Source organism: Dechloromonas aromatica RCB (assembly GCF_000012425.1).
In genome coordinates this window covers 875,001-1,105,686 of record NC_007298.1, presented here as the reverse complement: position 1 = coordinate 1,105,686, position 230,686 = coordinate 875,001, and the positions used below count along the sequence as shown (strand labels likewise).

Annotated in this window: 208 protein-coding genes, 3 tRNA genes, 2 rRNA genes, 1 other RNA gene and 1 pseudogene (2 of these 215 only partly in view); 61 read left to right on the top strand and 154 right to left on the bottom strand. The window is 59.0% G+C overall.

Translation table 11 applies throughout. From position 1 onward, the window contains the following. Both DARO_RS05255 and DARO_RS21565 read right to left on the bottom strand, forming a co-directional pair. Positions 1-980, bottom strand: the 5' portion of a protein-coding gene (locus DARO_RS05255) for an immunoglobulin-like (protein ID WP_011286775.1). Its footprint begins 814 nt before the window's first position; the window shows 980 of its 1,794 coding nt (coding positions 1-980); it begins with the start codon at positions 978-980; the stop codon falls past the left edge of the window. A gap of 169 nt (positions 981-1,149) precedes the next feature. Beyond that, on the bottom strand, positions 1,150-3,057 hold the full coding sequence (locus DARO_RS21565; protein WP_198134100.1) for a response regulator: 1,908 nt from the start codon (positions 3,055-3,057) through the stop codon (positions 1,150-1,152). A gap of 441 nt (positions 3,058-3,498) precedes the next feature. Here DARO_RS21565 and exaC point away from each other — a divergent pair, with 441 nt between their 5' ends. The 3 genes from exaC to DARO_RS05235 all read left to right on the top strand — a co-directional run bounded on the left by exaC (position 3,499) and on the right by DARO_RS05235 (position 5,911). Next, positions 3,499-5,019, top strand: a complete 1,521-nt coding sequence (gene exaC / locus DARO_RS05245; protein ID WP_011286773.1) for an acetaldehyde dehydrogenase ExaC — start codon at positions 3,499-3,501, stop codon at positions 5,017-5,019. Between the two features lie 167 nt (positions 5,020-5,186). After that, on the top strand, positions 5,187-5,558 hold the full coding sequence (locus DARO_RS05240; protein WP_011286772.1) for a DUF779 domain-containing protein: 372 nt from the start codon (positions 5,187-5,189) through the stop codon (positions 5,556-5,558). Between the two features lie 14 nt (positions 5,559-5,572). Beyond that, positions 5,573-5,911: a c-type cytochrome gene (locus tag DARO_RS05235; RefSeq protein WP_011286771.1), complete on the top strand. Its 339-nt coding sequence runs from the start codon at positions 5,573-5,575 to the stop codon at positions 5,909-5,911. A 147-nt stretch (positions 5,912-6,058) separates the two neighbouring features. On the opposite strand, the gene DARO_RS05230 is transcribed toward DARO_RS05235, so the two are convergent. The 5 genes from DARO_RS05230 to pedF form a co-directional block, all read right to left on the bottom strand. Continuing rightward, entirely contained in the window at positions 6,059-7,552 is a 1,494-nt protein-coding gene (locus DARO_RS05230; RefSeq protein WP_011286770.1) for an ATP-binding protein, read from the bottom strand. A gap of 391 nt (positions 7,553-7,943) precedes the next feature. Further along, positions 7,944-8,477 (bottom strand): cytochrome b, encoded by a 534-nt coding sequence (locus tag DARO_RS05225; protein ID WP_011286769.1) that lies wholly within the window; start codon positions 8,475-8,477, stop codon positions 7,944-7,946. Further along, entirely contained in the window at positions 8,474-9,412 is a 939-nt protein-coding gene (locus DARO_RS05220) for a beta-propeller fold lactonase family protein (protein WP_011286768.1), read from the bottom strand. Before DARO_RS05220 ends, DARO_RS05225 begins: the two co-directional genes overlap by 4 nt. A gap of 9 nt (positions 9,413-9,421) precedes the next feature. Continuing rightward, positions 9,422-10,270 carry a transporter substrate-binding domain-containing protein gene (locus DARO_RS05215; protein ID WP_011286767.1) on the bottom strand — a complete coding sequence of 283 codons (849 nt, stop codon included), beginning with the start codon at positions 10,268-10,270 and terminating at the stop codon, positions 9,422-9,424. Next, positions 10,260-10,688 (bottom strand): cytochrome c-550 PedF, encoded by a 429-nt coding sequence (gene pedF / locus DARO_RS05210; protein ID WP_011286766.1) that lies wholly within the window; start codon positions 10,686-10,688, stop codon positions 10,260-10,262. The genes DARO_RS05215 and pedF overlap by 11 nt, the downstream gene beginning before the upstream one ends. Before the next feature lie 265 nt (positions 10,689-10,953). Between pedF and DARO_RS05205 the strand changes: the two genes are divergently transcribed. Next, positions 10,954-12,939, top strand: coding sequence for a sigma-54-dependent Fis family transcriptional regulator (locus DARO_RS05205; RefSeq protein WP_011286765.1), 1,986 nt, complete (start codon positions 10,954-10,956; stop codon positions 12,937-12,939). Positions 12,940-12,985: 46 nt separating this feature from the next. Here the strand turns inward: DARO_RS05205 and DARO_RS23260 are convergent, their stop codons facing one another. The 8 genes from DARO_RS23260 to DARO_RS05165 form a co-directional block, all read right to left on the bottom strand. Beyond that, complete coding sequence (locus DARO_RS23260) at positions 12,986-13,366, bottom strand: SirB2 family protein (RefSeq protein WP_011286764.1); 381 nt, start codon at positions 13,364-13,366, stop codon at positions 12,986-12,988. After that, positions 13,363-14,661 (bottom strand): hypothetical protein, encoded by a 1,299-nt coding sequence (locus DARO_RS23255; RefSeq protein WP_011286763.1) that lies wholly within the window; start codon positions 14,659-14,661, stop codon positions 13,363-13,365. Before DARO_RS23255 ends, DARO_RS23260 begins: the two co-directional genes overlap by 4 nt. A gap of 13 nt (positions 14,662-14,674) precedes the next feature. Next, positions 14,675-14,902 (bottom strand): DUF2249 domain-containing protein, encoded by a 228-nt coding sequence (locus tag DARO_RS05190; protein ID WP_011286762.1) that lies wholly within the window; start codon positions 14,900-14,902, stop codon positions 14,675-14,677. After that, positions 14,899-15,345 (bottom strand): hemerythrin domain-containing protein, encoded by a 447-nt coding sequence (locus tag DARO_RS05185; protein WP_011286761.1) that lies wholly within the window; start codon positions 15,343-15,345, stop codon positions 14,899-14,901. Before DARO_RS05185 ends, DARO_RS05190 begins: the two co-directional genes overlap by 4 nt. An 82-nt stretch (positions 15,346-15,427) precedes the next feature. After that, positions 15,428-16,168: an FprA family A-type flavoprotein gene (locus tag DARO_RS05180; protein ID WP_011286760.1), complete on the bottom strand. Its 741-nt coding sequence runs from the start codon at positions 16,166-16,168 to the stop codon at positions 15,428-15,430. Positions 16,169-16,186: 18 nt separating this feature from the next. Next, entirely contained in the window at positions 16,187-16,846 is a 660-nt protein-coding gene (locus DARO_RS05175) for a methyl-accepting chemotaxis protein (RefSeq protein WP_497463027.1), read from the bottom strand. Between the two features lie 51 nt (positions 16,847-16,897). Continuing rightward, positions 16,898-18,646 carry an alpha/beta fold hydrolase gene (locus DARO_RS05170; protein WP_011286758.1) on the bottom strand — a complete coding sequence of 583 codons (1,749 nt, stop codon included), beginning with the start codon at positions 18,644-18,646 and terminating at the stop codon, positions 16,898-16,900. 35 nt (positions 18,647-18,681) lie between these two features. After that, positions 18,682-20,094 (bottom strand): MBL fold metallo-hydrolase, encoded by a 1,413-nt coding sequence (locus tag DARO_RS05165; RefSeq protein WP_011286757.1) that lies wholly within the window; start codon positions 20,092-20,094, stop codon positions 18,682-18,684. Between the two features lie 83 nt (positions 20,095-20,177). Between DARO_RS05165 and DARO_RS05160 the strand changes: the two genes are divergently transcribed. After that, positions 20,178-20,621 (top strand): universal stress protein, encoded by a 444-nt coding sequence (locus tag DARO_RS05160; RefSeq protein ID WP_011286756.1) that lies wholly within the window; start codon positions 20,178-20,180, stop codon positions 20,619-20,621. Between the two features lie 137 nt (positions 20,622-20,758). On the opposite strand, the gene DARO_RS05155 is transcribed toward DARO_RS05160, so the two are convergent. The 5 genes from DARO_RS05155 to DARO_RS05135 all read right to left on the bottom strand — a co-directional run bounded on the left by DARO_RS05155 (position 20,759) and on the right by DARO_RS05135 (position 27,053). Then, complete coding sequence (locus DARO_RS05155) at positions 20,759-21,166, bottom strand: FKBP-type peptidyl-prolyl cis-trans isomerase (RefSeq protein ID WP_011286755.1); 408 nt, start codon at positions 21,164-21,166, stop codon at positions 20,759-20,761. Between the two features lie 191 nt (positions 21,167-21,357). Next, positions 21,358-22,071, bottom strand: a complete 714-nt coding sequence (locus tag DARO_RS05150; RefSeq protein ID WP_011286754.1) for a hypothetical protein — start codon at positions 22,069-22,071, stop codon at positions 21,358-21,360. A 99-nt stretch (positions 22,072-22,170) separates the two neighbouring features. Beyond that, a complete protein-coding gene (locus DARO_RS05145) occupies positions 22,171-23,295 on the bottom strand; it encodes an ABC transporter permease (RefSeq protein WP_011286753.1) in 1,125 nt (374 codons plus the stop codon). 2 nt (positions 23,296-23,297) lie between these two features. Continuing rightward, the gene (gene rbbA / locus DARO_RS05140; protein WP_011286752.1) at positions 23,298-26,060 is read right to left on the bottom strand and encodes a ribosome-associated ATPase/putative transporter RbbA; all 2,763 of its coding nucleotides are present in this window, start codon (positions 26,058-26,060) and stop codon (positions 23,298-23,300) included. Between the two features lie 6 nt (positions 26,061-26,066). After that, positions 26,067-27,053 (bottom strand): HlyD family efflux transporter periplasmic adaptor subunit, encoded by a 987-nt coding sequence (locus tag DARO_RS05135; RefSeq protein ID WP_011286751.1) that lies wholly within the window; start codon positions 27,051-27,053, stop codon positions 26,067-26,069. A gap of 436 nt (positions 27,054-27,489) precedes the next feature. On the opposite strand from DARO_RS05135, the gene DARO_RS05130 reads away from it, so the two are divergent. After that, the gene (locus DARO_RS05130) at positions 27,490-28,701 is read left to right on the top strand and encodes a hypothetical protein (protein WP_011286750.1); all 1,212 of its coding nucleotides are present in this window, start codon (positions 27,490-27,492) and stop codon (positions 28,699-28,701) included. Beyond that, positions 28,698-29,843 carry a phosphoserine transaminase gene (locus tag DARO_RS05125; RefSeq protein WP_011286749.1) on the top strand — a complete coding sequence of 382 codons (1,146 nt, stop codon included), beginning with the start codon at positions 28,698-28,700 and terminating at the stop codon, positions 29,841-29,843. The genes DARO_RS05130 and DARO_RS05125 overlap by 4 nt, the downstream gene beginning before the upstream one ends. Here the strand turns inward: DARO_RS05125 and DARO_RS05120 are convergent. Genes DARO_RS05120 through DARO_RS05100 form a run of 5 tightly spaced genes read right to left on the bottom strand, consistent with a single transcriptional unit; the run spans position 29,840 to position 34,962 of the window. After that, the gene (locus DARO_RS05120; protein WP_011286748.1) at positions 29,840-30,340 is read right to left on the bottom strand and encodes a hydrogenase maturation protease; all 501 of its coding nucleotides are present in this window, start codon (positions 30,338-30,340) and stop codon (positions 29,840-29,842) included. The two genes, DARO_RS05125 and DARO_RS05120, sit on opposite strands and share 4 nt — an antisense overlap. Then, positions 30,337-31,800 (bottom strand): Ni/Fe hydrogenase subunit alpha, encoded by a 1,464-nt coding sequence (locus DARO_RS05115; protein WP_011286747.1) that lies wholly within the window; start codon positions 31,798-31,800, stop codon positions 30,337-30,339. Before DARO_RS05115 ends, DARO_RS05120 begins: the two co-directional genes overlap by 4 nt. A 9-nt stretch (positions 31,801-31,809) precedes the next feature. Further along, positions 31,810-32,358, bottom strand: a complete 549-nt coding sequence (locus DARO_RS05110; protein WP_011286746.1) for an NADH-quinone oxidoreductase subunit B family protein — start codon at positions 32,356-32,358, stop codon at positions 31,810-31,812. Between the two features lies 1 nt (position 32,359). Further along, on the bottom strand, positions 32,360-33,067 hold the full coding sequence (locus DARO_RS05105; RefSeq protein ID WP_011286745.1) for a 2Fe-2S iron-sulfur cluster-binding protein: 708 nt from the start codon (positions 33,065-33,067) through the stop codon (positions 32,360-32,362). Further along, positions 33,064-34,962 carry an NAD(P)H-dependent oxidoreductase subunit E gene (locus tag DARO_RS05100; RefSeq protein WP_011286744.1) on the bottom strand — a complete coding sequence of 633 codons (1,899 nt, stop codon included), beginning with the start codon at positions 34,960-34,962 and terminating at the stop codon, positions 33,064-33,066. The genes DARO_RS05105 and DARO_RS05100 overlap by 4 nt, the downstream gene beginning before the upstream one ends. A 267-nt stretch (positions 34,963-35,229) precedes the next feature. Between DARO_RS05100 and fabI the strand changes: the two genes are divergently transcribed. The 15 genes from fabI (at position 35,230) to DARO_RS05025 (ending at position 61,054) form a co-directional block, all read left to right on the top strand. Further along, the gene (fabI, locus tag DARO_RS05095) at positions 35,230-36,015 is read left to right on the top strand and encodes an enoyl-ACP reductase FabI (RefSeq protein ID WP_011286743.1); all 786 of its coding nucleotides are present in this window, start codon (positions 35,230-35,232) and stop codon (positions 36,013-36,015) included. Positions 36,016-36,115: 100 nt separating this feature from the next. Beyond that, on the top strand, positions 36,116-36,691 hold the full coding sequence (locus DARO_RS05090) for a hypothetical protein (protein WP_011286742.1): 576 nt from the start codon (positions 36,116-36,118) through the stop codon (positions 36,689-36,691). Positions 36,692-36,695: 4 nt separating this feature from the next. Further along, entirely contained in the window at positions 36,696-37,175 is a 480-nt protein-coding gene (locus DARO_RS05085) for a hypothetical protein (protein ID WP_011286741.1), read from the top strand. Between the two features lie 105 nt (positions 37,176-37,280). Beyond that, a complete protein-coding gene (locus DARO_RS05080; protein WP_011286740.1) occupies positions 37,281-38,699 on the top strand; it encodes a bifunctional enoyl-CoA hydratase/phosphate acetyltransferase in 1,419 nt (472 codons plus the stop codon). Further along, entirely contained in the window at positions 38,700-39,881 is a 1,182-nt protein-coding gene (locus tag DARO_RS05075) for an acetate/propionate family kinase (protein WP_011286739.1), read from the top strand. It begins immediately after the preceding gene. A gap of 210 nt (positions 39,882-40,091) precedes the next feature. Beyond that, the gene (locus tag DARO_RS21560; protein ID WP_011286738.1) at positions 40,092-43,286 is read left to right on the top strand and encodes a PAS domain S-box protein; all 3,195 of its coding nucleotides are present in this window, start codon (positions 40,092-40,094) and stop codon (positions 43,284-43,286) included. Between the two features lie 14 nt (positions 43,287-43,300). Beyond that, positions 43,301-46,285, top strand: a complete 2,985-nt coding sequence (locus DARO_RS05065; protein ID WP_011286737.1) for an EAL domain-containing protein — start codon at positions 43,301-43,303, stop codon at positions 46,283-46,285. Further along, the gene (locus DARO_RS22145) at positions 46,275-49,838 is read left to right on the top strand and encodes a PAS domain S-box protein (protein WP_011286736.1); all 3,564 of its coding nucleotides are present in this window, start codon (positions 46,275-46,277) and stop codon (positions 49,836-49,838) included. Before DARO_RS05065 ends, DARO_RS22145 begins: the two co-directional genes overlap by 11 nt. After that, a complete protein-coding gene (gene nosR / locus DARO_RS05055; protein WP_011286735.1) occupies positions 49,835-51,151 on the top strand; it encodes a response regulator c-di-GMP phosphodiesterase, NosR family in 1,317 nt (438 codons plus the stop codon). Before DARO_RS22145 ends, nosR begins: the two co-directional genes overlap by 4 nt. Then, positions 51,148-51,714, top strand: coding sequence for a response regulator (locus tag DARO_RS05050; protein WP_011286734.1), 567 nt, complete (start codon positions 51,148-51,150; stop codon positions 51,712-51,714). Before nosR ends, DARO_RS05050 begins: the two co-directional genes overlap by 4 nt. 6 nt (positions 51,715-51,720) lie before the next feature. Next, positions 51,721-52,365, top strand: a complete 645-nt coding sequence (locus DARO_RS05045; protein ID WP_011286733.1) for a GTPase domain-containing protein — start codon at positions 51,721-51,723, stop codon at positions 52,363-52,365. Continuing rightward, positions 52,362-53,567, top strand: a complete 1,206-nt coding sequence (locus DARO_RS05040) for a sensor histidine kinase (RefSeq protein WP_011286732.1) — start codon at positions 52,362-52,364, stop codon at positions 53,565-53,567. The genes DARO_RS05045 and DARO_RS05040 overlap by 4 nt, the downstream gene beginning before the upstream one ends. Beyond that, complete coding sequence (locus DARO_RS05035; RefSeq protein ID WP_011286731.1) at positions 53,564-55,804, top strand: ATPase, T2SS/T4P/T4SS family; 2,241 nt, start codon at positions 53,564-53,566, stop codon at positions 55,802-55,804. The genes DARO_RS05040 and DARO_RS05035 overlap by 4 nt, the downstream gene beginning before the upstream one ends. A 2-nt stretch (positions 55,805-55,806) precedes the next feature. After that, entirely contained in the window at positions 55,807-57,852 is a 2,046-nt protein-coding gene (locus DARO_RS05030) for a bacteriohemerythrin (RefSeq protein ID WP_011286730.1), read from the top strand. Positions 57,853-58,159: 307 nt separating this feature from the next. Next, complete coding sequence (locus tag DARO_RS05025) at positions 58,160-61,054, top strand: adenosylcobalamin-dependent ribonucleoside-diphosphate reductase (RefSeq protein ID WP_011286729.1); 2,895 nt, start codon at positions 58,160-58,162, stop codon at positions 61,052-61,054. 97 nt (positions 61,055-61,151) lie between these two features. Here DARO_RS05025 and DARO_RS05020 read toward each other — a convergent pair whose 3' ends face one another. The 22 genes from DARO_RS05020 to rlmE form a co-directional block, all read right to left on the bottom strand. Next, positions 61,152-61,694 carry an NUDIX hydrolase gene (locus DARO_RS05020; protein ID WP_011286728.1) on the bottom strand — a complete coding sequence of 181 codons (543 nt, stop codon included), beginning with the start codon at positions 61,692-61,694 and terminating at the stop codon, positions 61,152-61,154. Between the two features lie 68 nt (positions 61,695-61,762). Then, on the bottom strand, positions 61,763-63,247 hold the full coding sequence (nuoN, locus tag DARO_RS05015; RefSeq protein ID WP_011286727.1) for an NADH-quinone oxidoreductase subunit NuoN: 1,485 nt from the start codon (positions 63,245-63,247) through the stop codon (positions 61,763-61,765). A gap of 12 nt (positions 63,248-63,259) precedes the next feature. Then, entirely contained in the window at positions 63,260-64,744 is a 1,485-nt protein-coding gene (locus DARO_RS05010; RefSeq protein ID WP_011286726.1) for an NADH-quinone oxidoreductase subunit M, read from the bottom strand. Positions 64,745-64,777: 33 nt separating this feature from the next. Further along, positions 64,778-66,832, bottom strand: coding sequence for an NADH-quinone oxidoreductase subunit L (nuoL, locus tag DARO_RS05005; RefSeq protein WP_041224218.1), 2,055 nt, complete (start codon positions 66,830-66,832; stop codon positions 64,778-64,780). A gap of 2 nt (positions 66,833-66,834) precedes the next feature. Continuing rightward, positions 66,835-67,146, bottom strand: a complete 312-nt coding sequence (gene nuoK, locus DARO_RS05000; protein WP_011286724.1) for an NADH-quinone oxidoreductase subunit NuoK — start codon at positions 67,144-67,146, stop codon at positions 66,835-66,837. 14 nt (positions 67,147-67,160) lie between these two features. Continuing rightward, the gene (locus DARO_RS04995; RefSeq protein ID WP_011286723.1) at positions 67,161-67,757 is read right to left on the bottom strand and encodes an NADH-quinone oxidoreductase subunit J; all 597 of its coding nucleotides are present in this window, start codon (positions 67,755-67,757) and stop codon (positions 67,161-67,163) included. Between the two features lie 12 nt (positions 67,758-67,769). Beyond that, positions 67,770-68,258 carry an NADH-quinone oxidoreductase subunit NuoI gene (gene nuoI / locus DARO_RS04990; RefSeq protein ID WP_011286722.1) on the bottom strand — a complete coding sequence of 163 codons (489 nt, stop codon included), beginning with the start codon at positions 68,256-68,258 and terminating at the stop codon, positions 67,770-67,772. A gap of 10 nt (positions 68,259-68,268) precedes the next feature. Then, positions 68,269-69,318 carry an NADH-quinone oxidoreductase subunit NuoH gene (nuoH, locus tag DARO_RS04985; RefSeq protein ID WP_011286721.1) on the bottom strand — a complete coding sequence of 350 codons (1,050 nt, stop codon included), beginning with the start codon at positions 69,316-69,318 and terminating at the stop codon, positions 68,269-68,271. Next, positions 69,319-71,652, bottom strand: a complete 2,334-nt coding sequence (nuoG, locus tag DARO_RS04980) for an NADH-quinone oxidoreductase subunit NuoG (protein WP_011286720.1) — start codon at positions 71,650-71,652, stop codon at positions 69,319-69,321. A gap of 45 nt (positions 71,653-71,697) precedes the next feature. Beyond that, entirely contained in the window at positions 71,698-73,026 is a 1,329-nt protein-coding gene (gene nuoF / locus DARO_RS04975) for an NADH-quinone oxidoreductase subunit NuoF (RefSeq protein WP_011286719.1), read from the bottom strand. After that, positions 73,026-73,499 carry an NADH-quinone oxidoreductase subunit NuoE gene (nuoE, locus tag DARO_RS04970; RefSeq protein WP_011286718.1) on the bottom strand — a complete coding sequence of 158 codons (474 nt, stop codon included), beginning with the start codon at positions 73,497-73,499 and terminating at the stop codon, positions 73,026-73,028. Before nuoE ends, nuoF begins: the two co-directional genes overlap by 1 nt. Beyond that, the gene (locus DARO_RS04965) at positions 73,499-74,752 is read right to left on the bottom strand and encodes an NADH-quinone oxidoreductase subunit D (protein ID WP_011286717.1); all 1,254 of its coding nucleotides are present in this window, start codon (positions 74,750-74,752) and stop codon (positions 73,499-73,501) included. Before DARO_RS04965 ends, nuoE begins: the two co-directional genes overlap by 1 nt. Beyond that, complete coding sequence (locus DARO_RS04960) at positions 74,745-75,350, bottom strand: NADH-quinone oxidoreductase subunit C (protein WP_011286716.1); 606 nt, start codon at positions 75,348-75,350, stop codon at positions 74,745-74,747. Before DARO_RS04960 ends, DARO_RS04965 begins: the two co-directional genes overlap by 8 nt. Positions 75,351-75,369: 19 nt before the next feature. Next, positions 75,370-75,846 carry a NuoB/complex I 20 kDa subunit family protein gene (locus DARO_RS04955; RefSeq protein ID WP_011286715.1) on the bottom strand — a complete coding sequence of 159 codons (477 nt, stop codon included), beginning with the start codon at positions 75,844-75,846 and terminating at the stop codon, positions 75,370-75,372. A gap of 9 nt (positions 75,847-75,855) precedes the next feature. Beyond that, on the bottom strand, positions 75,856-76,230 hold the full coding sequence (locus tag DARO_RS04950; RefSeq protein ID WP_011286714.1) for an NADH-quinone oxidoreductase subunit A: 375 nt from the start codon (positions 76,228-76,230) through the stop codon (positions 75,856-75,858). Positions 76,231-76,292: 62 nt separating this feature from the next. Next, positions 76,293-76,377 (bottom strand) — tRNA-Leu (locus tag DARO_RS04945). Between the two features lie 51 nt (positions 76,378-76,428). Beyond that, positions 76,429-76,803, bottom strand: coding sequence for a preprotein translocase subunit SecG (gene secG / locus DARO_RS04940; protein WP_085961221.1), 375 nt, complete (start codon positions 76,801-76,803; stop codon positions 76,429-76,431). Between the two features lie 9 nt (positions 76,804-76,812). After that, positions 76,813-77,562 carry a triose-phosphate isomerase gene (gene tpiA / locus DARO_RS04935; RefSeq protein ID WP_011286712.1) on the bottom strand — a complete coding sequence of 250 codons (750 nt, stop codon included), beginning with the start codon at positions 77,560-77,562 and terminating at the stop codon, positions 76,813-76,815. Positions 77,563-77,649: 87 nt separating this feature from the next. Beyond that, entirely contained in the window at positions 77,650-79,002 is a 1,353-nt protein-coding gene (gene glmM / locus DARO_RS04930) for a phosphoglucosamine mutase (protein ID WP_011286711.1), read from the bottom strand. After that, on the bottom strand, positions 78,995-79,834 hold the full coding sequence (folP, locus tag DARO_RS04925) for a dihydropteroate synthase (protein WP_011286710.1): 840 nt from the start codon (positions 79,832-79,834) through the stop codon (positions 78,995-78,997). The genes glmM and folP overlap by 8 nt, the downstream gene beginning before the upstream one ends. Positions 79,835-79,890: 56 nt before the next feature. Further along, a complete protein-coding gene (gene ftsH / locus DARO_RS04920) occupies positions 79,891-81,771 on the bottom strand; it encodes an ATP-dependent zinc metalloprotease FtsH (RefSeq protein WP_011286709.1) in 1,881 nt (626 codons plus the stop codon). Between the two features lie 55 nt (positions 81,772-81,826). Then, positions 81,827-82,444, bottom strand: coding sequence for a 23S rRNA (uridine(2552)-2'-O)-methyltransferase RlmE (gene rlmE / locus DARO_RS04915; RefSeq protein ID WP_011286708.1), 618 nt, complete (start codon positions 82,442-82,444; stop codon positions 81,827-81,829). 31 nt (positions 82,445-82,475) lie between these two features. Here rlmE and DARO_RS04910 point away from each other — a divergent pair, with 31 nt between their 5' ends. After that, positions 82,476-82,838 carry a YhbY family RNA-binding protein gene (locus DARO_RS04910; protein ID WP_011286707.1) on the top strand — a complete coding sequence of 121 codons (363 nt, stop codon included), beginning with the start codon at positions 82,476-82,478 and terminating at the stop codon, positions 82,836-82,838. Here DARO_RS04910 and DARO_RS04905 read toward each other — a convergent pair whose 3' ends face one another. The 7 genes from DARO_RS04905 to DARO_RS04875 form a co-directional block, all read right to left on the bottom strand. Continuing rightward, complete coding sequence (locus tag DARO_RS04905) at positions 82,839-83,300, bottom strand: DUF4149 domain-containing protein (protein ID WP_011286706.1); 462 nt, start codon at positions 83,298-83,300, stop codon at positions 82,839-82,841. Positions 83,301-83,304: 4 nt separating this feature from the next. Further along, entirely contained in the window at positions 83,305-83,781 is a 477-nt protein-coding gene (gene greA, locus DARO_RS04900; RefSeq protein ID WP_041224217.1) for a transcription elongation factor GreA, read from the bottom strand. Between the two features lie 68 nt (positions 83,782-83,849). Then, on the bottom strand, positions 83,850-87,056 hold the full coding sequence (gene carB / locus DARO_RS04895; RefSeq protein WP_011286704.1) for a carbamoyl-phosphate synthase large subunit: 3,207 nt from the start codon (positions 87,054-87,056) through the stop codon (positions 83,850-83,852). A gap of 15 nt (positions 87,057-87,071) precedes the next feature. Then, complete coding sequence (carA, locus tag DARO_RS04890) at positions 87,072-88,220, bottom strand: glutamine-hydrolyzing carbamoyl-phosphate synthase small subunit (protein WP_198134152.1); 1,149 nt, start codon at positions 88,218-88,220, stop codon at positions 87,072-87,074. A 124-nt stretch (positions 88,221-88,344) separates the two neighbouring features. Beyond that, positions 88,345-90,903, bottom strand: a complete 2,559-nt coding sequence (locus tag DARO_RS04885; protein ID WP_011286702.1) for a response regulator — start codon at positions 90,901-90,903, stop codon at positions 88,345-88,347. A gap of 5 nt (positions 90,904-90,908) precedes the next feature. Then, entirely contained in the window at positions 90,909-91,715 is an 807-nt protein-coding gene (gene dapB / locus DARO_RS04880) for a 4-hydroxy-tetrahydrodipicolinate reductase (protein WP_011286701.1), read from the bottom strand. 2 nt (positions 91,716-91,717) lie between these two features. After that, on the bottom strand, positions 91,718-92,200 hold the full coding sequence (locus DARO_RS04875) for an outer membrane protein assembly factor BamE domain-containing protein (protein WP_011286700.1): 483 nt from the start codon (positions 92,198-92,200) through the stop codon (positions 91,718-91,720). A gap of 94 nt (positions 92,201-92,294) precedes the next feature. Between DARO_RS04875 and fur the strand changes: the two genes are divergently transcribed. Further along, a complete protein-coding gene (gene fur / locus DARO_RS04870; protein ID WP_011286699.1) occupies positions 92,295-92,738 on the top strand; it encodes a ferric iron uptake transcriptional regulator in 444 nt (147 codons plus the stop codon). A 17-nt stretch (positions 92,739-92,755) separates the two neighbouring features. After that, entirely contained in the window at positions 92,756-93,361 is a 606-nt protein-coding gene (locus DARO_RS04865; protein ID WP_011286698.1) for a TMEM165/GDT1 family protein, read from the top strand. Here DARO_RS04865 and recN read toward each other — a convergent pair. Continuing rightward, positions 93,358-95,031: a DNA repair protein RecN gene (gene recN, locus DARO_RS04860; protein ID WP_011286697.1), complete on the bottom strand. Its 1,674-nt coding sequence runs from the start codon at positions 95,029-95,031 to the stop codon at positions 93,358-93,360. The genes DARO_RS04865 and recN overlap by 4 nt on opposite strands. Then, a complete protein-coding gene (locus DARO_RS04855) occupies positions 95,031-95,960 on the bottom strand; it encodes an NAD kinase (RefSeq protein ID WP_011286696.1) in 930 nt (309 codons plus the stop codon). The genes recN and DARO_RS04855 overlap by 1 nt, the downstream gene beginning before the upstream one ends. A 47-nt stretch (positions 95,961-96,007) precedes the next feature. On the opposite strand from DARO_RS04855, the gene hrcA reads away from it, so the two are divergent. The 5 genes from hrcA to DARO_RS04830 are packed head-to-tail and all read left to right on the top strand — an operon-like array spanning position 96,008 to position 101,398. Then, positions 96,008-97,036 (top strand): heat-inducible transcriptional repressor HrcA, encoded by a 1,029-nt coding sequence (hrcA, locus tag DARO_RS04850; RefSeq protein WP_011286695.1) that lies wholly within the window; start codon positions 96,008-96,010, stop codon positions 97,034-97,036. Next, positions 97,036-98,139 carry a ferrochelatase gene (hemH, locus tag DARO_RS04845; RefSeq protein WP_011286694.1) on the top strand — a complete coding sequence of 368 codons (1,104 nt, stop codon included), beginning with the start codon at positions 97,036-97,038 and terminating at the stop codon, positions 98,137-98,139. Before hrcA ends, hemH begins: the two co-directional genes overlap by 1 nt. Positions 98,140-98,190: 51 nt before the next feature. Next, a complete protein-coding gene (gene trxC, locus DARO_RS04840; RefSeq protein WP_011286693.1) occupies positions 98,191-98,634 on the top strand; it encodes a thioredoxin TrxC in 444 nt (147 codons plus the stop codon). Positions 98,635-98,690: 56 nt separating this feature from the next. Beyond that, positions 98,691-99,746, top strand: a complete 1,056-nt coding sequence (locus DARO_RS04835; RefSeq protein ID WP_011286692.1) for an SPM autocatalytic domain-containing protein — start codon at positions 98,691-98,693, stop codon at positions 99,744-99,746. 32 nt (positions 99,747-99,778) lie between these two features. Further along, positions 99,779-101,398: a methyl-accepting chemotaxis protein gene (locus tag DARO_RS04830; protein WP_011286691.1), complete on the top strand. Its 1,620-nt coding sequence runs from the start codon at positions 99,779-99,781 to the stop codon at positions 101,396-101,398. Between the two features lie 45 nt (positions 101,399-101,443). Here the strand turns inward: DARO_RS04830 and DARO_RS04825 are convergent, their stop codons facing one another. Continuing rightward, on the bottom strand, positions 101,444-102,808 hold the full coding sequence (locus tag DARO_RS04825; RefSeq protein WP_011286690.1) for a protein kinase domain-containing protein: 1,365 nt from the start codon (positions 102,806-102,808) through the stop codon (positions 101,444-101,446). Between the two features lie 180 nt (positions 102,809-102,988). Between DARO_RS04825 and grpE the strand changes: the two genes are divergently transcribed. The 5 genes from grpE (at position 102,989) to DARO_RS04800 (ending at position 109,513) form a co-directional block, all read left to right on the top strand. After that, positions 102,989-103,513, top strand: coding sequence for a nucleotide exchange factor GrpE (gene grpE, locus DARO_RS04820; RefSeq protein WP_085961230.1), 525 nt, complete (start codon positions 102,989-102,991; stop codon positions 103,511-103,513). Between the two features lie 67 nt (positions 103,514-103,580). Next, the gene (dnaK, locus tag DARO_RS04815; RefSeq protein WP_011286688.1) at positions 103,581-105,518 is read left to right on the top strand and encodes a molecular chaperone DnaK; all 1,938 of its coding nucleotides are present in this window, start codon (positions 103,581-103,583) and stop codon (positions 105,516-105,518) included. A gap of 83 nt (positions 105,519-105,601) precedes the next feature. Then, positions 105,602-106,738, top strand: a complete 1,137-nt coding sequence (gene dnaJ, locus DARO_RS04810; protein ID WP_011286687.1) for a molecular chaperone DnaJ — start codon at positions 105,602-105,604, stop codon at positions 106,736-106,738. A gap of 293 nt (positions 106,739-107,031) precedes the next feature. Next, the gene (locus tag DARO_RS04805; RefSeq protein ID WP_011286686.1) at positions 107,032-108,180 is read left to right on the top strand and encodes an ABC transporter substrate-binding protein; all 1,149 of its coding nucleotides are present in this window, start codon (positions 107,032-107,034) and stop codon (positions 108,178-108,180) included. 232 nt (positions 108,181-108,412) lie between these two features. Beyond that, positions 108,413-109,513 carry an ABC transporter substrate-binding protein gene (locus DARO_RS04800; protein ID WP_497463026.1) on the top strand — a complete coding sequence of 367 codons (1,101 nt, stop codon included), beginning with the start codon at positions 108,413-108,415 and terminating at the stop codon, positions 109,511-109,513. Positions 109,514-109,559: 46 nt separating this feature from the next. Here DARO_RS04800 and cysS read toward each other — a convergent pair whose 3' ends face one another. Then, positions 109,560-110,930 (bottom strand): cysteine--tRNA ligase, encoded by a 1,371-nt coding sequence (cysS, locus tag DARO_RS04795; protein ID WP_011286684.1) that lies wholly within the window; start codon positions 110,928-110,930, stop codon positions 109,560-109,562. Positions 110,931-111,035: 105 nt separating this feature from the next. Between cysS and DARO_RS04790 the strand changes: the two genes are divergently transcribed. Genes DARO_RS04790 through DARO_RS04760 form a run of 7 tightly spaced genes read left to right on the top strand, consistent with a single transcriptional unit; the run spans position 111,036 to position 117,739 of the window. After that, on the top strand, positions 111,036-112,199 hold the full coding sequence (locus DARO_RS04790; RefSeq protein WP_011286683.1) for a L,D-transpeptidase Cds6 family protein: 1,164 nt from the start codon (positions 111,036-111,038) through the stop codon (positions 112,197-112,199). Further along, the gene (locus DARO_RS04785) at positions 112,199-113,494 is read left to right on the top strand and encodes a L,D-transpeptidase Cds6 family protein (RefSeq protein WP_011286682.1); all 1,296 of its coding nucleotides are present in this window, start codon (positions 112,199-112,201) and stop codon (positions 113,492-113,494) included. The genes DARO_RS04790 and DARO_RS04785 overlap by 1 nt, the downstream gene beginning before the upstream one ends. Then, complete coding sequence (locus DARO_RS04780; RefSeq protein WP_011286681.1) at positions 113,494-114,066, top strand: peptidylprolyl isomerase; 573 nt, start codon at positions 113,494-113,496, stop codon at positions 114,064-114,066. Before DARO_RS04785 ends, DARO_RS04780 begins: the two co-directional genes overlap by 1 nt. 9 nt (positions 114,067-114,075) lie before the next feature. Beyond that, positions 114,076-114,567, top strand: coding sequence for a peptidylprolyl isomerase (locus DARO_RS04775; protein WP_011286680.1), 492 nt, complete (start codon positions 114,076-114,078; stop codon positions 114,565-114,567). Then, positions 114,564-115,292 carry a UDP-2,3-diacylglucosamine diphosphatase gene (locus DARO_RS04770; RefSeq protein ID WP_011286679.1) on the top strand — a complete coding sequence of 243 codons (729 nt, stop codon included), beginning with the start codon at positions 114,564-114,566 and terminating at the stop codon, positions 115,290-115,292. Before DARO_RS04775 ends, DARO_RS04770 begins: the two co-directional genes overlap by 4 nt. A 10-nt stretch (positions 115,293-115,302) precedes the next feature. Beyond that, positions 115,303-117,120, top strand: a complete 1,818-nt coding sequence (gene recQ / locus DARO_RS04765) for a DNA helicase RecQ (RefSeq protein WP_041224216.1) — start codon at positions 115,303-115,305, stop codon at positions 117,118-117,120. Between the two features lies 1 nt (position 117,121). Continuing rightward, positions 117,122-117,739, top strand: a complete 618-nt coding sequence (locus tag DARO_RS04760) for a DUF2238 domain-containing protein (protein WP_011286677.1) — start codon at positions 117,122-117,124, stop codon at positions 117,737-117,739. Positions 117,740-117,816: 77 nt separating this feature from the next. On the opposite strand, the gene DARO_RS04755 is transcribed toward DARO_RS04760, so the two are convergent. The 14 genes and pseudogenes from DARO_RS04755 to DARO_RS04695 form a co-directional block, all read right to left on the bottom strand. Further along, positions 117,817-118,686: an alpha/beta fold hydrolase gene (locus DARO_RS04755; protein ID WP_011286676.1), complete on the bottom strand. Its 870-nt coding sequence runs from the start codon at positions 118,684-118,686 to the stop codon at positions 117,817-117,819. A 41-nt stretch (positions 118,687-118,727) separates the two neighbouring features. Further along, positions 118,728-119,312: a hemerythrin domain-containing protein gene (locus tag DARO_RS04750; protein WP_011286675.1), complete on the bottom strand. Its 585-nt coding sequence runs from the start codon at positions 119,310-119,312 to the stop codon at positions 118,728-118,730. 23 nt (positions 119,313-119,335) lie between these two features. Beyond that, positions 119,336-120,082, bottom strand: a complete 747-nt coding sequence (locus DARO_RS04745) for an ABC transporter ATP-binding protein (protein ID WP_011286674.1) — start codon at positions 120,080-120,082, stop codon at positions 119,336-119,338. A gap of 1 nt (position 120,083) precedes the next feature. Then, complete coding sequence (locus DARO_RS23250; RefSeq protein WP_497463060.1) at positions 120,084-121,871, bottom strand: branched-chain amino acid ABC transporter ATP-binding protein/permease; 1,788 nt, start codon at positions 121,869-121,871, stop codon at positions 120,084-120,086. A 39-nt stretch (positions 121,872-121,910) separates the two neighbouring features. Continuing rightward, positions 121,911-122,939, bottom strand: a pseudogene (locus tag DARO_RS23245) (branched-chain amino acid ABC transporter permease); the annotation flags it as partial. Positions 122,940-123,047: 108 nt separating this feature from the next. Then, the gene (gene dmpG / locus DARO_RS04735) at positions 123,048-124,079 is read right to left on the bottom strand and encodes a 4-hydroxy-2-oxovalerate aldolase (protein WP_011286672.1); all 1,032 of its coding nucleotides are present in this window, start codon (positions 124,077-124,079) and stop codon (positions 123,048-123,050) included. Between the two features lie 12 nt (positions 124,080-124,091). After that, positions 124,092-125,006: an acetaldehyde dehydrogenase (acetylating) gene (locus tag DARO_RS04730; RefSeq protein ID WP_011286671.1), complete on the bottom strand. Its 915-nt coding sequence runs from the start codon at positions 125,004-125,006 to the stop codon at positions 124,092-124,094. A gap of 28 nt (positions 125,007-125,034) precedes the next feature. After that, a complete protein-coding gene (gene mhpD / locus DARO_RS04725; RefSeq protein ID WP_011286670.1) occupies positions 125,035-125,826 on the bottom strand; it encodes a 2-keto-4-pentenoate hydratase in 792 nt (263 codons plus the stop codon). Beyond that, positions 125,826-126,959 (bottom strand): ABC transporter substrate-binding protein, encoded by a 1,134-nt coding sequence (locus DARO_RS04720; protein ID WP_011286669.1) that lies wholly within the window; start codon positions 126,957-126,959, stop codon positions 125,826-125,828. The genes mhpD and DARO_RS04720 overlap by 1 nt, the downstream gene beginning before the upstream one ends. Before the next feature lie 40 nt (positions 126,960-126,999). Next, positions 127,000-127,551 carry a flavin reductase family protein gene (locus DARO_RS04715; protein WP_011286668.1) on the bottom strand — a complete coding sequence of 184 codons (552 nt, stop codon included), beginning with the start codon at positions 127,549-127,551 and terminating at the stop codon, positions 127,000-127,002. Positions 127,552-127,561: 10 nt separating this feature from the next. Then, positions 127,562-128,770, bottom strand: coding sequence for an acyl-CoA dehydrogenase family protein (locus DARO_RS04710; protein WP_011286667.1), 1,209 nt, complete (start codon positions 128,768-128,770; stop codon positions 127,562-127,564). 54 nt (positions 128,771-128,824) lie between these two features. Beyond that, entirely contained in the window at positions 128,825-129,763 is a 939-nt protein-coding gene (locus DARO_RS04705) for a 3-carboxyethylcatechol 2,3-dioxygenase (RefSeq protein WP_011286666.1), read from the bottom strand. Positions 129,764-130,132: 369 nt separating this feature from the next. After that, positions 130,133-131,272: an ABC transporter substrate-binding protein gene (locus DARO_RS04700; protein WP_011286665.1), complete on the bottom strand. Its 1,140-nt coding sequence runs from the start codon at positions 131,270-131,272 to the stop codon at positions 130,133-130,135. 69 nt (positions 131,273-131,341) lie between these two features. Beyond that, entirely contained in the window at positions 131,342-133,102 is a 1,761-nt protein-coding gene (locus DARO_RS04695; protein ID WP_011286664.1) for an FAD-dependent monooxygenase, read from the bottom strand. 167 nt (positions 133,103-133,269) lie between these two features. Between DARO_RS04695 and DARO_RS04690 the strand changes: the two genes are divergently transcribed. Both DARO_RS04690 and DARO_RS04685 read left to right on the top strand, forming a co-directional pair. Beyond that, complete coding sequence (locus DARO_RS04690; RefSeq protein ID WP_011286663.1) at positions 133,270-133,920, top strand: GntR family transcriptional regulator; 651 nt, start codon at positions 133,270-133,272, stop codon at positions 133,918-133,920. A 31-nt stretch (positions 133,921-133,951) separates the two neighbouring features. Next, positions 133,952-134,788, top strand: coding sequence for a DNA-binding transcriptional regulator (locus DARO_RS04685; protein WP_011286662.1), 837 nt, complete (start codon positions 133,952-133,954; stop codon positions 134,786-134,788). Between the two features lie 41 nt (positions 134,789-134,829). On the opposite strand, the gene DARO_RS04680 is transcribed toward DARO_RS04685, so the two are convergent. The 9 genes from DARO_RS04680 to DARO_RS04640 all read right to left on the bottom strand — a co-directional run bounded on the left by DARO_RS04680 (position 134,830) and on the right by DARO_RS04640 (position 146,261). Further along, on the bottom strand, positions 134,830-136,488 hold the full coding sequence (locus DARO_RS04680) for a fatty acid--CoA ligase (RefSeq protein WP_011286661.1): 1,659 nt from the start codon (positions 136,486-136,488) through the stop codon (positions 134,830-134,832). 110 nt (positions 136,489-136,598) lie between these two features. Beyond that, entirely contained in the window at positions 136,599-137,663 is a 1,065-nt protein-coding gene (locus tag DARO_RS21555; RefSeq protein ID WP_011286660.1) for a tetratricopeptide repeat protein, read from the bottom strand. Between the two features lies 1 nt (position 137,664). Next, positions 137,665-138,492 (bottom strand): AAA family ATPase, encoded by an 828-nt coding sequence (locus DARO_RS04670; RefSeq protein WP_011286659.1) that lies wholly within the window; start codon positions 138,490-138,492, stop codon positions 137,665-137,667. A gap of 33 nt (positions 138,493-138,525) precedes the next feature. After that, positions 138,526-140,283 carry a pilus (MSHA type) biogenesis protein MshL gene (gene mshL / locus DARO_RS04665; RefSeq protein WP_011286658.1) on the bottom strand — a complete coding sequence of 586 codons (1,758 nt, stop codon included), beginning with the start codon at positions 140,281-140,283 and terminating at the stop codon, positions 138,526-138,528. Beyond that, entirely contained in the window at positions 140,280-140,663 is a 384-nt protein-coding gene (locus tag DARO_RS04660) for a hypothetical protein (RefSeq protein ID WP_049758508.1), read from the bottom strand. The genes mshL and DARO_RS04660 overlap by 4 nt, the downstream gene beginning before the upstream one ends. Further along, a complete protein-coding gene (locus DARO_RS04655) occupies positions 140,660-141,340 on the bottom strand; it encodes a type II secretion system protein GspM (protein ID WP_011286656.1) in 681 nt (226 codons plus the stop codon). The genes DARO_RS04660 and DARO_RS04655 overlap by 4 nt, the downstream gene beginning before the upstream one ends. After that, positions 141,337-141,987, bottom strand: a complete 651-nt coding sequence (locus DARO_RS21550; RefSeq protein WP_011286655.1) for a hypothetical protein — start codon at positions 141,985-141,987, stop codon at positions 141,337-141,339. Before DARO_RS21550 ends, DARO_RS04655 begins: the two co-directional genes overlap by 4 nt. After that, the gene (locus tag DARO_RS04645; RefSeq protein ID WP_049758505.1) at positions 141,984-142,871 is read right to left on the bottom strand and encodes a hypothetical protein; all 888 of its coding nucleotides are present in this window, start codon (positions 142,869-142,871) and stop codon (positions 141,984-141,986) included. The genes DARO_RS21550 and DARO_RS04645 overlap by 4 nt, the downstream gene beginning before the upstream one ends. 108 nt (positions 142,872-142,979) lie before the next feature. Further along, the gene (locus DARO_RS04640) at positions 142,980-146,261 is read right to left on the bottom strand and encodes a DUF6701 domain-containing protein (protein WP_041224214.1); all 3,282 of its coding nucleotides are present in this window, start codon (positions 146,259-146,261) and stop codon (positions 142,980-142,982) included. 109 nt (positions 146,262-146,370) lie between these two features. On the opposite strand from DARO_RS04640, the gene DARO_RS22720 reads away from it, so the two are divergent. After that, positions 146,371-146,595, top strand: a complete 225-nt coding sequence (locus tag DARO_RS22720) for a hypothetical protein (RefSeq protein WP_157037138.1) — start codon at positions 146,371-146,373, stop codon at positions 146,593-146,595. Here the strand turns inward: DARO_RS22720 and DARO_RS04635 are convergent. The 31 genes from DARO_RS04635 to DARO_RS04485 all read right to left on the bottom strand — a co-directional run bounded on the left by DARO_RS04635 (position 146,592) and on the right by DARO_RS04485 (position 176,221). Then, positions 146,592-147,053: a hypothetical protein gene (locus DARO_RS04635; RefSeq protein WP_011286652.1), complete on the bottom strand. Its 462-nt coding sequence runs from the start codon at positions 147,051-147,053 to the stop codon at positions 146,592-146,594. The two genes, DARO_RS22720 and DARO_RS04635, sit on opposite strands and share 4 nt — an antisense overlap. Then, positions 147,050-147,901 carry a prepilin-type N-terminal cleavage/methylation domain-containing protein gene (locus DARO_RS04630; protein WP_011286651.1) on the bottom strand — a complete coding sequence of 284 codons (852 nt, stop codon included), beginning with the start codon at positions 147,899-147,901 and terminating at the stop codon, positions 147,050-147,052. The genes DARO_RS04635 and DARO_RS04630 overlap by 4 nt, the downstream gene beginning before the upstream one ends. After that, complete coding sequence (locus DARO_RS04625) at positions 147,885-148,448, bottom strand: prepilin-type N-terminal cleavage/methylation domain-containing protein (RefSeq protein ID WP_011286650.1); 564 nt, start codon at positions 148,446-148,448, stop codon at positions 147,885-147,887. Before DARO_RS04625 ends, DARO_RS04630 begins: the two co-directional genes overlap by 17 nt. Further along, on the bottom strand, positions 148,438-148,905 hold the full coding sequence (locus tag DARO_RS04620; RefSeq protein ID WP_041224213.1) for a GspH/FimT family pseudopilin: 468 nt from the start codon (positions 148,903-148,905) through the stop codon (positions 148,438-148,440). The genes DARO_RS04625 and DARO_RS04620 overlap by 11 nt, the downstream gene beginning before the upstream one ends. A 79-nt stretch (positions 148,906-148,984) precedes the next feature. Further along, positions 148,985-149,425 (bottom strand): type II secretion system protein, encoded by a 441-nt coding sequence (locus DARO_RS04615; protein ID WP_011286648.1) that lies wholly within the window; start codon positions 149,423-149,425, stop codon positions 148,985-148,987. A 23-nt stretch (positions 149,426-149,448) separates the two neighbouring features. Then, complete coding sequence (locus DARO_RS04610; RefSeq protein WP_049758500.1) at positions 149,449-150,024, bottom strand: prepilin-type N-terminal cleavage/methylation domain-containing protein; 576 nt, start codon at positions 150,022-150,024, stop codon at positions 149,449-149,451. 60 nt (positions 150,025-150,084) lie between these two features. Continuing rightward, complete coding sequence (locus DARO_RS04605) at positions 150,085-150,513, bottom strand: hypothetical protein (RefSeq protein ID WP_157037137.1); 429 nt, start codon at positions 150,511-150,513, stop codon at positions 150,085-150,087. Positions 150,514-150,519: 6 nt separating this feature from the next. Further along, positions 150,520-151,740 carry a type II secretion system F family protein gene (locus tag DARO_RS04600; RefSeq protein WP_011286645.1) on the bottom strand — a complete coding sequence of 407 codons (1,221 nt, stop codon included), beginning with the start codon at positions 151,738-151,740 and terminating at the stop codon, positions 150,520-150,522. A 5-nt stretch (positions 151,741-151,745) separates the two neighbouring features. Then, on the bottom strand, positions 151,746-153,455 hold the full coding sequence (locus DARO_RS04595; protein WP_011286644.1) for a GspE/PulE family protein: 1,710 nt from the start codon (positions 153,453-153,455) through the stop codon (positions 151,746-151,748). Positions 153,456-153,583: 128 nt separating this feature from the next. After that, a complete protein-coding gene (locus DARO_RS04590) occupies positions 153,584-154,861 on the bottom strand; it encodes a DEAD/DEAH box helicase (RefSeq protein ID WP_011286643.1) in 1,278 nt (425 codons plus the stop codon). Between the two features lie 164 nt (positions 154,862-155,025). Then, complete coding sequence (locus tag DARO_RS04585) at positions 155,026-156,207, bottom strand: O-succinylhomoserine sulfhydrylase (RefSeq protein ID WP_011286642.1); 1,182 nt, start codon at positions 156,205-156,207, stop codon at positions 155,026-155,028. Then, positions 156,207-157,745, bottom strand: a complete 1,539-nt coding sequence (gene purF / locus DARO_RS04580; protein ID WP_041224212.1) for an amidophosphoribosyltransferase — start codon at positions 157,743-157,745, stop codon at positions 156,207-156,209. Before purF ends, DARO_RS04585 begins: the two co-directional genes overlap by 1 nt. A 12-nt stretch (positions 157,746-157,757) precedes the next feature. After that, positions 157,758-158,249, bottom strand: a complete 492-nt coding sequence (locus DARO_RS04575; RefSeq protein WP_011286640.1) for a CvpA family protein — start codon at positions 158,247-158,249, stop codon at positions 157,758-157,760. Then, on the bottom strand, positions 158,246-158,965 hold the full coding sequence (locus tag DARO_RS04570) for an SPOR domain-containing protein (RefSeq protein WP_011286639.1): 720 nt from the start codon (positions 158,963-158,965) through the stop codon (positions 158,246-158,248). Before DARO_RS04570 ends, DARO_RS04575 begins: the two co-directional genes overlap by 4 nt. Before the next feature lie 2 nt (positions 158,966-158,967). Further along, on the bottom strand, positions 158,968-160,278 hold the full coding sequence (gene folC / locus DARO_RS04565; RefSeq protein WP_011286638.1) for a bifunctional tetrahydrofolate synthase/dihydrofolate synthase: 1,311 nt from the start codon (positions 160,276-160,278) through the stop codon (positions 158,968-158,970). Continuing rightward, positions 160,275-161,144, bottom strand: a complete 870-nt coding sequence (gene accD, locus DARO_RS04560; RefSeq protein ID WP_011286637.1) for an acetyl-CoA carboxylase, carboxyltransferase subunit beta — start codon at positions 161,142-161,144, stop codon at positions 160,275-160,277. The genes folC and accD overlap by 4 nt, the downstream gene beginning before the upstream one ends. Next, positions 161,141-161,947, bottom strand: a complete 807-nt coding sequence (gene trpA, locus DARO_RS04555; protein ID WP_011286636.1) for a tryptophan synthase subunit alpha — start codon at positions 161,945-161,947, stop codon at positions 161,141-161,143. Before trpA ends, accD begins: the two co-directional genes overlap by 4 nt. Continuing rightward, positions 161,947-163,146 (bottom strand): tryptophan synthase subunit beta, encoded by a 1,200-nt coding sequence (gene trpB / locus DARO_RS04550; RefSeq protein WP_011286635.1) that lies wholly within the window; start codon positions 163,144-163,146, stop codon positions 161,947-161,949. Before trpB ends, trpA begins: the two co-directional genes overlap by 1 nt. Further along, positions 163,133-163,759 (bottom strand): phosphoribosylanthranilate isomerase, encoded by a 627-nt coding sequence (locus DARO_RS04545; RefSeq protein WP_011286634.1) that lies wholly within the window; start codon positions 163,757-163,759, stop codon positions 163,133-163,135. Before DARO_RS04545 ends, trpB begins: the two co-directional genes overlap by 14 nt. Beyond that, on the bottom strand, positions 163,756-164,544 hold the full coding sequence (gene truA, locus DARO_RS04540; protein WP_011286633.1) for a tRNA pseudouridine(38-40) synthase TruA: 789 nt from the start codon (positions 164,542-164,544) through the stop codon (positions 163,756-163,758). Before truA ends, DARO_RS04545 begins: the two co-directional genes overlap by 4 nt. Further along, positions 164,541-165,134, bottom strand: a complete 594-nt coding sequence (locus DARO_RS21545; protein WP_011286632.1) for a hypothetical protein — start codon at positions 165,132-165,134, stop codon at positions 164,541-164,543. The genes truA and DARO_RS21545 overlap by 4 nt, the downstream gene beginning before the upstream one ends. Before the next feature lie 62 nt (positions 165,135-165,196). After that, positions 165,197-168,244, bottom strand: a complete 3,048-nt coding sequence (locus tag DARO_RS04530; protein WP_157037136.1) for a FimV/HubP family polar landmark protein — start codon at positions 168,242-168,244, stop codon at positions 165,197-165,199. Between the two features lie 219 nt (positions 168,245-168,463). Further along, positions 168,464-169,597 (bottom strand): aspartate-semialdehyde dehydrogenase, encoded by a 1,134-nt coding sequence (gene asd, locus DARO_RS04525; RefSeq protein ID WP_011286630.1) that lies wholly within the window; start codon positions 169,595-169,597, stop codon positions 168,464-168,466. 33 nt (positions 169,598-169,630) lie between these two features. Then, on the bottom strand, positions 169,631-170,683 hold the full coding sequence (gene leuB, locus DARO_RS04520; protein ID WP_011286629.1) for a 3-isopropylmalate dehydrogenase: 1,053 nt from the start codon (positions 170,681-170,683) through the stop codon (positions 169,631-169,633). Between the two features lie 12 nt (positions 170,684-170,695). Beyond that, entirely contained in the window at positions 170,696-171,334 is a 639-nt protein-coding gene (gene leuD / locus DARO_RS04515) for a 3-isopropylmalate dehydratase small subunit (protein ID WP_011286628.1), read from the bottom strand. Then, positions 171,334-171,549 carry an entericidin EcnAB gene (locus DARO_RS04510; protein ID WP_011286627.1) on the bottom strand — a complete coding sequence of 72 codons (216 nt, stop codon included), beginning with the start codon at positions 171,547-171,549 and terminating at the stop codon, positions 171,334-171,336. Before DARO_RS04510 ends, leuD begins: the two co-directional genes overlap by 1 nt. Before the next feature lie 12 nt (positions 171,550-171,561). Further along, positions 171,562-172,968, bottom strand: a complete 1,407-nt coding sequence (gene leuC, locus DARO_RS04505) for a 3-isopropylmalate dehydratase large subunit (RefSeq protein ID WP_011286626.1) — start codon at positions 172,966-172,968, stop codon at positions 171,562-171,564. A 30-nt stretch (positions 172,969-172,998) separates the two neighbouring features. Then, the gene (locus tag DARO_RS04500) at positions 172,999-174,186 is read right to left on the bottom strand and encodes an MFS transporter (protein WP_011286625.1); all 1,188 of its coding nucleotides are present in this window, start codon (positions 174,184-174,186) and stop codon (positions 172,999-173,001) included. Between the two features lie 41 nt (positions 174,187-174,227). Then, on the bottom strand, positions 174,228-174,494 hold the full coding sequence (locus DARO_RS04495; protein WP_011286624.1) for a DUF465 domain-containing protein: 267 nt from the start codon (positions 174,492-174,494) through the stop codon (positions 174,228-174,230). Positions 174,495-174,545: 51 nt separating this feature from the next. Further along, on the bottom strand, positions 174,546-175,646 hold the full coding sequence (gene aroC / locus DARO_RS04490) for a chorismate synthase (RefSeq protein WP_011286623.1): 1,101 nt from the start codon (positions 175,644-175,646) through the stop codon (positions 174,546-174,548). Between the two features lie 125 nt (positions 175,647-175,771). Then, on the bottom strand, positions 175,772-176,221 hold the full coding sequence (locus DARO_RS04485) for a CBS domain-containing protein (protein ID WP_011286622.1): 450 nt from the start codon (positions 176,219-176,221) through the stop codon (positions 175,772-175,774). A gap of 274 nt (positions 176,222-176,495) precedes the next feature. Here DARO_RS04485 and DARO_RS04480 point away from each other — a divergent pair, with 274 nt between their 5' ends. Continuing rightward, entirely contained in the window at positions 176,496-176,801 is a 306-nt protein-coding gene (locus DARO_RS04480) for a transcriptional regulator (RefSeq protein ID WP_041224730.1), read from the top strand. A gap of 39 nt (positions 176,802-176,840) precedes the next feature. Here DARO_RS04480 and DARO_RS04475 read toward each other — a convergent pair whose 3' ends face one another. Beyond that, positions 176,841-177,677, bottom strand: a complete 837-nt coding sequence (locus DARO_RS04475) for a radical SAM protein (protein WP_011286620.1) — start codon at positions 177,675-177,677, stop codon at positions 176,841-176,843. Between the two features lie 44 nt (positions 177,678-177,721). On the opposite strand from DARO_RS04475, the gene queD reads away from it, so the two are divergent. The 3 genes from queD to DARO_RS23015 all read left to right on the top strand — a co-directional run bounded on the left by queD (position 177,722) and on the right by DARO_RS23015 (position 179,830). Continuing rightward, positions 177,722-178,174: a 6-carboxytetrahydropterin synthase QueD gene (gene queD, locus DARO_RS04470; RefSeq protein WP_041224211.1), complete on the top strand. Its 453-nt coding sequence runs from the start codon at positions 177,722-177,724 to the stop codon at positions 178,172-178,174. A gap of 131 nt (positions 178,175-178,305) precedes the next feature. Further along, positions 178,306-179,454 carry a patatin-like phospholipase family protein gene (locus DARO_RS04465; protein WP_011286618.1) on the top strand — a complete coding sequence of 383 codons (1,149 nt, stop codon included), beginning with the start codon at positions 178,306-178,308 and terminating at the stop codon, positions 179,452-179,454. Between the two features lie 175 nt (positions 179,455-179,629). Then, entirely contained in the window at positions 179,630-179,830 is a 201-nt protein-coding gene (locus DARO_RS23015) for a hypothetical protein (RefSeq protein ID WP_041224210.1), read from the top strand. A 142-nt stretch (positions 179,831-179,972) separates the two neighbouring features. Here DARO_RS23015 and DARO_RS04455 read toward each other — a convergent pair. After that, positions 179,973-180,060, bottom strand: a tRNA-Ser gene (locus DARO_RS04455). A gap of 128 nt (positions 180,061-180,188) precedes the next feature. On the opposite strand from DARO_RS04455, the gene DARO_RS04450 reads away from it, so the two are divergent. Then, positions 180,189-180,881 (top strand): Bax inhibitor-1/YccA family protein, encoded by a 693-nt coding sequence (locus tag DARO_RS04450; RefSeq protein ID WP_011286617.1) that lies wholly within the window; start codon positions 180,189-180,191, stop codon positions 180,879-180,881. A gap of 67 nt (positions 180,882-180,948) precedes the next feature. Here the strand turns inward: DARO_RS04450 and rlmD are convergent, their stop codons facing one another. Continuing rightward, the gene (gene rlmD, locus DARO_RS04445; RefSeq protein ID WP_011286616.1) at positions 180,949-182,247 is read right to left on the bottom strand and encodes a 23S rRNA (uracil(1939)-C(5))-methyltransferase RlmD; all 1,299 of its coding nucleotides are present in this window, start codon (positions 182,245-182,247) and stop codon (positions 180,949-180,951) included. Positions 182,248-182,297: 50 nt separating this feature from the next. On the opposite strand from rlmD, the gene DARO_RS04440 reads away from it, so the two are divergent. Both DARO_RS04440 and DARO_RS04435 read left to right on the top strand, forming a co-directional pair. Next, entirely contained in the window at positions 182,298-182,774 is a 477-nt protein-coding gene (locus tag DARO_RS04440) for a DUF7931 domain-containing protein (RefSeq protein ID WP_011286615.1), read from the top strand. A 135-nt stretch (positions 182,775-182,909) separates the two neighbouring features. After that, a complete protein-coding gene (locus DARO_RS04435; protein WP_011286614.1) occupies positions 182,910-183,167 on the top strand; it encodes a hypothetical protein in 258 nt (85 codons plus the stop codon). A 64-nt stretch (positions 183,168-183,231) separates the two neighbouring features. On the opposite strand, the gene DARO_RS04430 is transcribed toward DARO_RS04435, so the two are convergent. The 6 genes from DARO_RS04430 to DARO_RS04405 form a co-directional block, all read right to left on the bottom strand. Continuing rightward, positions 183,232-183,999 (bottom strand): MBL fold metallo-hydrolase, encoded by a 768-nt coding sequence (locus DARO_RS04430; RefSeq protein ID WP_011286613.1) that lies wholly within the window; start codon positions 183,997-183,999, stop codon positions 183,232-183,234. Further along, positions 183,996-185,120 (bottom strand): NlpB/DapX family lipoprotein, encoded by a 1,125-nt coding sequence (bamC, locus tag DARO_RS04425; RefSeq protein WP_011286612.1) that lies wholly within the window; start codon positions 185,118-185,120, stop codon positions 183,996-183,998. The genes DARO_RS04430 and bamC overlap by 4 nt, the downstream gene beginning before the upstream one ends. A gap of 15 nt (positions 185,121-185,135) precedes the next feature. Beyond that, entirely contained in the window at positions 185,136-186,014 is an 879-nt protein-coding gene (gene dapA, locus DARO_RS04420) for a 4-hydroxy-tetrahydrodipicolinate synthase (RefSeq protein ID WP_011286611.1), read from the bottom strand. A gap of 78 nt (positions 186,015-186,092) precedes the next feature. Then, the gene (gene tilS / locus DARO_RS04415) at positions 186,093-187,064 is read right to left on the bottom strand and encodes a tRNA lysidine(34) synthetase TilS (protein WP_011286610.1); all 972 of its coding nucleotides are present in this window, start codon (positions 187,062-187,064) and stop codon (positions 186,093-186,095) included. Then, positions 187,033-188,001, bottom strand: coding sequence for an acetyl-CoA carboxylase carboxyltransferase subunit alpha (locus DARO_RS04410; protein ID WP_011286609.1), 969 nt, complete (start codon positions 187,999-188,001; stop codon positions 187,033-187,035). The genes tilS and DARO_RS04410 overlap by 32 nt, the downstream gene beginning before the upstream one ends. 59 nt (positions 188,002-188,060) lie before the next feature. Beyond that, positions 188,061-188,678, bottom strand: a complete 618-nt coding sequence (locus tag DARO_RS04405) for a DNA-3-methyladenine glycosylase family protein (protein WP_011286608.1) — start codon at positions 188,676-188,678, stop codon at positions 188,061-188,063. Positions 188,679-188,795: 117 nt separating this feature from the next. On the opposite strand from DARO_RS04405, the gene DARO_RS21540 reads away from it, so the two are divergent. Continuing rightward, on the top strand, positions 188,796-189,965 hold the full coding sequence (locus DARO_RS21540; protein WP_011286607.1) for an HDOD domain-containing protein: 1,170 nt from the start codon (positions 188,796-188,798) through the stop codon (positions 189,963-189,965). Here the strand turns inward: DARO_RS21540 and DARO_RS04395 are convergent, their stop codons facing one another. Then, positions 189,966-190,607: an MBL fold metallo-hydrolase gene (locus DARO_RS04395; RefSeq protein ID WP_011286606.1), complete on the bottom strand. Its 642-nt coding sequence runs from the start codon at positions 190,605-190,607 to the stop codon at positions 189,966-189,968. A gap of 121 nt (positions 190,608-190,728) precedes the next feature. Here DARO_RS04395 and DARO_RS04390 point away from each other — a divergent pair, with 121 nt between their 5' ends. Beyond that, a complete protein-coding gene (locus DARO_RS04390; protein ID WP_011286605.1) occupies positions 190,729-191,586 on the top strand; it encodes an HDOD domain-containing protein in 858 nt (285 codons plus the stop codon). Between the two features lie 41 nt (positions 191,587-191,627). On the opposite strand, the gene DARO_RS23240 is transcribed toward DARO_RS04390, so the two are convergent. From DARO_RS23240 to DARO_RS21535, 4 genes are all read right to left on the bottom strand, one after another. After that, positions 191,628-191,762 carry a hypothetical protein gene (locus DARO_RS23240; RefSeq protein ID WP_497463025.1) on the bottom strand — a complete coding sequence of 45 codons (135 nt, stop codon included), beginning with the start codon at positions 191,760-191,762 and terminating at the stop codon, positions 191,628-191,630. Further along, positions 191,759-192,967, bottom strand: coding sequence for an MFS transporter (locus DARO_RS04385; protein ID WP_011286604.1), 1,209 nt, complete (start codon positions 192,965-192,967; stop codon positions 191,759-191,761). The genes DARO_RS23240 and DARO_RS04385 overlap by 4 nt, the downstream gene beginning before the upstream one ends. A 37-nt stretch (positions 192,968-193,004) precedes the next feature. Continuing rightward, a complete protein-coding gene (locus DARO_RS04380) occupies positions 193,005-194,945 on the bottom strand; it encodes an ATP-binding cassette domain-containing protein (protein ID WP_011286603.1) in 1,941 nt (646 codons plus the stop codon). A gap of 73 nt (positions 194,946-195,018) precedes the next feature. Beyond that, entirely contained in the window at positions 195,019-197,061 is a 2,043-nt protein-coding gene (locus DARO_RS21535) for a methyl-accepting chemotaxis protein (protein WP_011286602.1), read from the bottom strand. A gap of 85 nt (positions 197,062-197,146) precedes the next feature. Between DARO_RS21535 and DARO_RS04370 the strand changes: the two genes are divergently transcribed. From DARO_RS04370 to DARO_RS04360, 3 genes are all read left to right on the top strand, one after another. Next, positions 197,147-197,221: transfer RNA gene (locus DARO_RS04370), tRNA-Arg, on the top strand. Between the two features lie 27 nt (positions 197,222-197,248). Continuing rightward, a complete protein-coding gene (locus DARO_RS04365; RefSeq protein ID WP_011286601.1) occupies positions 197,249-198,025 on the top strand; it encodes a spermine/spermidine synthase domain-containing protein in 777 nt (258 codons plus the stop codon). A 142-nt stretch (positions 198,026-198,167) separates the two neighbouring features. After that, positions 198,168-198,437: a hypothetical protein gene (locus DARO_RS04360; RefSeq protein ID WP_011286600.1), complete on the top strand. Its 270-nt coding sequence runs from the start codon at positions 198,168-198,170 to the stop codon at positions 198,435-198,437. 9 nt (positions 198,438-198,446) lie between these two features. Here DARO_RS04360 and DARO_RS04355 read toward each other — a convergent pair whose 3' ends face one another. From DARO_RS04355 to DARO_RS04310, 10 genes are all read right to left on the bottom strand, one after another. After that, complete coding sequence (locus DARO_RS04355; RefSeq protein ID WP_011286599.1) at positions 198,447-199,112, bottom strand: response regulator transcription factor; 666 nt, start codon at positions 199,110-199,112, stop codon at positions 198,447-198,449. A 1-nt stretch (position 199,113) separates the two neighbouring features. Further along, positions 199,114-201,054, bottom strand: coding sequence for a type IV pili methyl-accepting chemotaxis transducer N-terminal domain-containing protein (locus DARO_RS04350; protein ID WP_011286598.1), 1,941 nt, complete (start codon positions 201,052-201,054; stop codon positions 199,114-199,116). 150 nt (positions 201,055-201,204) lie between these two features. Next, on the bottom strand, positions 201,205-202,005 hold the full coding sequence (locus tag DARO_RS04345) for an ABC transporter ATP-binding protein (protein ID WP_011286597.1): 801 nt from the start codon (positions 202,003-202,005) through the stop codon (positions 201,205-201,207). A gap of 14 nt (positions 202,006-202,019) precedes the next feature. Continuing rightward, positions 202,020-202,958, bottom strand: coding sequence for a nitrate ABC transporter permease (ntrB, locus tag DARO_RS04340; RefSeq protein ID WP_011286596.1), 939 nt, complete (start codon positions 202,956-202,958; stop codon positions 202,020-202,022). 64 nt (positions 202,959-203,022) lie between these two features. Then, positions 203,023-204,300, bottom strand: a complete 1,278-nt coding sequence (locus tag DARO_RS04335; RefSeq protein ID WP_011286595.1) for a CmpA/NrtA family ABC transporter substrate-binding protein — start codon at positions 204,298-204,300, stop codon at positions 203,023-203,025. Positions 204,301-204,595: 295 nt separating this feature from the next. After that, complete coding sequence (locus tag DARO_RS04330) at positions 204,596-205,171, bottom strand: ANTAR domain-containing protein (RefSeq protein WP_011286594.1); 576 nt, start codon at positions 205,169-205,171, stop codon at positions 204,596-204,598. Positions 205,172-205,188: 17 nt separating this feature from the next. Then, a complete protein-coding gene (locus tag DARO_RS04325; protein WP_011286593.1) occupies positions 205,189-205,560 on the bottom strand; it encodes a CbiX/SirB N-terminal domain-containing protein in 372 nt (123 codons plus the stop codon). A 27-nt stretch (positions 205,561-205,587) separates the two neighbouring features. Then, positions 205,588-206,808, bottom strand: a complete 1,221-nt coding sequence (locus DARO_RS04320) for an MFS transporter (RefSeq protein WP_011286592.1) — start codon at positions 206,806-206,808, stop codon at positions 205,588-205,590. 60 nt (positions 206,809-206,868) lie between these two features. Next, positions 206,869-208,557: a bifunctional protein-serine/threonine kinase/phosphatase gene (locus tag DARO_RS04315; protein ID WP_011286591.1), complete on the bottom strand. Its 1,689-nt coding sequence runs from the start codon at positions 208,555-208,557 to the stop codon at positions 206,869-206,871. 59 nt (positions 208,558-208,616) lie between these two features. Further along, positions 208,617-209,831, bottom strand: coding sequence for an MFS transporter (locus DARO_RS04310; protein WP_011286590.1), 1,215 nt, complete (start codon positions 209,829-209,831; stop codon positions 208,617-208,619). A 307-nt stretch (positions 209,832-210,138) separates the two neighbouring features. On the opposite strand from DARO_RS04310, the gene DARO_RS04305 reads away from it, so the two are divergent. The 4 genes from DARO_RS04305 to DARO_RS04290 all read left to right on the top strand — a co-directional run bounded on the left by DARO_RS04305 (position 210,139) and on the right by DARO_RS04290 (position 213,026). Then, entirely contained in the window at positions 210,139-210,405 is a 267-nt protein-coding gene (locus DARO_RS04305) for a YlcI/YnfO family protein (RefSeq protein WP_041224208.1), read from the top strand. After that, positions 210,402-210,710: a type II toxin-antitoxin system RelE/ParE family toxin gene (locus tag DARO_RS04300; protein WP_011286588.1), complete on the top strand. Its 309-nt coding sequence runs from the start codon at positions 210,402-210,404 to the stop codon at positions 210,708-210,710. Before DARO_RS04305 ends, DARO_RS04300 begins: the two co-directional genes overlap by 4 nt. A gap of 270 nt (positions 210,711-210,980) precedes the next feature. Further along, the gene (locus DARO_RS04295) at positions 210,981-211,739 is read left to right on the top strand and encodes a hypothetical protein (RefSeq protein ID WP_011286587.1); all 759 of its coding nucleotides are present in this window, start codon (positions 210,981-210,983) and stop codon (positions 211,737-211,739) included. Positions 211,740-212,192: 453 nt separating this feature from the next. Continuing rightward, positions 212,193-213,026: a M12 family metallopeptidase gene (locus DARO_RS04290; RefSeq protein ID WP_011286586.1), complete on the top strand. Its 834-nt coding sequence runs from the start codon at positions 212,193-212,195 to the stop codon at positions 213,024-213,026. Between the two features lie 120 nt (positions 213,027-213,146). On the opposite strand, the gene DARO_RS04285 is transcribed toward DARO_RS04290, so the two are convergent. The 18 genes from DARO_RS04285 to DARO_RS04205 all read right to left on the bottom strand — a co-directional run. After that, positions 213,147-214,871: a bifunctional protein-serine/threonine kinase/phosphatase gene (locus DARO_RS04285; RefSeq protein WP_011286585.1), complete on the bottom strand. Its 1,725-nt coding sequence runs from the start codon at positions 214,869-214,871 to the stop codon at positions 213,147-213,149. Between the two features lie 65 nt (positions 214,872-214,936). After that, positions 214,937-215,749, bottom strand: a complete 813-nt coding sequence (locus tag DARO_RS04280) for a formate/nitrite transporter family protein (protein WP_011286584.1) — start codon at positions 215,747-215,749, stop codon at positions 214,937-214,939. A 76-nt stretch (positions 215,750-215,825) separates the two neighbouring features. Next, positions 215,826-216,257: a hypothetical protein gene (locus DARO_RS04275; protein WP_041224206.1), complete on the bottom strand. Its 432-nt coding sequence runs from the start codon at positions 216,255-216,257 to the stop codon at positions 215,826-215,828. A gap of 71 nt (positions 216,258-216,328) precedes the next feature. After that, positions 216,329-216,640 (bottom strand): nitrite reductase small subunit NirD, encoded by a 312-nt coding sequence (nirD, locus tag DARO_RS04270; RefSeq protein ID WP_011286582.1) that lies wholly within the window; start codon positions 216,638-216,640, stop codon positions 216,329-216,331. A gap of 26 nt (positions 216,641-216,666) precedes the next feature. Further along, positions 216,667-219,111, bottom strand: coding sequence for a nitrite reductase large subunit NirB (nirB, locus tag DARO_RS04265; RefSeq protein ID WP_011286581.1), 2,445 nt, complete (start codon positions 219,109-219,111; stop codon positions 216,667-216,669). 361 nt (positions 219,112-219,472) lie between these two features. Beyond that, on the bottom strand, positions 219,473-220,462 hold the full coding sequence (gene ybiB, locus DARO_RS04260; protein WP_011286580.1) for a DNA-binding protein YbiB: 990 nt from the start codon (positions 220,460-220,462) through the stop codon (positions 219,473-219,475). 18 nt (positions 220,463-220,480) lie between these two features. Next, positions 220,481-223,204, bottom strand: coding sequence for a nitrate reductase (locus tag DARO_RS04255; RefSeq protein ID WP_011286579.1), 2,724 nt, complete (start codon positions 223,202-223,204; stop codon positions 220,481-220,483). 127 nt (positions 223,205-223,331) lie between these two features. Continuing rightward, positions 223,332-223,763, bottom strand: a complete 432-nt coding sequence (locus tag DARO_RS04250) for a ClpXP protease specificity-enhancing factor (protein ID WP_011286578.1) — start codon at positions 223,761-223,763, stop codon at positions 223,332-223,334. A gap of 2 nt (positions 223,764-223,765) precedes the next feature. After that, positions 223,766-224,362 carry a glutathione S-transferase N-terminal domain-containing protein gene (locus DARO_RS04245; RefSeq protein WP_011286577.1) on the bottom strand — a complete coding sequence of 199 codons (597 nt, stop codon included), beginning with the start codon at positions 224,360-224,362 and terminating at the stop codon, positions 223,766-223,768. A gap of 83 nt (positions 224,363-224,445) precedes the next feature. Next, positions 224,446-225,165 (bottom strand): cytochrome c1, encoded by a 720-nt coding sequence (locus tag DARO_RS04240; protein WP_011286576.1) that lies wholly within the window; start codon positions 225,163-225,165, stop codon positions 224,446-224,448. A gap of 13 nt (positions 225,166-225,178) precedes the next feature. After that, positions 225,179-226,480, bottom strand: coding sequence for a cytochrome b (locus tag DARO_RS04235; RefSeq protein WP_011286575.1), 1,302 nt, complete (start codon positions 226,478-226,480; stop codon positions 225,179-225,181). Positions 226,481-226,483: 3 nt separating this feature from the next. Next, positions 226,484-227,080, bottom strand: a complete 597-nt coding sequence (gene petA / locus DARO_RS04230) for a ubiquinol-cytochrome c reductase iron-sulfur subunit (RefSeq protein ID WP_011286574.1) — start codon at positions 227,078-227,080, stop codon at positions 226,484-226,486. A gap of 83 nt (positions 227,081-227,163) precedes the next feature. Further along, positions 227,164-227,763, bottom strand: coding sequence for a recombination mediator RecR (gene recR, locus DARO_RS04225; RefSeq protein WP_011286573.1), 600 nt, complete (start codon positions 227,761-227,763; stop codon positions 227,164-227,166). A 4-nt stretch (positions 227,764-227,767) separates the two neighbouring features. After that, positions 227,768-228,091, bottom strand: coding sequence for a YbaB/EbfC family nucleoid-associated protein (locus DARO_RS04220; protein WP_011286572.1), 324 nt, complete (start codon positions 228,089-228,091; stop codon positions 227,768-227,770). 13 nt (positions 228,092-228,104) lie between these two features. Further along, the gene (dnaX, locus tag DARO_RS04215) at positions 228,105-229,718 is read right to left on the bottom strand and encodes a DNA polymerase III subunit gamma/tau (RefSeq protein ID WP_011286571.1); all 1,614 of its coding nucleotides are present in this window, start codon (positions 229,716-229,718) and stop codon (positions 228,105-228,107) included. Positions 229,719-229,746: 28 nt separating this feature from the next. After that, an RNA gene (ffs, locus tag DARO_RS22060) (signal recognition particle sRNA small type) lies at positions 229,747-229,845 on the bottom strand. 164 nt (positions 229,846-230,009) lie between these two features. Next, positions 230,010-230,123 (bottom strand): 5S ribosomal RNA (gene rrf / locus DARO_RS04210). Between the two features lie 98 nt (positions 230,124-230,221). Beyond that, positions 230,222-230,686: ribosomal RNA gene (locus tag DARO_RS04205) — 23S ribosomal RNA — on the bottom strand; it runs 2,417 nt beyond the window's last position.

The following is a 230,686-nucleotide window of genomic DNA, read 5'->3' as shown; positions in this document are numbered from 1 at the left end:
CTCAGATTGCCCACCTGTTTGGGCAGTCGCTCGCAAAGAACGCTGACGTGCGAGCCTACCGGAATGCCTTCACCCAGCTCGCCCGCCTGGTTGCACCCCCAGACCCACAGGCTGCCATCGTTCTTGACTGCCGCCGACTTGTATAAACCGGCAGCCAGACCGGAGACGCCATTGATCGCCGTCATCGCCGGCCAATCCTTCCAGAACCATCCGTTCCAATACGGATTGGCGCCCTTGCCATAGGCGCCGGTGCCACGCTCACCGTATTCGCCGCCCCCCCAAGCCTTGATATTGCCGTCATAGAAAAGAGCCAGTGTATGCGTATCACCCGAAGTCATCGCCAGCGGCGGCGTGGCTGGTGGCCAGGCACCGGCGGCAGCCTTCAGATGATCGACCTGCAGCGGCACGGCAATGTTCTGTACAGTCGGCCCCGGCTTGGGCGTGCTGGTCGCCTGCACGGTGCCATCGGTTCCCAGCTTGTTCATCTCGTTGTTGCCCCAGGCCCACAGCGAGCCATCGGACTTGCGGGCAAAGAAACTGCCCGACCGCGCCCAGATGGCGGTGATATAGGCCAAGGGGCCGTTCGCATCAGCCACTTTCGTCGGCGCACTGGCAATGGAACCGGCAGGGCAAGTGGCGAGCAAGGCTGAATTCAAGCCCCACTGCCAGACCGTTCCGTCACTCTTCAGGGCAATGCTTTCCCTGCCGGTCGCTGCCACGGCAATGATGCCGCTCAGACCACTGACCTGAGCCGGCGCGGCCTTGGACGAATCCACGGCATAGCAACTACTGCCCGGCGAACTTCTGGCTCCGACAAAGTCGACAACGCCCCAGTGCCAGACCGTACCGTCAGCCTTGAGCAACACGGTGTGTTCCGGCGCCATGGCAACCTGCGGCGTGGCACCGATAGCCGCCGCAGAGAACAGGGCAATGGCTGACAGTGCGAACAGACTTCGGCCAGCGCGTGGTTGGCTAGACATGATCATTCCTCCCGGTCGTTTTATGCATGGACACAGGTCGAGAATCGGACTTTTAGCGTAACGGAAACGCCGCCTCCCATCCGACTCGCACCTTATGTTTTGAGCATAGTCCGCAATCGGCGAATAGCCAGATCAGATGAGAAATCGACTCAAAGATGCGTCCTGCCGACTAGCTCGACAGGCAACGCAACAGGGCCGCGAAGAGCAAATACGGCTCGACCGGCTTGGCGACAAAATCATTCATGCCGGCATCCCGACAACGCTGGCGGTCATCGTCAAAGGCATTGGCGGTCATCGCGATGATGGGAACCGAGTCGAACTGCGGCATGGCCCGGATCTCCCGGGTCGCGGCAAGACCATCCATGACCGGCATCTGCATGTCCATCAGGATCAGATCGTAGCGCTGATTGCCAATCGCCTCGACAGCCTGCCGGCCATTACAGGCAATATCGGCGGCCAGCCCGACATCGTCGAGCATGGAAAGGGCAATTTCCCGGTTGAGCGCATCGTCCTCCACCAACAGCACTCGCTTGCCCGGACTGATTGCGGCAAGGCGGCGTACCGTCTCGCCGGCTTCAAGAACGGGGGGAGGTGTTTTGGCCGCATGGTCGATCCGGAAACGTGCGGTAAACCAGAAGCAGCTGCCATGACCGGGCTCGCTGCTGGCTCCGGCATCGCCGCCCATCAATTGGGCAATTTTCCGGGTGATGGCCAGGCCTAGCCCCGTACCGCCATGGCGCCGGGTCGATGAATTATCGACCTGCTCAAATTCAGAGAACAGCGTGGCCATATCTGCACCGGTGATACCGATACCGGTGTCCTCGACCTCGAAACGCAACAGGACATCATCGCTGCCCGCCTCGATCAGGCGGACCCGCAGCAAAACACGGCCACTATCGGTAAATTTGAGGGCATTGCTGACGTAATTGAGCAAGGCCTGCTGCAGGCGAACGCCATCGCCAACCAGGTGTTCGGGGATAGCCGGGTCGATCTCGGTTTCCAGCCTGAGCTGCTTGGCCGTGGCACGTTCGTGCTGCATGGAGACCAGATTGCCGATGATGACAGGGATCGACAGCGGCAAGCTGGTCAACTCCAACTTCCCTGCCTCGATTTTCGACAGGTCGAGCACCCCGTTGATCAAGTCGAGCAAATGTCGACCGGCCGTATCGATCTTGTCCAGATGCTCCGCCTGCCCGGGAAGCAAACCTTCGCGCCGGATCAAGTGCAGTACCCCGGTGATGGCATTGAGCGGCGTACGGATTTCGTGGCTCATGTTGGCCAGGAAACTGCTCTTGGCATGATTGGCCGCTTCGGCGGCATGCATGGAACGGGACAAGGCGGCGGTCCGTTCGGCAATCTCCGATTCGAGCTGATCCCGATGCTGTTCCAGCGCCGCCTGGGCCTGATCACGCGCCTTCGCCCAGTTGGCCCCCAGCCAGTTGCCCCAGGCGATGCCAGCCAGGCCCAGCAGCCAAATGACGAGATGGGTGAAACCGAGCCCGACCCTGGAACTGGCCACCTGCTCCAGATAAGGCGTCAATGGCAGGTTCAGGCCGGTCGCACCGCGCATGTCGCCAGTCTTGTAGCCGAGGATACCGTGGCATTTGTCGCACCCGGGATCCATGAACATCGCTCGCAGATAGCGCAGATGGGGCTTGCCTTCGATTTGCGTCACCGCCCAGACTTCGGTCGCTTCGCCGCGCGTGAAGCGCTCCAGCTGTTCGCGCTCCCAGGCATCCGGCGCATTGCCGGGATTCAACTGGCGCAAACCGGTAATGCGACCGCGCACGCCGTAATCGGCGGCATACAGGTCCATCATCTGGCGCAGCATCGAAGCCGGATTGAGCAGGGTCAACTGCTTCCCGTCCGTTGTCTTCACGTCTCGCCCGGGAACATGTGAGAGCCAGGGTATGGATTTCTGGGTCTCGGTGACCGGTACGTAAACACCGCCATGCAGCGTTCCCCAGCGCCGGAAGGAAATGTCCTTGTTCAGGTTGGCCTGCGCCTCGGTATAGGCCAGCTTCATGATCTGCTCTTCTGAGTTATGAAAATTCCAGAAAACAGAAAAACCGATCATGACAGTCCACAAAAAGACTGCCATGAACAAAAGACGCCGACGCAGATGCTGACTTGCCATTTGGGTTACCGGAAAGACTCCGCCCCTAGAAATCAATCAAACAGAATAAATTTAGCGCACTATCTCACGAATACCAGCTTCATATCAGGAACTAATACTCATTGTCACAAACGCCGGCACAGAGCCACTGCTCCATAAATGAACACCTGTATCGCTTCAGCACATTCAAGATCTGCCCTTGAGCCCGGAAAAACCTGGCCAACCGATGGCAACGCAATGATTTGTATGTAAATTCTCCGATTCTGGCAGGTCGCAACCCGGGCTGGCATGAGGCCTGCAACTAAGGTGGCACGAGTCACGGCAGGTCAATCACCAGCAACATGAACCTGCCGGCCTTGAGTTACCCGTTCGCAACTTCATTCAAGAACACAGGAGACAAACATGCTCTACGCATCCCCCGGTACCGCCGGCGCCAAGATCGCCTACAAAGCTCAATACGACAACTTCATTGGCGGCAAGTGGGTCGCCCCGGTCAATGGCCAGTACTTTGACGTCGTCACTCCGATTTCCGGCAAGCCTTACACCAAGGCTGCCCGCTCCACCGCCGAGGACATGGAACTGGCACTGGACGCCGCCCATGCCGCCTTCCCGACCTGGGGCAAGACCTCTGCCGCCGACCGCGCCAACGTGCTGCTGAAGATCGCCGACCGCCTCGAAGCCAACCTCGAACTGCTCGCCTATGCCGAGACGGTCGATAACGGCAAGGCCATTCGCGAAACCCTGAACGCCGACATCCCGCTCGCCGTCGACCACTTCCGTTACTTCGCCGGCTGCCTGCGCGCCCAGGAAGGCGGCATTTCGGAAATCGACGAAAACACCATGGCTTACCATATCCATGAGCCCCTCGGCGTTGTCGGCCAGATCATCCCGTGGAACTTCCCGATCCTGATGGCGGCCTGGAAACTGGCCCCGGCCATCGGCGCCGGCAACTGCGTGGTGCTCAAGCCAGCTGAATCGACCCCGATCTCCATCCTGATCCTGGCCGAACTGATCGCCGACATTCTGCCGGCCGGCGTGCTGAACATCGTCAACGGCTATGGCCGCGAAGCCGGCATGCCGCTCGCCACCAGCAAGCGCATCGCCAAGATCGCCTTCACCGGCTCGACCTCCACCGGCCGCGTCATCGCCCAGGCCGCTGCCAACAACCTGATTCCGGCCACCCTGGAACTCGGCGGCAAGTCACCGAACGTCTTCTTCGCCGACATCATGGACAAGGATGACAGCTTCCTCGACAAGGCCGTCGAAGGCATGGTGCTGTTTGCCTTCAACCAGGGCGAAGTTTGCACCTGCCCGTCGCGCGCCCTGATCCAGGAATCGATCTACGAGAAGTTCATGGAGCGCGTCCTGAAGCGTGTGGCTGCCATCAAGCAGATCAGCCCGCTCGATACCGACTGCATGATGGGTGCCCAGTGCTCGCAGGAACAGATGACCAAGATCCAGTCCTATCTGGAACTCGGCAAGCAGGAAGGCGCCGAATGCCTGATCGGTGGCGAACGCGCTCATCTGGGCGGCGACCTTGAAGGCGGCTACTACATCCAGCCGACCATGTTCAAGGGTCACAACAAGATGCGCATCTTCCAGGAAGAAATCTTCGGGCCGGTGCTCGCTGTGACCACCTTCAAGGACGAAGCCGAAGCCCTGGCCATCGCCAACGACACCATCTACGGCCTCGGCGCCGGCGTCTGGAGCCGTAACGGCAACGTCGCCTACCGCATGGGTCGCGCCATCCAGGCCGGCCGCGTGTGGACCAATTGCTACCACGCCTACCCGGCGCACGCTGCCTTCGGCGGCTACAAGGAATCCGGTATCGGCCGCGAGACCCACAAGGTCATGCTCGACCACTACCAGCAAACGAAGAACCTGCTTGTTTCGTACAGCGAAACCAAGCTGGGCTTCTTCTAAGCAACATCTTCGGCCCCGGCCGGCTGTCGCGCCCATCCCCGGGGCGCGCTGGCGACTGGCCGGAGCCAAGGAGCATCTCCTCCACTGCCCCCTATTTTTTGCGGGCAACTCTTCGGGGGCGGGCAACCGCCCCCATTTTTTCAAACACCGTTCTTTAGGAGATTCACATGGTCGACCGCGTCATTGCCACCCCGGCAACGCTCGAGCTGATCGAGCTCCTGAAACAGCAATACGGCCCGGAACTGATGTTCCACCAGTCCGGTGGCTGTTGCGACAACAGCGCCGCCAACTGCTACCTGCCCACCGACCTGACCATTGGCGCCTACGACGTCCATCTTGGCAACATCGGCGGGGTGCCCTTCTACATCAGCGCCTCGCAGTACGAATACTGGAAGCACACGCAACTGATCATCGATGTCATTGATGGCCAGGGCGGTACCTTCTCGCTCGAAGGCTCGACGGGAAAGGCCTTCCATACCCGTTCGCGACTGTTCACCGATGCCGAATGGGCCGAACTGCAGGCGGCCGGCCTCGTTTAATCAAAGGAAAACCCATGAACCAGCAACTGACCAATTCCCTGCTGCTTGGCCTTGCCGCGGCTGTCATCCTCATTGCCACTCCGCAGGCCCAGGCCGCCGACGGCGAAGCGATCGTCAAGAAAGCCCGCTGCGTCGCTTGCCACGCCGTCGATACCAAACGTGTCGGCCCAGCCTACAAGGACGTCGCCGCCAAGTACAAGGGCGACACCAAGGCGCCGGCCATGCTCTTCGACAAGGTTCGCCACGGCGGATCCGGCAACTGGGGCCAGGTGGCGATGATTCCCCACCCGGCTGACAAGATCAGCGATGACGACCTGAAAGCGGCGATTCACTGGGTTCTGGCGCTGGAGTAAAAGGACCACCGCGCCACGGTTTCAGCGCAAATGAAGGGAGAACAGCAAACTCCCCAACAAGAATGGCCGCAGGCCATCGATGCGAAACCGAGGGGCTGCCGACAGGAGCCGTCGGCGCCCCGTCGGAACCGCCGAGGAAAGAGTGGCTTAAGACTGCTTCTGGGCTGAGGAACGGGCCGACGCAGTACTCGAATCCTTCAGCAGGCGAACCGTAAACCAGAAAGTGCTACCAACCCCCGGCTTGCTCACTGCCCCCACCTTGCCCCCCATCAGTTCGGCCAGCTGTTTGCAGATGGCCAGCCCAAGGCCAAGGCCACCGTAGGCGCGCGAGAAGGAACCGTCGACCTGCTCGAAGGAGTTGAAGACCCTGTCCAGCTTTTCGGGAGAAATGCCAATTCCGTTATCGGAAACGGCAAACCGGCACAGCACTGCATCGCCGGGGACCTCCACGACCTCGCAAGCCACCTTGACCGAGCCACCACGCTCGGTAAACTTGATGGCGTTGGCCGCGAACTCGCTGACGATCTGGCCAATACGTGCCGAATCACCAAAGAACTCGACACCATCCCAGCCTGAGAGATCAGCCACCGCCAAGGCGATCTCCTTCTCATCCGCGAGGGGATGAAGATGCGATGAAACCCACTTGAGAATCGAGCTCAGGGAAAAAGCGTTGCATTCGAGGGTCAGGCGTCCGGCTTCCAGCTTGCTGTGCTGGAGAATGCCGTTGATCACGTGGAGCAGACGGTTTTGGGCGTCGCCCATCTTGAGCAGCTGATTTTGGGTTGTGGCATCTGCTGCATTGCGCTTCATCAATTCGGTAATGCCCATGATCCCGCTGAGCGGCGTCAGCAATTCATGACTCATCGTCGCCAGGAAAGTATTCTTGGCCCGATTTGCGGTTTCCGCAGCCTCCTTGGCGATGGACAAGGCCCGCGTCCGCTGGGCGACCAGTTCTTCGAGATGCAGGTGATGCCGCTCAAGTTCAGCCTCCATACATTTCCGCTCGGCAATCTCCTCGGCAAGATTGACATTCTTCTTGAACATGCGGATCCGTAGCTGCGAGGCGTAGTAGCCGAGCAGGATGCAGCGCAGGAGAACCAGCGCGAAGCTGCTCAGGATAACGACCGACTCGAAAGCCGATGGATGCGCGACGCCAACCCGCTCCCCGCGGAAGATCACCAGTACGGCACCGGTGGCCACGATGGCCATTGCCCACATGATGACAGCGCTACGCAGCGAAATGCGCAGGGCCCCGAAACCGAAGATGATGAAAATAATCGACAGGAAATAGGTCGCAATCGACGGCGCCCAGACCACGAAAAACAACTGAACAGCAATGGCATAGATCATCTGCCATTCGGTCATTTGCGAGCTTCGGACCCGATCGCTGACACCAACCCAGTGCAAGAAGGACAAGATCAGCACATGACCCAGCCCCGCCAGGCCATAGAGTGCCGGCACTTGTACCGGAACGGTGCCCGCTGCAAAAAACAGAGACAGCAGCAGGCAATCGATCAGGTAGCTGATGCTGATGGCCGAGAGCATTCGGACCCGGTAGCGATGCCGCTGCTCGCGCACTGCTTCATTCCGGTCGGTGATTCCCGGCGCAACCGACAAAATATCATCCAGGGTCGAAGTCATCTCATCGCACCGCAATGGCGCCGAAAAGCCATAGGTAGATACTCGTTCACAGCGCCCTCAAACATTGAATGCCCCCCTGCCCTCTGTCATTGCCAAGCACCTGGGGTGACAGGAGCGGCAAAACCATATGACATAAGTAATACCACGGATAAACCCGGATTGAAATCCATCGCATCAAAGTGATACGAAGTTAATCCATGGCAAACCTCCAATCATCTCATAGCCAGGTATTCAAAAAAACGTCCCCTCGCCATATCTCGCAAGCAAGCCACTAATAAAAATGCCACCCGAGGGTGGCATTGGTTTTCATTTTTGACGATTTATTTCTATTGGCCGTAGCAACATCTATTACTTTAGGAAGAGTTGCACTGCTCCTCCATGGAGCAGTTGTTCATTTTTGGAACAGCCCACCGGGCAACATGCGCGCAATGGCGCCGTCGCGTTTGAACACATGCTTCAATGCCCCGGCCACATGCAGAACAATCAGACCGGCACCGCCCCAGACGAAGGTGACGTGCAGCAGCTTGAATGCGGCGTTCAGGCCCTCATCCGGCCAGCCTGCCTTGGGGATTTCAACGCCGAAAAACTTGATGGCATAGGGCGTGAACGACGAAGCGAGGTAGCCGGCCAGCGGCGCCATGACCAGGAAGACATAGAGCAGGTGATGGGTGCCGGTCGCGACCTTGCCTTCCCAGCCGCTGACCACCGGCGCGGGCGCCGGATTTCTGGCCCGCCAGAGCAGACGAAGCGCCACCAGCACCAGCATCAGCAGCCCAAGCGACTTGTGCAGACTGTAGGCGGCACTGCGTTCGGCGCCCTTGGGCAGATCAGTCATGGTCCAGCCCAGCCAGAGCAGCCACAGCACAATAACAGCCTGCCCCCAATGCAACAGGATGGCCGGCAGGGTATAGCGTTGGGTATTCATCGTATGCTCACTCCCCACGGTAATTCGCCGACGGCAATATCGGCCAGTTTCCTGTAAGCGGCGGTATCGATGACCGACACGGTGCCAGAGCGGCCGTTAGCCACGTAGAGCTTGCTGCCATCCGGTGTGATCGCCATGTTCCAAGGGCGTTTGCCGACTTCGATGGTCGCGATGACCGTATTGCTGGCGACATCAATCGCCATCACCGAACCGTCGCGGCCATTCGAGACAAACACCCGCTGACCATCCGGATGCACCGCGATCCCGTTGGGGTACTGGCCGGCGGCGATTTCGGCGATCACGCTGCGCTGCGCCACATCGATGGCGTAGACCTTGCCGGCCATTTCACTGGCGACATAGGCCCGGCTGCCGTCAGGCAAAAAGCCGATGCCGCGCGGCCGCTTGCCAACCGGGATGCTGGCCACCTGCTGGCGGGCAGCGACATCGACAACATCGACCTGCTCGGCTTCCTCGGCGCTGACGTAGAGCCAACGGCCATCGGGGCTGAACACGGCATGCTCGGGATTCTTGCCCTGCACCTTGATCCGGGCCAGTTCCTTGCCCTGTGGCGCCGCCAGCAAAACGACCGCGTTATCGTCCTCGACCGCCACGGCAAGCAGCTTGCCATCGGCTGACAGGCTGATGCCCTCGGGCGAGTCGCCGAGCCGCACACTCTTTTCCAGCTTGCCGGCCGTGGTATCGACGATCAGCAGGCTGCCAGTCTTGCCATCGGTCAGGTAAAGATGCCCCGACCCGGCGGCAATACCGCGCGGACGCTGGCCAACGGCAAGATCGGACAGTCGCTGGTCAGTGCCGGTGTCGATGACACTGACCGTCGCCGATTTTTCATTGGGCACGTAGGCCAGAGGTCCGGCCCAGGCCAGCCCGCCGAAGGCCGCCAGAACGGCAGCAGAAACAACGCTGATCAGTCGCATGGTCGTCTTTCAGGCTGGCTGGTGGGAAATGCCGTGGCGCTTGAAGATGTCGGCGATGGTTCCATCCTTCTTCAAGTCAGCCAAAGCCGAACCGATGGCTTCGGCCAAGGCCTGCTCCTCGACCTTGACGGCCATGCCGAGCGGCCAGTTATCGACTTTCAGCTCGGCAAAGCGCGGGCTGTCGATGACAGCCTTGTCCTGCCCCTTGAGCGCGGCCTCCAGCTCGGCGCGCGGCGCCAGAACGGCGGCCACCTTGCCTTCGGCCATGCCCTTGGCGGCCTCGGCGACACTCTTGAAATGGACGACGTTCTCACGTAGACGACCATTCAAGACGCCAAGCAGGAATGAATCAGCCAGCGAAGTCGTTTCGACACCGATTTTTTCCCGGGTGAAGATTTCCAGCGCCACCGCCGCCGAACCAGCCAAGGCTTGCGGCACGCGCTGCGGATTACGCGCCAGGGCCAGCGTTTCACGGTGGTAGATGCCGAAGATGCGGACCTTGTCGTTGGCACGAGCCAGATGCTCGTCGACCGGCACATGCATCATCACATCGGAGGGCTGGGTGCCGAGGTAATGGCCTTTCCAGACCATATTGCGCAGGTCGTCGTTCATGTCCTCGTCGGCGTTGTAGCCAACGATTTCGGCCATCAGGCCAAGCTTGCCGGCAATGGCCCGGGCGATGTCGGCATCGATGCCTTTGCCGCCTGCCATGGCATAGGGCGGAAAGTCGTTGTAGACGGCGACACGCAAGCGGCCGCGCTGGCGAATGGTTTCAAGACCGTCAGCCATGGCCGGCAGTGCAGAGAAAACGGGCAAGGCGGCGAGCGCCTTCAGCCACAGGCGGCGATCATTCTTCATGGACAGTTTCCAGCCAGCTACGGATTGTCCACATCGCTTCCTGACTAAAGACACCTTCGAACGGCGGCATATAGACGCGGCCATCACGCACGGCACCATGGCGAATACGTTGCAGGAAAATTTCATCGCCCTCGTCACCCAGGGGCAGATAGCGGAGATCCGGCGCGATGCCGCCAGAAATTGCGCCAAGACCATGGCAGCGAGCGCAATTTTGGTTGAATGCCGAACTGCCGATGGCAATTGCGGTCTTATCTTTGCGGTATGGGTTGCTCTTGAGCCATTCGCTGCCGACGGATTTCAAGCCAGTCGTATCCACAGCTTGCGGCGTAACGTCGCCGTGAGCAAAGACTTGCGGCGCCACTGCACAGATGGAAAGAGCGGCGACTACCGCGCCGAGGTTTCGGAAGGGATGTTTCACAATGTCTCCTTGTTTGATTGCGGGTTGCTACTTTTGTGAGTAGCTGTCTGCAATCCCTGTGCCAGGTGATGTCAGCCGGCGGATCAGGCATGGGCAACAGGGGCTCTCCGGAGATACGAAAAAACAGGATGACTAATTAAACACTGGCACGCCACTTGCTAAACTCTGCAGCGCACTGCTCGCTTCATTGCTTATAAAAAGGGCAGGTGTTACGTTATGAAGCAACAAAACAACAACGATAAATTCTGGGTGTACCGGAGGCGAGATGGGACAAATTCAAATGCTGGCCGAAGTCCATGACCAGCGCCTGCAACAGGCAAGGCAACTATTCTTTGATCAGGGCGGCTTGCCCGAGGGTCTGATCGACCCGCTGATTCTCCGTTCGTGGGAGCGCTGTCGGCGCTTTGGTCTGGGCGAACTCAGCCTGACACCGGCCACCGAAGCAATGGATCGCGTCGCCCTGAAAACCGAACAGGATCGCAACCGTTATCTGCTGATGCAGGGCCGGCCGATCATGGAGCATGTCTTCGAGCAGATTCGCGACTCGGGCAGCATGGTCATCCTGGCCGACGCCAACGGCCTGCTGCTGGAAACCGTCGGCGACCCGGAATTCGTCAACCGGGCTGATCGTGTCGCACTGTCCGCCGGCGCCTCGTGGGATGAAAACCTGCGCGGCACCAATGCCATCGGCACCGCGCTTTCCGAAGAAGCCCCGGTCGCCGTCCTTGGCGGCGAACACTTCATCGAACACAACGGCTTCCTGACCTGCTGCGCCAGCCCCATCTTCGGTCCGGATGGGCGTCTGATCGGCGTCCTCGACATTTCCGGCGACTACCGCAGCCATCAACGCCACACGCTGGGCCTGGTCCGCCTGTCCTCGGCCATTGTCGAAAAGCGCCTGTTCGAATCGATTCACGCCCGCGACATCCTGGTCTGCTTCCATAGCCGCCCCGACTATCTGGGCAGCCCGAAGGAAGGCATCGCCGCCGTTTCGCCGGATGGTCAGGTACTGGCGATCAATCGCAACGGCACCGAGATTCTCGGCATCCGCCAGGTCGACGCCGTGCGCCGCGATTTCTCCATGGTCTTCGAGAGCAACCTGTCCGCCCTTGTCGACCGTCTGCGCCACAACTCTCAGGGCACCTGCGAAATCAATGTCAGCGGCAAGGTCATCAACGTCCAGCTGCGCGGTCAGTTGCCGCCGCTGGCCGTGGCCGGGCGTGTTTTCGACGAGCCCCTGCCGCAACGCGCGCCGCGCCGCGCCGAAACCGCGGCCGCACCAACGCTGACGCTGGACACCCTGAACACCGGCGACCCCCGCCTGCAGGCGGCCATCGACCGCGCCCGCCGCATGCTGGGTCGCGACATCCCCATCCTGATCCAGGGCGAATCCGGCGCCGGCAAGGAAATGTTCGCCAAGGGCTACCACAACAGCGGCCCGCGTCGTGACCAGGCCTTCGTCGCGCTCAACTGCGCCTCCATTCCGGAAACCCTGATCGAATCGGAACTTTTCGGCTATCAGGGCGGCGCCTTTACCGGCGCCCGCAAGGAAGGCGCCCCGGGCAAGATTCAGCAGGCCCATGGCGGCACGCTGTTCCTCGATGAAATCGGCGACATGCCGCTCAACCTGCAGGCCCGCCTGCTACGCGTGCTGCAGGAACGCTGCGTGACACCTTTGGGCAGCACACGTTCGATCCAGGTCGATATCTCGCTGGTCTGTGCCACGCACCGCAAACTACGCGAAGAAGTCGCCCGCGGCACCTTCCGCGAAGATCTCTATTACCGCCTGAACGGCATGAGCGTTACCCTGCCCGCCCTGCGCGAACGAACCGACATCCGTTCCATGGTCGCCAAACTGGCTGCTGTCGAAATCGCCGCACGTGGTGGTCCGGTCAAGTTTTCCGAAGGCGCGCTGCAAGCTATCGAAGGGTACAGCTGGCCGGGCAATATCCGCCAGCTGTTCAACGTCATCCGCGTCGCCATTGCGCTACTCGACGATGATGAAACCCTGATCACCGAAAGCCATCTGCCGGAAGAACTGTTCGAATCCTCCCCGCTCGCCGCGACCGCCAGCGTTCCAGCCTACGACCCATGGGCCGCCGCACCTCTCGAAGGCGCCAACAGCATGGATGCGATCAGCCGCCAAGCTGCGATGCGAGCACTGGAAGCAGCCGGCGGCAACATTTCGTCGGCGGCCCGCCAACTCGGCATCAGCCGCAACACGCTGTACCGCAAGCTGGGACGGATGTAGAAGCCACCGATGCGCCTGCCAAGGTGGGCGCATCGCGATCTATCGGTCAGAGGAAAACCAGCGGGTTACGGGTCAGCGCCACGCTAACGATATAAACGTAGGCCAGCAGGGCCAGGCCGAAGTAACGCCGGCGCATCGCCAGGGTCCGGCCGCGCTTCAGGGCCATCATGCCGAGCAGGATGTAGGCGAGCAGGCCAAAGAACTTGGCGGTCAACCAGCCATTGACGAATGGGTACTGGCCGCTCAGCCAGGCCATGGTCAGCGCGCTGCCCAGCAACAGGGAATCGACGATGTGCGGCACGATTCGCGTCAGGCGGTGCTGGCGCATCGGCGATTCGGTCAGCATCCACCAGCCGCGCAGGCAGAAACCCAGGCCGCTGAGTACGACGCAGGTCACGTGCAGATGCTTGAGGGCGAGATAGCTCACTTGGCGGCGAGTTTCCGGGCGATATCGATTTCGGCCTGACGATAACGGCGGATAGCGCTCGCCAGGTTCCACCACAGCCAGCCGTTGGCCACGGCAAAGGCCAGTCCGGCCGGCCGGGCCAGCCAGCCGGCGAACGGAACGGTGGCCAGCAGCAACAGCAATGCCGCTGCGTAGGCCAGCATCTGCCGGCGTGTATCGACATCGGGCAGCAACTTGTTCATGGCGGGCGCCGGTACCTTGGCCTTGCCGCACTCCTGCAGATGTAGCCAGGCCAGGAAGGGAACAATCTTGTACAGCATGCCGGCGATGAAGGGCAAAAAGCCGCCAGCAACGAGCAGCACACCGAAGACCAGCGTCCAGCCTTCGACCCCCACCGCATCCGGCCACAAGGCAGCGCTGGCCAGCATCAGCAGCGCAACAATGCTCGCTGACAGGCCTAGCTGCCAGTAGCGATAGGTGGCATCGGCCCGCGCCCGGCGTCGCTTGGCCTGCAAGCGCAGGGTCAACCCGGCAAAGGCCATGCCGGCCACCGCGGCAGCAAACTGGCTGAGGCGCACCAGCCAGGGCCAGTCGGCCAATACGGCTGCGCTCCATAGCAACAGCATGCCCAGCATGGCGACCGGAAACCACCAGCTTGCCCGCATCGGATAACCCGGCGTCAGCTGGAACATCGGAACAACGACATAGGCCATCGCTGCAAGCAAAACCCCGGCCCAGCCACCCAGGCCCCAACCGGCATGCAGATCAGCCAGCGCCGGCAAAGGTAGCGCCCAACCGTAGGCCAGTGCCAGCGCCATCAGCACGCCAAGGCCGACCACACCGGCCAAGCCAAGTAGCGCCAGCTTGAGGCCACGAATGGTAGGGCTAGTCGATGGCACACCGCTCAGCGCCAGAACGGTCGCGGCCAGAAACAGCAAAACGGTCAGCGCCAGAACCAGCGCCGCACTGCTCAACAGCCCGGGAATGCCGGAATAAAATCCGGAGGCCAGCAACAGGGCTCCTGCTGAAAGCCCGACATGAACGATCCGGGCGACCTCCAGCGGCCGCTTCAGATTGGCGCCGGTAACGACCGGCAGAATCTGGATCAGTGCCCCCAGCATGACCTGCAGCATGAAACCGACGGTAAGCAGGTGGGTGGCCGCCAGGGCGCCAGGCGTCCACCGCGAGGCAAACAGATCGGGGCCTTCAAAGGCAATCAGCAAGCCAGCCAGCACGGCAAACAATGGGGCCGTCAGGAAAAAACGCAACGGCGCCGCAAAAGGCGGTGCGTTTTCGAAAGCCATCACCGCTTGCATGACCAGGGTGGCTTTATCGAGAAATCAGGATTTCAAAGGTACCGTCGGCGACCTGCTCAACCTCGTAGTCATGCCCGTTCTGGCGCAGCACCTTGTAGAGCGGATGCGGCTCGCGGAAAAGCAGGAGCAGCATCTTTTCGCCCTCCTTCAGGGTATCGAGCATTTCCATGGTGGCGACGAAGGGTTCGGGCGGCTCCATGTAGCGAGCGTCGACGACATGTGGCGTTTTCGGATGAGTCATTCTTCGTGAAGTTCCGTTTCCAGCCGTTCGAGAATGGCCGGCAGTTCGGCTGACAGGTGCTGGTCGCACATCGGGTAGAGCATGTTCTCTTCCTTCATGTTGTGCTGCTGCACCATGATCAGCAGGGTATCGGCAAGCCCGAGATAATCCTCGGTTTTGCCGGCTTTGAGTGCATCGGCGGCCTCTTCCATCAAGGCCCGCATTTGCCCGTGCTCCATGCGCATGACCTGGGTTGGCCCCATGGTCATGCCGGTCTTGGCCTCGAAAGTCGGGAACAGCGTTGTCTCTTCGGTATTGAAGTGGGCCAGCACCGCCGAGCGGAAGTGGCCGAAGGTCGCCTGAGCGAGATCAAGATTGCCCTTGCCGACGGCCTGCTCGGCCTCGGCGAACAGATCATCGCAATGGCGATGGTCATCGGTCATGTAACTGCGGATGGTGGTCATGGTTTGCTCTGTTGCGAATGGTGCCCCATTCTCGGGGCATGCCCATGACACTCACCTTGACCGCCGTCAAATCCGGAAACAATCAGGCGCTGACGATACCCACCTGCAATTCGTCGAACCAGTTGATGAAGCGCTGCACGTCGGCCCCCTGATAGATCGCCCCGTGCTGCGGGCAGAGCATGTCGATATCCATCTGCGCCACGCGTTCGCACCAGCGACGCTTGGCTTCGTTGGAGCCCATCCAGCGCTTGTGGAAACCTTCGGCGTGGCGAATGTGGGTGTCGAAATTCTCGACGAACAGGCCATCCTCGCCCGGTGGCAGCAAAGCCGCGCCAACGTCGCCGGAGAACAGCACCTTGGCCACCTTGTCGTACAGGTTGAAATTACCGGAGGAATGCAGGTAATGCGCCGGCACGGCCCGCAGAATCAGACCAGCCAGTGAAATATCGGTGCCTTCATCGGGAATCGTGATGAAGGTGTCGGCCGTCCCACCAAAATGAGGGATAAAACTTGCCCACAGCCAGCTCACATAGCAACGCATCTTGGGGTTGAATTCAAGCCACAAGGCCAGCGACGAGCAAATATCCGGATCCTGGTGCGAAGCAAAGATGGCTGCCAGCGCCGATGGGTCGAACTCTGACGACAGCGCCGAGAAAACTGCGGGAAAAACTTCGGCACCACCCGGATCGAGCAGTATCCCCTGCTCGCCATGGGTGACCAGATACTCGTTGGTATCGATCAGGTAATTCGGCTTCTCCGGATCGCGCACGATGGCGACCCATTTGTGATTACCGTCCTGAAAGATTGTTTTTGTCGTTTTCACGTATCAGATCCCCTACTTTCAATTCCCGGTAAAAAAGGCGGAACGGCGGAGCGACTCCAGCGAGGTGCGAATTTCTTCGACGATGCTGTCGAATTCCCCGGATACCTGGGCCAGCGGCAAGGCAAAGGACTGCCCGTACGCCGCTTCAATCTTTGCCGATTTGGCCAGCACACCGCCCAGCTCGACCATCTGGAAAGCATCTTCAAGCGCCCGCTTGAGTTGCTTGCGCAAACTGACCAGGCGCTGCGTATGGCGATCATTTTCCATTTCCCGCTCGGCCAGCACAGCTGCCATTCGGGGCACGGACGAGAGCGCCACGGCCTGACGCAACAGACGGGTATGGCGGATATCCTGCAAAACCAGCGAAACCTCGGTGACGCAACCGTGAATCAACCCGGTCAGCGAAGCCATGCAATCGCGCAAATCCTGCGAGAAGACGCGCAGTTCATTCGACAGCACGCCAAACCCCCGCGCCGCCGTACCGGCCCGCTTGGCCAGGAAAATCGCGTTCAGGGCCATGATGTTGATCTTGAAGGCGACAGCGACGACCGACTTGATTTCCTCGTTGATGCGAACGATGCGCAACAGGTCCACACCGGCTTGCGATGCTTTCGTGTTGGTTGTCGCCAGGGCAGTCGTCATATTTGTCTCACCGATGGTCTTCTTGTCAGCCGGCAATGTACCAATTCGTACCGAAAACGACTAGCCCGTGACAGTTCTGTCATTTATTTATTTTTCCAGCACATAGGTTCCCGGGGCATCCGCCAGCGCGGGGAATTTGCGGTTGGCGGCCGGATGGGCATCGACCAGATCACCGGTGCGCTCGCCCAGCCAGCGGGTCCAGTCTTCCCACCAGGTGCCCGGCTTTTTCTCGGCGCGGTCGAACCAGTGTTCCCAGTGCTCGTTGCGCTCGGGCTCGCCGATCCAGTAAGCCCGTTTGGGTGGATTGACCGGCGGATTGACGATGCCCAGGATGTGCCCCGAGGTCGACAGCACGAAGCGTACCGGCGCCTTGACGTTGATCTGCTTGCGGATGCGATAGCACTGCTTCCACGGCGCGATATGGTCGTCTTCAGCCGTCACCGCGTAGAGCGGCTGCTCGATGAGATCAAGGTCGATCGCCTCGCCAGCGATGTTCAGCTTGTCACGCTTGATCAGGTTGTTCTCGAGGTAGAGCTCACGCAGGTAATACGAATGCATGGCCTGCGGCATACGGGTGGTGTCCATGTTCCAGAACAGCACGTCGAACGGCGCTAGTGGCTCGCCGAGCAGGTAACTCTGCGTCCAGTAATGCCAGATCAGCGGATTCGAGCGCAGCATGCGGAAAGAGGAAGCCATTTCGCTGCCATCCAGGTAGCCCTTCTTGGCCATCGACTCTTCGAGCGCGCCAATGCAGGCCTCGTCGATGAACACGTCGATGTCACCCGGATGCGCGAAGTCGGTCAGGGTCGTAAACAAGGTCCAGTGCGCCACCGGCACCTTGTCCTGGCCGAAACGCTTGTTGGCCCAGGCCATGTAGGTACTGACCAGCGTACCGCCGATACAGTAGCCGACCAGATGCACCTTGGGCACCTTGCAGAATTCGCTGGCAACGCTCACCACCTCATTGACACCTTCAAGCAGGTAGTCGTCGAAGCGTACGTCGGAAAGCTCCTCGCCTGGATTCTTCCAGCTGGTGATGAAGACCGAGAAGCCCTGGTCGGTCAGATACTTGACCATGCTCTTCTTGGCCGTCAGGTCGAGAATGTAGAACTTGTTGATCCACGGCGTGATGATCACGATCGGCATCGCCCGCACCTTGGCAGTCGTCGGCGCGTAGTGAATCAGCTCGACCAGGCGATTGCGGAAAATGACCTTGCCCGGTGTCGTCGCCAGATCCTCGCCGACCTTGAAGGCATCCGGCTCGACCATCAGGATATTCTTGGCCTTGACGTCGCGCTGGAAGTTTTCCCAGCCCTGCTTCAGGCTTTCGCCGTTGGTTTCGACGAAGCGTCGCATGGCCACCGGGTTGAGCAGGAAGAAATTGGTCGGTGCCACCATGTTCAGCCAATTGCGCAACCAGAAGGCGGAGCGGCGACGCTCTTTGTCCGACAGGCCCGGCGTCTCGAAGAACATGTCCTCAAGTCGGTGTGTGAAGGCGATATACCATTCCTTGACGATGTCCCAGGTCGCCGACTCGGTCCAAATCGGATCAGCAAAACGTGCGTCGTCGGCATTGGGCCGGATGACGTCGGCCGAAGGAAGACCCATCGCCCGATGCATCACATGCGTCTGGAGCTCGACCAGATCGCCGGACAAGGCGCTCATGGCCCGTGCTAGCTCTTGAGGATGCATCAGCCAGGCCATCTGCGCCGCCAGCATCGAGGTCGTCACCCCATAGGGATCAACTGCGTTGCCAAGCGCCTTGCCGAGCGACTCCACCGGGCTCAGGCTATGGATATTTACACCGTTGTGCTTCTCTGTCGAATTACTGGACATCGTGTTCACCTTGGGTACATGAGACTTCATTGATCTTACAGCGTGACGAATTCACCGGGGGATGGCAGATGCACATCAGACCAGCCGAGTTGCTCGCCGATCGCCTGGGCAAAGTTGGCAGATGCACCCGCCTCGCCATGGACGACGAAGGTTCTTCCCGGCTGCTTGTGGAAGCCACCCAGCCATTTGAGCAAGGCAGCCTGATCGGCATGGGCAGACAAACCACCGACCGTGTAAATGCGCGCCCTGACCGGCACCGGCTGGCCGAAGATATGGACCAGCCGTGCCCCGTCGACCAGGCGCCGCCCAAGCGTTCCTGCCGCCTGGAAACCGGCGATCAGCACGCTGCACTCGCTGCGTGGCAGATTTTCACGCAGGTGATACTTGATCCGCCCGGCCTCGCACATGCCGCTGGCTGACAGAATGACCGCACCACTGCGAATCTCATTCAGGGACTTGGAGCGCTCGACATCGGCCACGGCTTCAATGTACATCTTGTCTGGATGCGATTGCTGCCAGACAATCAACTCGCGGGTTTCGGGATCGAGCAGATTTGGGTGAGAGAGGGTAATCCGCGTCGCCGAATTGGCCATCGGCGAATCGACATACACCTTCAGCGGAGATAGCCGCTTGCGCCTGACCAGACCGGTCAGCATGTAAAGAATTTCCTGCGTTCGCCCGACGGCAAAGGAGGGAATGATCAGATTGCCCTTGGCCGCCTTGGTCCGCTCGAAGGCAGCGACGATTTCATCCTCGGTCTCCGCCAGCGAACGGTGCAAACGGTCGCCGTAAGTGGATTCGATCAGTACCACATCGGCTTCGGCCGGCGGCGCCTCCGGGTCGTACAACACAGGCCGGTCAGACATGCCGAGATCACCGGAAAAGACCAGCCGACGCGGCTTTCCTTCGTTGCTGACCATCACCTCCAGCCAGGCCGAGCCAAGAATATGCCCGGCATCGTGAAAACGCACACTGACCGACTCGGCCGGCTGCAGGCTTTCTCCATAGCTGACCGGCTGCAGCAGCTTCAACGACGCCAGCGCCTGTTCCACGGTATACAAGGGCGGCGCAATGCCGCGCTCACCCTTGCCGCGTCGATGGCGATTGCGCAACTGCCATTCCGATTCCTTTTCCTGGATATGCGCGCTGTCCGGCAGCAACACTTCAAGCAGGTCGATGGTCGCCGGCGTGGCGTAGATGGGTCCGCGATAACCGAGCATCGAAAGCCGCGGCAGCAGACCGGAATGATCGATATGGGCATGGGTCAGCAAGACAAAATCGATCTCGCGGACATCGAAGCCAAAATTGAGCGCACGCTGGTTCTTTTGGCGGGCTTCGGGGCCACCCTGGAACATGCCGCAATCGACCAGAAAACGGATGTCACCCGTTTCAACGAGCGTGCAGGAACCGGTCACTTCGCCGGCCGCACCAAGAAATCCGAGACGCATGTTTAAATTCCTCCCGACTTGGCGTAGCATGAACCTCAATACGGCGAAACGCAACGCCAGCAGACCATCTCAGGAGGTTAAGCATGTTCAAGCATATCTTCGTCCCGACCGACGGATCCGAGCTTTCCCGTGCCACGGCGCAACGCGCCGTCTCGTTTGCCAAGGAAACCGGCGCCCGGATCACGGTATTTTTCGCTAAACCGGAATACCCGATCGCCTATTTCGGCGAAGGCGCCCTGATCGACCCGACGACGCCGGAAAAATTTGCCGAACTGGCCGACCAGCAGGCCACCGAATATCTGGGTGAAGTGCAAAAAATGTGTGCCGAAGCGGGCGTCGAATGCGGCGTCACCACCGCCACCAGCGATGTACCCTACGAAGCGATTATCGAAGCTGCTGAAAAGTCCGGCTGCGACCTGATCTTCATGGCCTCGCACGGCCGCCGAGGCATCAGTGGTTTCCTGCTCGGCAGCGAAACCAACAAGGTACTGACCCACTCCAAAGTGCCGGTGCTGGTTTACCGCTAAGGAAGTTCCGATTTAAGGCGCACATTGTCGCCCCCGCGGAGGGGCAATCCGCGAAGCCTGCGCCTTCAGAATGATGCTCGATTGACAGGCGACGCATGAACTGGGCAATGCGCCGCCTGATTCAGCGGACGCTTGCCTTACTTTGCAATGTCGAGCAGTTCGACTTCAAAAACCAGTGTCGAATTAGGCGGAATACCCGCTACACCCCGGCTACCGTAAGCCAGGTTGGGCGGACAAACAAGCTTGGCCTTGCCACCGACCTTGATCTTTTGCATACCTTCGGTCCAGCACGGAATCACGCGGTTGAGCGGAAACCTGGCCGGTTCATTGCGACGGTAGGAACTGTCGAATTCCTGACCATTGGTCAGCGTGCCGCGATAATGCACTTTGACCGTATCGCTGGCATTGGGGCTGGCGCCGCCGCCTTCCTTGAGGATCGTGATGCTGATTCCAGAGGCGGTCACCTCCTCCTTCGGTTCGGCAGCCACCGCCTGAAAAGAGAGGACAAGAAGGAGCGCGGCGCTGGCGATAAAGTGTTTCTGCATGTTGGGAGCCTGGTTGCGGTTGGAAATAGATTGAGGGCGCACGTTAACGGGAAGTTGTTTCGGAGGCAATCGGGTGGCATTGGCTGAGGCCGACAAATGGGTGCCAGCTTTGCGCCCAAACGAGCGCCCCACGCCAAGTGCGGCGCTCGTTTAAACGCAACAGACAATCAAAATCAACGCCATGGCTGTCATCAGCGCGCCGTGCAGCGCTCCTGGCCCGACTGGATTCGGCAGAGCACTTCACCACTGGTTGTATCGACAAAATCGACTTCCTCGAGCCTGCCAACCAGATAGCGCTTCTTCAGCGTGAAATCGGTCGGACGGCTATAGATCGCCTTCCAGAACGTCGTACTTTCGCTGATCACCGGTTCGACCAAGCGCGCCTTGGCGCGCAGGCCAACATGCCCGGCCATGGCAGCCGGCAGGTTGGCTGAAAAGCCGGAGTCATCATCGACCTTGCGCGGGTAGAAATCGTAGAGGTTCTCGAAGGCCAGGAAATAGTCGTAGCGCCAACTGATTTTCATTTGCTGCGGCGTGCCGATCTTGTCCTCGGCGACATATTCCCCGCGCTCATCAGCCACGGACTGCAGTGGCAGGAATTTGAAGCGGTAATAGTCTTCGACCGCGGGGTCGGCCAGCGGCTGCCAGCTCCAGCCTTCGGCAAGCTGGTTGAAGGACATGCGGTAGAGGACGTCCAGCCGTTCGCCCGCCTCGTTGACCTCAAGGCTACCAGGTGCCGACAAATCGACATCGACTTCGACGATTTGCCCGACTTTGCCCTTGATACCGTCCGCTGGTAGTTTGGCGATGGCAACATACTGCCGCTCGGCCGTTTCAGCCGCCTGGACAGCACCCAAAAAGGCGGCGACCGAAGCCGCCGTGAAGATATATCTGAGGAAAAACATGTCGACTTTGAACGCTTCCCATGAAACATCAAGTCGTTTAAATGATCCGCTTCGGCGAGCCGCTCGCCCATGATCTGCATCAACAATTCCTGATGCAGTTCAGACCTGTGTCTGGGTGACCGCCTTGCGGAAACGGAGCAGCGCCACGACAAAGAAGCAGGCCCCCACGCCGGTCATGGCCAGCAGATCACGCCAGATGACCTCCAGCCCTGCGCCACGATAGAGGATAGCCTGGGCCAGACGAACGAAATAGGTGGTCGGCGCAGCGAGCATGATGTTCTGGATGATCGGCGGCATGCTTTCGCGCGGTGAAACGCCACCAGACAGCATAAGCAGCGGGATGATGCAGAGGATGACGAGCAGCCCCAGTTGCGGCATCGAGCGGGCCAGCGTGCCGAGAAAAATGCCGATCGACGCGGCGGCGAACAGGTAGCAGGCGGCCGCAGCCAGGAATAGTGGCACCGAGCCGGCAATCGGTACCTTGAGGACATACTGGACCATCACCGTCAGGGCAAAGGTGACGCCGACCAGCACGGCCAGCCCGTTGGCCCAGATCTTGGCCAGCATGATCTCGACCGGCGACAAGGGCATGACCAACAGGTGCTCGATGGTGCCGTGTTCGCGCTCGCGGATGAAGGCGGCACCGACCAGGATGATGGTCAGCATGGTGACGTTGTTGATCACCTCCATGACACCGCCGAACCAGACGCCGATCAGGTTGGGGTTGAAGCGCACACGGGTCGCCAGCTTGATCGGTGTTTCGGCACTGTCGCGTCGGCCCGTCAGGTATTCGTTGACCTCGCCGAGCGCGATGCTCTTGATGTATGTGGCGCCGATAAAGGCCTGGCTCATGATCGTGGCGTCGATATTGAGTTGTACATCCGGTTTGCGCCCGGCCTGCACGTCGTGCTGGAAATTGGACGGAATGACCAGCGTGAAGTTGTAGCGCCCGGAGTCCATGTCCTTATCCAGCTCGGCCAGCGTCGTCTGCGCCGGCGGGCGGAAATACGGCGGGTAAAAGGCATCGACAATACGTCGGGAAAGTGGCGAATGATCTTCATCAACGATAGCGATGGGCGCATTGCGCAACTCCTGCGAGGCGCCGGTCGCAGCCGTGTAGATGGCACCGGAAAAGGCCCAGCAGATAAGGATCAGCAAGACCTTGTCGGCACGCAGGCTCTTCAGTTCCTTGATCCCCAGTCGATAGATGTTGGCGAGGCGCACAGCTATTTCTCCTGCTTTTTAAGCAAGGCGACCGAGATCAGCGTCAGCACCGGGATGAAGATGGCCAGCGCCATGAATTGCGGCAGCAGGTCGGCAAAACCGAGCGCCTTGGTGAAGGTGCCGCGGCTGATGATCAGGAAATAGCTGGCCGGGAAGAACTGGCCGATCCAGTAGCTGACGCCTTCCAGCGCACCAACCGGCGTCGTCAACCCGGAAAAGCTGACGGTCGGCAATATGGTCAGGATCGCCGTGCCAAACAGCGCAGCGATCTGCGTACTGGTGAAGGTGGAGATCAGCAGGCCAAAGCCGGTGGTGGCGATGACGTAGAGAAAGGCCCCGAAGCTCAGGGCGAGCAGGCTGCCCTTGATCGGCACATGGAACATGATCTGCGACTGGATGACGAGCAGCGCGAAACTGATCAGGGCGACGACGATGTAGGGCAACTGTTTGCCAAGCAGGAATTCGAGGCGGGTCACCGGAGTGACGTAGAGATTGGTGATCGAGCCGAGTTCCTTCTCGCGCACGACGCCGAGCGCCATCAGGATGGCCGGAATGAAGATGAGCAGGATGGGAATGACCGCCGGCACCATGGCGTAGATGCTCTTGACGTCCTGGTTATAGCGGAATCGCGAGACGATATTGACCGGATAGCTGCTAGTCTGGCCCGTCGCCTCCTGGACGATCTGCTGCACGTAATCGAGATGCAGGCCCTGGATATAGCCGCGCACCGTTTCACCGCGATAGGGCATGGCACCGTCGATCCAGACGCCGACTTCCGGCCAGTGGCTGCGCCGCAGGTCACGGCCGAAACTGGCCGGAATATCGATGGCCAGCGATAACTCGCCGTTACGCATGCGGCGCTCGAGATCGGCATCGTCGAGTATGGGCGGCTGCTCGATGAAATAGCGGGAACCAGCGATATTCTGGATGTAGGCCCGGCTCTCTGGTGACTGGTCGCGGTCGAGCACGCCAAAGCGGAGCCCTTCGACATCGAGCGAAATACCAAAGCCGAGCACGAACATCAAGAGCACCGAACCGAGCAGCGCGAAAGCCAGGCGGATCGGATCACGGCGCAATTCCAGCGATTCGCGGTAGGCGTAGCCGAGCAGGCGGCGCGGGCTGAAGGCGCTCGGCCGCTGATTACTGGCTCCATTGGTGCGATCAGGCGTTTCAACCTCGGCCGCTTCGGTTTTGGACACCTTTTCCGGGCTGCTCACGGCAGCCTGGCCGGCAATGCCCGTTGCCTCTTCCAGATAGCTGATGAACGCCGCCTCCAGCGTCGGCTCGCCGCGTGTCTTGCACAAGCTGGCCGGCGTATCGCTGGCCAGCACCTTGCCGGCATGCATCAGCGAAATCCGATCGCAGCGCTCAGCCTCGTTCATGAAGTGGGTCGAAATGAAGATGGTCACGCCTTGCTGGCGCGACAACTCAACCAGCAACGCCCAGAATTCGTCGCGCGCTACCGGGTCCACACCTGAAGTCGGCTCGTCGAGGATCAGCAGCTTCGGCTCGTGGACCACGGCCACAGCCAGTGACAGGCGCTGGCGGATACCGAGCGGCAATTCGGCCGCCGCCTTGTCGGCATAAGGCTCCAGGCCAAAACGGGCCATCAGTTCGGCGATACGTGGCCCTCGCCGATCATCCGACAGGTTGAAAAGTCGGGCGTGCAGATCGAGGTTGGCACGCACCGTCAGCTCGCCGTACAGCGAGAAGGATTGCGACATGTAGCCGACCTGTTTGCGCGTCTCCAGATCGCGGGCGTCGAGCATCTTGCCGAACAGCTTGGCGACACCCTCAGTTGGCGGCAACAGACCGGTCAGCATCTTCATCGTCGTCGTCTTGCCGCAGCCATTGGAGCCGAGAAAGCCGAAAATTTCGCCAGGTTCGATCTTGAAACTGACGCGGTCGACGGCCGTAAAGTCGCCAAACCGCTGCGACAGCCCATCTGCCTCTATGGCAAAGGTGCCGCCATCGCCGACACGCGGCGGAATCACCAGCGCATGGTGAGCCTGCCGACGTTCCTCAGGCAGCAACTGAATGAAGGCGCCATCCAGAGTCTCCTGCCCGGTCTGTTTCCGAAGTTCGGCCGGCGTACCGGTGCCGATCACCTTGCCGTCGTCCATCGCCACCAGCCAGTCGAAACGCTCAGCCTCTTCCATGTAGGCCGTTGCCACCAGCACGCTCATGCCGGGCCGCCGGGCGCGGATGCTGTCGATCAGTTCCCAGAACTGGCGACGGGACAGCGGATCGACGCCGGTTGTCGGCTCGTCAAGAATCAGCAGGTCGGGATCGTGGATCAGGGCGCAGCACAGGCCAAGCTTCTGCTTCATGCCGCCTGACAGCTTGGCCGCAGGCCGATCGCGGAAAGGGGCAAGGCCAGTGCTGGTCAGCAGTTCATTGATGCGCTGCTCGCGCTCTCGTTTGCCCTGCCCGAACAGCCGGCCGAAGAAATCGACATTCTCGAAAACCGACAGCGTCGGGTACAGATTCTTGCCCAGTCCCTGCGGCATGTAGGCAATGCGCGGCTGGGCCATGGCACGAAAATGGCGGTCGCCGATATCGCCACCCAGCACCTCAACCTTGCCCGTCTGAATCTGTCGTGCCCCGGAGACCAACGCCAGCAGCGATGACTTGCCGACGCCATCCGGCCCGATCAACCCGACCATACAACCGGCCGGCAGCTCAATATCAACCCCCTCCAGCGCCACCACAGCGCCGTAGCGATGGCTGACTGCGGATAACTTCGCGACCGGCACGCGGTCCATGGTGGCTTACTTTCCGTTGATCTGCAGGTTGGCTGGCCAGGGCGCATTGGCGTCGAGCCGGACATAGGCGACGCCCGGCATGCCGCCCTTGGCCAGGTCACGGTGCGCCGCCAGCCAGGCCGGATCGGCCTTGACCTTGATGCGGAACATCAGCTTTTCTCGTTCGGTGCGGGTTTCCACCTCGCGCGGCGTGAATTGCGCCTTCGGGGCAACAAAACTGACCGTTGCCGGGATCGGCTGCCCCGGCAAGGCGTCGAGCAGAATGCGCGCCTCGCCATGCAAGGCGACCTGCCCGGCCTTGTCGGTTGGCAGGTAGATGGTCATGAACATATCGTCCAGATTGAGCAAGGTCAGCGCCTTGCCACCCGCTGCCAGCACCTCGCCCGGCTCGGCCAGCCGGTAAAGCACACGGCCGGCAATCGGCGCTTTCAACGAGGTATCGTTCAACGTCACCCGCAGGCTATCGGCCTTGGCCTCGGCTGCCGCCACAGCGGCGTCGGCCCCGCCCACCTTGCTACGTGCCTGCGCCATGCCTGCCATGGCGCCCTCCATGCCGGTCTGATCGGTATCCAGCTTGTTGCGACTGATAAAACCCTTGCCGACCAGTTCCTCGGAACGCTTCAGCGTCTTGCCGGCCAGTGCCACGTCGGACTGCGACTTGCGCACTCCGGCCCGTGTCTCATCGACGGCCCGCTGTGCCTGCTGCACCTGCGCCTCGGCCGCCTGCAACTGGGCCCGCAAATCATCAGCATCGAGCCGGGCAACCACCGTCCCCGCCTCAACCCAATCCCCCTCGTGCGGCCCGAGTTCGCTCAGGCGCCCGGCCACCTTCGTTGCCACATCGACCTCGATTGCCTCCAGCCGACCGTTGCCGGCAGCGAGGCCGGCTGGCAAGCCCACCGCACGATGTTGGTAGAGGTAAAACCCGGTTGCTGCGGTCGCTGACAAAAACAGGGCAAAAACCAAAAATTTGCCAACTCTGGAACGGTTCATGAGACACCCAATTGATTACTGACCATAGAGTCATTAGCTGTTTGAATTATAGACTTCGAAGCAGAATCCGCCCACTACGGATCTCGGAAATAGCGGTACTTTTCTCAACCTATTACTCAAAATCGATTTCTAAATCTTAAACAACTTGGTAGTCAAATCATTGCCCCCCATACCTGAGGCGACACCGGGAACGTTGCACAGAGATCCGTAGAACTCTGTTCAGAATTGCAGACTCCTGTGATTTCAAAATGAGTCGTCGTGAAATATGAATATCTAAATATTTCAAATGCCATTCAAAAAATTGCCATTTCAAATATTTCACCAACCACAGAATGCAGCCAATCTCTTGCCGGCAGTGAACGATGTCTAGTGTGCTAACCTCCTCTAGTTTTTTCTTATATTCCCCTTGCACCATAGCTTTCCGAGCCGCTACGACATGTCCCATCCCGCTGAAACAGCTTATCTGGGCCTCGCCCCTTTCCTGCGACTGAGCATTGGAGGAGAAGATCTCCGGCCAATTGCTCAAGCCTTGCTGGAAAAAGCGGGACAGGATGAGGAAAATGCCCATCTGTGGATGAATCTATCCACGGCATTTTTCTGCATCGGCCAAAGGGAACATGGCTTGTTGATTCAGGAACAGGCCCTGTGCATGCAGCGCTCGTACCGGATTGCTGCGGCCACGCAGCCTGCCCGCTTTCGCCTGCTGGTCCTGATGGTGGCGGGAGACATCTCTGAAAACACCCCTATCGATTGCCTGCTTGAAGGCAGCGACATCGATCTACTTTATTACTTCGCTACGGCAGATGCCCCACTGCCAGCCAACCTTCCCGAGCATGACATGCTGCTGGTTGCCATCTGCGATGCAGAGGCGAACCATTCGACCCTGAAGGCACTCGCCCCGCTGCTGAGTGATTGGTCCAAGCCGGTCATCAACGCACCACAACACATTTTCAACACCGGACGCGACACAGCCAGCGCGCTGTTGCAGCAGGTAGATGGCCTGCTCATGCCGCCGACTCACCAGATTGACCGCGAAATACTGCAGGCCATTATTCGCGGAGAAGTGCTGATCAATGATGTCTTTGATGGCTGCAAATTCCCGATTATCCTGCGTCCGGTCGGCTCGCATGCAGGACGTGACCTGGACAAAGTCGATGATCTTCAGGGCATCACTGACTATTTAGCCAAGGTCGATGAGTCGACCTTTTTCCTGTCACGCTTCATCGACTACAGCGGCGATGACGGGCTGTTTCGCAAATTCCGCATTGCCTTGATTGCCGGCCAGCCCTTTGCCTGCCACGAGGGCATTTCGGCGCACTGGATGATTCATTATCTGAATGCCGGGATGTATGAAAATGCTGAAAAGCGCGCTGAAGAGGCACGCTTTATGGACAATTTCGCGGAATTCGCCGAACACCACAAAGCGGCTTTGGCAGCCATTTATCAGCGGTCGAAACTGGACTACATCTGCATCGACTGTGCCGAAACCCGGAATGGCGAATTGCTGATCTTTGAAATTGACCACGCCATGGTAGTGCACGCGATGGACCCGGAAGACATCTTCCCCTACAAACAAGTCCATATGCGCAAGGTCAGGCAGGCTTTTGAAGACTTTCTATTCAGCCTGACAACAGAGACCGCCAAATGAGCCTGCTACACTCAAACCTGCTGAATGGCCTGAACTTTTCCGGTGGGCCGGGCGTACTGCCGGAAAGCGTGTTGCAACAGGTGCAAGACTCCATCCTGGCCGTTCCTGAGGTCGGGCTGTCGATTCTTGGCATCAGCCATCGCTCGGACTGGTTTGCTACCGTGGTGGCCGAACTGGAAGACAACGTTCGGCAGTTACTTAAGCTGCCGAAAAATTATCACGTGCTATTCCTTCAAGGTGGCGCGACACAGCAATTTTCCATGCTGCCGATGGCCCTTCTGGCCGGCAAGACACACCCGGCAGAATACCTGCACACTGGCTACTGGAGCGGCAAGGCACTGCCCGAAGCCCGACGCGAAGGCCCGGTACGCGTAGTATGGAGCGGCGAATCCTGCGGCTTTGGGCGCCTGCCTGCTGACGAGGAACTGGATTTCCACGCCGATGCTCCGTACATCCATTACGTTTCGAACGAGACTGTTGAAGGGCTGCAGTTTCATCGGGTTCTGGGACGCGACGACGTGCCGCGCATCTGCGACATGTCTTCCGACTTTCTCTCAGCCCCCGGCGACTTCGAGCGCTTTTCGATGATCTATGCCCACGCGCAAAAGAATATCGGACCAGCCGGCGTCACCGTGGTGGTGGTCAAGGATGAACTGCTCAAGGACGCCCCGGATAACCTGCCCGGCTTTCTCGACTACCGCACCCAGATCGAAGCCCATTCGATCTACAACACGCCGCCAGTGTTTTCCATCTACGTCGTCCTGCTGGTAACCCGCTGGCTACGCGACCAGATTGGCGGCCTGGCCGCCATGGATGCCATCAACACGCGCAAGGCCGAGACCTTGTATCAAGCCCTGGACGAAAGCAACGCCTTTTACGCCGGAAAAGCTGCCCGCGCCGACCGTTCCAAAATGAATGTTTCCTTCAACCTGCCGACTCCGGCGCTGGAGGCGGAATTTATCGCCAGCGCATTGGCCGCCGGATTTTCTGGTCTGGCCGGGCATCGCAGCATCGGCGGCATTCGAGCCTCACTCTATAACGGGCTTGAGTTATCAGCCGTCGAGAAACTGGCTGATTTCATGGCGAACTTCCGATCACATCACCTGCCGTTGGTGGCAGGTGTAGGAAAAGGAAATCATTAACCCGCTGCTGTACGCGACGCCTGCACCCAAGTGGCTAGTGACGGCTGCTGCAAGAGTCGAGTCAGCAGATCGAACGCTGCATCAAGGTGGAGAGCGGCTGCGACGCAGAACCCTTCGCCCAGTTCGAACTGCTCACCACGCACGCAGAGTACGAAAGCCGGTGGTGGTTCGGCATTTTCGGTCTGCACATAAACCTGCAGCACTGCTTCCGGCGGGAGTTCATGCGTGGTGTATGCATTGCCGGTGGCCGGCACGATGCGTTGAAAGGTGTAGGGCGCCGGGGTGTTGGCGCCGGCGTCGATAAACAGGGCGAGTTGGCGCCCCTGCAAATCGAGCGCGTGTTCGATTTGCAGTTGGAAGTCTTCGATGAGTTCGACCCTTTCGCCCAGTCCTTCATGGTCGAGCCATTTTTCCAACCGACCGCAGAGCTCAGGGCCGATCGCGTCGTCGCCGCGGCTGGGATTACCGACCGCGAAAACGACAACAGGGCGAATCATGAGCGGCTCAGCGAATGGACAATCTGACCGTCCGGATCGACCAACTCAACTTCAAGCGGCATCTTGCCGAGCGCATGCGTTGCGCAGGAGAGGCACGGATCGAAGGCGCGGATGGCGACCTCGATATGGTTGAGCAAGCCTTCCGTCACTTCGCGCCCATGCAGGTAGCGCCGTGCCACGTGGCGGATGGCCTCGTTCATCGCCTGGTTGTTGTTGGTCGTCGAAACGATCAGGTTAGCCATCGTGATCAGGTCGTTTTCATCGACGCGATAGTGGTGGAACAGCGTGCCGCGCGGTGCCTCGATGACGCCAACGCCTTCCATCTGGCGCTCGCCTTCGACCATCAGGTTATCCGACAGCAAGTCGTCGTCATGCAGCAGTTCCTTGATCACTTCGGCGGCGTGCAGCATCTCGATCATCCGCGTCCAGTGATAAGCCAGCGGAGCGTGCAGCGGCGAGCCGCCGGCGTAATCGACGAATTCCTTGCGCTCGTGCTCAGCGAACGGCGTCGAGATCTGGTTGCAGTTCTGCACGCGGGCCAGCGGGCCGACCTTGTACCAGCCATGTTCCTTGCCGATGGATTTGAAGAACGGGAACTTCATGTAGCTCCACGGCCGTACTTCTTCCTCGATGTACTTGTCGTACTGCTGGTAGTCGACACCGTCGAAGATGATCTTGCCGTTGTCGTCACGCGCCCGCAGCGTGCCGTGATAGAAGTCGAGGTCGCCGTTGTGGCCGACGATGGACATGAAATTGGAGCGGAAGATGCCGAAACTGTTGTACAACCCCGGGTCTTGCGTATGCACCTTCTGGATCAGATGCACCGCATCGCGCGACCACTGGACGATGTGATAGATGTCCTTCAACAGTTCGTCGCGCTCGGCAATGGTCAGCGACTTGTTGACGCCGCCCGGCACCGCCCCGGTGCCATGCACCCGCTTGCCCGCCGTGACACGGATCACCTCCTGGCCGAACTTGCGCAGCAGCACGCCGCGCTTGGCCGTTTCCGGATGCGCGGCGGCGACGCCGACGATGTTGCGCTTGGTCACATCGCTATCGAAACCGAACAGCAAATCCGGCGAGCACAGGTGAAAAAAGTGCAAGGCATGCGACTGCAGCATCTGGCCGTAATGCATCAGCCGGCGCAGCTTTTCGGCCGCCGGCGTCAACTTCTTGGCGCCGACGATGATGTCGAGCGCCTTGGAAGCGGCCAGATGGTGCGACACCGGGCAGATGCCGCACAGGCGCTGGACCATGACCGGCACTTCCCAATACGGCCGGCCCTGAATGAACTTCTCGAAGCCGCGGAATTCGACGATATGCAGGCGAACCTGATGCACCTTGTTCTGGTCGTCGAGCAGGATGGTGACCTTGCCGTGGCCCTCGACGCGGGATACCGGGTCGATCGCCACACGGCGCAGGGTTTCGGGATGTTGGGCGGTTTCCAGTTGGTAGGTCATAGCGCCACCTCAGTCATAATGCATTAAGCCATGGCCCAATTCGGGCTCTTTACCAGCGAGAAGGTCTGTCAGCACCTTCCAGATTGCGTCCGCCGAGGGCGGGCAACCGGGCATGAAGTAATCGACCTTGACCACCTCATGGATCGGATGCACCTGGTTGAGTGGCAGCGGCAGTTCCGGGTCATTCGGGATCATGCCGTTGGCCAGCCCCGGACTGGTGTGATAGACCTCTTCGAGGATGGTCGTCAGCGGCAGATGATTGCGTTGCGCCGGCAGGCCGCCATTGATGGCGCAGGCGCCCATGGCGATCAGGATCTTGCAGTTCTTGCGGAACTCGCGCAGGACATGGACGTTCTCGGCGTTGCACAGGCCGCCCTCGATGATGCCGATGTCGCAATCCGGGCTGCAGGTCTTGATATCGGTCAGCGGCGAACGGTCGAACTCAATGTGTTCAAGCAAGGTAAATAGGCGCTCGTCGATATCGAGGAAAGACATGTGGCAGCCGAAACAGCCGGCCAGCGAGGTCGTGGCGACCTTGAGTTTCTTCTTCGCAGTCATGTCAGCGCCCCTCCGTACTATCGGCAGTTTCCGAAATCGGTGCCTTGTCGAACTTGCGCTCGCCGATCGGCACGGCAAAGCCCTGGCGCTTTTTCAGGATCACGCCCACCGGGCAGACCTGCGCCGCCTTGTCATCGAGTGTGAAGTCGGTATCGCCCAGCTGGCCGGATTTGGCATTGACGATCAGATGTGTCTTGATGCCGCGCCCGGATAGCGCGAAAACGTTCTTGCCATCGACATCGCGGCTGGCCCGCACGCACAGCGAGCAGAGAATGCAGCGATTGAAGTCGAGCAGCACTTCAGGATGCGAGGCATCGACCGCCCGATTCGGGAAGAAGTGATCGTAATGCGGCGACATCATGCCGAGATGGTAGGCCGTAGCCTGCAACTGGCAGTTGCCGCTTTTCTCGCACGACGGGCAGAAATGGTTGCCCTCGACAAACAGCATCTGGGTCAGCGCCCGGCGTTCGGCGTTGATTTCCTCGGTTTCGCTCTCGACGATCATGCCGGCCGAGGCGCGCATCGTACACGAGGCCGTGTGCCGGCCATTGACCTTGACTGTACACAGCTTGCACGAACCATGCGGCTTGAACTCCGGGTGGTAGCACAGGTGCGGAATGAACACTCCGGCGGCGCTGGCCGCCTGGATGATGGTCTGTCCCTCGACAAAAGGAATGGTCTTGCCATCAAGCGTAAAGGTATGGCTCATGATTGACCTCCATGTTCTGTCGCCAGATGGGCGCCGGCATCATCGCGCCCGGTCATCTGTCGGGCCGATGACAGCGCGCGGTCGAGATCGAAAGCCGGTGTGAAATCCTTTTGCGCCATGCGTCGCTCGTAGGCCGGACGGAAGCGTTCGATCGTGTCGAGCACCGGGTTGCAGGCCGTATGGCCCAGTCCGCAATGGCTCATCGATTGCAGCAACTGGTTGAGCTTCTCGATTTCGGCAAAGTCGTAGGGCGAACCGACGCCATTGTGCAGTTTGTCCATCAGGTTCTTGAGCAGGGACGTGCCAACCCGGCACGGCGTGCAGAAACCGCAGCTTTCGTGCTGGAAGAAATGCACGTAGTTGCGCGCCACCTCGAACATGTCGCGAGTGTTGTTGAATACGGTGAAAGCGCCGGCCGTGGGGATATCCTCAAAACCGATGACACGGTCGAATTCCTGCTCTGCAATACAGATGCCGGATGGCCCGCTGACCTGCACGGCCTGCGTATCCCTGGCGCCGCAGTCTTCCAGCACCTGTCGGACACTGACGCCGAACGGGTATTCGTAAATGCCCGGCCGCTCGCAATCGCCGGAGACCGAAAGCAGCTTGGTGCCGGCCGAATGCTTGGTGCCGATGGCGGCATACCAGTCACCGCCATTCAACGCGATCAGCGCTGCCGCGGCAAAGGTTTCAACGTTATTGACGATGGTCGGCTGGTCCAGATAGCCGTTGGTGACCGGGAAAGGCGGCCGGTTGCGCGGGGTGCCGCGCTTGCCTTCGAGCGACTCGATCAGCGCCGACTCTTCGCCGCAGACATAGGCGCCGGCCCCGACATGAATCTCGATATCGAAATCCGCCCCCGGCAGGCCGAGAATGTCCTTGCCCAACAGCTTTTCGCGCCGGCGATGGGCCAGCACGGCATTCAGGTGGTCGAGCATGTAACGGTATTCGCCGCGCAGATAGACAAAACCGCGGGTCGCGCCGACCGCATAAGCCGCCACCGTCATGCCCTCGAAAACCAGGTCCGGGTTCCTGGACAGTAAAACGCGATCCTTGAAAGTACCCGGTTCGCCTTCATCGGCGTTGCAGACCACGATGCGCTGGGCGCCAGCCTTGAGCGGGGCATTGCGGCAGGCCTCCCATTTGAGGCCGGTGGTGAAACCGGCACCGCCACGCCCCCGCAGATTGGCGCGCTTGATTTCGTCCAGCGTGGCGCCCGGCCCGCCAATCCCGCTGGGCAAGCCTTCGCGCCAGGAACGCATGTTCGATGAATTGAGACCATCGCTCGGTGCCCGCGCTCGGGCTGCCAGCAGTGCCTCACCGGGTTTGAAATCGGCATTGAGCAGGATATCGGCCCGGCGGATATTGTCTTCGGTCTTGAAATAGGCCGGCGGCCACTCGGCCAGCGGCACCTTGCCGCGAATCAGCTCGGCAATCTCGTCAATACGCTCTGCAGTCAATCCGGCAATGGCGTAGTTATTGATCAGCAGCGCCGGCCCCTGATCGCACATACCGGTACAGGCCGTCTGCGCCACGCTGACCAGACCATCCTCAGAAACCTTGCCACGCTCGACCCACAGGCTGTTGCACAGGCGATCCATCATCGCCTTGCTGCCCAGCATGCGGTCAGTGATGTTGTCCGAAAACAGCACCCGGTATTTGCCGCGTGGCTCGGTATAGAAAAAGGCGTAAAAGCCGGCGACGCCCTCGATCTTGGTCCGTGGAACGCCGAGCGTGACCTGCATGCGGTCGATGGCTTCGGGCGAAATCCAGTCACAAACCTCCTGAACCTCGCGCAGTATCTGCACCATGCAAGTGGGATCCCGGTGATAACGGGCGACAACGCGGTCGACAACACCAGCCACCGCCTCGGCATGCATATCGTTCAGAGCCACGACAACCCCCTGCGGAATACTTATGACAGGAGAAAGCGTAGCACTATCGTGTTTCAGTTTGTTGTCTCAGGTCAAAGAGCAGTGACGAAGCGGCCTCCAAAAAAGCAACACCTGCCCTCTCGACGAGGAAGAATTGCGGCCCCGTCATTTTTTAGATGTGCAACAATAATGCTGCACCACAGCATTATTTAATAATTGCTCTAAAAACGGTAACAATGCCGCAGCACTATCCCGACTTGAAGACCGCATAACTAAAGGAAGAACAGCATGAACGACACCGTCCAAAACCATCTCCCGCTGGCTGGAAAAAAAGGCCTGGTGACCGGTATTGCCAACGACAAGTCAATCGCCTTTGCCGTCGCCAAGGCCATCGTCGCGCTCGGAGGCGAAGTCGCCCTGACCTACCAGAATGACAAGACCGCCAAATACACACAGCCGCTGGCCGAGTCCATTGGTGCCAAACTTTTCGAAAAGCTCGACGTTTCCGAACCGGGCAGCCTGGAAGCCGTCATCGCCAAGTGCGGCGAAGTGTTTGGCGAACTCGATTTCGCCATTCATTCGATGGCTTTTTGCAATGCCGATGACCTGCACGGTCGCGTTATCGATACGACCGAAGAAGGCTTCGACTCGGCGATGAACGTTTCCTGCCACAGTTTCCTGCGCATGGCCAAACTGCTGGAGCCGCTGATGGCCCACGGTGGCTCGTTGATCACCATGTCCTACCTCGGTGCCGAGCGCGTCGTCCGTAACTATGGCGTGATGGGCATCATCAAGGCCGCGCTCGAGTCCGCCGTCCGCTACATGGCCTACGATCTCGGCCCCAAGGGCATCCGCGTCTTCGCCGTGTCACCCGGCCCGATCATGACCCGCGCGGCTTCCGGCATCGCCAACTTCAATACCCTGCTGGAAAAGGATGCCGAGAAGGCCCCACTCGGCCGCACCGTGACCATCGAGGAAGTCGGCGCCCTGACCGCCTTCCTGTGCACTTCCGGCTCGTCCGGCATGACCGGCCAGACGATCTACGTCGACGCCGGTTCGCACATCGTCGCCTAAGACCAATCCGGCCGCTTCGTTGCGGCCAACCGGCAAAACGGGCTAAATCCATGTTGGCGGGAACTCTTCCCGCCAACATGTAGCCATTTCGGAGACCATCATGGCCGAAGCTGACGGATTACTCCCCGATCCAGTACCCGACCACCCATTATTGCGAGGCCGTCGCGAGATCGGCCGCGGTGAAAGCACCATCGTGCTTGAAGCCGACACCGTCGATGGCCAGGAACGTGTCTACAAGGTCCTTTCCTCACCGACCGACTACGCCTACTACACGGCCGAAGACCGCCCGACCGGCAACCACTTCCCGGTGGTTTACGCCGACCACGGCACGGCCGGCCGTTCCAGTCGCGGCTTTCCCTTTCACATTGTCGAGGTCGAGCGACTTTATCCGCTCCCCGGCACCGGCGAGGCGGTCGAAGTCGCCACCAAGCTGTCCACCTCCTATTTCGACGCCTGCATGATGTGGCGCAATCTGGCGCAGGATATGGGGCGCATCGCCCTGCATCACTTGACGGTGACGCCGATGGGCTGGAGCGATGCGGTTCAGGAGTCGCTCAAGGCACTGGAAGTCTTTTCCGGCGAATACGGCGCCCTGCCGGACCTGATCAAAGCCGACAACCTGATGATGCGCAAGGATGGCACCCTGGTCTTTTCCGACCCGGTTTTCATGGAATGACGCGATGACCATCAGCCAGGTTCAATACACCTCACGCAAACTGGCCGAACAGTTGCGGGGCACCCCCTACATGGCAGTGATCTCGATCACCGACCCGACGACACCGGAGGCCAGGCTCGATCCGCTGTTCCGCCATGTCCTGCGCCTGTCCTTTTTCGATGCGGTGCCGGCCGACGAATTCATGCCGGCCTGCCCCGGCCTGTTCGACTACCACATGGCGGCGCAGATCAGCGCCTTCATCGAGGAACTCCATGCCGCGCCGTTCGAAATATCGCTGATGGTGCATTGTGAATATGGTGTCAGCCGTTCGGCCGCCGTTGCACTGTTTGCCGAGGCCCTGACCGGCGCCCCGCTGGAAGCCAGGGAATTCACCTACGAAGCCAACCAGTGGGTACTCGACCAGTTGCTACAGCGCCACCCCGGTCTGGACGTCGATATGCCCGCCCCGCTGATCAGCCGCGAGCGCCGCGCCGTGCGGCGATAGTGAATTGCCTCATCGTGGGAACACTACCGGCTACAGCCCAATATTGTTTGCTGCACCGCAGCAACCTATACTAGAACATCGCGTGACTCACTGGAGCAGGGATTCATGAACCACCAACCCGAACAACGCTATCTGGTTAACAAGACATTCGACGAAATCCGCATCGGCGACTCGGCCAGCCTCAAGCGGACATTGATGCCCGAAGACGTCAAGCTGTTCGCGATCCTGACCGGCGACCTGAACCCGGCGGTCGTCGATCCGACGTTTTCGGAAAGCGGCATGTTCCGCGAAGTCATCGCCCATGGCATGTGGAGTGGCTCGCTGATTTCAACCGTCCTCGGCACCCAGTTTCCTGGCCCCGGCACCATCCTGGTCGACCAGACACTGCATTTCGCCCGCCCGGTCACCATCGGTGACACGATTACGATCACCGTCACCGCCAAACAGAAATTCGATCACAACAAACACGTCATCTTCGACTGCGTGTGCACCAACCAGGAAGGCCTGCAGGTCGTGCGCGGCACCGCCGAAGTGCTGGCCCCGACCGAAAAGGTCTCCCGTCTGCAGGAAGTGCACATGCCGGAGATCCGCATCGACGACAAGCACGAGCGCTATATCCACCTGCTGGAACGCGTCAAAGGCCTGGAACCGATCCCCACTGCCGTCGCTCATCCGTGCGATCAGGAATCGCTGAAAGGCCCGGTCATGGCCTTCCAGGCCGGCATCATCGAGCCCATTCTGGTCGGCCCGGAGAACAAGATCCGCGCCGTCGCCGAGGAATTCGGCATCGACCTGCACGGCATCCGCATCGTCCATGCCGCACACAGCCATGATTCCGCCGCGCTGGCCGTCTCGCTGGTTCGCACCGGCGATGCCGAGGCGCTGATGAAGGGCAGCCTGCATACCGATGAGCTGATGGGCGAAGTCGTCGCCCGCGCCAACGGCCTGCGCACCAACCGCCGGATCAGCCACGTCTTCCTGATGGACGTGCCGACCTACCACCGCCCGCTGCTGATCACCGACGCCGCGATCAACATTGCGCCGACGCTGGAAGACAAGGTCGACATCATCCAGAACGCCATCGACCTCGCCCACATCATCGGCATCCCGGAACCCAAGGTGGCCATCCTGTCGGCGGTCGAAACGGTCAACCCGAAGATTCAGTCCACGCTCGATGCCGCCGCCCTGTGCAAGATGGCCGACCGTGGCCAGATCAAGGGCGGCATCCTCGATGGCCCCCTCGCCTTCGACAACGCCGTCTCCATCGTCGCCGCCAAGACCAAGGGCATCAAGTCGGCCGTCGCCGGCCATGCCGAAATCCTGGTGGTGCCCGATCTCGAATCCGGCAACATGATTGCCAAGCAGCTCGAATACCTGGCCAACGCGCTGACCGCCGGCATCGTGCTCGGTACCAAGGTACCCATCGTGCTGACCAGCCGCGCCGACAGCGCCGAAACCCGTACTGCATCGTGCGTCATTGCCGCACTGATCGCCCACCACAACCGCAAAACTGGAACTGTTTAAATGAAGCAAGGCATCCTGACGATCAATGCTGGATCGTCGTCCATCAAGTTCGCCCTCTTCCCACTCGACCATCCGATTTCCCCGGAAGCTGAAGTCTCCGGCCAGATCGACGGCATCGGTGCCGAAACGACCAAGATGGTCGCCAAGAACAAGGCCGGTGACCGCATTGCCGACCAGGTACTCGAAGGCGGCAAGGTCAGCCACGCCCAGGCCTTCGACGCCCTGCTCAAGTGGTTCACCGCCAGTCACGCCAACTGGCAGATCGTCGCCGTCGGCCATCGCGTCGTCCATGGCGGCGAGCGCTACTCCAAACCAACCCTGATCGACGACACCGTGCTCGGCCACCTGCAGAGCTTCATCCCGCTCGCGCCGCTGCATGAACCGCACAACGTTGCCGGCATCATCGCGCTGCAAGCCCTGCTGCCCAGCGTGCCGCAGATCGCCTGCTTCGACACCGCCTTCCATCGCAGCCAGCCGGAAGTCGCCCAGACCTTCGGCCTGCCGCGCAATATCACCGCCGAAGGCATCAAGCGCTACGGCTTCCACGGCCTGTCCTACGAGTACATCGCCCGCGCCCTGCCGCAGCATTCCGGCCGCGCCACCGGTCGCGTCGTCGTCGCCCACCTTGGCAACGGCGCCAGCATGGCCGCCATGGTCGACCGCAAGTGCGTCGCCACCACGCTCGGCTTCTCGACCATCGACGGCCTGGTCATGGGTACCCGCTGCGGCAACCTCGACCCCGGCGTCATCCTGCACCTGATGGAAACCAAGAATCTGTCGGTCAAGGACATGACCAAAATGCTCTACAAGGAATCCGGCCTGCTCGGCGTCTCCGGCCTCAGCCAGGACATGCGCACCCTGCTCGCCAGCGACAAGCCGGAAGCCGGGGAAGCGGTCAATCTGTTCTGCTACCGCATCGCCCGCGAGCTCGGCTCACTGGCCGCCGCGGCAGGTGGTCTCGATGCCTTGGTGTTCACCGGCGGCATCGGCGAACACGCCGCCGAGGTTCGCCGCCGCGTCTGCCTGCAATCGGAGTGGCTGGGCATCCGGCTCAATCCGGAAGCCAATGCCCGTCACGAGCTGCGCATTTCGGCCGGCAACAGCAGCGTCGATGTGCTGGTCATCCCGACCAACGAAGAATGGATGATGGCGCACCACGCCCAGACCCTGCTCGCCCTCTGAGCCTCCCTGATGACCAAATCGCTCAGGCCTTGATGTGCATCCGGCTTGATTGACGAGTCGCCCCCTCAGCCGCCCCCTTCGGGCGGCTGAAGCATTTCTGGAATGGTAAAAATCACACTGATGGCGCCCAAAGACGTATAAAGTCAAATTAATCGCTTTTTGGTCGCTTTTCCCATTTCATCGATGGCCCCATCGGGGCCTGACAAGGCTATGAAGTTCGACTCGATATCTCGCGGCAATCGGCTTTGGCTCGTCATTGGACTGACGCTGTTGCCGCTCTTCCTGTTGACCGTCAAGGACTACCTGAGCGAGCGCCAGAAAGCGCTCGAAAAAATCGAATTCGAGGCGCGCCTGACCCTCAAGGGCGCCGAATATGCCGAAGCAGCCAGCGTTCGGGAAATCGAAATCATCCTGAAAGCGATGGCCAACGCCGACAACATGGCGAGCCTAGAGCCTGCGGACTGCGACGGCCTTGCCCGCCGGCTCAAAAGCGTACATGGCGACCTGCTCAATCTGGGGGCGGCCACCCCGAACGGTGACGTCTTCTGCAGCACCTCGCCAAGGACCAATGTCATCAGTGTCAAGGATCGGGCCTGGTTTGCCGAAGCACAGCAAAAACCGGGAATCACGCAAGGCCATTTCCAGGTTGGCCGAATTTCCGGCAAGCCGGGCATCACGTTTGGCTATTCTGTGCCCGGCGCAGACGGTGCTCCACGCACCATCCTGTTTGCTTCGACGAAAAATGGCTGGTTCGACCGCTTCACCAATGTCGCCGCACTGCCCGCCGGTTGGTCCTCGCAAATCCGGACTCGCGACGGAACAACGATCTCGCGCTACCCCGATCCCGAATTGGGGCGCGACAAGGAATTGAGCCCTGAAAGCCGGCAACGCTTTATCGATGCCATTGCCGATAAAAGAACGACGGTCGTCATGCGCGGCGTCGACGACCTTGAACACATCTTCGTCATGGCGCCGCTGCATGTCGCCAACGACGATCTGATTCTGTCAGTCGGCATCCCCACGGCGAGCTCGCTGGACCTGGTGGAGCAGGAGTTCCGCCGCCGCCTGATCGTTCTGCTGCTGATTTCACTGGCCTCGGTCGGCCTCGCTCGACTGTTCCTGCACGAAATGCTCGATCGCAAATTTGGCGCAACGATCAAGGAATTAACCCGACTGAAAAAGGCGCTCGACAACGTTCCTGCCTACATCTACCTGAAGGATGCCGCACACCACTACCGCTACGCCAATGCCAAAACCCTGAGCCTGTTCGGGACCGATGCCGAGTCGCTGAAAGGCAAGGGCGACGAGCATTTCTTCCCGCCGGAAACCGTTAGCCGACTTCGTCAGGTGGACGCTCAGGTGCTGGCCGGCAAAAATACGGACGAAATCATCACGATCACCGATGAGCATGGTCAGCGCGCCATCTACCACGAGATCAAAGCACCGCTCTGGGAGCTGGACGAAAAGACGCCGTGGGGCCTGTGTGGCATCTCGATCGACATCACCCAGTACCGGCTAGCCGAGGAGGCCGTCGCCAGGCTGTCACGCGCCGTCGAACAAAGCCCGGAGAGTATCGTCTTCACCGACCTGGAGGGCAACATCGAGTATGTCAACGCCGCCTTTCTGGCGATTACCGGCTATTTGCGCGAGGAAGTGATCGGCCGTAATCCGCGCATCCTGCAATCGGGCAATACCCCCCGCGAACGTTACGACGAAATGTGGGCAACCCTGAAAGCAGGCAAGGTCTGGCGCGGCGAACTCATCAACAAGCGCAAGGATGGCAGCGAATATCTGGAACTGGCGACCATTTCGCCGATCCGCCAACCCGACGGAAAAATCAGCAATTACATCGCGATCAAGGCCGACATCACCGAGCAGCGGAAAAACCAGGAGGAGTTGGAGAAATACCGCACCGGCCTCGAAAGGCTGGTGCAACAGCGCACGCAGGAACTGGCCGTGGCCAAGGAAGCGGCGGAAGTGGCCAGCCGTGCCAAGAGTACTTTCCTGGCCAACATGAGCCATGAAATCCGCACCCCGATGAATGCCATCATGGGGCTTGGTTATCTGCTCGAACAATCCCCCCTGAATACCGAACAGCAGGACAAGGTGCGGAAGATCCATGGCGCCGCGAAACATCTGCTGAGCATCCTTAACGATGTGCTCGACCTGTCGAAGATCGAGGCCGGCAAGATGACGTTGGATCGCTGTGCCTACAGCCCGGCCGAGGAGTTGACGGCAGTGGCCAGCATGATCGGCGAGGATGCTCAGCGCAAGGGACTGACCGTCATCACCGAGACGGACGATCTGCCCCCCTTCACCATCGGCGATCCGACCCGTTTGCGCCAGGCCATACTCAATTTTGCCGGCAATGCCGTCAAATTCACCGAACACGGCAGCATCCGGCTACGCGGTGAGATCGCGGAAACGCAGCCCGACAACTACCTGCTGCGATTTTCCGTCTCCGACACCGGCCCCGGCATTGCGCCTGAACTGCAGGCCCGACTGTTCACCGCCTTCGAACAGGCCGACAGCAGCTCGACCCGGCGCCTGGGCGGCACAGGCCTGGGGTTGGCCATTTCCCGTCATTTGTCACACCTGATGGGGGGCGATGCCGGCGTCGACAGCACCCTTGGGCAAGGCAGCACCTTCTGGCTGACCGTCCGCGTCGACAAGACGACCGAAACCCGTAGCCCGGTGAACGCGACGGATAACGACGGCGAATCCTTGCGCCACGAACCGCCGTGGCGCGTCCTCGTGGTCGAGGATAGCGAGATCAACCGTGAGATCGTGGCCGAGATTCTGATGGAAGTCGGCATTGTGGTCGACACCGCCGAGGATGGCGTCAAGGCCGTTGAAAAAGCCGCGCAAACCCACTACAACCTGATCCTGATGGATATCCAGATGCCCAATATGGACGGTCTGGAAGCGACGCGCCAAATTCGCCGGCATGCCGTCAATCCCAATATACCGATCATCGCGCTGACCGCCAACGCGTTCGATTCAACGCGGCGAGAAACCCGACTTGCCGGCATGAACGATTTTGTCACCAAGCCGATGGAGCCGGCCACGCTCTACACCGCCCTGCTCCGCTGGCTGCCGGCAGCCCGAACGCCTCAAGCAGCGGCCATCCCCGAGCAGGCGCTCAGCGATGCCGAGTTGACCGCGCAATTGCACACATTGACCGAGGCGCTCAGCACCGGAGATATCGCTGCCAATCATCGCTACCAGGTACTGCACCCCAACATTCGCCGACAAATGGCCAACAATGACCTGATCGAACTCGACCTGGCCATGGCGCGCTATGCTTATGACGATGCTCTGGCCATCCTTGAGCGCTGGCGTCACAATGCGCCGCCACCCCGTCCCGATAGCGAGACGAGGCAGGACGAGGCCACACACGAGTGAAGGGACAAGACGTCGTGAATCCAGACCAAAATTCCATCTACCCTGATCATCGGCTGCTCGGTCCCAACGGCGACAAGCCGCTGATCCTCGTCGTCGACGACACGCCGATCAATCTGGAAACATTGGCCGAGATGGTGCGCCATGCCGGCGCCAACGCCCGGGTCGCCAACTGCGGCGCGACCGCCTTGCGTTACGCGCGCCTCGAACCGCGCCCCGACCTCATTCTGCTCGATATCATGATGCCGGACATGGATGGCCATGCTGTCCTCGCCGAATTGCGCCGAATGCCGGAGACCCGGGATATTCCGGTCATTTTCGTCACCGCGCTCGATGACCAGTCCGAGGAGGAACGGGGTATCCGTGAAGGCGCGGCCGACTACGTCAGCAAGCCGGTCAAGATGTCGGTGCTGATTGCCCGCATCCGGGCGCATCTGGAAGTGCGCCGGGCGCAATGGCTGCTCGCCAACCAGAAAGCCTGGCTGGAACAGGAAGTGGAGCGGCGCATTGCCGAAAACACGCAACTGGATCGCCACCTGACCCTGGCCCTGGAGCGCAGCGGCTTCGGCATCTGGGAACACGACCCTGTGCGCAACCGTAACCGCTGGAGCGAAGGTCTGCGTCAGATGCTCGGCTATGAGCAGGAACCCGAACAGCTGGCCGAGTCCATGAACCTGATCCATCCCGAGGATCGCCCGGCAGTGGAGGCGCAAGTCACCGCCAGTCTGCGGGATCGCAACAGCATCCTGATCGGCGAATTCCGTATTCGTCATCACGATGGCGGCTGGCGCTGGGTCGAATCCCGCGGCCGCATCGTCGAATTCGATGAGGCCGGCCAGCCGACCCTGATGATCGGCACGATGCTCGACATTACCGAACGCAAACTCGCCGAAGCCGAGCATCGCCTGGCCGACCTGGTGTTTACCGGTATCGGCGAGGGAATCTGCATCACCGATGCCAAGCGCAACATCCTTCGTATCAACGATGCCTTTTCCACGATCACCGGCTACCAGGCCGACGAGATCGTTGGCCAAAATCCGCGCCTGCTCAAATCCGGGGTGCATAGCCCGGCTTTCTATGCCGAGATCTGGAAAACCATCGATCAATACGGCAACTGGCAGGGCGAAATCACCAACCGCCACAAGGATGGCTCGCTGGTCACCGAATGGCTGTCCATCAGCAGCCTGCGTGATACGACAGGCACAGCATCCCACTACATCGGCATTTTCAGCGACCTGTCTGAACGACAGGCTGCCGCCGAACGCATCCAGTATCTGTCGAGTTACGACACCCTGACCGAACTGCCCAACCGGCACCTGTTCGATGACCGCCTGAACCAGGCCCTGCTGACGGCACGCCGCTTCGAGCGGGGTACGGCACTGATCCTGCTCGACCTGAACCGTTTCCGGCTGATCAACGATACCCTGGGCCCTCCGGCCGGCGACGAAATACTGGTCGAAGTCACCCGCCGCCTGAAGTTGCAGGTGCGCGAAGGTGACACCGTCGGTCGCCGGGCCGGCAACGAATTCGGTTTCGTGATGGCCAACCTGAGCCACGAGCGGGATGCGCTGGCCCTGGCCCAGCGCATGCTCGATGCCATCTCGGTGCCATTTTCGGTCGCAGGCCAGTCGGTGGCGATCACTGCCAGCATCGGCATCAGTGTCTTTCCCAAAAATGGTGAAAACGGCGAGGCGATGCTCAGGTCTGCCGATGCTGCCTTGCTGCGCGCCAAGCAGTCCGGGCGCAACACCTTCAGCTTCTATTCGCCGGAGATGGACGCCGATGCGGCGCGCCGCCTGTCCATCGAAAGCGCCTTGCGCGACGCGCTGGCCCGCGACGAGTTCTGCGTGCATTACCAGCCGCAGGTCAGTCTCGACAGCGGCCACATGATCGGCATGGAAGCACTGCTGCGCTGGAACTCGGCCCTGCTCGGCCCTATCTCTCCGGTTGAATTCATTCCCATTGCCGAGGAAACCGGGCTGATCATGCAGATCGGCGACTGGGTGCTACGTACGGCCTGTCACCAAACCAAAGCCTGGCTCGATCTCGGATTGCTGCCTTTACACGTCGCCGTCAACCTGTCGCCCCGCCAATTCCGTCAGGCCGACCTGCCGGCCCAGGTCGCCCATGCCCTGGCCGAAAGCGGCCTGCCGGCCGGGGCACTGGAACTCGAAATCACCGAAAGCGCCTTCATCGACGACATCGACGATGCCGTCGCCATGTGCAGCAAGCTCAAGTCCCTGGGCATCAAACTCTCGCTCGACGATTTCGGCACTGGCTATTCGTCGCTGGCCTACGTATCGCGCTTCCCCTTCGACAAGATCAAGATCGACCAGAGCTTCGTTCGCGACATCGTCAACAATCCGGTCAATGCGGCCATCGCCTCGGCCGCCATCGTCATGGGCCGCAGTCTCAACCTGTCGGTGCTGGCCGAGGGGGTCGAAACCGAGGCTCAGGCCGCCTTTTTGCGCAGCCGGCGGTGCGATGCCATCCAGGGCTACCTGTTCAGCCGCCCCCTGCCGCCGGAGGAGTTCGCTCCCCTGTTGCTCAGCTGCAAGCCCTTGCCAATCGCGGCGCTTAGCCCGGCACAGGAGCAAACCCTGCTACTGGTCGATGACGAGCCGAATGTGCTGAGTTCGCTAACCCGCCTGCTGCGGCGCGAAGGCTATGCCATTCTCACGGCCACTTCGCCGACCGAAGCCTTCGACCTGCTGGCCAAGCAGCCGGTACAGGTGGTTATTTCGGATCAGCGCATGCCGGACATGTCAGGCACCGAATTCCTCTCCCGCGTCCGCCAGCTCTACCCGGCCACCATCCGCCTGGTGCTGACCGGCTACACCGATCTCCAGTCGGTCACCGATGCGATCAACCGCGGCGCCATCTACAAGTTCCTGACCAAGCCATGGGATGACGACCAACTGCGCGAGCAGATCCGCGAGGCCTTCCGCGTGGTGCATTTGAATCAGGAACAGAACTTCATACCTGCCTCCCGTGAATCCTAGGAACATCCTCATTTTCCTGCGCTACTTCGTGCCGCTGGCCGGATTCATCCTGCTCGTCACGGTTTTCTACGCCGACAGTCATCGCGACGCCGAGCGCAGCCACCTCGAAGCGGATGAACTGCTCAATGTCCGTCTGGGTGCTGGCGCGCTGGACCGCCGCCTGCTGATCATCGTCCGCGATCTGCGCATCGTTGCCGCCGGCAGCGCACTGAAACGCTTTACGGAAGATGGCGACGCTCTTGAGATCAACCGGATCGCCGAAGATTTTCTGGGCTTTTCCGGGGCCCGAAGCGGCTACAGCCAACTGCGCCTGCTCGACCTCACCGGCCAGGAAATCGTGCGCATCGACCACGACGGCAAACAAGCCCGGATCGCCGACCGGGCACAGTTGAAAAACAAGGCTGACCGCTATTATTTTCGTGACAGCATCGGCCTGCCGCCGGGCGCCATCTACCTTTCTCCGCTCGATCTCAACATCGAGAACGGCCGGGTCGAAACCCCGTACAACCCGACCCTGCGCATTGCTACCCCCCTGGCCGACAGCCAGGGCAAAACACGTGCCCTGCTCGTCCTGAACTACCGCGCCAGCGAAATGATTGGCTACGTTGCTGATGTCACGACCCAGGCTGCCGATCACCTGATGATCGTCAATCAGGAAGGCTATTTCCTGCACGCCCCCAATCCCGCCGACGAGTGGGGTTTCATGTTCGACAAGCCGGAGTTGAGCCTGCCCCATCGCTTCCCGGCCAGCTGGGCGACCATTCAGAAAACCGAACAAGGGCAGTTCTCCGATAGCGCCGGCTTATGGACCGTTGCCACCGCCTATTCGGCGCGTGGCCGCCAGGACAAGGCAGACCAGGAAAACTGGAGCATGGCGCAAGAGCAAGCATGGAAGGTGGTCGCTCACGTTCCGCCCGAGGCCGTGCCCGGCATGTTCGCTGGCTGGAATGCCACTTTCTTCGCCATCGAGGCGCTGCTGCTCGGCCTGGCGGCTGCGGTGGCGGCCTATATGGCAGGCAGCACACGCCAGAAACGGGAGGCTGAAACCCGCTTCCGCATCTATTTCGAGCGGGCCATGGTCGGCATGTCGATTAACGATGCAAACAAGCGCTGGATCGTCGTCAATCCGGCACTTTGCCAGATTCTCGGCTATTCCGCGGAAGAACTGCTGGGCAAGAGCTGGACGGAATTGACTCATCCTGATGACTTGCCGGCCAGCCTGGCCGCCTTCGACGACATCGTGCGCGGCGAGGTCGATGGCTTTGAAATCGAAAAACGCTATCTGCGGGCGGACGGCGCAACCATCGCCGCCCGCGTCGCCGCTCAGGCCATCCGCAAGCCAGACGGCCGCGTGGACTCGATATTGACCATCGTCGAGGATATCAGCGCCCGTGTCGCGGCCGAAAAAGCAGTGCGCGCCAGCGAGGAACGCCTGCGCCGATTGGGCGACAATCTGCCTGACAGCTACCTTTATCAATGCTGCACCGGCCCGGATGGCCACCTCCAATTTACCTATCTGAGCTCCGGGGTCGAGCCGATTCACGGCCTGACGCCCGAGGAAATCATGGCCCATCCGGAACGCCTGTTCGCCGATGTCGACCCGGCGCACCTGCCCGGACTGTTGCAGGCCATCGCCGACAGCGAGCGCCAGCAAACCGATTTTGTGTCCGAGTTGCGCCTGCGCAAGCCGGACGGCCAGTGGCGCTGGCTGCAGATTCGCTCCCGCCCGCGGCGCTCGCCGAGCGGGAAAACCGAGTGGGACGGCGTCGCCACCGACGTTACGGCGCGGCGCGAAAACGAAACATTGCTCGACCTGCAATCCAGGCGCGCCCATGCCCTGCTCGAATTGCCCTGGCAGCGCAAGCAAATGGATGAACCTCACTTCCTGCGCCACGTCATCGCTTCCATTGCGCAAATCACCGACAGTGCTGGCGGCTTCATCTATTTTGTCGGTGATGACTGCACGGACCTCGCCCTGGCCGCCTGCTGGCCCGCGACCGACGGCGCCGACAACTGGCAGTGCCGGATGAGCGAAGCCGGGCAATGGGCTGACGCCATCCGCCTGCGCCAGCCTATCCTGATCGATGACTACCCCGCCGAGGAACGAGATCGCCGACGGCCAAACGACCTCGGCCTGTCGCGCCTGGCCAGCGTGCCAGTCTATGGCGAAAACGGAATTCAGCTTCTGGCCTGCCTGATCGACAAGCCAGAGCCGTACTCGCTGCAGGATATCGAAACCATCCAGCTGATTGCCAGCGATGCCTGGCGTATCGCCAGCCAGCAGCGCGCCGAGCAGGCCTTGCGCATTGCCATGCAGGTGGTCAATGCCAGCCCGGTCATCTGTTTCCGCTGGCAGGCGACAGGCGGCTGGCCGGTCGTTTTTGTATCCGACAATGTCACCAATTGGGGCTACACCGTCGCCGACCTGATCGCCGGAAACCCGGCCTTTGCCGACATGGTGCATCCGGATGACCTGTCCCGGGTCGTCGAGGAAGTGACCCGCTACACTGCCGAAGGGCGCACCGACTATATCCAGGAATACCGCTTGCTGACCGGCGACGGACGAGTCATCTGGATTTCCGACCGGACCCAGGTATTGCGCAATGCCAGTGGCGGTGCCGAGTTCTACGATGGCGTGCTGACCGACATCACCGAGCGCCACACCCAGACCGAAGAACTGACCACCACGCTCGCCGCCCAGCGCCAATTGAACAAACGCCTGGAGGAAGCGCACAACCAGTTGCTGCAATCGGAAAAAATGGCCTCCATCGGCCAACTGGCTGCCGGCATCGCGCACGAACTGAACAATCCGATCGGCTTTGTGCATTCCAATCTGGGTACGCTGGAGAGCTATTTGCGCGACCTGATGGAAATCATTGATGCCTACGACAAGGGCCTGGCCGACGATACCGACCTGGCGGCGCAACGGACCGCCATCGCCCGCCTGCGCGAGGAGCGCGACTTTGCCTACGTCCGTGGCGACATCATCCAGTTGCTCAGCGAATCGAAAGATGGCCTGAGCCGCGTTCGCAAGATCGTCCAGGACTTGAAAACCTTCTCGCATGTCAGCGAACAGGAATGGCAGTGGACCGACCTGCATCAGGGCCTGGACTCAACCCTCAACATCGTCTGGAACGAACTCAAGTACAAGTGCCAGGTGGTAAAGGAGTACGGCGATATTCCCAAGATCCATTGCCTGATCTCGCAGCTCAACCAGGTTTTCATGAATCTGCTGGTCAATGCCGGCCACGCCATCGAGACGCGGGGCACGATCACCATCCGCACCCGTCGCCAGGGCGACGACGCGGTGTGCATCGAAATTTCCGATACCGGCAAGGGCATCGCCCCCGAACACCTGTCGCGTATATTTGAACCCTTCTTCACCACCAAGCCGGTCGGCAAGGGCACTGGCCTCGGCCTGTCGCTCTCTTATGGCATTATCGACAAGCATCACGGTCGCATCGAGGTCGACAGTCAGCTCGGTGTCGGCTCGACCTTCCGCATCATTCTTCCCATCAATCAGAAAAACAGCCCACCGGAGACTTCGCGATGAGCGAAACACCCGCCCCCGCCACCCTGCTCTTCGTCGATGACGAACCGGGCATCCTTTCGGCCCTGCGCCGCCTGTTCCGGCCGCATGGCTATCGCATCCTGATTGCCGAAAGCGGTGCCGCCGGCCTCAGCATCCTGGAGCAGGAGGCGGTCGACCTGATCATTTCCGATATGCGCATGCCGGAAATGGATGGCGCCACCTTCCTCAAGCAGGTGCGCGGCCGCTGGCCGAACACGATGCGGATCCTGCTCACCGGCTACGCCGACGTCACCTCGACTGTCGCCGCCATCAACGAGGGCGAAATCTACCGCTACATTGCCAAACCCTGGGACGACGCCGAAATCGTCAACACGGTTCGGAATGCGCTGGAACGCCAGCAGCTGGAAGTGGAAAACCGTCGCCTGACCGCGCTGACCCAGGCCCAGAACGAAGAACTGAAGGTGCTCAACGTTAATCTGGAGCAGAAGGTCGCCGAACGTACCGCCGAATTGCAGCAGGCGCTGACCTTTGTCGAGCAGTCGCACGGCGAACTCAAGAAATCCTTCCTGACCAGCGTGCAGGTTTTCGCCGGCCTGATCGAGCTGCGGGCTGGCCAGAGCGGCAGCCGGATGGCCGGCCACGGCCGCCGCGTCGCTGACATGGCACGCACATTGGCCCAGCGCCTCGAACTGAGCGAGGTCGATATCCAGAACGTCATGCTTGCCGGCCTGCTGCACGACATTGGCAAACTCGGCCTGTCCGACGAAATCCTCAGCAAATCGTTCAATACGCTCAGCGCCGAGCAGCGGGCGCAGGTCATGAAACACCCGCAGATCGGCCAAAACCTGCTGATGGCCATCGACCGTTGCAAGGAGGCGGCCATCCTTGTTCGCCACCACCACGAATGCTTCGACGGCAGCGGTTACCCGGACCGCCTGGCCGGCATTGCGATCCCGCTTGGCGCCCGCATTCTGGCCGTGGTCAACGACTACGACGCCCTGCAGATCGGCACCCTGGTCCAGCGTCCCCTGCGCCCGGAAGAAGCACTGGCCTTCCTGATCGACAATCGCGGCAAGCGCTACGATCCGACGGCGGTCGAGGCTTTCGTGCGCCTGATCGGCGAAACCCAGAAGAGCGGCCCGGTCGAGTTGCCATTACGCACCATGCACCTGAAGCCGGGCATGGTCCTGACCCGTGAACTGGCTCACCGTGACGGCTATCTGCTGCTGGCCAAGGGCAGTGTGCTGACGACGGATATCATCAATCAACTGGTCAGGCTGGAGCAGGCCGAACAGCACAACCTGACCCTCTACACCCGCTCGGAGGAAAAATGAGCCGTATCATGCTCGTCGACGACGAAGAATCGATCCTCAAGTCCCTGAAACGCATCCTGCGCCTGGCCCCCTGTGCCTTTGGCGGCAAGACCTTCCAGCTCGAAGTGGAAACCTACACCTCACCCGAAGCTGCCCTTGAAGCGGCACACCGGGACAGCTACGACCTGTTCATCAGCGATTACCGGATGCCGATCATGGACGGCATTGAGTTCCTCAAGGCGACCAAGGAGATCCAGCCCGATGCGGCGCGCCTGATCCTGTCCGGCTATGCCGATCTGAATGCGCTGGTCCGGGCGGTGAACGAAGTCGGCATTGACCGCTTCATCGGCAAACCTTGGAACGACTACGACCTGATGTCAGCCATCGGCCAAGCCCTCGCCCACCGCGAACTGCTGCTCGAAAACCGCCAACTGGCCAACCTGGTGCGCATGGAAATGGGCGATACCACCCCGGAACAGGTCGAGGCGGAACGGCTGGAAGCCATCGAGCCGGGCATCACCGATGTCAATTGGGGACCGGACGGTTCAGTCATTCTCGACCCAGAGTTTCAGACAAAAAGCTGAGCGATCATGACCGAGCGTCAGGACAACAGCCTAAGCTTCAAACTGGTCTACTACGGGCCGGCGCAGAGCGGCAAGACGACCAATCTGCTGCGTCTGCATGACCTGCTCGCCCCGGAGCTGAAGGGCGAGATCATGACCATGGAGACCAAGGACGACCGTACCCTGTTCTTCGACCTGCTGCCGCTTGGTTTCCGCGCTCCCTCCGGCCTGCTGATCAAGTTCCGCCTGTTCACCGTGCCCGGCCAGATCGCCCACGACGGCACGCGCAAAGCCGTCCTATCACGCGCCGATGGCGTCGTCTTCGTCGCCGATGCCGAGCGGACACAGGAAACCAACAACGCTGAATCCTTCCAGAGCATGACCGAGAACTGTCGTCGGGTCGGGTTGGATTTTGAACACCTGCCGCTGGTCGTCCAGTTCAACAAATGCGACCTGCCCACCGCCGTCCCCGAGGCAGAAATCCGCCAACGCTGGAGCGCCGCACCGTGGCCGCTGGTCTTCGCCATCGCCCTCGATGGCCGCGGGGTGGCAGAAACCTTCCGCACCTTGCTCACCGCGCTTTATCGCCGCCACGCCGATAACCTGGCGCTGGCCAGCGAGCACGGCCTGGACGAAGCCGCATTCGTCGCGGGCGCACTGGGACGAGCATGAGCGAGCTTGCCTTCGACCGCGAATGGAGCCTGGCCGAATTGCTCGAACCAGCCATACTCGAGCGCATTGGCCCCTTACTGGCGCAACTGCTCGGTGGCGATGCCGCTATCGTCGATGCGCTCGGAAAAACTTTCTGGGGCGTTGTCGATAGCAAGGCGGGCCGCGAAGCCCTGACCCTGGAACTGGAGCCCATCGGCTACCTGGCCAGCACGACAGCGGCGCCCGGCACGCTGCAAGCCGGTGCCGGCTTCCTGACCCAGTTGCTGCGCATCCAGGTCCGCTTCAGGATGGCTTCAAGCCTGCATCTGGAAGCGGTAGCCGAGGATTTCGAGACCCTGAAGCGCGAACATGCCCGCCTGCTCGAATCGGAGACCCGCTACAAGACATTGGCCGGCGAACTGGAGAGCCGCGTCAAGGCGCAGGTCGCCCAGCTCGACGAACGCCAGCAGATGCTCTACCAGGCCGAGAAGCTCGCCTCGGTCGGCCAGCTGGCGGCTGGCATGGCGCACGAGATCAACAATCCGCTCGGTTTCGCCCGCAGCAACTTGAGTACCTTTAGCCTCTACCTGAAAAAGCTGGCGACCCTGAAAACCAGATTGGACGATGTCGAGACCGCCTGGCGCGAACTCGACATGGATTTCGTGCTCGAAGATGGCCTCGACCTGCTCGGCGAGACGGCCGTGGGGCTGGAACGGATCGCCCGCATCGTGGCCGACCTCAAGAGTTTCTCCAATGTCGATCGCGCCACTGAAGAGCTGGCTGACCTCAACGACAGCATCCGCCATGCGATCAGCGTCATCGAGCGGCAGTTGCCGCCCGGGGTCAGCCTGCAGGTCGAGTTGGGCGATCTACCGGCCATCGTTTGCCTGCCCGGCCATCTCAACCAGCTTTTCTACAATCTGATCCACAACGCGGTACAGGCCATCCAGGATGCCGGCCACTCCGGTGTCGTGCGCATTTCCAGCCGCCTCACCCCTCAGGAAGTTGCCATCAGCATCTCCGATAACGGCATCGGCATGGGTGCCGAGCAGCGCGAACGTGCTTTCGAGCCCTTCTTCACCACTCGCCCGGTCGGCAGCGGTGCCGGACTGGGCCTGAGCACTGCTCGCAACATCGTCCTCGCCCATAGCGGCCATCTCACGATTGCCAGCGAACCGGGGCAAGGCACCACGATCAACCTCAGTTTTCCGACACCACCATGACTGACTATTCGGCACTCTTCACCGGCCAGACCAGCACGCCGCAAGCGCCGGCCAGTCACCTGACGCCGCCGAAATACCGCCTGCTGATCGTCGATGACGAAGTCGGCATCGTCAAGGCGCTGACGCGCGTATTCCGTCAGGAAAACTATGAAGTCGTGACTGCCGGCAGCGGCAACGAAGGTCTGCAGCGCATGGCAGAGGGCAATTTCCAGCTGATCATCAGCGACTTCATGATGCCTGGCATGAACGGCGCCCAGTTCCTGCGCGAGGTCAAGCAACGTTCACCGGAAACGATCCGCATCATGCTGACCGGCCATGCCAATACCGATGCCGTGATGGGCGCCATCAACGAAGGTGCGGTATACAAATTCATCCTCAAGCCGTGGAACGATGACGATCTGCGTGTCACCGTCGCACTGGCTTTGGAGCAGTTCGACCTGATCACCCGCAACCGGGTTCTGAAGACCGAAAACGAGAAGAAATCCAAGGAAATCTCGGCGCTGAATCGCCTGGCGGTGACCCACCGCAGTCGACTGGGCATCATGCTGCACAAGAAAAACCTGCTCAACGCGGCCCAGTTGCAGGAACTGACCTTGCTGCAGGAGCGACGCAAGGAGCCGCTGATCGCCCTGCTCCTCGAAAAGGACTGGATCAGCGAGCGGCAGATTCGCACCCTGCTCAAGTCGGAAATGCTGATCGACGAGGTCCAGCTACCAGAATTCCGCATCGATGCAGTGCTGGCCGAGCTGATCCCGCACAGTTTCTGCCAGCGCCAACTGGTCGTCCCGCTCAAGCTGGAAGGCCGGCGCCTGCTGCTGGCGATGGCAGACCCGCTCGACGAGGGCCTGATCGACGAAGTTCGTTTCACGGCCGGTCTCGACCTGAAAATTGTCACGGCCGACACCGAGGCAATCCGCAACAAAATCAATGAGCTGTACGGCGAAGGCGGCGTCGATTTCAAGGAACTGGAGACCCTGGTCAGCAGCCCGGACCCTTACGAGGGGATCGAGATCGTCATCGAGGAGGAGGACACCGCCCAGCTCGAAGACCTGCTCCGCGAAACCGAGGCCCCGCCAGCCATCCGTCTGGCCAACGCAATCATTCTCGAAGCCATCCGGCTCGGCGCTTCCGACATCCACATCCAACCCCGGATCAAGTCCGTTGTCGTCCGCTACCGGATCGACGGCGTGCTGACCGACAAGATTCAGATCCCGCACCACCTGCACCAGTCGCTGGTGTCGCGCCTGAAGATCATGTCCGAACTGGACATTTCCGAACGCCGGCGACCACAGGATGGCCGGATCACCGTCAAGACGCCGATGCGCATGGTGGATCTGCGCATTTCCACCCTGCCGACGATCAACGGCGAGAAGGTGGTCATGCGCATTCTCGACCGCAATTCAACGGTGCATACGCTGGACCGCCTTGGCTTCTCGCCCGTCGACCTGCCGCGCGTCGCCGACATGGTGGCCCGGCCGCAGGGCATCATCCTGGCGACCGGCCCGACCGGCAGCGGCAAGACAACCACCTTGTATTCGCTGCTCCAACACGATGCAACACCTGACAAGAACTACGTCACCATCGAAGATCCGGTCGAGTACTACCTCGACATGGCCGGGCAGGTCCTGGTCAAGGAAAAGATCGGTCTGACTTTCCCATCCATTTTGCGTGCCTTGTTGCGCCAGGATCCGGATGTTGTGCTGCTCGGCGAAATCCGTGACTTCGAAACCGCCGAGGTGGCTTTTCATGCCGCCCTGACCGGCCACCTCGTTTATTCGACCCTGCACACCAATTCGGCGATCGCGACGATTGCTCGCCTGTTCGACCTTGGCCTCAAACCCTATATTGTCGCCACGGCGCTGGAAGGCATCATCGCTCAGCGACTGGTCCGCCAGATCTGCCCGCATTGCCGTACCGAGGTCGATGCCGAGCCGGCACTGCGGGCAAGACTGGGCGGTCACTTTGCCCTGCTTGAACGAAGCTATCGCGGCGCCGGCTGCAACCACTGTCATGGCTCGGGTTACAAAGGGCGGGTCGGTCTGTATGAAGTACTGGCGCTTGATGACGAATTACGCGACCGGATCGGCAGCGGTGCCAGCGTGCTGGAAATTCGTCGCCTGGTCCGCCAGAAAGGCTTGCGGGGCATTGGTTGCCACGCCTTGGAGCGCGTTCAGTCCGGCGCTACCAGCCTGGAGGAAATTCTGCGTGTTCTCGGCCCACAGGCCGGAGAGGACTAAAAATGGACGCATTTGTCTGGAACGAGCGCTACATGACAGGAGAAGCGCAGGTTGATGAGGAGCATCAGGAACTGGTGCGTATCATCAACTGGGTCATCGAACACCAATCCGTGCCGGCGCAGGATGACGATATCCAGCGGGTATTGGCCAGCTTGGCCAACTATGCCGTGATGCACTTCGGACACGAGGAGGAGCTGATGGAGCAGATGCATTGTGACCCCCGCTTCATTCAGGCGCACGTCGCGGTGCATCAGGAATTTGCCCGCCAAGTCGGAAAAATGCTGGAGTTCCAGGGCGGCAAAGCCGATGTTGAATATCTGCTGCGTTTCCTCAGTAGCTGGCTGGCTCATCACATCCTCGGTATTGATCAGTCGATGGCCCGCCAGATCGCAAAGATCCGTGCCGGGGCCGCGCCGGAAGCGGCTTTCGAGGCCGAGAAAAGAATCCCTCATGACCCGTCGACCGCCAGCCTGCTCGATGCGATGAACGCCTTGTTCCGCATGGTCGCCAGTCGCAACGAGGCATTGGAGAAGCTCAATGCCAGCCTGGGGGCGCAAGTCGCAGCACAAACAGCTGATCTGATGCAATCCAATCAACAGTTGCTGGTCGAGCAAGGGCGACTGCAATTGGCCATGAAGCAGATTGAAATCACCCAGAAAAAGCTGCTCGAGTCCGAACACCGGCGGTCCGAGGCCGCCAAGCGCGGCATGGAGCAATTGCTTGCCCAGATCATCGATGGCGATCCGGTGCCGACCTTCGTGATCGATGCCCAGCATCGGATCACCCATTGGAACAAGGCTTGCGCCGTGGTCAGCGGCCTGTCCAGCGCAGAGATGGTGGGGACCCAGTTACACTGGAAGGCCTTCTACAAGGAATACCGCCCGGTGATGGCGGACCTGATCGTCAATGGCAGCCTGGAAGCGCAGTACGAGGAATATTACAAGGATCGCTTCAGGCGCTCTTCATTGATTCAGGATGCGTTTGAAGGCGAGGCCTTTTTTGAAGGCCTGGGGCCGAATGGCTTGTGGCTGGCTTTCACGGCAGCCCCGCTACGCAACGCCAATGGTGAGTTGATCGGTGCAATCGAGACCTTGCAGGACGTCACCGAACGGCACCGCGCCCAGGAAAGCTTGCTGCAACACCAGAACCAGCTGGAAAGCCTGGTCGTTCAACGCACGACCCAGTTGGCCACCGCCAATACCGAACTGGAAAACGAGCGGCGCGAGCTCGAAGTCCTGCTTTCAAAAATTGAAGAAGCCCAGCAGCAATTGCTGCAGTCGGAAAAAATGGCGGCAATTGGCCAACTCGCGGCTGGCGTCGCCCACGAAATCAACAACCCTGTCGGCTTCGTCAACTCCAACCTGGGAACGCTGAAGACCTATATCAACAACCTGCTCGGCGTCGTCGACGCCTATGAAGCGGTCGCGGCAGGCGGCGACCCTGCCCAAATTGAGGCTGCCCGGCGAGCGGCCGACATCGACTTTCTGCGTGAAGACCTGCCTTCCCTGCTCATCGAATCCCAGGAGGGCTTGGGACGCGTGACCAAGATTGTCCAGGACCTCAAGGACTTTTCCCGTGTCGATCAGGCCGAATATCAACTGGCCAATCTCAACGCTGCCCTGGAAAGCACCCTGAACGTTGTCTGGAACGAGTTGAAATACAAAGCCGACGTGGTCCGCGATCTGGGCGATATCCCTGAAGTCGAGTGTGTACCGGCCCAGATCAACCAGGTTTTCATGAACTTGCTGGTCAATGCCGCACAGGCCATCGAGACACACGGCAGGATCACGGTCCGTTCCGGCCAGGAGAACGCCCATGTCTGGTTCGAGATTTCCGACACCGGTAAAGGCATGACGGCGGAAGTATGCCACCGCGTATTCGACCCCTTCTTCACCACCAAGCCGGTCGGCCAGGGTACCGGCCTCGGGCTGTCGATCTCCTACGACATCATTGTCAAAAAACATCGAGGACGTTTCGATGTCGCCAGCACCCCGGGCCAAGGAACAACTTTCAAGTTCTGGCTACCGATTCAGGGCGTGGAAAAATGACCTCCCCTTAGCGGGCAGGGGCAGCACCAATGTGCTCATTGCCCCCGCAAACGGGACCAACGACAAGACACAAGACGTCGCTCAATAACGGCCTCCGAACAAAAATATTTTGAACATGCTTCGGCCACCGCAAGGTGCCCGGAGCTTTGTTTTTTCGGGCTTTTTTTACCCCAACGGCATCCCAAACAACAAACACACAAAACACCGCATATAGTCAAGACATTGCCTTTGGGCACTATATCTAGTAGCTTTGCAACATTCCAAGATTAATAACCCAGACAATCAGAATTTTGTAGAGGAGCCCTTGATGAGCAAAATTGCCGAACAGCTTTCGCTGACAGACATCCCCGCTGCACCGGAGTTTTCCCCGCTGCCGGAGCAGGAAATTTCCGGCGAAGTGCTGATCGAAAAATACGCCAAGGGCAAGGAAACCAACGTTCACGACGTGCGGCGCCGCGTCGCCTACGCGCTGGCCCAGGTCGAGCAGGAAGCCGACCGTGCCCACTGGGAAAATAAGTTCCTGTGGGCCCAGGAAAACGGTTTCATCCCGGCCGGCCGGATCAACTCTGCCGCCGGTACCGACCTGCAGGCCACGCTGATCAACTGCTTCGTGCAACCGGTTGGCGACTCCATCGTCGAAAACACCGAAGGCAAGCCCGGCATCTACACCGCGCTGGCCCAGGCCGCTGAAACCATGCGTCGTGGTGGCGGTGTCGGTTATGACTTCTCCTCCATCCGCCCCCAGGGCGCCCGCGTCAAGGGTACCCAGTCGCGCGCATCCGGCCCGGTTTCCTACATGCGGGTGTTCGACCGCTCCTGCGAAACCGTCGAATCCGCCGGTGCCCGCCGTGGCGCGCAAATGGGCGTGCTGCGTTGCGACCACCCTGATATCGAGGAATTCATCCACGCCAAGGACAAGGGCGACCTGACCAACTTCAACATCTCCATCGGCGTCACCGACCCGTTCATGGAAGCCGTCGACGCCGACGGTGATGTCGAGCTGCTGCACCGCGCCGAGCCGAACGCCGACATGCGCGCCGCTGGCGCCTATCAGCGCGAAGACGGCATCTGGGTTTACCGTAAGGTGCGCGCCCGCGATCTGTGGGACCAGGTGATGAAGTCCACCTACGACCACGCCGAGCCGGGCATCCTGTTCCTTGACCGCATGAACAAGGACAACAACCTCAATTACTGCGAAGTGATCGAGGCCACCAACCCCTGCGCCGAACAACCGCTGCCGCCGTATGGCTGCTGCTGCCTGGGTTCGATCAACCTGACCCTGTACGTCAAGGACGCCTTCTCCGAGCAGGCCGAGTTCGATTTCGACGCCTTCGCCGAAGTCATCCGCATCTCCACCCGCATGCTCGACAACGTCCTCGACGCCACCCACTGGCCGCTTGAGCGCCAGCAGCAGGAAGCCGCCAACAAGCGTCGCGTCGGCCTCGGTTACACCGGCCTGGGCGATGCGCTGGCCATGCTCCGCCTGCGCTACGACAAGCCGGAAGCCCGCGCCATGGCTGCCCGCATCAGCGAATTCATGCGCGACACCGCCTACATGTACTCGGTCGAAATGGCCAAGGAACGCGGCGCCTTCCCGCTATTCAACGCCGAACTCTACCTCTCCGGCGGCAACTTCGCTTCGCGCCTGCCGACCGACGTCAAGGCCGAGATCCGCAAGCACGGCCTGCGCAACTCGCACCTGCTGTCCATCGCGCCGACCGGCACCATTTCACTGGCCTTCGCCGACAACGCCTCGAACGGCATCGAACCGCCGTTCTCCTGGACCTACAACCGCAAGAAGCGCATGCAGGACGGCACGATCAAGGAATACTCGGTCGAAGACTACGCCTGGCGTCTCTATAAGCACCGTGGCGGCGACGTTTCCAAGCTGCCGGACTTCTTTGTCACGGCTCTGGAAATCTCTGCCCAAGCGCACAGCGACATGGTTGCCGCCGTTGCCCCGTTCATCGACACCTCGATCTCCAAGACCGTTAACGTACCGGCCGACTATCCCTACACTGATTTCCAGGATCTCTATATGAGCGCCTGGAAATCCGGTCTCAAGGGTCTGGCCACCTACCGCCCGAACAGCGTGCTCGGTTCCGTGCTGTCGGTGACCAGCAGCGAGCCGGCCAAGGCCGACGCAGATGCAAAAGCGCCGCAGGATTTCGTCTCCGACGCCAACCGCCGCCTGTCGATCAAGAATCTGCCGGCCCCCGTGCTCGCCAGCCTGCGCTGGCCGGGTCGTCCGAACCTGCCGGAAGGCAATCTGTGCTGGACCTACATGCTCGACTCGCCGATCGGCAAGTTCGCGCTGTTCGTCGGCCACGTTGAGCCGGAAGGCCGTGCTTGGCCGTTCGAAGTCTGGGCCAACGGGCCGGCCGAACCGCGCGGCCTCGGTGCCGTCGCCAAGACCCTGTCGATGGACATGCGCGCCAACGACCATGCCTGGCTGGAAATGAAGCTGGAAGCGCTGGCCAAAACACCGGGTGACTCTTTCGAAATGCCGATGCCGCCGCACGGCGAGCGCAAACGCGTGCCATCCGTCGTTTCCGCAATGGCCCAGGTCATCAGCTGGCGTTGCGAACAACTCGGCGCCTTCAAGCACGAAGGCCCGACGCCGGTGAAGGATGCGTTGTTCAGCGCCAAGGAACCGAAGACCGGCACCGATGGCACGCTGTCCTGGACGGTGGACATCAACAATCCTTCAACCGGCGAAGACTTTGTCCTCGGCCTCAAGGAGATCACCCTGCCCGACGGCGTTACCCGTCCCTATTCGATGTGGCTCTCCGGCAACTACCCGCGCGCCCTTGATGGCCTATCCAAGCTGCTGTCGCTCGACATGCGCGTCCTCGACCCGGCCTGGATCGGCATGAAGCTGCGCAAGCTGATCGATTACTCCGAGCCGCTCGGCGACTTCATGGCCTTCGTGCCGGGTTCGCGCAAACAGCAGACCTATCCTTCCACAGTGGCCTACATCGCCAACCTGATCATCCATCGCTACGCCATGCTCGGCATTCTCGACGAAACCGGATTCCCGCTGCAACAAATGGGCATCCTGGAAGCGCCAGAAGACACCATCAGCAACAAGGTGCTGCCAACCCAGGGCAAACTGTGCAGCGAATGCGGCAACCACACGATGATCCGCAAGGATGGCTGTGACTTTTGCACGGCCTGCGGGGCTGTTGGTACCTGCGGCTAAAGAGTTACCCCAAGCATCAAATTAAAAGGCCCCGGAAATTTTCCGGGGCCTTTTTCGTTACGTCGTTGCGACCATCAAGGTGGTCAATTTCCTGTTCCTAGGGACGATCCAGCCAGAACAAGGAAGTGATGCTTTTGGCGTCAGTGATGCGACCATCCCAAACTGCCTGCTTTGCTTCGGCTGGTGATAGTTCAATCACATCCAGAAACTCGTTGTGATCGAGTTCCCTTTCACCGGCCAGATGCAGGCCGCGAGCGGCGAAAATCTCTATGCGTTCATCGGAGTAGCCGATGCACGGATGCATCATGCCAAGGTATTCCCATTCACTGGCAACGTAGCCCGTTTCTTCCTTCAGTTCACGCCGGGCCGTATCGATGATGGCTTCACCATGATCGATCTTGCCGGCCGGCAATTCGAGAAAGACCCGACGCAACGGATAGCGGTACTGGCGCTCGAACAGCAGATTGCCATTGTCCAGGAACGCCAGGATGACAACAGCACCGGGATGAACAATGTATTCGCGGATTGATTCCTTGCCATTAGGTAGAAGGACACAATCCTTGCGTACATTGAGCAAGGCGCCCGCAAAAACCGTCTCGGTCGAGACTTCCGATTCGATCAAGTGTGCATCATGCGACATAACGAAACTCCACAAAATAAAACGCCCCGACTGGCGGGGCGTTCTGCAAACTTGTTTTCAGGCCAGCATCAGAGCGATCGCAACAGCGCGTAGGCACAGAGCGACATGATCACCTGCGGGAAGATACCGAGCAGCGCAACAGCAAGGCCGTTGGCAGAAATCAGGATACGCATGTCCATTGGAGCGGAGAGCGGAGTTTCGTCAGCCGGTGCGTCGAAATACATCAGTTTGACGACACGCAGGTAATAGAACGCACCAATCAGCGAGAACAGCACGGCAACGATGGCCAGCCACATATAACCAGGACCGGCAGCAACAACCGCCTGCAGCACCGAAAACTTGGCAAAGAAGCCGATAAAGAACGGAACGCCTGCCATGGAGAACATCAGCATCAGCATGATTCCGGCAAACCACGGACTACGCTTGTTCAAACCCTTGTAGTCATCGAGTTCTTCAGCTTCAAAGCCGGCACGCGACATCATCAGAATCATGCCGAAGGTACCGGCACTCATCAGCACGTACGAAATGACATAGAACATCGACGAGCTGTAGGCATTCAAGGCGTAGCGCGCATCACCACCGACCACACCGGTCACGATACCGAGCAGCATGAAACCCATATGCGAGATGGCGGAATAGGCCAGCATGCGCTTCAGGTTGGTCTGAGCAATGGCGGCCAGGTTACCGATAGCCATCGATAGCACAGACAGGATGACCAGCATGGCTTGCCAATCTGCAGCCAGGGTAATCAGACCATTAACCAGCAGGCGTATGACAATGGCAAATGCAGCCAGCTTGGGGGCAGAGCCAATAAACAACGTAACCGAGGTCGGAGCGCCTTGATAAACGTCCGGAATCCACATGTGGAACGGTACGACACCGAGCTTGAAAGCGAGACCGGCAACCAGAAAAACCAGACCAAAGACCAGCACGCTCTTGTTAACGCCGCCACCGTAGAGGCGTTCGGCGATGCCGGTAATTTCCAGAGTACCGGTGGCGCCGTAAATCATCGACATACCGTAGAGGAGCAGACCGGAAGCCAGGGCACCAAGAACGAAGTACTTCATCGCAGCCTCGGTGGAAACCACCGAGTCGCGATTCATGGCGACCATCGCGTAGAGAGACAGCGAGAGCAGTTCCAGACCGATATAGATGGTCAGAAAATGATTGGCGGAAATCATCACCATCATGCCTAGCGTTGCGAACAGCGCCAGCACGTAGTATTCCCCCTTGTTCATCGACTCGCGGTCGATAACGTAACCACGCGAGTAGAACATCACAATGACAACGGTCATGTAGAGGAACAACTTCAGCAGGTCGGACATCAAATCGTCCACAAACATATTGCTGAAGGTGTAGGTAATCTCGCCGGTACTGGTCGCAAACTGAATCGCGGCGCAACCGATCAACGTAAGCTGGGTCAGCACGAAGGTGACCGTGCGCCGGCTGTCCTTGACCAGCAAATCGATCATCAGGATGGCCAGCGCCATCGTCGCCAGAAAGATTTCCGGCGCAGCGGGCAGAAGATTGGGGACAACAAAATTGTCGAACATGTCGGCTACCGTTTATTGAATCTTGCTGATGGCAACGTGATGCAGCAGGTCGTTGACCGAGGCGTGCATGACTTCGGTGAAAGGCTGCGGATAGACGCCCATCCACAGCGTGGCGACTGCCAGCACTGCGAGGATCGCAAATTCACGCATATTGATGTCGCTAAGTTCGGCTACATGGTGATTGGCGACGTCACCGAAGATGACGCGCTTATACATCCACAACGAATAGGCAGCACCAACGATCATCGAACTCGCTGCGGCGAAGGCTACCCAGAAATTGAACTTGACAGCACCGAGAATCACCATGAACTCACCGACGAAGCCGGAGGTTGCCGGTAAACCGGAGTTGGCCATGGTAAATAGCATGAACAGGGCCGCGAACTTCGGCATGGTATTTACCACGCCACCGTAATCGGCGATCTGACGGCTGTGGACACGGTCATACATGACACCGATACAGAAGAACATCGCGCCGGAAACAAAGCCGTGCGAGACCATCTGAACCAGCGCACCTTCAATACCCATCGCGCTGAACATGAAGAAACCCAGCGTGACGAAGCCCATGTGGGCGATGGATGAATAGGCCACCAGCTTCTTCATATCCTCCTGAACGAGGGCAACAAAGCCGATATAGACGACAGCGATCAGCGAAAGCGCGACAACCAGACCAGAGAGTTCATGCGAGGCATCCGGAGCGATCGGCAGCGAGAACCGCAGGAAGCCGTAGGCACCAAGTTTCAGTGCGATGGCTGCCAGGACGATGGAGCCGCCCGTCGGCGCTTCGACGTGGGCATCCGGCAACCACGTATGCACAGGCCACATCGGAACCTTGACGGCGAAGGCGATCAGGAAAGCCAGGAACAGCCAGATCTGCGGACCGAGAGCGATCGGCAGCTTGTGCCATTCAAGGATCGAGAAGCTGCCACCGGACTGGATGAACAGATACATCAGGGCCAGCAGGAACAGCAGGGAACCGAAGAGGGTATAGAGGAAGAACTTGAACGCGGCGTAAACACGGTTCGGGCCGCCCCAAACACCAATGATCAGGTACAGCGGAATCAGCGAGGCCTCGAAAAACACATAGAACAGCACGCCGTCCAGCGAAGTGAAGATGCCATTCATCAGGCCGGACATGATCAGGAACGCTGCGTTGTACTGGGCAACCTTGTTCTGGATAACTTCCCAACCGGCTGCCACCACGATGATCGTGATAAAGGCATTCAGCACCACAAACAGCATGGAGATGCCATCAACACCTAGATGGTAGTTGATGTTGAAACGCGGTATCCACGTTTTAAGTTCCACGAACTGCATGCCACCGTTGGCGACATCAAAACCAGTCCACAGCGGGATAGTGATCAAGAAAGCGGCAACTGCACCAACCAGGGAAAGCATCCGTGCCAGCGGTGCGTTCCGGTCGCCACCGGTGGTAAGCACCACCAGTCCGGCGAAGATCGGAATCCAGATTGCGAGAGATAGCAACGGGTAAGTCGACATGTTATTCCTTGCTTTTCTGCGAACTATTCACGGCTAGGCGCGGTTGATCCACAGGGTCATCAGCACAAAGACGCCAATGATCATGGTGAAAGCGTAGTGATAAACGTAACCGGTCTGGAACAGGCGGGTCACGGATGAAATCCATCCAACAAGCTTGGCTGAACCATTGACGATCAGACCATCAATAACAGCTACATCGCCGCCGCGCCAGAACGCCTTGCCGAGCATCCGGGCGCCCCCGGCGAATACGACTTCGTTGAACTTGTCGAAGTAGTACTTGTTTTCGAACAGAGTGTGGATCGCCGAGAAACGACGCTGAATGGCTGCCGGAATATCCGGGCGCTTCATGTAGAAGAACCACGAAACCACAACACCGGATAGCGCCAGAATGAACGGCAACGAGGTGAACGAATGCATGCCCATGGCTACAGCACCGTGGAACTCTTCAGCCAAGTGCTCCATGGCCGGATGGGCCTCCGTATTGATGAAGATCACACCCTTGAAATAGTCGCCGTACAGCATCGGTTCAATCGCGAAGAAGCCAATCAACAGTGAGGGGATAGCCAGCAAGACCAGCGGCAAAGTGACCACCCACGGCGTTTCGTGTGGCTTTTGGCCCGGTGCCAGACCGTGATGATGGTCGTGCGAAGCTTCCTCGTCGTCGTGGTCGCCATGATGTTCATGGTGATGGGCTTCGTCCGCCTTGCCAAAACGTTCCTCGCCGTGGAAGACCAGGAAGTACATGCGAAAAGAGTAGAAAGCCGTGATGAAGACACCCGCCAGAACTGCGTAATAAGCAAATGCAGCCCCCGGCTGACCATGATGATAGGCCACTTGGGCAGCCTCAATGATCGAGTCCTTGGAGTAGAAGCCAGACAGGAACGGGGTACCAATCAATGCCAGCGAACCAACCAGAGAAGTAATCCAGGTAATCGGCATATATTTGCGCAGACCACCCATGTTGCGGATGTCCTGGTCGTGATGCATGCCGATAATCACCGAACCGGCACCGAGGAACAGCAGCGCCTTGAAGAAGGCGTGCGTCATCAGGTGGAAGATTGCGACAGAGTAGGCGGAAGCGCCAAGCGCGACAGTCATGTACCCAAGCTGCGACAGCGTCGAGTAGGCCACAACGCGCTTGATGTCGTTCTGGATAATACCCAGGAAGCCCATGAACAGCGCGGTAATGGCACCGATTACGATGACGAAGGACAGTGCAGTGGTCGACAATTCGAATAGCGGCGACATCCGGGCGACCATGAAGATACCTGCAGTCACCATCGTTGCAGCGTGGATCAGTGCGGAGATCGGGGTCGGGCCTTCCATCGAATCCGGCAGCCAGACGTGCAGCGGGACCTGAGCCGATTTGCCCATAGCGCCGATGAACAGGCAGATACAGGTCGCGGTCATCAACGAAACTGTAGCCCACTCGCGACCTGCAAACAGGTTGATCGTGGTTTCGGCAAGAGTCGGTGCCTTCGCGAAGACCGTTGCGTAATCAAGCGAACCGCAGTAGGCCAGCACAAGGCCAATGCCGAGGATGAAGCCGAAGTCACCGACACGATTGACCAAGAAGGCCTTCATATTGGCAAAGATTGCCGTCGGGCGGGTGTACCAGAAGCCGATCAGCAGGTAGGAGACCAGACCCACTGCCTCCCAGCCGAAGAAGAGCTGCATGAAGTTGTTGCTCATCACCAGCATCAGCATGGAGAAGGTAAACAACGAGATGTAGCTGAAGAAGCGGTTATAGCCAGGGTCTTCCTGCATGTAGCCGATGGTGTAGATATGGACCATCAACGACACGAAGGTGACGACCAGCATCATCGTGGTGGTCAGCGTATCAATCAGGAAACCGACTTCGAACTTGTAGTCACCGCTGGTCAGCCAGGTATAGACCGCACCATTGTAGGTGTGGCCAGCCTGGACATCCTTGAAGATGATGACTGAGGTAATGAAGGCAATGGCGACACCGGCGATGGTAGCGGTATGAGCCACCCAGCGCGGAATGACCCGGCAGAACAAGCCCGCGATCATGGCACCGATCAACGGAGCCAGGGGAACGAGCAGATAGAGTTTTTGCATTTCCATGTTTAACCCTTCAGGCTGCCCAGGTCATCCACATGGATGCTCTTGAGGTTGCGGAACAGCACGATCAGGATGGCCAGACCAATCGCCGATTCAGCAGCGGCAACGGTCAGGATGAAGAAGACGAAAATCTGGCCCGAGAGATCCTGAAGATAGTGGGAAAACGCCACGAAATTCATGTTGACCGCAAGCAGCATCAATTCGATGGCCATCAGCAGCACCAGCAGGTTCTTCCGATTCAGGAAGATGCCGACGACACTGATCGCGAACAGAATCGCGCCCAGAATCAGGAAATGAGAGAGTGACAAAGTAAGCATAGTCTTCCCTGGGTTCAGTCTTTTTCAACCGGCATCTGCAGGACGCGGACGCGATCCTTCGCCTTGACGAAGACCTGCTGATTTGGGTTGGTGTACTTGGACTTCTTTGGACCACGGTAGGTCAGGACGATCGCCGCAATCATGCCGACGAGCAAGATCAAAGAGGCCAGTTCGAACGGATAGACGTAATCGCTGAACATCAGCGCGCCAATAGCCTTGGTATTGGATACCCCAGCCGGTACCATCGCTTCAGCTGCCGGCACCTGGAAGTACTTGCTGCCGAGCACCAAGCCCATTTCCATGACCATCAGCAGACCGAGCAAGGCACCGAGGGGCAGATAATTCCAGAATCCCTCGCGAATACGGTCGATATTGATATCGAGCATCATCACAACGAACAGGAAGAGCACCATGACCGCGCCGACATAGACGAGGATGATGGCGATCGCCAGGAACTCGGCCTGCAGCAGCGCCCAGATGCCGCCGCAGGTGAAGAAGGCGAGAATCAGGTGCAACGCGGCGTGAACCGGGTTGCGGGCAGTGATCACGCGAAGACTCGCGAAGACCAGAATCGCCGACAGGAAGTAAAAAACCGCAGTTTGAAAATCCATCGCTAGCACCTGTTATCGGTAAGAAGCATCAAGTTCGCGATCTTTCGCGATTTGATCTTCGTAGCGGTCGCCGTTGGCCAGCAACATCTGCTTGGTGTAGTACAAATCACCACGCTTCTCGCCGTGATATTCAAAAATCCGCGTTTCGACAACGGCATCGACCGGGCAGGCTTCTTCGCAGAAACCGCAGAAGATGCACTTGGTCAGATCAATGTCGTAGCGCGTCGTGCGACGGGAACCGTCATCGCGTGGCTCAGCCTCGATGGTGATGGCCAGCGCGGGGCAGATCGCTTCGCACAGCTTGCAGGCAATGCAACGCTCTTCGCCATTCGGATAGCGACGCAGGGCGTGCAGACCGCGGAAACGGAAACTTTGCGGTGTCTTTTCTTCCGGATACTGGACGGTGATCTTGCGAGCAAAGAAATACTTGCCCGTCACCGACATCCCCTTCAACAATTCCTTGAGGAAGAGGCTGTTGAAGATTTCCTTCATCGAACCCATTAGTCTCTCCTCACTTCCAGATATTCAGCGGCGACATCATCCAGACGCCGACAACAACCAGCCAGATCAGACAGATCGGCACGAACACTTTCCAGCCCAGACGCATCAACTGGTCGTAGCGGTAGCGCGGGAACGTCGCCCGGAACCACAGGAACAAGAAGAGAATTGCCGACATCTTGGCGAACAGCCAGAGAATGCCATCAGGCAGGAAGCTAACCGGAGACAGCCAGCCACCAAGGAACATGATGGAAGTCAGAGCTGAGACCAGAATCATGTTGGCGTATTCAGCCAGGAAGAAGACCGCAAAGGCCATCCCGGAATATTCAACATGGAAACCGGCAACGATCTCGGATTCACCTTCGGCGACGTCGAACGGAGCACGATTGGTTTCAGCAACGCCGGAAATCAGATAGACCAAGAACATCGGGAACAGCGGCAGCCAGTTCCAGGACAGGAAGCTCAGCCCCCAGCCGGCAAAGCGGCCCTGATTTTGAACATTGACGATCTCGACCAGATTCAGGCTGTTGGACACCATCAGAACGCAGATCAGCGAGAAGCCCATGGAGATTTCGTATGAAACCATCTGGGCAGCAGAACGCATGGCGCCGAGGAAGGCGTACTTGGAGTTGGAAGCCCAGCCGGACAGGATGATCCCGTACACCCCCATCGAGGTGATGGCCATAATGTAGAGCAGGCTGGCATCAATGTTGGCCAGAACCAGCGAGTCGGTGAAAGGCACCACCGCCCAAGCCGCCAGTGCCGGTGCAATAGCCAGCATCGGGGCAATGATGAAGATGCCCTTGTTGGCGCCGCTGGGGACGATGATTTCCTTCATCAGCAGCTTCAGGCCGTCGGCGATCGGCTGGATCAGACCCCATGGACCGACCCGGTTAGGGCCGATACGCACTTGCATATAGCCGATGACCTTGCGCTCGAAGTAGGTCAGATAAGCAACGCCGAGCATCATCGGGGCGACGATCAGGACAATCTTGATAAGTGTCCAGACGGCAGGCCAGGCACCGCCAAAAATCCCGGTACCGAAATTCATCAGTGCGTCCATTTATGCACGCTCCACGGAAATCGAGCCGAACATGTCGCCCAGCATCACAGTACTCGCATGTGCCGCGGAAACGCGAACGCAACCGGCCGGTACATTATTGTCTGCCTTGGCAACCAGCACTGCCTCACCGGCTCCCTGTTTGACGCGAACTTGGCCGTTATCGGCAATGCCGATTTGTGCCATGGTCTGCTCACTGATCCGAGCAGTTGGCGCAACGGCATCAGCGGTTTGTTGCAAAGCAGGTGCTCGGCGAGCCATCGGATCGGCAAAGTTGATTGGCACATCGGCAATACGCTGCAAGCCATTTGCAGTGATCTTCGGAAGCGAGATCGCCACACCGCTCAATTCATTGCTCAGTCCACCAACGAACTCGGCGCCCTTACCCAGCACTTCATCGCGAATTTCTTCACTGGAGGTGTAAGCAAAACCGTCAAGATTCAACACGTTACCCAAAACGCGCAGCAGTTTCCACCCCGGACGTGCATCGCCGCGGGCCTTGACCACACCATTGAAAGTCTGGATACGACCTTCGGTATTGACGAAGGTACCCGAGGTCTCGGTGTAAGGAGCAATCGGCAGCATCACGTCGGCGTACGCCAAGGCCGGTGCATGCTTGAAAGCCGACATGTAGACCACCAAGCTGGCCTGATTGAGTGCATCGAGCACCAATTGCGGATTGGCGCAGTCAAACTCCGGCTCAACCCCCATCAGGACATAGGCCTTGCGCGGCTGTTCAAACATCTGATGCGCATTCGCACCGGATGGCAACGCGCCAGAAACATGAGCCCCCAAGGTATTGGCGCCTTCGCCAAGGAAACCGACGATAGCACCGGTCAGTTTACCGATTTCCAGTGCCAGCGCATGCAATTGCGTGGCATCAGCGGATTGGGTTGCAACATTACCGAGGAACACGGCGCGTTTTTCACCATCGACCAAGCTCTGGGCAATTTTCTTGCTTGTCTCGCAAACGGTTGCATTTTCGACACCCGCCGGCACTGCGACGCCCTTGATCTCGGCCACCGCCTTGACGACGGCGGCCAGCGCAGCAGCCAATTGGGCCGGCGCGACAGTCATGCGGGCATGCAGATTGATCAGTTGATCGTCGCCTGTCACCGACAGCAAGCTGACCTTGGTGAATTTCTTGGCAGCCTGACGCAGGCGCTGAGCGATCAGCGGATGATCCTTGCGCAGGAAGGAACCCACGACCAAAGCGCCGTCGAGATCCTTGATCTCGGCCAAGCGCATACCCAGCCATGGCGTACCGGCACGCTTGGAATCGGACGAGAAATCATTCTGGCGCGGACGGAAATCGATATTGCCACTGCCCAGGCCCTTCATGACCTTGCCAAGCAGGAAGAGTTCTTCGACGGTCGAACTCTGCGCGGCCAGCGCAGACAGTGCATCGCCACCGTGCTCACGGCAGACATCCTTCAGACCATGGGCGACATAGTCGAGGGCGACGTTCCAGTCGACTTCTTTCCATTCGCCGCCCTGCTTGACCATCGGCTTGGTCAGGCGTTCATCGGAATTCAGCGCCTGGTAGGAAAAACGCTCTTTGTCGGAGATCCAGCACTCGTTAACTTCTTCGTTTTCACGCGGTAGAACGCGCATTACGTTGTCGTGCTTGACCTGGACGACCAGATTCGCACCGACGGAATCGTGCGGGCCGACCGACTTGCGGCGCTGCAGTTCCCAAGAACGGGCGGTGTAGCGGAAAGGCTTGGAGGTCAAAGCGCCAACCGGGCAGAGATCGATCATATTGCCCGACAATTCCGAGTCGACCGTACGACCGACGAAGGTCATGATCTCGGAATGCATGTTGCGATTGGCCATGCCGAGTTCCATGATGCCACCGATTTCCTGACCGAAGCGGACGCAACGGGTGCAGTGAATGCAGCGGCTCATTTCTTCCATCGAGATCAACGGACCAACACTCTTATGGAAGACAACGTGCTTTTCTTCGGTATAACGACTCTTCATCGGGCCGTAACCGACAGACATGTCCTGCAGTTGGCATTCGCCACCCTGATCACAAATCGGACAATCCAGCGGATGATTGATGAGCAGGAACTCCATCACGCCCTTCTGGGCCTTGACGGCCAGCTCGGAGTGCGTAAATACCTTCATGCCGTTGGTCACCGGCGTTGCGCAGGCCGGCAACGGTTTCGGCGCCTTTTCCACCTGCACAAGACACATGCGGCAATTGGCGGCAATCGAGAGTTTCTTGTGGTAGCAGAAATGCGGAATGTAAACACCCACCTGCTGCGCGGCATCCATCACCGTGCTGCCGTCAGGCACTTGCGCTTTTTTGCCGTCGATTTCGATTTCTAGCATGTCGCTACCTTGTAGCCAGTTCTTTCGTTACTAACCCGCAACCTGTCAGGCCGGAATCTTGTGGAAGCCACTGCCGGCCCATTGCACATCCTTGGGTACCAGACAGGTCTTGTGTTCAATGTGATACTCGAATTCTTTGCCGAAGTGCTTGATAAAACTCTGTACCGGAAAAGCCGCAGCATCGCCGAGGGCGCAAATCGTGCGACCCGCAATGTTGCCGAGCACGCTGTTCAGCAGGTCCAGATCCTCGGGCTTGCCGAGGCCATTTTCGATGCGATGTACAACCTTGTACATCCAGGCCGTACCTTCACGACAGGGGGTGCACTGGCCGCAGGACTCTTCGTGATAGAAGAAGGACAGACGATCCAATGCCTTGACCATGCAGACTGTCTCGTCCATGACGATAACCGCACCGGAACCAAGCATCGATCCGCCCTTGCTGATCGAGTCGTAGTCCATGGTGCAATCCATGATCACATCGGCAGGCATCACCGGCGCCGAAGACCCTCCGGGAATTACCGCCTTCAGCTTGCGGCCTCCGCGCATACCACCACACATTTCAAGCAATGTGGCAAACGGCGTGCCGAGCGGAATTTCGTAGTTGCCCGGGCGATTGACGTGGCCGGATACCGAGAACAGCTTGGTGCCTCCGTTGTTCGGCTTGCCCAGATTGAGAAACTCCTCGCCGCCCATCTTCAGAATGAAGGGGATGGAAGCGAAGGTTTCGGTATTGTTGATTGTCGTCGGCTTGCCGTAGAGGCCGAAAGAGGCCGGGAATGGTGGCTTGAAGCGCGGTTGCCCCTTCTTGCCTTCGATCGACTCGAGCAGCGCAGTTTCTTCGCCACAGATGTAGGCACCGTAACCGTGGTGGGCGAACAATTCGAAATTGAAGCCCGAGCCAAGAATATTTTGACCGATAAAACCGGCAGCACGAGCCTGATCTAGCGCTTCTTCGAAACGCTTGTATTCCAGCCAGACTTCTCCGTGCACGTAGTTGTAACCGCGATTGGCCCCCATCGCGTAGGCGGCGATGGCCATGCCTTCGATGACGGCATGCGGGTTGTAACGCATGATATCGCGGTCCTTGAAGGTACCCGGCTCACCTTCGTCGGTGTTACAGACGACATACTTGTCACCCGGGAAGGAGCGCGGCATGAAAGACCACTTCAGGCCTGTCGGAAAACCTGCACCACCACGCCCCCGCAGCACCGACTTCTTGACTTCGCTGATGACATCTTCCTGGGTCATCTTGCTGTCCAGAATTCGCTTCAGCTGCGCATAACCGCCGCGGGCCACGTAATCCTTCAGGCTCCAACTGTTGTCGCCGTCAAGACCTTCCATCAGAACGCCGTTGATCGAACCAAGCATCGCCATTATTTGCACTCCTCAAGCAGCTTGTCGATCTGTTCCGGGTGCATATGACTACACATTGAGCGGTTGTTGACAATGAAGACCGGTGCATCACCGCAGGCCCCCATGCACTCGCCTTCCTTCAGCGTGAATTTGCCGTCCGGCGTTGTTTCGCCATAGCCGACACCCAGTTTGTGCTGGAGGTATTCGCCGGCATGATAACCACCCGACAGAGCACAAGGCAGGTTGGTACAGACCGTGATCTTGTACTTGCCAACCGGCTTCAGGTCATACATGTTGTAGAAAGAGGCCACTTCGTAGGCCGCGATCGGCGGCATACCAAGATAGTTGGCGACCGCCTCGATGGACTCGGGGGCTAGCCAGCCTTTTTCTTCCTGGGCGTGAGCGAGACAGGCCATCGACGCCGATTGTTTCTGATCGGCGGGGTACTTGGCGACCTCGCGGGCAAACTTCTGGAGGGTTTCAGCGGAAAACATCAGCGGTCAATCTCGCCAAAAACAATATCTTGGGAACCGATAATCGTAACGACGTCGGCAATCATGTGGCCTCTGGACATTTCGTCCAGACCAGCCAGGTGAACAAAACCCGGAGCTCGAATTTTCATCCGGTAAGGTTTGTTGGCACCATCGGAAACAAAGTAGATGCCGAACTCGCCTTTCGGGTGTTCGACTGCCGCATAAGCTTCGCCAGCCGGAACATGAATACCTTCAGTGAAGAGCTTGAAGTGATGAATCAGCTCCTCCATGTTAGTCTTCATGTTTTCGCGCGGCGGCGGTGCCACCTTGTTGTTGTCGGTGATCACCGGGCCGGGATTCTTGCGCAACCAGGCGATACATTGCTTGATGATGTTGTTCGACTGGATCATTTCTTCCATGCGAACCAGGTAGCGGTCATAGCTGTCGCCATTGACACCGACCGGCACATCAAAATTTATTTTGTCGTAAGCCGCATAGGGCTGCTTCTTGCGCAAGTCCCAAGCGATGCCGGAGCCGCGCAACATGGCGCCGGTGAACCCCATCTGCAGGGCACGCTCCGGCGTCACTACACCAACATTGACCAGACGCTGCTTCCAAATCCGGTTATCGGTCAGGAGGGTATGGTATTCGGAATGGTAAGTCGGGAAGCGATTGGTGAAATCTTCGAGGAAATCGAGCACGGAACCGCTACGGTTCTCGTTCTTCTCGGCTGCCTTCTTGGCATTGGTCCAAGTCGATTCCTGATACTGCGGCATGCGATCCGGCAGGTCACGATAGACACCACCCGGACGGTAGTAGGCAGCATGCATCCGCGCACCGGAAACCGCCTCATAGACGTCCATCAGGTCTTCGCGTTCGCGGAAGGTGTAGAGCGCCATCGTCATCGCACCAACGTCCAGCGCATGACAGCCAATCCACAACAGATGATTGAGAATACGGGTAACTTCGTCGAACATGACGCGGATGTACTTGCCGCGTTCGGGCACTTCGATACCAAGCAACTTCTCGGTAGCCAGGCAGTAGGCGTGTTCGTTGCACATCATCGACACGTAGTCGAGACGATCCATGTAAGGCACCGACTGAACCCAAGTACGGGTTTCTGCGAGCTTTTCGGTTGCCCGGTGCAGCAGCCCGATATGCGGGTCGGCCCGCTGGACGACTTCACCATCCAACTCCAGCACCAGACGCAGCACACCGTGCGCCGCAGGGTGCTGCGGACCAAAGTTAAGCGTGAAATTGCGGATGTCAGCCATGAGCGGTATCCCCAAAAGTATCTTCGCGCACAATGCGCGGGGTGTTTTCGCGTGGCTCGATGGTGACCGGTTGATAGATCACACGTGCCTGATCGGGGTCGTAACGCATCTCGACGTGACCGGAAATCGGGAAGTCCTTGCGGAACGGATGTCCGATGAAGCCATAATCAGTGAGGATGCGGCGCAGGTCGTCATGACCGACAAAGGCGATGCCGTAAAGATCAAAGGCTTCACGCTCAAACCAGTTGGCGCTTGCCCAGACCGTGGTTATCGACGCGACGGAGGGAAACCCTTCGTCTTCGGCAAACACGCGAACGCGAAGGCGCCAGTTATTAGCCACTGAAAGCAGATGAACGACAACAGCAAAGCGCGCTCCTTGCCAAGTCCCATCACCATAAGTTGAATAATCGACACCACAGAGATCGATCATTTCCTCGAAGCCAAAAGCTGCCTCGTCGCGCAATGCAGTCATTACGCAAAAGTAGTCAGCGGCTGCGACTTCTATGGTTATCTCACCCAACGCAAGCTTAAGGGACTTAAGTTTGTCGCCGAAATGCTCCTGCAGATTTTGACTAAGCGTTTCCAGCTTGGCAGACATATCGAATCAGCCTTGGCAATTAACGAGCAATGGTATTGGTACGACGAATCTTGTTCTGCAACTGAATGATCCCGTAGATCAATGCTTCAGCGGTTGGCGGGCAACCCGGAACGTAGATATCGACAGGAACGATGCGATCGCAGCCGCGCACCACAGAATACGAGTAGTGATAGTAGCCACCACCGTTCGCACAGGAGCCCATGGAGATAACCCAGCGCGGCTCAGCCATCTGATCGTAGACCTTACGCAAGGCCGGCGCCATCTTGTTGGTTAGCGTGCCGGCCACGATCATCACATCGGACTGGCGCGGACTCGGACGAAAGACCACACCAAAGCGATCCAGGTCATAACGAGAAACGCCAGCATGGATCATCTCGACCGCACAGCACGCCAAACCGAAGGTCATGGGCCACAAGGACCCGGTGCGCATGTAATTAATTAGCTTGTCAGCCGTCGTGGTGACAAAACCTTCCTGGAGAACGCCTTCAATAGCCATTTGCGAGCCTCATTCCCATTCGAGCGCGCCCTTGGCCCAAGCGTAAATATAGCCAAGGACCAGAATGGCAACGAATACCAGCATTTCGACAAAACCGAACATCTTGATCGATTCAGTCGCAACAATGTCTTTGAAAATGGTTGCCCAGGGAAAGAGAAAGGCAACTTCCAGATCGAACAGAATGAAGAGAATGGCAATCAAGTAGTAGCGCACATCAAACTTCATGCGCGCATCTTCGAATGCCTCAAAGCCACACTCGTAAGGAGAGAGCTTTTCCGGGTCCGGCCGGCTGGGAGCGAGAATAAATCCCATCGCAACAGGCAGAACGCCAATCGCAACCCCCACCAGAACGAACATCAGGATCGGAAAGTAGTTTTCCATCATCCGCCGCCAATATTCAGTTTCTTGTTCGAAACAGCGTACCTTGCGGCCACTGCCCCAGTTTTTGGTGCCGACGGCGAGACTCGAACTCGCACAGCTTGCGCCACTACCCCCTCAAGATAGCGTGTCTACCAATTTCACCACGTCGGCACATTTTTTGATCTACCTGGCGAGGACTCGAGCCAAGCAAACCACCTTGCGTTACTTCGGTATATCTTTCGCCCGGGACCCCGCTTCCACAGGGGCCGCCGGTGACTCACCACCCGCCGAGGCAGGCTGCGAAACAGTCTGCGATTGTACCGGTTCTTGCATCAGACTACCAGTCGTTTTTGGCTTATTGGAGCCGATGTAGGCCAATGTCAAACTAGTGACAAAAAAGACCCCCGCGAGAATACCGGTGGTGCGACTCAGGAAGTTTGCCGAACCGGTGGCACCAAAAAGGCTACCGGACGCGCCACTGCCAAATGCAGCCCCCATATCCGCCCCCTTGCCATGCTGCATCAACACGAGACCGATAATCACAATCGCCACTAAAATGTGGACCGTCAGGACGAGAGAAAAAAGCCAGTTCATTATGTAAGCCTATCAATTTGCCGCGCGGCAAATCGCCAGAAAATCATCCGCAACCAAGGCAGCACCACCGATCAAACCACCATCGATATCATCCTGCCCAAACAACTCCATCGCATTTTGTGGCTTGACGCTACCACCATACAAAATACGCAAACCATTTGCCACCCCAAGATCCAATTCCGCAACCTTGGCACGAATCGCCGCATGAACCTCCTGCGCCTGAGCAGGCGAGGCTGTCACACCGGTTCCGATTGCCCAAACTGGTTCATAGGCAACCACCGCAGAAGCCATGGCTGCGACTCCAACACGACCCAGAACTGCCGACAACTGACGAGCCACGACAACACTTGTCATACCAGATTCGCGCTCAGCCAGGGTCTCACCGACACACAAAACCGGAACCAAGCCAGCCCTCTGCACCGCCTCAAACTTAGCCGAAACGACCGTATCCGTTTCACCATACAGCGCACGACGTTCAGAATGCCCCACCAGCACATATCGGCATCCAAACTCCAGTAACATGGAAGCAGCAACTTCGCCAGTAAAAGCACCAGACTGATGCTCGCTTACAGACTGAGCCCCCCAAGCCAGCGCAGACCCGGAAAGAATTGACTGTACCTGCCCAAGATATGGATACGGCGGACAGACAGCGACTTCACAAGGCAAACTCGAGACCCCAGCCTTGATAAGTTCAAGCAGCGCTGCGTTCTGCTGGAGGCTGCCATGCATTTTCCAGTTACCTGCAACGAGCTTTTTACGCATGCGCTAGACGATTCTGTTGGAGAAAAACTCGCGGATTATAGCGACCTGATGATTTTCTGGTCAATACGAATAGCAACATCAACAGATTCATTGTGCCGATTCGCGAACCACAGCAGCGAGTTTCTCGGCCGCATAGGTCACCTCGACCGCATCTTCACCCTCCACCATGACTCTCAGCAAAGGCTCCGTTCCCGAGGCGCGCAACAGCACCCTGCCCCGCCCTTGAAGACTGACCTCAGTATCAGCAAGAGCCGAAGTAATCGCCGGATGCTCCTTCCAGGGGAACCCACGCATCACCGGCACATTGATCAGCTTCTGCGGGTAGAGAACCAAGCCCCCCAACAACTCCTTCAAACTTCCACCCAACTCACGCAAAGCAGCCAACACCTGTAGCGCCGCGACGATGCCATCTCCGGTCGTGTGACGATCCAAAGCGAGAATATGCCCTGAGTTCTCCCCCCCAAAGAGCCAGCCTTTTTCGCTGAGCATTTCTACGACATAGCGGTCACCAACTGCCGCCCGGGCAAACGGGATATTCAGTTTGGCGAGCGCATGCTCCAGCGCAAGATTGCTCATCAGCGTACCTGCAACCCCTTTCACGGGAGCACTACGGGCTCGGCTACGAACAATGGCATACAGCAGTTGATCGCCATCGTAGAGATTACCTTCGGCATCTACCATCTGCAGGCGATCAGCATCGCCATCCAGGGCAATACCAAGATCAGCACGATTGGCGAGAACCGCCTCGCATAACGCTTTCGGCGCGGTAGCCCCGACCGCATCATTGATGTTCAATCCGTTTGGCTGCACACCAATGCTTACGACGTCAGCCCCCAACTCGTGGAAGACGCTCGGTGCGATGTGATAAGCAGCACCATGGGCACAATCGATGACGATTTTCAGGCCACGCAGATCCAGATCATTGGGAAAGGTGCTCTTGCAGAACTCAATGTACCTGCCACGCGCGTCCTCAATCCGCCGAACCCGCCCCAAATCCGCTGGAGGTGCACAAACCATCGGCTGATCAATACCCGCTTCAATCGCGCGCTCAACCTCATCCGGTAACTTTGTACCCTGCGCCGAGAAAAATTTAATGCCGTTGTCGTAATAGGGATTATGCGACGCCGAAATTACAATGCCGGCCTGCAAACGCAGGGCACGGGTCAAATAGGCGACGGCCGGGGTTGGCAAAGGGCCAACCAGACAAACTTCAACGCCAGCAGCGGAAAAACCCGCCTCAAGGGCCGACTCAAGCATGTACCCGGAGAGACGGGTGTCCTTGCCAATCAGCACAGCCGGGCGATCCCCCGCCGGCATCTCGCTTCGGCCAAGCAAGGCCTTCCCAGCCGAATACCCCAGACGCATTACAAAATCCGGCGTGATCGGCGATTGACCTACACGCCCCCGAACGCCATCCGTACCAAAATATTTTCTAGTCACAGAGAACTCCCTTTTCGATCGCCGACCAGACAGCTAAAGCATCCTTCGTCGCCGCCACATCATGCACTCGTAGTATTTTCGCACCTTTCTGAGCAGCGATGAGCGCTGCGGCAACACTGGCAGGCATTCGCTCCGCCACAGGGCGCCCGGTAATCGCGCCTAGCATGGACTTTCTGGAGACGCCAACCAAAACAGGAAAATCATCGACAAAGCCTTCGGCCAATGCCCGAAAAAGAGCCAAATTGTGATCCTGCGTTTTCCCGAAACCGAAACCCGGATCGACGATCAGGCGATCATCTGCGACGCCAACGGCCCGGCATCGCGCCACCGCCGCTTTCAGGAAGCCCTTTACCTCATCAAGCACACTTCCATAATCAGGCGAGTGCTGCATAGTTCCTGGCTCACCCTGCATGTGCATGACACATACCGCACAGTCGCTACCAGCCACCACAGCCAGAGCTTCCGGATGCAACATACCGGTGATGTCGTTGATCATGGTTGCGCCAGCCTCAAGTGCGGCGTGCATGACTGCAGGCTTATAGGTATCAACCGACACCGGAACACCCCACGCCGAAACCTCACGGAGAACTGGAACCAAACGCCGCAACTCTTCGCTCTCGGGCGTCGGAATTGCCCCCGGTCGAGACGACTCGGCTCCGATATCGAGAATGTCAGCGCCGGCTTCGAATTGCTGACGGGCATGCCGGATGGCCCGATCAACATCACCCACCAGACCATCTCCCGAGAACGAATCAGGAGTCAGGTTAACGATTCCCATCAGCAGAGGACGATCGATGGACAGAAGAAAACTACCGCAGCGAAGTTTTTGCATATCTGAAAAACAAAAGGCCGGGAGAGCGCTCCCGGCCGGTTGAAAGATTGGAAATATCAGGCGGGTGCCGTAGCGCTAGGCTCGGCTCCCGGGGTATCCGTGGGTGTCGTCGCGCGAGACGAGCCCTGAGACGGCTTCGGCGGACGCGGGGGTTTGCTGGCCATGATGTCGTCGATCTGGTCCGCATCAATGGTTTCCCACTCGAGCAAGGCCTTGGTCATCGCTTCGACCTTGTCGCGATTTTCTTCCAGCAGTTGGCGCGCCAAAGCGTACTGCTGGTCGATGATGCGACGAATTTCCGAATCGACCTTCTGCATGGTCGCCTCAGACACGTTCTTGTGCTGTGTCACCGAGCGACCAAGGAAGACTTCACCCTCATTTTCACCGTAAACCATCACGCCCAGGTCAGACATGCCGTAGCGAGTCACCATATCACGAGCCATTGCGGTTGCCCGCTCGAAGTCGTTGGATGCCCCGGTGGTCATCTGGTTCATGAACAGCTCTTCGGCAATCCGACCGCCGAACAGCACAGCAATACGGCTCATCAGGTATTCACGGTCGTACGCGTAGCGATCCTGCTCAGGCAACTGCATGGTCAGGCCCAAGGCACGACCACGCGGAATGATCGTCACCTTGTGCACCGGGTCAGACTTCGGCACCAGCTTCGCTACCACGGCGTGACCAGACTCGTGGTAGGCCGTGTTCATCTTTTCGTCTTCGGTCATGACCATACTACGGCGCTCGGCACCCATCATGATCTTGTCCTTGGCCATCTCGAAGTCGTCCATGTCAACTAGGCGCTTGTTGCGACGTGCCGCAAATAGGGCCGCCTCATTGACCAAATTGGCCAGATCGGCGCCGGAGAAACCCGGGGTACCACGGGCAATCACATCAGCCTTGACGTCGCCAGCGATTGGCACCTTGCGCATATGAACCTTGAGAATTTCCTCGCGGCCGCGGATATCCGGCAGCGGCACAACGACCTGGCGGTCGAAACGGCCCGGACGCAGCAGCGCCGGATCAAGAATGTCCGGTCGGTTGGTCGCGGCGATCACGATGATGCCGGTATGCCCTTCGAAGCCATCCATCTCAACCAGCAACTGGTTCAGTGTCTGTTCGCGTTCGTCGTTGCCGCCCCCCAGGCCGGCACCACGATGGCGACCGACAGCATCGATTTCATCGATAAAGATGATACATGGGGCGTGCTTCTTGGCGTTCTCGAACATGTCGCGAACGCGGGCAGCACCAACACCGACGAACATTTCGACAAAGTCGGAGCCGGAAATGCTGAAGAAGGGCACCTTGGCTTCACCGGCAATAGCCTTGGCAAGCAGCGTTTTGCCGGTCCCCGGATTGCCAACCATCAGCACCCCCTTGGGAATACGGCCACCAAGCTTCTGGAACTTGGACGGATCGCGCAGGAAATCAACAATTTCCTGTACCTCTTCCTTGGCTTCGTCACAACCGGCCACATCGGCAAAGGTGATGACGTTGGTCGACTCATCCATCATGCGAGCCTTCGACTTGCCGAACGAAAAAGCCCCGCCCTTGCCGCCGCCCTGCATCTGGCGCATGAAAAAGACCCAGACGCCGATCAACAGCAGCATCGGGAACCAACTGACGAAAAGATTCATCAGGAACGAAGGTTCCTCTTCCGGTTTGGCTTCGATCTTGACGCCATTCTTCAGCAGATCCGAAACCAGCCAGAGATCGGGTGGTGCGTAAGAGGTAATACGCTTGCCTTCACTCGTCGTCGCCTTCAATGTGCGGCCTTCCATGACCACCTTGGAAATACGGCCAGCCTTAACTTCCTCGATAAACTGGGAGTATTCGACGGAACCGGTCGCAACCTGACGGTTGTTAAACTGATTAAAGACCGTCATCAGGACCAGGCCGATGACCAGCCAGATTGCGAGGTTTTTGAACATGTTGTTCAAGCTTGCTCTCCTTCTACAGCATCGAGCGACAAAAATTACATTCTAAACAAAAGTCTCAACGCAATGTGCGTCCGAGCAAATAAAGCTCAGGGCTACGATCACGTGAGGCATCCGGTTTCCGCACAGCGACAGTCTTGAACGTCTCGCGCATCTGCTTCAGAAACGTCTCGTAATCCGTTCCCTGAAAGACTTTGACCAGAAAAGCGCCCTCCGGTTTCAAGTGTACCCGGGAAAACTCCAGCCCCAATTCAGCCAAGTGCATGATGCGCGCCTGATCGACGAGGGGAACTCCTGACATATTGGGGGCCATGTCGGACATTACAAGCCCCACCCGACGCTCACCCAACTGTTCTTCCAACTGCTGCAGCACCTCGTCTTCACGAAAATCGCCCTGAATGAAGTGAACACCGTGAATAGGCTCCATTTCCAGCAGATCGAGGGCAAACACGAGGCCACCGTCGCCAACCCGCTTGACAGCCACCTGTGACCACCCCCCCGGGGTGGCACCAAGGTCGACCACGACTTCGCCATGCTTGAGCAGCTTGTCTTTGTCGTCCATTTCCATCAGCTTGAAAGCAGCACGGGAACGCCACCCTTCTTTCCTTGCGAGCTGAACATAGGTGTCGTTAATATGCTCACGCATCCAAGCTTTACTGGTTCTGGTTCTTTTCATTCGGTAAAATGCCGTTTTTGAAAGGTTTACTATGCTGCAATTATCATCTGCCCAACGCTCTGAACTGCGTGCCCAGGCACATAATCTGAATCCCGTCGTGTCGATTGCCGAAAACGGCCTCACCGAGGCCGTACTCAAGGAAATCGATCTCAACCTACGGGCCCACCAACTGATCAAGATCCGCGTTTATGGCGACAGCCGGGAGAATCGGATCGCCTTCTACGAGCAGATTTGCGCCCAATTGGACGCCGCTCCGGTTCAACATATCGGCAAGCTGCTGGTCGTTTTTCGCCCGGCTCCTATCGAAAAAGCAGCGGCTGAAGCCAAAAAAAGCCAGAACTCGCGCCGCCCCGCTTCCGAACCACGCAAGACCAAACGCGCCCACCAAGGCTGATCACCGCAGCCCGCGACCACTCCAGACGACGAGCCACAGCCCCAGCAAACTCTGCACCAGATAGAGGATGCTGGAAATGCCGTGCCAGGCGGCAAAGCGGTCACGCAAGACGCTTTCCATGACCTCGCGTGGCAAGGCATCCGCCTTCAGTTGAGCCATCAGCGGCTGTATCCCGAACTGGCTGGCAGCTACCATCAGCGCCATCAGAACCACCAGCCAGAACACGGCCAGCTTGAATACCTGCCCACGCCAATGTGAAACCAGGAAGATCAGCAGATAGGCCGCACTACCCAGCCCCACCCATCCGATCAACGTAAATAGTTTGCCAGCGACCATGCCGGCGAGTTGGCGGTCAGCCAAACTGGCAAACAACACCGGCGCCGCCAGATAACCGATCGCCCACATGCCCCCCACCCACAGGGCAATGAGAGCAAGGTAGAGCGCTTCGGCCAGTTTACGCACTGAATTATTCGTAGCGAACGTCGATGATTTCGTATTCGCGAATGCCGCCGGGGGCTTGAACTTGGGCGATATCACCAGCGTATTTGCCGATCAAGGCACGAGCCATCGGTGAATTAACGGAAATTTTGCCCGCCTTGATGTCAGCCTCATCCTCACCGACGATCTGGTAGGTCGCGCCGGCGCCAGAATCCTGATCTTCCATCTGAACCGTTGCCCCGAACACGCAGCGGCCATCTGCATCGAGCAGCTTGGGATCGATGATCTGCGCATTGGACAGCTTGCCCTCGACCTCCTGGATACGCCCTTCGATAAAGCCCTGGCGCTCCTTGGCCGCATCATATTCGGCATTCTCAGACAGATCGCCATGCGACCGAGCCTCGGCAATGGCTGCGATCACCCAAGGGCGGTCGACGGTCTTCAGACGATGCAGTTCTTCACGCAATTTCTCGGCACCAGCCACGGTCAACGGAACTTTGCTCATATTATCTTCCAGCAAAAGCAAAACCGCCGGCGCCCAAAACAAGGGCTACCCGGCGGTTCGGGTTGGTCTTAGTGAAGCTGCTCGTGCAGCGCCTGAATCGGATACACCACCAGCTCGCCCAGATGACGGATACCTTCAGCTGCGGCTTCGGCGCCCCAAATCGTCGTATACATGGTCACCCGTGCCTGCAGGCCCGAGGTGCGGATCGAACGCGAGTCGTTGATTGCACCGCGTTTTTCCTCCACCGTATTGATGATCAGTGCGATTTCGTTGTTCTTGATCATGTCGACAATGTGCGGACGACCTTCGGTCACCTTGTTAACCGACTGCACCGGCAGACCGGCAGCCTCTATGGCGTGCGCAGTACCGCGCGTTGCCGCAAGATGGAAACCGGCATCGTGCAGGTGGCGGGCGATCTCGATCGCCTTGGCCTTATCGCTATCCTTGACTGACAGGAAGACCTTGCCGGACTTTGGCAGCTTGACGCCAGCAGCGAGTTGCGACTTGACGAAGGCTTCGGCAAAGGTGACACCAACCCCCATGACTTCGCCGGTCGACTTCATTTCCGGCCCAAGAATGGTATCGACGCCCGGGAATTTGACGAAGGGGAAGACTGCTTCCTTGACCGAGTAATACGGTGGAATGATTTCCTTGGTAATACCTTGGTCCTTCAGGCTGCGCCCCGCCATGCAGCGGGCGGCAATCTTCGCCAGTTGCAGGCCAGTCGCTTTGGAAACGAAAGGCACGGTGCGCGACGCACGCGGATTCACTTCCAGCACGTAGACATCGTTGTCCTTGATGGCGAACTGGACGTTCATCAGGCCGCAAACATTCAGCGCCTTGGCCATCAGCTTGGTCTGGCGACGCAGTTCGTCCTGCACGGCGGCCGACAAAGAATACGGCGGCAGCGAGCAGGCCGAGTCACCAGAGTGCACGCCCGCCTGTTCGATGTGCTCCATGACGCCACCGATGATCACTTCTTCGCCATCGGAAAGCGCATCGACGTCACACTCGACGGCGTCGTTCAGGAAGCGGTCGAGCAGCACCGGCGAGTCATTGGAGACCTTGACCGCCTCGCGCATGTAGCGCTCGAGGTCCTTCTGCTCATGGACGATTTCCATGGCCCGGCCGCCCAGCACGTAGGACGGACGAACAACCAGCGGATAACCGATCTCCTGAGCCAGACGCAGCGCATCCTCTTCGGTACGAGCGGTACGATTCGGCGGTTGCTTCAGGCCGAGATCGTGCAGCAGCTTCTGGAAGCGCTCGCGGTCTTCGGCGATGTCGATAGACTCCGGCGTCGTGCCGATGATCGGCACGCCATTGGCTTCCAGCGCCAGCGCAAGCTTGAGCGGGGTCTGGCCACCGTACTGGACAATCACGCCGACCGGCTTTTCGATCGCGCAGATTTCCAGCACGTCTTCCAGCGTCAGCGGCTCGAAGTACAGACGGTCGGAGGTGTCGTAGTCGGTGGAAACGGTTTCCGGATTGCAGTTGACCATGATGGTCTCGTAACCATCCTCGCGCATCGCCATCGCGGCATGCACGCAGCAGTAGTCGAACTCGATGCCCTGACCGATGCGGTTCGGACCGCCGCCGAGCACCATGATCTTCTTCTTGTCGGTCGGCATGGCCTCGCACTCGTCCTCGTAGGTCGAGTACATGTAGGCAGTACCGGTCGAAAACTCGGCAGCGCAGGTGTCAACGCGCTTGTAGACCGGACGCACCTTGAGTTCATGGCGACGCTCGCGGACAGCGGTTTCACTGGTCTTGGTCAGGTGAGCCAGACGACGGTCGGCAAATCCCTTACGCTTGAGATAACGCAGCTCTTCTGCGGTCAACGAAGAAAATTCACGTTTTTCAACAGCCAGTTCGAGATCGACGATCTCCTTGATCTGGACCAGGAACCACGGATCAATCTTGGTCAGGTCAAACACTTTTTCGACCGACATGCCGATCCCGAAGGCGTCAGCGACGTACCACAGGCGATCCGGCGTCGGCCGGGCCAGTTGTTCGTCGATGGTTTCCGGATCGACCGTTTTCAGGTTGAAGCCATCGACACCCACTTCCAGACCGCGCAAGGCTTTCTGCAGCGATTCCTGGAAAGTGCGACCGATAGCCATCACTTCGCCAACCGATTTCATCTGCGTGGTCAGCGTCGAATCGGCCTGCGGGAATTTCTCGAAGGCGAAACGCGGCACCTTGGTCACGACGTAGTCAATGGAGGGCTCGAATGAGGCCGGCGTCTTGCCGCCGGTGATGTCGTTCGACAGTTCATCCAGCGTGTAGCCGACCGACAGCTTGGCGGCGATCTTGGCGATCGGGAAGCCGGTCGCCTTGGAGGCCAGGGCCGACGAACGCGAAACACGCGGGTTCATCTCGATGACGATCATCCGACCGTCCTTCGGGTTGATCGAGAACTGGACGTTGGACCCCCCCGTATCGACACCAATCTCGCGCAACACGGCGATCGAGGCGTTACGCAGGATCTGGTATTCCTTGTCGGTCAGCGTCTGAGCCGGCGCAACGGTAATCGAGTCGCCGGTGTGCACGCCCATCGGATCGAGGTTCTCGATCGAACAGATGATGATGCAGTTGTCCGCCTTGTCACGGACGACTTCCATCTCGTATTCCTTCCAGCCGAGCAGCGATTCCTCGATCAGCAGCTCGTTGGTCGGCGATGCTTCGAGACCGCGCTTGCAGATGATCTCGAACTCCTCCATGTTGTAGGCGATGCCGCCGCCCGTACCGCCCAGCGTGAAGGAGGGCCGGATGATGGTCGGGAAGCCGATCACGGCCTGCACCTGGTAAGCCTCTTCCATGCTGTGCGCGGTGGCAGACTTGGCGGAACCGAGACCAATCTTGGTCATCGCATCCTTGAACTTCTGACGGTCTTCGGCCTTGTCGATCGCTTCCTTGGAAGCACCGATCAGCTCGACGTTGAACTTGGCGAGCACGCCTTCGCGGTCGAGATCGAGCGCGCAGTTCAGCGCGGTCTGGCCACCCATGGTCGGCAGCAGCGCGTCCGGGCGTTCTTTTTCGATGATCTTGGCGACAACCTGCCAGGTGATCGGCTCGATGTAGGTGACATCGGCCATTTCCGGGTCGGTCATGATGGTCGCCGGATTGGAGTTGACCAGAATGACCTTGTAACCCTCTTCGCGCAACGCCTTGCAGGCTTGCGCGCCGGAGTAGTCGAATTCGCAGGCCTGACCGATGATGATCGGGCCGGCGCCAATAATCAAAACACTTTTTATGTCTGTACGTTTCGGCATTTCTTTACTCTCGCCTTATTTCGCCGGCTGCAGCGCGGCAACGCCACGCGTCATGGTGTCGAGGAAGCGGTCAAACAGGTAGGCCACATCGTGCGGACCCGGGCTGGCTTCGGGGTGCCCCTGGAAGGAGAAGGCCGGCACGTCAGTGCGGGCGATGCCTTGCAGGGAACCATCGAACAGCGAGACATGGGTAACCCGCAGGTTGGCCGGCAGCGAATCGATGTCCGCCGCAAAACCGTGGTTCTGGCTGGTGATCAGCACCTGGCCGCTATCCAGGTCCTTGACCGGGTGGTTCGCACCGTGGTGACCGAATTTCATCTTCGCCGTCTTGGCGCCGGAGGCCAGGGCCAGCAACTGGTGGCCAAGGCAGATGCCGAACGTCGGCACGCCGCGCTCGAGGAATTCACGGATGGCGGCAATGGCGTAATCGCAAGGCTCCGGATCGCCGGGGCCGTTGGACAGGAACACGCCGTCCGGCTTCATGGCCAGCACGTCGGCAGCCGGCGTCTGCGCCGGTACCACGGTCAGGCGGCAGCCGCGCTCGGCCAGCATGCGCAGGATATTGCGCTTGACGCCAAAGTCGTAGGCAACAACATGGAAACGCGGCTCAGCGGCAGCCTTGTAGCCTTTCAGGGTCCACTCGGCCTCGGTCCAGGGATAGACCTCCTTGGCTGAAACTACCTTGGCCAGGTCCATGCCGTTCAGACCGGGGAAAGCACGCGCCATGGCCAGGGCCTTGGACTCATCGACTTCACCGGCGAGAATGCAACCAGCCTGGGCGCCCTTTTCACGCAGAATGCGCGTCAGCTTGCGGGTGTCGATACCGGCGATGGCCACGATGCCGTGCTTTTTCAGGTAGGACGACAGGTCGTCCTGGGTACGCCAGTTCGAGGCGACCAGCGGCAGGTCGCGAATGACCAGGCCGGCGGCGTAGTTGGCATTGGATTCAAAATCCTCCGCATTGCAACCGGTGTTGCCGATATGCGGGTAAGTCAGGGTGACGATCTGGCGGCAATAGGACGGATCGGTAAGGATTTCCTGATAGCCGGACATGGCGGTGTTGAACACCACTTCGCCACTGGTTACGCCATCAGCGCCGATGGATTGGCCCTTGAAAACCGTTCCGTCGGCGAGGGCGAGAATGGCGGGTGTGAATGAGGGCAGCAGTGACACGTCGGCTCTCCAAATATTTTCTGCTTATTCATGTGCCAAGCGGGAAGGCTTGCGCCTCCCCGCTTGTGCTTTTTAACCTTCCTATTCTAGCCGAAAAGTGCCTTTTCAGGCAAATTCAAGGGATTACACGCGTCTCAACATAGCGTATCAACGAAGGTTTGATCAACGCCATTTCCTCCATCAAGGCGGCGTAGAGACGGCGACAGTTGGCCCAATCGACATTTTCAACCGTCATCGTCGCCTGCTCGATTTCCATGGCACGACGCCGTGCACGCTCGGCATGGAACATCGCCAGCAGACTTTTCAGCGTATGGGCGTGCATCCGCGCCTCATGGGCATCAGTCGCATCAATAGCGGTTCTTACCCGCCCCAAATGAGCGTCCCACTCCGCCAGCAACATGCCAGCCATGGTCGCAAATAATTCCGGCTCACCGATATCACCCAGTGCAGCCCCCAGATCGAGTTGCGAAGACGCATCAACAAGCGGCGCATCGTTAACAATGAAGTCGTCAGTGGCAAGGCCACCTCGTGCACGTTCCAGCGCGGCATACAACTCTTCAGAACGCAAAGGCTTGGCGACATAGTCATTCATTCCCGCCTCCAGACAACGATCACGATCTGTCGCCATGACGTTAGCCGTCATTGCGATGATGTAGACTGGCTTGAGCTCATGTGAGACAACCCAGCTCCGCCGCATTTCGCGAGACCGAATTGCTTCAGTCGCCTCGATGCCGCCCATCACCGGCATCTGCATATCCATCAGGATGACATCGAAATGGCCACTATCAAACAAATCGACGGCTTCCGCCCCGTTGTTTGCCAGGGATACCCGATGCGACTGACGCTCCAAAAGACGAGTCGCAAGCTCCTGATTGACCGGATTATCCTCAACCAGCAGGATATTCAGCCCGGAAGAATCCTCTTTGGCCACCCCGTCAAAATTGATTTCCGAAAGAGCAAATTCGCTCAACTCCTGGTTGCCGGGCCCATCAGCAAGCGCCAAAGCGTCAATCAAATCAGCCCCACCGATCGGCTTGACCAAGTGGGCAGAAACCCCGATTTCACGCAGTCGACTCAGATCATGCCGCTGATTTTCAGTCGTCAGCATAACAATCAGTTTTTCCACCCGACCGGACCGCCCCCAAGCCTCAGCCAACGCGAACCCTGCCGGAGCATCCATATTGGCATCGGCAAGAACATAGTCGTAGGGAAAATCCATCGCCCGACTTCGTTCCATCGCTGCAACCGCAGCCGCCCCATCCGCCACAAGGGAAACCTGAACACCAAGCTGCTCCAGGAGCTCGACCAGATATTGCCCGACGGTCGCGTTATCTTCGATCACCAAGACGCGCCGACCGCCAAACCTCGCTTCGAAGGGGCGTACCGATGTCGCCTCCTGAACCCCGAAGCGTCCGGTAAAAGAAAAAACAGAACCTTGCCCCGGGGTACTCTCGAGCCAGATCTTGCCATCCATCAGTTGAACGAGGCGCGCGCTGATCGCCAGCCCCAATCCCGTTCCGCCAAAGCGGCGGGTAGTGGACACATCGGCCTGTGAAAACGCCTCAAAAATCGCCTGCTGCTTGTCCGCGGGAACACCTATTCCGGTATCCCGGATCGAAAACCGGAGATAAACCGAGCGTTCTGTTGACTGATCGACTTCAACCTTGAGCGCCACCTCGCCCCGCTCGGTAAATTTGATGGCATTGCCGATCAGATTGATGATCACCTGACGCAAGCGCGTCGGGTCGCCAACAATGCGAGCCGGCACTTCGGGGCGAACATCCGCCACCAGCTCAAGCCCCTTCTTGTGAGCGCTGACCGCCAAGACCCGCACAGCCTCAAGGACAGTGTCCTGCATCGAAAAAACCAGCGACTCGAACTCCATCTTGCCGGCTTCGATTTTCGAGAAATCCAGAATATCGTTAACGATGGTCAGCAGCGCCTCGGCGGACGATTTGACCGTTTTCAGATAGTGGCGTTGCTCGGCATCCAGTTGCGTATCGAGCGCCAATTCGGTCATGCCGATAATGCCGTTCATCGGCGTCCGGATTTCGTGGCTCATATTGGCCAAAAAAGCCCCGCGCGCCTTGTTGGCTGATTCGGCCACTTCTTTCGCCGAGATTAGCGCCGATTCTGCCGCCTTGACGTCGCTGATATCTCGTTGCAACACCAACACCCGTGCCGGTTTCCCTTCGGCATTACGGGCGGCCACTGCACCGCGCAAAAGAAACCAGCGCCACTGGCCGTCACGCGCCTTGAAGCGGCACTCGGCCTGAAAGTGACTGTCCTGGTTCTGAATGTGCGCCTCGATTCGTGTCTGCAGCAGACGCAAGTCGTCGGGATGCACCATGCGCTGCCACTGCGCGATCGAGTTATCGAGATCGCCATCGGCATAACCAAGCATCTCTTTCCATTGGCGCCCGGAATCGATGGTGCCACTGCCGATGTTCCAGTCCGTGAGAGCGTCACCGGAGAGCTTGGTATGCCAGCCACTGAGATTGAGGCCGGCATAAGCCCGATAGGTCGAATCGACCGTACCCAGCAGTTTTTCGGTTCCATCCGCCAAGGCATGCTGCTGTGCGGCGCGCGCTTGCTCGAGCAGCATCAGGAATTGCGGCGCACCTTCGCCGCCGAAGATTTCCTGAAGCTGTTTCGCGAGCAGCTTGGATTTCATGAAGACTAGCGCAGGCCGAGGACGTCCTGCATATCGAACAAGCCGCTCTTGTGACCGGCCATGAAACGAGCCGCACGCAGACTGCCAAGGGCGTAAGGCATGCGACTGCTGGCCTTGTGCGTAATCTCGACGCGCTCACCGATACCGCAGAACATGACAGTGTGATCGCCGACAATATCGCCACCGCGCACGGTGGCGAAGCCGATAGTCGACGGATCGCGCTCGCCGGTCACGCCTTCACGACCGTAAACTGCGCACTCTTCCAGATCGCGACCAAGCGCCGAAGCCACCACTTCACCCATGCGCAGGGCGGTTCCGGAGGGCGCATCGACCTTGAGGCGATGATGCGCCTCGACGATTTCGATGTCGTAGCCCTGATTCAAAATACGGGCGGCTGTCTCAAGCAACTTGAAAGCGACATTGACGCCCACGGCCATGTTCGGCGCAAAAACAACCGGGATATCCTTGGCGGCCTCGGCGATGACGGCCTTGCCATCTGCCTCGAAACCAGTGGTCCCAATAACCATCCCCACACCAGCCTTACGGCAGAGTTCGAGATGAACCAGCGTCCCTTGCGGGCGGGTGAAATCGATCAGGCAATCAATATTCTTCAGGCCAGCAGCCACATCATCGGTGACGACGACATCACAAGGCAGGCCGACCAACTCGCCTGCAGTCTTGCCCAATGCCGGGCTGCCCGGCACATCGAAAGCCGCGCCCAGAACCAGACGATCATCCTTTAGTGTTGCCTCGATCAGCATGCGTCCCATGCGACCGCCGGCCCCAACGACACCAATACGTGTAGCGCTCATTCCTAGAATCCAAACATGTTCATGACACGCCGGAAAAAGCCCGGCTCCTCGCGCGGCGGTAGCGGCTTGTCAGCGGCTTCGCCGGACAGCGTCCCGAGGTCGACCAGGCGGCTCTTGGCAACCGGTGTGGTCAGCTCGCTGGTATCGGCCACGGCAACATCGCCATCAACCCGCTCCAGCCGGCCTTCGGTATCGAAAAAGACAGCGAACTTGCGTGACTCGACCACACCAGTCTGGCCATTCTGATAGCGATAGACATAGTCCCAGCGCTGCTGATGGAAAATATCGGCGACCAGCGGCGTGCCTAACAGGAAGCGGACCTGATCCTTGGTCTGTCCCGGCTTCAGTTGGGACACCATCTCCTGCGACAGGACATTGCCCTGCTGGATGTCGATCTTGTATTCATTGATGAAGCTCGGCTTGTATGAACAAGCGGTAATGAGCGCGCAGGATGCTGCAACGAGCAATAGACGGGAACGGCGCATTCGGGTTTCCGGAGTTTCTCAATCGGCTTTGAAGCGGTATATCATACCCGAAATCAGCATTTTGCCTGCCCGAACAATTTCTGGAATTTCCACGATGAGCGATCCGCAAAGCCTCAAGAACATGGGGCTGAAAGCCACTTTTCCCCGCCTGAAGATTCTGGAGCTTTTCGAAAAAAGCACCCTGCGTCACATGACGGCGGAAGACGTGTACCGGATGCTGATCAATGAAAACATGGATATCGGGCTGGCCACGGTTTACCGCGTACTGACCCAGTTTGAACAGGCCGGCTTGCTCGAACGTCATTTCTTCGAGTCAGGCAAAGCCGTTTTTGAAATCAATCACGGCAAGCACCACGACCATCTGGTCTGCATCGACTGCGGCCGTGTTGAAGAATTTTACGATCCTGAAATTGAAAAACGCCAGAATGCCATTGCCAAAGAGCGCGGCTTCGCGATTCAGGATCACGCGCTCTACCTTTATGCCCAATGCACCAAGGCCGAGTGCCAGCACCGCAATAATCCGGACAGCAAGTCCTGATTCACTGAAACTTCTCCATGTCTGACATTGCTGTTGTTGCCCCGGGGGCTTGGCTATCCTCGGCGGGTGCCACATTCCTGTTGATTGCCCTGGCCGAATTCGGCGACAAGAGCCAGCTCGTTTGCATGACGCTGGCCGCCCGCCATCGCGGCCTGCCCGTTGTATTGGGCGCGGTCGCCGCCTTCGCCATCCTCAATCTGCTCGCCGTGCTGTTCGGTGCGGCCGTTGCTGCCTGGCTGCCGGAATGGGTCGTGACCTTGGCCGTCGCCGTACTGTTCACCATTTTCGGGATCAGCGCACTTCGCTTCAAGGAAGAAGAGGAGGATGAAGAAATCGAGGAAAAACCGGGCCACGGCATCTTCGCAACCACTTTCCTGATGATTTTCCTCGCCGAGTTCGGCGACAAGACACAGATCGCAGTCGCCGGCATGGGTAGCGCGGCCAATGCCAGCGCCACCTGGGTTGGCGCCACACTGGCGCTGGCGTGCACTTCGCTGCTCGGCGTCTTCGCCGGCCGACGATTGCTCAATCACCTACCCCTGAAGTGGATACACCGGATCAGTGGCGTGTTTTTCCTGCTGCTGGCGCTGCTCGCCGCCCTGCGCCTGCTTGGCCTGGTTTAGACTTTTGCCTTTTTGGCCCTTGTGCCAAGCAGTTCGCGGGCATGCTTGAGCGTGATATCGGTGATCTCGACACCGCCCAGCATTCGGGCAATTTCCTGAATGCGCCCATCTTCATCAAGCGGCTGAATGGCGCTCAGGGTCACACCATCACGCGTTGATTTACTGACCTGCCACTGCCAGTTGGCCTCAGCCGCCACCTGCGGCAGATGCGTCACGCACAGGACCTGGCGTTCGCAACCCAGTTCGTGCAACAGGCGACCGACAATTTCAGCGACGCCGCCACCAATGCCGACATCGACCTCGTCGAAGATCAGGGTTGGCACACTGGCCGAGCGCGAAGTCAGCACCTGAATAGCCAGGCTGATCCGCGACAATTCGCCCCCAGAAGCCACTTTGGCCAGCGACTTGGCTTCATTGCCAGCCAGGCCGCCAATGCGAAACTCGACCTGTTCCAGACCATAGACCGCACCGTCTGTCACCGGCACCAGGGCGACCTCGAATCTTCCGGAGGAAAGCGCCAACTGGTGCATGATTTCGCTGACCGCCAGCCCCATCTCGGCAGCGGCTTTCTTGCGGCCGCCAGAGAGCTTTTCAGCGACGGCACGATAGGCCGCTTTGGCAGCAGCCACCTTGGTTTCGAGCGCTGCCAGATCAGCCGATTCATTCAGAGCCGCCAGACGCTGCCGCCAACCGGCCAGCAAACCGGGCAACTCGGCCGGCTGAACGCGATATTTTCGGGAATGGGACATCACCGCATCCATCCGGCGCTCGACCTGGGCCAGACGGGCCGGATCAAGATCGACCCGGTCGGTATAGCGCCGCAAGGTAGACACCGCGTCGGACAGTTCGGCCTGCACCGAACCCAGCAGCCCAGCCACTTCCGCCAAAGCCGGATCGTATTCCGCCAGACTCGCCAGACGGGTCGCTACGCCATCGATCTGGCGCTCACAGGCGCCCTCGTCTTCGGAAAGCACAGCCAACGCATACTGGGCGCCTTCAATCAAGCTGGCGGCATGACCCAGCCGGCGATGCTCGACATCAAGGGTGGCCCACTCATCATCCCCAAAGGCCAGCCCGTCGAGCTCACCAATCTGCCACTGGAGTTGTTCGCGCTCGCGCAGCAGGGCATCAGCACCTTCACTCGCACTGCGCAAAGCCTGTTCCAATTCGCGCCAGTTTTTCCAGGCAGCGGCAACCTCACCACCCAAGCCATTCAGACCGGCATGCGTATCGAGCAGCACGCGCTGGGCTTCGGAACGCAACAGTGACTGATGGGCATGCTGCCCGTGAATATCGACCAGCCATTCGCCCACTTCACGCAATTGCTGCACGGTGGCCGGCGAACCGTTGATGTAAGCCCGCGAACGACCGCCGGCGTCGACGACACGGCGCAGCAGCAACTCGTCATCGCCTTCCAGATCATTTTCAGCCAGCCAGCTTCGCACTTCCGGCAGCGTTGAAACCTCGAAGGTCGCTGCTACTTCGGCCTTTTCACAGCCGGAACGAACCACGCCGGCATCAGCCCGTTCGCCCAGAGTGAGCGCCAGCGCATCAATCAGGATGGACTTGCCAGCCCCCGTTTCACCGGTCAATGCGCCGAAGCCGGTTGAAAACGAAAGCTCCAGCCGATCAACGATGACAAAGTCTTTAATGGTCAGTTGGCGCAGCATCAGGGCCCCTTCGGCCGTTCGCTCCACTGCAGTTTCTGGCGCAGCATGGCGAAATAACTGTAACCCGGCGGATGCAGGAAACAGATGGTGTGTTCGGAACGGCGCAGACGGACGCAGTCGCCGCGCTCAAGGTCGAGCGTGACCTGACCGTCGAAGTGCACCCGCGGGTCGTCGGCGTTAACGATGCGCAGCTCGATGTCTGTGTTGTCATTGACGATGATCGGCCGGTTCGACAGGGCATGCGGACAAAGCGGCACCAGCGCGATGCCGGTCAGGGTCGGATTCAGGATCGGACCGCCGGCGGACATCGAATATGCGGTGGAACCGGTTGGCGTCGAGACGATCAGGCCATCCGAGCGCAGGTTGTAGATGAATTCGCCATCGATGAACAATTCGAATTCGATCATCCGGCCGATGGCGCCCTTATCGACGACGACGTCGTTGAGCGCCATATTCGAGGCGACTTCCTTGCCATCACGAGTCACCTCGGCCGCCAGCAGCATCCGGTTTTCCGGCGCGAAACGGCCGTCGAGCAGATCGTCCATGCAGGTCAGCATGTCGTCGCGAGCAATGTCGGTCATAAAGCCGAGGCGCCCCTGGTTAACCCCGACCAGCGGCACGCAGTAACGCGCCAGCCGGCGCGCCGCGTTGAGCATGGTGCCGTCGCCGCCGAGCACGATGGCGAGGTCGGCATGGGCGCCGATGTCGTTGAAGCCGCAGGTCACCCAGCGCGACAGATCGACAATTTTGCCGATATGTTCAGCCGTCTCGCGTTCGATAAAGACGGAGACACCGCGTTCATAGAGATATTCGGCCAGACGGCGCAGTGACTCGGCAATTTCCAGGCTATGGTATTTGCCGACCAGCGCAATGGTCCGGGGGGAGCGGTAGGAAGCAAAGCCTCTATTCATGGGGTCGAATTCTTGCATAAAAAACGCGTTACGGCGCCGACTCCAGTTTTTTGTACAATCCCCCCATGCTTGATGAACGCGCCCGCACCCTGCTCAAGACCCTGGTCGAACACTACGTTGCTGATGGACAGCCGGTGGGGTCACGCGCGCTGTCCAAGTTTTCCGGCCTCGACCTGTCACCCGCCACCATCCGCAACGTGATGGCAGACCTTGAAGAGGCCGGTTTTGTTGCCAGTCCGCACACATCGGCCGGGCGCATTCCGACAGCCCGCGGTTATCGCCTGTTCGTCGACAGTCTCCTCACCGTGCAACCGCTTGAAGCCCGCCAGATGGGCGAGATGGAGGAGGCCCTGCACGGCCGTCCCGCGGGCCAGATCATCGCCAGCGCCTCGCAACTGCTGTCCAGCCTGACCCATTTTGCCGGGGTGGTCATCGCACCGCGTCGCCAGAGCAGCCGGATTCGCCAGATCGAATTCCTCAGCCTGTCGGAAAAACGCATCCTGCTGATCATCGTCACCGCCGATGGTGATGTGCAGAACCGCATCGTCACCACCGACAAGGTCTATTCCCCAGCCGAGTTGGTCAGCGCAGCCAATTACCTGACCCAGAATTTTGCCGGCCTCGATTTCGAACAGATTCGTCATCGCCTGACTGTGGAAATCAAACAACTGCGCGACGACATCAAGCCCCTGATGGCCCTGGCGCTTGATGCCGGCGATGCTGCCATGGCCGAAAACACAACGCCCTACGTCATCTCCGGCGAACGCAACCTGCTCGATGTCGAAGAGCTGTCCTCCAACATGAAGCGTTTGCGCGAATTGTTCGATCTGTTTGAACAACGTTCCAGCCTGATGCGCCTGCTGGAAATCTCCAACAGTGCTGAAGGCGTGCAAATCTTCATCGGTGGTGAATCGGGGATCGCCACGCTCGACGAATGCAGCGTCATTGCCGCCCCGTACACGGTGGATGGCCAGGTCGTCGGCTCGGTCGGCGTCATCGGACCAACCCGCATGGCCTACGAACGCGTCATCCCCATCGTCGACATTACCGCCCGCCTGCTCTCCAGCGCCCTCTCCTACAAATCGGACAACTGATGCCCCGTTTTCTCCCGGAACCGCCGCACCGTCACGGCAACCCGGCGACCACTGCGGTCGTCCTCGTCAATCTCGGCACACCGGATGCGCCGACGGCCCCGGCATTGAAGCGCTATCTCAAGGAGTTCCTGTCCGACCCGCGCGTCGTCGAAATTCCCAAGCCGGTCTGGTGGCTGATCCTCAACGGCATCATTCTCAATATCCGGCCCAAGAAATCAGCCGCCAAATACGCCTCGGTCTGGATGCCGGAAGGTTCGCCATTACGCGTCCATACCGAGCGCCAAGCCAAGTTGCTAAAGGGCCTGCTAGGCCAGCGCGGCCATCACCTGACTGTAACCTCGGCCATGCGCTACGGATCGCCGTCGATTCCGGAGGTCCTCGCCCACCTGAAGGCCGAAGGGGCCAAGCGCATCCTGCTGGTGCCGATGTACCCGCAATACGCCGCGAGCACAACGGCCACTGTCGTGGATGAAGCGGCCAACTGGCTGACTAAAATCCGCAATCAGCCAGAAATGCGCTTTGTCCGGAACTTCCATGACCACGAAGGCTATCTGGCTGCCCTCGAAAAATCGGTTCGTCAGCACTGGCAAACCAACGGATCGTTGGGCGACAACGACCGACTGCTGATCAGTTTCCACGGCCTGCCCAAGCGCAGCCTGGATCTCGGCGACCCCTATTTCTGCGAATGCCACAAGACCGGCCGCCTGCTAGCCGAGCGCCTGAACCTCAAGCCGGAACAATTCCAGATCTGCTTCCAGTCACGCTTCGGCAAAGCCGAATGGCTGCAGCCCTACACCGCGCCGACGCTGCATGAATGGGGTAGCAAAGGCGTCCGCCGCGTCGATGTGATCTGCCCCGGCTTTGTCGCCGACTGCCTGGAGACGCTGGAAGAAATCGCACAGGAAGGCCGCGACGATTTCCTGAAAGCCGGTGGCAAGGAATATCACTACATTCCCGCACTGAACGAAGACGACGCCTGGATCAAGGCACTGGCTGACATCGCCGAGCAGCATCTCGGCGGCTGGTCAACCAAGACTGCCTTCGACCCGCACGCACTGGAAACCAGCGCCCGAGAAGCCTTCAAATTCGGCGCCCGGGCTTGAAATTCGTCAGATGGCACAAATATCAGGACAACCTGATATTTGGAGCCTGAGATGTCCGAAAACCTGCACCTCGTCTGCCCGCACTGCGCTGCGGTCAATCGCATTCCAGCCGCGAAGCTGGGCGATGCGCCGAACTGCGGCCAATGCAAGCAGCCCCTGTTCACCGGTGAACCGCTGGAACTGAACGCCGCAAACTTCGACCGCCACCTATCGCGCAACGATCTGCCGGTCGTCGTCGATTTCTGGGCGCCGTGGTGCGGGCCATGCCGGACGATGGCACCGACCTTCCATCAAGCCGCCATCGACCTCGAACCTTACGCCCGACTGGTCAAGGTCAACACCGAAGCCGAGCAACAACTGGCTGCCCGCTTCAATATTCGCAGCATTCCCACGCTGGCTGTCTTTTTGAACGGTCGCGAAATCGCCCGCCAGAGCGGCGCGCTCGACCTCGGATCGCTGAAACGCTGGCTACAGCCGCATCTTTACAAGTCTTAACTTCCGTCGCCGGCTGCCGTTAACAGTGTGTCGAAACACACTTCGCGGAGGCCACCATGAAAATCACCAGTGCCAGCCTGCAGTTGGCCTCATCACACGCCAGTTCGCAGCAGCATGAGGTCAGCGAATCGCTGAAGATGTGGGTTGGCCCGCGCCGCCCGGCCTTTAGCGATGAAGGCCAGACAAATCGCCCCCAAATCACCGATAGCGTGACACTTTCCGACGCCGGAAAGGCTGCCAGCGGTGCCCGCGCAACGAACGAGACCGGAAACGAAGAGATCGACAATGACCCGAAGCTGAAACTGATCCGGTCCTTGATGGAATTGCTGACCGGACGCCAGATCAAGGTCTTCAACGCCAGCGAACTGCACTCGGAGCAAGCGGCACCCGCCGTCACGGCGCCTCCTGGCGCCAGCAGTCCCGAGGCAGTTCGCCCCGCCGGATATGGTGTCGAGTACGATTATCACGAGTCCTATACCGAGACCGAGCAGACCAGTTTCTCGGCCAGCGGCACGGTAACAACCGCTGACGGCAGGGCAATCAGCTTCGATCTGCAACTTTCAATGTCGCGCAGCTATCATGAGGAAAGCAACGTCAGTCTGCGTCTTGGTGACGCTGCTCGCAAAACCGACCCACTGGTCCTTAATTTCTCGGGCAGCGCTGCGCAATTGACCAATCAACGCTTTGCCTTCGACCTGAATTCCGATGGCAGCAAGGAGCAAATCAATTTCGTCGCCCCGGGCAGCGGCTTTCTGGTTTTCGACCGGAATCATGACGGCAAGGTAAACAACGGCAGCGAACTGTTCGGCCCGAACACTGGCGATGGCTTTCAGGAGCTGGCGAAACTGGATGACGACAAAAATGGCTGGATTGATGAAAACGATGCCGCATTTGGACAATTGCAGGTCTGGACACGGAATACCGAGGGCACCGAACAATTGCAATCGCTTGGCTCCGCCGGGGTCGGTGCAATCTCGCTAAGCCGCATAAACACGCCATTTGACATCAAGACAAATGCCAATGAACTTCTTGGAAAAATTCGCACTTCTGGAATACTTTTGCAGGAGAGCGGCGCGGCTGGCACAATTCAACAAATCGACCTGACCGCTTGACAACAAGAGCGGCAGTTACTTGAGGGAATTTCATGCCGCGCTTTGCCGATTTGAAAATATGGGTGCGCCTCACCGCCGCCATTTGGGTTGTTCTGGCCATCATCTGGGCAGGCGCCATCGCCTGGACCACCCAGGTTAACCGAGAGACGGCAATCCGTCAGGCCCAGGATTTTTCGAAGAGCATCCACGAAATGACCATGGCCGGCCTGACCGGCATGATGATCACCGGCACCGTTGGCCAGCGCGAAGTCTTCCTGGACCAGATCAAGCAGCTATCGATCATCAAGGATCTGCACGTTGCCCGTAGCGACGCCGTCGTCAAGCTGTTCGGCCCCGACACCAAGAGCCAGCGCGAGCTCGATGTGCTAGAAAAACAGGTCATGGCCTCCGGCACGCCCTACATGTCGGTTGAATCTGCCAACGGCAGCTCCTTCCTGCAAGTCATCAACCCGACCAAGGCCTCGAAAAACTATCTTGGCAAGGACTGCATCGCCTGCCACCAAGTCCCTGAAGGCACGGTGCTCGGCGTCGTCAGCATGAAGGTCTCGCTTGACTCGGTCGAAGCCGAGGTTTCAGCCTTTCGCGTGAAAATCGCCGGCGTCGCGCTAGGCGCGCTGGGTGCGCTGTTGCTCATCATCTATCTGATTACCCATCATTTTGTGACCCGACCGCTCGACGAACTCCGCAAGGGTCTCAGCGACATCGCCCGTGGCGAAGGCGACCTGACCCGTCGCCTGCCGATCAAGGGGCGCGATGAGGTCGGGCAATCGGCGCTTGTTTTCAACGAGATGATGGAAAACTTCAATCAACTGGTTCGCCAGGTCCGCGACTCGGCCAGCCAGGTTTCCTCACGAGTGGCGGCATTGTCGGAAAGTGCCGACCGTGTCACGCAAAGCTCGCATCAGCAGAACGAAAGATCAAACCATGCCGCCACTGCGGTCGAGCAACTGGTTTCGAGTATTTCGTCGATTGCCCAGAGCGCCGAGCATGTCCAGCACCAGTCTCAGGAAAGCCTGGCCCGTGCCAACGAGGGTAGCCGCAACCTGAACGTGTTGCTCAACGAGATGACGGTCGTCGAAAGTGCCGTCAAGGAAATGGCCGAGTCGGTCAACAACTTCGTCCGCAATACCGAATCGATCACGCTGATGACGCGCGAGGTCAAGGATATTGCCGAGCAGACCAATCTGCTGGCCCTGAATGCTGCCATTGAAGCAGCCCGAGCTGGCGAGCAGGGGCGCGGGTTTGCGGTGGTGGCCGATGAAGTACGCAAGCTGGCCGAAAAGTCCTCCCGTTCAGCCAGCGAAATCGATGCCATCACGGCCAACCTCAGCGCCCAGTCGGTCGCCGTCCGGCGCAGCATCGAAGAGGGGCTGGAACATCTGGAGTCCAGCCAGTCGGCCGTCGCCTCGGTCTCCAACATCCTGCAGGCAACGAACGGCTCGGTCACCGAAGTCGGCCATGGACTGGACGCCATCGCCACGGCCACCGATCAACAGCGTCGCTTCTCGGGCGATGTCGAGCACAGCATTGAAGCCATCGCCGGCATGGCCCGCGAAAACTCCGGCACGGTTGAACAGACCGCTGGCGCGGCGCACGACCTGAAGCGACTGGCCGAAGGACTGGCCAGCCTGGTTGGCCGCTTCAAGGTCTAAATCAGGAAATCGACTTCAATAAAACCGCCTCTTCGGAGGCGGTTTTCACATGGGTGACAGTGAGAGGTCCATGCCGCCGCCCGAACGCGACCCGCCGGTCAAGGAACCGGTCGCACTCTGCACCGCGGGCAATCCTTGCGCCGCGGCAACCCGGTTCACCTCCCGCATCCGCCCGATCATTCTGGCCAGCAGGACATTCCGCATGCGCTCAAGCAACTCCTCCGATGACAGCGCCAGTGCAGCGGCATTGATCTCCAGGAAAAGTGTCGGCTCCAGAGTTACTGCCGTCGAACAACGTTGATCGCTGGCCGGGTGCAGATAGGCCACCTCCCCGACCGGCTCGCTGGGCCCAAGGCGACACAAGGCCTTACCGTCGATCGAAATTTCGACAGATCCGGAAATGATAACACCGAAGAACTTGTTGCTCTCGCCCTGGCGAATCAACGCCACGTTGGGCGAAACTTCGCGCCAGACTGCGACCCGCAGTACTTCCCAGATCTCTATGTTTTCGAATTCGGTGAAGAAATCGAGCCGGCGCAGCATCTCGAAGTGCTTGGTGTCCTGTGCCGTTTGGTCCTCTTCAAGCATCTGATAGCGCACCGCTGACAGATCCTTGGCGAATTCCGCGCCGTTGCGGTAGCGGCTGTAAAGATCCTTTTCCAGCGCCCGGCGCAGGACAGCATTGAGGCCTTCCGGCAAATTCGGATTGAGCGCTGTAACGGCCGGCGCATCAGTGTTGATGATGCGATAGATCAACGTTGCCTGATTATTGGCACGGAATGGCAGGCGCCCGGTCAGCAACTGGAATAGCAGCACGCCAAGCGAGTAGAGATCGGTCTTCTGGTTGAGCGGATAGCCCTTGATCTGTTCCGGCGACATGTAGGCCGGCGAACCAACGCCCATGATGAACGTTGAATCGCGATCCATATCCTTGTTCATGTTCAGCGCCAGCCCGAAGTCGGCAATCTTCGCTTCGTCGTTGGCCGCCACCATGATATTGGCCGGCTTGATGTCGCGGTGGATGATGCCCTGGCGATAGGCCGCATCAAGTGCCATGCAGCATTTGAAGATGATGCCGATCACCCGGTGCATGGGCAGCAATTTGTCGATGCGGATATGTTCTTCCAGCGAAAAACCCTCGACGTACTCCATGGCCAGATAGGCAAAATCTTCCTCGACCACGGCTTCGTACACCCGAACAATATTCGGATGATTCAGGCGCTTCGAAACCATCCCCTCATTCTGGAAAAGCTTGCGCATGCGACGCGACATCGCCGCACTGTCCTGTCCGAAGCGAATGACCTTGACGGCGACTTGGCGATCGGAGTCCGGGTCGTCACAAAGGTAGACCGTGGCGGTCGCCCCCTTGCCCAGTTCGCGAACGACGCGATATTTGCCGATTGTTTCCATTCAGGATGCACAGGAAAAAGTTACTGAATTATCGTAGCACGGGGCATCCGGCGCTGTAGAGGATTTCAACGATAAAGATTTTCTCCAAGTCCTCTTGAAAGAGCATTTTCCGACCCCATCTACCCAAACAGCTTTTTTGGAGAAATCTGCATGTCTAACCCCGAAAATGCCCAGGACGCAATGCTGGGCAACGAACCCGCCGTTGAACCGGTCGTCGAACCGACCGCCGAGCAACACACCGATACCCTGCCGAGCATTGAAGAGCAATTTCGCGCCCTCGAACTGAAGGCGGCCGAACACTACGATGCCTGGCTGCGCGCCAAGGCCGAAGGCGAAAATATCCGCCGCCGTGCCCAGGACGACATTTCCAAGGCTCACAAATTCGCTGTCGAGAAATTCGCTGGCGAACTGCTGGCCGTCAAGGACAGCCTGGAAGCCGCACTGGCCGTGCAGGAACAGACCGTCGACAGCTTCAAGTCCGGCGTCGAGCTGACCCTGAAGCAACTGGTCTCTGCCTTCGACAAGAACGCGCTGAACGAAGTCAATCCGGCCGGTGAAAAATTCGACCCGCACAAGCATCAGGCGATCGGCATGGTGGATTCCGAACAGGAAGCCAACACCGTGGTCACCGTGCTGCAAAAGGGCTACATGATTGCCGACCGCGTGTTGCGTCCGGCCCTCGTCATGGTCGCCAAGGGCAAATAAATACTTGAAATCGGGGGCCGCGCCCCCAGTTCACGAACATCAGCAATTCATCTTAAGGAATCGAACAATGGGCAAGATCATCGGTATTGACCTCGGCACCACCAACTCCTGCGTCGCCATCATGGAAGGCGGCCAGCCGAAGGTTATTGAAAACGCAGAAGGTGCGCGCACCACGCCGTCCATCATCGGCTATACCGAAGATGGCGAAATCCTGTGCGGCGCCCCGGCCAAGCGCCAGGCCGTCACCAACCCGAAGAACACGCTGTACGCTGTCAAGCGCCTGATCGGCCGCCGCTTCGAAGAGAAGGAAGTACAGAAGGACATCTCCCTGATGCCCTTCAAGATCGTCAAGGCCGACAACGGCGACGCCTGGGTTGAAGCCCGCGACAAGAAGATCGCTCCGCCGCAGGTTTCGGCCGAAGTGCTGCGCAAGATGAAGAAGACCGCAGAAGACTACCTCGGCGAAGAAGTCACCGAAGCCGTGATCACCGTGCCGGCCTACTTCAACGACAGCCAGCGCCAGGCCACGAAGGACGCCGGCCGCATCGCCGGTCTGGAAGTCAAGCGCATCATCAATGAGCCGACCGCTGCTGCCCTCGCCTTCGGCATGGACAAGACCAGCAAGAGCGACCGCAAGATCGCTGTGTATGACCTTGGCGGCGGCACCTTCGATATCTCGATCATCGAAATCGCCAACGTCGACGGCGAAACCCAATTTGAAGTGCTGGCCACCAACGGCGACACCTTCCTCGGCGGCGAAGACTTCGACCAGCGCCTGATCGACTACATCATTGACGAATTCAAGAAGGAATCCGGCGTCAACTTGAAGGCCGACGTGCTGGCCCTGCAGCGCCTGAAAGAAGCCGCTGAAAAGGCCAAGATCGAGCTGTCCTCCAGCCAGCAGACCGAAGTCAATCTGCCCTACATCACTGCCGACGCCTCCGGTCCGAAGCACCTGGCCCTGAAGATCACCCGTGCCAAGTTCGAGTCGCTGGTCGACGAACTGATCGAGCGCACCATGGCCCCTTGCGTCACTGCGCTGAAGGATGCCGGCTGCAAGATCAGCGATATCGACGACATCATTCTGGTCGGCGGCCAGTCGCGCATGCCCAAGGTGCAGGAGAAGGTTAAGGAAATCTTCGGCAAGGAACCGCGCAAGGACGTCAATCCGGACGAAGCCGTTGCTGTCGGTGCAGCCATCCAGGGCGGCGTTCTGCAAGGCGAAGTCAAGGACGTGCTGCTGCTCGACGTCACCCCGCTGTCGCTCGGTATCGAAACCCTGGGCGGCATCATGACCAAGCTGATCCAGAAGAACACGACGATCCCGACCAAGGCCTCGCAGACCTTCTCAACCGCTGACGACAATCAGGCAGCAGTGACCATTCACGTGCTGCAGGGCGAACGCGAAGTGGCTTCCGGCAACAAGAGCCTAGGCCAGTTCAACCTGGAAGGCATCCCGCCGGCCCCGCGTGGCACGCCGCAGATCGAGGTCATCTTCGACATCGACGCCAACGGCATCATGCACGTGACGGCCAAGGACAAGGCGACCGGCAAGGAAAACAAGATCACCATCAAGGCCAACTCCGGCTTGTCCGAAGCTGAAATCCAGGCCATGGTCAAGGATGCCGAGTTGCACGCCGAGGAAGACAAGAAGGCGCACGAACTGGCCGATGCCCGCAACCAGGCCGACGGCATGGTGCACATGGTCAAGAAGTCGCTGACCGAATACGGTGACAAGCTCGACGCATCCGAAAAGGCAGCCATCGAAGCCGCCATCAAGGATGTCGAGGACGTGCTGCGCGACGGCGACAAGGAAACCATCACCGCCAAGACCGAAGCCCTGTCGGCTGCCGCCCAGAAGTTGGGTGAGAAGATGTACGCCCAGCAACAGGCTGAAGGTGCAGCGGCCGGCGCCACTGGCCAACAGGCCGAGGCCGGTGAAAAGACCGTTGAGGGTGATGTCGTCGATGCCGAATTCACCGAAGTGAACAAGGACAAGAAGTAATCCCAGGCCTAACAGCCCGGCGCCGAGCCTACCGGAAATCTCCGGCGGCGCTCGGCGCCTTTGTCACTTGACGGGTAGAAATAATGTCAAAACGCGATTTTTACGAGATTCTCGGCGTCAACCGCGATGCATCCGACGACGAGATCAAAAAGGCCTACCGCAAGCTGGCCATGAAGCACCATCCGGACCGCAATCCGGACAATCCAGGCGCCGAAGAAAAGTTCAAGGAAGCCAAGGAAGCCTACGAAATCCTGTCGGACAGCCAGAAGCGCGCAGCCTATGATCAGTTCGGCCACGCTGGCGTGGAACAGGGCGGCATGGGCGGCGGCGGCTTTGGCGGTGGTGGCGGTGGATTTGCCGACGCCTTCGGTGGCATCTTCGACGAGATTTTCGGTGGGCGCGCCGGCGGCAGTGGTGGCGGTCGCTCCAACATTTACCGCGGCGCCGACCTGCGCTACAACTTGGAAATCACGCTCGAACAGGCCGCCCACGGCACGGAAACGAAGATCCGTATTCCGACCATGGAGGTCTGCGAGCCCTGCAACGGCTCTGGCGCCAAGGCCGGTACCCAGCCCAAGACCTGCCCGACTTGCGGCGGTTCCGGCCAGGTTCGCCTGCAGCAAGGCTTTTTCTCAATCCAGCAGACTTGCCACAAGTGTCACGGTACCGGCCGTTTCATTGCCGACCCGTGCAAGAGTTGCGACGGTGCTGGCCGCATCAAGCAGCACAAGACCCTGGCTGTCAAGATTCCGGCCGGTGTTGACGAGGGCGATCGGATCCGCCTGTCCGGTGAAGGTGAGCATGGTGTCAACGGCGGACCTCCGGGCGACCTCTACGTCCAGATCCACCTGAAACCCCATGCGGTCTTCACCCGCGACCACAACGACCTGCATTGCGAAATGCCGATCTCATTCACCGCTGCGGCACTGGGCGGGGAAATCGAAATCCCGACGCTGGACGGCGCCGCAGCGATCAAGATTCCAGCCGAAACGCAGTCGGGTCGCGTCTTCCGCCTACGCGGTAAGGGCATCAAGGGGGTTCGTAGCCATACCCATGGCGACCTGATGTGCCACGTCGTGGTCGAAACCCCGGTCAACCTGACGGAACGTCAGAAAGAGCTGCTGCGCGAGCTGGAAGAGTCGAGCAAAGACAATAGTGGCAAACACAACCCGCGCTCCAAATCCTGGATGGACAAAGTCAAGGACTTCTTTGCGGAATGATGGTTTGACCTTGTAGCCAGGGCTGACTTTGTCAGCCAAGCGAATCAAGACCCGAGTCCATGCTCGGGTCTTTTTTTGTCCACCGTCGCCCCGAGAGCGATATCGAAACAATTTTCAATTTCCGGGAGTTTTCGCATGAAACCCGGCAGATGATGGCCACATCATTGACACAATTGGCAATATTTCCCATATTTCATACGACAAATATCTCTATTCCATGCGCTTTTGTGACAACGGCAAGCCTTACACCCATATAATTTGAAAATAATCCAGCACTCCATAGCGAGAAACTAATGAAAGCGATTCGCCTTATCCTGGCAGCCTGCCTTATCGGCACCGCAGCAATCCAGCCATCCCTCGCCGAAACGGGCGTCACCGACACGACGATCACGCTTGGCATGTCAGCCCCACTGACCGGACCGGCGAGCGGGCATGGCCAAGAACTGAAGAATGCCATCACCGCCTATTTTGACCAGGTGAACAAGAATGGCGGCGTGAATGGGCGAAAGCTTCAGTTGGCGGTCCTGGATGATGGATACGAAGCCGAAAAGGCAGTCGCCAATACCAAGACACTGATCGAAACCAACAAGGTGTTCGCGCTGCTCGGTTACTATGGCTCGGCCTCGATAACCGAAGCCATGAACAAGGGCTTCGGCCCGGCCCGTGTTCCGATGATTGGTGGCATTTCCGGCGCCATGGCGCTTCGCCAGCCGCCCGCTGGCAACCCGAACAATCGCTTCTTGTTCATACAGCGCGCCAGCTACGCTGACGAGGCAGAAGCCATCGGTCTCCAACTGGCCACCCTGGGCTTGAAAAACATTGCCGTCTTTTACCAGAATGATGGCTTCGGCAAGGCGGGTCTCGAAGGCCTGACCAATGCACTGAAGAAAAACAACCTGACCCCGTCGGCCACTGCCACGGTCGAACGCAACTCTGAAGACATCAGCAAGGCCGTTGAAACGATCGCCAAGGTCAATCCCCAGGCGGTGGTGATGGTCACCTTGTACAAACCGACTGCGGCCATGGTCAAGGCGCTGCGCAAGGCCAACCAGAGTCCGATGTTCATGACCCTGTCGCCGGTTGGTCCGGACCAACTAACCCAGGAACTGGGCAACGATGCCCGTGGTATCGGCATTTCTCAGGTCATGCCCTTCCCTTGGAACGACACCATTGCCATCGTCAAGGAGTACCAGCACCTGGTTGGCAAGCAGGCCACGTACTCTTACATGAGCCTTGAGGGATTCGTCATCGCGAAGATGGCCGTTGAGGCGATCCGCAAGGCTGGCGGCAAGGAGCTCTCGCGAGAAAAACTGATCTCCACCCTTGAAGGCCTGAATCAGGACTTTGGCGGCTATCGCATCAGCTTCAGCCCCAATAGCCATGCTGGTTCGCAATATGTCCAACTAACAGTGATCGGTGCTGGCGGCAAGCTGATCAAATAAGCAGCCGGAATTTCACCGATAAGCCGACGGGCTGTGCGCCATGCGCCAGCCCTTTTTTACGCTCACGAAATCCCCTTCGCCCGCTGGTTTGCCGCCCCTTTCGAGCTGTAAGCTCATAGTCAGCTAACAAGCCCATTCTCCAATTTGCCACAAAGTATCGTCCAACCATAAGGCAACGGAGACAATGAAACCACTACATAAGCTACTACTCGCCAGCATATTGGCGCTGGGCATGACTCAAACACATGCGGAAGTCGGGGTTACCGACACCAGTATCACGCTGGGCATGTCCGCCCCCTTCACCGGGCCCAACGGGCTGTACGGCATGCAGATGCGGGAAGCCATCACGGCTCATTTCGATCAGCTCAATAAAAGCGGCGGCATCAACGGGCGAAAACTCGAACTGATCACGATCGATGATGGCTACGAAACCGATCGCACCCTGGCCAACACCAAAACCCTGATTCAGGACAAGCAAGTCTTCGCGCTGATGGGTTATTACGGATCCACACCGACGACCGAAGCCATGAACAAGGTCTTCGGTCCCGCCAAAGTGCCGCTCATTGGCACAATTTCGGGGGCTGGAACGCTCCGTGAACCCCTAGCAAGCAACCCAAACAGTCGCTACATGTTCAACATTCGCGCCAGCTATGCCGACGAGGCAGAAGCGATCGTGAACCAGATCATCGCGCTGGGCCTGAAAAACATTGCGGTGTTCTACCAGAACGACGGATTCGGAAAATCCGGCCTGGAAGGCGTCACCAACGCGCTCAAGCGGGCCAACCTCGCTCCGGTCGCCGTTGGAACAGTCGAACGAAACTCTCTTGACGTTGCCAAAGCGGCCGAAGCAATCAGCAAGACCAATCCGCAAGCCGTCGTCATGGTCACGCTATACAAGCCAACTGCCGCATTCGTCAAAGCCATGAAGCAACTCGGACAGTTTCCGATGTTCCTGACCCTCTCACCGGTCGGTGGCGAGGTCCTAGCGCAAGAGCTGGGCAATGATGCGCGCGGGATCGGAATTTCGCAGGTTGTTCCCTACCCCTGGAACGACACCATTCCCATCGTCAAGGACTATCAGCGCCTTCTGGACAAGCAAAAGGACAAGTTCTCCTACTACGGCCTCGAAGGCTACATCACGGCCCGTCTGGTGGCAGAAGCACTCAAGAAGGCAGGCAAGGATCTGACCCGCGAAAAACTAGTGACCACGCTGGAAGGCATGCAGAACTTTGACCTAGGGGGTTTCAAGCTCAACTACAGCCCCAACAGCCGGCAGGGATCTCGCTATGTCGAATTGACCGTGGTGGGCGCTGGCGGCAAGGTAATCAAATAAACCCTTCACCATCAAAAAAGCCCGTCCATGGACGGGCTTTTTTCGTTCAGGCACGCCGCCAAGTTGTGCCTTGCGGGCTATCGTCGAGAATGATCCCGGCGGCTTTAAGCTCGTCGCGAATGCGATCGGCCTCGGCAAAATTCTTCGCTTTTTTGGCAGCAGCACGGTCAACGATCATCTGTCCGACCGCCGCCTCATCAAGACCGCCGACACCAGCCCCGCCTTGCAGGTAAGCACTCGGCTCGCGCTCTAGCAAGCCAATGACTCCGCCCAGCCCTTTCAACAGACAAGACAATCCCGCACTTTTCTGACGATTGACCTCGGCAGCCAATTCGAACAGCACGGCTATCGCCCCGTGCGAATCGAAATCCTCGTTCAAGGCCGCAGCAAAACGGCCCGCGAATTCGTTGCTCCAGTCGATATCGGCAGCCGCTGGCGGCACGTCGCGTAGCGCGAAATACAGGCTATCCAGGCTACGCCTGGCGTCGTCAAGATGGGCATCCGAATAGTTCAGCGGACTGCGGTAATGGGCACGCAGGATAAAGAAGCGCACGACTTCCGCATCGAATTGCTCAAGTACAGTCCGAATGGTGAAGAAGTTGCCCAGCGACTTCGACATTTTTTCGTTATCAACGCGGACAAAGCCGTTGTGCATCCAGTAATTGACGAAATTGCAGCAATTGGCACCCTCTGATTGCGCAATTTCGTTCTCGTGGTGCGGGAACTGCAAATCCTGGCCGCCGCCATGAATGTCGAAATGCTGGCCGAGCAGCTTCGAACTCATGGCCGAACATTCGATGTGCCAACCGGGACGGCCATCGCCCCACGGCGACTGCCAAGCCGGCTCGCCCGGCTTGGCATGCTTCCAGAGCACGAAATCAAGCGGGTCCTGCTTGGCCGAATCGACCTCAACCCGCTCTCCTGCCCGCAGGTCATCGAGCGATTTGCCGGACAGCTTGCCGTAACCCGGGAACTTGCGCACCGCGTAATTCACGTCGCCATCGCTCGCTTGGTAGGCAAGGCCGTTGGCTTCCAGCTTGCCGATCAGGTCGAGCATCTCCGGCACGTATTCGGTCGCTCGTGGTTCGTAATCCGGTCGCTGCACGCCGAGCGCATCGGCATCTTCATGCATGAAAGCGATGAAACGATTGGTCAACTGCTGAATCGTCTCGCCATTCTCGATGGCTCGTTTGATGATCTTGTCGTCGATGTCGGTGATATTGCGGACATAGGTGACGTCGTAGCCAGAGGCCTTCAGCCAGCGGTAGACCATGTCAAAGACGACCATTACCCGGGCATGGCCGAGGTGACAGTAGTCATAGACCGTCATGCCACAAACATACATGCGAACCTTGTTCGGCTCGATCGGGGTGAAAACCTGTTTTTCGCGCTTGAGGGAGTTGTATATCTTGAGCATGCGGTGATCAATTCGAGGCGCCGCCGGCACGCTAAAACCTATGGATTCACCGGCGTTTTTGGTAGAATCAAAGGATTGTATAACGCCGAAAAGTATAGCATAGCGATGACCTCAACCTCCCTGCTCCAGCCCCGTTTTCAGCAGCTCAAGACGTTGCGTGCACTGGCCATCGGCCTGGCCATCGGCTTTGCCTCTCCGTCCTTTGCCGACAACCTGCCGGAAGTGCAGCGCCTGATCAAGCAGGGACAGTATCCGCAGGCCATGGAAAAGGTTGATGCCTACCTGAGCAGCCGCCCGAAGGATGCCCAGGGGCGCTTCCTCAAGGGCCTGATCTATACCGAAATGAACAAGCCGGCGGAAGCGATCGGCATGTTTACTAAACTCTCGGAAGATTACCCGGAACTGCCTGAACCCTATAACAACCTCGCCGTACTCTATGCTCAACAAAAGCAGTACGACAAGGCCCGCACGGCGCTCGAAATGGCAATAAGGACTCACCCGTCCTACGCCATCGCCTACGAAAATCTCGGCGATGTCTACGCCAAGCTGGCCAGCCAGGCCTACGACAAGGCGCTGCAACTGGACAATTCCAACTCGGCGACCCAGAACAAGCTGGCCCTGATCCGTGATCTGATTACCACCTCCGGCAAGGGCAACGTCAAGCCGCAACTGCCGACCGCGGCAGCCGCACCTGCGCCGGTAGCTCCGGTGGCGCCGGCACCTGTCGCCCCGGTTGTCGCAAAACCGGCCACCCCGACACCTGCCACGGCAAACGCGACGATCGTTGCCTCCACGCCAGGCGCTGCTGCCGCGACGCCGCCGGCCAAGGCAGTTCCGGCGCCCGTTGCAGCAGCCACCCCAGCCCCCGCTGCAACACCGATAGCAACACCGACACCTGCTCCGGCTGCGCCGGTCAAGGCCGCCAACAGCGCCAGCGACGACATTACCAAAGTCATGACCGCCTGGGCCGATGCCTGGTCCCGGAAGGATATGCGCGCTTACCTGAATACCTATTCGCATGATTTCGAGACCCCCAAGGGCATGAATCGCAAGGCCTGGGAACAGGAACGCGAACAACGCATCGCCGGCAAGGGTGGCAAGATTTCTGTTTCCTTTGACACGCCGCAAATCACCGTCAATGGGGACAAGGCAACCGCCAAGTTCCGTCAGCATTACAAGGCGACCGGCCTGAGCAGTTCGACGACCAAAACGCTGGTCTTTGTTCGTAGTGGCAACAAGTGGCAGATCAAGGAAGAAAACGCCCGCTGATGTTGAAAGGCAGATTCATTCTGGCCGGTCTGGCCGCCCTTGTGGCCGCCGGCGCATTAGCCAAGCTGGCGGATAAACCGACCACTTCCCGCCTCGTCGACCTTGAGTCGGTTGCGACCAGCACCAGCTCAAGAAGCGCTGCCGAAATGCTGGCCTCCGGGTCAGCTTTTTCGACGACTGTTTCCGACTCCGCACCGGAAGAAGTACTGGCCAGGATTTTTGCCGAGATTGAAGCCAATCGCCTGAGCAACGCCCTGCAACTGACTGAAGCCCTGCTCCGTCAGCACCCGAATTACCGCCTGGCCAACCTGATCAAGGGCGATCTTCTGCTCGCCCACACGCAGCCGATCCAGACCTTTGGCGCGCTGAACGACGCACCGCCCGAGAAGGTGGCCGACCTGCGCGCCGAAGCCCTTGTCCGCCTCAAGGCCTACCGCGAGAAGCCGCCGGCTGACTTCGTGCCGCGCTACCTGCTGCAGATGCAACCAGACCAGCGCTACGCCATCGTGGTCGACACCAAGCGCTCCCGCCTGTACCTGTACGAGAACGACACGAAACACGATGGACGGCCACGCTTTGTGGCCGACTACTACATCACCCACGGCAAGCTGGGTGCTGAAAAGCTGGTCGAAGGCGACAAGAAGACACCGGTCGGCGTTTATCACGTCACGGCCAACCTGCCCAAGCAGAAGCTGGCCGACCTCTATGGGACCGGGGCTTACCCGCTGAATTACCCGAACGAATGGGACAAGCGCCAGGGCCGTGGCGGCAGCGGCATCTGGCTGCACGGCACGCCGTCCAATACCTTTGCCCGCCCGCCGCGTGCCTCCGACGGCTGCGTCGTGCTGACCAATCAGGATCTCGATGTCGTTGCCAAAAACCTGCAGGTCGGCCTGACCCCGGTCATCATCAGCAACTCGGTCGAATGGCTGTCGCTGGATGACTGGGCGAAGGAACGCAACGAACTGAACAAGACCATCGACGCCTGGCGCGCCGACTGGGAAAGTCGCGATACCGACCGCTACCTGAAGCACTACTCGAAGCGTTTCAAATCGGGCGAGCAGGACTTCAACGAATATGCCGTTCAGAAAAAACAGGTCAATGCCAGCAAGGAGTGGATCAAGGTCAAGGTCGACAACCTGTCCGTGTTCCGCAACCCGGGCAAGGACGAAGTGATTGTCGTCACCTTTGATCAGGATTACCGCAGCAACAACCTGAACAACCAGATGAAGAAGCGTCAGTACTGGCAGCGCGAAGATGGCAAGTGGAAAATCATTTACGAAGGAAGTGCCTGATGTTGAAAAAAATTTCTGTTCTCGCCGCTGGCCTGCTGGCTTCAGCAATGGTGTGGGCTGCCCCAACCGTCGAAATGACGACCAATCTGGGCAAGTTCACGCTTGAACTGTTCCCGGAAAAGGCCCCGAAAACGGTTGAAATGTTTCTCTATAACGCCAAGCACGGTTTTTATGAGGCGACCATCTTCCACCGCGTGATTGATGGCTTCATGATCCAGGGTGGCGGTTTCAGCCGGGCCATGGAAGAGAAAAAGACCCTGACCCCGGCGCTGCAGAACGAAGCCACCAACGGCCTGACCAATGACCGTGGCACGGTGGCCATGGCACGCACGCAGGACCCGCATTCAGCTCGCGTCCAGTTCTTCATCAATCTGAAGGACAACGAGTTCCTGAACCATCGCAACTCTACCGACCCACGCGGCTGGGGCTATGCCGTCTTTGGCAAAGTGACCCAGGGCATGGATGTCGTCGACAAGATTGCCAAGGTGCCGACCGGCAACGCTGGCTATTACGAAAACGTTCCGACGACACCGGTTGTCATTCAGAACGTCAAAATCATCTCTGAAAAATAAGGTTTCTCCATGATCAAGCTCACCACCAACCACGGTGTAATCACCCTCAACCTGGATGCCGAGAAGGCGCCAAAGACGGTTGCAAACTTCATCTCCTACGTTGAAGCCGGCCACTACAACAACACCATCTTCCACCGCGTCATCAAGAACTTCATGATCCAGGGTGGCGGCATGGAACCGGGCATGGGCCAGAAGCCCTGCCAGGCACCGATCGAGAATGAGGCCGCCAATGGCCTCAAGAACAAGCGCGGCACGATTGCCATGGCTCGCACCAACGATCCGCACTCGGCCACTGCCCAGTTCTTCATCAATACCGTCGATAACGACTTCCTCGACTTCAAGTCGCCGTCCGGCCAGGGCTGGGGCTACTGCGTGTTCGGCGAAGTGGTTGAAGGCATGGACGTCGTCGACAAGATTCGCGCCGTCAAGACCGGCAACAAGGGCTTCCATCAGGACGTTCCGGCTGAAGATGTGATCATCGAGAAGGCCGAGATCGTTTGATCCTCTTCATCTCCGATCTGCATCTGTCGCCCCGGTCACCCGGGGCGACTGCTTTGTTCCTCCGCTTTTTGTCGGGCCGCGCCCGCCAGGCCGAGGCTTTGTACATCCTCGGCGACCTGTTCGAGGTCTGGGTCGGCGACGACATTGACGATCCTTATCACAACAAAATCACCGCGGCCTTGCGGGCTGCCGCCGATGCCGGCCTGAAAATTTTCGTCATGCACGGCAACCGTGATTTCGCGCTCGGCGAGCAATTCGCAACGGCGGCCGGCATCAAACTCCTGTCCGACCCGTTCGACCTGACGCTACCTGAGTGGTCTTTCGTCCTCTCGCACGGCGATGCACTGTGCCTAGATGATCATGCCTACATGACTTATCGAGCCAAGGTGCGTAACCCGGCGTGGATGGAAAAAATGCGCGCCAAGCCACGCTTCCTGCGCAGCCTGCTCGGCCGCTACATCCGCTGGCGCAGCGGTCGCCGAAAACGTGACCACAGCTACGTTTATGCCGACCTTCAACCAGCAGCGACGGACGATTTTCTGCGCGACCACGGCTACTGCACCTTCATTCACGGTCACACGCACCGACCGGCCAAGCACGACCACATTGTCGACGGCATCCATGTCGAACGCTGGGTGCTGTCCGACTGGCACGAAGATCGCGGCGAGTGCCTGGCCTGGGATGGCGAAGCGCTGAAGCGTGAAGCCATCCTCCCTGAAAACTGAGCAAACCGCCTTGGCCACTGCTGCAAACGCTTTGAACGTCCTGCGCGACGTCTTCGGCTACCCCGCCTTCCGTGGCGAACAGGCGGAGATTATCGGCCACGTCGCCAGTGGTGGCGATGCACTGGTGCTGATGCCGACCGGCGGCGGCAAGAGCCTGTGTTACCAGATTCCCGCGCTGCTCCGCCCCGGCTGTGCCGTCGTCGTTTCGCCGCTGATCGCGCTGATGCAGGATCAGGTCGATGCGATGATCCAGCTTGGCGTCAAGGCCGCCTGCCTGAATTCGACCCTCGACTGGCGCGAGGCCCAGGCGGTTGAGCAGGCCATCTTCAGCGGCAATCTCGACCTCGTCTATATCGCCCCCGAACGCCTGCTGCTCGACCGCACGCTGGCCATGCTCGATTCCCTGTCCGAAGCCGGCAAGCTGGCGCTGTTCGCCATTGACGAAGCCCATTGCGTCTCGCAATGGGGCCACGATTTCCGGCCGGAATACCTGCAACTGTCGGCGCTGCACGAGCGTTATCCGGCCGTACCACGCATCGCCCTGACCGCCACCGCCGACCAGGCGACGCGCAACGAGATCCTGCAGCGGCTGGGCCTTGGTGAAGCGCGCGTTTTCCTGTCCAGCTTCGACCGCCCGAACATTCGCTACACGGTGGTCGAGAAGGACAACGCCAAGAAGCAACTGCTCACTTTCCTGACCGGCCGCAAGGGCCAGGCCGGTATCGTCTATTGCCTGTCGCGCAAGAAGGTCGAGGAAACGGCCGAATGGCTGTCGACCCAAGGCTACCCGGCTCTGCCTTATCACGCTGGCCTGCCGGCGCCCGAACGCGCCGCCAACCAACGCCGCTTCCTGCGCGAGGAAGGCCTGATCATGTGCGCCACGATCGCTTTCGGCATGGGCATCGACAAGCCGGATGTCCGCTTCGTCGCCCACCTCGATTTGCCGAAGAGCATCGAAGCCTATTACCAGGAAACCGGTCGTGCCGGCCGCGATGGCGAACCATCGGAGGCCTGGATGACCTACGGCATGCAGGACGTCGCGCTGCAGCACGCGCGGATCGCCGAATCAGGCGCCGCCGAGGGCCAGAAGATCCTCGAATCGCAGCGCCTGACTGCCCTGCTCTCTTACTGCGAAGCGCCGCGCTGTCGGCGCCAGGTGCTGCTCAATTACTTCGGCGAAGAGCGCGAGCCCTGCGGCAACTGCGACGTATGCACCGAACCGCCGGAATTGTGGGATGGCACGCAGGCCGCGCAAAAAGCGCTGTCAGCCATTTTCCGTACCGGCATGCGCTTCGGTGTCACCCACCTGACCGACATCCTGCGCGGCAAGGCGACGGACAAGGTCAAGCAGTGGAATCATGACCAGTTGCCGACCTTCGGCGTCGGCGGCGATCTCGACGACCACGCCTGGAAAAGCGTTTTCCGGCAACTGGCCGCAGCGGGACTGGTCCATGTCGACATGGCCGAGCATGGCGCGCTGCAACTGACTGAAACGGCGCGCGAAGTGCTCAAGGGACAACGCACAGTGCAACTGCGCCGCCCGGTCAAACGCAAATCGACACCCTCCCGGTCGTCGAGCAGCACGGTCGTCAGCGATCTGTCGCCGGCCGATGACGCGCTGTTCCAGCTGCTGCGCAAATGGCGGGCCGATACGGCCAGAGAGCAGGCAGTACCGGCCTATGTCATCCTGCACGACAAGACCCTGCGCGAACTGGCCGAGGTCCGCCCGGTCAGTCATGGCTTGCTGGCCGGCATTACCGGCATGGGCAGCGCCAAGATCGAACATTACGGGGCAGAATTGCTTGAATTGATTCGTAACGAGGGCTGACATGGAACAACGCGACAAGCTCAACGCCACGCTGGCCGCCATTGTGATCGCGGCGCTGGTCGTGTCGGGTATTGCCCCCTACGAGCGGCTGACCTGGGTCATGGAAGTCGCCCCGGTATTGATTGCCCTGCCGCTGATGATAGTCACACGCCGAAGCTACCCGCTGACGACACTGCTCACCGTGCTGATTGCTGCCCACGCGCTGGTGCTGATCGCCGGCGGCGCCTACACCTATGCCCGCGTGCCGCTCGGCTTCTGGATGCAGGATGTGCTCGGCACGGTGCGCAATCCGTATGACAAGCTCGGCCACTTCATGCAGGGCTTCGTTCCGGCCATGGTCGCCCGCGAAATCCTGATCCGGGGCGCCTACGTCCGGGGCCGCAAGATGACTGGTTTCCTCTGCATCTGCATCGCCATGGCGATCAGCGCCGTCTACGAACTGATCGAATGGGGTGCCGCGCTCTACCTCGGCCAGGGGGCCGATGAATTCCTCGGCACGCAGGGCGACCAGTGGGATACTCAATCGGACATGTTCATGGCCCTGATTGGATCGAGCACCGCGATGCTGTTGCTCTCCCGCTGGCACGACAAGCTGCTGGCCAGGCTGCGTTCGGCCTAGGCAAATCACACGATCCGGCGAACACAAAAAAATGGCCGCACAAGGCGGCCGAAGTACACCAGAGGAAAGTTGCTGACTTAGTGGGTCAGGAAATCCAGCACCATGCGGTTGAACTTGTCCGCATGCTCCCACTGCGCCCAGTGGCCGCAGCGGTTGAAGATGTGCAGTTCGGCGTTGGGCATGCCCCAGATCAGGCGCAGACCGGCATCCATCGGCACGAAGCGGTCGTCGCGCCCCCAGATGACCAGCGCTGGCGCAGTCACCTCGCCTAGACGCGGACCGTAGTCGGTGAACTGCTTCGGGTTGATGGCCAGGCTCTTGACGAAGTTCTCGAGGTGATCGCGACGGGACATCATGTTGTCGAGGCGCGCCTGATACAACTCTTCAGTCAGGCTGCTGCTGTCGAAAACGAAGACCGCCATCATCTTCTTCAGGTTATCGATGGTCGGCTCGCGGTAGAGGCCCTGCAGCAGCTTGATACCTTCGGTCGGCATCGGCACGAACTGGCTTGGGCCGCCGGTGCCGCCGCCCATCAGGATCAGCTTGCCGACTCGGCTCGGGTTGGCCAGCGCGAAGGCGACGGCGCTATGGCCACCCATCGAGTTGCCGATGATATGCACCTTGTCGAGGCCGATGGCATCGAGCAAGCCCTTCAGCGCTCTGGCATTGAGCTCGGAGCGAGAGCCGGAGCAAACGATGGGATCGCTCTTGCTCCAGCCCGGGCAATCCATCAGCACCACGCGGTAGCCGGCAGCAACCAGCGGCTCGACGTTGCGGTTGAAGTTGGCCCAGCCGCTGGCGCCGGGACCGGAGCCGTGCAGCATGACGACCGTTTCGACACCGCTACCGCAGTCGTTGTAATGCAATTGCAGGTCGAGGTCACCTTCCTTGATGCGGACGAACTTGCTGGTCGCGGCTTCGGTAAGCGTCTGTGAGGTTGTGCTCATGGTCTGTTTTCCTTTGATCTGTTTTGAGTGACGGGCTGACTTCAGCCCTTGAACGGCCCGGAACCGAAACCGATGGGCGCCGGTGCGGCGCTGACCAGTTTCGAGAATAGCCCGGCGAAGTCCTCATGCTTGCCATCCCTGCCTGAGTTGGCCGCCATCTCGGCGCGGAATTCGGCATCGACGGCGGTCCAGTCTTCGGCCGTCAGGTACTTGCGAACCAACGGCAGCACAGCCTCTTCCTCGAGCATCATGTGGTTGCGGTAGAAATCGGCATAGGCATCGAACGCCCGGGCGAAATCGGCGAAATTGCCCGGATTGGCGACAAACGCGGTTAGCGCATCCTGAAGCGCGGCAATGCGCTGTGGAGCAGCAGCATGCTGCAGGGCCAATCTGGCCAATGCCTCGCTGCCTTCATCGGTGCGCTTTTCGAGATACTTGAAGAGCAGGTCTTCCTTCGGATGGTGGCGTTTTTCGGCATAGGCCTCCAGGTAATGGACCATCGCCTGAAAGAGCTTGAGGTCTGCCTCCAACCGGCCTGCGGTGATCTCCTTGAGCATGTAGCGAACCGCATGCAGGATGCCGGCCAGTGACTGGTGTTCCTCGCCAATGATGTGAAGTGCTTCCATGGGTCTTCTCTCTCCGTGCGCTTTCAGGTCGAAAGCATTTCCTGGTGTTTGCTGGCGAGGCCGAGGTAGCTCTCGATCACGCGCGGATCATTGCGCAGCATTTCCGCGTCGCCCTGCATCTTGACCGCCCCGTTTTCCAGCACGTAGGCGTAGTCGGCCACCTGCAGGGCGGCGCGGGCATTCTGTTCGACCAGCAGGATCGAAACACCTCGCCGGCGCAGCTCGCCGATAATGCGGAAGATCTCGCGGACGATCAGCGGGGCCAGACCGAGGCTGGGCTCGTCGAGCATCAGCAGCTTGGGTTTGGCCATCAGTGCCCGGCCGACGGCCAGCATCTGCCGCTCACCGCCGGACATGGTGCCGGCCTGCTGGTGACGTCGTTCTTTGAGGCGCGGAAACAGCGCATAGACCTCGTCCATCGTCTGCAAGTGGTCGCGATGGCCGGTGCGGTTGCGCTGAAAGGCACCGAGCAGCAGATTGTCCTCGATGCTCATGGTGCCGAACAGTTCGCGCTTTTCCGGCACCAGATTCATGCCACGCACGACCATCCGTTCGACTTCCGGCACCTGCTCGATGCTGCCATCGAAGGCCACCTGGCCGGACGACGGCAGCAGACCCATGATCGCCGACAGCGTCGTCGTTTTGCCGGCGCCGTTCGGGCCAATCACTGTGACGATCTTTCCCTCGCCCACTTCCAGACTGATCTTGCTGACCGCCTCGACCTTGCCATAGGCGACCGAGAGGTCCTTCACTTCGAGTACGTTGGCCATCTCAGACGCCTCCCAAATAAGCTTCGAGCACGGCCGGATCTTTCTGGATCTCTTCCGGCAGGCCCTCGGCGATCTTTTCGCCGAATTCCATGACCACCACGCGGTCGACCAGGCTCATGACGAAATCCATGTCGTGTTCGACGATCAGCACCGCCATGCCTTCCGACTTCAGGCGCTTGAGCAGTTCGGACAGGGCCTGTTTTTCCTTCAGACGCAGACCGGCGGCCGGCTCATCGAGCAGCAGCAGGCAGGGATCCGAGGCCAGGGCGCGGGCGATTTCAAGAATGCGCTGTTGCCCCAGGGCCAGGCTGCCGGCTTCGAGATGCATGAATTCGCCGAGACCAACCCGCTCGACCTGAATAGCCGCTTCGCGCAGGATGCGTGCCTCTTCTTCGCGATCGAGACGCCAGGCCGCCGGCAGGACGCTCTTGCTGCCCCGCATGTGGGCACCGATGGCGACGTTTTCCAGGACGCTCATATTCGGCAACAGGCGGACGTGCTGGAAAGTCCGGCTCATGCCGAGCGCCGCAATTTCCCGCGAACTGTGGCCGGCCACCGGCTTGCCGCGGAACAGCACTTCGCCGGAAGTCGGCGTATCGACACCGGAAAGCTGGTTGAACATCGTGCTCTTACCGGCGCCGTTCGGGCCGATCAGGGCCAGGATTTCGCCAGCCTCGACGTGCAGGCTCATGTTGTTGTTGGCGACCAGACCGCCAAACTTACGGGTCACCGCCTTGGCTTCGAGAATCACCTCGCCATGCGGCGGCTGGGTCTTTTTCGGCAGCGGCTCGGCGGTGGCATCGATCACCTTCGGCTCGCTGCGTACCGGCACCAGTCGGGCCAGCAAGGGCCACAGACCTTCACGAGCCCGGTGCAGGACAACAATCATCATCAAGCCGAAAACGATCGTTTCGAAATGCCCGGCCGAACCGAACAGCTTGGGCAGAATGTCCTGCAGCCACTGCTTGAGAACCGTGATCACGCCAGCACCAACCAGCGCGCCCCAGACCTGCCCGGCCCCCCCGACCACGGCCATGAACAGGTATTCGATGCCGATGTGCAGGCCGAACGGCGTCGGGTTCACAAAGCGCTGCAGGTGGGCATAAAGCCAACCGGCGGCACAGGCATGCAGCGCGGCGATGACGAAGATCACCATCCGGGCACGGGAAGTATCGACGCCCATCGCCTCGGCCATCACCATGCCGCCCTTCAATGCCCGGATGGCGCGGCCTTCGCGGGAATCGAGCAGATTCTTGGTGGTGAACAAGGCCGCCAGCACGAAGGCCCAGACCAGGTAGTAGTAATAGCGGTTATCGAGCAGCTCAAAGCCGAAGATCTTGATCGCCGGAAGATTGGACAGGCCGGCATGACCACCGAGGAACTCCATGTTGCCGAACAGGAAGAACAGGCTGATGCCCCAGGCCATGGTGCCGAGCGGCAGGTAGTGGCCGGACAGCTTCAGCGTCACCGAACCGAGGATGATGGCTACCGTCGCCGTGATCACCAGGCCGAGCAGCAACGCCGCCCACGGGGACCCACCAGTAAAGGCCAGCCAGGAGGGCAGATCAGCCGTCGTGGTCAGCCAGGCCGTGCTGTAGGCACCGAGACCTACGAAGGCCGCCTGCCCGAAGGAGGTCAGGCCGCCCACCCCGGTCAGCAACACCAGACCAAGCGCGACGAGTGCCGACAGACCGACGTAGTTGAGCAAGGTGACGTAGAACTCGGGCAGGACCAGCGGGGCCACGGCAATCGCACCGAGAAAGACCGCCAGCACAAGGCGTGGACTGATCCAGCCTTTGCCATTCGACAGGCTGACGACGTGGGCCGTCTCCTCTTCCTCAACGTGATGGGTTTTCCAGGACAGCCAGATCAGCACGGGAATGATCAGCGTGAACACCAGCACATCCTTGAAGGCACTGGCCCAGAAGGAAGAGAAGGATTCGAGCAGGCCGACGATGATCGCGCCGGCGGCTGCCAGCGGATAACTGGCCAGACCGCCGATGATGGCGGCGACGAATCCCTTCAGACCAATCAGGAAGCCGCTGTCGTAATAGACGGTGGTCAGCGGCGCGACCAGCAGGCCCGACAGCGTGCCGATCAAGGCGGCGAAGAAGAAGGTCTGGCGACCGGCCAAAGCCGGTGAAATGCCCATCAGGCGGGCGCCATTGCGGTTGATCGCGGTAGCGCGCAGCGCCTTGCCCGCCAGCGTCCGGTCGAAATACAGGTAGAGGCCGACGATCAGCAGCAGCGAAGCGAGCAGCACGACGATGGTATGGCCGCCGATCATCAACGAGCCGATCTCGATCTGCGCATCGCTGAACGGCGCCGTGCGCGAACCTTCCGGACCGAAGATCAGCAACCCGAGGCCCACCATCAGCAGATGCAGGGCAACCGAAATGATCAGCAGAACCAGTACCGGTGCTTCAGCGACCGGCTGGAAGGCAATGCGATAGAGCATCGGTCCCATCGGCACGACGATGGCCAGGGCCAGGCAGGCCTTGGCCAGATGCGGCAGTTCCTGCAGGGGCAAAACCCAGGTCAGGCCTGCCACGGCCAGCGGATAGACCAGGTTCCACAAGGCCGATTGTCCCAATCTGCGGCGCCCGGGTGTAGCCGTGATGACATCGGCGCCCAGCGTCAGCACACCGGCGCCGATCAATAGCCAGATGGTGCCGGGAAAAACGCCAGCTTCGAGCGCCGCCATGGTCAATGCGCCCCAGGCGAGGAATTCCCCCTGCGGAATGAAGATGATCCGGGTAACGGCAAACACCAGGACCAGTGCCAGCGCCAGCAAGGCGTAAATGGCACCGTTGGTAATGCCATCCTGCGCCAGCAGGGCAAAAATTTCAGCATCCATAAAGGACTCCTGTGCGAACGCTGCGGCCAGGCAAAAGCATAGCGCAGCGTTCGACGATCAATGCAAAACAACCAGTGGATGGGCATAGCAACCGCCCATCCATCAAGCTCAGACCTTCAGCCCACGTTCCCGCGCCATGGTGATGGCCGTATCCTCGATCATGTCCTCCTGCCCACCGACCATGCCGCGCCGGCCCAGCTCGACCAGAATGTCGCGGGCCGGTACGCCGTACTTGGCGGAAGCGCGCTTGGCAAAGAGCAGGAAGGAACCATAGACGCCGGCATAGCCGAGCGTCAGTGCATCGCGGTCAATGCGGATCGGGAAGTCCATCATCGGCACCACCAGGTCTTCGGCCACGTCGGTGATCTTGGCGACATCAACCCCAGTCTCGATGCCCATCAGGCTGCACACGGCAATCAGCACTTCCATCGGCGTGTTGCCTGCGCCGGCGCCAAGGCCGGCCGCCGCTGCGTCGATGCGGTTGGCCCCGACTTCGATGGCGGCGATCGAGTTGGCGACGCCCATGGCCAGGTTGTGGTGGCCATGGAAACCGAGTTCGGTTTCCGGCTTCAGGGCTTTTCTGACGGCACCGAGACGTTCCTTGACGCCTTCCGGCAGCAGGTGGCCGGCCGAGTCGGTGACGTAGATACAGTTGGCGCCGTAGCCTTCCATCAGCTTGGCTTGCTTGACCAGACCTTCGGCACCGTTCATGTGGCTCATCATCAGGAAGCCGACGGTGTCCATGTCCAGTTTGCGGGCCATGGTGATGTGCTGTTCGGAGACATCAGCCTCAGTACAGTGCGTGGCGACGCGAATGGTGTGCACGCCGAGGTCACGTGCCATCTTCAGGTGATCGACAGTCCCGATACCCGGCAACAGCAAGGCCGAGATCTTGGCATTCTTCATCTTCGGGATGACGGTGCCGAGATACTCTTCATCGGTATGGGCCGGGAAGCCGTAGTTAACCGAGGAACCACCGAGACCATCGCCGTGGGTGACTTCGATCAGCGGAATACCGGCTTCGTCGAGGCCGGTGGCGATGCTGACCATCTGGTCGAGGGTCATCAGGTGACGCTTGGGATGCATGCCATCCCGCAGGGTCATGTCGTGGACGGTGACGTTCTTGCCGCGCAAACTCATTTTCTTATCTCCTTAGGCGACGACAGGCTCAAGCTTGAGCACGCCGCTGATGATTTCTTCGGCGAACATCTCCGCCGTCCGGGCCGCCGCGGCGGTCATGATGTCGAGGTTGCCGGCGTACTTGGGCAGGTAGTCGCCCAGGCCTTCGACTTCGAGGAAGACGGAGACGCGGTTGCCATCGAACACCGGGCCATTGACCAGGCGGTAGCCCGGCACATACTTCTGGACTTCCTTGATCATGGCGTGGATCGATTCGGTGATCTTGGCCTGATCCGGCGTACCTTCGGTCAGGCAGTGCACGGTGTCGCGCATCATCAGCGGCGGTTCGGCCGGGTTGATGATGATGATGGCCTTGCCCTTTTCAGCACCGCCGACTTTCTCGATGGCGCCCGAGGTGGTGCGGGTGAATTCGTCAATGTTCTTGCGCGTGCCGGGGCCGGCGCTCTTCGAACTGATCGTGGCGACGATTTCGCCGTACTTGACCTTCTGGACACGGGAGATGGCGGCGACCATGGGAATGGTGGCCTGGCCACCGCAGGTGACCATGTTGACGTTCATTTCCTTGCGGCCGACCAGTTCCTTGAGATTGACCGGCGGTACACAGAAAGGGCCGATGGCGGCCGGCGTCAGGTCGATCATCATCACGCCGAGGGCATTCAGCTTGCGGCTGTTTTCGGCATGGACATAGGCGGAAGTGGCGTCGAAGGCGATCTGCACGCCATCGGCCAGCACGTGCGGCAGCAGGCCATCGACGCCTTCGGCGGTGACTTTCAGGCCCATTTCGGCAGCGCGCCTCAGGCCGTCAGATTCAGGATCGATACCGACCATCCAGACCGGTTCGAGGAAGGGGCTGCGCTTGAGCTTGGCCAGCAGATCGGTGCCGATGTTGCCCGGACCAATCAGGGCACATTTGATTTTTTGGGTCATGTCGATTCTCTTGTGGGGTTGGGGATGATCACGCGAACAGGGCGCTGACGTTGCCCAGGCCGTCGATGCTGACGTCGAAGCGGTCACCCGATTTGACGGCAACCATCGGGCCGAGGGCGCCGGTCAGCACGATGTCGCCGGCCTGCAGCGGACGGCCACAGCGGACCATCATGTCGGCCAGCCAGATGGCGGCGTTCAGGGGGCTGCCCAGACAGGCGCGACCGTTGCCGCGCGAAACGATCTCGTCGCCGCGCTTCATTTCCATGGCGCAGGCGGTCAGATCGATGTCGCTCAGCCTGACCGGGCGGCCACCCAGCACGAACAGGCCGCTGGAAGCGTTGTCGGCGACCGTATCGACGAATTTGATGTTCCAGTTCTCGATGCGGCTGTCGACGATTTCGATCGACGGAACAGCGTATTCGGTGGCGCGGATCAGGTCGGCGTAGGTGTGGCGTTCCTGCGTCAGGTCGCGACCGAGGATCAGGGCGACTTCGGCTTCGACCTTGGGCTGGATCAGACGGCCGGCAGCCACGATCTCGCCATCACCGACCGCCATATCGGCGAACAGCATGCCGAAGTCGGGCTGGTCGACGCCGAGCTGGGCCTGGACGGCCAGCGAGGTCAGACCGATCTTGCGACCGACCAGACGGCGACCTTCGGCCAGCCAGGCTCGGGTGTTGATCTCCTGGACGGCGTAGGCCGAATCCTGATCGGCAATCGCCAGGCGATCGCGCAGGGGAGCAATGGAACGACCATCGGCGGTCGCTGCCTTGAGCAGCGCCGCCGCGGCTTCCGTGCTGAGCAGGGAAGCGTTGCTCATTACTTCACCAGTTTCCAGTGATTGTTTTCAACCTTGATCAGCACAATGCTGCTCGCGTCGTAACCGGCGTGGTCGTTGGCGCTCATCGTGTAGACGCCATTGGTGCCGACCAGCTTGCTGGTCTTCTCGATGCCGTCACGCAGCGCGGCGCGGAATTCCGGCGACCCCGGCTTGGCCTTGCCCTTGAGTGCGGCAACGATGCCGTTCTGGGCCAGCAGCCAGGCATCCCAGGAAGCGCCGGCGAAAGTCGAACGGGAATCCGGGCCGTTCTTGGCTTCCAGATCCTTGACGAAAGCGACACCCGCCTTCTTGGCCGGATGGCTATCCGGCAACTGCTCGGCCACCAGCACCGGACCGACCGGGATCAGGGCACCTTCGACGTTCTTGCCGCCAACACGCAGGAATTCCTTGCTGGTCACGCCGTGCGACTGGTAGATCTTGCCCTTGTAGCCGCGCTCGCGCAGCGTGATCTGCGGCATGGCAGCCGGCGTACCGGAAGCGCCAACGAACACGACATCCGGCTTGGCCGACATCACCTTCAGCACTTGGGCCTGAACGCTCGGGTCGGCCCGACCGTAACGCTCGCTGGCGACGATGTTGATCTTGCCTTCGGTCGCCTTGGTCAGCGCCTTCAGCAGCAGTTCGCCCCAGGAATCGGAGAAGCCGATGAAGCCAACCGTCTTGGCACCGCTCTCAACCATGTCGGCGACGATGCGATTGACCATCAGGTCAGCGGAAGGCTCACTGCGGAAGACGTAACCGCGCTTGTCGCCGGACACGTCGAGCGGCGCGACGGAGATCATCGGGGTCTTTTCGGCATTGGCCACATCGGCCATGGCCGTCGCCGTGCTGATCAGGTTGGGGCCGAGGATGGCATCAACCTTGTCTTCGGAGATCAGCTTGCGGACGTTCTTGACGGCGCTGGTCGGATCGGTCGCATCGTCGAGCAGGATGAAATTGACCTTCTCTCCCCCCACCGTGCTCGGGAACATGGCGATGGCCTTCTTGGTTTCGGCGCCAAGCGCTGCGGCCGGCCCGGTCAGCGAGGCGATGATGCCGATGTTGATGTCGGCGAAGGTCGGAGCAGCGGCAAAAGCGGCAGCGGTCAGGGTAATCAGGTTCTTCAGTTTCATTGTTTATCTCCTCTGGGTATCGGTGGGCAGCTACATCGATTTATTGCGGCAGTCGGCGGAAAGCGCCGTTCAGGTAGATCAGGGCTTCGCCATCATTGCGCTCGCGGGTGGCCAGGATTTCGCACAGGAAGGCCTGGTGCGTGCTTTCGTCAAACACCTTGATGACGCGGCAATCGAAGCTGGCCAGGGTGTTCTCAAGGGCCGGCGCACCGGTGACCAGCGAGCCCCATTTCCCATGCTCGAAACGCGCTTCGCCATGCACTTCCTTGTTCATGCCGGCAAAGACCTTGGCGACTTCTTCCTGCTCACCGGCCAGCACATTGACGCACAGCGCACCGCTGCTCATCACGATGTCGCAGGCCTGAACGTTCTTGTTGACGAAGACGACCAGGCGCGGCGGATCGGCGGTCACCGAGCAGACGGCCGTGGCGGTCAGGCCGGCCCGACGCTCGCCGTCCTTCGAGGTGATGATGGTGACGCCGACCGCGAAGTGACGCATGCCGTAGCGGTGGTCGTCGGCCGTAATGGTCGGCAGCGCCGCCAGTTCCGGGTTCGCCTTCCAGTCCAGCTTTTGGTTGATATCCTGGCTCATCGCGGACTCCTTACTGGTACTGCGTCGTCGTCGCCGGCTTGGCGCCGAACGGGTTGGGCTGCGGTAGCGGGTTGCCGAGCATGTGGCCACCGAGCAGATCGCCGATGTTGTCCTGATTCTGCGTGATGTGGTTGGCACCGACCAGGATGTCGCGCATCTGGCGCTGCATCGGGCAGTTCATCCAGACGCCGCGGGTCGAGGTCTTCTTGAAAATCATGTGGGCCGCCTCGAAGCAGTCGCCGCCGGTGAACTGGTTGGTGGCAAAGTGACGGATACGGGCTTCAAGCGGTACCAGTTGGCCCTTCGAAGCATAGCTCCAGGCCTCTTCGGTGTTCTGCAGGACGCGGGCAGTCGCGCCGACGATCTTGGCATAAGCCTCGCCCAGCTTGCCCTTGATGAACGGATCGTTCACCGCAGCGCCGACGGCCTGGTTGATGTTCTGGCGCGGCACCATGTGCTCGACGTAGAGATCGGCCATGCCGCGGGCCATGCCGATGATCACCGATGAAACGGCAGCGTAGAAGACGTAGAAGAAGGGCATCTTGTACAGGTTCTCGACACCGCCATGCGACTCTTCACCGTAGGCGCCGATCACGTGGCTGCGGTATTCCGGTACGAAAACATCCTTGATGACCAATTTCTTGGAACCGGTACCGGCCAGACCGACGACGAACCAGTCGTCGACGATCTCGAAATCACTGCGCTGGATCCAGAAGGAACGGAAAACCAGTTCGCCGTTTTCTTCGACACGGCCACCGACAAAGGCGCCACCGGCCGCATGGTCACAGCCGCTGGAAGTCAGCCATTCGCCATTCAGCTTGTAGCCGCCCTCGACCTTGGCGACAGTACCAAACGGCGCGTAGGAAGAAGAAACCAGCTGGGTGTTGTCCTCGCCCCACAGTTCGTCACCGACCTTGGCCGGAAGCAGGCCCACTTCGAACGGATGCACGCCAAGCACCATGACGTTCCAGGCGCTGGACGGGCAGCCGCGGGCCAGTTCGATCAGCACTTTGTTGAGCACGTTCGGGTGCATTTCGTAACCGCCCCAGCGCTTCGGCTGGAGAATCTTGAAGAAGCCGGCTTCTTTGAACGCCTGGATGGTTGCCTTGGGCACCATGCGGCCCTTTTCGCATTCCTCGGCGCGCGCACGCAGCATCGGGATCAGGTCATGGGCACGCTGAACGATTTCAGCTTCGGTCGGAATGGTATGGGTAGTCATTTCTTACATCTCCTTGGGGATGGGGTGTGATGCAAATTGTCTGGATAAGCGGATTTACTTCTGGCTGGCGCTGACCACGCCGTAACCAGCAATCCACTCGTTGATCGGGCGGTAATAATCCTGATGGGCGTTGTAGGGGCCACTGGCGGCCATTGCGGCAAAAGCGGCGACCCAGGTGCGGACTTCATGGGTCGAGCGACCGGCTGCCTTCGAAATTTCTTCGATGTCGAAGGCATCGACCTTGTCCAACTGGCCACGAATCAGCAGATCCATGAAGTTCTGGTCCCACTCGGGATTGAGCGGGGTCAGCTCGCATTCCGGTTTGCCGAAGATCATGCCGGTGGCCAGCGTGCGGGCCTGGCGGGCGGCGCGGAATTCCGGCGTCGGGTTGCGCCCGGCAATCAGGAAATTGGCAATATCCTCATTGGCACCCGACAGCAGCGGCACGGGCGGTTCATGCGACAGGCCGCCGGTGCCGAGGATCAGCACGCGCTTGTTCAGCTTGGCGATGAATTTGCCGACCGCCTCACCCAGCTTGCGCACCCGGCGATAGGGGCCAAACGGTGGGGCCACCGAGTTGATGATGATGGGAATCACCGGGTAACGGGTCAGGCTGCCGGTCATTTCTTCCAGCGTTTGCGTGCAGCCGTGATCGACCTGCAGACGATGGGAAATGGCGATATCGATATCACTGTCGAGAATGAACTTGGCCATTTCCAGGGCCAGATCCTTGTCCACCGACAGAGGACCGGTCATCGTCTGGTAATCGCCCACCGAGTCGGCCGCGGTAGCGATCACAAACGGCGGCATCAGGTCGTAGAACAGGCCGTTGTAGTGATCCGGCGCGAAGACGACAATCAGTTCCGGATCGAAGGCCTCCACTTCGGCCTTTGCCTTGGCCAGAACGGCGTCAACTTCGGCAACAGTGGCGGCACCGGGGTCATTGATGCCACGCAACGGCGTGTGAGACAGACATTTCAGCTGGATGGTCATGCAATATCCTTGATCAACGAATTCAGGCAAGCCGCTCCCCTCGGGAAGATTGGCTTTCCCGCAGGCAAAGGGCAGAGTTTTTGAGGAGTGGTCGTCTCGGAAGACGACGGATGGGGGGCTAGTTAGCCGAAACCCGTGAAGCCGGTATTCATGTTTGTCTCCACATCGTTTTTGTTGATGGAGAGATTCTAGGGAGATGCAAGGACTAGCCGAAATTTATTTCCCAAATGTTCACAATGTGCACAACTTTGTTTTAGAACGAATTTAATAGACAACTAAAAATGCTTCGGCCACAAATGCTTATTTGCCAAGGGGGTTAGCCCTTGGCAAACTTCAGTGAAAATTCAGAAATCCAGCCGGTTTTCTGCCTTAATTGACATACTTCCATTTGCCGTTCGAAACCTCGATCAGCACTGCCGACGCAGGGTCATAGCCGCCGTGATCGGTGGCACTGGTGGTGTAGGTTCCGTTGGCGCCGACCACCTTCTTTGTGTTTTCCAGGCCATTGCGAACGGCCTCCCGAAACTCATCCGTCCCCGGCTTGGCGGTCTTCTGCGCCCCTGTCAGCGCATGTTCGAGGATCACCCAGCCGTCCCATGACGCGCCAGCAAAGGTTGAACGCGAATCAGGCCCGTACTTCTTTTCAAGTAGCGCCAGGAACGCCAAGGCACTCTTCTTGTTCGGATGCGTGTCAGGTAACTGCTCAGCCACAAGCACCGGGGCAACCGCCAGGCGCGCACCTTCGATGGCCTTGCCGCCGACGCGCAGGAAGTCTTTGTTTGCGACTGCGTGGGAGTGGTACACCGGGCCGGTGTACCCGCGATCGCGCAGCGTGCTGTGCGGCATGACCGCAGGCGTTCCGGCACCACCAACGAACACTGCATCCGGCCTGGCAGTCACGATCTTGAGCGCTTGAGCGGTGACGCTATTATCCGTACGGCCAAAACGTTCAACCGCCACGACCTTGATGCCAGCTGCCTCAGCCGTCTTGTTCAGCGCCTTGAGCAGCAACTCTCCCCACGGATCGGAAAACCCGATGAAAGCGACGGTTTTGGCGCCCTTTGCCTTCATATCAGCCACGCAACGGCCAACCATGATTTCAGCCAGCGGCTCCACCCGAAACGTCCATTTCAACTTTTCCGGCGCCACCTCGATGGGTGCCTGAGACAACAGCGGTACTTTCTTTTCGTTCGCCACGTCAGCGATCGCCACACCACCAGAGGTCAAATTCGGTCCAAACAGGACGTCAACATTGTTTTCACCGATCAGCTTGCGAGCGTTTTTAACTGCGTTAGTCGGATCGGTTGCATCGTCCATGACAATGAAATTGACTTTTTCCTTGCCCAGGGTAGTCGGCATCAGGTCAATTGACTTTCTCGTCTCATTGCCAAGTGACGCTGCCGGGCCAGTCAGGGAAAAGATCACACCAACATTGATGTCGGCATGGCTGACATTGGACAGAAGGGCGGCGCTCACCGCCACCACTGCAAATTTCTTGGTGAAGTTCATCTTGGTCTCCTCGGGTTGGGGTTGGTTTCTGCACACATGAATGGGGGGCTTTCGCTCCCCGGGCTGCTGCTACACTTTTTTGTTCAGAATTTTTGACAGAGCATCGGCGAGAAGGTCTTTTGCCGTCTTCGCATCAAACAAGTCGGCGCTATGGCGCCACGCAACCACACCATCAGGGCGAACCAGGATGACCCCAGCCTCTTCGATTTCGCGACGACGCTGCCATTCGCAATACACGTCCTGTGTCTCAGGTGCGCCAGTCACAACAGTCCGCAGATAGGGAAGCTGCAACGCCTTGGCAGCCTCAACCCAAGCCTGGCCAGAGAGTCCCGTGACAATCGAAAACATCCCTTTCCCCGTGACATCCAGAGTCGAGACCTTGACCCCCTTCTTGTTCACCAGCCAAGCGTGGGGAATTTTCGCGCCAGGACGAGTACTCGCCTGAAGATAAAGCTCACGATCCCGTTTCCAGACCTCCTCCCTGGCACCAGTTTCAGGAATGATTGCCGTTGACTCATAGCGCTGATTCATCTCGACGCCCTGGCCGTTGAACTCCCGGTTCTTCAGCTCCAGCGCTTCTTGCGCAGCTTTCCGGGCCTTGACACCTTCGGGACCAGGATCCTTGAATCTGGCGATCCCCGCTGCAACCGGATTTTCAGCCCCCTCAACACGGAAGACCGCCTTCAAGGGCGCATAGTCCAATCGAGACTGATTGGCACGAGTAACGATTTGTTTGCCGACCGGAGCACGCTCCGGAGAGTAGGTGTCAAGCAAGGCCTCGCCGGCATGTCCCTTGAGGACATAGGCCAGTTTCCACGCCAGGTTGAATGAATCCTGAACGCAAGTATTCAGCCCCAGACCGCTTGATGGCGGATGGCGGTGGCAAGCATCACCGCCGCAGAATACCCGCCCCTTCGAGTAAATCGGGGCATAGGCCTGATTCACGTACCAAATGGACGTCCTGACGACCTCGACTTCAAGGTTCGGATCGCCGACCAGCGTGCGAATCTGGCCAAGCACGTATTCCATGTTGCTCAGATCTGGCTCGCCCTTCGACATATCGAAGCCCCAGCCGGCAATCCACTGCGTCCAGGGTTTCACTGCTCGCAGCAAGCCAAGACCGATCTCGCCGAATGATGCATGGGGGCTGACGATCCAATGAAGAATACTGGGACGGTGTTCGACGTACTTCGACAGGTCGGCATTGAAGATGACATAGGCCGTACCGGCGCGAGCAAGCTGCCCCTCCAGCTTCAGATCAAGCTCTTCAAAAACTTTGGAGCGGGCGCCGTCAGCGCCAATCAGGTACTTGGCGCGCATGGTGTATTCACGGCCATTCAAACGATCCTGCAACCTGACCGTCACGCCATCCGCATCCTGCTCATGCGACAAGTATTCGGTATTGCACGAAAAGCTGGCGCCGCGCTCCGCTGCGTTCTTGAAGATGATCGGCTCGATGACCGGCTGGGTGATATCCAGCAACTCGCAAGGGCTGCCTGTCAAATAATCGCTCTTTCTTTCCTCTCCCGTTCCCCAGGCCCGCATGCGAACAAGCTCTTCACCGATCAGGCTCGTCGTAAACAAGCTATCGCCCATGTGTTTCCAAGGGGTGGCGTAGCGATATGACTCCTCTTCGATCTCCAAATCGCGCAGCACTTCCATCGTGCGCTGATTGGTGATGTGCGCCCGCGGCGTGTCGGCCAACCAGTTCCAGCGGGAAATCATGTGGCAACGAATCCCGTAAGTAGCGAGCGCCAATGCGGCAGCGGCCCCGGTCGGGCCAGAACCGATGACCAAAACATCGGTATCGAATTTGTTGCTGTCTTCCATTTATCCCCCAACGAACTGATGTTGTATAACAAGCAAGATTAACTTGCATGCTAGCATGCAAGTTTTTGGATCACAACAATGCGATCAACAATTCGTGACTGGATCAGGCAACGCCTGGTCCGGAAAACCGACGCCTTTGGTACCATCTGCGTGAAGGGATGCAAAAAATGGCCAGCAAAAAAAATCTGATTTACGAAGAAATCCTGGGAAGGCTTTTCGAGGGACGCTACCGTTTTGGAGCCCCTATTCCCGTCAAGGAAATCAGCGAAGATACCGGCGCAAGTCGTAACCCCATCATGGCGGCCTTGTATCGTCTTCAGGACAACGGCTTTGTTCGAATTACCGCCCAGGTCGGTTGTCGCGTCGTCGAGCCGACCTTTGACGAAATCAGCGACTTCTATCGCATGTTTGCGGCGACGGAAGGACTCATCGGGGAATTGGCCGCTGAAAGAGCCACGCCTGACGATCTGGCAAAGCTAAGAGCGATCAACCAGCAGATAGCGGAAATCGACAATACGAAGCCCGATGCGGCACGCTTATATCAACAACTCAATGTCCGGTTTCACAAGCAATTGCACGCAATGGCGCGCTCGCCGATTGTTTGCTCGAGGCAGCTGGCGAATTTTGAACTCTCGGATTTTTACCTCGTACAGACCGAAGGGTTCAAAGCCCATATTGGATTGGTTTACGCAGAGCATCAGGAAATTATCGACGCCATCGCTGAGCATCAGTGCGAGAAAGCCGGGACTCAGGCAAAAATGCATATCGATAGCGTCGCCAGGACACTGCTTGAGCATCTCAAATTAACGACGGGCTGATTGCCTTATCGTATTGATCACCAAGACAAACATGCGACCAGAGAGCGGAGCCAGTTATCGCAACGTGCAGGGCCTGAGCCGTGGCTTGTCCATCCTGCGGGCCATCAGCCAGTCAGCCAACGGCTGGGCGAGCATTGCCGAACTCAGTGCGGCCACCGCGCTGCATCGGACAACGGTACGCCGCATGCTGGAAACCTTGCAGGCCGAAGGCTATGTCAGGCGCAGCGCATCCGACGACAGTTACCGCCTCAACCAGAAGGTACGCCAGCTGAGCGATGGTTTCACCGACGACGAATGGATTTCCGAAGTAGCCAACCCGGTACTCGGCGAACTGCTGCAAAAAATCGTCTGGCCCTCGGATCTATCGACCCTCGATGGCGACTGCATGCTGGTTCGCGAGACAACCCACCGCTTCAGCGTGCTCTCCTTCCATCGGGCAATGATCCGCCAGCGCATGCCCTTGCTGTTCACCTCGGCCGGCCGGGCCTATCTGGCCTATTGCAGCGATGAAGAGCGCAAGCAGATACTTCAACTGTTGGTCGCCGGCAACGACGAGCAGGCCAATTTTGCCCGCAATCGTGTGCTGGTCAATCAAATGCTGGAAAGGGTACGGCGTCAGGGCTACGCCTCGAATGAGGGCGAATGGAGTCAGCAACAGAAAATCGCTGCGATTGCCCTGCCCATTCGCCACAAGAACCACGTGCTGGCCTGCCTCAACATCGTCTTCTTGAAGAAGGCGATGAGCGTTGCCGAGGCAGCCAGCCGTTACCTGCCCGACCTGAAAGCCGCCGTCGAAAAAATAGAGGCCCAACTGGATGGAAGCGAGATCGAGGTCCCGCTGCCCACCGCCATCACACCACCCCGTTAAATGGAGCGGCCCCGCCCCGACCTACAGGCCAGGGCAATTCCTTACATGCGCAGGGCGTCCGGATCGGCCCGCATCAGCCGCTTGTTCATCTTGCCGACACTGGTCTTGACCAGCGTCTTGACGAAACTGACCTGCAACAGCACGCCGTAGCGCGAAATACCGGCGGCCTCGATGGCATGGGCCGCATAGTTGCGCAAGGCATGCTCGGTAATCTGGCCAACATGCTCCGGTTTGAGCAGCACCAAGGCGAGTGGGCGCTCACCCCACTTGTCGTCCGGCACGCCGATGACCGCCACTTCATTGACCGCCTCGTGCTTGGCGATGATGTCTTCCAGTTGCAGCGAAGAAGTCCATTCACCACCGGTCTTGATTACATCCTTGATGCGGTCGGTGACCTTCAGGTAGCCGGCCGGGTTGATATTGCCGATATCGGCGGTGTGCAAATAACCGCCCGCCCACAAGCCTTCTGAATCCTCCGGTGCGCTGACATAGCCCTGGGTCAGCCACGGCGCGCGCACCACCACTTCTCCAGTCGCCTTGCCGTCATGCGGCACATCGGCCATCTCCGGATCGACGATGCGCAGATCGACCAGCGGCAACGGCCGCCCGGTCTTGGCGCGGATCACCGCCTGCTCTTCCAGGGAACGATTGAGGTCGGCGCTTTCGAGATGCGCCATGCTGAGCACCGGGCAGGTTTCCGACATGCCGTAGCCGGTGAACAGATCCATCCCACGCTTCTGGGCAGAAATGGCCATGGCTTCCGGCATGGCAGCGCCGCCAATCAGAATTTTCAGGCCGGTGAAATCGGCGGTCTTTGCATGCGGATGGCTGAGAATCATGTGCAGGATGGTTGGTACGCAATGCGAGAAGCTGACGCCCTCCGTGCTGATCAGGCGGCAAATCACTTCCGGCTGGTAACGACCGGGATAAACCTGCTTGACGCCCATCATCGTCGCCAGATACGGAAAGCCCCAGGCATGGACGTGGAACATCGGCGTCATCGGCATATACACATCTTCGCGGTGGATATGACCCTGCCGGTTGGCCCCGCCCAGCGCTGCGGCGCAGCCCAGCGTGTGCAGCACGAGCTGGCGATGGCTGAAATAGACGCCTTTCGGATTGCCAGTCGTGCCCGTCGTATAGAAGGTCGTCGCCTGTGCGTTTTCGTCGAAATCCGGGAAGTCGTAGTCCGGAGAAGCCTCAGCCAGCAGGGCTTCGTATTCGCCCACCATCGCCACCGGAGCAATCGGGAGTTCGGCCTCGTCGCTGATCAGAATGATGGTCTTCACCGTTTCAAGTTGCCCCGCAATCTGCGTCAGGATCGCGAAGAACTCGCTATTGACCAGCAGCACATCAGCCTTGGCGTGGTTCAGCGTGTAGAGAATCTGCTCCGGACTGAGCCGCACATTCACGGTCTGCAGGATGGCGCCCATCATCGGCACGGCAAAGAAGCATTCGAGGTAGCGATGGCTGTCCCAGTCCATCATCGCCACCGTCTGCCCGGACTCAACCCCCAGGCCGGTCAGCACATTGGCCAAGCGGCCGATCCGCTCGTTCAGCGTCCGGTAGTTGTAGCGCAGTTTGCCCTGATAGGTAATCTCCTGCTCCGGCGCAATGGCCAGCGGCGTCAGCAGCAACTGCTTGATCAGCAGCGGATACTGATAGGCGGAAACCGTCGACTGGACGAGTTTGATTGGCATTTTCTTCTCCCTGGTCTTTTATTGTGCGTGGCGGTCGACGCCGCCAACAGGGGGAATTTTACGCGCCTGTGACAGCCAAAAGTCCGGCCTGGGCAACGGAAAATGCGTTGTTAACGCAAATGCTGTTCGGCAATCGCGCTTAGATCAGCCGACAGAGTCCCGGAAGCCATGCCGCGTCGGAACGCATCCTTCGCCTCGGGAAGGTGACCATCCGCTTCAAGAGCCAATCCGAGCCCCAGCCACCAGCGGCCTTCGTTCGGCGCCAGACGCGCTGCCCGCTGATAATGGCCAACGGCCAGACGCTGGGCACCGAGACGCGACTTCAGGTGCCCCTGAAAACCGGCATAGTCGGCATTGGCTTCGGCATAAGCCTGCGAACGAGCCAGCGTGCGGTCCGCTGCGGCCAGATCGCCGTGCTCCAGTTGCAGGCGGGCCAGTGACATCGCCCAGCCGGTCTGGGCCGGCTGAAGCTCAAGCCCTTCCTGCAGCACGAGCATCGCCTCATCGTTCTTGCGCATGTCGAGCAACAGACGGAGCAGTGCCTGACGGACCGGGACATAGCCGGGATCCTGTTTCAACGCTGCCCGCATGCCTTCGATGGCCTCGGCGCTACGGCCTGAAGCCATCGCACCTTCTGCCTTGCGGTACTCGGCATCGGCCCGATCACGCGGGGTCGCCGCGATCGGGCTTTTCTCGATCTTGACTGGCCCGACCGGTGCGAGAGATGCCGGCTTCGGCACTTCCGGAATCGCCGAAGCGGGTTCGCTTTTCGGCGCGCTTGCAGCTATCGGCACGACTGGATCAGGCACCGGCAGGACCGGCGCGGCGGGAAGCGGCAAGACCTCAAGATTCGAGGCCAGGCGCAATTTGTCGTCCACCGGTTCTGCGACCACAACGGGCGCTGGTGATAGCGCAGGAGCAACTACGGCAGGTGGAACAGGCGCCACAACCGGCGCATGATCAAGCCCCAACAGAGGCAGCAGACGGCCATTCGCATGGAGGACACCAGCGCCAATCAGCAGCAACAAGCCACCGACCAAAATCAATTTGGCCGTATGACCATGATCACTGCTAGCAGCCGGCAAGGAACGTATTTCCCGCTGCAGGTTCTGCCGGGCCAGGTCATCGGGACGCTTGGTCTCGAGATTGCGCAGCATGTCGTTGATCAGACTCATGTCACCACCATCCCGCCGAGGCGGCACCTTCCGTGTCGGAGGCCGCCTGCCGGACATGGCTGGCCGCTACCGCATGCTTGCCTTCGCCATAGACCGAGAGCAAGGATTTGTGGGCCAGGATATTGAGCAGACGCGGCGTACCGCGACTGGCCCGATGCAGGCAGCGAACGGCGCGCGGCCCGAACACATCTTCACCACGATAACCGGCCACGCGCAGGCGATGCACCAGATATTTGGCCACCTCTTCACGGGCCAGGCCGCTCAAGCGGTAATGGAAGGCAATGCGTTGCAGCAACTGGCGAACCGAAGGCTCGGCCAGCTTGCGATCGAGTTCCGGCTGACCGAACAGCACGATCTGCAGTAACTTGCGCTTCTCGGTTTCCAGATTCGAGAGCAGGCGCAGCGACTCCAATGTCTCCAGCGGCATGGCCTGCGCTTCGTCGATGCAGACAACGACCTGCCGCCCGGCTGCGGCATGCGCCAACAGCGCACGATTGACGCTCTGCAACAGATGATAGTCATCGCTATCGGTGCTGACTTCGAGGCCGAGTTCCTCGGCCAAAGCCAGCAGCAAGGTGCGCGGGGCAAGATAAGGATTGGGCAAATAGGCCGAAACCCCGCCTTCCGGCAGGGCTTGCAGCAGGCGCCGACAAAGCAGCGTCTTGCCGGTCCCGACCTCGCCGGTAATCTTGATGAAGCCTTCGCCGCTATTCAGCGCGACGAGCAGGGTATTCAGCGCCTCCTGGTGGCTGCGCGTGATCACCGTGTAGCTGGTGTCCGGCGTAATGCCGAACGGCAATTCAGTCAGGCCGAAATGATCAAGATACAACGCGACCTGCCTTTGCTGCCGTTGTCAGCGCTGTCATTGCCACTCGATGTGGCGTTGCTGCCGCGGGTCGAGCGCCTGCAGACGGTCCTGGGCATCGCCGGCCACATCGCGCCAGGAATTCTCGCCCCGAATGACTGTCGATTTCATCAGGATGACCAATTCGCGCTTGCGATTGGAAACACTCTTCTGACCGAACAACAGACCAAGCCCGGGCACGCCGCTGATCCCCGGCAGACCGTAGCGGTTGGTATTCTGTTCCTGGCTCATCAGTCCGCCGATGGCGACAATACTGCCGTCCTGGACGCGGACGATGCTGTCGCTCTCGTTGATCGTGCTCGATGCCAGCGGCAGCGTGTAGGTTCCGAGGTCGCCAAGATTGACGCTCTTGCTCTTTTCCTCGACCACGCTGACAGACGGATGCACGTGCAGGATGATGTTGCCCTCATCGTCGATCTGCGGCGTCACATCGAGCGAGATACCGGAGAAAAATGGTTGCAGGGTGATATTCGGAGTCACGACATTGCCGCCGGTACCGGTGCCGGTCGTCACATTGGTGCTAATCCCGGTCACGAAGTAATCGTCCGTCCCCACCTTGAGCACGGCCTTCTGGTTATTGGTCGTCGCAATACGCGGGCTGGACAGCACCTGAACGTCACCCTGCCCCTCGAGGAAGGAAAGCAGCGCCGCAAAATTATTGGACTGGAAGGTCAGGCCGAAGAAACCACGCCCCGTCGGCCCCGTAGCCATGGCGCCGCCACTGCCCGGTACAGCAGCCACCGCAGTGCCGCCGGAAACACCGGCGGCAGAACCGCTGATCACCCCGGAGCCGGCCAGGGTCGCACTCGGGGCAGCGATCCCGAGAGAGAAGCGATTGGCGATGCCACCGAACTTGCTCCAGTTGATGCCGGTCTGGTACGAGTCGTTCAGCGAGACCTCGATGATCTTCGCCTCCAGCATTACCTGTCGCTCGACCACCAGCTGGGTCGCCTTCAGATATTCGTCGACCCCCCGCAGCTCGACTGGCGTTGCTTTGACCAGCACGACCCCGGAGCCTGGATTGACGATCACATTGCGGCCGTCCTGGTGACCGACAATCGTCGTCAGTGCCAAGGTCAGATCTTTCCAGAAATCAAAATCCGAACTCGTCTGGACACGGGCGCTGTCGACGATGCGCTGTGCCGACGAGCTGGTCGTTCCGCCCGTCGTCCCCGAGGCACTGCCACTTAGCTGCTGCCCGGAAGCTGCCCCGCTGCCCATGCCGGGGTTCGAGGTTGTCGGTGAGCTGCCGGTCACCCGCATGTCGCTCATGCCCTGCCGACGACTCGCCAGATAATTGATCTTGAATATCCGGGTCTGGATGGTATTGGGCTGCACGTAAATCCGGTTGCCCTGGAAACGGTAATCGTAACCATAGACATCGCGCAGGGTATCGAGCGCCTCGCGCACCGTCGTGTTCTTCAGATTCAGGCTGACCGTGCCCGACAGTTCGGGCGGGAAAAGCATGCTGTAAGGCGTACCGGAAACCAGGGCATTCAGTACCTGTCCAACCGGGGCATTATTGACCGCCAGATTGAAACGAGGCTCCGGCTTGGCAGCAACCGGCTGCTCCAGTTGCAGTGGTGGCACCATGGCCTGGCCGACGACATCGCCTTGCGAGCGGTTCGTCTTGCCGGCAGCGGCGGCACCGATTTCCTGACCGGCCCGTTCGAACGCATCTCCCCGATGCGAATACTGGTTGCTGCACGCGGCCAGCAAAAGTGCCGACATAGCGACTATCGAAATCTTGCTCATGGCAGACCCTTCACTGGCCCGGTTTTCCCGGCCTTGCGGGATTTGGGCGTAACTATCATTTGTTTTTCAACGTCGGGGGTCAGGTAGAGATGCGTCACGCCATCCGCCCCCTGCAATACAGCTTCTCGTTCAGTCAGGCGCACCAGTCTGGCGCCGCCGACCTGGTTGCCAAGGGTCACGGTCTTGCCATCGATGATCGCCACCGGCCGGCCACCTTGCCTGAGCAGAACCGACTGCAGGCGCAAACCCGTTGAACCCTCAACGCCGGAAACGCCAGCGTCTGCCGCTGTCATCCAGGCAGCCGGCGGGCGCGTCGGATCGTTCGACTGGGCATAGGCCGATGAGACAAACGCGAGCCAGGCGAAAAAGATCAGCTTCATAGCGCCAGCCACGAGCGATCCGGGCTCAAGGTGTAAACCGTCAGGGTCATCTCCGCCTTCGGGTAGTCGATCACGCGATAGCTCAACTGCCCCCATAGCAGGTGTTGCGGCATTTTTTCCAATTGGGCCAGATAAGCTTGCAACTGGCCATAGCTGCCTTCAAGGCGAATCTCCACACCATGCCGATAAAGATCAAAGCTTCGCTCGGCAGTCTCGCCCTCTTTAGCCACGTCTACTCGGCCCAGGGCACTTTGTGGCGCCAAGGTTTTCAGGCTGAGTAACCGCAGCCCCGGATGACGGGCCAGCAGACGTTCAAGCAGCGCGTTCATCTCCTCCGGCCGGACCAGTGCCGAACCGAGCTGACGCAATTGCTCATCCAGTTTGTCCCGCTCACCACTCAGAGCGGCCAGTTCAGCCTTCCGGCCAGCATCGGGATCAATCGCCAGTTGCTGCTGCAAATTGGCCGCCTCCGCCTGCAATTGAGCCGCCGAGGCACTTTCAGTCGCAATGGTATTTTCCGTACCATTGAGGCGAGCGCGCAGCGGATCAACAAACAGGGCGTTGCCGATCAGCAGCGGCCCCAGAATCAGGGCAACAGCCACCAACTGGCGCTCGCGCTTGGCCAACGACGAATATCGCTTGTTCAGCCGGAACCAGGTTTGGCGCATGCCGTTCATCGTGCCTTCTCCGGCTCCGTGCGCAACACAAATTCCGTATAGCGCGCCTTGACCTTGGTCTGTACCTCGGCGCCCGAAGCCGCATCGCGCTTTTCATCAAGCGGATCGAAACCCTTCATGTCGAGCGCCGAGAAACGACGCCCCGCAAAAGCCGGTTCGTCATTCAGCCGGTTGATATAGACCGGCAGCAAAGCCGGATCGGTCAGCCGGCCACGAATTTCGATATCCTTGTCGGCAAAACCGAAACCAACCAGCCAGACCCCCTCTACACCCTGCCGCGAGAAACCCTGCAGCAACCCCGAATAGGCATTGCTGCCGGTCACCTCGCCCCGGGCGATCACATTCAGCACTTCCTGGCGCTGCGCCACACCGAGCCGGGCTGCCGCAATCTGTGTATCCAGTAAGGAATCGCCCTGTCGCGCCCCCAGAGACTGGCCAAGCATCTGCACCTGTTGCTGCAGCGCGAGCAGCTGCGTCTTGATTGCCGCCTCTTTGGCGCGGAGGCTTTCCGCCCGCATCGCCGTCACCGTGGCCAAGCCAACCAGCAGCAGCAAGCCGACAAGGGCGAAAGCAGCAACCACCGGCAAGGCCAGCCAGTCTACGCGCGGTTTCAGCTCCGGCAGCAGCAGGTTGATCTGCTGACTCATACCGCGGTCCTCAGCGCAGTTCCGATCGCCAGCAGGCTCTGGGCTTGCCGCTCGGCGGAGCGCAATTCGGGCAAGGTATTGAATTCAGCAACCTGGCCGAGGTCGGCAAGCTGAACCGGCAAATAAAGATTCTGGCCCAGCGCGGCCACTACGCCAGCACAGTCCGCTTCCGAAGCGACCAGCAGACGTGATACGGAAATAAAGCCATATTGACGATCGAAATTATCGAAGGTGCGCTGCAATTCCAGCGCCAGACGCTCCAGCATCTGCTGGCGACGTTCCTGATCAGCCTCGGCCAACGCGGCCGACGAAACCTCGATGCGCCGCGACAGATAAAGCTCGCCGCGATAGGTAATGGTCAATAAGCCATCGCCCTTGGTCAGCACCAGAAAGGCAAGCCCCCGGTTAGGCTCCTCGAAAAGCACCGCGACATTGCGCACGGCCATTTCGGGGATATCGATAGCCTCCAGTGGCACCTTTGAACCATGGAACAGCGACATCCTTTCGCCAACCGCGGCCTGTGGCGCAACAACAGCGAAGACGCTGGCCTGTCGACTGCCTTCGACGGGAATGTCGGCGACGGCAATAGCCGCACCCTCGACCGAAAAATCAACCACATCCTTCAAGCGCCAGCGCAAGGCCTGCAGACGCTCTTCAGGCGGCACCGCCGGGGCCTCGATCTGCACCAGCCGATACTCGGCGTCGCCAAGCAGGGTGGCGCAACGATAACGTTTCAACCCCCGGCTCTGAGCCAACCGTGAGAGCGCATCGCGCTCATCTTTCTCGATCCGGAACGATTCGCAAAGCTGGATCTCTGGGCATTTGCCAGCCGGGCGAATGACATGGGCAAGGTCGATGCGATCGCCGTTTCTGACGACCGACATCCACCCCTCCTCAAGTTTCACCCCAAAATTTGGCCACATTGTCCAAACACCTTAAGTTTTTTCAGAAGGATAGCCAGTAACACATTATTTTTCAATGGTTTTTTAGTTTTAGTATCTTTCGCGAAAATAGATTACTGGCGATCTTGGACCACAGGAACCGAAGCATGCACGGGCATTCCCCGTGGCAGGAAGCCAAGACGCTGATGGCGTCAATTTGCTGCCAATGACGTCCACGTATCCAAAGTTGCCGACCCCGGGACCGATGCTTGACGAGGCCAATCCACGCAGCACCAGCTTTCCATCCCCATTGACCATGGCAACCGACGCGGCTGTCGAGCCGTTCATTTGTGCAACAGCCTCACCCGGGGCGAGTCCATTACGGGCCGTATCGGGCGGCGCGTAGAAGACCAATCCGGCATTTCCGGTGTCTTGTCTCGTTGGCTGGGTCAGCGCAGTGCAACTGTCGTAGCTGTTTGTCCTCCAGCCTGCCGAGCTCCAATACTGGGCCAGCACAGGAACTGACAATGGGAGCATTTCAGAGCCATAGGCATTGTTCAGCCACAAACGCCCATCGACAACGCCCGTCGTTCCGATCTTGCGTGCCGAGCAAGCGGCTACAGAGCAAATACCCGTAGTTGCCGAATTCATATCCATACCGTCGATCGCCACACCATCCGTGGTGTCGTTCAGGGCAACCCCGATATCGAGCAACCAGAAAGGCCCGCCCGCGCTGGCACGATTCGCCGCACAAGTCGCCAAGCTCAATGCGACAGGCGATGCAGGACGTGAAAAGCTAACGGCTGAAGTATCCGGTGCATTGTCTGCGTTGGCGTCATTGATCACGTAAAGCCCGGACGACCACTGTGCCGCAGCCAGCCCACCGATGCGACTCGCCAGGTCGCACCCCTGATTGGCCGTATCCTGATCCTCGGCCACGAGACTCGGGTTAACAACGGGGTAACCCAAGGCCTGCGAATAATTCTTCGTCACGACACCTGCCCCATTGACCGCCTGCAATCGGTAAGCGATACCCATTTGCGGCTGCCCCATGTAAGTGAAGGGCTTGGTACCGGAACTGCAGAACGACGTAACGCCACCACCAAGGTAGGCAATCCGATCCGGGATAAAGCGTCCGAACAATACCGAATTGGGCGCCGATGTACCGCTATCCAGAAGCCCGAACAGGCAACCATATTTGCCTGAAGCATCCTTGGCATTCGAATAGCTGCCGGCAACACAATCGTTCTTTGTTGCGGCGCTATCCACGGCAACCCAGTCATCGTCATAGACACCGCGCACCGATGTCGTATCGGTAGCCGGGTCAAAGCCAAGAAAACGGAAATTCCCGACTTCCGAATAGGTGAAGGAACCGGTAGCCACCGATGTCGATGCACCAGGCGTCGCATTCGGGAAAATGATCGGGGACAGGCTGCCCACCGTCCATCCTGCTGCCGTTGCGCTCATCCCGCTGCTGCTGATCTTGGGCGTTCCCGAATAGCCAGCGGCATTCGCCGTTGCCGTCAGGGTAAAGCTATCCGTTCCTGCCTTGAATTTGGGCGCCCCGGTCAGGGTGGCATTGGTTGCCGACGATGTAACACTGGAGAACCTGGTCGGTCGGACAGCGAAGGTGTCGACGGAGCAGGCGGTCACGGCGCCTTCGCTCATGACCGCAACCAGATTGGCATAGGCCGTATTGATCGTGAAATCGGCGGTCGTCTTGATACCCTTGTCGGTTGACGTATAGGCCAGTGTCTGGCTACCACCCGTTACCGCCGTCTTGCCATTGCAGGCACTGGTGGCGCAAGCCGTCGCCCGGTTCGCATCGGCACCACATGCGCCATCGCTGTTATCGACCAGCTTGATCGCCACATTTTTCGTGCCGCTAGCGGCATAGGTCGTCAGGATCTGGCTGTTGGACAGGGCGGCAACCTTCAGCTTGAAGGCGGTGCCAACGAGCTTGGTATAGATGTGCCCCGTCAAAAAATTCTGAATGGTGCTGCTGTATGCGTCATCAATCGCGCTGAACCCGCCGGCAGTTCCACCATCGGGAGGAACATAGTTCTGCGCGCAGATTCGAACCTCGCCGAGTTCGTGAATATTGGTCGAACCACCGGTCGAACCGGTAAAGGACAACTGCCAGTTGGCTGGCACAGCGGCCTGAGTGTAACCAGCCAAAGTCGCAGCAGCAAAGGCATCGAAAGAAGGGACAACCGAAGCATAGCTGGCACGCGTTCCCGTGGTATCGCGGTTGACTGCAACAAGTGTCTTCCCGGAGGCAGCATTCCGCGCGTCGACGATGACCTGATAATAATGACCATATGCAGGAGTGGTGGAGGCAGCATTATCCACCCCCGGAGACAAGGTGGAACCCGACCCACCCAGATAGGGGTACCCCGATGTGCCTGAGCCAGAGCCACGTACCGCGACTGCATCGGCAATAAATCCAACGCCACCGACGCGCCCTTCTGTTGGATTCGAATAATTTCCATATTCATCGACGGCAATACCGATCCAGCCACCGGCAAATCCGGGAACTGTGCCGCCAGCGGTTTTCTGAGCATAGCCCAACGACCCGCCAAATGCTCCGGGAACGGCTGGCACCGTGTAATCCGACAAGGTCACGGCTATCCCGTCTGCACCGCTACCGTTGTAGGCATAATGCTTGAACTCGACCGATATGTAGTTACCGGCCGCCGGGAAGAAGCCCGGTGCCGTCGCCGCCTTGGCGTTGTTGCCCGTCTTTTCCGTCAGGCGCAAAAAGCCGGTGCTGGTATTCAGGTAAGGCACAACCCCCGTTGTATCACTGGTCGAGACGACCCAGTTGCTGGTGGTAAACATCGGCGACGGATTCAGGGTGCTGCGACCAAAGCTGTCGCACTGACAGGTCAACACCAAGCCACTTGGTGTATTGGCCGGCGGCACACAACTACTCGATATGATCGTATAAGCCTCACCGGAGAAATTGCCATTTCCCGCCCCCGTTCCGCCCAGCTTGGTGCCATCGGCGCTACTGACGATCGTATCGTTATCGACCAGATTCAGTTGCAGCGTCCCACTCGTGCCAGTCCCCGTATTGGCAGTCACGGTCCACGTCGTTCCTGAGCCACTAACCGCCGTGATACTCGCGCCGGTGGCACCACTCCCCTGAAGCAGGGAGAAATCGCCAGAGTCCACCCCGGTCACCGACCTGTCGAAAACCACCTGCCAGGTCACACTTGAGTTGGGCGCAGCCGGATTACTGCTGGAACGGCTGATGGAAAGCACGTTGGGCCTGGCATCGACAATCACAGCCGAGGCGAGCGTATAGCTTGACGCGCCAGTGGTGCATGCATCGTTGTTGTAGGCAACAAAATAAACGTTATAGGTCCCCGCCACCGAGGGAGCCGTCATGGCAAACGTTTCGGAATAGCTCCCAGAACTATTGTGATTGGAATGATTTACCGCTGTCGGCGTACCCGGCGATGACGCCGCGATAGCCCACGTCGTGCACTGCCAATTATTGTCTGACCCCGAAGTTGAGGCATTGACCACGGCAGTGATCGACGCACCTGGGGCGACGGTGGTCACCGAACCGCCATCGACCGTCGCCGACGTTACCGTGCGCGCCGCCAAAACATCCCCGGAAAACAGGCACGAGAGGCTAAACAGCGTAGCCAACAGCTCACTTCTGATCCGGATTGCCATTGTTCTCACCGCTCGCCCCTTATATCCCTTGATCCACTAACAGTCATAAGGCGCCACCGTAATCGACGAATCCCGGCACTTTTCCAGTGTCACCTCCACCTGGCGCTCTATCCCAGGCGCCTTGGCCCCGTTCGCGGTCGCCTTGGAGATAATCCGGTAAATACCGATCTGGCGCCCGGCCTCGGTATAAGTCGAGCTCGAACAGGTCACTGTAACAGTGTGATCAGGAATTGCCGGCGTCCCATCGACACATGTCGGCAACGATGACAACTGGGCATTGGGGTCAAGCTGGAACATCCCCCACTCGGCACCGGCGCGAGCTGCCTGATAGGCCTTGGCACCGCCAATATCGGTGGCGAGATTGACATGTGCCGTCGAGACGACAGAAACCATCGCTGCCGCCAGGATCGCCATCAGCAACAACAAGAAAATAGCGGTGATGACCGAGGCACCCTGCTGGCGCGATCCATGAGCGGAATGATCCGAAAAAGGCATCATGGCGTGTTCAGGACATCGACCTGATGCAGCAAATCGACCGACTCCCCGTTCCGCGTCAAGGTCAGCCGGAGTACAACCAGTCCGTTGCGCTGTAATACGGCGGGGATATAGCTGAACGAACAAGCCGAAACGTCGTTTACCAATACCGCTGACACGCCCCCGAAGGGCCACGGTGCGGAAGCAAGGCTGCTTTGGAAACCGTAACCGGAATGCCGGGTGATGCTACCGAGCTCCGGATTGGCCGCGTTTGCCGAGCACTCGTAGGTCACGGGAGTTCCAACAATCTGAAAGCGACTATTCGGAGAGGCCAGTGGAAACTGCTGATTCGGCGCACTCCCTAGCGTGAACTGGATACTCGATACGCTGCCAGCCGCAGTGGCTATAGCCCGCCTGCTGGTTCCGGCATAGACATCCGAACCGGTCTGACCGAGATTGAATATCACCAGTTCATCACCCGCCGTTATTGTTACCGCCGGTCCGAGCACATCAAAGCCATTGTCGGTCGTGCTGCCAAAATTAAGCGGATTACCTGCACCACTATTATCGACATCCGCCCGATAACGCCCTGCATCGTGAATCGGCACGAACTCAAGAAAGCCCCCTGACTGCCGGACGCTGTTTGGCAATGCCGACTGAAGATCGCGAGCAATGCGGCGCAAGGCGGTATCGGCGGCATCGGAAAGATCGGCGCGATTGCTCACATTAACGTAGGCATCGATCTGGCGCCACCCGAACATGCCGACTATACCAAGCAGTATTCCGGTGATGACGATCACGACAATCACCTCGACCAGCGTAAAGCCGCGTTCACCAGCTGAAACAGGATGAAAATCAGTAGCGCGGCGCATAGCGGAAGCGATAGCCCGTCAAGGAAAATGAATGCCCATTACGACTCACCGTCACGGTCACGCTCAAGGCGGCAGTATCGTCGGCCAGCCCCAAGGCGATTCCGGCCCGAGCAACCGCAACGCCTGCCGTATAACCCGTCATGGCATTACCACCGGAAGCGTCATCGATATTGTTTTTGGAGAAGCCATCGTAGTCCGCCACATTGTCGTAAGCCGTTCCCGGCCCGCTGCCGGAACGACTTGTCTCTGTGGACGGCGTCGCACCGCTGACATTCTGCGGGTTGGCACAATCGGCATACTGCTGTGCCGTCGATGCCGCAGCATCGTCCGGATCACACCACGTGAATGGCTGATGCAAAATCTCATTGAGCAACGACTCGGCAATGGCCATAGATTGCTTGGTTTCCATCGGATCTGCACTGTAACGCACCAGTGGATTCATCACCGACACCAAGCCAACCACTCCGACGCTGACAATCACAATGAAAACAATCAGCTCAACCAGTGAAACGCCGAATTGGCGACGCCGAAAGCGATCAATGCACATAACCCGTCTCGCTTTCGACGGTAATCGCCAGGGAAGCCGGCAAGCCGGAAACGGTGATGCTGGCTGCCGCGCTGGGCCGCCCGGCAGCATCGAAGGTCAAACTGCTTGCTGACGAGGTGATGGCGATTGAACCACTCGCCGCAATGCTGAGATTCGTCCCATCCGGCCCTGCCAGCAAACTGCCGATGCTGCAGTTGGCAGCAGGATAAGTACTCGAAATCGAGAAATCCACCTTCGAAGGGCTTGTGGAAAAGCTAACGCAGACCGTCCGCCGCGCCGCCACCGCTGATTTCTGCGCGTAACGCAGCGCCGCAACGACCTGATCGTGCAGGGCTCGCTCTTCAAAACCGCTGCCACCTCGCCAGCGCGGCATGACCACAGCGGCCACGATGCCAAGCAGCACGATGACGACAACCAGTTCGACTAGGCTGAAACCAGCACTGCCCGCTCTGCGCACTGGAACTGCACTAAAAACAAAAGGCCCGGCAGTGACGCCAGGCCTTCCATCACGAAAAATCATGAGTATTGACAGACGATCAGCAGGCAGATGCAGTGATCGTATAGGTCGGTGCAGTCGTCGAAGTTGCTGGCGCATAGAGAACCTTGCAACTAGCAGGCGTCGGCGCTTTCTTCATTTGGATTTCATTGAGGGTCGTGGTGTCAAAATCGGCAGCTGGATTAAGATCCATGACCAATGCCAGTTCAGCTGCAGTGCTGGCAAATCCGTACACCAATGAAACGGCTGTGCCATTCACCGTAACACTACCCGTCGCTCCACCTTGGCCACCCGCCTGAGCCTTGGCATAGAGCATCGCATTTGCTGCGGCCATGGAGCCAGATACGCCCTTAATCACCGAAGAGCGAGCATCGCTCGACAGATCGACAAACTTCGGCAGTGCCGTCGCAGCAAGGATGCCGAGAATGACGATCACAACAACCAGTTCAATCAGCGTGAAACCCTTTTGTACGTTCTTCATATCCAACTCCTCAAATTAAAAAATTAGCATCCGGTCGTGGTCAGGGCACTGATCGTCGGCGCTGCATTAGGTGCGGCGGCAGGCGCGTAAGTAAACAAACAGGTTCCGGCAGCTGTCGCCCCCACCACACCGAAAGTGGCCGTGCCGCCGGCAGCACCACCGTAGGTATAGCCCTCGGTCTGCAATTGTGCCGCTGTCGGATTGAACACACCGGTCAGGCCGGCCATCGACAGAATACCGGCGGTAGTTCCGATCGCCGTGACCGCCGGATAGGCGTTGGTCATGTTAACAATGCCGCTCTCGGTACACACCGTGCCAGCCCCGGAAACGACATTGGTCGCCGTGCCACCACCACCAGGACAAGCCGCTGTATCCGCAACGCCGGCCCGGGCCAGCATCGTCGCATGCGACAAGGCCGATGCCGCGAGCACGCTGCCGCGTGCCGCTTCCAGCTTGGCAATGCGGGCATCGCGTTGCAAATTGACAAAACGCGGCAGAGCAACCGCAGCCAGAATGCCAAGGATGATGATCACGACGATCAGTTCGATCAACGTGAATCCGCGCTGGCCTTGTCTGTTAAAAGCAGATGATTTATTCATATTTATATTATCGACAGCGAATCTTATAACTTTAGACATATAAACTCCCTTTCTCAAGCCTTATTCACGTTGATCTTCAAGTCGAGACAAACCAACCCCCGCGAGCACCGCCATTGAATGCTCGCTTCCCAATTCTCGACTGAAGCGAAAGCGGGCCCGGTGCCCATCGCGAAAGCGAAAAACCAGTTCCCCGGCAGGCCGGTCGAAATACCAGACCGATCTGTTTTCCGGCGCCACATCCAGTTCGCCGACGTAGTTCGCTGGTCGAACCGAAACCCAATCGAGCGGATTTTTGCTTTTCGGCAGTTCGCCACCAAAACCTTCTCGATGGGCCACAGCCTCGATCAAACCGATCCGAATGGCCGCCACCTCGGATTGCACGATGGCCTCTTCCACCTCGACCCGCGTCGCTTCCAGCGAGCGCATTAGCAACAACGACATCAGGCCGATCAGGATGATGACAAACGCGAATTCGTAATAGCGTCGCATGTCCATTCATCGCTTGATGGCCACCTTGCCGAGATCCCACATCGGCAGGAAGATACCGAGCGCCAGAACCAGCACCAGCGCGCCAAGACAGACAATCAGGATAGGCTCAATCTGCTGCCCGAGCGTCTTCAGTTCGTACTCCACCTCGCGCTGGTACATCTGGCCAACCTCTTCCATCATGTCGTCGAGCGCCCCTGATTCCTCTCCAACCGCCACCATCTGCAGGACCACCGGCGAAAAGAATCCGGAAGCGATGGCCGCCCGCAGCACGCTTTCGCCGCGTTCGACCGTATCGCGCATGCCTTCGATCTTGGCTGCGATATAGCTGTTATCGACGGTTTGCGACGAATTGGTCAAGGCTTGCATGACCGGAACGCCACTGCGCGTTCCCAACGCAAAGCTGCGGGAAAACCTTGCCATTGCTGCCTTGCGGACGATTTTTCCGGCAATCGGAAAACGCAGGACGATGGACTCCCACTGCATCCGCCCGGCCACCGTACCGATCCAGGAACGAAACGCCAGCACCGCAACGACAAGGCCGATCAGCATGGCCGGCCACCAGGCCACCATGAAATCGGAAAAGCCGAGCAGAATCCTGGTCATCAGCGGCAGTTCGGCGCCAAAGCCCTGAAAGACCTTGGCAAAGGCCGGGATAACGAAAATATTGACGACAACGATAGCCACAGCCATCGCGATGACCACGAACATCGGGTAACGCAGGGCCGATTTGACTTGCTCGCGCATGTAGCGCTCGAACTCCAGATGCTCGAACAGCCGCAGAAAAATCTCGTCGAGCAGGCCAGTGGCTTCGCCGACCCGCACCATGGAAATATAAAAGGAGTTGAATACCTTGGGATGGCGGGCCAGCGATACCGACAATTCGCGGCCGGCCTCCAGGCTCTCGCGAACATCGCGGATCACTTCCCTCATGGCCTGATTGGTGGCCGACTCCTGCAGGCCACTCAGCGCACGCATGATCGGCACGCCTGATTTGAGCAGGGTATGCAGTTGCCGCGAAAAGAGCAGGATATCGACGTGCTGAACCCTGGGTTTGAACAGATTTAATTCGGCGCCGGGACTGCCTTTCGATGTGCTTTCCTGAATGGAAACCGGCGTCACACCCCGCCCGAGCAAGAGATCGGCAACCCCACCCGCCGATGCGCCTTCGAGCACGCCTTCGATCAGCTTGCCGCTGGCGTCCCGTCCCCTGTAGGCGAAGTTGGCCACGTGGGCTATTCCTCGAACTGGTTACTGATGCGCATGGCTTCGGCCACACTGGTCGTTCCGGCCAGGACCAGGCGGACCGCATCGCGACGCAGGGTCTCGCCGGCCATCTGCTGCCGGGCGACACGCAGGAATTCACCCGGGTCCTCATGGTTGATCGCTTCAACCACCGGATCACTCATTTCAAGAAACTCATAGACGCCCGTCCGGCCCTGATAGCCCGTGTTGGCACAGTGCGCACAGCCGCGACCATGATGGAAGACATGGCTATCGATCTGACTGCCCAACTCGTAACGTAGCCATTCGTGCTCGTTTGGCGTTGGCACATAGGCCTCGCGACAATTGCCGCAGATGACCCGAACCAGCCGCTGGGCAACGACCATATGCACCGACAGCGCCACCATGTAGCGTGGCACCCCCATGTCGAGCAGGCGGATTGGCGTCGACATGGCATCGTTGGTGTGCAAGGTCGACAGCACGAGGTGGCCGGTCATGGCGGCCCGCATACCGATTTCGGCCGTTTCCTGGTCGCGCATTTCGCCGATCAGCACGATATCCGGATCCTGACGCAGCACGGTGCGCAGCACGCGCGAGAAGGAAAGGTCGATCTTTTCGTGCACCTGCACCTGATTCAAGCCAGGAAGCCTGTATTCGACCGGATCTTCGACGGTAATGACCTTCTTTTCCGGGCTGTTCAGTTCGTTCAGCGCAGCATAAAGCGTCGTCGTCTTGCCGGAACCTGTCGGGCCTGTCACCAGAACCATGCCGCTCGGCCGCTTCAGGGCGTGGCGGAAGCGCTCCAGAACGCGTTCTGGCATGCCGATCTTCTCAAGCTCAAGCAGGCCGGTGTTCTGGTTGAGCAGACGCATGACGACCGACTCGCCGAATTGGGTCGGCAGGGTGGAAATACGCACGTCAACGGGATTGGCGCGCACCTTGATGTTGAATCGACCATCCTGCGGCAGGCGCTTTTCGGAAATATCCAGCCCGGACATCAGTTTCAGGCGCAGCGCGACGGCCGATGAGACTTTGGCGTCGGCCTCGGTCTGGATATGCAGCACACCGTCGATCCGGAAGCGGATGCGCAGTGATTTTTCCTGCGGTTCGAAATGGATGTCGGAAGCGCGCAGGCGCATGGCCTCCTCGAACACCGTCTGCAGCAGCTTGACGACGGGCGCATCTTCGGCACCGGGGTTCAAGCCAAGCAGGTCACCGAACTCGATCGGCACATCGCCCAGCTCGGCAGTCAGCTCCTTGGCAAGGCCGGTAATCTGTTCGCCACGGTGATAAACGCGGTCGACCATCGCCAGCAACTGGCTTTCAGTAACGACTGCGAGATCAATCTCTCGCCGAACCAGACGGGTAATTTCGTCATAGGCCTGCAAATCGGTTGGATCGGCCAGCCCTATCTGCAGGCGTCCATCCGGCAACTGATCAAGCACCAGCGCCCGGAAGCGTCGGGCTGGCGCCTCAGGCAACAGCTTGATCAGGTCCGGCTTGGGTGTGAAGCTGTTGAGATTGACGAAGGGAATCCGCAGCTGACGAGCCAGCGCCTGCGAGATCCCTTCCTCGGTAACGTAGCCACTCTCGACAAAAACGCGCCCCAGCTTGCGCCCTGTGCGTTTCTGTTCATCGAGCGCGATTTTCAATTGTTCGTCAGTCAGCAGACCTTGCTCGATCAGCAGGTCTCCAAGGCGGACTTTTTGCGGGGGGGGCATCCCGACCTCCAAAACACCTTAAGAAACGCCGTTAACAATATGAAATAACGGCTTAAGTTTCTACAGTAGACGTTTTTCGGAAGGCCGACAAGTCGCCATCTGGCGAGTTGTCGGTAAATCAATGCAAATCAGCGATGCCGGCTGCCGCTGCGATGTTGCGCCGGACCACCCGGCTTTTGGGCCGTTTTCTGCGCGGATGGCCGACCTGGTTGCGGCTTGCGCGCGCCACGCGGCGGCTGAACCGGCTTCGGCGGTGCAATGGCCGATGGCTCAAAACCCGGAATGACAACGCGCTCAAGATCCCGCTTGATCAGCCTTTCGATGTCGCGCAGGCTACCGCGCTCATCGTGGGAGACCAGCGAAATTGCCTCGCCTTCCATCCCGGCCCGGCCGGTACGACCGATGCGGTGCACGTAGTCTTCGGCAACATTGGGCAGTTCGTAGTTGATGACATAGGGCAGCGCGTCAATATCGATGCCACGTGCCGCGATGTCAGTGGCCACCAGAGCAACCAGCTTGCCTTCCTTGAATTCGGTCAGGGCACGGGTCCGGGCGCCCTGCGACTTGTCGCCGTGAATGGCAGCCGACTTGATACCGGCTTTTTCCAGCGTCTTGGACAACGCATCGGCACCATGCTTGGTCCGGGCAAAAACCAGCACCTGATGCCAGCCGCGCGTTTCGAAAAGGTGACAGAGCAGCTCTTTTTTCTGATCGCGATTGGTTTCGATGACGCGCTGGGTGACCGTTTCGGCGGCGGTATTGCGCGCCGCAACATCGACCGAGGCCGGATTGTGCAGCAGTCCGGCAGCCAGTTCGCGAATATCCGGCGAGAAGGTGGCCGAGAACATCAGGTTCTGGCGCTGTTTCGGCAATAGGGCGATGATCTTGCGGATGTCGCGGATGAAGCCCATGTCGAGCATGCGGTCGGCTTCATCGAGGACGAAAATCTCGATCTTGGACAGATCAACGGTGCGTTGCTGGACATGATCGAGCAAACGCCCCGGCGTCGCCACCAGAATATCGACCCCACGGCGCAGGTTGGCGATCTGCGGATTGATACCAACGCCGCCAAAGACGGCCAGTGAAGTGATCGGCAGATGCTTGCCGTAAGTGCGCACGCTTTCCTCGACCTGGATGGCCAGTTCACGCGTCGGTGTCAGGACCAGCACGCGCGGCGTCTTGGCAACGCGGGTCAGGCGGTCGTTCGGGCCGCTGCACAGGCGGTGCAGGATGGGCAGGGTGAAGCCGGCTGTCTTGCCGGTGCCGGTCTGGGCCGTGGCCATCAGGTCGCGGCCGGTCATGACGGCAGGAATGGCCTGCTGCTGGATGGGGGTCGGCGTATCGTAGCCTTGATCGGCAACGGCGCGCAGGAGTTCGGCCTTCAGGCCGAGATCGGAAAAATGCATGGGAATCCTTGGATAAAGCCTGACCGGAACGGCCAGGGAGCAACGATGCAGCGAGGGTCAGGAGAAACCGGATTTCAATTCAGGGCATTTCCCCAGTGACTCTGGAAATGCCCTGCTCCGGTTGTTTGCGCCCCCTCGCTGTCGGCGCGTAATAATTCAGACGATCAGATAGGAGCCAGACCCCGTTCGAGGTCGGCCTGCAGGTCCTCTACCGCTTCAAGGCCGACGGCGATGCGCAGCAGCCCTTCATTGATGCCGGCAGCGGCCCGGGCTTCCGGGGAAATGCGGCCATGCGTGGTGGAGGCAGGATGGGTGATGGTGGTCTTGGTATCGCCGAGATTGGCGGTAATGGACAGCAGGCGGCAATTATCGACGACCTGCCAGGCTTGTTCGCGAGCGCCCTTCACCTCGAAGGCGACAATGGCACCACCGGATTTTTGCTGGGTCTTGGCCAACTCGTGCTGAGGATGCGATGGCAGGCCGGGATAGAAAACGCGGGCCACCTTCGGGTGCGCTTCCAGCCAGGCAGCCAGCCCTGCGGCATTGGCGGACTGTGCCTCAACCCGCAACTTCAGGGTTTCGAGGCCCTTGAGCAACACCCAGGCATTGAAGGCCGACAAGGTCGGACCGGCTGTACGCAGGTATTTGAAGACTTCTTCGGTCAGTTTTTTCGGGCCACAAACGGCACCACCCAGGACGCGCCCCTGGCCGTCCAGGAACTTGGTGGCCGAATGAATGACCAGATCAGCCCCCATATCGAGTGGGCGTTGCAGGATAGGCGTACAGAAACAGTTGTCGACGGCGACCAGAATGCCCTTGGCGTGGGCAATGGCGACCAGCGCCCGAATGTCGGCGATTTCGGTCAGCGGATTGGACGGCGTTTCCAGGAAAAACAACTTCGTTTCCGGACGGATCGCCGCTGCCCAGGCCGCTGGATCGGTATGCGACACGAAGGTGGTCGTGATGCCGGTCCGCGACAGGATATTGTTGAACAATTGCACCGTCGCGCCGAACAGGCTATTCGAGGCAACAATGTGATCACCCTGCTTCAGATGGGCCAGCACGGCGGCCATGATCGCCGACATGCCACTTGAGGTGGCGACGCAATCCTCGGCGCCCTCCAGGGCAGCAAGGCGCTCCTCGAACATGGTGACGGTCGGGTTGGAGAAGCGGGCGTAAACGTTGCCCTCCTCTTCACCGGAGAAACGCTTTGCCGCCTGTGCCGCGCTCTTGAAAACAAAACTTGAGGTCAGGTAGAGCGCTTCGGAATGTTCGCCAAACTGGCTGCGCTCCTGGCCGGCACGAACTGCCAGCGTTTCCGGACGGTAATTCGGCAAGTCAGCCATTACTCCTGCCCACCATTCGCCAGGCCCAGCACCATCTGCTGCGAAGAGCGACCGTCGCCGTCATCATCGTTCTTGACCGGCTTGCCGCCACGCTTGCCCTCGACTGCATCGAGGTAGTAGTCATCAATGTCGCCGGTGATGTAGCAGCCGTCGAAGCAGGAAGCATCGAATACGGTCAGGTCGGCCCGCAGGTTGGTGATGGACTGCTTCAGCGCTTCAAGATCCTGATAAACCAGGGCATCGGCGCCAATTTCGGCAGCGATCTGGGCATCGGTCCGCCCGGTGGCAATCAGTTCGGAGCGGGTCGGCATATCGATGCCATAAACGTTCGGGAAGCGCACCGGTGGCGCCGCCGAAGCGAAATAGACCTTGACGGCACCTGCCGCACGGGCCATTTCGACAATTTCGTGGCTGGTCGTGCCGCGGACGATGGAGTCATCGACCAGCAGCACCCGCTTGCCCTTGAACTCCTGGCCGACGGTGTTCAGTTTCTGGCGCACCGACTTCTTGCGCATGGCCTGCCCCGGCATGATGAAGGTACGACCGACATAGCGATTCTTGACGAAGCCCTCGCGGAACGGAATGTTGAGCACCTGCGCCAGTTGCATGGCCGACGGGCGACTGGAGTCGGGAATCGGAATGACGACGTCGATTTCCTCGATCGGGATATGCTTCTTGACCTTCTCGGCCAACAGTTCGCCCATCGCCAGGCGGGCTTCATAGACCGAAACGCCGTCGATCACGGTATCCGGCCGAGCCAGATAGACGTACTCGAAGATACACGGGGCGTACATCGGCTGCTGCGCGCACTGACGGCTATGCAACTGATGATTGAAGTCGATGAAAATGGCTTCGCCCGGCTCGATGTCGCGCACCATCTTGAAACCGAGTGTATCGAGCGCCACGGACTCGGAAGAGACGAGGTATTCCATGCCTTCCGGTGTTTCGTTCTGACCGTAGATCAGCGGGCGAATGCCGTGCGGGTCACGGAAAGCAAGCAGGCCATAACCGGCAATCAGCACCACGACGGCGTAAGCGCCACGGCAGCGGCGATGCACGCCGCCCACAGCCTGGAAGATGGCATCAACATCAAGCTCATAACCATGCGCCGATGACTGCAGCTCATGGGCCAGCACATTGAGCAGCACTTCGGAGTCGGAATTGGTATTGATGTGCCGGCGATCGAGGCGGAACATCTCGCCCTTGAGTTGCTCGGCATTGGTCAGGTTGCCGTTATGGCCAAGCACCAGGCCAAACGGTGAATTAACGTAGAAGGGTTGTGACTCGGCGAAATTGTAGGCCGAGCCAGCGGTCGGATAACGAACATGACCGATGCCGCAGTTGCCCGGCAGGGCACGCATGTTGCGAGTGCGGAAAACGTCACGCACCAGACCAGGCCCCTTGTGCAGGTGGAAGGTGTTACCTTCCGCCGTCGCGATGCCGGCCGCATCCTGGCCACGATGCTGAAGCACCATCAGACCATCGTAAAGCAGCTGATTGACCGGCGTTGTCGCCATTACACCCAGAATCCCGCACATAGTATTTCCTGCCTAGCTGAATCGAATTCGTTTTGCCAAATCGTTTGGCAACCAGGGCTTGGCTGCCAAAACGACAGTTTCCAAAGGTGCCGACAAGGTCGCATCCTGCCACCACGCCTGCATCGGTGCCGAGGTCATCCCGCCCAAGCCGACCAGCACCATACACACCAGTACGCCACGGACCAGGCCGAAGACCATACCAAGGATACGGTCCGACACGGACATGCCCAGTGCCTTGACCATGCTGCGCACGGCCATCCGGAACAAGGCCATGACGACCAGTACACCCACAAATATCACCACACAACCTGCCAGTGTCCGCAAAGCCGGATCAGACAAGCCGGCAAATGCTGTTCGCCCGACCACCGCGCCGAACTCCACGGCAGCGAAGATCGCCAGCACCCAGGCGACCAACGCGATAATCTCGCCCACCACACCCCGCCACAGACCAAAGATCAACGACACACCGACGATGCCGATCGCAACGTAGTCAAAACCCGTCATGGCTTGGCCGCAACAACTCCAGACACACCGATGCGCTGCATTTTTTCGCGCGCCTTGTCAGCGGCTTCGCGACTGGGGAAGGGACCGGCCCGGAGGCGCGTTTTCCTGCCCTGCGGCGTATCGAGCGGCTCGCTGTAAGTCTTGATGCCCTGCTCCGTCAATTTGGCCTTCAGTATCTTGACGTTTGCCTCGTTGGAAAACGCTCCGATCAGTACCAGATATTCGCCGCCCTTGGCCGCCTGTTTGGCTTCCGCCATCTGTCCGGCCAGAATCGCTGCCGCCCGCTTGGCCTCATCGGCCTTGGGTTTGTCCGCCACTTTTTCGACGGGTTTCTCAACGGGCTTGGCAACTGGTTTTTCAGGTGCCTTCTCAGGTTTCTGGGGCGCCTTTTCCGCTGGCTTGTCGTCCGCCTTGACAACCTCAAGCACGCGCGCCGTTGGCTTGACTTCAGGCGCCACTACGGCCGGCGCCTTCTCAACAGGAGGCTCAGTCGGCTTGACCACCGGTTTCCCGACCGGGGCGGCAGCAAACTTGGGCGCAAACGTTTTTTCTTCCTGCCCCGGAATGCGAATCTCGACATCCTGCACCGTCTGACGCGGCTCGTGATCCATCACCATGGGCAGCACCACGGCAACCACGGAAACAAAGAAAACTGCCCCGACCAGACGGCGGCGGGCGCGTTTCTTGAGGTGCAACTGGGCGTCGTTGTCGTCCATGATCAGGGCTTTTTCCGAAGCGCTTCAAGCGCACCGGCCACCGTATAGAAAGATCCAAAGGCCAAGATTCTATCACTTTCAGCGGCCTGACCCTTGGCTGCCTGCAAGGCAGCCTGTGGCGAAGGATGGCAAACCACCTCACCACCCAGCCCGTTGTCGGCGATGACGCCGGCCAGCGTCTCGGCTGCAGTACCGCGCGGACCACCCAGTGTCGCCACATGCCAGACATCAATCTTGCCTTTGAGCGGCGCCAGCGCACCGGCAATATCCTTGTCCCTGAGCATGCCGACGACAGCGTAAGTCTGGTCGAAAAAGCCCATGCTCGACAGGTTGTCGGCCAGCACGCGGATCGCCTGCGGATTGTGGCCGACATCGAGCACGATGGCCGGCTTGCCTGGAATGACCTGAAAGCGCCCGGCCAGTTCGGTTTCGATCAGACCGGGACGGATGGCCTGCATGGTCACCGGTAGTTTATTACCCAGCGCATCAAGCGCGGCCAAGGCGACCGCTGCGTTGAACAACTGCGTCGGGCCGCGCAAGCCGGGATAGGCCAGCGCCCGTTTGAGCAACTGTGTTCCGGAGCGGCACCACCACCGCCATTGCAGCCGGTTTTCGTTCGTTTCGGCACTCGGTCGCTCGAAACCAAAATCGCGACCGATCAGGCGCAAATCAGCACCAATGGCTGCCGCATGATCGAGCAGGCTTTGTGGCGGATGCGGGTCGGCGCACAGCGCCGGCTTGCCGGCGCGGAAGATACCCGCCTTCTCAAAACCAATCGATTCGCGATCCGGCCCCAGCCAGTCGGTGTGGTCGAGCGCCACGCTCGTCACGATGGAGACGTCCGGTTCGTAGGCATTGACCGCGTCCAGTCGGCCACCCAGCCCGACTTCGAGAATAGCCGCCTCAACGCCGGCCTCGGCAAACACCTCCCAGGCCGCCAGCGTACCAAATTCAAAATAGGTCAACGCAACATCGCCGGCTTGCTGACGGGCCGCCTCGACACGGGCAAACGCCGCACACAGGGCTTCATCGCCGACCGCTTGGCCATTCAGGCGAACGCGCTCGTTGTAGGCGAGCAGATGCGGCGAGGTGTAACAACCCACCTTGTAGCCGGCACGATCGATGATATTTTCCAGATAGGCGCAGGTCGACCCCTTGCCATTGGTACCACCAACGATGATCACCGGGCAATGCTGAGCTTGCCCGAGCGCATCCTTGACCAGTCGAATGCGATCAAGGCCCAGCTCGATCCCGGCCTGACCTTTTGGGTGCAGGCCTTCGAGATGGGCCAGCCAGTCTTCAAGCGTCTTCAAGCGGCAGCCGGCAGCTTTTGCAGCAGGGCCAGAACTCGGGCAACCTGATCGCGCAGTTCGCGACGATCGACAATCATGTCGATGGCGCCCTTTTCCAGCAGGAATTCGGAGCGCTGGAAGCCCTCCGGCAACGTCTCGCGCACGGTCTGCTCGATCACGCGCGGGCCGGCAAAGCCGATCAGCGCCTTTGGCTCGGCAATCACCACATCACCGACAAAGGCAAAGGACGCGGAAACGCCGCCCATGGTCGGGTCGGTCAGAATGGAGATGAAAGGCAGGCCAGCCGCAGAAAGCTTGGTCAATGCAGCGGTCGTCTTGGCCATCTGCATCAGCGAGAACAAACCTTCCTGCATCCGCGCGCCACCGGAAGCGGTAATGCAGATGAAGGGCATTTTCTGCTCAACCGCCGCCTGCACGCCGCGCACGAAACGCTCGCCGAGCACCGAGCCCATCGAACCGCCCATGAAGTCGAACTCAAAAGCCGCCGCAACAACCGGCATGGTCTTGATGGCGCCTTGCAGGACAACCAGCGAATCGCTCTCACCAGTGGACTCATTGGCTTCCATCAGGCGGTCCGGGTACTTCTTGGAATCCTTGAACTTCAGACTATCGACCGGCAAAACCTCGGCACCAATCTCGAAACGGCCTTCCGAATCGAGCAGCAGATCCAGACGTTGACGCGAATTCAGGCGATTGTGATGGCCACACTTGGGGCAGACCTGCAGGTTGTTTTCCAGATCGGTGGCGTAAAGCACAGCCTCGCAGGACGGACACTTGCTCCACAGACCTTCCGGCAGGTTGCCGCGGCGCTGTGGGCCCTGTTCGCGCTTGATCTTTGGGGGCAGTAGTTTGGTCAGCCAGCTCATTTTTTTACCTCATCCACACCACGGCGTATGTCTGCGACCAGGGCTTTCACATTGGCACAGGCTGTTTCAGCCGTCGATTTTTCAATTTCTTCGATAATCCGGCTACCGACGACCACGGCATCGGCAATACCGGCGATGCGTGCTGCGGTCGCGGCATCGCGGATGCCAAAACCGACGCCGACCGGCAGGCCGGTTTTTTCACGAATCAGCGGCAGGCGCTCGGCTACCGCCTCGACATTCAGTGCGCCGGAACCGGTCACCCCTGCCAACGAGACGTAATAGACGTAACCGCTGGCAATTTCGGCGACATGCGCGATGCGCTCGGCCGAAGAAGTCGGTGCCAGCAGGAAAATCGGATCCATGCCCTGAGCCTTCATGGCTGCACCGAAGGCAGCCGCTTCTTCCGGCGGGTAGTCGACGATCAGCACGCCATCAACACCAGCCTGAGCAGCCGCTGCGGCAAACTTTTCCAGCCCCATCGCTTCGACCGGATTAGCGTACCCCATCAGCACAACGGGTGTCTTGCCATCGGTCTTACGGAACTCGACCACCAGTTGCAGCACCTTGCGCAGCGTCATGCCCCTGGCCAGCGCCCGTTCCGAGGCACGCTGAATGGTCGGACCATCAGCCATCGGATCGGAGAATGGAACGCCGAGTTCAATGACATCGGCGCCGGCTTCAACCAGCGTGTGCATCAGCGGCAGGGTCAGCGCTGCATCCGGGTCGCCGGCGGTAATGAAGGGAATCAGCGCCTTGCGGCCTTCGCCATTGAGGCGTTCAAAAGCAGACTTGATGCGCGACATCAGAAGACGATCCCGGATTTTTCGGCCACGGTATGCATATCCTTGTCACCCCGACCGGAGAGGTTGACCAGCAGAATCTTGTCCTTGGCCAGCGTCGGTGCCAGCTTGGCGGCGTAGGCCAGCGCGTGGCTGGATTCGAGCGCAGGGATGATCCCCTCAATACGGCACAGGGTATGGAAGGCGGCCAGCGCTTCGCTGTCGGTAACAGGCTGGTATTCAGCGCGACCCAAGTCCTTCAGCCAGGCGTGTTCCGGGCCAACCCCCGGGTAATCCAGACCAGCCGACACCGAATGCGTCTCAATAATCTGGCCATCTTCATCCTGCAGCAGGTAAGTGCGGTTTCCGTGCAGCACGCCGGGTACACCAGCAGTCAGCGAGGCAGAGTGACGACCCGTTTCCATCCCATCACCGGCGGCTTCGACGCCAATCAGGCGAACGCCCTCGACATTTATGTACGGGTAGAAGATACCCATCGCGTTGGAACCACCGCCGACGCAGGCAATAACGGCATCCGGCTGACGGCCGGTCATTTCCGGCATCTGGACCAGACATTCTTCGCCAATGATCTTCTGAAAATCGCGCACTAGCATCGGGTACGGGTGCGGGCCTGCCACCGTGCCGATGATGTAGAAGGTGTTGTGGATGTTGGTGACCCAGTCGCGCATCGCTTCGTTGAGCGCGTCCTTGAGTGTCTTAGAGCCAGACTCGACCGGCACGACCGTGGCGCCGAGCAATTTCATGCGATAGACGTTGGCCGCCTGCCGTTTGACGTCCTCGCTACCCATATAAACCACGCACTCCATGCCGTAGCGGGCGGCGACGGTGGCCGTCGCAACGCCGTGCTGGCCGGCGCCCGTTTCGGCGATCACGCGCGGCTTGCCCATGCGCTTGGCGAGCATGGCCTGGCCGATGCAGTTATTCACCTTGTGGGCACCGGTGTGGTTAAGGTCTTCGCGCTTTAGGTAGATCTGGGCGCCGCCGAGCATTTCGGACCAGCGCTTGGCGTGGTAGATCGGCGACGGGCGTCCGACAAAATGTTTGAGCTCGTATTCGTATTCGGCGCGGAAGGCCGGATCAGCCTGCGCAGCCGCGTAGGCTTCCTTCAATTCATCGAGCGCGCCAAACAGCGTCTCGGCCACGAAGACGCCACCGTAGGGGCCGAAATGGCCCTTGGCGTCTGGGAAGTTATATTGACTCATCGGCTTTCCGTACAGCCGCCACGAAGGCAGCGATTTTCGAGTGATCCTTGATTCCCTTGCTCGCTTCGACACCTGATGAGATGTCAACGGCCACCGGGCGCACGCGCCGCACGGCATCGCCGACATTGTCTGCGGTCAGGCCACCGGATAGCACCAGATACGAGGGGAGATTCGGCGGGATCAGCGTCCAGTCAAAGACATGGCCGCCACCACCGTAGCCCTCGACAAAGGCATCCAGCAACAGACCCCGGGCATCGGGAAACGAGCCGGCGAATTCTACCAGATCAAGCCCCGGCCTCACCCTTGCCGCCCGCAGATAGGGCCGGGCAAACTGGCTGCAATACGCTGCATCCTCGTCGCCGTGAAACTGCAGGACGTTAATGGGCAGGGCTTCGCAGGCGATGCGGACAACTTCTGGCGCCTCGTTCACGAAGAGACCGACGACGTCGACGAAAGGTGGAATCCGCTTGACCAGTTCGGCCGCGCGCTGCGGCGAAACGTAACGCGGGCTGGGCGGGTAGAAGACGAAGCCGATCGCATCGGCACCGGCCGCGACAGCCGCGTCGACATCTTCTTCGCGAGTCAGGCCGCAAATCTTGATTCGGGTCTTCATTTCAACATTCCATCGAGGAAATCGTCATTCGGATCAGGCAATCCCCAGTGCGGTTCGTAAACCGGCCCACGGAAATACAGACCATCCGGCGAAAAGGTAGGCGCTGCCAGTTTACGATCCTTTGTCTGCAGAAGCGCTTCGATCCAGTCTGGCTGCTGCGTACCCTTGCCAATATAGACCAGCGTACCGACCAGATTGCGCACCATGTGATGCAGGAAGGCACTGGCCTCGAAATCAAAAACAAACATGTTGCCGCACTGGCGCACCTCAGCCCGCGACATGTGCTTGACCGGTGACTTGGCCTGACAATTTGCCGCCCTGAAAGCAGAAAAATCATGCTCGCCGAGCAGCCGAAGACAGGCCTCCTGCATCGCTTCCAGCTCCAGCGGCCAGTGAAACCAGCCCACCCGTCCTTGCCACAATCCAGGGCGCTGCGGACGATTAAGCAGCAGATAACGATAGCGCCGGCCTCGGGCACTGAAGCGGGCGTGAAAATCTTCTGCCACCGGCTGCGCCCAACGCACGGCCACGCCTTCCGGCAAATGCGAATTAACCCCGCGCACCCATGCGGTCAGCGGACGATCAACCGGCGCATCGAAATGGGCAACCTGATGGGTTGCATGGACCCCGGCATCGGTTCTCCCCGCGCAGAGCACACCAACCGGCACACCGGCAACTTCGCCCAACGCCGCTTCCAATGCATCCTGCACCGTCCCACCGCCGGCCTGACTCTGCCAGCCATGGAACCCGGTACCGCAGTATTCAATCCCCAACGCAACTCTCACAGCAATACCGCTCCCATCAAGCCGATCCCCGCTACCGTGACCGCCAGCGTGTCCCGGCCGGACCAGTGTAAAACTTCGAGATGGAGCACCTCAGGACCACCCGCCAGCGCCGCATCAACCGCCAGCATTCGCCGCCACGCTCCCTTTTCCGGAACCGTTTGCAAATTGGCGAGGACCAGGGAGAGACGAACCACCAAACGCTCGACATCCAACCCCAGCACCCGGAAATGTCTCAGCAAGCACCATAGACCGCCGACCATTCCATCATGACCAACATTGACAAAAAGCCAGGCCAGACAGGCCAGCATGACAAGCAATCGAGCCGCCTGCAAGCTGGCTTCGGCGACCCCCTCATAGGTTGGCGCCCACACCCAGTCCTGCCATGCCTCGCCTGGCGTGTTGTAAGCCAGAATCAGCCAGAGGGTCAGCAACAACCAGCGCGCCCGGCGAACATAGGCCAACCAACGAACCAAGGAAGCTGGCGTCAGCAGCGAAATCCCGAGCAACAAAATCGCCAAGCCGGCGTATCCGACAAACTGCGTACCCAGAACAGCCGCCAGCCAGACGATCAATGCACACGAAGGATGCAAACCAGGCTCCCAAAATGCACACAGCCCCTTGCGGGGCCATGTGCCGATCACAAGCCTGAATTCTACCCGCCTATTCGACCGAGTATCGTACGTGCCTGCTCAACCAGATCAACCGACCCTTCGCCTACCACTTCCTGCAAAAGTTCGCGAGCTCCCTCGAGATCACCCATTTCTTCATAGGCCTTGGCCAGATCAAGTTTGGTATTAACCTCTTCCCACTGCGCATCATGGGTCGCTGTAGCAGCGAGCGGAGCTTCTGCCACGGCTGGAACTTCGACTGGCGAAACAGAAGGTTCTGCGGGTTCGGCCGCCAAATCAAGATTGATTGATCCGATATCGAACTCAGGCGGAATCATCGGTTGCCCAAGGAACATGGAATCAGTCAGCTTGACGTCAAATTCGAGAGAGTCAGCATCGACCACACCCGAGTTAACCACAGTGCTCGACAGTTGAGGATGATCGGTTTCTCCACCAAAGCTCAGGATATCAGAACTAAGCAGCGTATCCGTTCCAGCCATCGGATTGACAATGGTCTGAGACATCAGCGAATCCGTATCAACAGATCCGCCACTGCCGGCCGAAGCCTCCTCATTCGTCGAGATACCGGGCTCGCCATCAGCACCAACCCAAGTACCCAGGCCAACATCAAGGTCTTCGTTGTCAGTGGCCGACGGCATGACCAAGGTACCTTCCGGAGAGAAGTCCGGGGTTGGAATGACCGATTGCTCTGGCGCCAACAACTGCTTTTCGGCGGCGTTGAAATCAAGATCTACGCCGGTCGCAAGATCACCAAATACACCTTGGTCACCGACGAGCGTCGCGACAATCTCGGGCTCCTGAACATCGTTACCGAGATCGAAATCAAGTGCACTGGAATCGATGCTGATCGGCGATTCGAGATCCGCACTGACATCGGCCAGCGAGGTCTCAGCCACGCCCTTGACCTCGGGAGCGATAGTCTGTTCGCCAAGATCAAAGTCAAGCGTCATGGCATCAGAACCCGATGCCAGCTCATCAGCCACGGAAACATCCTCGCCCAGCGCCTCATGGCCATCGGTTTCCTTCGGCAGGACCAACGTATCCCGCTCGAATTCATCGGCCAAACCAATCTCCGGCAGCGGCTCAACCCCTCCCACCAGCGGCGATAACGCTTCAGGCACTGCCTCCGGCAGCTCCAGTTCCTCTACAGGGAGAGCCACCATCGTTGCGGCAGAGACATCCGACGTACGTGAGCTGGAATATAGCGGATTGCTTGGATCAAGGCCTACGCCCAAAGCGGCAACTTTTTCCCAATCAGGCCCAACACCAGCGGTCTGCGCATACAGCTCGCTGGCCAAGGTTTCAAACTGTTTCAGGCTGTGCCGGTTGGCGTAAATTTCGAGCAATTTGGCGTGAATCGCCGTCCGTTGCGGATCCTTCTGCAAGGCCTCGAGGAGAATTTCTTCAGCCTGGGTATCGCGACCATAGGCCATGTAGACGTCCGCCTCAGCCACCGGATCAACTTCATCGGTATCAATGGTGCCGGGCCCTGTCTGACTGAACTCACCGGTCTGTGGCGGCGTATTCCCCGTATCGACGCTTTGCCCACCAGTCATCCGGAACACGGAATTTGGACCAAGACTGGATGGCATCGGTGCAGCGGTTGTTTCCAAGGCGGAGCTCTGCGTACGACGACGCTTGAACAGGAAATAGCCAGCCAGCAAAGCCAGAATACCACCACCGCCAACCAGCGGCAGCGGGTCATCAAGCAACGACTCCTCGACAACCGGCGCCGGAGCCGGCGGCGGAGCGACCACCTTCGGTTTCTCCTCAAGCTTGGGGGCCTCCGGCTTAGGCGGTTCGACCGGCTTGACCGGCTCAACTGGCTTGGTCTCTTCAACCACCTTCGGCGGCTCAACCGGTTTCGGCGCCTCCTCAACCGCTGGGGCTGGCTTGGCAATTTCGACAGGCTTTGGCGGCTCGACTGGCTTGACCACCTCAGGCGCCTTGGGCTCTTCCTTCTTGACCGGAGGTTGCTGAAGTTCAGCCAGCTTCTGGTTTTTCATTTCCAGAAGCTTCTGCAACTCATTCACATTCTTTTCAAGAGTTGCCATCCGATCCTGCGCTTCCTTCAGCGCCTTATCCTTGGCAATCTGGTCAGCCGCTTCAGCTGCCTTAGCGGCGGCAGCGCCCTTGGCTGCAGCATCGGCACGTGCCACCTTGAGCTGATCCTTGGACTGCTCGGCAGGCACTGCCTTTTCCTCTACCTTGGCCGTGATCTTGCCGGAACTGGCCTGGGCTCCCGAGGTTTCGTCCTTGGCCGGCGTCTTGGCTGTAGATGCTGCCAATTTCTGGCGATAGGCATTCCAGTCCGCCGCCTGGGCAACATAAATCTTCTTGGCTTCTTTTGGAGAAACTGCCTCAACAGCAGATTTTTCCGGAATATTCAGAATAGCGCCTGATTTCAGACGGTTAACATTTTGCCCGATAAAGGCATCCGGATTACTCTGGAACAAGCCAACCAGCATCTGCTCAAGGGACACGCCGTCGTATTTGCTTTCATCGGCAATCTTGCGCAGCGTCTCGCCCTGCCGAACAACCCGGGTTCCACTATTTTCTGCTGCCGCCTTGGGCTCAGCCGCGACCTTGGGCGCAGGTGCCGGACGCGATGCAGCAGCCTTGACCGACACTGGCCTGTCTTCGGCAGCGCCTCCACCCCGTACCGTTTCGACAATCCGCGCGTCCGCAACCGGGCGTGACGCCTGGCTGGCAGCAATTTCAGGCGGATCAAGCAGGAAGGTATATTCGCGAACAAGACGACCAGCCGGCCAGTTCAATTCGACAAGAAAGTCGAGGAAAGGCTCATTGATCGGCTTGGCCGATGACACCTTGACGACAGACTGTCCATTCGCGCGCTTTTCAACCGAAAAACGAAGATCAAGCAGGACAGTGGCGAAATCGACTCCAGCTTGCTTGAAGGCGTCCTGCGGGGCAAGACGAGCGGTCATACCGGCCACCTCATCCTTGGTGGCGCCGATATCGAGCTCTGCCCGCAGGGGCTGCCCCAACGCGGATAGCACGGTCAATTTGCCTAGCCCTGCGGCCTCGGCAAACCATGGTGCGAGCGACATGCATGATGCGACAGCGAGCGCTGCCGCACGTTTTTTGAACTTGATGTGATTAGTTTCGTTCACAGCGAAACCCTGAGTATGGAATTTGGGACTTTCAAATTAACATCATGCACTTAGCAATGCAAGCTAAACTGGCTTCTAGTTAGTTGCCCTTTGGCATATTCCCAACAAATAAAAACCGGGGTCGAAGCCCCGGTTTTTATTTGCCAGAATACCTGATCAGGCATCAAGCAGGATGCGCAGCATGCGACGCAGCGGCTCGGCGGCACCCCACAGCAACTGGTCGCCGCAGGTAAAGGCAGCCAGGTATTCCGGCCCCATGGCCATCTTGTGCAGACGGCCGACCGGCACGGTCAGCGTACCGGTGACGGCAGCCGGCGTCAGATCGCGCTCCGAGATCTCGCGATCGTTCGGCACAACCTTGGCCCACGGATTGGCCTTGGCCAGCATGTCGCTGATTTCGTCCAGCGGCACATCCTTCTTCAGCTTGATGGTCAGCGCCTGGCTATGGCAGCGCATGGCACCGATGCGGACACACAGACCATCGATCGGGATGGAGCCTGGCGAACGGAATGCCGGCCGACCAAGAATCTTGTTACACTCGGCACCGCCCTTCCATTCCTCCTTGGACTGACCGCCTTCAACCGGGACGTCAATCCACGGAATCAAGGAACCAGCCAACGGTGTATTACGGAAATTCTTCCTCGGGAAAGCATCCGAGCGGATGGTTTCAGCGACCTTGCGATCGATGTCAAGGATGGCAGAAGCCGGGTCGGCCAGCAGGTCGGCCACCGATGAATGGATGGCCCCCATCTGCGAGATCAGTTCGCGCATGTTCTGCGCACCAGCACCGGAAGCAGCCTGATAGGTCATGGACGTCGCCCATTCGATCAGGTCGTTCTGGAACAGGCCACCCAGACCCATCAGCATCAGGGAAACAGTGCAGTTGCCGCCAATCCAGTTCTTGCCACCCTTGGCCAGCGAATCCTTGATCACGTTCATGTTGACCGGGTCGAGCACAATCACAGCATCATCGGCCATGCGCAGCGCCGAGGCGGCATCAATCCAGTGGCCGTTCCAGCCGGCAGCACGCAGTTTAGGGAAGACTTCCTTGGTGTAATCGCCCCCCTGACAGGTAATGATGATTTCGCAAGCTTTCAGGGCGTCAATCGAAGAAGCATCCTGCAGCGGCAGTGACGCTTCCTTGCCGCCGAATACCGGCGCCTTGCCGCCAGCGGCAGAGGTCGAGAAATACACCGGATCGATATGGGCAAAGTCGCCCTCTTCCACCATGCGCTGCATGAGGACCGAACCAACCATACCGCGCCAACCAACCAGACCAACCTTCTTCATGACATCACTCTCCGTGAAAAACCTGTGCTCTTTTTACAGCGCCGCCAGCACGGCGTCGCCCATTTCCCTGGTGCCGACCTTGTTCGTGCCACGCTCGTAGATGTCGCCAGTACGATAACCTTGGGCCAAGACTTTTTTGACCGCGTTTTCGACACGAAGTGCCTGCTCTTCGAGGCCGAAGGTGTAACGCAGCATCATCGCCGCAGACAGGATGGTCGCCAGCGGATTGGCGACGCCCTTACCGGCGATGTCCGGCGCCGAGCCGTGCGATGGCTCGTAGAGTCCCTTGTTCTTGTCGTCCAGCGAGGCTGACGGCAGCATGCCGATCGAACCGGTCAGCATCGAAGCTTCGTCGGACAGGATGTCGCCAAACATGTTGCCGGTGACCATCACGTCGAACTGCTTCGGCGCCTTGACCAGTTGCATGGCAGCGTTATCGACCAGCATGTGGCTGAGTTCGACATCCGGGTAATCGCGTGAAATCTCGATCATCACGTCGCGCCAGAGCTGGGTGCATTCCAGCACGTTCATCTTGTCGACTGAACACAGCCTTTTGTCGCGCTTTTGGGCGGCCTGGAAGGCGACATGGCCAATGCGGCGGATTTCCGACTCGCTATAGACCATGGTGTTGAAGCCGACGCGTTCGCCATTTTCTTCGCGCACACCACGCGGCTGGCCGAAATAGATATCGCCGGTCAGTTCGCGGATGATCAGGATATCCAGCCCGGCAACCACTTCCGGCTTCAACGTCGAAGCATTGGCCAGTTCCGGGTAGAGAATGGCCGGACGCAGGTTGGCGAACAAGTTCAGATCCTTGCGGATGCCCAGCAGGCCGCGTTCCGGGCGCTGTTCGCGCGGCAGCGAGTCCCACTTGGGGCCACCAACGGCACCGAGCAGCACAGCGTCAGCAGCGCGAGCCAGCTTCTGGGTGGCTTCGGGATACGGATTGCCAGTCGCATCGACAGCACCACCACCGAGCAACGCCTCTTCCATCTCGAACTTGAGATCGAGCGAATTCAGCACACGCACCGCTTGAGCGGTAATTTCAGGACCAATGCCGTCACCCGGCAGAACACAAATCTTCATCTTTTTTCCTCGTCAGGAGAACAGCCAAGGCTGATCGACACGGCGCTTGGCCTCGAATTCGCGAATTTTTTCAGCGTGACGCAAGGTCAGGCCGATGTCGTCCCAACCATTGAGCAGGCATTCCTTGCGGAAAGCATCAATCTGGAACGGAATACCATGCCCGTCAGGGCGCACCACCGCTTGTGCAGACAAATCGACCACCAGCTTGTAGCCGGGCGTTGCCTCGACCTGCTGGAAAAGCGCCTCGATTTCAGCGGCAGGCAACACGATCGGCAGGATGCCATTCTTGAAACAGTTGTTGAAGAAAATATCGGCAAACGACTCGGCGATGATCGCCTTGAAGCCGAAATCGAGCAGCGCCCACGGCGCGTGTTCGCGCGAACTGCCACAGCCGAAGTTGGCGCGCGTCAGCAGCACCTCGGCCCCTTGATAGCGAGGCTGGTTAAGCACGAAATTCGGGTTCTTCGGGCGGCCGGTATTATCCTGCCCGGGCTGGCCGACATCCATGTAACGCCATTCGTCAAAGGCATTCGGGCCGAAGCCCGAACGCTTGATCGACTTCAGGAACTGCTTCGGAATGATCGCATCGGTATCGACGTTACTGCGGTCGAGCGGAGCAACCAGACCTTCCAGACGAACAAACTTATCCATTAATTCACCACCTTCTGCACGGCCTCGCCACCCTTCTTCAGGGTTTCGCCGACCACTTCGCCAGTCTTGTTCAACGCACCGCCTACCGCCTCTCCACCTTTCTGGAGAGCCTCACCGGTCTTCTCGGCACCGATCGCCACGTCTTTCTTGACGCCTTGCGCGGTGTTGCATCCGGCAAAGACCAGAGCCAGCAGCAAAATTGAAATCGAACGCATGAGCATCACCGATTACAGGACGTCGCGGACATCCGCAAAGCGGCCGGCAATCGCCGCCGCTGCAGCCATTGCCGGGCTGACCAAATGGGTACGCCCACCCGGCCCCTGACGCCCCTCAAAGTTGCGGTTGGAGGTTGACGCGCAACGTTCGCCCGGTTCCAGACGGTCGGCATTCATGGCCAGACACATCGAGCAACCAGGTTCGCGCCATTCAAAACCAGCCGCAACGAACACCTTGTCCAGCCCTTCGGCTTCTGCCTGCCGCTTGACCAGACCGGAACCCGGCACAGCCAGTGCCAGCTTGACGTTGGCAGCGACATGACGCCCCTTGAGCACCGAGGCGGCTTCGCGCAAATCCTCGATACGGGAATTGGTGCACGAGCCGATGAAAACCTTGTCGATGGCAATCTGGTTGATCGGGGTATTCGGATTCAGCCCCATGTACTGCAAAGCCCGTTCCATCCCCTCGCGCTTGACCGGATCTGCTTCCTTGGCCGGATCAGGCACCACGGCATCCACCGAAACGACCATCTCGGGTGAAGTACCCCAGGTCACCTGCGGACGAATGTCTTCGGCCCTCAGCGTAACGACACGGTCGAACTGTGCTCCGGCATCGGAATGCAGGGTACGCCAGTAGGCAACGGCGCGATCCCAGGTCTCGCCAGTTGGCGAGAAGGGACGCCCCTTCAGGTAATTGATCGTCGTGTCATCGACAGCAACGAAGCCCAGACGCGCGCCGCCTTCGATGGCCATGTTGCACAGGGTCATGCGACCTTCCATGCTCAGGCCACGGATGGCGCTGCCGCCGAATTCAATGGCGTAGCCCGTGCCCCCCGCCGTGCCGATGGTGCCGATAATGGCCAGCGCCACATCCTTGGCGGTAACACCCTTGCCAAGCTTGCCCTCGACTGCGACCAACATGGTCTTGGAGCGCTTCTGTAGCAGGCACTGCGTGGCCAGCACATGCTCGACCTCGGAAGTGCCGATACCATGCGCCATACAGGCAAATGCGCCATGCGTCGAAGTGTGCGAGTCGCCGCAGACAACAGTCATACCGGGCAAGGTCGCGCCGTTTTCCGGACCGACGACATGGAGAATACCCATGCGCTGATCCTTGAATGGGAAATAGGCCAGTGCCCCGACTTCGCGAATGTTGGCATCCAGCGTTTCGACCTGCTGGCGCGAGATTGGATCCTTGATCCCCTCTTCCCAGTGGTCGGTCGGCGTGTTGTGGTCCGGTGTCGCGACGATGGAGGAAACGCGCCACGGCTTGCGGCCAGCCAGCTTCAGGCCTTCAAAAGCCTGTGGGCTGGTCACTTCGTGGATGAGGTGACGATCGATGTAGAGAAGCGCCGTGCCATCAGCTTCCTGATGAACAACGTGGTTCTCCCAGAGCTTGTCGTAAAGGGTCTTCGACATGGAACTTTTAGTGGGCCGTAAAGCTTTGAATTATTGCACAGGATCGCCGGTTTTTGCCCGTTCCGGGGCATCAAGCACCGCATTACCGCCAACCCAGCCCCAGATCAGAAACAAGCCAATCAGCGCGAAAACTGAGCCAAGCGTGAAAGTCCAACCGGAGCCTAGCCAGTCCCAGGTCCGACCACTGATCAAGGCGCCGAGCAAACCACCGGCACCGAAAGACAGGCTGGAATATAGCGCCTGCCCCCGCCCCTGAGTCTTGCCGGGAAACCATAGATTGACTGCGGCGATTGCCGATGCGTGATAGGCCCCAAAGGTCAGACCATGCAGCAACTGGACAAAAATCATGATAGCGGCAGACTCGACGCCCCAGCCCATCAGCAAAAAACGAACGACGGCGGCGGCAAAACAGGCCAGCAGAATGGTTCGTAGCGAAAAACGCTTCGCCAGGCGCGCCATGCACATGAAAGCGACGATTTCCGCCACCACACCGAGCGACCAAAGCAGCCCAACCTCTGTCTTGGTGTAGCCATGGGCATCGAGATGGATCGAATAGAAGACATAGAAGGCGCCGTGCGCTGCCGACATGGCAAAACAGGCGGCCATCAGCGCGAACACTTTCGGCTGACGGAGAATGGCGCCAATCGGCTGAGCGTCTCGGGGGTGCGGAAGCGGTGGCGACTCGGGCAAGGTCAGCGCATAGAGCAGAATGCCAACCAGGATCACCCAGCACACCCAGAGCACGCCCACCGGCGGCGCAATATCGAGTAGCGCCCCGGTCGCCATGACGGCAATGATGAACCCGATCGAACCCCAAAGACGGATACGACTGTAACGCCCACGCTCGTCACGCAGATGATCGAAGGTCAGCGTTTCAACCAGAGGTAGCGCGGCACTCCAAAAAAATGCCAAAACTGCCATCGCAAGCAGCATGGCAGGTAATTTATCGAGCCAGAAAAACGCGGTAAATCCGGCCAGGCCAATCAGCCCCGCCAGACGAATGATCGCTAGGCGCCGACCGAAACGATCTGCCAGCCACCCCCACAGATTGGGGCCAAACAGACGCATCAGCTGCATCTGCGACATCAACAGTCCGATGTCCCAGGCAGAAAAACTCAGGGATTGGAGATAGAGCCCGAAATAGGGCGAAAACGCGCCAATGAAGGCGAAATAGAAAAAGTAATAGCCCGAGAGGCGCCAGTAAGGCAAAGCATGCATCCGGTGATTTTACCGGATGCAGCGTCGGGCAAAGGCGCTAATCAGGCCTTGACGGATTGCTGGCCAGCACGGAAAGCAAGCAGCAGATGGTAGATCTCGTCCTTCAGTTTGACGCGCTGCTTCTTCATGTCTTCCATGGTGAAGTCGGCAACTGGCATGTCATGTTCCTCCAGATCTTCGACCTTGCCGGTCAGGCGGCTATAGGAAGCGAACTGTCTGGCGAAATAGGCATTGCTGGTCTTGAGTGCTTCGATCGCGTCCTTGAATTCCGGAAATTCCTGATACAGATCGTGGTGATCGACTTGCATATTTTCTCTCCCTATTGCATTGACCTGCCGCCAACGCGGCAAAAATAAATACTACGCGATTTTCCCCGGAATGCGCGGCGTCGCACATAGCACATCGCCACACTGGGCACGATGACGCAAAGCATGATCCATCAGAACCAAGGCCAGCATCGCTTCGGCAATCGGCGTGGCACGAATGCCGACACAGGGGTCATGCCGCCCCTCGGTTGCCACCTCAATAGCCTCCCCCTGGCGATTGATCGAGCGGCGCGACTGGGCAATTGACGAGGTCGGCTTGATCGCCATATTGACCACGATTTCCTGCCCTGTCGAAATACCACCGAGCACACCACCGGCATGGTTGGTCGCAAAGCCCTGTGGCGTCATTTCATCGCCATGCTCGCTGCCTTTCTGGGCGACCGAATCGAAACCGGCACCGATTTCAACCCCCTTGACGGCATTGATCCCCATCATCGCGTAGGCGATCTCGGCATCGAGCCGATCATAGACCGGCTCACCCCAACCCGGAGGCACACCGGTAGCGGTTACAGTGATCTTGGCGCCCACAGAGTCCAGCGACTTGCGCAGCTTATCCATATAAGCCTCCAGCTCCGGCACGATGGCCGAATTCGGCGCAAAGAAGGCGTTGCCATCAATCGCATCAGCACTAACAAACGGAATTTCGATTGGCCCGAGCGCACTCATCCAGCCACGAATCGCCACCCCGAAGCGTTCGTGCAGCCACTTGCGGGCAATCGCCCCGGCCGCCACGCGCACCGCCGTCTCGCGGGCTGACGAACGGCCACCGCCACGATAGTCACGAAATCCGTATTTCTGGGTGTAGGCATAGTCGGCATGGCCAGGACGGAAAGTATCGGCAATGTTGCCGTAATCCTTGCTGCGCTGGTCCTGGTTGCGAATCAACAAGCCAATCGGTGTGCCGGTCGTCTTCCCCTCGAAGACACCGGAGAGAATCTCAACAGTATCCGGTTCGCGGCGCTGCGTCACATGACGAGAAGTACCCGGTTTGCGGCGATCCAGTTCCGCCTGTATATCGGCCTCGCATAAGGCCAGCCCCGGCGGACAACCGTCAACCACGCAGCCAATGGCCGGGCCATGCGACTCACCAAAAGAGGTAACAGTAAACAAAGTACCAAATGTATTGCCGGACATGGATGGACTGGTTTTTTGATCAGGGCATTGAGTTTATCACGTCGTGAAATTCGGCTGCCTTTTGCCATCCAAACAAAGCAATGAAAAGGGCGGCCGGAGCCGCCCCTGCAAGAACTTCCGCCACATCAGGCCGCCGGTGTTTCGCTCGGCCAGTTCTTGATATAGCTCTTCAGCATCTTGTTCTCGAAGCTCTGCTCTTCGAGCACCGCCTTGGCGACATCGAGAAAGGAAATGACACCCATCAGCGTATCGCCATCAATCACCGGCAAGTAACGCGAGCGTTTTTCTATCATCAGACGGCGCAGATCATTGGCCTCCATGTCCGGAAAGGCCGTCACCGGGTTGGCCACCATGACATCCCCGACCGTGATGCCATCCGGACTCGATGCATGCTGCCTAAGGGCCAGCAGAACCTCGCGGAAGGTCAGCATCCCAACCATCTTTCCGGCCTCCATGACCACCAGTGACCCAACATCAAGATCCGCCATGGAGTCGATGGCGACCGCCAGCGGCTGCTGCGGCGTCACGGTATAAAGCGTGCCGCCCTTGACGCGAAGGATTTCCCGAACCTGCATCGCTTTCTCCCGCTCTAACAGTTAATTGACCGGAATGATCTTAGAACATCCTCCTGAATTCTGGAAGAAGCATGGCACCACCCTGCCGGGGCATAGTCAAACGTAAATGCGAGATCATCAAGCGCACAAATAATCGTCAATGCATTTACTGAATTTAATGAAATTGGCACTTGCACAACGTCATAGTCATATATATACTTCGTAATATTACCTAAGTCATACTTCGCTAGGATGCTTGGGTAGCCTTATTACACTAGCGTATGGAGAATGGATGATGAGCACTGTAAAGACCATCGAAAAGATCGACGCCCGCGAAATCCGCCGCAAGCTCGGCCTTAACCAACAGCAATTCTGGTCCACCCTGGGCGTTACCCAGAGCGGCGGTTCCCGCTATGAAAGCGGTCGCAGCATGCCGAAGCCGGTGCGCGAACTGCTGCGTCTGGTTCACGTTGAGCAAGTCGATATCAAGAGCATCAAGCGTGACGACTGGGAAGTTGTCGAGTATTTGAAGTCGCAGGAACCGGAACTGTTCAAGTCCCTGAAGAAGTCGGCTCGCAGCCACGCAAAAAAAGCGGCCTGATTTTTGCCCGAACAAGGGCATCAATCGCGAAAACGGGCATTACGGGGATACAGAAACCCGGATGCCCGTTTCTTTTTCTATCTGTTCACCAAAAGCAGTCAGCTCAACGGTCGACAGCGCACTGAGACGCGGTGCCGCGGGCTGCAGTGACGGCCGGGCCAAACCGTAAAGATGCACGCCGGCAAGTTTCTTGGCCAAAGGGCGCAGAAAATCACAATAGGCCATTCGCGACTCAGCCGATGGCATAACTCCATCCAGCGCAAACCAGCAGGTCTGAACCCAGGTTCGGGCTAGCCCCGCGCAAATCTCCAGATTTTTGGCCGTCTTTTCCGGAACCCCAGGAACGCCATTAATTTCAGCCACCTCAGCGGCAACGGCACGATCAACCTTGAACCAGACCTCCCCATCGAATTCCGCCAGACGCTGGATACCCAATTGAACATCCGGGCGATGCATCAAACTGCCATTGGTGATTAGACGCACCGGCAGATTGCCGAGCAGACCAAATCTTTTCAGCACATCACCGACTCGGGCAACTGCCTCTGCGAATTCCGCCGCGCTGGTTGGCTCGCCGTTTCCGGAAAACGCCACATCCATCAGATGCCGCGCTTCGGGCGGCACCTGCCGCTGCATGAAATCACCATTTATGACATCTTCGAGAAAGCCAGCCAATTCGGTTTCCAGGCGATCCAGATCGATCGGTGGCGGGCCGCCGCGCGTCAGGTTCTCGACCTGACAATATAGACAAGCCCAGTTGCACGCGTTGTTGGGATTGAGATTGATACCAATCGACACCCCACCGGCGCGACGCGACACAACGGGGTAAACGTAGAGCAAACCGGCACTATCCCGGCGGTGATCATCAATGGAGAGCATGGCGCATTGTATAATCCGCGACCGCCTTGTCGAGCAATATGCCCATGTTGATTACCCGCCGCCTCGAATTCGATGCCGGGCACCGCATCCCCGACCACAAAAGCCAGTGCCGCCATCTGCACGGGCATCGCTACGCCATTGAAATCACCCTCTCCGGTAGCGTGATCGACAAGGCCGGAGATGCCGCAAACGGCATGGTGATGGATTTTTCGCAAGTCAAGGACCTGGCCAACCTCCATCTGGTCAAGGAATGGGACCACGCCTTTCTTGCCTTTGCAGGTGACAAGGCCATTGTCGATTTCCTGTCGTCGCTGCCTGGACACAAGACAGTCATCCTCGATCGTGTGCCAACCGCCGAAAATCTGGCCCGACTTGCCTTCGAGCGACTCGATGCGGTTTACCGGGACACCTACGGCAACCACCTGCAACTGGAACAGGTAAGACTCTACGAAACGCCCAACTGCTGGGCCGATGCTTTACGCACCAAGCTGGATTGAGCCGGAAAACATCTCCCCTTATACTGCTGGAATAGAGCAGAGGCATCACCGGATGCCGGGGAGCGTGAGATGCAGAACAAGACCGCCAATAAACGCGGAACAGCCTCACCAGAACGGGGCACCGGATTGCCATGACCCAGCGCACCGGCAACACCCCCAATACAGCGCTGGTACTCACCGGTGGTGGAGCGCGGGCAGCCTACCAAGTAGGCGTTTTGCTGGCCGTTGCCAAGCTTTCGAGCAATCGACGGCAAAACCCGTTCCCCATTCTTTGTGGCACCTCGGCAGGGGCCATCAACGCAGCCAGCATCGCCTGTCTGGCCGACAACTTTGGCAAAGCCGTCTCCGTTCTTGCCTCCTTCTGGCGCAACATGCACGCTGGCGACATCTATCGCGCCGACCCGTTGGGGATTGGTCTTTCAGGCGCACGCTGGTTATCGACACTAACCATGGGCTGGCTGCTTCACAACCCGCCGCGCTCCCTGCTCGACAATGCCCCCCTCCGCGAATTATTGACTCGCCACCTCGACTTCCGCGGCATCGAACGTTCCATAGCCAATGGCGCCCTGCACGCTCTGAGCATCTCGGCTTCCGGTTATGAATCGGGCGACAACATCAATTTTTTCCAGGGCAACCCCGACGCCCAGCCTTGGCGCCGCGTCCAGCGCATCGGCATCCGCGCGGAGATCGGTGTCGACCATCTGCTTGCCTCAAGCGCCATTCCGTTCATTTTTCCTGCCACCAAAATTCATCGAGAGTACTTCGGTGATGGATCGATGCGTCAATTAGCACCGATCTCGCCAGCCATCCACCTCGGCGCAGAACGTGTACTGATCGTCGGTGCTGGTCGCAAGAACGAGCACCAGGAAAGACGGCGCACAGACAGCCATCCCTCGCTGGCACAAATCGCCGGCCATGCACTTTCCAGCATTTTTCTTGACAGCCTGGCGGTCGACATTGAACGAATGCAGCGCATTAACCGCACGCTATCCGCAATTCCGCCAGAAACCAGAAAAAAAAGCGATATTCCGCTGCGCCCGATACGCACCTTGATCATTTCGCCGTCCGAACGCCTGGAGCGAATCGCGGCCCAAAATGCCAACTCCCTGCCATGGGCGATGAAGATGATGCTCGGTGGAATCGGCGGCATGAACCGCCGCAACGGCACACTAACCAGCTACCTTTTGTTCGAAAAACCCTATACGCGAGCCCTGATTGATCTGGGCTACGCGGACACAATGGCTCGCTCACAGGAAGTTGGCGACTTCCTCGATCTCTGAAATATCAATGGTGGGCCCCACGGAGATTCGAGTGACATTTCCATGCAATTGCGCATTATCCAACCCATTTTCCCGAGGTAACAATCCGCTACACAACAGACACAGATCGATAGCGCCGAAAGCCTACACTGTCCATATTGTGCACCGCACAAGAACGAACACAAGGAGCGCTGGAATGAATGTCGATTACCAACAGATATACACAGACCTTCGTACATGCAAACTGTCATTCGATCAGTTCATGGACGTCATGAGCGATGTATACAGCACCGGTTACAAGAATGGTTTAAAAGCAGGTGAGCAGGCAAGCCCCCGCTCGGAGAAGGCAGTCCACAGCGGACCTGCCAAACGGCTAGAGTACGAAGCCGTTTTCTAGGGAACACGAAGTCTTTCTTCGCCCAATTATTCGGAGCCTGGTGCAAAACAACACCAACCAGTAAGTCGGCAGAATCCCCTGATGCAGAAAGACAAAACCCGCGCCATCACTCAGGATTTACGCGGGTTTAGCTATTTTTACTTGGCGGGTCCGGTGAGATTCGAACTCACGATGGGTTTCCCCACGCCGGTTTTCAAGACCGGTGCATTCAACCGCTCTGCCACAGACCCGAGAGGCGCGCATGATAGCACAATCGCTACCGGCGGCCAGCCTGCCGGATCACTCAGGAATAATTGAAACTTCGGCCCCGCTCCGTTAGTCTTAACACCTGTCGAAATAATATAAGGGAGTTTCCCGCATGAACACCAACTTCGAGATTGCCAACCAGGGCTCTTCGGGGCTTGCACTGCAGCAGAACCGCGTTCTGCGCAATACCTACATGCTACTCGGCCTGTCCATGGTGCCGACGGTTATCGGCGCACTGGTCGGCATCCAGATGGGATTCAGCTTCCTGGCGGGCAGCCCTCTCATGTCTTTCCTGCTCTTCATGGGCATCGCCATGGGCTTCATGTGGGGCATTGAGAAAAACAAGGACAGCGGCCTGGGTGTCGCCCTGCTGCTCGGCTTTACCTTCTTCATGGGCCTGATGCTGTCGCGCATCCTGCAAGTCGCGCTAGGTTTCTCCAATGGCGGCTCGATGATTGCCATGGCGGCAGGCGGCACGGGTGCCGTGTTCTTCACGATGTCGACCGTCGCCGCTGTCAGCAAGCGGGATTTCACCGGCATGGGAAAATTCCTGTTCGTCGGCATGATCGTCATTTTGCTCGCTGCCGTTGCGAACATCTTCTTCCAGATTCCTGCGCTGTCGCTGACCATTGCCGTCGCAGTCGTTGGCATCTTCTCGGCTTATATCCTGTACGACATCAGCCGTATCGTCCAAGGCGGCGAAACCAACTACGTCAGTGCCACCCTGGCGGTCTATCTGGACGTATACAACGTATTCGTCAGCCTACTGCAGCTGATCATGGCGTTCACCGGCGAGCGCGACTGAGCGCGGTTCATCAGTCGCAAAAAAGGCGGCCAAGGCCGCCTTTTTCATGCGCTCTCGAACCACTCGATCATGGCAGTTCGAAAACGGCAATCGATTCAACATGCGCGGTATGGGGAAACATATTGACCGCACCAGCCGAGACGAAGCGATACCCCTTCTCCGTCACCAACACTGCCGCATCACGGGCCAGGGTTCCCGGATTGCAGGAAACGTAGACAATGCGCTTCGGCGCATCCTTGCCAATTGCCCGGACCAGTTCGACAGCCCCCTCACGCGGCGGATCGATCAGCATTTTGTCGAAACGACCAAGCGCGGCCAGCGATTGTTCGGTGCATTCGAACAGGTTGGCGACGCCGAACTCGACGTGATCGGCCAACCCATTCGCCGCCGCACTCTCCCGCCCGCGCCGAACCAGGGCGGCACTGCCTTCGACGCCGATTACTGTCGCTCCGGACCGGGCGATCGGCAAGGTAAAATTCCCCAAGCCACAAAACATGTCGGCAATCCGCTCGCTTGGCTGCGGATCGAGTAGGCGCAAAGCCCGGCGAACCAGCACCCGATTCACCGCGTGATTGACCTGCGTGAAATCGGTCGGCTTGAAATCAAACTCGAGGCCGAACTCGGGAAGGGTGTACGAAAGGCGCGGCCCACCGCTCGGATAAAACCGGAAGGCCGTATCAGGCCCTTTGGGCTGCAAGTAAAAAACGACATCGTTCCGGTCGACAAAATCGCACAACAAGCGCTCATCGGCCGGGGTCAGCGGATCGAGAATACGTAACAGCAGCGCCGTGCAGTGCTCGCCAACCGCCACGTCGACCTCACGTATGCGCTCGGCGATCGACAGGGCCGCAAACAGCTCGCGCATCGGCATCAACAACGCCGAGACATGCGGCGGCAAAATGGCGCAACTTCGAATATCTGCAATGTAGCTACTGCGCCACTCATGAAAACCAATCAGCATACCGCCGCTTTTCGACACCCGGCGGACAGCAAGGCGGGCGCGATGTCGATACCCCCACGGTTCCCCTTGAATCGGCGGCAGCATCGTTTCCGGGCGAATGCGGCCAATGTGCCAGAGACTATCTTCAAGCACGCGCTGCTTGGCGGCGACCTGGGCAGAAGGCTCCATGTGCTGCATGGCGCAACCGCCGCAGACCCCAAAATGCGGGCAGCACGGCTCGACCCGCGCAGTCGACGGCTTAATCACATGAACCAGATGCGCCAGCTCGAATTTCGACTTCCTCCGAAAGCTGGCGTATTCGACGGTTTCTCCAGGCAGGGCGCCGTCGACAAATATGGCTTTGCCCTCTTGACGAGTGATGCCCCGTGCTTCGTGGTCCAGCGATTCGATTTTCCCGATCGGCACGGTCAACTCCGAAAAAGCGCGAATTCTATCAATCGGTTACACTAAGCGCCATGGCTCGCGAATTGATCACCACCTGGGCAGACTATCAGACGGCAATTGACCGGCTATTGGTCATTGCCAGCCATAAAATCAGAATTTACGACGAAGATTTGCTCTCTCTGAAGCTGGAATCGGAACCCCGCCTGGCCTGCATCAAGCGCGTTCTGCAAAGCGGGCACGACGATATCCTGCAAATGGCGCTCCGAAATGCAACGCCGCTTCGTCAACAGCAACCAATATTGCTAAGGCTTCTGAGCACCTACGGGCACACCGCGGCAGTGCAGGAAACACCACCCCAACTGGCCCATCTGCGGGACAGCATGATTATCGTCGATGACAAGCATGCCCTGATCCGCTTTGAACGCGACCTGCCCCGCAGCAAATTGCTGATCGATGAAATCGATGAAATTCGTCCGTATCTGACACGTTTTCGTGAAATCTGGACAGAAGGTGGGGAAAGCGTAACTGTCACCACCCTGGGGCTGTGATACGCAACTGCCATGATGCAGAGCAACAACCCGCGCCCAACAACGGCAATATATTGATATAATCTTGGACTGGTCAGGTAGCTCCTGACCTCTGAATAATCAGATTATATTGGTTCTTGTCGATAAGGAAATCCCATGAATAAGTCTATTCTCGTTGCTGCTCTGATCGCTGTTGCCCTGTCCGCTTGCGGCAAGAAGGAAGAGCCGGCTGTTGCCGCTCCGGCCCCGGCTCCGGTTGCCGCCCCGGCTCCTGAAGCTGCCAAGCCGGCTGAAGCCGCTGCTCCGGCTGCCGCTGAAGCCGCCAAGCCGGCTGAAGCCGCTGCTCCGGCTGCCGCTGAAGCCGCCAAGCCGGCCGAAGCCGCTGCTCCGGCTGCTGACGCTGCCAAGAAGTAATACTACTTCTTGCACCAATAAAAAACGGGGCTTCGGCCCCGTTTTTTATTGCCCATCAACTTTTCTACACCAAGCTGCGCCAATCAAATCCGTCTTCCGGCGTCGCCACCCCCACCTGCTCAGGCGGGCAAGCCAGCGTCTCGCTAATCAGGCGCACCACCAGCTCTGGCAGGTTATTACGCTCGCTCAAATGGGCCGCCACCAGATGTTGAAGGTTTGAGCAGTCAATCAAATTAAGAAGTGCAGCGGCTGCGGAATTTTCCAAATGACCATAGCGCCCGGAGATTCGCCGTTTGAGCGAAATCGGATAGGTTGAGCGCTCAAGCATCTCGGCATCATGGTTGAACTCAAGAACCAAGCCAGCGCAGCCGGATAATACTTCGCAGACATGCGGGGTCGTTTCGCCAATATCGGTCAACACACCCAGACGACGTCCCGCCCCCGAAAACACATACTGAACGGGTTCCCGCGCATCATGCGGCACAGGAAACGGCAAGATCTCGAGGTCACCGACAGTAAAGGAACGATGACTATCGATAATGCGCAGATCGATGCCATCACCATCGTCCCGACAGGCACCCCAGGTCCCATGCGTCATCCATATCGGGAGCCCGAATTTACGGGCTAGCCGGAAAACTCCGCCGACATGGTCGCCATGTTCATGGGTAACAAGAATACCGGCCAGATCGGCCGGTTGCCGGCCCAGACGCTGCAGCCTGGTTACGGTTTCCCGCAACCCGAAGCCGCAATCGAGCATCAGGCAGGTTGCCCCATGCTCGACCAGCAGCGCATTGCCTGCGCTGCCACTGCCGAGCGAGGCAAAACGGATCACTGCAACTGCTGAAGGAGCAGGCCGAGAATCTTCTTTGCAGTTTCCGACTTGTCGGTACCGCCCTCGCTGGACAGAACCTTGACAACACTCTGTTGCCCATCTTCGCTGACGTAGATGCGGTACTGCACCTTGGAACTGGCCGGCTCAGCGCTCTTCCAGAAGGTCAGCTTGGACAGGAAACCATCATCCTTCTTGCGGTTATCGACTTCCGGGTCGACGTAACGCACGAAGTACAGGCCACGCGAACGGTCACGATCTTCGACGGTAAAGCCGACGCGATCCAGCGCCAGACCGACACGACGCCAAGTACGGTCAAAACGTTCGAATACCTCCAGGGTTCCGGCGCCATCATCGGATTTGGCCAGCTTGGCGCGCGGTTCAGCCTTGGCGGCAGCGAGCGAGACTTCGGCTCGTTTTTCTTCAGAACCCAGGCGCACCATCAGGCGGCGCAGCATTTCTGCTTCCAGCTCCGGATCAGCAGCACGCGGCTGCCACCGGGTATCATCCTTGGCCGATGAGGTATAGACCTCTTCCATGCCACGGTGGCTGATGAAAACGTCAGTCGTTCCCGGCGTAGTACCCGGCTCGAAGCGAGTGCGGAATTTGTCCCGCTCCCCTGTCGAGTAGAGGGAGTCCAGCAACTTGCCCAGCGTATTGCGAATGAAATCCTGGCCGATCTTGGCGCGGTTTTCGGCCCAGTCGGTTTCCATCACACCAGCTTCGGGGCGTTCGACCGAAATGATGAAGCCGGTTTCCTGCCAGAAGTCCTTGACCGTATCCCACAGCTTATCTGCCGGAACGGCAACGACCAGCCAACGCTGATTGCCAGAGCGTTCGACACGAACTTTGTCGACCTGCGGCAGCACCACGGAATTCTGCGCCTGGGCCAGCGGGGTCCGGTCGGCGCTGTAGGCCGAGAATGTCGCACTGCCCTTGCCGGCGGCATCGGGCACCAGATAGCGGTCATCACGAGTGATCTGCGTCAGGTCTGGAGGCACTTCAAGCGTCGGCGCTTTGCCGGCCGACTTGTATTCGATCTTGCGGGAGTCAGGGAGAATGCCGCATCCGGCCAGCGCTAATGCCAGCAGGGAAAGGGCGAGGCCGGAAAGCCGACGATTCATATTTTCTTTACTCCGTCAGGCGACGAGGCCGGCCTGGCGCAACGCAGCCAGGACACGTGGTTGATTGGCTTCGGAAAGCGTGGTCAGGGGCAGGCGGATGCCATTGGGCATCAGGCCCAGCTTGTGCACAGCCCACTTGACCGGGATTGGATTGGCTTCGCAGAACAGATCGCGGTGCAAGGCAAGCACTTTGAAGTGAATTTCCCGGGCCTTGGCGATGTCGCCACTGGCAGCGGCGACGCACATTTCATGCATCAGGCGCGGTGCCACATTGGCCGTCACCGATATATCGCCGTGGAAACCGAGACTGATCGTCGCCACAGCCGTCATGTCATCGCCGGTGTAAAGCGCGAAATCCTTCGGGGCACGGGCGATCAGATCACAGGCCCGATCGATGTTGCCGGTCGCATCCTTGACACCGACGATGCCCGGCACTTCGGCCAGGCGCAGAATGGTGTCGTTGGACATGTCGGCCACAGTACGACCCGGCACGTTGTAGAGAATGACCGGCAGCTCGACCGCTTCGGCAATCGCCTTGAAATGGCGATAGAGGCCTTCCTGGGTCGGCTTGTTGTAGTAGGGCACGACGGACAGCGCCATGTTGGCACCGGCCTTCTTGGCGAACTCGGTCAGCTCGATGGCTTCAGCCGTCGAATTGGCTCCGGTTCCGGCAATGACCGGAATGCGGCCGGCGACATGATCAACGGCGATCTTGATCAGTTCACAATGCTCCTCGACATTGACCGTCGGCGATTCGCCGGTCGTACCAACGACTACGATGGCATCAGTGCCTTCCTGCACATGGAAGTCGAGCAGATTGCGAAAGGAGTTCAAATCGAGGCTGCCATCCTCATGCATGGGCGTAACGATGGCGACAATGGATCCGGTAATCATGGCCTGTATATGAAGAAAGTAATCCGTTGATTGTAACTGAAGGCCAATCACCGCGGAAAGGCGCTTGGTAACAGTTTGTTATTTTTCCGGCATCCAGTGCAGCAAGCCACGTCCGGCCCGCATTTTGCCATCCGGCAAGACCAGTTCTGGATGGCGATCCGGGCCGGCTGACTGCAATTGGCGGGCAAACTCATCGAGTCGGGTCGCCACCGGAACCTGCCATCCGAGGCGGCGCAAGCGATGACGCAGCAGATTCTTCAGGCGCGGCAAGGAGAGCATTCGCATTTCCGATAGACGTGCCGCCTCCCCATCGCCAATCTGTTGCCAATCCTGTTCGGCCAGCTCATCCAGCAAAGCAGCCGCCTCGCCAAAATTGGCTGCCGCCTGCGCCAGCGATGCTTCAGCTGCAGGAAAACGCTGGGCAAGTGCGGCCAGGGCCTCATGGCGAAGAAAATTTCGTGTCAAAGAAACGTCGGCGTTGCTCTCGTCGTCGATCCAGGCCAGCCCGGCGGACATGGCATAGGCTTCGATTTCGTTGCGTGAGCTAGCAAGAAGCGGCCTGAGCAAACGCAAGCGGCCGAATTGTCGTTCAGCCGGCATTCCGGCGGCCCCGGTCACGCCGGTACCACGTAGCAGGTTGAACAGCACGGTTTCTGCTTGATCGCTACGGTGATGGCCCAGCAACAGGCAATCAGTGGCGACTTCGGCAAAGACCGAGTAGCGGGCCTTGCGCGCCGCCGCCTCCAGCCCCAAACCGGAAGCGGTATCGACGGAGACATGGCGAATGGTCAGCGGAACGCCCAGGCCGGTGCAATAATCGGCACAGAACGTGCCCCAGGCATCGGCGTTCGGCGAGAGTCCATGATGGACATGGATGGCATCAAGCCGCCCGGCAAATCCCAGCCGGGTCAGCAGATGCAGCAGGACGACAGAATCGCAGCCACCGGATAGCCCTACCGCAAGGCGCTCAGACGGGGCAAGACGGGCAGCGAGAAAAGCGCCGACCCGTGCGGGCAGGTCAGCTGACAGCCTGTTCCTTGAAGCGACCATAACTCATCAGCCGCTCGTAGCGCGTTGCCAGCAGTTCGGCGGTAGATAGCCCGGAAAGCTGCTTCAGCGCATCCTGCAAGGCCTTCTTGAGGTTTTGCGCCATGGCCGCATGGTCGCGATGTGCACCACCGAGCGGTTCGTTGACGATCTTGTCGACCAGCCCCAGGGTTTTCAGGCGCTGCGCCGTGATACCCATCGTTTCGGCCGCTTCCGGAGCCCTCTCCGAGCTCTTCCACAGAATGGAAGCACAGCCCTCCGGCGAAATCACGGAATAAGTGGAATATTGCAGCATCTGCAAGGTGTCGCCGACGGCAATGGCCAGCGCACCACCGGAACCACCTTCGCCAATGATGGTAACGATGACCGGCACCTTCAGTTCGGCCATCACGTAAAGATTGCGGCCGATGGCTTCGGACTGACCACGTTCCTCGGCATCGATGCCGGGGTAGGCACCCGGCGTATCGACAAAGGTCATGACCGGAATGCCGAATTTCTCGGCCAGCTTCATCAGGCGCAAGGCCTTGCGATAGCCTTCGGGGCGCGGCATGCCGAAGTTGCGATAAATCTTTTCCTTGGTGTCGCGGCCCTTCTGATGGCCGATCACCATGACCGGCTGGCCATTGAAGCGGGCCAGTCCACCGACGATGGCGTGGTCGTCAGCGAATGCGCGATCGCCGTGCAATTCTTCGAAATCAGTGAAGATCAGCGACAGGTAATCCAGCGTGTAGGGACGCTGCGGATGGCGGGCCACCTGGGATATCTGCCACGGTGTCAGCTTGGCATAGATGTCCTTGGTCAGCTGGCCACTCTTCTTCTCCAGGCGACCGATCTCTTCGGAGATATCGACGGCGGAATCATCCTGCACGAAGCGCAACTCTTCGATCTTGGCTTCAAGATCGGCAATGGATTGTTCGAAGTCGAGGAAACTTGTTTTCATGGACTGCTCGTTTGCTAAGTTGGGGCGCATTTTACCCCAAAGGCAGAAAGGCTACCGCCTCAGTACTCGACAGGCACCGGATCAAGGCTGCGCCACAGATACCAGGTCGCGACGGAACGCCAAGGGCGCCAGCGTTCGCCGAATTCAGCCAGGATCTTGCGCGGCTGTTTTTCACCCTTGAAATAATGTTCGTTTACCGCGCGCTGCAGGCCGATATCATCGAGAGGAAAGACATCGGGCCGCATCAAGTTGAAGATCAGGAACATCTCGGCCGTCCATCGACCGATGCCTCTGACCGCGACCAGTTCGGTGATGATCGCTTCGTCATCCAGCCCGCTCCAGGCGGTTGGATCAAGTTGCCCACTGGAAAAATGACTGGCCAGATCACACAGATACTCGGTTTTCCGTTTCGACAGACCGCAGCCGGCCAATCCACGCTCGCCTACCGCCAGTATCTGTGTCGGCGTGACGCTTCCCACCTGCTCGGAAAATCTCCGCCAAACCGAATCGGCCGCCTTGACCGAAATCTGCTGGCCAATGATGGAACGGGCCAGGGTCATAAACGCATCGCCGCGAGAAACCAGCGACAAGCCGGCATAGCGCTCGACCAGTTCGGCCATGGCGGCATCGCGGCGCGACAGATCGCTTATCGCTTGGATCCAGTAATCGGGAGGCATCGGGCGATTATACGGCGACGCAACGCCAGGCCGGATTTGGCGAATATTTTAACCCCCAGCCAAGAATCCTTCTGGCAAGTTTGTTAGTATTAACAAAAGTAATCGCGAGAATATGCAATGAATCATTCGGACCCCGTTTTTGTCCAGCCACTGCTCGGCACTGATGACGCATGGTCGGGCTATCAGGCCGAGTTGGCGCCCGGCGCGAATGACAAAATCCTCGCCCGGCTTTGCGCTTCGCCACAGCTAGACGAATTCGATCAGCGGCTACCATGGCTCCTTCCGGCATCCAGCAAGTGCACTGAGTTGGCGCGCCTGGGCGAACGCTCGGTCAGCGTTTTCCCGGCACAAACCGCCCTCGAGAACGAAGATGCCCTCAAGCAACTGGAAGCCGAGCGACGCCGAGGCAAATGCAAGGTCGGACTGATGGCATCGGCAAATGCCAAATTGCCGGCAACCGGAACCTGGGATTATTTGTTGATCGGTGCCAGCCACGCTCGCTGCTTGCCGCCCTTCACGCTACACGGCATGGCCAGTCGCACCACGGTCGTCGCGACCGATGTGCATTCTCACAGTGATCGCGAGTGGTTGTTGGGCAACGCCTGTGCGCTGTCCACCAGCGAATTCCTGCTGACTCGTTCGGCCAGCAACAGCAAGGCCGACATCACCCGACTCAAGCTGCTCAAATTGCTGACCCTGATTGAAGGGGATGCCGATACCGGCGCCCTTGAAACTGTTTTTCGCGAGGAAGCAAAGCTGTCGTACAGCCTGCTCCGATTGGTCAATTCGGCGGCATTGGCCCCGCGCAGCCCGATTACCAGCTTCACCCAGGCGATCAACCTGCTTGGTCGCCGCCAGTTGCAGCGTTGGCTGCAGTTGCTGGTCTATTCCGACCCGAATAACGGGCAGCACCCGACCCCATTGCTCCAGAAGGCAGCCTCGCGCGGCCGTATTCTCGAACTATTGCTTGGCCAACTCGACCCGACACTCGAAAACCCGGAAGACACGGCCTTCATGATCGGCACCTTCTCGCTGCTCGACGTCTTGCTCAACATGTCCATGTCGGACATCGTCCATCAACTGCCGCTGCCACCTGTCGTCCACGAAGCGCTGGCAGCACGTGACGGACCGCTAGGCCAACTGCTCGGCGTGCTCGACGCTGCTGACAAGCACGAATTGTCGCTGGCTGCCACGCTGCTCGAAAAACTTGGCATTGGTGCCGACACCTATCTTGATGCTCAGCTCAATGCGTACAGTTGGGCGGCAAAAATCCGGCCGGCGGCCTGATCAGCCGAAACGACCGCTGAGGAAGGGGTTGTATTTGCGCTCTTCGCCAAAGGTCGACATCGGGCCGTGGCCGGGAATGAAATCGACGTCGTCGCCCAGCGGAAAGAGTTGTTCCGTGATCGAGCGGATCAGGGTGTCGTAGTCGCCACGGGGGAAATCGGTCCGACCGATCGAGCCCTGGAACAGCACATCACCGACCTGTGCCAACCGGCTGGGGGCATGAAAGAAAACGACATGACCAGGCGTATGGCCGGGGCAATGCAGGACATCAAGCTCGACCTCGCCAAAAGTCACCTTGTCACCAGCGTTCAACCAGCGAGTCGGCTCAAAGCTCCGGACATTCGGGAAGCCGAACATCTTGCTTTGTTGCGGCATGCCCTCAATCCAGAAACGATCTTCTTCATGCGGCCCCTCAATGGGGACTCCCGTCTGCTCGGCCAGCACCGCCACACCGCCAGCATGGTCGATATGACCGTGGGTGACAAGAATTTTGGCCAGCGTCAGCTTTTCATCCTCAAGCAGGCGCAGGATGCGCTCTACGTCGCCACCCGGATCGATCACTGCCGCCTGGCGGGTATTTTCACACCAGAAAACGGTGCAGTTCTGTTCAAAAGGGGTAACGGGAACAATGGCGTAGCGCATGGCATGAAGGGGAATGTTTAAGCTTGGCCGATTATCGCATGGCCCCACCCTTGCCCGGCACCGCCCGCCCCCTTAAACTCCCCGTGCTTGATCCGAAACCAATTTCAAGGGCTCATACAATATGCTCGACCATCCGTTGCCGGACATCGACTCCTGGACACTGCTCTTCAGCAATAATGCCCTGCCGGTCCTGCGTGTCACCAAGCGGCGAATCGAGGAAATGCGGGCCAATCTGGATCGGGTCGACGCCCGCGAACTGGCTCGGCTGATTCTGCAAGACCCAATCATGACGGTGCGGGTACTGGCTTTCATTCAGCCAATGCGTGGTCGTTCGCTGCAGCATGACATCACCACCATTGCCAGTGCTGTAATGATGGCCGGGATAGAACCCTTCTTTAACCGCTTCAGCGAACTGTTTACCATCGAGGATCAGCTCAAGGAAGGCGGTCCGCAAGCCTTGCTCGGTGTCCTGCAGATCATTCGTCGCGCCCAGCGTGCCGCTGACTACGCTCAGGAATGGGCCATCTGGCGCCACGACATCAACATGGAAGAAGTGCGTATCGCCGCGCTGCTGCACGACCTGGCGGAACTTCTGGTGTGGTGTTCCGCACCACGACTAGGCCTGCGCATTCTCGAACAGCAAAAAGCCGATCCGACGATGCGTAGCGCCGATGCTCAGAAGAACACCCTGGGTTTCACCTTTTTCCAAATTCAGCACGAACTCTGTCGCGTCTGGCACCTGCCTGCATTGCTGCAAACGCTGATCGATGACGATAACGCCGAACAGCCGCGAGTCAAGAATGTCACCCTCGCCGTTCGCCTGGCGCGACACTCCTCGCATGGCTGGGATGATGCCGCGCTCCCCGACGATTACAAGGATATCGGCCAGTTGCTGAACATCACCCCGGAAGCCGTGCGCCAGCGCTTGGGCCTTGAACCGATGCCGGCCCGCGAGGCCGACGGCCAAGGCGCTGATTAATCGGCGGCCAAAACCCGCCTGGGACTTCCCCCCGGCTCGGACTAGCCGCAGTAACGCAGGTTGGCCCAGTCGAGCAGCAATTCAGGTGCCTGATAGGCTGCGAAAATCAACGCCAGCAGCAATAGCCCGAGCGCCACGCCAACGCCACCGAGAAACCAGCGCCACTGCGGCCTCAAGCCGCCACCCCTTGGCGGGCCAGCGGTTTTTCGTCGATCGGCCAGGAACATAGCGTCGCCAGCACCGACAGGCCAATCGCCAGCGACCAGGCCAATGAGTAGGAGCCGGTCTCGTCGAAAATCCGCCCCCCCAGCCAGGCGCCGAGAAAACTGCCTAACTGGTGACCGAGAAAAACAACCCCGGTCAGCATCGACATGTAGCGCAGCCCGAAAATCTGGGCGATCAGTCCGTTGGTCAGCGGCACGGTACCCAGCCACAGCAGGCCAATCACCGCAGCGAACACCCAGGCCACGGCAGTGGTCAGGGGAACCAGCATGAAGATCAGGATCGCCACGGCGCGCAGCCCGTAGATCAACACCAGCAGGTTCTTTTTGCTCGACCGCCCACCGCCCCAGCCGAAGATGAACGACCCGAAGATATTGAACAGGCCGATCAGCGCCACGGCCGTCATGCCAACATTGGCCGACATGCCTGAATCCACCAGATAGGAAGGCAGGTGCAGCATGATGAAGGCTGTCTGGAAGCCGCACACGAAATAGCCCCAGAACAGATAATGAAAACTGCGCTCGCCACTCGCTTCGCGCAGTGCCTCAGCCACCGACTGCCCGGCACCGGCCGACGGCTTATGACCATCGGCCATGGCATAGGCCAGCGGCGCAATCAAGCCGACACCACAGGCCAGCAAGACCAGGGCGCTCTGCCAGCCGTAAGTGGAGATCAGCATCTGGCCGATCGGTAACACCGCAAACTGGCCCAGCGAGCCGCCAGCGCTGGCGATGCCGAGCGCCATGCTGCGCCGTTCCGGCGTGGTATGGCGACCAATGACGCCCATGATCACCGCGAAAGTGGTTCCCGACAGGCCAAGGCCGATCAGCACGCCGGCCGAGAGATCAAGGCTGAGCGGCGTGCCGGCCTGCGACATCAGGACCAGCCCGATCACATAGAGCACAGTGGCACTCACCACCGTACGTCCAGCGCCATGGCGGTCGGCGATGGCACCGGCAAAAGGCGAAGCCAGTCCCCAGACCAGATTCTGGATGGCAAAAGCAAAAGAGTAGGTTTCGCGACTCCAGCCATGATCGCTCGTCATCGGCTGCAGGAAGAGACCAGCCGTATGACGCACCCCCATCGACAAGGTCAGGATGACGCAGCCAACAGTCAGGATGATCAGCGGGGTACGCCAGGAGGTGTTGCTGGTGCTCATATCGGCTTTCTCGAATTGGCTTGTTGGAGCGCCAGACTTACGCCGGGTTCCCGGCGCGTGATTCGAGTCCTTCCCAACGTTCGAGCAGCACCATCAGCTCGTCATCGATGGCAGCCAGGCGCTCGGATGCCTTTTGCACCGCAGCCGGATCGGACTGGTAAAGGGAAGCATCTTCGAGACGCTTGCCCAGTTCGGCCTGCTCGGCTTCCAGCCCGGCGATTTTTCCGGGTAGCTCGTCCAGTTCTCGCTGTTCTTTCCAGGACAGCTTCTCGCCTTTCGGCTTGGCCGGTTCAGCGGACTTGACGGGCTCCGGCGCCTTGGCGACGGGCTTTGCTTCTGCCTTTGCCTTCGGCGTTTCCTTGGCCACGCTGGCCTTGTAGGTCGCCCAGTCGGTGTAACCGCCGGCGTATTCCTTCCAGACGCCGTCGCCTTCAGCGGCGATGGTCTGGGTCACGACGTTGTCGATGAAAGTCCGGTCGTGGCTGACCAGGAACAGCGTGCCCTCGTAGGTTTGCAGCAGTTCTTCGAGTAGCTCCAGCGTTTCGATGTCGAGGTCGTTGGTCGGTTCGTCGAGGACCAGCACGTTGGCCGGTTTGGCGAACAGACGGGCCAGCAGCAGGCGGTTACGCTCGCCGCCGGACAGCGAACTGACCGGCGAACGGGCGCGCTCGGGTGCAAACAGGAAGTCTTCGAGGTAGCCAATGACGTGCTTGCGAGCACCGCCGATATCAACCCAGTCCGAGCCCGGAGAAATGACATCGGACAGCGTCGAATTGGGATCGAGCTGGGTGCGGAACTGGTCGAAATAGGCGATATCCATTTTCGTGCCCTGGCGCACGATGCCGGAATCCGGCTTGATTTCGTCGAGGATCAAGCGGAGCAGCGTCGTCTTGCCGGCGCCATTGGGACCGATCAGACCGATCTTGTCGCCGCGCTGAATACGGGTTGAAAAATCGCGAACAATCGGCTTTTCGCCGTAGGATTTGAAGACATGCTCCAGTTCGGCCACCAGCTTGCCGCTCTTGTCGCCGGAGTCCAGCTGCAGATTGACCTTGCCCATCCGTTCGCGTCTAGCCTGACGTTCAGCCCGCAGTTTATCCAGCCGCTGGACTCGGAACACGGCGCGCGTCCGCCGCGCTTCGACGCCCTTGCGAATCCAGATTTCTTCTTCCTTGAGCAACTTGTCGGCCCGCGCGTTTGCCAGCCCCTCTTCATGCAGCAGCGCCTCCTTGCGCAACTGGTATTCCTTGAAGCTGCCGGGAAAGCTGACCAGCTTGCCGCGATCGAGCTCGACGATGCGGGTACAGATGCGGTCGAGGAAAGAACGGTCGTGGGTGATGAAAAACAGCGTGACACCGGATTCGATCAGCAGGTTTTCCAGCCATTCGATGGCCGCGATGTCGAGGTGGTTGGTCGGCTCGTCGAGCAGCAGCACCTCGGGTGCGACCGCCAGGGCCTGAGCCAGCGCCAGACGCTTCTTCTGGCCGCCGGACAGGCTGCCGACCCTGGCATCCGGGTCCAGCCCGAAACGCTCGATGACGCGCTCGGCCTGCGCCTCGTAGGCCCACGCACCACGCGATTCCAGTTCGTGCTGCAGTGCTGACATCCGTTCGAGCAGTACTTCGTGGTCCGCATCGACTTCGCTCAGCTTGTGCGACACCTCGTGGTACTCCGCCAACAGGGTCGCGTTCTCGCCCATGCCGGAAATGACCGCCTCAAAGACCGTCGATTCGGCATCGAAAGGTGGCTCCTGCGACACATAGCCGACACGAATACCGGGCTGCACCCAGACTTCGCCATCGTCCAGCCGCCCCCGCCCGCTGCCCGCCGCCATCGCGGCCAGGAGCGATGATTTTCCAGTGCCGTTGCGGCCGATCAGGGCCACCCGTTCGCCGGGATCGAGCAAAAAATCGGCGTGATCAAGGAGCGGCACGTGGCCGTAGGCAAGGCAGGCGTCAGTCAGTTTGAAATAGGGCATTGGTCGCAATAAAAACGGCGCCCCGCAAGGCGCCGCGTTGGGAAGAAGCGAATTTTATCCGCTTGCCGGGCAATCAGGTGGTAAAGCGGGATAGCTGCGCCTGAAGATCGGCCGCCAGACGTTGCAGATTCTGCGCCCGCTCGCTGTTGCGGACAGCGCGGCTGTTGCTGCCCTCGGCCGACTGGGCAATGTTTTCGACCAGGCGGGCAATCTCCTGGCTGGCCGAACTCTGCTCTCTCGTACTGTCAGCAATCCCGTGCACCACCTCGACGGTCTGCTGCGCCCGCTGATCGATAATCTCCAGCGAATCCCCCGCCTGACGGGCCATGCCAACGCTGCCACCCATGTTGGTACTGACATCCTGCATGCGTTGAACGGCCCGACTTGTTTCTTCCAGAATGGCATGAACAGTCGTGGAAATCTCCTGGGTCGAGACTGAGGTCCGCTCGGCCAGCTTGCGCACCTCGTCAGCCACCACAGCGAAGCCACGTCCTTGCTCACCGGCGCGAGCCGCCTCAATGGCCGCGTTGAGTGCCAGCAGGTTGGTCTGATCGGCAATTTCGCGAATCACACCGACCACGCTGGAAATTTGCTTCGAGCGCTCGCCGAGTGACTGAATCAGCACAGCCGATTCGTTGATATCGCCCGCCACACGCTCCAGTTCGGTCATCGCGCGGGACACCACTTCACGCCCTGAACCGGTCACCTCTTTGGTGTCGGCGGAGATCTGAGCCGCATGATTGGCGTTATCGGCGACATGCGTGATGCTGACCGACAACTCCTCGACCGAAGCGGCAATGCCAGACGCCGAGACAGAAGCCTGCTCGGAAGCGGCCAGGGCCGAACTGGCGGCGTCCTGCAACTCGCTGGCGGCGACGGCAACTTGCGACGAGGAGGTGGAAACGCCACGGACCAGATTGCGCATGCTTTCCGCCATATGGTTAAAGGCGGTCGCGATGGCATGCACTTCATTACGACTGTCTGGCTCAGCCCCTTGCACCACCGCGCGCAAATCGCCCTGACTGATGCGTTCCACGTCCTGAACCATCTGCCCCAGCGAACGCAGACGGAAACTGACCAGCAGATAGACCAGCGTGGCCAGCACCAAAGCGGCAGCGACGCTGATGACGATCAGCAAATTGCGCAAGGCACGGCTTTCCTCGAGATATTCGTCCAGCCAGCTGCCGGTGCCAACCGTCCATCCCCAGGCCGATGACGTCGCAGCGTAGACAATCTTTTCGCGTTCAGCCCCGCTGCTGTCAGCCATCGAGTAACGGAAAAGACCATTTTTCTGGGCCAGTACCTGACGAAGTATTCCGCGAGTCGCTTCGGGCATGTCGACCTCGCCGATTTGCTGCCCCTGAAATTTCGGGTGCATGACAAACTCGCCGATACCCTTTTCATCGGTTGGGCGGGCGATATAGACGTAGCCTGTCTTGCCTGCAACCAGGGCGCCGAACTGGTCACGGATGCGTTTGAGTTCCTTGTCGAGGGAAATCCGTACCGAATAAGCCAGCCACGGCTTGCCATCAGTCCCCTTCACTTGTTTGACAGTGCTGAAGTTGTATTTACCGCCCCGGATGGCCAAGCCCTGATAATCCTCACCGGCCAGCAGCGCCTTGGCGACCGGATCGCCATCGGGTAGCGGCACGCCGTTCATGGATTTGCCATCCTTGTCCTTGAGCAGGGTCGCCAGGCGATAAACCTTGTTGTCACGCACCATCAAAAACGCGCCATCGCTTCCTGCCACATCGCGAAAGGCCTTCAGCAGACGATCATTGCCATTGAGAATTTCGCTGCCCAATCTGACCATGGGCAAATCGACATCGCCGGTCTTGACCAGGCCGACACCAGGCTCAGGCACGTTGCCGATGTATTTCCGGAAGAACTGCGACTCGTCGTCGCCGCGCACCTTGACCGCATCGAAAACCGAATCGAGCATACCGGCCATCAGTTTGGCCTCATGCCCCAAATTGGCCTCGGCCACAGCAATCGCTGAGTTATCTGCCTTCTTCTGCACGATCAAGGCCATCACTGAGAAAACAACGACCAAGGCTGCAATGGTCGCCAGAATGAGTTGCTGGGCTATCGGGCGCCGCGCGAAACCACTGACCATGGTATTTCTCCCCACTTTATTAATATTGGTCTTTTCAAATCTATCACAACGCTGCCGCCGACAGTACAATGCGGACCTCCGGCGCGTCTCCATAGTTAAATGGATATAACGGCTCCCTCCTAAGGAGCAGTTCCTGGTTCGATTCCGGGTGGGGACGCCACCTACCCAGGCCAGTCGGCGGAGAGCCATGCGACCCAAAAGAAAAACCACCCAGCACTCTGTCGATATCAGCGAAGAAGCCGGCGTGCGTTATCTGCACTTCGGCTCGGACTGGATTCAGGGCGCCATGCGCATTGCGCGCCCGTGGTCGCTGGAACTGGCCTATACCCGCGAAATGATGGCCGGGCTGTTGCTCCGCCCCCTGCACCATTGGCCGCGCCATGTGTTGCTGATCGGCCTCGGCGCAGGCTCCCTGGCCAAGTTCATCTATCGCTATCTGCCCAACTGCCGGATTACGGTGGTCGAGATCAATCCACAGGTTGAATTCATTGCCCGGCAATACTTCAAATTACCGGACGATCCGCTACGCCTCGATGTCAGCATAGGCTGCGGCGCCGATTTCATGCTGGGCGGCACGAGCCGCTTCGACCTGATCCTGATCGACGGCTACGACCCTGAGGGGCGGGCCGGTGTGCTGGATACCGAGCCGTTCTACCAAGCCTGTCGCGCCCGGCTGAGTGACAACGGTCTGTGTGGACTGAACCTGCTCGGCTGGAACAGAGGCTTTCAGGGAAGCGTCGAACGTATCCGGAGCGCCTTCGACGAGCGAGTCGCCGTTTTCCCCTCGTGCGATAGCGGCAACACCATCGCTTTTGCTACTGGTGGCAATCCGGTCGATGTATCGCTGGATGACATGCGCGCCTGCGCCGTGCAACTAAAAAAAGAAACCCGCCTCGACCTTTTGCCAACCCTCAGCCGGATACAGTTCGCGTATCCCTTGCCAGACGGTCGTCTCCAGATCTGATTACGTGTATTTCTTGATTTTTCTGTTTTTTGAACTAAAAACAGATTATCCCCACCCATAACGACGACAAGGCGGATCCCAGAAAAATAATCAGCAGGCAGTATTGATCTGCCTCCTATTTTTCCAATTGAAGGAGGATCCGATGTTATCGATTCAAGACGTTCTGGACTATTGCGACCTCGATCGCGGTGAAATTGAGGCAATTGCCGAACATGAGCATATTCCGATCACGATCGCAGCCGAGATGAGTGAGTCCTTGCTGTGTACGCCGGAAGGTGTCTGCCAGTTACATCTGATGTTTCTCGAAAACATGCAACATGCCATTGAGGCCGGGCGTATTGAGCACATCAAGGAACTGGCGGTGGCCTATGAGCATCTGCAGCGCACTCATCCTTTACCAAGCACGCACTAGCCAGCAGGCTTAGTACGGCCGCCCGTGTCCGTAGCCGTTTTCGACGGCGTAGAGTGCGACTTGGACGCGGCTGCTCATATTCAGCTTCTTGAAAATATTCTGCACATGGATTTTGACCGTACTCTCGGCCAGATCCAATTTGCGGGCGATTTCCTTGTTGCTTTCCCCTTGCGCCAGCGAAGCGAGGATGTCGCGTTCGCGTGGCGAGAAACGGTCGCGTTCGATTGTCGCAGTTTCTGCTTTGGGCGGATTGCGCACGCCCTGGATCAGCTTGGCTGTCATTTGCTGGGAGACGACTGATTCGCCCTGTGCGGCGCGGCGAATGGCATCGACCAACATATCGGTCTCGATATTCTTCAGCAAATAACCACTGGCTCCGGCCCGCAAGGCATCCATCAGATCCTGGGCATCTTCTGAAACGGTGAGCATCAGGACACGAACTTCAGGCATTTCCTCGCTGATGACTTTGACCGCCTCCAAGCCTGAAACACCGGGCATGTGCAGATCGAGCAAGGCGACATCCGGCTTCAGGGAACGAACTCGTTTGATGCCCTCCAGCCCGTCACCCGCCTCGCCAACCACCTCGAAATCGTCGTTTCTCTGCAACAGGGATTTGATTCCGCTGCGGAACAGCGTGTGATCGTCTACCAACAGCACCCGGATTCTTTCGCTCATATCAGACACTCCCCCTATTTTCCTTCGGCAGGCTCAATATAACGCACGAGCCTTGGCCTGGATTTGATGTTATTCGGCACTCACCACCGATGCGATGGGCTCGCTCCCGCATGATTTTCAGACCGACATGGCGATCGGACAGGCAATTCGGATCGTTTTGCGGGTCGAAGCCGATACCGTCATCTTCAACCATGACTTTGCTGGTACCAAGCTCCTGACGCACAGTGACCCGCACACGCTTTGCCTTGGCATGCTTGCGAATATTGGACAAGGACTCTTGCACGATATGCATGATCTGGATTTCGTCCGTGGGCGGCAACGGCGTTGTCGCTCCAATCCGTTCAAACTCGGTCTGGATGCCGGTTTGCCCTTCGAACTTTTCGAGCGCGGCATTGATCGCCGAATCGAGATCGGACTGATGGACGCGCGTCCGGAAATGCACCAGCAACTCGCGAACATCGTCATAACTCTCCTGAACACCTTCGCGCAATTGCCCGGCCGTCTGCATGGCCTCATCAGCCTTGCCCTTGCGCAGCGAATCCTGCAGCAGCTGGACCTGGATATTCAGGAAAGCCAGGCCTTGGGCAATCGAATCGTGCAGTTCCTGAGCCAGCAGGTTGCGCTCCTCGGAAACGGCCAACTCCTTTTCGCGGGACTTCAGGCGCTGGTTCTCAATCGCTACACCGAGGTGATGGCCAAGCGTTTCAAGCAAGTGGATTTCCTGCTCGGACAAGGCTTGGGAACGGCGGAAATAGAGGTTGTAGACGCCAAGTCGCTGCTTGTCGTAGAGGATGCTGAACGCCGTTGCCGTCGCAAATCCTTCACGAATGCAGCTCCGGAGGCGCATGCCCTCCGGTGGATTGGCGGTTGCAAAGGCGGCCGGCCGGCTGCTCTGAAACACCTCGCCGCACAGGCATTCGCCGCAATTCAGCTGGCCTTCGTTGGCGACAAACTCGTCTGAAAGCCCTTCGTGGGTCATCAGGTAGAGCTTGTCCGTCTGCGGCACATACAGTCGCACCGCACCGGCGTCAGCCCCCAGCGCGTTCTTGATGTGATCAAGAAAACCCTCGCACAGGGCCTCCAGTGGTGCGGGTTCACTGAGAAACGAAGTCGCCGCATACAAAATACCGAGTTCGTGATTGCGCTGGGCGAGACGTCGTGTTTCGGCCTCGATACGCTGTTCCAGTGAGCCGTAAGCATCCTCCAGATGCTCGGCCATCTGGTTGAAACCTGCGGCAAGCCCGCCCAGTTCATCGTCGCTGGTCACCGGGACGCGCACCGTCAAATCGTTTCCGGTCATGCGCCGCATGCCGACATGCAGCAGGCTAACCGGCCGGATAACCAGCTGCTCAAAAAACCGGATCAGGATGACCGTACCAAAGATCGCCAGCAACACCAGCGCCACCTGGACATAGCGCAACAGATTGGTGTCGTAGGCATAGCTGCGCTCCATGGCCAACACCAATTCGTTAATTCCCATGACGGACGGTTCCAGTTCGAGATCGAAGCGATCAAGCACCTCCGAGCGCGCCTGGTGATCACCGGCCAGATAACTTTCCACCAGCGGCCGAATGATCCTCCGCCACGACTGTTCGACGTCATGCAGCCTGTCCTGCACTTCGAAATTCCGGGGCGAAGACAGCGGCCTGAGCGGATCGCCCAATTGCAGGTCACGCTGCACCTTGTCGAAACGCACGACTTCTTCGCTCAAGGCGGCAGTCAACGCGGCAACCTGCGTTTCTGCTTCGAGGCCGCGGGCCATCAAGTGGCCTAAACGGTAGGTCCGCATGCGCTGGCTGCCCGCGTCATTGATCGCCGCAGCCACCCCTTCCAGTTGCCAGGAAATGAGCAGGGTCAAACCAATGGCAGAGGTCGCAACGAGAAAAAACACGACCAGTACGCCAATGATTTTTCGCGAGAGTTTGCCTGAGGTGGCGAACATCCAGATCAGTCCATGACGAAAACCCGAGACCTTAGCCCTGCCAATGCAGAAAAGCAAAGGAGATAGATCAAGAAAAAGCCCGCCGGGTTAGGCCGGCGGGCAAAAGTCACTACGGAGAGCGCGTAGTGACAATGGCAAACGTGAATCAGCTCAAGCCGCGACCTTCTCGACGTGCGCCTGTTTCTCATAGAGGAACTCGAGCACCGCAGCGCGGTAGCCGATGTAGGCCGTGTTGTGGGCCAGCGTCAGCCGGTCGCGCGGGCGCGGCAGATTGACTTCGAGAATTTCGCCAATGGTTGCCGCCGGGCCGTTGGTCATCATTACGATGCGGTCGGAGAGCAGGACCGCCTCATCAACATCGTGAGTCACCATGACCGTGGTCGCCTTGGTCGCCTCGCAGATCCGCATCAGCTCGTCCTGCAGCTTGGCGCGGGTCAAGGCGTCAAGCGCACCGAAGGGCTCGTCCATCAGCAGCACTTTCGGTTGCATGGACAGAGCGCGGGCGATGCCGACGCGCTGCTTCATGCCCCCGGAGATTTCGTTCGGATACTTGGCACTGGCGTGATCCAGGCCAACCAGGCTGATGGCGGCAGCGGTGCGCTCCTTCAATTTGGCCTTGCCTTCCTTCTCGCCAAAGACCCGCTCGACGGCCAGATAGACATTTTCGAAACAGGTCAGCCAGGGCAGCAGGCTGTGGTTCTGGAAAACCACCGCCCGCTCCGGACCGGGGCCGGCGATTTCACGGTCTTCCAGCAGCAGCACGCCGGTACTTGGCTTGGTCAGGCCGGCAATCAGATTGAGCAGCGTCGATTTGCCACAACCGGAGTGACCGATCAGCGCGATGAACTCGCCCTGCTTGATGGTCAGGTCGATGTCGCGCAGGGCAACGAACTTGCCCTTCTTGGTATCGAAGATTTGACCGACGCGTTGAACTTGTACGAATTTTTCCATGATGCACTCCCGGATCAGGCGGATTCTTTGGTCAGCTTCTTGGCCAGCAGGATCAGCGCCTGCTCGAGGATCAGGCCGACGATGCCGATGACGAAGATGGCGATGATGATGTGCTCGACCTTCAGGTTATTCCACTCGTCCCACACCCAGAAGCCGATGCCGACGCCGCCAGTGAGCATTTCGGCGGCGACGATGACCAGCCAGGCGGTACCGATCGACAGGCGGATGCCGGTCAGCATGTAGGGCAGCACGGCCGGGAACAGGATTTTGGTAACCACCTTCCATTCGGACAAGGCCAGCACGCGAGCGACGTTCAGGTAATCCTGCGGCACGCGCTGGACGCCTTGCGCCGTGTTCATGATCATCGGCCAGATCGAGCAGATGAAGATGGTGTAGGTCGCCGCCGGGTCGGCCTTCTTGAAAACCAGCAGGCCAATCGGCAGCCAAGCGAGCGGCGAGACCGGACGCAGCAGGCTGATGATCGGGTTGATCATCGCCGACAGGAAGGCCGAGCGGCCGAGAATGAAACCGAGCGGGATACCGACCAGCGCCGCGAAGCCGAAACCGATACCGACGCGCTGCAGCGAAGACAGCACATTCCAGCCGATACCTTGGTCGTTCGGACCGTTGCGGTAGAACGGGTCGGCGAACAGCACGGTAGCGGCATCCCAGGTTTGCAGCGGTCCGGGAATGCTGCCCCCCTTCATGGTGGCGATGAACCAGATGCCGATCAGCACCACCATACCCAATACCGGCGGCAAAATAGCGCGGCCAAAGTTGGCCAGTTTCTCGGCGAACGGCGTGCCCGGCTCGATGGCCGGCAGGGTTGCAGTTTTTTCCATTTTTATTTCCTTGGCTGGCTCGGCAGCGATTTCCGCGACCGGCTGGCTGCTTATGTTCCGGTCAACCGGCTTCTCTAGGCCGAACTCACCAATCATCGTCATTACGCTCATGTCGTTCTCCAGAGGGTTGCACCGCCTCCGCCAAAGCGGAGACGGTGGCGACTCAATCGACTGATCAGGCCTTGATCTTGAAGCTGTCGGCGTACTTGGCCGGGTCCTTGCCATCCCAGACCACCCCGTCGATCAGCTTGTGGCTGCGCATTTCGCTCTTCGGCAGCGCGACACCGGCAGCGGCCGCACCCTGCTTGTAGATATCGATGCGGTTGACCTGCTTGGCGGTGGCCAGGTAATCCGGGTGGCTCTTCAGCAACCCCCAGCGCTTGTGCTGGGTCAGGAACCACATGCCATCGCTGAGGTACGGGAAATTGACCGTACCTTCGTTGAAAAACTTCATGCAGTTCTTGTCATCCCAGCTCTTGCCCAGACCATTCTGATAGCGCCCGAGCATGCGGGCGACGATGACTTCGGTATCGGTATTGACATAGGACTTGCTGGCAATCGTCTCGGCCGTCTTCTGCTTGTTGGCGATCGAGGCGTCGATCCACTTGCTGGCATCAAGAATCGCCGCGACTACGGCACGGGCCGTGTTCGGGTTTTGCTTGACCCAATCTGCCGTGGTGCCGAGCACCTTTTCCGGGTGATCGGTCCAGATGTCCTGGGTCGTCGTCGCCGTGAAGCCGATGTTGTCCATGATGGCGCGGTTGTTCCAAGGCTCGCCGACACAGAAACCATCCATGTTGCCGACACGCATGTTGGCGACCATCTGCGGTGGCGGCACGGTGATGGTCTTGACATCTTTCATCGGATTGATGCCCTGCGAAGCCAGCCAATAGTACAACCACATGGCGTGGGTGCCGGTCGGGAAGGTCTGGGCGAAGGTGTATTCACGTTCCTTCTTGGCAACCAGTTTGGCCAGACCAGCGCCGTCAGTGGCCCCCTTGTCCTTGAGCTGATTCGACAGCGTGATGGCCTGGCCGTTGTGGTTCAGGCTCATCAATGCGTTCATGTCTTTCTTCGGGCCGCCGATGCCCAACTGCACGCCATAGATCAGGCCATACAGCACGTGAGCGGCGTCGAGCTCGCCATTGACCAGCTTGTCACGCACCGAAGCCCACGAGGCTTCCTTGGTCGGAATGATCTTGATGCCGTATTTCTCATCGAACTTCATGACCGAAGCCATAACAACGGAGGCGCAGTCGGTGAGCGGGATGAAGCCAATACGGACTTCCTTTTTTTCGGGGGCGTCGGAACCAGCGGCCCAGGCACCGCTGCGAACGCCGGGGGGGACCATGGCCATCAGAGAGGCTCCCAATGCGGTTGAAACGAAATCGCGACGAGAAAGGGATGATTTGGCCGTCGTCGTGCCTTCCGGGGCCAGTTTCTTGTCTTCCATTGCTTGCTCCTTGATTGCTTGAATCGAAAAAACAAATGGGCGTCGCATCCGAACCGCCGGTGGCAGCTCGGATGGACGCCCTTGTCCTTGAATCGGCTTTCGCTCGACTCTCGCCCGGCCGCCTTTGACCGTGCGCTTTGAGTGGACTATTGCAATGGCCGTGCCAGGTGTAGTTATTTAGAACTAGTCACAAATAACTACTATGTTTTCAATGACTTGGAATTTGTTTTTCCCGACCGCCGGGGCCGGAGGCGATGCACTATTGCAGTGCAGCAAGGCTTTTTATCGCACAGGTTTAGAGCAGCACCCGCGCCATGTCGATCACGTCGCGCGCCACTTTGGCCATCGACTGGCCGCGCTCCATCGCCAGCTTGCGCATGGCGTGATAGGCCGCATCCTCATCCAGACCACGGGCTTTCATCAGCACGCCCTTGGCCTTGTCGACCAGCTTGCGGTCGGTGAGCTTCTTCGAAATGTCATCGAGTTCGCGGCGCAAGGCCTGCGTATCTTCAAAACGCGCCCGCGCCACTTCGACAATCGGCTTGATCCGCTTGGAATCGAGGCCATCGACGATATAGGCCGAAACCCCCGCCTTGACAGCATCGCGTATGGTTTCCTGGCCATCCTCCTGGGTAAAGATCACCACCGGGCGGGGCATGTCCTTGTTCATGGCTGCGAGATTTTCGAGCGTATCGCGGCTCGGGCTCTCGGTATCGATCAGGATCACATCGGGCTGCAGCCTTTCGACTTCAGCCGTCAAATTTTCTGAGCCGGCCAGAATGGCAGCGACTTGATAACCGGCGAGCGCCAGCCCGGCACAAATTTCGCCGGCTCTGGCTCTGGATTCATCAATGACGAGTACGGTAAGCATGGTTCTTATCTAGCAAGCTACAGGCCAGCCACCTCGAGGGTGGCTGCCGCCATGGCCTGAACGACCATTTCGTGCTCGCCGATGGCGGGGGCGAGCGAAAACTCGACATCGGGGTATTTTGCCCGCAGCGCCTCAATCATCTCCGGCGTTTCCTTCTTCAAATGTCCGCCACGGGCAACGAACATCGGCATCACGACAATTTTGTCCGCCCCCTGCGCGATCAACTCGCTCGCCCGCTCCGGCAAGGTCGGCGTCATGAATTCGAGGAAGGCCAGTTCGACCGGAATATTCGTCATGCGCTGACGGACAGCGGCTTGCACGCGGCGCATGGGATTGGCCCATTCCGGGTCGCGGGCGCCGTGGGCGAAGAGAATCAGGGCAGTGGTCACGGTTCTTGTCTCGTTGATTTCGCCGGATTATCCAGCCTTGGTGCCGGAAAGGCGAGATTGATGTTCTGGCCGTATTTTTAACAAGAACAAGGTTAGCAGGCAGAAGACTGCGCCGGCATAGAAGGTAAATGCGGCTCCGTAGATGTCCCACAGCCAGCCGGCACAAACGCTGGCCAGCAACATGGCCAGCCCACTGATCAGATTGAAAAAGCCGAAAGCGGTTCCCCGTAAATCGGCCGGCGCCGTATCGGCCACCATCGTGGCCAGCAGGCCCTGCGTCATACCGAGGTGGATGCCCCATAGCGCCACGCCAGCAAGCACGACTGCCCAATGCGAACTGCTGGCCAGCACGAGATCGGCGGCAATCAGGACCAGCAAACCGATTGCCAGCAACTTGGTGTGGCTGACGCGATCCGACAGTTTGCCGAAGGGATAAGCCGACAGCGAATAAACGATATTCATGGCGACCATGACCAGCGGAATCAGCGCCAGTGCCATGCCGCCCTGCTGCGCCCGCAGCACCAGAAAGGCTTCGCTGAAGCGGGCCAGCGTAAATAATCCGCCCACCGCGACCACCCACCAATAAGCGCCCCCCAGTCGTCGCAGATTGGCCCGACTGATCGGATTGCGCCGAACCGCGTGGGCCGGTCGATCCGGCTCATGCACGCCAAAGACCAGCACGGCCACGGCGAGCAGGCCGGGAATGACCGCCACCCAGAACACCGCCCGGAAATCGTCCGCCCACAACAGCATCAACCCCACCGCCAGTAGCGGCCCGACAAAGGCGCCAACGGTATCGAGCGACTGGCGCAAACCGAAGGCGGCGCCCCGCAGTTCAGGCGGAGCGATGTCGGCGACCAGCGCATCGCGTGGCGCACCGCGGACGCCCTTGCCGACGCGATCGGCCAGCCGGGCAGCGAGGACCAGCCCGGTGCCCGAGGCCAGCGCAAAGACCGGCTTGCTCAGCGCACCGAGCGCGTAACCGAATACCGCCAGCCCCTTGCGCTTGCCGAGGTAATCACTGAGCGCCCCGGAGAACACCTTGACGATCAAGGCCGTCGCTTCGGCCAGCCCTTCAATCAGCCCAACGACCAGGGCGCTCGCCCCCAGCGTGCCGACCATGAACAGCGGCAGCAGGCTGTGGATCATCTCGGAGGAAATATCCATCAGCAAACTGACAAAGCCGAGCATCCAGATGCCACGTGGCATTTGGGCAGGCATCGGGGTGCTGGTCTTGGTATCAGTCATGGTCACCGGGGAATCGTTGGACAATAGAGCCGCAGCTTAAGCGATCCCCTTGCTTCACGACTATCGCAACAGCTTCAGTAACAAAATCAGGTTGATGGCGAGCGAGATGGCCGCAACGCCTTTCCAGAATTGCAGCGGATTGCGCTGGACCAGCGGCTGCCGGCTGGGTGCCGCAATGGGCCGGGCAGCACCGCGCTCCAGGGCGAGCAGGAACTCCTCGGCCGTTTCGAAACGGTCCTTGGCCTCCTTGGCCACGGCCTTGAGCAGGATGTTCTCCAGCCAGCCGGGGATTTCCGGCCGCCAGCGCGTTGGTCGCGTCGGCTCGCCGAATTTTGGCGTCTGGAAGGGTTCGATTTCACCGTAGGGGTATTTACGGGTCAGCAGATGGTAGAGCGTGACCCCGGCGGCGTAGAGGTCGTAGCCCGCTTGCGGCTCCGGGTTCTCGAACAGTTCCGGGGCCATATATGAAGGCGTGCCGGCCTGGCCGATCGGATCGCCGGCCTTGCGTTCGGCCAGGCTGACGGCCACCCCGAGATCGAGGATGCGCAGCACGCCATCCTGCCCGAGGTGAATGTTGTCGGGCTTGATGTCGCGATGCACGATATCGAGCCGATGCAGGCTGGCGATGGCCTTGAGCAGCGCAACACCATGGCGCACCACCTCACCGACAGGGAAATGCTGGTCGCCATCGAGACGGACTTGCAGGGTCGCCCCGGCATGCCAGGTCATCAGGTAATACAGGCAACTGCGCTGCTCGGCCGGCACGACCTGAGGGAAGAAGGGCGAAACCACGCGGCGGGCACGCCACTCCTCCATCAGCAGCGCTGCCGTGGCCTCGGGATCACCCTCCATGCCCGGCTGTAGCGTCTTGAGGACCAGTTGCTGGCCGTTACGCGGATTGCTGACGCGATACAGCAGGGTCTCCCGGGAATCATGCAGGATATCCTCGACGACCAGCCCATCCAGTTCATGGCCGGGCTTCATGCGGTGCGGCAAAGGCAGACTGGCCGCCCCCTCCAGGCTATCGCGCAGATTGGCCGGCGGCAGGGCCAGCACATCGACGACCACCGCGCTGGCGTTGTCGTGCCCGCCGTGGGCAATGGCCAGACTGGTCAATGCCGCCGCTGCCCCCTGAGGTTCCGGGTGATCGAGCAGCACATCGGCGATCAGGGCATCCGGCAGCACACCCCAGACGCCATCGGAAATCAGCAAGAAACGGTCGTTGAGCGCCAGTTCGCCATCAGCGAAATCCATCAGCACGCGCGGATCGAGGCCGATGGCCCGCGACAGCACGTTGTTCAGTTCCGGGTGTTCCCAGGTGTGATCGACGGTCAGCTGATGCAGTCGCCCTTCCTGAAAACGGTAGATGCGCGAATCGCCGATATGTGCCGTGTAGAAACGACGGCCACGCAGGACGACGACCGACAGCGTCGTCGCCATGCCGGCCAGCTCTGCATTGCGGCTGCCCTCGGCGATGACCCAGCGATTCAACGCCGTCGAAACTGTCTCGATGGCGCGCGGCACACTCCAGGTATCCGGCGTTGCGAAATAGTCGGCGAGCAGACCGCGCACCGTGTATTCAGCGGCCTCGCGTCCGCCCTTGTGGCCACCGATCCCGTCAGCCACTGCTGCAATGACGCCCTTGTTGTCGAGGTCCTGACCTTCCGGCGTCGCAACACCGCAAAAATCCTCGTTCCGCTCGCGCGGTCCGGTCAATGAAGCGTATCCAAGGGCAACTTGCAGAGGCATGCATTTATCCAGGCAAAAAGGCGGGGCAGCCAGTAAGCGCCCCGCCGTGTGACTTTACGTCAGATCTTGGCCGCCGTCAGGTGACTGGCGCCCCAGGTGGTACGCCAGCGGGTCTTGACACCGGTCAGGCCAAGCAAGGCCAGCACTGCCAGCGAGGCAAAGATCAGGAAGCCAGCCTGGTAGCTGCCGGTCAGTTGCTTGGAATAACCGAGGCTGGAGGCCAGGTAGAAACCACCGACACCGCCGGCCATGCCAACCAGACCGGTCATCACGCCGATTTCCTTGCGGAAGCGCTGCGGCACCAACTGGAACACGGCACCGTTGCCCATGCCCAGCGAGAGCATGGCACCGACGAAGACGAGCAGCGCCATCCAGGCCTCCGGCAGGCCAAAGCTGACGATGGACAGGAACAAAGCCGCAAACATGTACATCACGGTCAGCGACTTCACGCCGCCGATGCGATCAGCCACGTTGCCGCCAATCGGGCGAACCAGCGAACCGGCAAAGACACAGCCGGCAGTAAAGTAGCCCGCCATCTTCGGATCAAGGCCGTACTGGGTGTTGAAGTAGATGACCAGCGACGAAGCCAGGCCGACAAAGCCGCCGAAGGTCACCGAGTAGAAGAACATGAACCACCAGGCATCCTTGTCCTTGAGGACTTTCAGGTACTCGGCAAAGGTCTTGGGCGGCGGCGCATCCGGTGCATCCTTGGCCATGAAGATGAAAGCGATCAGCACAATGACCAATGGAATCAGCACGACACCGAAGACATTGACCCAGCCGAAGGCGGCCGCCAGCCCCGGGGCAAACAAGGCAGCGAGCGCCGTTCCGGAGTTGCCGGCTCCGGCAATCCCCATCGCTGTGCCCTGATGCTCGGCCGGATACCAGCGCGAAGCCAGCGGCAGCGCGGCAGCGAAGGAAGCGCCAGCAACACCGAGGAAGAGTCCGAGGATCAGCACTTCAGCGTAGGAATGCACGCCGACCTGCCAGGCATAGATCATGGTCGCGATGACCACGACCTGCCCGATGATGGCCGCCTTCTTCGGCGACAGGCGATCAACCAGGATGCCCATGATGATGCGCAGCAGCGCACCGGCCAGCACCGGCGTCGCCACCATCATGCCCTTTTCGGCATGCGACAGGCCCAGATCCTTGGCAATACTGATACCGAGGGGCCCGAGCAGCACCCAGACCATGAAAGCCAGATCGAAGTAGAGGAAGGCCGCGAGCAAAGTCGGCGTGTGGCCGGCCTGCAGGAATGATTTCTTGTCCATGTTGGTCTCTTTTCCGCGTTGATCGCCGAAGCGCTCGTTAAGGGGGATTGCTTGTGTCAGCGCATGGCATCGTCGCCATCAGCCCACCCTCGTTGGCGGAAAATCGCTGTGATGACCTGACTCCGCAAGCCCCGTGCCAGGACAATAACCCTATGAATTGTTTAGATTATCAACAAAACACTGATGGCGACCTGCACCAAAAGAGGGCATTCATTTCCATTGCGGTGCAGCATTTCGTGGCCGGTGTATTGCAATGATTCAAGATGCAGGCCAAAATGCATCGCAAATGCAACTCAAAGGAAATCCGATGAAAACCGCCACCTTTCCCTCTTTGCGCGTCACGCCCGAGTTGAGGCAAGCCGCCGAACAAATTCTGCAGGAAGGCGAAACCCTTTCCAGCTTCGTCGAACAATCGATTCGCGAAAGCATCGGACGCCGTCAAATCCAGCAGGAATTCATCGCTCGTGGCCTCCGTTCGCGCGACAACGCCGGCCAGACCGGAAAATATGTCAGCGCCGATAACGTGATCGGACGACTGGAGCAAATGCTGGCAAGCGCCAAGGACAACAAGTGAGCTATCAGGTACGGTTTACGGAAGATGCCGAAGCCGATCTGCTCAGACTCTATGAATTCATTCTGGCCAAGGACCAGACAGATTGGTCACTGGCAACCCGAGCGCTTGAAGCCATAAAAAATGGAATCCGGAGCCTGGAACTCTCGCCTTTCAGCTACCGGAAAGCGACTTCGGATAACCCATTTCTGCGGGAACTGCTCATTCCATTCGGCGCTTCAGGGTACGTGGCTTTGTTTGAAATCGAGAATGAGCAAACGGTGACCATTCTTGCGGTACGACACCAGTTGGAAGAGGATTACCACTGAATAGCAGCTTGGGCGATCCGGAAACAAAGGTCTGTCCCCGGTTACAGTGAAATTTTCGGTTGACCGTGGAAGCCCCCCAGGACTTTCCAGAACGACAGTTAGTTGCGCTGAATGCTAGATGCCGGCCGGTGCGGCAGCTGACAAGGCATAAACATGCAAATGCAGTATGCTTTGAGTCTATTTTCTCAATTTAAAACCAATTGTCTTTGGACCCAAAGGGATTGCTCGCTCTATTCACCCCTATGAGGTTATTCAAATCAGGCACTCAGAATGGTAAAACTCTCACTGGTCGGCGTTTTCGTTGCGCTCTCATGTATTTCGTCAGGTGTTAACGCAGTTCAGCCATCTGTTGAAGAACGACTGACGTCGTGTGACCCTAGCATTGCAGTTGCTGCAGCAGATGAGTTTGTAGGAAACCCGTCAAATTCCCACGACGAAGGGCAACTGTTTACAGTGGCCAAAATATATTTGGAAAACAAACGCGAGGATGATGCAGTGTTTTGGTATTTCGCGGCGAAGCTGCGACTTATTCATTTCATCGCCGGTGATGAAAATAATCAGAAATACACAATGATGCTGGGCTGGGGTTCCGGGATACTGGAGCCACATATCAAGATTCATGCGCTAAAAGACTTGAACAAACTTCGTGATACCACTGATCACCTCATAACGTGGAACGATAAGACCTACGATCAATACAAAAAACATAACTCGGTGAAGGCAGCAAAACTGGAAGCTGATCTCCAGCAAATGTTCATCAAACTTGAGCGAGAACAAAGAGAATATGGCATGGCCGCCAAGGTCTTTAGTAGTCGAGTCCCTGAAGCTGCGAAACAGGCATGGGATGCTGCTCTGAAGATAGGTTATGGTTCCTCTGTCAGCATCTACCCGGGTTTCGAGGGGCTGCAAAAGTTGAGTACATCCACCAACACGGTATTGGAAAATGAAGCGAGACTGGCCGCGACTGTTTCCGAAAATGTTTTCTTCGGTTTGCGAGCGAACTGTCAGGATCCCAAAACAGGGCGATAAAGGGGGCTCGTTTTCTTTCCGACCAAGACGGTGGACGAAAGGGGCAAATGCCATTTCAATTGCCGCTCTTTTTTCCAGGTGACCATAGCATTCCGCTTCCCGGCCAACCGGCGTCCAAATCCAGCCGCAACCCCAAGGGGGTAGGCATCGCTTTTCTCACCATCGGGCTCCAGTCACTCGGGGAGCGGGAGGTCGCCACTGCTACCCTTGGCATCACTCTGGTTCATATGGTGTGCCATTCTCTATTTTCATACCTCGTTTAGATAGCCCTCCCGGATTTCCTGCCGGCAGTCCATTTGGCATTTGCGCATCCAGCAGGGCTGACCTAATCTGAAGACAGCCGCATACGCCCCCGCCGTTTGTCATCTTGCCCGGGCAGAACCATCGGCCACTCACTTTCAATATCTGTCAGGACGCCATCGTCGTCCGCATGTGTTCAGAAAGGAATTGGAAATGGCATTCAAACCCGCTACCAAGCGCAAGGGCGCCACGCTAGTCGCCTCTTTCCCACCCGAGCAGGCTCACCCTCGAATCTGCTTCGAACGGATCATTCCCGACGAACTCGACCAGGAACGCCCGGCCCGCCAGGCGTTGCGCGAGTACATGCTGAGCAGCGAGAAACGCAAGCTGAATGCCGATGAGGTGGCCCATGTCGCCCGGATGGCCGTCGTCAAGACCAAGAAATGGCCGGCGGGAACGACGCTGCGCTGTCTGTTCCTCGACGGCAGCACGACGATGAAGAAGAAGGTTCGGGCCTATGCGCACCAGTGGGAGAAGCAGGCCAACATCAAGCTGAAATTCGTTACCAAAGCGCCGGCGGAAATTCGCATCTCGTTCTATGCCGACGCCGGATCATGGTCAGCCGTGGGCCGCGATGCCTTGAACCAGGCCTATTTCCCCCTGCATCAGCCGACCATGAACTACGGCTGGTTGCGTGACGACACGCCGGACGACGAATATTCACGGGTCGTGCTGCACGAATTCGGCCACGCGCTGGGCTGCATTCACGAGCATCAGACGCCGACCTTCAATCGGAAATGGGACGTCAAGGCAGTGATGAAGTATTTCCAGGGGCCGCCCAACTACTGGACGGAAGACTCGATCAAACACAACGTGCTGCAGAAATACTCCCCGACCGGGATTGCCGCCACCGTGTTCGATCCCAAGTCGATCATGCTCTACTCGTTCGATGCCGCGCTATTTGCCGATGGTCTGGGGCCGACCAACGAAAACAGCAAATGCTCATCTGACGATATCAAGATGATCGGAACGATGTATCCGAAATAGCGATGTCGGCGGCCGAGGATGCGGCTGGCGGCAGGAGGCCGTGCCGCAAACCTCGGCCTGACTTATGCAAAACCGGCAGTTTTGTGTGCCTGCACAATGATTACCCAGCCGACTGCGCGATCACCGGAATCGGGCCAGGCTCAACACAATCACCGCCAGCATCAGCACAAACGAAACACTCTTCCAGAAGATCACCGGGTTGCGCTCAATGAGCGGCGGACGAGTCTTGTTCAGGAAATCCTTGTTCGGGTGATGGAGATCGAAGACAAATTCGGATAATTCCTCATAACGTTCAAAGGGATCAGGATCGACGGCTTTGCGGATGGCATCGTCGACCCAGGCAGGAATTTCCTTTTCGTCGTTGAGGACCGTTTGATAGACAAGTTTTCTTTGTGCTGCCCTGGTTCTGGATTTGGCGACTTCGACGCCATAGGGCAGTCGACCGGAAAGCATCTGGTAGGCGATGACGCCAAGCGAGAAGATGTCCGAGCGTGAGGACCCGTTTTCACCGAGGAAGTATTCCGGCGCGGCGTAGGTGGCTGAGCCGAGCAGGTTGATCTGCTCAATGGGCGTGGCGATTTCCATGACGCCGGCCACCCGCGTGGCACCGAAATCGATGATCTTCACCGTGCCGGTGCTGTCGATCATGATGTTGTCGGGCCGGATATCCTGATGCACCATTTCGAGACGATGGAAGGCCTGCAGGCCCTTGGCGGCTTGCTCGAGAATACCGCGCACGCTGGCCAGATCCGGCTTCGGGTTGTCGATCATCCACTGGCTCAGCGTCTGGCCTTCAATGAATTCCGTGACGACGTAGATGTAGTGACGCTTTCGCGTCTGCAGACAGGGCTTGAGGACGTGCGCGCTGTTGATGCGGCGGGCGATCCACTCCTCCATCAGGAAGCGTTCAAGGTAGGCGGGGTCGCCTTGCAGGTTGATGGACGGTGTCTTGATGACCACCTTTTCGCCGCTTTCGCTATCGACGGCGAGGTAGATGTGGCTGCGGCTGCTGCCCTTGATTTCGCGAACGATCTGGTAGCCGTCGAAACTGGCCCGCGCTTCAAGTAGTGGCGGGAAAGGCAGTTCGGAGATTTGCCGGTAAATCTCGTTGGCTTCCGGGCTGGGCAGTGCCTCGACCTTGATGATCTGGAGCGTGAGATTGTCACCGCTGCCTTGCAGAATGGCTTCGTCGACGATGGCTTTGGCCGCAGCATCGAGATTGCCCTCGCAGCAATCGATGGTGGCGATCATGAAGTTGGCGTCGATATGTTCATAGACACCATCGGTGACGAGCAAGAAAACGTCACCCTGTTCGACCTGGATGGCCTGGTAATCGATATCCAGCTTGCGATCGATGCCCAGGGCACGGGCGAGATGGCTTTGCGTCGATGAAATCCAGACCCGGTGATCCTCGGTCAGTTGCTTCAGCGTCTTGCCGCGCAACTGATAGATCCGCGTATCACCGACATGAAAAATATGCGCGGTCGTGGACTTGATGATCATGCCGCTGAAGGTGCAGACGTAGCCGCGATCCTTGTCGTAGCGGTGCTGGCTTTGCTGGGTCTGCGCATGCAACCAGGAGTTGGTGGCAGTCAGGACGCGCTCGGCCGAGGTTCTGACCGACCACGCTTCCGAGGTGCAGTAGTAGTCCTCCAGAAAGCCGGTAACGGCCGACTGGGCGGCAACCTGGCTGACCTGGCTGCTGCTGATCCCGTCGGCCAGTGCGATGGCGATGCCCTTTGAACTGAGCAGCGGTTCATTCGGGACATAGAGGCCGTGGAAATCCTGATTGCTTTCCTTGCGGCCCTTGTCGGAGTACTGCCCGGCGGAGATCTTGAGTTTCATGCTCACTTTTATACAAGAAAAACCCCAGCCCCGTGCGGGACTGAGGCTTTTTGATCGAGCCCCGATTAGTTGAAGCTGCGCTTCGGGCCAGTCTTGATGTGCGTGGCGTACAGGGTCAGGCCGGTGAAAGCCAGACCACCGATGAGGTTACCGAGAACCACCGGGATTTCGTTCCAGATGAAGTAGTCGAGGATGGAGAAGTTGCCGCCCATCATCAGGCCGGACGGAAACAGGAACATGTTGACCACGGAGTGCTCGAAGGTCATCGCGAAGAACAGCATGATCGGCATCCACATGGCGATGACCTTGCCGCTGACCGTGGTCGAGATCATGGCACCGACAACACCGGTGGACACCATCCAGTTGCACAGCATGCCGCGGATGAAAATGGTCAGCCAGCCCATCAGGCCATACTTGGCGTAGCCGATGGTACGTGCTTCGCCAATATGGCCAATCTTGGTGCCGATTTCATTAGGCGCGGTCGAGAAACCGTAGGTGAAGACAAAGGCCATCAGGAAGGCAACGGTCAGCGCACCGAGGAAATTGCCGGTAAAGACAACACCCCAGTTTCTCAAAATTCCCTTGATGGTCACGCCCGGACGCTTGTCGAGCCAGGCCAGGGGCGTCAAAACGAAGACGCCGGTGAGCAGGTCAAAACCCAGCAGGTAAAGCATGCAGAAGCCAACCGGGAAGAGGATGGCGCCGACCAGCGCCTGACCGGTCATGACCGAGGCCGTTACGGCGAACACAGCCGCCAGCGCGAGGATGGCACCGGCCATATAGGCGCGGATCAACGAGTCACGGGTGGACATGTAGATTTTTGATTCGCCCGCATCCACCATTTTGGTGACGAATTCTGAAGGTACCAGGTAAGCCATTTTGAGTCCCTTGATCTTGCTGTGGCAGCCACAGCGTGAAGTTTTAACTTGAGAAGAAGTGCGGCGCCTGCCGCCCCTATTCGCTGCCGAGGCGAAGCGCCGTCTCGGGCGGAGCATTCTGGATTTGATATTCGACCATCCGGATCGCCGTCAGGATGTCCGCCTTGGGCTGCGCGCAGATGTACTTGTCAGCCTGGGAAAAAACTGTCCGCAAACGCCGTTTTTCGGGTTCGCCAAAGGGGTGCCCATTGGCAACCGCCAGCAGCAAATCCTGGATGCCGCTATAAAAATTGATCGAGCGGCGATCCTTGTTGATATACGCCAGTGCCAGGGCAACGTTGAAAACACCGGCGACCGAAGCGACATGCTGGTTATCCCACTCACCGGTTGCCAGCAGGAGCGACAGGTGGAGATGTGGAATCAGCATGATGTGCACTTCTTCCGGTTCGGTGATGCCGAAGTCGGCGCCGAGGAAACGGTTGATTTTGCGATGACCTGAAAAAGACATTTGACTCGCCAGTTTCTTCAATGGGCCGGATGACAGCCTGTCATCCGGCGTTTTGCCTGAAAAGGCTCCGGTCAGACGGACAGGTAGACCTGCCCGCCCTCGACCTTGACCTCGAACTTGGTGCAACCACCGACATCCGGTGCCACCGCCTTGCCGTCTTCCAGCCCGATGTTCCAGCCGTGCAGCGGGCAAGTCACCCGCTTGCCATGAACGATGCCCTGCGACAGAGGACCGCCCTTGTGCGGGCATTTATCGTGCATGGCGAACACCTGGTCATCGGAGGTACGGAAGATGGCAATGTCTCCACCAGTGGCCGGCTTGATGATGCGCGAGCCTAATTGCGGGATGTCTTCCAGCAGGCAAATCAGTTTCCAGTTACTCATTTTTCTATCCTCTTTTTTCTGAATGCTCAGGCTTCAACCATGATGGGAATGAACTGCTTGATCGCTTCCGGCTCGCGGGAGGTGGCCCACGGGTCCTTGGCATCCTTCAGCGAGTCGAGCAGCGCGGCGTAGAGCGCCTTGCGACCCTCTTCATCCTCGAGAATCCTGCCCTTGATGTAGTCCATGCCAACGCGCTCCAGGTAGTGGCAGGTGCGCTCCAGATACCAGCCTTCGAGGCGGTAGAGTTGCAGGAAGGCGCCGGAATATTCCATGACGTCCTCGTCCGATGACACCTTGCACAGGAACTGGGCGACTTCGGTCTTGATGCCGCCGTTACCGGCGATGTAGATCTCGTAGCCGGAATCGACACCGATGATGCCGACGTCCTTGATGCCGGCTTCGGCACAGTTACGCGGGCAGCCGGAGACGGCCAGCTTGACCTTATGCGGTGCGTACATGTCGAACAGCATCTTTTCCAGCTTGACGCCCATCGACATCGCCAGTTGCGTACCGAAGCGGCAGTGCTCCATGCCGACGCAAGTCTTCACGGTGCGGATCGACTTGCCGTAGGCGTGGCCGGAAACCATGCCGGCGGCGTTGAGGTCGGCCCACATGGCCGGCAGGTCTTCCTTCTTGACGCCGAGCAGGTCAATACGCTGGCCGCCGGTCACCTTGACGGTCGGCACGTTGTACTTCTCGGCGGCATCGGCAATGGCGCGCAGTTCCTTGGGGTTGGTCAGACCGCCCCACATGCGCGGCACGACCGAGTAGGTACCGTCCTTCTGGATGTTGGCGTGTGAACGCTCGTTGATGAAGCGCGATTGCGGATCGTCCTTGGCTTCATGCGGCCAGGTCGAAATCAGGTAGTAATTGACGGCCGGGCGGCACTTGTCGCAGCCGTTCGGCGTCTTCCACTCCAGCGCCGCGAAGACGGCTTCCTTGGTGATCAGGTGCTGGTTCAGGATGGCTTCACGCACCGCCTTATGCGACTGCTCGGTACAGCCACAGACCGGTTTCTTGTCGGAAGCAGCAGGCGTGTAGGCGCCGCCGATGGTCGAAGCAAGAATCTGCTCGACCAGACCAGCGCAGGAACCGCAGGAAGAGGCTGCCTTGGTGTGCTTCTTCACCTCGTCCAGCGTGAAGAGCCCCTTGGCCTTGATCGCCTGGACGATGACGCCCTTGGTGATGCCGTTACAGCCGCAGACCTCTGCGCTGTCGGGCATGTCGGCCGCTTTGCTATTGCCGGCATGGCCGACGTCACCAACCAGCGACTGGCCGAAAATCAGCTGGTCGCGGATGTCGTGAATGTCGCGGCCGTCCTTCAGCAACTGGAAGTACCACGGGCCATCTGCCGTATCGCCGTACATGACGCCGCCGACCAGCTTGTTGTCCTTGAGCACCAGCTTCTTGTACACGCCGCCGTAAGGGTCGTTGAGGACGATTTCCTCGGTGCCCTCGCCGCCCATGTAGTTGCCGGCCGAGAAGAGGTCAATGCCGGTGACTTTCAGCTTGGTTGAAGTCACCGAACCGGTGTAACGGCCAATGCCGTAGCCAGCCAGATGGTTGGCGGCGACCTTGGCCTGTTCAAACAGCGGGGCGACCAGGCCATAGGCAATGCCACGGTGCGTCACGCACTCGCCAACGGCATAAACCTTCGGGTCGTAGGTCTGCATGGTGTCATTCACCACGATGCCGCGGTTGCAGTAGATACCGGAAGACTCAGCCAGCGCATAGTTCGGGCGGATGCCGGCGGCCATCACGACGAGGTCGGCCGGGATAGTCATGCCGTCCTTGAAGCGCACGGCGGCAACGCGGCCAGACTCGCCCTGGACCAGCATTTCGGTCTGTTTCTGGAGCAGGAACTTGAGGCCCTTGTCTTCCAGCGACTTCTGCAACATCTTGCCGGCGACTTCGTCGAGCTGACGCTCGAGCAGCCACGGGCCAAGGTGCACCACGGTCACATCCATACCGCGAAGCTTCAGGCCGTTGGCGGCTTCCAGACCGAGCAGGCCGCCACCGATAACCACCGCGTGCTTGTGCAGCTTGGCGGCTTCGATCATCTCGTCGGTGTCTTTAATGTCACGGTATCCAATGACACCCGGCAGATCGTTGCCCGGAATCGGCAGCATGAAGGGCGTCGAGCCGGTGGCGATCAGCAGGCGGTCGTATTCTTCTTCGGTGCCGTCTTCAGCGATGACCTTGCGCTTGACGCGATCGATCGTCTTGATCTGCTTGCCGGTATGCAGCTTGATGTTGTTTTCCTTGTACCACTCGAGTTCGTTGAGGACGATCTCGGAGATGGTCATTTCGCCGGCGAGGACCGGGGAAAGCAGGATGCGGTTGTAGTTCGGGTGCGGCTCAGCGCCGAAGATGGTGATGTCGTAGTGATCAGGCTTGATCTTCAGCAGCTCTTCGACGGTGCGGACACCGGCCATGCCATTGCCGATCAGGACGAGACGAGGTTTACTCATTTTTGGCTCCAACGTTGCGCGCACCCGGGGGTGCAAAATTCATTTCAGCGCATGACGTCGTTGCCATCGGGCCGCCTTCGTTGGCGGGGAATTCGCTGCTCCGATGCTGTTATTGCAATCAGCGTGCCAAGGTTCTATTTCATTGATTTATATGGATTTATAAAAACAAGCCATGAACGCGTCGCACCAAATTCGTGCATCAACCGCCATCCCGGTGCAGCCCGGGTGCATTCATGCCAATCACGGAAGTATTCTTTCAGGCGCCGGGGCAAGGAGTTTTTTCCTGAAGCGCAGCGGCGCAGAACATGGCAAAACCCAGGCTCGACCTTAAGCCTGAGAACTGCCGTGCATGCGACCGGAATCAGTTGCCGCCGACCAGCAAACCCGTCGACTCAACGGCCACAATGGCCTTGGCCTGATTGAAATCCTCGGCATACCCGCTGGCAAACAACAGGCAGGCCAGCTGGTTGGCAATCGGTTTGGGCAGGGGAACCTGCTTGTCGAGGATGCGGCGTATCCATTTCGCCGTGCTGACTGCATCCGAAGCTTCGGGGAGGTTAGGCAGGGAACGCAGGCTTTCGTGTTCGGCTTCGAACAGGGCCTCAACCATGCCGCCATGGATGTACTCGAGACGCGGGCGGCGCTTCGGGTTGGCAAACGGTTCGCCTTCCGTCCCTCGCAGCAACAGCCCGCGCTGGCCCCGCGCCAGCAAAATGTTGCGCATCAGGTCGAGAAACTCGGGGTGAGTAGCCGGCGCGACCATGACCGCATCGCCCCGGAAAGGATTGATCAGCTTGACCAGGCTGTGCGCGCTGTTGCGCACCCCCATCCGGCTGCGCAGGGCCAGCAGGTTATGGATGCCGGGACACATGGCGCTAAGCGGCAGGAATGCCAGGCCTTTTTCTTCCAGCGCGACCTGAGCCTGGGTGGCCGAGGCCATGGGCATGATGCCCAGCTCCCGGAAAATATGCGCCGTCGTCACCCGTCCGAAGCCTTCGAGCAAACCATGCACCACGACGGGCACACCAAAGCGCTGCAGGAGCAGCGCCAGCAGCGGCGTCAGGTTCGCTTCCTTGCGGGCGCCGTTATAGGTTGGCAGCGCCACCGGCCGGACGCGGCCATGCGGCATGTCGAGCAGGTTCGTCCGGTCATCGATGGCCCCCAGGAAGCCGAGCATTTCGTCGAGCGACTCGCCCTTGACCCGCAGGCCAAGGATGATCGCGCCCATTTCGAGATCGGGCACACCGCCGTCGAGCATCGCCGCGTAGAGCTGCTGCGCGTCGTCGCGCGGCAAATCGCGCGCGCCTTCGGCGCCGCGACCAATCTCCTTGATGTATTGTGCGTAGCTCAAAGTCTCCTCCAGTCGCGGTCAGGCTGCCGCTGCAGTTTTTTTGGTTTGCTCGGCAAGCATGCGCTTGATATCCGGCACGCATGAACCGCAAAAGGTTCCACACTTAAGATTCTGCTGGAGTTTCGGCAAATCTGCACCGTTTTCCAGTTCCTTACGGATTTGCACATCACTGACGTCGGCACACTTGCAGACGATATTGCGCGGTGCCATGCTGACCGGCGGTTTCGCGGTCGGCGCCAGAGCGAAGCGGATCAGGCTGGCATCCAGCTCATCCTCGGCCATCGCCTGCTTGAGCCAGGCTTGAGCCAGCGTCTCGCCAACCAGACGGACGCCAATCAGGCGCCCCTCCTGGGCAATCGCCTTCTTGGCCACCTTGCGCGTCGCATCAATATAGACGATAGCGCCGTCAGCTCCGTCCAGACCGAAGAGACGATCCAGATCGAGCACTTCTTGCTCGCCGATCGGCAGCGCAGTAGCTGCACGAAAAACGACCAGCGGGCTTTTCCGTCCGTATAGGCCGAGCGTGACATACGGATAGTCGCCGAGCACCGTACGAGCCCGCTGCAGCAATTCCAGTGCCGCCGACTGGCTGGCACAACGGCGCACCACCGCCAGCGGATACGGCAAATCCATTTTTACGATCTGCACCGCTGCATGCTTGAGTTCCGGTTGTTTCGAATAGGGATCGGTAGCGTCGCTAGCCAGCGCATTGGCGCCAGGCGTATTCATGAACTGGTTGCCCCAGTGCATCGGCATCCAGGCCCTGCCCTTGACCAGCCCGGGTCGATCAGTCACACGAACCACCATCTCGCCGCGGCCATTGGTCACCTTGGCCAGATCACCGGACTCCAGACCACGATGCCGCATATCGCAAGGATGCATGGCAAGCAGCGGTTCATCTTCAAGGTTGAACAGGCGCGGCACAGTGCCGGTGCGGCTCATGCCGTGCCAATGATCGCGCATACGACCGGAGAGCAGGCTGATTGGCAGTTCAGAAGACAGCGCGTCGGCGGTCGGCTTGTGTTCGACCGGCACGAAACGCGCCTTGCCATCCGCCGTCGGGAAATGCCCATCTTCGTAGAGACGCACCTTGCCGCTGCTTGCTCCTTCCGGATACGGCCACTGCTGCGGGCCTTGCGCTTCAAGCAAGGCGTAGGACAAACCGGTGATGTCGAGATCGCGGCCACGCGTGCTTTCGCGATGCTCATTGAAGATGGCCTCGGCATCGGCATAGGGGAACAACTTGTCAGCGCCGGCGTGATCCAGTTTCTTGCCCAGACGACGCGCAAAGTCGACCACAATTTCCCAGTCGTGGCGCGCTTCCCCCGGTGCCTTGACTGCCGGCAGGACGCGCGTGATGCAGCGTTCCGAGTTGGTCACCGTGCCATGCTTTTCACCCCAACCACTGGCCGGCAGCAACAGATCGGCATAATCGGCCGTATCGGTGTTGCCGTAGGCCTCCTGCAGCACCACGTATTCCGCGGCCTGTAGCGCCTCGCGTACCGCTGCCTGATTGGGCAATGATTGGGCTGGATTGGTGCAGGCGATCCAGACCGCCTTGACCTCGCCAGTTTTCAGGGCTTTGAACAAGTCGACTGCGGACTTTCCGGGTGTTGCCGGAACGAAAGGCACCCCCCAGAAACGCGCCATCTCGGCACGATGCGCTGGATTGGCGAGATCGCGATGCGCCGACAGCAGATTGGATAGACCACCGACTTCGCGTCCGCCCATGGCATTCGGCTGCCCGGTCAGCGAAAACGGCCCGGCACCCGGCTTGCCGATCTGGCCGGTGGCGAGGTGCAAATGAATGATCCCGGCGTTGTTGTGCGTACCGTGCGCCGACTGGTTCAAACCCTGGCAGTAGAGCGACAACGATGCATCGCTGGCGCCGAACCAGCGGGCTGCCTGGACGATGGCCTCGGCCGGCACACCGCACAGCGCGGCGACCTGGTCCGGCGAGTAATTTTTGACGATCTCGGCCAGAGCATCGAAGCCGCTGGTGTGCGCCTCCACATAGGCCCGGTCGACCAGATCTTCGTTGATCAGTACATGCAACATGCCGTTGAACAGCGCAATATCGCTCCCCGGCTTGATCGGCAGATGAAGATCAGCGATCTCGGCGCTTTCCGAGCGCCGCGGGTCGGCGACGATGATCTTCAGATCCGGGTAGGCCACCTTGGCATCTTCAATGTAACGAAAAACAATCGGATGAGCGACGGCAGGATTGGCCCCGCTGATGAAAATAAGCTTGGCCCGCAGGATGTCAGCGTAACTGCAAGGCGGCGCATCGGCGCCTAGCGTCTGCTTGTAGCCAGCCACGGCCGACGACATGCAAAGACGTGAATTGGTGTCGACGTTATTGGTCCCGATCAGGCCTTTGGCCAGCTTGTTGAAGACGTAATAATCTTCGGTCATCAACTGACCGGAAATGTAGAAGGCTACGGAGTCAGGACCGTATTCCCGAATGGTGGTGGCAAAACGCTCTGCCGCTTCATCAAGCGCCAATTCCCAACTGAGGCGCTGCCCGCCTTGACCACGAACAAGGCGCTTCTCCGGAAACTGCAAACGATAGGTCGGGTTAACGGTCTGATTCAGGGTCGCGCCCTTGGTGCACAGACGCCCGCGATTCGCCGGATGCTCGGAGTCACCACGCAAGCCAGTAACGACGCCGCTCTCGGTTTCGATAAGCACGCCACAACCGACGCCACAATAGCAGCAAGTAGATTTAACTTCAGTTCTCATGATTTTCCTTCCGGCATGCCATCAGCAACAGGCATGCCACCTATAAAAATCATGGGCTTGCATAAAAAAAAGGGGAAACCCCTGTTGGAATTTCCCTTTTTTGGTGCGTTAACCGAAGCAAGCGTCCCTATTTGATGCGTTGCAACTTGGGACGCCCTCCTTCTGGGCGCGGCGGCTCCGGTGGCTCATCAGAAACCGCTTCGGATTCGACCGGCTCAATGAACACCTCATCGGCCATCGCCTCATCACCATCGACTTCAAAAGCCATCCCGGCGCCGTTTTCGCGAGCATAAATAGCAGAAATTCGATTGATCGGGACCGATAATTCGCGCGCAACACCACCGAAGCGAGCCTGGAATTCGACGTACTCATTCCCGATCTGCAGCTTGTTGGTCGCACTGGGGCCAAGATTCAGCACGATCTGGCCCTCGCGCACGAACTCACGTGGAACACGAGTCCGCTCGTCGACTTCGACTGCGATATGCGGCGTAAAACCGCTATCGCAGCACCACTCCCAGAGCGCACGCAGCAGATAAGGCTTGGTAGACGGAAGTTCCATGCTTACTTGCGCATCGCCTTTTCAGAAGGCGTCAGGGCATCGATGAAACCTTGGCGGCTGAAAATACGCTCGGCGTATTTCATCAACGGTGCTGCAGCCTTGCCAAGGTCAATGCCGTAATGGTCCAGGCGCCACAACAAAGGAGCGATGGCCACGTCGAGCATGGAAAACTCGTCGCCCAGCATGAACTTCTGCTTATTAAAGATCGGCACGATCTCGGTCAGGCGAGCCTTGATTTCCTGACGCGCCTTATCGGCCGTCTTGCCGTTCTTTTCGATCACTTCCATGAACGAAAAGATCTCGCGTTCCATGCCAACCAGCAACTGGCGGGCACGCGCACGCATGATCGGATCAGCCGGCATCAATTGCGGATGCGGGAAACGCTCGTCGATGTATTCGTTGATGATGTTCGGCTCGAACAACACCAGATCGCGCTCGACCAGAACCGGCACACGATTGTGCGGATTGATCGCCGCCATCTCTTCCGGCTTGTTGAACATGTCGACATCGATCACCTGAAAATCCATGCCCTTTTCGAACAGGACAATGCGGCAGCGATGACTAAAGGGGCAAGTAGTACCCGAGTAGAGGTTCATCATTTGTGGTAACCCTCAAAATGAGATTCGGCACCGGGGGCTGGCCGAAGCCAAACCCGCGATGCCGTTAGCTAATCCGCGAAGGATCAGTGAATATCTTTCCAGTATTCCTTCTTCAGTGCGTAAGCAACGACGAAGAGGACTGCCAGGAAGCCAAGAACGAAAAAGCCCAGCGTCCGACGGAACTCCTGCTGGGGCTCAGCCATCCAGACCATGAAGCCGACCAGATCGGAAACCGACTTGTCGAATTCTGCCGGCGCCATCGAGCCAGGAACAGCCAGTTCCAGCTTGTGCGTTTCGTGATTGCGCACTTGCTGACCCTGCAGCCCGTACAGTACATGCGGCATACCGACATTTTCGAACACTACGTTATTCCAGCCAGTCGGACGGTTCTCGTCGCGATAGAAGGAACGCAAGTAGGTGTAAAGCCAGTCAGCACCAGCCGCAGCGTTGCCGGCTTCACCACGGGCGCGGGCCACGATGGTCAGGTCAGGCGGGGTAGCGCCAAACCACAACTTTTGCTCATCGGAACGCGCAGCAACCCGCATCAGTTCACCAATCTTGTCAGACGTGAACATCAGGTTTTCCTTGACCTGCTGCTCGGTCAGACCGAGGTCCAGCAGATTCTTGTAGCGCAGGTAAGACGCACCGTGGCAATTCAGGCAGTAATTGACGAACAGCTTGGCGCCATTCTGCAACGAAGCCTTGTCGCTAACGGAGCCCGGCCACTTGTCGATGTGGGCCGTACTACCGCTGGCAAATGCCATGATCGGTGCGAAGAGCAATGCGATAAGGAATTTTTTCATTTTAGGCATCCTCTCACTTGAACGTCACACGGTCGGGAACCGGCTTGAATTTGTCCATCCGGGACCACCAAGGCATGCCCAGGAAGAATCCGAAGTAGAACACCGAACAAATCTGCGATACCAGTTCACCCATCGGGGACGGGGACAGCGTGCCCAGATAACCGAGGACGAAGAAGACGATCACGAAAATGGTCAGCAGGGTCTTGTAGATCGGGCCGCGGTAACGAATCGACTTGACCGGGCTACGGTCCAGCCACGGCAGGAAGGCAAAGATCACAACCGAAGCGCCCATCGCGACAACACCCCAGAACTTGGCATCGAGACCGAACAGCGGATAGGTCACAGCACGCAGGATCGAATAGAACGGCGTGAAGTACCAGACCGGCGAAATGTGCGGCGGGGTCTTCAGCGGATCAGCCGGATAGAAATTCGGCGTTTCCAGGAAATAACCACCACCTTCCGGAGCCCAGAACATTACGGCAGAGAAGACCATCAGGAAAACAACAACACCGACGATATCCTTGACCGTGTAGTACGGGTGGAACGGGATGCCATCGCGCGGGATACCGTTCTCGTCCTTATTGGCCTTGATCTCAACACCATCCGGGTTGTTCGAACCCGTTTCGTGCAGGGCCAGCACGTGAGCAGCAACCAGACCGATCAGAACGAGCGGGAAGGCAATCACGTGGAAGGAGAAGAAGCGGTTCAGCGTTGCGTCGCCAACCACAAAGTCACCGCGGATAATCAGGGAGAGATCACCACCGATGATCGGAATCGCCGAGAACAGGTTAACGATAACCTGCGCGCCCCAGTACGACATCTGCCCCCAAGGCAGCAGATAACCGAAGAAGGCTTCGCCCATCAGGCACAGGAAAATACCAACGCCGAACAGCCAGGTCAATTCGCGCGGCTTGCGATAGGAACCGTAGAGCAGGCCACGGAACATATGCATATAAACCACGATGAAGAAGGCCGAAGCGCCAGTCGAGTGCATGTAGCGAATCAGCCAGCCCCCCGACACATCACGCATGATGTATTCGACGGAAGCGAATGCAATAGGCACACCATTGGCATTCAGAGCGGCATCGGGCTTGTAGTGCATGACCAGGAAGATACCGGTCACGATCTGGATGACCAGTACCAGTAGCGCCAGTGAGCCAAAGAAATACCAGAAATTAAAGTTCTTCGGGGCGTAGTACTCGGACAGGTGGCCCTTCCACATGGAAGTCGCCGGGAAGCGGGCATCAACCCACTCCAGCGCGTTACCAGCCAGCGAGCCGTCGGACTTGTACTTTTCGAAATTGCCAGCAGCCATTTCTTATGCTCCCTTCTTGTCTTCGCCGATCAGGATACGGGTATCGGCGAGATACACGTGCGGCGGCACTTCAAGGTTGGTCGGGGCGGGCTTCGACTTGAACACGCGACCGGCGAAGTCGAAGGTGGAGCCGTGACAAGGGCACAGGAAACCACCCAGCCACTCACCCGGCATACCCTCTTCGGAACCCTTCTTGAACTTCTGGGAAGGTGAGCAACCGAGGTGCGTACAAATACCGACGACAACCATGATTTCCGGCTTTACCGAACGGGTATCGTTCTTGGCATAGGCCGGCTGCTGATTCTTTTCCGACTTCGGATCAGCCACGGCGTCGGCCAACTTGGGTAGCGTATCCAGCATCTCCTTGGTGCGATTGATGATCCACACCGGCTTGCCCCGCCACTCGACGGTCATCATCTGACCCGGCTCGAGCTTGCTGATATCGACTTCGACCGGAGCGCCTGCCGCCTTGGCACGCTCAGATGGAAGCAAGCTGGAGACGAACGGCACGAGTGCGGCAACCGCGCCCGCCCCGCCCACGGCCGCGGTCGCGACGACCAAACGCCGCCGTCCGCAGTCCATTTTTCCTTGATTGCTCATAACGCTGACCCCTAACGGAATTAGATGGGATAAAAATTAAACGCTAAATTATACTTCATCGAAACCCTCGACAAAAGGCGCTATCAATCACCACAGATCTTGCGTTCGCGCAAAGCCTGGGCCAGCGTGCCGCTGTCGACATACTCAAGCTCTCCTCCGACGGGTACACCGCGCGCAATTCTCGTCACCCCAACCCCCTTTGGCTTGAGCATGGCGGTGATGTAATGAGCGGTCGCCTCACCTTCATTGGTGTAGTTGGTCGCCAAAATAACCTCCTTAACGACCCCGTCGAGCGCTCGAGTCATCAAACGATCCAACCCCAACTCCTTGGGACCGACACCATCCAGCGGAGAGATTTTGCCCATCAAAACATAATACATACCCCGATAAGTCAGGGTCTGCTCCATCATGTTCATATCAACGGGAGTTTCCACCACGCAAAGGAGCTCAGGATCTCGCCGGGGAGAAGCACAACGTTCGCAAATATCGCCTTCAGTAAAGGTATTGCATCGTTGACAATGCCGGATCGCCTGCAATGCATGCAGAACCGCATCCCCCAGACGCTGAGCTCCGGGCCGATCACGTTGCAATAAGTGGTAAGCCATGCGCTGCGCCGATTTCGGCCCGATCCCGGGCAAGCAACGCAACGCCTCGATCAAAGACTCAAGACCCGAAGGATTCACAGGCTCAGAACGGCAACTTAAAGCCGGGGGGTAAATTCAGGCCGGAGGTAAAGCCTGACATCTTGTCTTTACTCAAAGCCTCCCCCCTGCGTACGGCGTCATTCAAGGCCGCTGCGATGAGATCCTCAAGCATCTCTCGATCATCCATGACAGATGGATCGATATTGACCCGGCGAACTTCATGCGCGCACGTCATCAACACCTTGACCATACCAGCCCCGGCGACGCCCTCGACTTCGACCTGAGCTAGTTGCTCTTGGGCTTTTTTCATATTTTCCTGCATCGCCTGCGCCTGTTTCATCAGGCCAGCCAAGCCACCCTTCATCATATTCATTTCTCCGTTAGGCGATTGGTTTAATGGAAGACTCTACGAGAGACGCATCGAAAGATTCGATTACATCCCGGACAAACGTATCCTGAGCGATGGCCGTCGCAGCCCGCTCCTGCTGCTCTTGGCGTTGGCGACCAACGGTCTCTGCCGGCGTAACATTTTCGTTCTGCGCCAGCTCTATGCGCACCTGTAACGGGCGGCCAAAAAAATCACTCAAGGCCTGTTGCAACCGGTCTGGATTAGGCCTCATTTGAAGATGCCCTTGCGCCGGAGACAACCGAAGCAAACACTGATTCTCACTAAGTTGTCTCAACTCACAGTTCTGAGCCAACTCTCTGGCCAAACCAGACAGCGATAGCGATGCAACAATCTGATGCCAATCCATCTCACCGCTGGCAATGGGAGGCAATTTCGGAATGATCACTGGCTCAGGAATCGAGTCCCCCCTGCTCTGCGTGGCAGGAGTTGCACGTACCGCTTTTGGCATTGCGCCAGCGGCGTTGACGCGAGGTACCGCCGCACCAACAACATCAGCCACAGTACTCGGACGAAAGGTGTACAACCGAAGCAGGGTCATGACAAAACCCGCATACTCGTCAGGTGCTGCGGCCAATTCATTACGACCCGCATTGACGATTTGATAGGCTAGCTGAACAAACTCCGGCGAGAGCGCGGCTGCCAGCCCCTTCAAACGATCCCTCTCTGGCTCATCATCATCGATCGCCCCCGGAACGCACTGGGCAATCTGAAGACGCGTCAGCAGCGCACCAAGTTCCTGCAATGCAGCCGAGAAAGAGAGACTGCGGATACCGAGATCTGCCGCGACCTGTAGCAGAGCCGAGGGCTCAGCGCCGTGCAGCGCCTCAAGGATGGTAAAAAGGTAATCCTGATCAACCGTACCGAGCATGCTACGAACCTGGGCCTCTTCAACTCTCCCTGCGCCATGAGCTATCGCCTGATCCAGCAGAGATAGCGCATCCCGCATACTCCCGGCCGCAGAACGAGCAACCAGAGCAAGCGCCGGCTGATCGAAGGGAATCCCTTCTGCCTGGAGAATGTGACCAAGATGCCCCGTTATCGCCAGTACCGGCATTTGTTTCAGATTGAATTGCAGGCAGCGGGATAAAACTGTGACAGGAATCTTTTGCGGATCGGTCGTCGCGAGGATGAATTTCACATGCTCAGGCGGTTCTTCCAGCGTCTTCAGCATGGCATTGAACGCCGAATTCGATAGCATGTGAACTTCGTCGATCACATAGACTTTGAAGCGACCCCGAGTTGGCGCGTAGACGGCATTCTCAAGCAACTGGCGCATCTCATCGACACGCGTATTCGTCGCTGCGTCCACCTCAAGCAAGTCAACAAAGCGACCGCTGTCAATTTCCTGGCAAGCCGAACATGTACCACATGGTGTGGCAGTGATGCCTGTTTCACAATTCAGAGATTTAGCGAGAATCCGTGCCAAGGTCGTTTTCCCGACCCCACGCGTACCGGTAAAAAGATAGGCGTGGTGCAGACGCTGCTCTGAAAGCGCATGCGTCAAGGCACGGACAACATGCTCCTGCCCAACCAGCGTAGAAAAATTGCGCGGCCGCCACTTGCGCGCAAGAACTTGATAACTCATGCGCTTCACACCAATGGAAAGAAATGAAATTGGCGAGCCTAACCCCCGGCACTTACAATAATTGGCTGTGGCTGCTTCCTTCCGGACCTGACCAGGTTCACCACACTGTAATGCGGGGAGACCCGCCGAGCGCGATTCTATCACAGCCCCCGGTGGGTAACGTATCACGCTCGGGGTTAATTTTCCGATCAGAGATGAGCGGCGACGCTATGCTACTGATGGAGAGAGGTTTGGATCGGTAGTAAACGACAAACCCCCGTTAGCTTATGCTAACGGGGGTTTGAATGGGGAGTCTGGCGTTGACCTACTTTCGCGAGCGGTAAGCTCACTATCATTGGCGCGATGCTGTTTCACGGTCCTGTTCGGGAAGGGAAGGGGTGGTACCAGCAGGCTATTGACGCCAGACGTAACTTGTATGCCTCACGTCCTGGGGACGGGAAGCGCAAAATGGGGAAGGTTGTTTGTTGTGACTGCGTATGAGTTGCTGCAGATTACAAGGTTATAGGATCAAGCCGTACGGGCAATTAGTATCAGTTAGCTTAACGCATTACTGCGCTTCCACACCTGACCTATCAACGTCGTGGTCTTCGACGACCCTTCAAGGAGTTCAAGACTCCGGGAAATCTTATCTTAAGGCGAGTTTCACGCTTAGATGCTTTCAGCGTTTATCTCTTCCGAACATAGCTACCCGGCGATACGACTGGCGTCATAACCGGTACACCAGAGGTTCGTCCACTCCGGTCCTCTCGTACTAGGAGCAGCCCCCTTCAAATTTCCAGCGCCCACGGCAGATAGGGACCAAACTGTCTCACGACGTTTTAAACCCAGCTCACGTACCTCTTTAAATGGCGAACAGCCATACCCTTGGGACCGGCTACAGCCCCAGGATGAGATGAGCCGACATCGAGGTGCCAAACACCGCCGTCGATATGAACTCTTGGGCGGTATCAGCCTGTTATCCCCAGAGT

Excerpts from the sequence above, each read along its gene's own strand:
- DARO_RS04220 (WP_011286572.1), bottom strand. The coding sequence starts at position 228,091 with ATGATGAAGGGTGGCTTGGCTGGCCTGATGAAACAGGCGCAGGCGATG.
- queD (WP_041224211.1), top strand. The coding sequence starts at position 177,722 with ATGTTGATTACCCGCCGCCTCGAATTCGATGCCGGGCACCGCATCCCC.
- DARO_RS04485 (WP_011286622.1), bottom strand. The coding sequence starts at position 176,221 with ATGCAGGTTCGGGAAATCCTTCGCGTCAAGGGCGGCACGCTTTATACC.
- DARO_RS21535 (WP_011286602.1), bottom strand. The coding sequence starts at position 197,061 with ATGGTCAGTGGTTTCGCGCGGCGCCCGATAGCCCAGCAACTCATTCTG.
- DARO_RS04695 (WP_011286664.1), bottom strand. The coding sequence starts at position 133,102 with ATGGAAGACAGCAACAAATTCGATACCGATGTTTTGGTCATCGGTTCT.
- DARO_RS21555 (WP_011286660.1), bottom strand. The coding sequence starts at position 137,663 with ATGAGTCTGATCAACGACATGCTGCGCAATCTCGAGACCAAGCGTCCC.
- DARO_RS05125 (WP_011286749.1), top strand. The coding sequence starts at position 28,698 with ATGAGCCTGCTACACTCAAACCTGCTGAATGGCCTGAACTTTTCCGGT.
- fur (WP_011286699.1), top strand. The coding sequence starts at position 92,295 with ATGAGCGATCCGCAAAGCCTCAAGAACATGGGGCTGAAAGCCACTTTT.
- nuoN (WP_011286727.1), bottom strand. The coding sequence starts at position 63,247 with ATGTTCGACAATTTTGTTGTCCCCAATCTTCTGCCCGCTGCGCCGGAA.
- DARO_RS04390 (WP_011286605.1), top strand. The coding sequence starts at position 190,729 with ATGCTCGACCATCCGTTGCCGGACATCGACTCCTGGACACTGCTCTTC.
- DARO_RS04365 (WP_011286601.1), top strand. The coding sequence starts at position 197,249 with ATGCGACCCAAAAGAAAAACCACCCAGCACTCTGTCGATATCAGCGAA.
- trpB (WP_011286635.1), bottom strand. The coding sequence starts at position 163,146 with ATGAGTCAATATAACTTCCCAGACGCCAAGGGCCATTTCGGCCCCTAC.
- DARO_RS05150 (WP_011286754.1), bottom strand. The coding sequence starts at position 22,071 with ATGTTTTTCCTCAGATATATCTTCACGGCGGCTTCGGTCGCCGCCTTT.
- fabI (WP_011286743.1), top strand. The coding sequence starts at position 35,230 with ATGAACGACACCGTCCAAAACCATCTCCCGCTGGCTGGAAAAAAAGGC.
- nirB (WP_011286581.1), bottom strand. The coding sequence starts at position 219,111 with ATGAGTAAACCTCGTCTCGTCCTGATCGGCAATGGCATGGCCGGTGTC.
- ntrB (WP_011286596.1), bottom strand. The coding sequence starts at position 202,958 with ATGAGCGTAATGACGATGATTGGTGAGTTCGGCCTAGAGAAGCCGGTT.
- DARO_RS04465 (WP_011286618.1), top strand. The coding sequence starts at position 178,306 with ATGACCCAGCGCACCGGCAACACCCCCAATACAGCGCTGGTACTCACC.
- dapA (WP_011286611.1), bottom strand. The coding sequence starts at position 186,014 with ATGATTACCGGATCCATTGTCGCCATCGTTACGCCCATGCATGAGGAT.
- DARO_RS04645 (WP_049758505.1), bottom strand. The coding sequence starts at position 142,871 with ATGTCGGTCGTCAGAAACGGCGATCGCATCGACCTTGCCCATGTCATT.
- DARO_RS05110 (WP_011286746.1), bottom strand. The coding sequence starts at position 32,358 with ATGACTGCGAAGAAGAAACTCAAGGTCGCCACGACCTCGCTGGCCGGC.
- DARO_RS04640 (WP_041224214.1), bottom strand. The coding sequence starts at position 146,261 with ATGACGGCTCCCTCGGTGGCGGGGACCTATAACGTTTATTTTGTTGCC.
- DARO_RS04290 (WP_011286586.1), top strand. The coding sequence starts at position 212,193 with ATGGCATTCAAACCCGCTACCAAGCGCAAGGGCGCCACGCTAGTCGCC.
- DARO_RS04655 (WP_011286656.1), bottom strand. The coding sequence starts at position 141,340 with ATGAACGGCATGCGCCAAACCTGGTTCCGGCTGAACAAGCGATATTCG.
- trxC (WP_011286693.1), top strand. The coding sequence starts at position 98,191 with ATGTCCGAAAACCTGCACCTCGTCTGCCCGCACTGCGCTGCGGTCAAT.
- DARO_RS04500 (WP_011286625.1), bottom strand. The coding sequence starts at position 174,186 with ATGCATGCTTTGCCTTACTGGCGCCTCTCGGGCTATTACTTTTTCTAT.
- DARO_RS04700 (WP_011286665.1), bottom strand. The coding sequence starts at position 131,272 with ATGAACTTCACCAAGAAATTTGCAGTGGTGGCGGTGAGCGCCGCCCTT.
- DARO_RS04775 (WP_011286680.1), top strand. The coding sequence starts at position 114,076 with ATGATCAAGCTCACCACCAACCACGGTGTAATCACCCTCAACCTGGAT.
- DARO_RS04395 (WP_011286606.1), bottom strand. The coding sequence starts at position 190,607 with ATGCGCTACGCCATTGTTCCCGTTACCCCTTTTGAACAGAACTGCACC.
- nuoI (WP_011286722.1), bottom strand. The coding sequence starts at position 68,258 with ATGGGTTCGATGAAGGAAATCTTCAACAGCCTCTTCCTCAAGGAATTG.
- DARO_RS05080 (WP_011286740.1), top strand. The coding sequence starts at position 37,281 with ATGAACCACCAACCCGAACAACGCTATCTGGTTAACAAGACATTCGAC.
- DARO_RS05090 (WP_011286742.1), top strand. The coding sequence starts at position 36,116 with ATGGCCGAAGCTGACGGATTACTCCCCGATCCAGTACCCGACCACCCA.
- DARO_RS05225 (WP_011286769.1), bottom strand. The coding sequence starts at position 8,477 with ATGAATACCCAACGCTATACCCTGCCGGCCATCCTGTTGCATTGGGGG.
- tilS (WP_011286610.1), bottom strand. The coding sequence starts at position 187,064 with ATGGTCGCTTCAAGGAACAGGCTGTCAGCTGACCTGCCCGCACGGGTC.
- DARO_RS05165 (WP_011286757.1), bottom strand. The coding sequence starts at position 20,094 with ATGCGTCTCGGATTTCTTGGTGCGGCCGGCGAAGTGACCGGTTCCTGC.
- DARO_RS04995 (WP_011286723.1), bottom strand. The coding sequence starts at position 67,757 with ATGGATTTTCAAACTGCGGTTTTTTACTTCCTGTCGGCGATTCTGGTC.
- DARO_RS05205 (WP_011286765.1), top strand. The coding sequence starts at position 10,954 with ATGGGACAAATTCAAATGCTGGCCGAAGTCCATGACCAGCGCCTGCAA.
- DARO_RS04575 (WP_011286640.1), bottom strand. The coding sequence starts at position 158,249 with ATGACGGGTTTTGACTACGTTGCGATCGGCATCGTCGGTGTGTCGTTG.
- DARO_RS04250 (WP_011286578.1), bottom strand. The coding sequence starts at position 223,763 with ATGGAACTTCCGTCTACCAAGCCTTATCTGCTGCGTGCGCTCTGGGAG.
- DARO_RS04760 (WP_011286677.1), top strand. The coding sequence starts at position 117,122 with ATGGAACAACGCGACAAGCTCAACGCCACGCTGGCCGCCATTGTGATC.
- DARO_RS04790 (WP_011286683.1), top strand. The coding sequence starts at position 111,036 with ATGACCTCAACCTCCCTGCTCCAGCCCCGTTTTCAGCAGCTCAAGACG.
- nuoH (WP_011286721.1), bottom strand. The coding sequence starts at position 69,318 with ATGGACGCACTGATGAATTTCGGTACCGGGATTTTTGGCGGTGCCTGG.
- DARO_RS04660 (WP_049758508.1), bottom strand. The coding sequence starts at position 140,663 with ATGAAGCTGATCTTTTTCGCCTGGCTCGCGTTTGTCTCATCGGCCTAT.
- DARO_RS05040 (WP_011286732.1), top strand. The coding sequence starts at position 52,362 with ATGAGCGAGCTTGCCTTCGACCGCGAATGGAGCCTGGCCGAATTGCTC.
- DARO_RS04750 (WP_011286675.1), bottom strand. The coding sequence starts at position 119,312 with ATGGAAGCACTTCACATCATTGGCGAGGAACACCAGTCACTGGCCGGC.
- accD (WP_011286637.1), bottom strand. The coding sequence starts at position 161,144 with ATGAGCTGGCTGACCAAACTACTGCCCCCAAAGATCAAGCGCGAACAG.
- DARO_RS04335 (WP_011286595.1), bottom strand. The coding sequence starts at position 204,300 with ATGGAAGACAAGAAACTGGCCCCGGAAGGCACGACGACGGCCAAATCA.
- dnaX (WP_011286571.1), bottom strand. The coding sequence starts at position 229,718 with ATGAGTTATCAAGTTCTTGCGCGCAAGTGGCGGCCGCGCAATTTTTCT.
- DARO_RS04730 (WP_011286671.1), bottom strand. The coding sequence starts at position 125,006 with ATGACCCAAAAAATCAAATGTGCCCTGATTGGTCCGGGCAACATCGGC.
- DARO_RS05170 (WP_011286758.1), bottom strand. The coding sequence starts at position 18,646 with ATGTCCAGTAATTCGACAGAGAAGCACAACGGTGTAAATATCCATAGC.
- nuoL (WP_041224218.1), bottom strand. The coding sequence starts at position 66,832 with ATGGAAATGCAAAAACTCTATCTGCTCGTTCCCCTGGCTCCGTTGATC.
- trpA (WP_011286636.1), bottom strand. The coding sequence starts at position 161,947 with ATGTCGCGCATCAAGTCTGCTTTTGAACGCCTCAATGGCGAAGGCCGC.
- DARO_RS05215 (WP_011286767.1), bottom strand. The coding sequence starts at position 10,270 with ATGAAGAATGATCGCCGCCTGTGGCTGAAGGCGCTCGCCGCCTTGCCC.
- DARO_RS21550 (WP_011286655.1), bottom strand. The coding sequence starts at position 141,987 with ATGAGTCAGCAGATCAACCTGCTGCTGCCGGAGCTGAAACCGCGCGTA.
- tpiA (WP_011286712.1), bottom strand. The coding sequence starts at position 77,562 with ATGCGTAAAAAGCTCGTTGCAGGTAACTGGAAAATGCATGGCAGCCTC.
- DARO_RS04720 (WP_011286669.1), bottom strand. The coding sequence starts at position 126,959 with ATGAAACTGAAGAACCTGATTACCCTGACCGCTGCCGCTTTTGCCGCT.
- nuoG (WP_011286720.1), bottom strand. The coding sequence starts at position 71,652 with ATGCTAGAAATCGAAATCGACGGCAAAAAAGCGCAAGTGCCTGACGGC.
- DARO_RS04830 (WP_011286691.1), top strand. The coding sequence starts at position 99,779 with ATGCCGCGCTTTGCCGATTTGAAAATATGGGTGCGCCTCACCGCCGCC.
- nuoE (WP_011286718.1), bottom strand. The coding sequence starts at position 73,499 with ATGTTTTCCGCTGAAACCCTCCAGAAGTTTGCCCGCGAGGTCGCCAAG.
- DARO_RS04875 (WP_011286700.1), bottom strand. The coding sequence starts at position 92,200 with ATGCGCCGTTCCCGTCTATTGCTCGTTGCAGCATCCTGCGCGCTCATT.
- DARO_RS04835 (WP_011286692.1), top strand. The coding sequence starts at position 98,691 with ATGAAAATCACCAGTGCCAGCCTGCAGTTGGCCTCATCACACGCCAGT.
- DARO_RS04950 (WP_011286714.1), bottom strand. The coding sequence starts at position 76,230 with ATGATGGAAAACTACTTTCCGATCCTGATGTTCGTTCTGGTGGGGGTT.
- DARO_RS04570 (WP_011286639.1), bottom strand. The coding sequence starts at position 158,965 with ATGGACGACAACGACGCCCAGTTGCACCTCAAGAAACGCGCCCGCCGC.
- DARO_RS05050 (WP_011286734.1), top strand. The coding sequence starts at position 51,148 with ATGAGCCGTATCATGCTCGTCGACGACGAAGAATCGATCCTCAAGTCC.
- DARO_RS04305 (WP_041224208.1), top strand. The coding sequence starts at position 210,139 with ATGAAAACCGCCACCTTTCCCTCTTTGCGCGTCACGCCCGAGTTGAGG.
- petA (WP_011286574.1), bottom strand. The coding sequence starts at position 227,080 with ATGAGCAATCAAGGAAAAATGGACTGCGGACGGCGGCGTTTGGTCGTC.
- nosR (WP_011286735.1), top strand. The coding sequence starts at position 49,835 with ATGAGCGAAACACCCGCCCCCGCCACCCTGCTCTTCGTCGATGACGAA.
- DARO_RS04910 (WP_011286707.1), top strand. The coding sequence starts at position 82,476 with ATGCTGCAATTATCATCTGCCCAACGCTCTGAACTGCGTGCCCAGGCA.
- grpE (WP_085961230.1), top strand. The coding sequence starts at position 102,989 with ATGCTGGGCAACGAACCCGCCGTTGAACCGGTCGTCGAACCGACCGCC.
- DARO_RS04630 (WP_011286651.1), bottom strand. The coding sequence starts at position 147,901 with ATGCGCCGCGCTACTGATTTTCATCCTGTTTCAGCTGGTGAACGCGGC.
- aroC (WP_011286623.1), bottom strand. The coding sequence starts at position 175,646 with ATGTCCGGCAATACATTTGGTACTTTGTTTACTGTTACCTCTTTTGGT.
- DARO_RS05135 (WP_011286751.1), bottom strand. The coding sequence starts at position 27,053 with ATGAACCGTTCCAGAGTTGGCAAATTTTTGGTTTTTGCCCTGTTTTTG.
- DARO_RS04745 (WP_011286674.1), bottom strand. The coding sequence starts at position 120,082 with ATGGCCAACGTACTCGAAGTGAAGGACCTCTCGGTCGCCTATGGCAAG.
- DARO_RS04710 (WP_011286667.1), bottom strand. The coding sequence starts at position 128,770 with ATGACTACCCATACCATTCCGACCGAAGCTGAAATCGTTCAGCGTGCC.
- DARO_RS04705 (WP_011286666.1), bottom strand. The coding sequence starts at position 129,763 with ATGACCATCCAGCTGAAATGTCTGTCTCACACGCCGTTGCGTGGCATC.
- DARO_RS04785 (WP_011286682.1), top strand. The coding sequence starts at position 112,199 with ATGTTGAAAGGCAGATTCATTCTGGCCGGTCTGGCCGCCCTTGTGGCC.
- DARO_RS04405 (WP_011286608.1), bottom strand. The coding sequence starts at position 188,678 with ATGCCTCCCGATTACTGGATCCAAGCGATAAGCGATCTGTCGCGCCGC.
- DARO_RS05115 (WP_011286747.1), bottom strand. The coding sequence starts at position 31,800 with ATGACCTACCAACTGGAAACCGCCCAACATCCCGAAACCCTGCGCCGT.
- carB (WP_011286704.1), bottom strand. The coding sequence starts at position 87,056 with ATGCCGAAACGTACAGACATAAAAAGTGTTTTGATTATTGGCGCCGGC.
- DARO_RS04755 (WP_011286676.1), bottom strand. The coding sequence starts at position 118,686 with ATGAGCACAACCTCACAGACGCTTACCGAAGCCGCGACCAGCAAGTTC.
- DARO_RS04625 (WP_011286650.1), bottom strand. The coding sequence starts at position 148,448 with ATGTGCATTGATCGCTTTCGGCGTCGCCAATTCGGCGTTTCACTGGTT.
- DARO_RS04545 (WP_011286634.1), bottom strand. The coding sequence starts at position 163,759 with ATGAAGACCCGAATCAAGATTTGCGGCCTGACTCGCGAAGAAGATGTC.
- dapB (WP_011286701.1), bottom strand. The coding sequence starts at position 91,715 with ATGAGCGCTACACGTATTGGTGTCGTTGGGGCCGGCGGTCGCATGGGA.
- leuD (WP_011286628.1), bottom strand. The coding sequence starts at position 171,334 with ATGGATAAGTTTGTTCGTCTGGAAGGTCTGGTTGCTCCGCTCGACCGC.
- DARO_RS05220 (WP_011286768.1), bottom strand. The coding sequence starts at position 9,412 with ATGCGACTGATCAGCGTTGTTTCTGCTGCCGTTCTGGCGGCCTTCGGC.
- DARO_RS05020 (WP_011286728.1), bottom strand. The coding sequence starts at position 61,694 with ATGTCGCATGATGCACACTTGATCGAATCGGAAGTCTCGACCGAGACG.
- DARO_RS04680 (WP_011286661.1), bottom strand. The coding sequence starts at position 136,488 with ATGCCAATCAAACTCGTCCAGTCGACGGTTTCCGCCTATCAGTATCCG.
- dmpG (WP_011286672.1), bottom strand. The coding sequence starts at position 124,079 with ATGAGTTTGCGCGGCAAGAACGTCACCGTCCACGACATGACCCTGCGG.
- DARO_RS04330 (WP_011286594.1), bottom strand. The coding sequence starts at position 205,171 with ATGCTTACCGTACTCGTCATTGATGAATCCAGAGCCAGAGCCGGCGAA.
- DARO_RS04235 (WP_011286575.1), bottom strand. The coding sequence starts at position 226,480 with ATGGCTGCTGGCAATTTCGAAAAGTACAAGTCCGACGGCTCGCTGGCT.
- DARO_RS04510 (WP_011286627.1), bottom strand. The coding sequence starts at position 171,549 with ATGCGTTCGATTTCAATTTTGCTGCTGGCTCTGGTCTTTGCCGGATGC.
- DARO_RS04635 (WP_011286652.1), bottom strand. The coding sequence starts at position 147,053 with ATGATGCCTTTTTCGGATCATTCCGCTCATGGATCGCGCCAGCAGGGT.
- DARO_RS05185 (WP_011286761.1), bottom strand. The coding sequence starts at position 15,345 with ATGACCACCATCCGCAGTTACATGACCGATGACCATCGCCATTGCGAT.
- greA (WP_041224217.1), bottom strand. The coding sequence starts at position 83,781 with ATGAGCAAAGTTCCGTTGACCGTGGCTGGTGCCGAGAAATTGCGTGAA.
- DARO_RS05045 (WP_011286733.1), top strand. The coding sequence starts at position 51,721 with ATGACCGAGCGTCAGGACAACAGCCTAAGCTTCAAACTGGTCTACTAC.
- DARO_RS04295 (WP_011286587.1), top strand. The coding sequence starts at position 210,981 with ATGGTAAAACTCTCACTGGTCGGCGTTTTCGTTGCGCTCTCATGTATT.
- DARO_RS04585 (WP_011286642.1), bottom strand. The coding sequence starts at position 156,207 with ATGGCTGACTTGCCGAATTACCGTCCGGAAACGCTGGCAGTTCGTGCC.
- DARO_RS05155 (WP_011286755.1), bottom strand. The coding sequence starts at position 21,166 with ATGCAGAAACACTTTATCGCCAGCGCCGCGCTCCTTCTTGTCCTCTCT.
- DARO_RS04530 (WP_157037136.1), bottom strand. The coding sequence starts at position 168,244 with ATGTCGCTCGCACCATGGTTTGCCGAGGCCGCAGGGCTAGGCAAATTG.
- DARO_RS04715 (WP_011286668.1), bottom strand. The coding sequence starts at position 127,551 with ATGAGCCAGGATATCAACCAAAAGCTGGACTGGAAGGCGAACCCGGAA.
- DARO_RS21540 (WP_011286607.1), top strand. The coding sequence starts at position 188,796 with ATGAATCATTCGGACCCCGTTTTTGTCCAGCCACTGCTCGGCACTGAT.
- DARO_RS05030 (WP_011286730.1), top strand. The coding sequence starts at position 55,807 with ATGGACGCATTTGTCTGGAACGAGCGCTACATGACAGGAGAAGCGCAG.
- mhpD (WP_011286670.1), bottom strand. The coding sequence starts at position 125,826 with ATGAGCAACGCTTCCCTGCTCAGCACGGAAGCCGCGGCGGCGCTGCTC.
- DARO_RS04255 (WP_011286579.1), bottom strand. The coding sequence starts at position 223,204 with ATGAGAACTGAAGTTAAATCTACTTGCTGCTATTGTGGCGTCGGTTGT.
- DARO_RS04240 (WP_011286576.1), bottom strand. The coding sequence starts at position 225,165 with ATGAAAAAATTCCTTATCGCATTGCTCTTCGCACCGATCATGGCATTT.
- DARO_RS04310 (WP_011286590.1), bottom strand. The coding sequence starts at position 209,831 with ATGGACAAGAAATCATTCCTGCAGGCCGGCCACACGCCGACTTTGCTC.
- DARO_RS04360 (WP_011286600.1), top strand. The coding sequence starts at position 198,168 with ATGTTATCGATTCAAGACGTTCTGGACTATTGCGACCTCGATCGCGGT.
- DARO_RS04440 (WP_011286615.1), top strand. The coding sequence starts at position 182,298 with ATGGCTCGCGAATTGATCACCACCTGGGCAGACTATCAGACGGCAATT.
- DARO_RS04495 (WP_011286624.1), bottom strand. The coding sequence starts at position 174,494 with ATGCAAGTCGATCACCACGATCTGTATCAGGAATTTCCGGAATTCAAG.
- recN (WP_011286697.1), bottom strand. The coding sequence starts at position 95,031 with ATGCTGCGCCAACTGACCATTAAAGACTTTGTCATCGTTGATCGGCTG.
- DARO_RS04885 (WP_011286702.1), bottom strand. The coding sequence starts at position 90,903 with ATGAAATCCAAGCTGCTCGCGAAACAGCTTCAGGAAATCTTCGGCGGC.
- DARO_RS05120 (WP_011286748.1), bottom strand. The coding sequence starts at position 30,340 with ATGATTCGCCCTGTTGTCGTTTTCGCGGTCGGTAATCCCAGCCGCGGC.
- nirD (WP_011286582.1), bottom strand. The coding sequence starts at position 216,640 with ATGAGTAACTGGAAACTGATTTGCCTGCTGGAAGACATCCCGCAATTA.
- DARO_RS04380 (WP_011286603.1), bottom strand. The coding sequence starts at position 194,945 with ATGCCCTATTTCAAACTGACTGACGCCTGCCTTGCCTACGGCCACGTG.
- DARO_RS04280 (WP_011286584.1), bottom strand. The coding sequence starts at position 215,749 with ATGGCTTACCTGGTACCTTCAGAATTCGTCACCAAAATGGTGGATGCG.
- DARO_RS23015 (WP_041224210.1), top strand. The coding sequence starts at position 179,630 with ATGAATGTCGATTACCAACAGATATACACAGACCTTCGTACATGCAAA.
- DARO_RS04315 (WP_011286591.1), bottom strand. The coding sequence starts at position 208,557 with ATGCCTCTGCAAGTTGCCCTTGGATACGCTTCATTGACCGGACCGCGC.
- DARO_RS05190 (WP_011286762.1), bottom strand. The coding sequence starts at position 14,902 with ATGACTCATCCGAAAACGCCACATGTCGTCGACGCTCGCTACATGGAG.
- DARO_RS04355 (WP_011286599.1), bottom strand. The coding sequence starts at position 199,112 with ATGAGCGAAAGAATCCGGGTGCTGTTGGTAGACGATCACACGCTGTTC.
- hemH (WP_011286694.1), top strand. The coding sequence starts at position 97,036 with ATGCCCCGTTTTCTCCCGGAACCGCCGCACCGTCACGGCAACCCGGCG.
- DARO_RS04615 (WP_011286648.1), bottom strand. The coding sequence starts at position 149,425 with ATGAAGAACGTACAAAAGGGTTTCACGCTGATTGAACTGGTTGTTGTG.
- DARO_RS04475 (WP_011286620.1), bottom strand. The coding sequence starts at position 177,677 with ATGCTCTCCATTGATGATCACCGCCGGGATAGTGCCGGTTTGCTCTAC.
- DARO_RS04595 (WP_011286644.1), bottom strand. The coding sequence starts at position 153,455 with ATGCCCCCCCCGCAAAAAGTCCGCCTTGGAGACCTGCTGATCGAGCAA.
- exaC (WP_011286773.1), top strand. The coding sequence starts at position 3,499 with ATGCTCTACGCATCCCCCGGTACCGCCGGCGCCAAGATCGCCTACAAA.
- DARO_RS05010 (WP_011286726.1), bottom strand. The coding sequence starts at position 64,744 with ATGTCGACTTACCCGTTGCTATCTCTCGCAATCTGGATTCCGATCTTC.
- DARO_RS04320 (WP_011286592.1), bottom strand. The coding sequence starts at position 206,808 with ATGACTGATACCAAGACCAGCACCCCGATGCCTGCCCAAATGCCACGT.
- DARO_RS04610 (WP_049758500.1), bottom strand. The coding sequence starts at position 150,024 with ATGAATAAATCATCTGCTTTTAACAGACAAGGCCAGCGCGGATTCACG.
- asd (WP_011286630.1), bottom strand. The coding sequence starts at position 169,597 with ATGAAGAAGGTTGGTCTGGTTGGTTGGCGCGGTATGGTTGGTTCGGTC.
- DARO_RS04285 (WP_011286585.1), bottom strand. The coding sequence starts at position 214,871 with ATGAAACTCAAGATCTCCGCCGGGCAGTACTCCGACAAGGGCCGCAAG.
- dnaK (WP_011286688.1), top strand. The coding sequence starts at position 103,581 with ATGGGCAAGATCATCGGTATTGACCTCGGCACCACCAACTCCTGCGTC.
- DARO_RS23255 (WP_011286763.1), bottom strand. The coding sequence starts at position 14,661 with ATGCAAGCGGTGATGGCTTTCGAAAACGCACCGCCTTTTGCGGCGCCG.
- DARO_RS04450 (WP_011286617.1), top strand. The coding sequence starts at position 180,189 with ATGAACACCAACTTCGAGATTGCCAACCAGGGCTCTTCGGGGCTTGCA.
- purF (WP_041224212.1), bottom strand. The coding sequence starts at position 157,745 with ATGTGCGGGATTCTGGGTGTAATGGCGACAACGCCGGTCAATCAGCTG.
- bamC (WP_011286612.1), bottom strand. The coding sequence starts at position 185,120 with ATGAATCGTCGGCTTTCCGGCCTCGCCCTTTCCCTGCTGGCATTAGCG.
- DARO_RS05105 (WP_011286745.1), bottom strand. The coding sequence starts at position 33,067 with ATGAGCCATACCTTTACGCTTGATGGCAAGACCATTCCTTTTGTCGAG.
- DARO_RS04855 (WP_011286696.1), bottom strand. The coding sequence starts at position 95,960 with ATGCAAGAATTCGACCCCATGAATAGAGGCTTTGCTTCCTACCGCTCC.
- DARO_RS04800 (WP_497463026.1), top strand. The coding sequence starts at position 108,413 with ATGACTCAAACACATGCGGAAGTCGGGGTTACCGACACCAGTATCACG.
- DARO_RS04605 (WP_157037137.1), bottom strand. The coding sequence starts at position 150,513 with ATGCGACGCTATTACGAATTCGCGTTTGTCATCATCCTGATCGGCCTG.
- folP (WP_011286710.1), bottom strand. The coding sequence starts at position 79,834 with ATGCAAAAACTTCGCTGCGGTAGTTTTCTTCTGTCCATCGATCGTCCT.
- rbbA (WP_011286752.1), bottom strand. The coding sequence starts at position 26,060 with ATGGACCGCGTGCCGGTCGCGAAGTTATCCGCAGTCAGCCATCGCTAC.
- DARO_RS04350 (WP_011286598.1), bottom strand. The coding sequence starts at position 201,054 with ATGTTCGCCACCTCAGGCAAACTCTCGCGAAAAATCATTGGCGTACTG.
- DARO_RS04480 (WP_041224730.1), top strand. The coding sequence starts at position 176,496 with ATGAGCACTGTAAAGACCATCGAAAAGATCGACGCCCGCGAAATCCGC.
- leuB (WP_011286629.1), bottom strand. The coding sequence starts at position 170,683 with ATGAAGATTTGTGTTCTGCCGGGTGACGGCATTGGTCCTGAAATTACC.
- nuoK (WP_011286724.1), bottom strand. The coding sequence starts at position 67,146 with ATGCTTACTTTGTCACTCTCTCATTTCCTGATTCTGGGCGCGATTCTG.
- DARO_RS04245 (WP_011286577.1), bottom strand. The coding sequence starts at position 224,362 with ATGATGAACCTCTACTCGGGTACTACTTGCCCCTTTAGTCATCGCTGC.
- DARO_RS04685 (WP_011286662.1), top strand. The coding sequence starts at position 133,952 with ATGCGACCAGAGAGCGGAGCCAGTTATCGCAACGTGCAGGGCCTGAGC.
- DARO_RS04805 (WP_011286686.1), top strand. The coding sequence starts at position 107,032 with ATGAAAGCGATTCGCCTTATCCTGGCAGCCTGCCTTATCGGCACCGCA.
- DARO_RS04590 (WP_011286643.1), bottom strand. The coding sequence starts at position 154,861 with ATGCATTTTTCCGATCTCGGCCTGAAGGCCGAACTCCTGCGCGCCGTT.
- DARO_RS04410 (WP_011286609.1), bottom strand. The coding sequence starts at position 188,001 with ATGAAAACAAGTTTCCTCGACTTCGAACAATCCATTGCCGATCTTGAA.
- hrcA (WP_011286695.1), top strand. The coding sequence starts at position 96,008 with ATGCTTGATGAACGCGCCCGCACCCTGCTCAAGACCCTGGTCGAACAC.
- rlmE (WP_011286708.1), bottom strand. The coding sequence starts at position 82,444 with ATGAAAAGAACCAGAACCAGTAAAGCTTGGATGCGTGAGCATATTAAC.
- dnaJ (WP_011286687.1), top strand. The coding sequence starts at position 105,602 with ATGTCAAAACGCGATTTTTACGAGATTCTCGGCGTCAACCGCGATGCA.
- DARO_RS04435 (WP_011286614.1), top strand. The coding sequence starts at position 182,910 with ATGAATAAGTCTATTCTCGTTGCTGCTCTGATCGCTGTTGCCCTGTCC.
- leuC (WP_011286626.1), bottom strand. The coding sequence starts at position 172,968 with ATGTCGAAGACCCTTTACGACAAGCTCTGGGAGAACCACGTTGTTCAT.
- DARO_RS04345 (WP_011286597.1), bottom strand. The coding sequence starts at position 202,005 with ATGGAAAAATTCGTACAAGTTCAACGCGTCGGTCAAATCTTCGATACC.
- DARO_RS04690 (WP_011286663.1), top strand. The coding sequence starts at position 133,270 with ATGGCCAGCAAAAAAAATCTGATTTACGAAGAAATCCTGGGAAGGCTT.
- DARO_RS05240 (WP_011286772.1), top strand. The coding sequence starts at position 5,187 with ATGGTCGACCGCGTCATTGCCACCCCGGCAACGCTCGAGCTGATCGAG.
- DARO_RS04960 (WP_011286716.1), bottom strand. The coding sequence starts at position 75,350 with ATGTCTGCCAAGCTGGAAACGCTTAGTCAAAATCTGCAGGAGCATTTC.
- DARO_RS05085 (WP_011286741.1), top strand. The coding sequence starts at position 36,696 with ATGACCATCAGCCAGGTTCAATACACCTCACGCAAACTGGCCGAACAG.
- DARO_RS05025 (WP_011286729.1), top strand. The coding sequence starts at position 58,160 with ATGAGCAAAATTGCCGAACAGCTTTCGCTGACAGACATCCCCGCTGCA.
- DARO_RS04275 (WP_041224206.1), bottom strand. The coding sequence starts at position 216,257 with ATGTCTTTTTCAGGTCATCGCAAAATCAACCGTTTCCTCGGCGCCGAC.
- DARO_RS21560 (WP_011286738.1), top strand. The coding sequence starts at position 40,092 with ATGAAGTTCGACTCGATATCTCGCGGCAATCGGCTTTGGCTCGTCATT.
- mshL (WP_011286658.1), bottom strand. The coding sequence starts at position 140,283 with ATGAGCAAGATTTCGATAGTCGCTATGTCGGCACTTTTGCTGGCCGCG.
- cysS (WP_011286684.1), bottom strand. The coding sequence starts at position 110,930 with ATGCTCAAGATATACAACTCCCTCAAGCGCGAAAAACAGGTTTTCACC.
- DARO_RS04955 (WP_011286715.1), bottom strand. The coding sequence starts at position 75,846 with ATGGCTATTGAAGGCGTTCTCCAGGAAGGTTTTGTCACCACGACGGCT.
- DARO_RS05130 (WP_011286750.1), top strand. The coding sequence starts at position 27,490 with ATGTCCCATCCCGCTGAAACAGCTTATCTGGGCCTCGCCCCTTTCCTG.
- DARO_RS05230 (WP_011286770.1), bottom strand. The coding sequence starts at position 7,552 with ATGACTTCGACCCTGGATGATATTTTGTCGGTTGCGCCGGGAATCACC.
- DARO_RS04865 (WP_011286698.1), top strand. The coding sequence starts at position 92,756 with ATGTCTGACATTGCTGTTGTTGCCCCGGGGGCTTGGCTATCCTCGGCG.
- DARO_RS04965 (WP_011286717.1), bottom strand. The coding sequence starts at position 74,752 with ATGGCTGACATCCGCAATTTCACGCTTAACTTTGGTCCGCAGCACCCT.
- DARO_RS05235 (WP_011286771.1), top strand. The coding sequence starts at position 5,573 with ATGAACCAGCAACTGACCAATTCCCTGCTGCTTGGCCTTGCCGCGGCT.
- nuoF (WP_011286719.1), bottom strand. The coding sequence starts at position 73,026 with ATGGCGATGCTTGGTTCGATCAACGGCGTTCTGATGGAAGGTCTTGAC.
- DARO_RS05160 (WP_011286756.1), top strand. The coding sequence starts at position 20,178 with ATGTTCAAGCATATCTTCGTCCCGACCGACGGATCCGAGCTTTCCCGT.
- DARO_RS04780 (WP_011286681.1), top strand. The coding sequence starts at position 113,494 with ATGTTGAAAAAAATTTCTGTTCTCGCCGCTGGCCTGCTGGCTTCAGCA.
- DARO_RS05035 (WP_011286731.1), top strand. The coding sequence starts at position 53,564 with ATGACTGACTATTCGGCACTCTTCACCGGCCAGACCAGCACGCCGCAA.
- DARO_RS21565 (WP_198134100.1), bottom strand. The coding sequence starts at position 3,057 with ATGATCGGTTTTTCTGTTTTCTGGAATTTTCATAACTCAGAAGAGCAG.
- DARO_RS04385 (WP_011286604.1), bottom strand. The coding sequence starts at position 192,967 with ATGAGCACCAGCAACACCTCCTGGCGTACCCCGCTGATCATCCTGACT.
- DARO_RS05075 (WP_011286739.1), top strand. The coding sequence starts at position 38,700 with ATGAAGCAAGGCATCCTGACGATCAATGCTGGATCGTCGTCCATCAAG.
- DARO_RS04825 (WP_011286690.1), bottom strand. The coding sequence starts at position 102,808 with ATGGAAACAATCGGCAAATATCGCGTCGTTCGCGAACTGGGCAAGGGG.